This window comes from Allosediminivita pacifica (assembly GCF_003054175.1).
GTDB lineage: Bacteria > Pseudomonadota > Alphaproteobacteria > Rhodobacterales > Rhodobacteraceae > Allosediminivita > Allosediminivita pacifica.
The window spans coordinates 1-186,749 of the sequence record NZ_QBKN01000007.1; the positions used below are offsets into that span (position 1 = coordinate 1).

Here is a 186,749-nt window from a genome sequence, read left to right on the forward strand (position 1 = left end):
CGCAGTGAGGAAAAGCGCTGGTCGAAAGCGGTCCGAAATCGATTGCCGAAATGGGTCGTCGAAACAACACAGCCCTTGATCCAGGACGCCATTGCCGCGCAAGGGCTCCCCGCCTCGACACGGGCAGATGGCGACAAGCTTTTCATCGATTACGAAGCTGCCTCTTCTGGCTCCGGCTATGTCGCCCCGAGCGTCATGCTGGAATTCGGCGCGAGGTCGACGGGCGAACCGGCGAGCCTGCGTGACGTCTCCTGCGACGCAAACGGGCTGATTGAGGGCGTGACTTTTCCGACCGCGACACCGCGCGTAATGCATGCCGAGCGGACATTTTGGGAGAAAGCCACGGCGATCCATGTCTTCTGCGTCCAGGGACGGCTCCGCGGGGAGCGCTTCGCGCGCCATTGGCATGACCTGGTACGCCTCGACGATGCAGGCATCGCGGATGTGGCTATTTCCGACCGAGACCTCGCCTCAGCAGTCGCGCGGCACAAGCGTATGTTCTTCCCGGAGAAGACGGCCGGCGGAACACCCGTGGACTATGAAGCCGCGGTTCACGGCAATCTGCAACTGGCTCCAAACGGAGAGGCTCGCACCGCGCTTGCGGCCGACTACGCGCATATGGTCCACGACGGTCTCCTGCTTGAAGACGCCGAGCGTTTCGACGACCTCATCGAACGTTGCGCATCCATTGCCGAGCGCGCAAAGTGCCGAGCGCTTCATTAAGGCATTTACGCGGAAAATATGAGCCAGCTGAAATACCTAGCCTTATCAAAAGGTCGTTGTCAGGGCCCTCTGACCAACCAAAGCAAACGGCAGCCACACCTAAACGCCATGCTGATAGATTGGGGCACGCCCATTATCCAAATCCTCTCGATTCAGGAAAATTCTGTATCCTGTAAGATGGAAGGATGAATTGCTGAGATCTTTGACCAGATCCAACGTATCCACGTGAATGAAATGGCGATAGCTGGCTCGGAATCCTTCGCCAGGTGCCGCACGGAAATGAATGCCCGGGGGGCCGATCGTCAGACATGCCCCTGGCTGCGGGTCGTTTATCTCAGACAGCGCAGATGTCGCGAAATCGGGCTGGATTATCCAGTCCGTCCCGAATGAAACACACCACTCATCCGCTTCCCACTGGAATACCCGATGCCAGTCGGCTTCGCCCGCGCGCCCGAAGTCTGGATTCAAAAGCAGAACTGTCGGCTTGCTGTTAGGCTGCTCCAATGGTTCAGAAAGCTTAATGCCAAAGATCGCCTGGTGACCGTATCTCTTGAGGAGAAACAAGGCACCTTTCGGCTCCTCGGCGATTATCGCTGATCTGGCGTTCAACGTGCTTCGCATGTACAGCCCCCCGAAGATCGATCAATCCCAGCCCCGCCGAATATCGGTACGGTGACATTCGGGACAATGCACCGCGCTAGTCGGCCGCTTTTCACGTCGAGCCTCGCGACGTTCGTACTCATCAAGCACTTCGACTTCGAAACGGTGCCCACAATTGTTGCATCGGAAATGAACACGCTCAGTCATAGCTGATACCTGCGTTACCAATGAACTCATTCCAGAGCACCTCAGCCGCTCGCTCTGGAGTCAGCCGTTCGTCAGCTTTGCCGAAGACGTTCATGGTTTGAATCAGGAACTGCTCGTAATCATCGGCCGAAATATTGAAACCGCCATTCGCTGTGTTGTCACCCGCGTTTTCGCTAAACGAGTAGTAGATATCGCCCAGAGCGACCTGCGAGCTACGGCAGTGTACTGAGATATGGGCCGTACCATTTAGATGTCCGCTGTTGACAACTGTTGCCCCAAAAGAGGTCGCACTTCTGTCAACAAAACGTCCGCGAAATCCATCGATTGAGTCGATTTCGATGATCGCTCGTCGGAAGTAATCCTTGAAGGTGGCGAAGGCAGCATCGCGGAAATCACCCTTGTCGATGTGGTCGAACTGCCGCTTTGCGCGGTAGCGTGCCATCGAGGGGCGTGTGGCCGACGGCTCATCGGCTACTTTCGCCGCAGCTGCTGGTACGGCTTCAGCTTCGATGATGCGTCGAAGCTCCTGCACGACATTTAGGTAAGCGGTGTTTGGATTGGCCCATGCACTGATCGCCTTGCCGTCCGTTGGCACGGCCTTCAGTTGGCGCAACTCCCTCATCGCTTTCCAATCGCATTCCTCCACGATGATCGGCACTACACGGGCGGTCCCTGCGGCGTGGCGTTCAAGCGCGCGTCTCATTTCGCGCTCGACACAGTAGTCTGATGCGATGAAGTCGGGGCTCACTAGAAGCAGGAACAGGTCGGAAGCCTCTAGTTCCCGTTCAATCTCAGCGTCCAGTTCGCCACCAGCCAAGATGTTGCGATCATACCAGGTCTCAATACGCCCTTCCCTTGTAAGGTTCTTGAGGTGGACGTGCAACCGATCAAGCGCGGCCTTGTCGCTATGAGAATAAGAAATGAATGCCCGCATCTGCTCAACTCAAAATGTTTAATGTTTGTTCATGATATACCCAAAGCGCTACCTGCGTGAGACACTGCCTGTAGCGCTTGAGCCCGAAACCATTGTTCTACTGTCTACAGTCAGCGCTTCTTGTTCGACTGAGACAATACCGAAGCGGCAAGTGTCTTTGTCTTTTCAGAATAACGGTCGCTGCGAAGTACCTTTGACGCGAGGTCCTCCATTTTCGCTCCGGTTTGCCGATTGGTCTTTGACTGAGACAACGCCGAACCAGCAAGCTTGCGGGCGATCTGTGAAGAGCCAGGTTTGAAAAGGGTGTCTGCTGCAAGCGAGGCAACCTTGGTCGAAGTTCCTTTACGATTTACCGCCATATTATCCTCCATGTGGTGTTTGGTTTACTTCTAGAGACTAGATGTGGGATTGGAGCCGACTTTTCGCAAGCTTCTTCAGTGACATTTCAAAATGGCAGCCTCGCCTCAAAAAGGTCTGGCGTGTCTTCGTCGCGCCGCCTGCTCAGGCCTTCACCAAGATGCAGGCACGGATGTTTAATACGTGTCAGGCCTTTGCCGCCCTCAAAATGGACCCACCCTCCTCTGGGCATGCCCACGCTTACGATCAGCGCCCCGCATATTGGACAAGTCCGCCTGAAGGATGCGCCCTTCTTGCTTTCACGATCGCCTCGAACTGCCCAACCGCCGCGAACGGATACCGTGCGCCCAGTCGACAGACGGCGGGTGTGTGCCTTCCGGTAATACCAACGGTCCTTCATCCCAGCCCCTTCCTTTCCTCGACCCGGCTGCCGCTTGGGGTCGAACGCACATAGAAGCCTTGTGGAATAGCCTCTTGCACCAGCCCCACATGGGATATCAGGCCCACGGCACGACTGCCCTCTGTCAGCGCGGCAAGAACTTGGATCACTTGATCCAGCGTGCCCGCCCCATTTTCGGTGTCGAGGCTCCCGAAGCCTTCGTCGATGAAGATTGTGTCCATCCGGATCTTGCCCGAAAGGCTCTCGACCACATCAGCTAACCCGAGCGCGAGGGCCAGTGCCGCGATAAAGGTCTCGCCGCCTGACAGTGTTGCTGTCGGGCGCGCCTTGCCGGTGTTGATGTCGAAGGCCTCGATTTCGAGCCCACGCTTGCCGCGACCGCCAGATGCCTCGAGCCCGCGCGTCAGCCGGTAGCGACCACGTGTCATAGGGTCGAGCCTCATATTCGCCGCCTCGAGAACCTGGTCGAACATTGCTCCGATCGCGAAGGTCTCGAGTGTCATCTTGAAATCGTTCTTGCCGTTAGCCAGATCAGCCAGCCCCCGAAGCGGACCGGTCTCGGTTTCTAGCCGCTCGGTTTCGGTCAGAGCCGCGGCAAGCGATTCCTTGAATTTGGTCAGTGACGATAGATTCGTTCTCGCTGTGGCGAGTGCAGCGTTGGCCGCGTTCAAGGTCTGGGTGGCGTCTGCCAACGCCAGCTGAAGCAGGGCAAGGTCCGGGCGTTCACGATCTGCGCAAGCGGCTGTGGCGTTCTGCAGTGTCGTGCGCGCCGCGATCAGGCCTTCACGATGATCGGATACCGTCTTCTGGTCGGCATCGAGGGTCGGAAAATGCGCCTTGCAAGCATCATATCCCGCTTTGTCCAGCCCGACCTCGGCTAGCCGAGCGCCAAAATCGCCTTGCGCCTTTTTCACGCGCCGCTGCTGCCCGTCGCGCGCCCGCTTTGCTGCTTCAAGCTGCTCTTGCGCACGGGTGAGCGCTTCACTGGCGGCTCGGTCCTGTTGCGTCGCCACTTCCAGCGCCTCGGAGAGTTGCCTTTGCTCTCTCTGCAAAGCCTCCCTTCGCGCGACAACCGCCTCGGGTGTGCGCAGACCTTCCGGCAGGGCCTCGATCACTGTGTCCAGCTTGGCGCGCGCGCCGGCAAGAGCGGTCTCGGCCTTTCCCGTAGCGGTGCGCGCCGTAGCCTCGGCGGTTTCTGCCTCAATCACCTTCCGCTTGAGTTCAGCCAACCGCTCCGCCATCGCGTCCAGATCGACCGCCTCTCCAAGCCCGGCGACGTCGCCTTCAAGCCGTGCGATTTCAGCCTCGAGTTCCGCCAACGTGCGCTCAGGACGATCCTGTTCCTCCAGCGCCTGCTTCTTTTCGTCGAGCCGCCTTCGGAAATTGCCGAGTTCACTTTCGGCCCGAACTCTGGCTTCGGAGGCGGTTCTCGCCAGAACCTGCGCGCTCCGAAACGCTTCGGTCAAACCAGATTGTGCGGGAGTACCATGGGCAGGCGCAGGATGATCATGGGAACCACATACAGGGCATGGCGCCCCTTCGGTCAACTTTTCCGCCAGAATGATCGCTTGCGTGCGCGAAAGCCGTGCCTCGGCATCAAGTAAGGCCGCGTCAGCGGCTCGCGCCGCATCGGTTCTTGTCGCCAGTTCGTTCGATGCCACTTCGACATTTCGTTGAGCATCCGCGACGGCTTCTTGCGCCTTAGCTTGCGCCGCTGCCTTGGCTCTTTCTCGGTTGACCTCGGCCAGCTCACGGTTCAGCTGGCCTCGCACCGTTTCGGTCTTTCGCGCTTGATCAAGCGCCAGATCGGTCACATCGCGCTGAGACTTCAGCTTCTCTCGGGCATCTATGACCTCGGTCAGAGCCTTCTTCGCTGAAGCTTCGTCCTTCGCAGCGTCGTCAAACGTGCTTCTTAGATCCGCTGCCTGCCCGACCTGCTTCTCGATCGCCTCCAACCTTGTCAGGTCAGCTTGAACTTGTTGCCGCCGGTCCTCGCCCGACTGTGCCTCAACAAGTTTTTTTTCCGCCAATTCCTTCGCGCCAGTGGCGATGTTGAGTTCCGCCTCGGCCTTCGTGACAGCCTCCACCGCATTCCGGCTTTCCTGCTCCGCATCCCGCCAAGCCGTCTCAAGATAACGGGCCTGCAAGGCATTCCGGACAGCCTCAATCCGCTTGGCCAGTTCTTCGACCTCGCCCGTTTTCTTTTCTAGATCATCGACAGCGTGCTGTGCCGTATCGACAGCAGAAAATGCTTTTTCGATTTGCTCGCCTTCGGTCAGAGCTTTGCGCGCGGCTTCGTTAGCCATCTCCGCGCCGCGCTGAATACCCTGCTTTTCTTCGACTTTGGCTTCGGCTGTGGCAATTCCGAGTTCCAGCGCTTCGGCGCTCTCGAAGCCACGTTCCTCGAGTCGAGCCACGTAGAGGGCGCGCTGGTCGCGCAACGCTCGTTCTGCCTCGGAGGCTTCTTCCTTCAGCCGTGCGGCGAGATCGCGATAGATCTTCACGTCGAAGAGATCCCGTAATATCTCGACTCGCGCATCCGTTTTTGCGGCCAGGAACGTCTCAAACTTGCCCTGCGGTAAGAGCACAATCTGTCGAAACTGATCTGCCCCGTAGCCAAGCAGCGCCTCGACCTGCTGCCCCACTAGCGAGACCTTCTTTTCGGCAATGACACGGCCAGAGTTAGTCGGACCAAGAGCGTCTACCGGAATCCCTGTGACATCGAACAACGAGGCTTCTGCCGCGTCCTCAGTGGTCCCTTCACCACGTGCCTTTGGACGTTCCTGCGCCGGACGACGACGGATCAGGTAGGTCTTGGCGCCCAACTCGAAGACAAATTCGACTTCGGTAGGTAGATCCAACGCTGCGTGATCCGAGCGTAGTGAACGTGGTTCCTGATCGGTCTTGGTTGGTGACCCGAACAACGCGAAGGACATCGCCGAAAACAGCGTCGATTTTCCCGCGCCAGTCTGACCATAAATTCCGAACAGACCCGTCTCCAGCGCGGACCGGAAATCGACCACCTCGGTTGTCGCAAACGGCCCGAAGGCTTGAAGCGATAGGCGAATGGGTCTCACGTCTGCTCCTCCCCTGAGGCGGCTGCGTGGAGCTTTTCCGCGACGATCGCGACTTCGGTGGCGTTTGGCTCCCGGCCCCGCACAACCGTCATGAAATCGCCAATCATCTCGATCGGCGTGACCGCGGCCCGCCCGTTGCCGAGCACTTTGGTCTCTCTCGCGCGCTCCTGCCGGGCGTAGGCCAGATGGCAAGCATTGGGATAGGTCGCGCGCAAACGCTTCATCGGATCGATCAGAGGAATCTCATCCGTCAGTATAGCCTGGATAAAATCGTCAGACGGCGTTCCTTCCAGAAGATCAGAGAATGCCCCGGTAAGCGAGCGCACCTGTCGGATCGGTCGGAACGGTACGGTGCGGATCTCGGCCCCTTCAGCTTTCAGATCGACGACAGTCATGGATTTTTCGCTTCCCGCCTCGTCGAAACCGAAAGCGAGCGGGGCGCCGGAGTAACGAATATGGCTCGCACCCACTTCCTGCGGCTTGTGCAAATGCCCTAGTGCAACATAGTCCGCCCCATCGAAGACATCGGAGGGAACAGTTTCGATGCCCCCGACTCGCGTCAGGGCGCGCTCGGTCTCGCCGACCGCCCCCCCCGCGACGAAAGCATGGGCCACGACGACCCAACGCGCCCCATCAGGCACCTGCCCCCTCGCCGCAGCGATCTGGGCGGCGACGACTTCCGACGGCGCATTAATGCTTTCATCCCCGAACACCTCGCGTGCGGCGTATTCATAGGAAAAGGGTAGTGCGGAAAAGGCGATCTCGCCATGTTCGTCTCGCAGCACAAGCGGAGTTTCGACCGCGTCGGCAATCCCACGCACCAGCACCCGCGACGCAGTGGAAAAGACAGACATTGCCTCGATCCGGTCGCCAGAGTCGTGGTTTCCAGAGATCATCACCACAGCGGCTTCGGTCTCCTCTGCTACGCGCTTGAGGAAGCGATTAAACTGCCGAATCGACGAACTTGGCGGCGAAGCACGGTCAAAAACGTCCCCTGCGATGACAAGAACATCGGCCCGTTCGACCACAAGCGTTTCAAGGATCTGGCGAAGGATGACCTCATGATCCTCCTCAAGGCTCAACCCCATGAACTGCCGCCCCAGGTGCAGATCTGCCGTATGAAGTACTCGCATGAGGTCAATCCACTTTCTATACGTACAGTAAGTGTATGGACTTCGCTTCAAGAGTCAAGTATTACCGGCACATGAGCCTGGAAGACCTCAAACACGCGCAACGCGAGCGAATTTTGTTCCTTGACCAATGTCTGACCTGGAGAGGTCAAGCAAACCGCCGTGACGTGATGGAACGTTTTGATATCTCAATGGCACAGGCTGCCGTAGACTTTCGAACCTATCTTTCCCTGACGGGTACGCCGCCGGTCTACGATACCGCGGAGAAAGCTTACTTCTCGACGAGCAACCACAGTCCTTTGACTAACGCCGGCCCGGAACAGGTTTTCGAATTGCTCGATAGTAAGACAACATCCCTTGGCGCATGCATCCCGCTTCCCAATCGCGTGATGGATCACACTGTCGTCTCGCAGCTCTACCGCGCAATGATGGCTGAGCGAGACATCCAGATTACCTACACCTCGATGACAACCGGCCTCTCGGACCCGCAGTGGATTAGTCCGGTGCGGTTTCATTTCGATGGAGAGGCGATCCATCTCCGTGCGTGGAGTTACAAACACAACGCGCACCGGGATTATCTCCCTATAAGAATAACTAAACAATCCGAAGCAGAGACGCGGGAGAGGCCCTCTCCCCTACCCTTTGACACTGATTGGCACAGCATCGTGCGTTTGTGGATACGTCCGCATTCGAGCCTTTCGGATGCACAGGCGCGCGTTGTCCGTCGGGAATACGGATTTCAAGAGGAAACACATATTACGGTCAAAACTCGAAGAGCGCTCGCATTCTACGTCGTAAGACGATGGCGTCTCAATGAAAATAATGCCCGCCTCGAACTGGATATGATCGAAGAATTGGATTCGTGAGTTAGCGCTACGAAAATACACTGGAAACTCAGCGCCGCGCCGGCTTTGAAAAGCAGTTAATCATACAGCATCCGTTTTCCGAGTTAGATTAGTCAAATCCACACAACAAGACGTCCTTTCGAATGGAGACCCGACAGAGCAAAAATCATGGCGCAGCCAGATCCGGAGCATGTGCAAGACTTGCCTCCTTTGTATGCAAACTAAATTCCGCCGCTCGCAACCGCGATCACATCCAATCCTTCTAGGAAACCATAGCCTTCTCAAGAGATTACAATAGACGGGTGAGATCGGGCGTGGAATATTGAACCAGAGCTAGATGCAGGGACGCAGAAGCAAGCGTTGAGGGAGCGTAAGTTGACTGTCAGTGTTCATAATCCCGATCAGTATATGGCGGCGCTTAGGACGATCGTCGCGCAGGGCCGCAAGCGGATCGGGCTGCTAGTTGGCGCTGGAGCTTCTGCCGGAATGGCCAAGCCCGATGGCACCTATCCGCTCATCCCAGCAGTTGCGGGGCTCACGGACCAAGTCCTCACAACACTTGCCCCAACCTATCAAAAACAAATTGATGGCCTGAAAGCCGAGCTCGCGCAGCACGACATCGAGACGATCCTTTCGAGGATTCGCTCTCTGAGCCAGGTGATTGGTTCGTCGCAAGTCCACGATCTCGACGGCCCAGGCTTTGCGACTTTCGGAGAAGCGATCTGCTCCGAGATAGGCAAGATCGTGGACGTCCGATTGCCCGAGACCGGATCAGCTTATGCAGATCTCGTGAATTGGATCACGGGCGCAACGCGTGACTATCCTGTTGAGATTTTCACCACGAACTACGACTTGCTGTTCGAAGAAGCCTTCGAATCCGTACGAGCGCCGTACTTCGATGGCTTCACGGGCGGTCGCGAACCATTCTTCGACCCCGTCTCAGTGTCGCGCAGCGATCTTCCCGCTCGCTGGACGCGGCTATGGAAGCTCCATGGATCGCTCGGCTGGCGTGCAAGCGCGAAGGGCGAAGTGATCCGCACGGGCCAAAGCTCAGCAAGTCACCTCGTCTTCCCCGAACACCTGAAATACGATCAAACACAGAAAGCGCCCTACGCAGCGTTGCTCGATCGCCTTCGTACGTTTCTGCTCACCCCCGACACGCTACTCATCTCTATCGGATTTTCTTTTGCCGATGCACACATCGCGGCCCGGATCGATGAAGCGCTCGCAGCCAATCCATCCGCCAGCGTATTCGCATTCCAGTACAAGATTCTAGATGAAGAGGGTCCGGCGTGCGACCTCGCGCGCCGTCTGCCTAACTTTAGCGTCTATGCACGTGACCAGGCCAAGGTGAACGGCACTCGCGGCGCATGGAAAGCTCCGGCCGAACTTCCGAGCAAGGATTGGGGGCCGATAAGGTCGACCTACATGGACGACAAAGGAAACTTCACGCTCGGTGCAATAGAGCCCTTTGCTCGCTTCTTCGCGGCATCACGATCGGTTCAAGCATTTCCGACACAACCGGATCTAGCAGCATTGGCAGCAGAGGCGCCACTACCGACAGCCGCCACCGCGGCGGAGGCCAAATGAACGCCCCTACTCTTCTCGGCCATGTCGGCTCTGTCGCAGGTTCGACCGTAAGTGTGCGTCAGTTCGAGGGCGTCGCTTCGGGTATCGCGATCATCGGAGGACGAAGCTACCGGGTAGGTCAGGTCGGCAGCTTTGTGCGGATACCACAGGGTTATCATGATCTTTATGCTATCATATCAGAGGTCGGAGCAAGTGCTACACCGGTGACGCTAGTCGATGCGCTAGACCGCGGCGAACGATGGCTGACCGTTCAGCTTATTGGCGAGATTGTCGAGGCCTCGTTTGAGCGAGGCATCAGCCAGTATCCGAACGTGAACGATGAAGTGCATCTGGTCACAGAAGAGGATCTGGCCAAGATCTACGGTGCAGAGTTTTCCGGACAAGTGATAGTCGGGCGACTTGCTAACGCCGAGAGCATCCCAGTCCGCCTGGACCTCGACAAGCTAGTCACGCGCCATAGCGCAGTGCTCGGCTCGACCGGGTCGGGCAAGTCCACGACCGTCTCTAGCTTGTTGCGGTCAATCTCGGCGCCTGACGGAGCAGGCTTTCCGAGCGCGCGCGTCCTCTTACTCGATATCCACGGCGAATATGCCAGCGCGCTCGCCGACAACGCTGAAATTTTTCGGATCACACCCGGAGTGGGCGAGAAGCAGCTGGTCATTCCGTATTGGGCACTACGGCCGGCCGAAATACTCAATTTTCTGTGCGGGAAGTTGGATGATCGCGCAACGACCGCAATACTCGACAAGATCTTCGCTGCCAAAAGCGCGATTGCTCAAGCAGACAATTTGCCTGGTGTCGATCTGAATTCGATGACCGTCGACAGCCCTATTCCGTACAGCTTGCGTAGCCTCTGGCTCGAGCTGATCGAACCAGAAGTCAAAACCTGGCTCGATCAGGCCAAGACACAGCCGGCGATCATTCAGCCTGGCGATGCGATCACACTTCGTCAACCAGCCTACCAGCCGCACACAACAACGAACTCAGCACCTTACCAGAACAACATCGGTGTGCTCGGAATCCGCAAGCAGCTCGATCGAATGCGATCACGTATGCTCGATCGTCAGTTCGAGTTCCTGCTCAAGCCCGGTGAATGGGAGCCTGACCTGACGGGCCACGTAACGAATGACCTTCCATCCCTCCTCGAAAGCTGGATCGGCCACGAGAAGGCGATAACGGTGCTTGATCTGTCGGGTATTCCTAGCGCGGTTCTTCTAGATTTGATCGGGGCGATTCTGTCGATTATCTATGAAGCGCTCTTCTGGGGTCGCGAGCGCGATGAGGGCGGCCGAAAGCGGCCTCAACTCGTTGTTATGGAGGAAGCTCACCGGTATCTTGGTCGAGAATCCGACAACCCTGCGCGCGAGATGGTTCAGAGAATCGCAAAAGAGGGACGGAAATTTGGTATCGGCGCAATGATCGTCAGCCAGCGTCCTTCGGAAATTGACGACACCATTCTCTCCCAGTGTGGGACCTTTGTCGCGTTGCGCCTCACCAACTCTACTGACCGCAGCAAGGTACAAGCCGCGTTGCCCGACAACCTGAGCGGCATTGCCGATAGCCTCTCGGTTCTAAGGACTGGCGAAGCGATCATAACCGGCGAGGCTGCGCGACTTCCAGTTCGCTGCCGCGTCACTCTCCCACCCAAAGACCGTCGCCCAAACAGCGAAGACCCGCTTGTAGCTGACAGTTGGAAGCGCCCCCGGGGGCCTGAAAACTATGATGAGCTTGTCGCGGTATGGCGTGCGCAGGATCCAAAGTGGAAGCCACCAGAAGTGGGCGAGAACGAAGGCGAGAACGAGGGAGGAAATTGATGGAACGACAGCCAGTAACTTCCAGCAACTTGGCAGAGGTCGGCTATGACCCGGAATTAGAGACGCTCGAAGTCCAATTCAGGCATGGCGGGGTTTATCAGTATTTCAACGTGCCTGCCTTCATGTACGAGCGCCTAATAACCGCCGACTCTCTAGGTCGTTTTTTCAATGCGGAAATTAAGGGGCACTACCCTGAAGCAAAGCTCTAGCGCGCCGCATTGAAATCGCGTCGAGGTCTTCAAGCAGCGCCTGGCCTCTACTAGAATGCATCTCAGAGACGGGCGGCCCGCATTCAGACCCAAGCGCAAAGCTGCTCAAGCGGCTACGACACGCGTGGCCGGAGTTTGTGATTGATCGCCTAGCTGACACCAAGGGCCAGCCAGACCTTGGTACACGCCCTGATCCCTTGATCATCCTCCAGGCACATCAGACCCGCACCAAGTAAGAATTTGGTACTTGGTACAGATGAGGATCACCTTATCATTTGATTATATAGAGTAATTTAAGAATTAGCCGTCCAATCCATCATCGTGCCGAACTCCGAGATCTGGAACCAGGTGATCACCAACTACTCGGTCTACGACACGCGCCGCGCGGAATGGACCTTCGGCGTCGGTTACGGCAGCAACCTGGCCGAGGCCGAGCGCGTGATCCGCGACACGATTCTGTCGGACGAACGGTCGAAGACCGAGCCCGAGCCCTTCATCCAGGTGAACAACCTCGGCGAATCCTCGGTGGATTTCCTCGTGCGAGTCTGGGTCTCGTCCGCCGATCACTTCCAGTATCAGGCCGACATGAAGCGCAAGGTGAAAGAGGCGCTCGACGCCAACGGGATCGAGATCCCCTTCCCCGCGCGCACGCTCTACCAGGTCGGGCCCGAATAACGCCTCAGGCCGGGTCCTCGAAGGTCACGGGCCCGGCCAGCTCCACCCCCTCGGGCGAGATCGCGCAGCCCAGCGCGATGACCTCCACCCCCGCCGCACGGGCCGCCTTGAAGGCCGCCGCATAGGCCGGGTCGAGATCGGCGGCGAGCGTCAGGCGTGCGCAGTCGGTGCGCTGGACAAGGTAAAGCATCACCGCCCGGTGCCCCTCGCCCACCATCTGCGCCAGATCGGCAAGGTGGCGGGTGCCGCGGGCGGTGACGCTGTCGGGAAACTCCGCAAACCCCGCCTGCCGCGAGAGCGTCACGGATTTCACCTCGACGTAGATGTCCTGAGGGCCGCCGCCCAGCAGGAAATCGACGCGGCTCTTTTCGGCGTATTTCACCTCGGGCCGCACCGTGTCGTAGCCCGTCAGCCCCGGCACCGCATGCGACTCGAGCGCGGCGCGAAGCACCTTGTTGGGCACGCCCGTGTCGACGCCGGTGAAGTGGCCGCCTGCGTGTTCGACCAGCCGCCAGGCGTACTTGAGCTTGCGCTTGGGGTCGTCGTTGGGCTCCAGCCAGATCGCCGCGCCGGGCTCGGCCAGCCCCAGCATGGAGCCCGGGTTCGCCACGTGCGCCGTGACCTCCTGCCCGTCGGGCAGCAGGCAGTCGGCCAGAAAGCGTTTGTATCGGCGGATCAGCCGCGCCGGAATCAGATCGGTTTGAAAGCGCATGATCCGCCGCCTATACCGATCTTCAAGCAGCCTTCAAGGAGCGCACATGCCCAACCCCACCGCCGCCATGCTGGTGATCGGAAACGAGATCCTCTCGGGCCGGACACGCGATTCCAACCTGCACTTCCTGGCCGGTGAACTGACCCGGCACGGCATCGACCTGCGCGAGGCACGGGTCGTGTCGGACAGCGCCGCCGCCATCGTGCAGGCGATCAACGAGTTGCGCAGCCGCTACGACAGCGTCTTCACCTCGGGCGGGATCGGGCCGACGCATGACGACATCACCGCCGATTGCGTGGCCGAGGCCTTCGGCGTTCCCGTCGACGTCCGCGACGACGCCCGCGCGCTGCTCGAGGCGCATTACGCGCGCACGGGTTCCGAGATCAACGAGGCGCGTCTGCGCATGGCGCGCATTCCCGACGGCGCCACGCTGATCGACAACCCGGTGTCCATCGCGCCCGGCTTCACCATTGGCAACGTGCACGTCATGGCCGGCGTGCCCACCGTGTTCGAGGCCATGGTCGCCAGCGTCCTGCCTACGCTCACCGGCGGCGCGCCGCTGCTGTCGCAAAGCCTGCGGATCATGCGCGGCGAGGGCCAGATCGCAGGGCCGTTGCGCGACCTCGCCGCCGAGTTCCCCGATTTGCAGATGGGCTCCTACCCCTTCCAGAAGGACGGCGCTTTCGGCGCCAACGTGGTGATCCGGGGCGAGGACGGCGCCCGCATCGACGCCGCCATGACGCGGCTCGCGGGGCTCTTCCCGGAATGACCCTGGCGCAGGCCCGGCTTTTCGACGCGATCGACACGACATGGCCCACCGCGGCCAGGGTCACGACCGGGCCATGGGTGCTGCGCGAGGGGCGCGGCGGCGGCAAGCGGGTCTCGGCCGCCACCCTGTCGGGCGAACTGCGCGACGGTGACATCCCCACCGCAGAAGAGGCCATGCGCCGCATGGGACAGGCGCCGCTCTTCATGCTCCGGCCCGGAGAAGAGGCGCTCGACAGTACCCTCGCAGACCTCGGCTACGAGACCGTGGACGTGACGCGGCTGCGGGTCTGTCCCGTCTGGCAGCTCACCGACCGCGAGATCCCCCGCGTCACGACCTTCACCCTCTGGGAGCCGCTCGCCATCATGCGAGAGATCTGGGCCGAGGGCGGGATCGGGCCGGATCGTCTTGCGGTGATGGAGCGGGTGAGCACGCCGAAGACAGCCATCCTGGGCCGCATCGACGATCATCCGGCCGGCACAGCCTTCTGCGCGCTCGACGGCGATGTCGCCATGGTGCACGCGCTCGAGATCCGGCAGGCGCACCGGGGCAAGGGGCTGGGCGGCTGGATAATGCGCGCCGCCGCCGCTTGGGCCGAGGCGCAGGGCGCGGCATGGATGACCTGCCTGCACACGCAACAAAACGCAGGCGCCGAGGCGCTCTATTCATCGCTCGGGATGACCGACATCGGCAGCTATCACTACCGCATCCTGCCAAACCCCGGCGCGGGGGCGACATGATCCGCGCGCGCCTCGCCTGCCCTCTTGCGGGCCTGCTCGTGCTTCTGACGGGCGCGGCCCAGGCGCTCGAACTGCCCTTCGGCGCCGTGCAGACCTACGACGAGGTCACCGATCCCGGCAGCTACGCCGTGCCCACCGGCCCTTGGCAGGAAGAGGCCGGCCTTCCCCATCGCTCGGTCGAGGGCGCGATCCGCCGCGAGGCTTGGCGCATCGACGCCACTCGCCTGACACCCCTGCAGATCGTCGCGCCCATACGGCGCCAGCTGACCGAGGCCGGCTACGAGGTCGAGCTCAGTTGCGCCGATCGCGACTGCGGCGGTTTCGATTTCCGCTTCGCCATCGAGGTGCTGCCCGCGCCCGAGATGTTCGTGGACCTGACCGCCTTCCACTTTCTTGCGGCGCGCAACCCCGAGGGCGGCAGCGTCACTGTGCTGGCCAGCAGCACCGACAATGCCGCCTGGCTGCAGATTATCACCGCGGGCGAAGCGTCAGAGGCGCCCGACGCCGTCACCGCGGAAACCGAGGCGCCCCCTGTCGTGCCCGAGGCGGGCGAGGGGGAAGTCCTTCAGCGGCTTCTCGACGACGGGCATGTGGTGCTTTCCGATCTCGATTTCGCCAGCGGGGCCGCAGGGCTCGGAGGCGGGTCCATCGCCTCGCTCGATGCACTGGCCGAGTACCTGCAGGACCGGCCCGGCGCCGAGATCGCCTTTGTCGGCCATACCGACACCACCGGGTCGCTCGCCGTGAACCGGGACCTGTCGCGCCGCCGCGCGCAGGCCGCCGTCGACTACCTCCGCGACCGGCACGGCATTCCCTCCGCACGCATCAGCGCCGAGGGCGTCGGCTACCTCGCCCCGCGCACCGGTAACCGGACCGAAGCGGGCCGCGAGGCGAACCGGCGTATCGAGGCGGTTCTGGTGCGGGCCGAGTAGCCCGGCGCCTCCGCATAAATGCCCGTCCACAAACGAAAATCGCCCCCGGCCGTGACCGGAGGCGCAGTTGCCTGAATAGGGACCAGGCTGGGGAAACACGCGGACCGTCGTGCGGGTCAGGCCTCCTCGGCAACAGAGGTCCAGTTGTAGGGCCCCTTCTCCGCGAAGGCGTGCACGAGGAAATCTATGAAGGCCCGCACCTTGGGCTGCGTGAAGCGGCCCGGCGGGTAGACGGCGTAGATGCCCTGCGTCTCGACCGGCAGGTCGGGGATCACGTCCTCGACAAGCCCTTTCCGCATGGCGTCGTAGTAGAGGTAGGACGGCAGGTAGGCGATGCCGAGCCCCGCGATGCAGGCGTTCAGCAGCGACTGCCCGTCGTTGACCGTCAGCCAGCCCGCCGTGCGCACCTGCCGCTTTTCGCCCGAAGGCGCGGTCAGCTTCCAGACATTGCCCGAGGACTGGTTCGAATAATGCAGCAGCTTGTGCTCATTCAGATCGTCGATGCGCTGCGGGCGGCCGAATTTCTGGAAATAGCTCGGCGCGGCGATCATGCGCTTGGTCGTCTCGGTCAACTTGCGGGCGCGCAGCGTGCTGTCTTCCAGCTCGCCGATCCGGATCGCCATGTCGAAGCCCTCGGAAATCAGCTCCACGTAGCGGTTGTTGAGCACCATGTTCACGGTGATGTCCGGATATTCGGACAGGAAGTCGCCCAGCACCGGGCTCAGATGATTCACGCCGAAATCGGTCGCGACCGAGATGCGCAGCAGCCCCGAGGGCGCCGACTGCATCGAGGTCACGAGCGCGTCCGCCTCTCCGGCGTCGTTGAGCACGCGGCGGGCGCGGTCGTAGTAGGCAAGGCCGATTTCGGTCGGGCTCACGCGGCGGGTGGTCCGGTTCAGCAGGCGCGCCCCGAGGCGCGCTTCGAGGCTGGAGACATGCTTGGAGACGGCGGACTTCGAGATGCCCATCTTCTTGGCGGCGTCGGTAAATCCGCCCTGATCCACGACCGTGGCAAAGGCCTCCATCTCGGTCAGACGATCCATTCATGTCTCCTTCGGGCATTCTCGCTCCGAGCGGGTATCGTCATCAAGTTGGGCTGAACTTGGGCGTGGGGCCGACAATATAGCGATATATACCCATTCTGTGGACAATCGGGAAACACGGAAACAGGCCGTTTCAGTGGCCAAGCTGCCTGCGTGCGCTGGCCCGGAGCGTCGCAACCAGGTCGGGATGCGCGGCTTCCCATGCCTTGAAGCCACGGTAGCCCAGCCGGTTCTGCGCGATCCTCTCGGGCGTACCGGTCGGGGCCGCCGGCTCGTCGAGGAAGGCGATCTTGATGCTGTCGTAGAGCTGCGCGCAGGCCATCGCCTCGTCCAGGGGCAGCATGCGCTCGGCGGCGGAAGCCTCGCAAAAGTAGTAGAGGCTCATCATAGCTAGGATTTTCGTCACGGGGAGGTCCTCCGGCGTTTGATGCCAAGGTCGGGCGACCTCCCCTTCCGCCCGGTGAAACGGTTCGTGCACGGGTCAATACCGTGGCCCGCAGGCACCCCAAGGATACAACGGATTCGCGGATTTCGGTGCCGGGAACGTCACCAGCCCCCGGAAATTGCCGGATCGGGGGGCAGTTCAGCCCAGGATGCCCGGCCAGTACTCACGCGCCTTGGCGATGTTGGCCTCCATGTCCTCGAGCCAGAGTTCGCGCGCCCGCAGGCTGGCGTTGAGGAAGAGCTGGTCGCGGTGCAGCGTCCAGGCCTCGGGCACGCTTGGCGCAAGCGATCCCTTCGACAGCGCGTAGGCGCAGTATCCGCCGAACTGCGGCGCATGGGCGGTCGGATCGGCGGCGAAGGTTTCGGCATTCGCGGGGTCGGCGAAGTGCCATTCGGCGCCGCGCCACTCGACCTTGTGCGCCTTCTGGCCCGGCACGGGGCCGTCCCCGGCAAAGTAGGCCACGGTGTCCGTACCACCTATGGCGGCACCACGGCGGGTGAAGATCTCGGGCTCGGCGGCCAGCAGGGGGCGCGAGGTCAGCAGGGCGGGCGCGGCAAGGCCGGCGAGCAGCAGCTTGCGACGGGTCGGGGCGGTCATGGCGGGGCTCCTCGTGGGACTGACGACACCACGAGAATGCGCGAGCCGCCGCAATCGGGGAAGATGCCCTTACGGCAACGTGAGCCATCGGGGGCCCGTTGTCCGGAATACCTTACCCGGACGTCATATATTTGTTACATTCCCCTTCATGATCCGCCTCGCCGCCGCCTGCCTGATGCTGCTGCCCCTGCCCCTTCGGGCCCAAAGCCCGATTGCCGAGGTCGTCTGCGCCCCCACGCAGCAGATGACGCAGAAGCTGTCGCGGCAGTACGGCGGCAGCCGACGGGCCACCGGCTTGCGCGCCCCCGAGGAGCTGGTCGAGATCTGGGCCAACGAGGGCGGCGACTGGACCATGGTCATCACCTACGCCTCGGGCCGCTCCTGCATCGTCGCCATGGGCGAACACTGGACCGCAGAGGGCCCTCCCGCCTGAGCCAGAGCCGCAGAATAGGCCGTATTGCGCGTGCATGGCTGTCTTCGGCCCCTTTTCTTTCAGCCTCACCCCGCGTATGACCGCGCCCTGATCCAGCCACCGGGGAGCCTTCCATGCAGGGCAGCGCGAATCTCAACATCATGATCAAGGCCGCACGCAAGGCGGGCCGTTCGCTTGTGAAGGATTTCCGCGAGGTCGAGAACCTGCAGGTCTCCATGAAGGGCGCCGGCGACTTCGTCAGCCGCGCCGACATCGCCGCCGAGAAGATCCTCAAGGAGGAGCTGATGGGCGCGCGTCCGAACTATGGCTGGATGGCCGAGGAAAGCGCCGAGGAAGAGGGCACCGACCCCACCCGCCGCTGGATCGTCGATCCGCTGGACGGCACCACCAACTTCCTGCACGGCCTGCCGCACTTCGCGATCTCCATCGCGCTCGAGCACAAGGGCCAGATCGTCGCCGGCGTCGTCTACGACCCCGCCAAGGACGAGATGTTCTATGCCGAACGCGGCACCGGCGCCTGGCTGAACGACAGCAAGCGCCTGCGCGTCTCGGGGCGCCACAAGATGATCGAGGCGGTCTTTGCCACCGGCATCCCCTTCGCCGCCAAGCACACCCTGCCCGCCACCCTGCGCGATCTTGCCAAGATCATGCCCGAATGCGCCGGCGTGCGCCGCTTCGGTTCGGCCGCCCTGGACCTCGCCTATGTGGCGGCGGGCCGCTACGACGGCTACTGGGAACGCGAGCTGAACCTCTGGGACGTGGCCGCCGGCTACCTCATCGCGAAAGAGGCCGGCGCCCTGATCGACGGCATGCGCGAGGACCAGGACCCGCTCGAATCCGGCAGCATCCTCTGCGCCAGCAACCAGCTCTTCGACCGGATGGCGAAGACCCTGCGCAGCGAATAGCGCCCCCGGCCTTTGCGGGGGGTGCTCCCCCGTCAAGAAGGCCACTTCCGATGAAGCATCCCCGCATCCTGCTGACCGGCTGTTCCGGTGGCGGCAAATCCACGCTGCTGGACGAGCTCGCCCGGCGCGGGCACCGCACCGTGCCCGAACCCGGACGGCGCATCGTCGCAGCCGAGGGTGACCCCGACAGCCCCCGCCTACCGTGGAACGACCTCGCATGCTTTGCCCGCGCGGCCATCGCGCAGGCCATCGAGGATTACGAGGCGGTACGCGACCACCCGGGGCCGGTGTTCTTCGACCGGGGGCTCTTCGACGCGCAGGTGGCACTCGCTCAAGCTGTGGGAGAGGCGCCGGATGCGGAGTTCGCCGCGCGCCATCCCTATGACAGCTGGCTGGTCTTCCTGCCGCCCTGGCCCGAAATTTACGTGGGCGACGCGGAGCGCCGCCACGGGTTCGAGGCCGCACTCGCCGAATACGACCGCTTGCGCGCCGCCTGCCCCGGCCTTGGATACAAGGCGCAGGTCCTCCCCCGCGACACGGTGGCGACGCGCGCCGAGATGCTGCTGGCGCCGCTCGGCTAGCTCGCCGTTCCGGCATCCGAGGGGTGATTGACCCCGTCGACCCAGCCGACAGGCTCCAGCTCCTTGGGCTCTGCCCCCTCGATCGCGTAGAGGTTCACACCGTACTGGCTCGGATCCGACCGGCGACGGTGGAACATGTAGATCCCGCAGACCGAGCAGAAGTGATGCTGCGCGGTGTTGGTGCCGAACTGGTAGAGCGTCAGCTTCTCGCGGCCCTTCACGATCTCCAAGCCGTCGAGCGGCGCCGAGACGGCGGGTGCTCCGCGCCTGCGGCAGTAGGAACAGTCGCAGCGGCGGGCGGTGGCGAAACCGTCGGTCAGGGCCACGCGCAGTTCGACGGCGCCGCAGTGACAGGTGGCTTTCACGGGCTGGCTGGTATCTCTCATTTTCGGGGCACCTTTGGAATTCGGGTTCGGGACATGGGATAACGGGCCTCGGGATGCGGCGGATGGCCGTGCGTGAGGCTCCAGTAGGCCGGACCGCCGCGACGCAGCCAGACCGGCACCGTCATGGCGAGACCGGCGAGAAAGCCCCCGGCATGGGCCCAGTAGGCGACGCCGCCCTCGTCCGAGGGGGTGCCGAGCCCGCCGAAGATCTGCATGGCGAACCAGGCCGCCAGGATGATCCAGGCCGGGATCGGGATCACGCGGAATATGATGACGAGGATGATCAGGATGTCCACCCGCGCCCGCGGGTAGAGCAGGAGGTAGCCCCCCATCACCCCGGCGATGGCACCCGAGGCGCCCACCATTGGCGCGGGCGACAGCGGCGCCGAGACATATTGCGCCACCGCGGCCGCGAGCCCGGAGGCGAGATAGAACAGCAGGAAGCCGCCATGACCCATCTCGTCCTCGATATTGTCGCCGAAGATGAAGAGGAACAGCATGTTGCCGCCGAGATGCGCGATCCCGCCGTGCAGGAACATGGAGGTCACGAAGCCGGTCCAGCCCCGCCCCTCGCTCACCAGCGCGGGGATCAGCGCCCAGTCGAAGAAGAATTCGTTGATGGCACGCGGCTGCTCGAAAAGCTGCCAGTAGCTCAGGAAGATGGCCACATTCGCCGCGATCAGCCCGTAGGTGACGAACGGCGTGCGGCCTGACGGGTTGTGATCGCGGATCGGGAACATCCGTCGGACCTTGGCACGGATTGGCCTGTCGTCAAGCGCAGGCGCACCGTCACGTGCGGGGATGGTTGAAAGCCCCGCGCTTTCTTGTCATTGAGAACGCGTTTCCTTTCACATCCCGGGACCGACTTTCGCCCATGGCCAAGCTCTATCACGTGCCGCTGTCACCCTTCTGCCGCAAGGTGCGGCTGAGCCTCGCCGAGAAGAAGATCGACTGCGAGCTGGTGGAGGAGCGCTACTGGGAGAAGGACGCCGACTTCCTGCGCCGCAACCCCGCCGGCAAGGTGCCGGTGCTGCGGGTCGACGGCATGGTCATGGCGGAAAGCGTCGCGATCTGCGAGTATCTCGAGGAATGCTACCCCGAGCCCTCTCTCATGCCCAAGACACCGGAGGCCCGTTACGAGGTGCGCCGGCTCATCGGCTGGTTCGACGACAAGTTCCATTCCGAGGTGACCTCCAAGCTGCTCTACGAGCGGGTGAACAAGAAGGTCATGAAGCTGGGCTTCCCCGACAGCACCAACGTCAAGGCCGGGGCCAAGGCGATCAAGTATCACCTCGACTACATGGCCTGGCTGCTGGATCACCGCCGCTGGCTGGCGGGCGACGCCATGACGCTTGCCGATTTCGCCGCCGCGGCCCACCTGTCGTCGCTCGATTACATCTCGGACGTGGATTGGCACCGGCAGGAATCGGTCAAGGACTGGTACGCGAAGATCAAGTCGCGGCCCGCCTTCCGCTCGATCCTCGCCGACCAGATCCCCGGCTTCCCGCCGCCGGCGCATTACGCGGACCTCGATTTCTGATCCAGCATTCGTGTGCCTGCATGAGGCTGCGGCTTTTCTGCGGAAACCCGGTGGGGGCTCTGCCCCCGGCCCTGCGGGCCTCCCCCGGAGTATTTCTGCCAAGAAGAAACGGGGGCGCGGCATGGAGCGGCTGAAGGCGCGACTGGTGGCGCGGGCCGCGGAAGAGGGCTTTGACGACTGCCGCATCTGCCGTCCCGGCGATGTGCCGCAGGTCATGGCGCGGCTGCAGCAGTTCCTGCGCGAGGGGTATCACGGGCAGATGGGCTGGCTGGCCGAGCGCAGCCACTGGCGGGGCGATCCCACCGCGCTCTGGCCCGAGGCGCGCAGCGTCATCATGCTGGCCGAGAACTACGGGCCGACGCACGATCCGCTGGAGGTGCTGGATCACCCCGACCGGGCGGCGATTTCGGTCTATGCGCAGAACCGCGACTACCACGACGTGGTCAAGAAACGGTTGAAGCGGCTAGGGCGCTGGCTGATCGGCGAGGCGGAAAAGCAGGGCGAGGCGCCCGAGATCAAGGTCTTTGTCGACACGGCGCCGGTGCCGGAAAAGCCGCTGGCGCAGGCGGCCGGGCTGGGCTGGCAGGGCAAGCACACCAACCTGCTGAGCCGGCGGCTGGGGTCGTGGTTTTTCCTGGGCTCGATCTTCACCACGCTGGAGCTTCCCACGGATGCGCCCGAGGGCGAGCATTGCGGATCGTGCCGGGCCTGTCTCGACATCTGTCCGACCGAAGCCTTTCCCGCGCCCTTCCAGCTCGATGCGACGCGCTGCATCTCGTACCTCACGATCGAGCATCGCGGGCCGGTGGACGAGGAGCTGCGCGCGAAGATGGGCAACCGGATCTACGGCTGCGACGACTGCCTGGCGGTCTGCCCCTGGAACAAGTTCGCAAGCGAGGCGCGCGAGGTGAAATACCATGCCCGCGAGGATCTGCTGGCACCGCCGCTGGAGGAGCTGGCGGGACTGGACGACGCGGGCTTCCGGGCGCGGTTCTCGGGCAGTCCGATCAAGCGGATCGGACGCGACCGCTTCGTGCGCAACGTGCTCTATGCCATCGGCAACTCGGGCAAGGCACGATTGCGGCCGGTGGCGCAGGGGCTTTGCGAGGACGGGGACGAGACAGTGCGCGACGCGGCCCGCTGGGCGGCGATCCGGCTGCCTGAGGGAGATGTCTGAGGGGGCCTGACAGGCGGGACCGCCTGAGAGCACGCCTGACACACGAAGGGCGCCGGCTGAGCCGACGCCCCGATTCGTGCCTTGGGTGCGAGAGAAAACCGCTCTCCCAGATCACAATGACCGCAACCGTGATCCGGCGCAAGCCTCCTGCCCCTTTTCCTTTGAAGATTCCTGCCCCATCTTAAGGGACAAGACCATTGGAGGGAGATCATGGCCAGTTACGAACGCCGCCCGGAGGTCATCGACAGCCTCGACCCCGAGCAATACCGGGTCACCCAGCAGAGCGGGACCGAGCGTCCCGGCACGGGCAAGTACCTCTCGAACAAGGAGCCGGGGATCTACGTCGACGTGGTCTCGGGCGAGCCGCTGTTCGCGAGCTCTGACAAGTACGAGTCCGGCTGCGGCTGGCCGAGCTTTACCAAGCCGATCGAAAAAACCTACGTGCAGGAGCTGCGGGACACCACCCACGGGATGGTCCGTACCGAGGTGCGCAGCACCCACGGCGACAGCCACCTGGGCCACGTTTTTCCCGACGGGCCCATGGACCGCGGCGGCCTGCGCTATTGCATCAACTCCGCCAGCCTTCGCTTCGTCCACCGCGACGACATGGAAGCCGAGGGTTACGGCGCCTATCTGGACCAGGTCGAGGAGGTCACATGAATCTCGAACGCGCAGTGCTCGCCGGGGGCTGTTTCTGGGGCATGGAAGAACTGATCCGCCGCATGGACGGGGTCGAGAAGACCCGCGTCGGCTATACCGGCGGCGACGTGAAGAATGCCACCTACCGCAACCACGGCACCCACGCCGAGGGGATCGAGATCATGTTCGATCCCGCCCGCATCAGCTATCGCGAAATCCTGGAGTTCTTCTTCCAGATCCACGATCCCACCACGCTGAACCGCCAAGGCAATGACATCGGCATGAGCTACCGCTCGGCCATCTACTACGTGGACGAGGACCAGCGTCAGTGCGCCCTGGACACCATCGCCGACGTGGAGGCCTCGGGGCTCTGGCCCGGCAAGGTCGTGACCGAGGTCGAGCCGGTGGGCGACTTCTGGGAAGCCGAGCCCGAGCACCAGGACTACCTGCAGCGCTACCCCGGCGGCTACACCTGCCACTTCCCGCGCGCCGACTGGGTCCTGCCCCGTCGCGACGCCGCCGAATAGGCGTTCCGGGACTACCGGACACAGATGGCCCCCAGCGGAAACGCCGGGGGTCTTTTTCGTGGTTTCGCCTTGCCGCCCGCGCGGGAGCCGCTATCCCGCCGGCAGAGGTTGAAGGAGGTGAGCGATGACACGCAGGGAAGCATACTGGGACAAGGCGGCCCCCCAATACGCCACCCAGCCGGTCAAGGACGTGGTCTCCTACGAGGCCCGGCTCGAGCGTGTTCGCGCCTGGCTCACCCCCGGCATGGAGGTGCTGGAGCTTGCCTGCGGCACCGGCGAGACGGCGCTGAGACTCGCCGGGACCGGCGCCCGCATCGAGGGCACAGATTTCTCGGGCGAGATGATCCGCGTCGCCCAGGAAAAGGCCGCCGAGGCGGGCGCCAACAACGTGAGCTTCCGCAAGGCGGATCTGGCGAAGGCCGCCGCTGGCCGCCGCTACGACGCGGTCATGGCCTTCAACATCTTGCACCTCATCGACGACGTCGAGGGCACGCTGGCGCAGATCCGCGGCGCGCTGAACGAAGGCGGGCTGCTGCTCTCCGTGACCCCCTGCCTCGCCCGCAATTACAAGATCCGGCTGAGCCTGCTGCCCATGCGCCTGATGGGCAAGGAGCCGAAGATGCGTTTCTTCACGGTCGAGAAGCTGGACGGGATGATCCGCGACGCCGGCTTCGAGATCCTGGAAACCGGCGACTATCCCAAGTGGCTGCCCAACCACTTCGTCGTGGCCCGCGCGGTCTGATCGGGGCGCCCGGGTATCCATGGGGGGTGGGGGCGCTGCCCCCGCCGCGGCTGCGCCGCGTCTCCCCCGAGGTATTTTCGGGCGAGAAGAAACCGGGGGCGGCGCGCTCTGACGTCACGTTTGACGGTGACAGGCCGGGGCGGATCATGTGTGATCCGCGCCCAAAGGGAGGGCCTGCCATGAGTGATTATCCGCACCTGTTCCAGCCGCTGGACCTGGGCTTCACCACGCTGAAGAACCGCGTGATCATGGGGTCCATGCACACCAACCTCGAGGAGGTGGGCGACTGGACCCGGGTGGAGGAATTCTACGCCACGCGGGCGCGCGGCGGCGTGGGGCTCATGGTGACCGGCGGCATGGCGCCCAACCGCGAGGGCGGCGTCTTTCCCGGCGCGGCGGGGCTGTTTTCCGACGAGGATATCGCACGGCACCGGGGCGTGACCGACAAGGTGCATGCCGCAGGCGGCAAGATCGCCATGCAGATCCTGCACGCGGGGCGCTATGCCTACAGCCCCGAGTGCGTGGCCCCCTCGGCGATCAAATCGCCGATCTCTCCCTTTCCGCCCAAAGAGCTGGACGAGGACGGCATCGAGAAGCAGATCGCCGACATCGCCACCGCCGCGGCGCGGGCGCGCGAGGCCGGCTACGATGGGGTCGAGGTGATGGGATCGGAGGGCTATTTCCTCAACCAGTTTCTTGTCACCCACACCAACAAGCGCGCCGATCGCTGGGGCGGCTCCTACGAGAACCGCATGCGCCTGCCGCTGGAGGTGCTGCGCCGGGTGCGCGCGGCGGTGGGCCCGGATTTCATCGTGATCTACCGCCTGTCGATGATCGACCTCGTGCCGGGCGGGTCGAGCTTCGAGGAGGTGGTGCAGCTTGCGCAGGAGGTCGAAAAGGCTGGCGCCGACATCATCAACACCGGGATCGGCTGGCACGAGGCGCGGGTGCCGACCATCGTGACCTCGGTTCCCCGGGCGGGCTTCGCCTGGGTCACGAAGAAGCTCATGGGCAAGGTGGGCATCCCGGTCATCACCTCGAACCGGATCAACACGCCCGAGGTGGCCGAGGGCCTGCTGGCCGAGGGCGTGGCCGACATGGTGAGCCTCGCGCGACCCTTCCTCGCCGATCCTGATTTCGTGGCCAAGGCCGAGGCGGGCCGCGCCGACACGATCGCGCCCTGCATCGCCTGCAACCAAGCCTGTCTCGACCACACCTTCCAGGGCAAGGTGTCGACCTGCCTGGTGAACCCCAAGGCCTGTCACGAGACCGAGATCGTGGTGACGCCCACCGACGCGCCCAGGCGCGTAGCGGTGGTGGGTGCCGGTCCCGCGGGGCTGGCGGCCGCGATCACGGCGGCGGAGCGGGGGCACGCGGTGACGCTCTTCGATCGCGACACGGTCATCGGCGGGCAGCTCAACATGGCGCGTGTGATCCCCGGCAAGGAGGAGTTCCACGGGCTGGTCGACTGGTTCGACACCATGCTGACAGAGCGCGGCGTGACGCGGGCGCTGGGACAGGCGGTCACCGCCGAGGACCTGGAGGGCTTCGACGAGGTGATCATTGCCACCGGCGTCATCCCCCGCGATCCGCAGATCCCCGGGCAGGATCATCCCAAGGTGAAGGGCTACGTGGACGTGCTGAAGCGGGGCGCCGAGGTGGGGCGCCGCGTGGCGGTGATCGGCGCGGGCGGCATCGGCTTCGACGTGTCGGAGTTCCTCGTGACGGGCGACAGCCCGACGCTCGACCTGGCCGAGTGGATGCGCGAATGGGGCGTGACCGACCCGGCCGAGGCGCGGGCGGGGCTTGCGCCGGAAGGTCCGCAGCCGCATCCCGCCATCCGCGAGGTCACGCTTCTGCAGCGCAAGAAGGAAAAGCCCGGCAAGCGGCTGGGCAAGACCACCGGCTGGATCCACCGCGCGGGGCTTCAGATGAAGGCCGTGGCCATGAAGACCGGCGTGAACTACGAGCGGATCGACGACGCGGGCCTGCATGTGTCCTACGGCGAGGGGCGCGAGAGCCCCGAGGTCATCGCCTGCGACACGGTGGTGCTTTGTGCCGGGCAGTTGAGCGAGCGCAGCCTTGCCGACGCGTTGGCTGCGAAGGGCATCGCCGCGCACGTGATCGGCGGGGCCGACGTGGCGGCGGAGCTCGACGCCAAGCGGGCCATCGACCAGGGCACGCGGCTTGCCACCACGTTGTGAGGACGGCGGGAACTGCCCCGCCCCCCTTTCGAGTTGTGGGGATGAAGGCGGGCGGCAAGCCCGCCCGCCACAAGAACGGAAGGAGATACGCAATGCCTGTCATTCAAGACTCCAAGATCCTCGTCATCGCCACCAACGGCTTTGAGCAATCCGAGCTGGAGGTGCCCCGCGACGCCCTGCGCGAGACCAAGGCGACCGTCCATGTCGCCAGTCTCGACGGCAAGTCCATCAAGGGCTGGGACGGCGACGACTGGGGTGACACCATCGAGGTCGACACCTCGCTCGACCAGGTGAAATCGCGCGACTACGACGCGCTTGTGATCCCGGGCGGCCAGATCAACCCCGACATCCTGCGCGTGAACCAGGACGTGCTGAACCTCGTCAAGGATTTCCACAACGAGGGCAAGGTGGTCGCCGCGATCTGCCACGGTCCCTGGCTGCTGGTCGAGACCGGCATCGCGAAGGGCCGCCAGATGACCTCGTTCAAGTCGATCAAGACCGACGTCGAGAACGCCGGCGCCCAGTGGGTCGACGAAGAGGTCGTGGCCGACAACGGCATCGTGACCAGCCGCAACCCCGGCGATCTGAAGGCCTTCGTGGCCAAGATCATCGAGGAAGTGCAGGAAGGCTTGCACGACCGGCAGGCTGCGTAAGGCCCTGTCCCGAGGGTGTCCCGGGCCGGGACATCCTTCGGCGCACGGAAAATCAATGAGTTACAGAGACGGATTAACCATCTCTTAGGTTTGTCCCAGTGTGACCCGCTTTTGAAGACGCTCGCCGGACCAGCTCTGGCGAGCGTTTTTCGTGCCAAGCGCGGGCGCGGCTCGAGCGGAAGATACCACCAGCATCCGTTGGGCAAGCCGTGTGCTGCTCGTTCCGGGACGCTCCGCGGCAGTCCGCCTTTTCCGCCGGAAACTTAAGCCGATCAGGGCGGCCCAGACTGAAGCGGCCGCGAGGCGTGACGGGCACGCGCGCCAGCAGCGCGGAGGAAGCGAACCTTCGAGCCATGCCCTGAGAAGCCCGGAACAAGGGGCTTCAGCCCCGCCGGGCCAGCGCCAGACCGCGCGGACGGTCCGGCGCTGGCTCGGCTTGCGTTGCGCTGTCGCCAAACGCGCCCTCCGGGGAGGTCGGGCGGGGCCCGCGGCTGGTCCGCTCCGGACGGGGCACAACCCCTAGCTCGCCCCCTACCCCTTCTTCCTCGTCAGGCGGTCGGCCTTCTTGCGGACCAGGACCTCGCGCAGGTCGTGCATGGCGCGCAGCAACGCGTCGGTGACCTCTTCGAGATCCGAAGCCGACGAGGGCCCTGGACTGCGCCCACTGGGCAGTCAGGTTCAGGTGATCCACGGTGCGGTCGCCCTGCGGCCGGACCTCGCCGCGGGGGACGTTGACCGTGGCGATCTGTTGCACTCAATGCGGCCCTGCCGGATCTCGGTATCAAGACGGAAAACGACGGCGCCGTTCTCGCGCACGCGGAAATAGAGATCCGGCAGGGCCTCAGTCAGGTCAGCCCGCCGACGAAGGCCGCGATGCGGTTGCAGGCGTCTTCGAGCACCTCGTCCGAGGTGGCGTAGCTGATGCGGAAGGCGGGCGAGAGGCCGAAGGCCGCGCCGAAGACCACCGCAACGCCCTGCTCCTCGAGCAGGGCCGAGGCGAAGGCCTCGTCGCTGTCGATGATGCGGCCGCCGGCGCTGGTGGCACCGATCAGGCCCTTGATCGAGGGATAGACGTAGAAGGCCCCCTCGGGGCGGGGGCACTCGATCCCCTCGATGGCGTTCAGCCGGTCGACAACCAGATCGCGCCGGCGGCGGAAGACCTCGGCCCGCTCGGCCAGGAACTCCTGCGGGCCGCTCAGCGCCGCGACCGAGGCCCACTGGCTGATCGAGGTGGGGTTCGAGGTCGACTGCGTCTGCAGCTTGCGCATGGCGGCGATCAGCTGCTCGGGGCCGCCGGCATAGCCGATGCGCCAGCCGGTCATGGCATAGGCCTTGGAGACGCCGTTCACGGTCAGCGTGCGGTCGTAGAGACCGGGCTCGACCTGCGCGGGCGTCACGAAACGGAAGCCGTCATAGGCGAGGTGCTCGTACATGTCGTCGCTCATCACGTGCACCTGCGGGTGGCGCATCAGCACGTCGGTCAGCGCCTTGAGCTGCGGCTCGGTATAGCCCGCGCCGGTGGGGTTCGAGGGCGAGTTGAAGATCAGCCACTTGGTGCGCGGCGTGATCGCCGCCTCTAGCGCCTCGGCCGTGATCTTGTAGCCGTCCTCGGGACGGCTCTCGATCACGACGGGCTCGCCGCCGGCCAGCTTGACCATGTCGGGATAGCTCACCCAGTAGGGCGCGGGGATGATGACCTCGTCGCCCGGGTCCAGCGTCGCCATCAGGGCATTGTAGAGCACCTGCTTGCCGCCGGTGGCGACGCTGATCTGCGCGGGCGTGTAGGTCAGCCCGTTCTCGCGCTTGAACTTGTCGCAGATCGCCTGTTTCAGCTCGGGAATGCCGTCGGGGGCGGTGTACTTCGTTTTCCCTTCTTCGATTGCCGCAATCGCCGCGTCCTTGATATGCTCGGGCGTGTCAAAGTCGGGCTCGCCGGCGCTGAGACTCAGGATGTCCCGCCCCGCGGCGGCCAGTTCGCGTGCCGTCTGGGAAATGGCCACGGTGGGCGAAGGCGCGATGCGGTCGAGTTTTTGGGAAAGAAAGGTCATGGGCTCCCGCCGGTTTGAACAAGATCGCCATTTGTCTTAGGGACGTGGCACCCAGCGCGCAAGCGGCCCCAGGGGCCCAAGGGAGGAAAGATGGACGACACCACCGACTGGTACGGGCCCGAGGCCGCCACCTTCGGCGACAGGCTCGCCGCCGCCCGCGATGCCGCCGGCATGACCCAGGAAGATCTCGCACGGCGCCTCGGCGTCAAGCTCGAGACGCTGCGCCGCTGGGAAGAGGACCTTGCCGAGCCGCGCGCCAACCGGCTCAACATGGTGGCCGGGCTGCTGAACGTGTCGATGATCTGGCTGATCACCGGCGAGGGCGAGGGCGTCGCCTCTCCGGACGAGGACCCGTTGCCCACCGACATCGACCGGGCGCTGGTGGAGCTGCGCGCGATGCAGACGCAGATGAAGCGCCAGGCCGAGAAGATGGGCAAGCTCGAGAAGCACCTGCGCGCCCTGCTCAAGGAGCACAGCGCATGAACGAGCCGCGCGAGATCCGCCTCAAGCGCCTGACCATGCGGTCCATGCGCCGGGGCATCAAGGAAATGGACATCCTGCTCTCGCGCTTTGCCGCGGCACGGCTTTCCGGAATGGATGCCGCGGCGCTCGATCTCTACGAGGCCCTGCTCGAGGAAAGCGACCAGGATCTCTACCAGTGGGTGTCGGGCCAGGTGCCCGCCCCCGACGTCTATGCGCCGCTGATCGCCGAGATCGCCGAGGCCTCGCAGGAGCGGGCCGCGAAATAGTTTCAATTTTCGCAGTCTATCTCGACACTTAAGGTATTATTTGCGTTTTCCGCCGAGAACCGTCCTCCAAGACGATCCAAGGCGGAGACGGCAGATGAGCATCCATGCGTCCGTGAACAAGCGCGGCGACCAGGGCTTCATGACGGGCTACCTGGAGGCGCTGGGGCTTGTCGAACGGCTTCACCGTCTGCTTCTCGACGTGATCAAGGACGAATTCGAGCGGGTCGGTATCATCGACATCAACGCCGTGCAGGCGCTGCTATTGTTCAACATCGGCGACAACGAGGTGACGGCGGGCGAGCTCAAGACCCGCGGCTACTACCAGGGCAGCAACGTCTCCTACAATCTGAAGAAACTCGTCGAGACCGGCTACATGCACCACCAGCGGTGCGAGATCGACCGCCGCTCGGTCCGGGTGCGCCTGACCCAGCGCGGGCGCGAGATCCGCGATCTCGTGGGCGATCTCTTCAACCGCCACGCCGAGGGCCTGCAGAGCCGGGGCGTGATCGATCACGCGGGCCTCGAAGAGATCACCGTGGCCCTGCGGCGGCTCGAACGCTACTGGACCGACCAGATCCGCTACATCTACTGACTGCCGCCCCCTGACGGCCCGACGCTTCCGGCGTCGCCGATCACCATGGCCTGCAGTTCCTTCTCGAGCTTGCGCACCATGGCCTCGCGGTAGGCCTCGAACCCCAGTGCGGTTTCGACAAAGGCGCCCGGCCCCTCGATCACATAAGCACGATAGTAGGCGATCAACTCGCCGATGCCCGGCGTGCCGCCCCGATCGTCGCGCTGCACCTCTCCGATCACCAGCCCGTTCACCGTGATCCCCTCGGGGCGGACCTGCTGCGGCCGGGGCCCGCTGTTGGACTTGCCGTCGCCCGAGATATCAAGCACCTGCCGCCAGCACTCACTGCGCCGCGCCAGCAGCGCCGCGCCATAGGCCTTGGCCTCACCCAGCGCGGTGGCGGGATCGCCCTCGACCCGCCCCACGCCGCGCAGCCGGGCCACCACGTACTCCAGCGCCGCGTCGGAAGTGATATCGGTCCAGTCCAGCAGCAGCCGCTGCACGCCCGGGCCACTCCACTCGAAGACCGCCAACGTCACAGGCGCCTGCGGCATCTGCAGGAGCGTGTCGCGCACGCCGGGGTCCGACAGCGCATCGGCCAGGCCGTCCATCTGAAACCGGTACTCGCGCGCGTCGACCGAGCCCGAAACGTCGAGCCCCAGCGCCAGCGCCATCCGGCAGGCCGCCTGCGCCGGCACGGCCGCCAGCAGCGCCAGGACCAGCAGAAGCGCCCTCACCCGGGCGGGTCCAAGGGCAGCGCGCCACCGCCCACCTGGATGTCGTTGATCTCGCGGAAGAGCTTGCGCTCCATGGCCCGGCGGTAGCCGGCATAGCCCGGCGCGGTCTCGACAAAGGCGCCGGGGCCGTATTGCACCTCGAACTCGTAGTGGTCGAGCACGGCGGGATCCGCGCCCAGCACCGCGAGCCCGTTCACCGTCACGCCCTCGAAGGGGAAGTTGCGGTAGGCCAGCGTCGGCCAGAACCCGTCGTTGGTGACCCCGTCGCCCGACACGTCGATCACCCGCCGCAGGCAATCGGGCCCGCGCGCCAGCAGCCCCGCCCCGTAGCCCAGCGCATAGCCCATGGCGGTGGGAAACCGGCTGTAGGAGCGCTGCGCCCCGCCGATCCGTCGCGCCGCCGCCGTGATCGCCGCCTCGCTGTCGAGCCTCACCCAGTCGAGCACCACGCTGTTCTGCCGCCGGCCGCTCCATTCATAGACGCCAAGAGCCACCACGCCCTGTCCCGACAGGATCGCGCGGCGCACGTCGGGGGACAGCAGCGCCGCCGCCACCCCCTCTTTCTGGAGCCGGTATTCCTGCGCGTCGACCGAGGAGGACACATCCAGCGCCAGCAGCAGCGCAAGGCGGCAATCGCCCTGCGCCAAGGCCCCTCCCGGCGCGGCAAGCGCCAGGCAGAGGGCCAGGAGCCTTACCAATGGCCCGTGTTTTCCATGCTCGCCCAGGGCTCCTGCGGGGGCTTCGGATCGCCCTGCTGCAGAAGCTCGATCGACACGTTGTCGGGGCTGCGCACGAAGGCCATGTTGCCGTCGCGCGGCGGGCGGTTGATGGTCACGCCGTTGTCCATCAGGTGCTGGCACATCTCGTAGATGTCGGGCACCGTGTAGGCGAGGTGGCCGAAGTGGCGGCTGTCGCTGGGCAGCCCCTCGTCGCCGTCCCAGTTGTAGGTCAGCTCCACGTCGGCGGTGCCGTCGTCCTGCTCGGGCGGGCAGAGGAAGACCAGCGTGAAGCGGCCCTTCTCGTTCTCCGACCGGCGGCGTTCCTTCAGGCCCAGCAGCTCGTAGAAGGCGATGGACTTGTCCAGGTCCTTCACGCGCACCATGGTGTGGATGTAGCGAATACCCATGTGTTCCTCATCTTTCTCGGTGATGACCGGGGATGCCCCGGACTTGGTCCCAAGACTAGAGGCCCCGGCGCGCTTGTCGAGGGGCCAGAGCGCCCCCTGCCCCACGCTACCCGAAAGCTACCGCATCTGGTGGTTGGCCCCGGCGCGCGCGGCCATATAAGGTGGTCTCTGACTCAGATCCCCGGGAAAGGATTCGCCATGCCCCTGTCGCCCGAGCAAGAGGCCGAGATCGCGGCCCAGCGCAGTGAAAGCCACCAGACCCTGCGCGCCACCGCGCCGGGGATGGAGCAGCACCTCTACACCGCGCATCCCGTGCTCGACCACGGATTTGTCCGGGTGATCGACTACATGGGCGACGATTCCGCCATCACCCAGGCCGCGCGGGTCAGCTACGGCCGTGGCACGAAAAGCGTCAGCAACGACGAGGGCCTGATCCGCTACCTCATGCGGCACTGGCACTCGACCCCCTTCGAGATGTGCGAGATCAAGCTGCACGTGAAGCTGCCGGTCTTCGTCGCGCGCCAGTGGATCCGCCACCGCACCGCCAACGTGAACGAATATTCCGCGCGCTATTCGATCCTCGACCGCGAATTCTACATCCCCGCGCCCGACAGCCTCGCCGCGCAGAGCACGACCAACAACCAGGGCCGGGGCGACGTCCTGGAAGGTGCCGAGGCGCAGCGCGTGCTCGACATCCTGCGCGACGATTCCATGCGCGCCTACGATCATTACGAGGAGATGATCTCGCAGGACGGCCAGCAGGGCCTTGCCCGCGAATTGGCCCGCATGAACCTGCCCGCCAATATCTACACTCAGTGGTATTGGAAGGTGGACCTGCACAACCTTCTGCATTTCCTGCGCCTGCGCGCCGACGCCCACGCGCAATACGAGATCCGCGTCTATGCCGAGGCCATCGCGAAACTCGTCGCCGACTGGGTGCCCGCCACCTACAAGGCCTTCGAGGACTACCGCATGGGCGGCGCGACGCTCAGCGCCACGGGGCTTGAGTGCATCCGCCGGATGCTCAAGGGTGAGACGGTGACGCAGGAAAACTCCGGCATGTCCAAGGGGGAATGGCGGGAGTTTGAAGGATTGTTGGGATGAGTGAATAAATGGGGCAGAAAAAGCGGCGCTTGGAAAGGCTCAAGAAAGACCACCCTTTCTGCTGCTTTTGCGGTGGCACACGGGAAACAGAAACGATCGAGCACGCGCCGCCAAAAGCCTTCTTCAAGGACAAAGCACGACTCCGGGGCCTTGAGTTTCCGGCCTGCAAGAGGTGCAACAATGGCTCATCCCAGCTAGATCAAGTCGCCTCCTGGGTAGCATACGGAATGGGCTTAATTCGCCGCGACGACCCACAGGACGGATACTGGGAGAAGCTCTCGCGTGGAGTAAAAAATAATACACCTGACGCCCTTGAATGCATCCAAACAGAACGTGCCGAGAGAATTTGGTGGTGGAACGGATACAAGGTTGAAGCGGAAGCAATGAGTGTTCCAATGGGAGTCGAGATTTTTCAAAAATATCTCAACCCTTGGGCCGCAAAGCTTGGCTATGCTCTTTGGTATAATCATACCAGTACGATACTACCTCCGGAAGGGAGAGTATGGGTTCGCTGGATTACCAATGATGCGATAATTAAAGACGGGCTTCCTGAGGTGGTATCTCGGATGCCCGAAATTACATATGCGCTGATGAATGGGAAGAAGGAGAGTGCAGACCAATTCCATTACCGCGCACATCATGACAAAGACAATGCGACTTTTATATTTTTCGTTGGCGCACATTCTTCCTCCGGCATCGCCATTGCTGCCTCCGAAAAGCATGCAGCGCGAATAGGGGAAGGCGCGGAAGCCTCGACCGTTTTCAATACTTCTGAGAGATTTGGCATTCAGAGCATTGAGCGCCACTAACTGGCGCAAAGAAAGTCATTATCATCTTGTGGTGGACCTGACCGCTTGGCTCCAACGGCCAAACCAGAATCTACCCCCGGGGCGACCAGCCCCGGGCCGCGCCCGACCTCCCCCGGAGGGCGCGTTTGGCGAGGTCCCACGACATTCGTCCGACACACGGATCTTTCGAGATAAACCGCTTCCCACAGACCTTCCGAACGCGCCCCCCAGGTCGGGCGCGACCCGGGGCCGGTCTTGAAACCCTGACGGTGCGCCGCCGCATCCGGCGAAGTCCCGCGACACGCACCCGGTACACGGGGCTTTCGGGACAAACCGCCTCCCACAGGCGTCCCCGGACGCGCCTCCCAGCTCGGGCGCGGCCCGGGGCCGGTCTCGGCCCCAAACGACGCGGGAGCGGGTCGCGGAGGGCCTGTCCCGGGGACATCCTTAAGGCATGGTAAACGCGACAAGCTAAGCCATTGAAATTACACGCGCCGAAAAATGTCCCGGCCCGGGACATCCCCCGGGACGACGTCACGGGCGGGGTTCCCTGCCCCGGTCTGCTCTGACATACTGCGGGGCAATCCAAGAACAGAGGCGAGCAGCAGCCCATGGCCGACGACCTTCTCAACGCCGCCGACGACCCGACCTATGACGCCTCCTCGATCGAGGTGCTCGAAGGGCTGGAGCCCGTCCGCAAGCGCCCCGGCATGTACATCGGCGGGACCGACGAACGCGCGCTCCATCACCTCGTGGCCGAGATCCTCGACAACTCCATGGACGAGGCCGTCGCCGGCCACGCCAACCGGATCGAGATCGAGCTGGGCGCGGATTATTCGATCATGATCCGCGACAACGGCCGCGGCATGCCCTTCGATCCGCACCCCAAGTTCCCCGGTAAGAGCGCCCTCGAGGTGATCCTCTGCACGCTGCACGCGGGCGGTAAGTTCTCGGGCAAGGCCTACGAGACTTCGGGCGGCCTGCACGGCGTCGGCGCGTCGGTCGTGAACGCCCTGTCGGACACGATGGTGGTCCAGGTCGCCCGCAACAAGGAGCTGCACGAGCAGCGCTTTTCCCGTGGCAAGCCGCTGGGCCCCGTGACGCAGGTGGGCGCCGCCCCGAACCGCCGGGGCACCACGGTGACCTTCCACGCGGATGAAGAGATCTTCGGCTCGCACCGCTTCAAGCCCGCGCGGCTCTTCAAGCTGGCGCGCTCCAAGGCCTATCTCTTCTCGGGAGTGGAGATCCGCTGGAAGTCGGCCATCGACGACGGCGAGACGCCGACCGAGGCCGTGTTCCACTTCCCTGGGGGCCTGTCGGACTACCTGCAGGAGACGCTGGGGGGTGCGACCACCTACGCCGAGCGTCCCTTCGCCGGCACGGTGGAGTTCCGCGAGAAGTTCAACGCGCCGGGCAAGGTCGAATGGGCGATTAACTGGACCCCCTCGCGCGACGGTTTCATCCAGAGCTACTGCAACACCGTGCCCACCCCCGAGGGCGGCACCCACGAGGCGGGCTTCTGGGCCGCGATCCTCAAGGGCATCCGCGCCTACGGCGAGCTCGTGGGCAACAAGAAGGCCGCGCAGATCACCCGCGAGGACCTGATCACCGGCGGCTGCGCTCTGGTTTCGTGCTTCATCCGCGAGCCCGAGTTCGTGGGCCAGACCAAGGACCGCCTTGCCACCACCGAGGCGCAGCGGCTGGTCGAGGGCGCGGTGCGCGACCACTTCGACAACTGGCTGGCGGCGGACACGAAATCGGCGGGCGCGATCCTCGATTTCCTCGTGCTGCGCGCCGAGGAGCGCCAGCGCCGCAAGCAGGAGAAGGAGACCGCCCGCAAGACGGCCACCAAGCGCCTGCGCCTGCCGGGCAAGCTGTCGGACTGCACCAACAAGGCCCGCGAGGGCACGGAGCTGTTCATCGTCGAGGGCGACTCGGCTGGCGGCTCGGCCAAGGGCGCGCGCTTCCGCGAGAGCCAGGCGCTGCTGCCGCTCAAGGGCAAGATCCTGAACGTGCTGGGCGCGGCCTCGAACAAGCTGACCTCGAACGCCGAGATCCGCGATCTTTGCGAGGCGCTCGGCGTGGGCCTGGGCAGCAAGTTCAACCTCGACGACCTGCGCTACGACAAGATCATCATCATGACCGACGCCGACGTGGACGGCGCGCATATTGCCTCTCTGCTGATGACCTTCTTCTACACGCAGATGCGGCCGTTGATCGACAACGGGCATCTCTACCTGGCCTGTCCGCCGCTCTACCGCCTGACGCAGGGCGCCAAGCGGGTCTACGTCTCGGACGATGCCGAGAAGGACCGGATCATGGCCAAGGGGCTTGGCGGCAAGGGCAAGATCGACATGCAGCGCTTCAAGGGTCTGGGCGAGATGGACGCCAAGGACCTGAAAGAGACGACCATGGATCCGGCCACCCGCAAGCTGATCCGCGTCACCATCGACGAGGACGAGCCCGGCGAGACCGGGGACCTGGTGGAGCGACTGATGGGCAAGAAACCCGAGCTGCGGTTCCAGTACATCCAGGAGAACGCCCGCTTCGTGGAAGAACTGGACGTGTGATCTGGCTTTGGCCCGGGGCGCACCTGCGGTCCGGGTGATGGCGTAGAGGGCCGCGCGCGACCCTTGGGCAGGCGCATCGCGGCGCTGGTGGCGAGCGGTTTATCCCGAAAGATCCTTGCGACGGCTGAATGGCACAGGACCTCGCCAAGGCGCCCTCCCGGGGCGAGTGTCGGGCGCGGCCCGGGGGCTGGTCGCCCCCGCGCCCAAAGCCCTCTGAAGACAGCCCCTACTCGAAACAGTCCGACCGACCGTCGGCCGCAATTGTGGCGGCGCCACTCTGGATGCTGCGGGCGCGGCGCTCGACAAAGCTTGAAGGCGCGGCGGGTGAGCGGTCCTTGGGGTCGGGCAGCACGGCGGCCAAAAGCGCAGACTCGCGGGCGCTGAGGTCTGCTGCGCCCACACCGAAGTAATGCGCGGCGGCGGCCTCGACTCCGAAGATGCCCTCGCCGAATTCGGCCACGTTCAGATAGACCTCGAGGATGCGCCGCTTCGGCCAGATGGCCTCGACCGCCGGGGTCATGACGGCTTCGAGCGCCTTTCGCAGATAGTTGCGCCCGTGCCAGAGGTAGACGTTCTTGACCACCTGCTGCGAGATGGTGCTGCCGCCGCGCTGCGCCCCGTCCTCGATCGCCTTGCGGATAGCGTCCATGTCGAAGCCCCAGTGGCGGCAGAAGTTGGCGTCCTCGGCGGCGACGGCGGCGCGCAGCATCTCGGGCGCGATCTCGTCGGCGGGGATCCAGACCCGCTCGACCCCGTCGAGGCGCTTGCCCTCGGACCAGATGTAATAGGTCGTGGGCGGCGGCACCACGCGGTAGAGCAGGATCATTCCAAAGCCGAGCAGGACGATCGCGGCGACCGCCCGCAGCCCCCAGCGCAGCAGAAGCCGCCCCGGACGGAGCGGCTTGCGCGTGGATTTCGCCGTCTTGGCGGTCTTGCCGCCGCCCTTCTTGCTGCCGGTTTTCCCGGTCGATTTTGCCCGTGTCGCCATGTCGTCACCCTACCGTCCGCACCCCGCGGGAGAAAGCCCGTAGCGCCCCTGCCCTGCCGTTACCATCCCATGCGCGCAACAGATGCCCGATGCGCGACAGCTCCCCTCTCCCCTCCGGGGGAGAGGGTCAGAGTGAGGGGCGGGAGAGGACGAAAAAGGGGGCGCCAGAAGCGCCCCCCTTGTGCCACCGATGGGTGACGGATCACTCGGCCGGAACGGCCGCGAGGTCTTCTTCGATGCCGATGGGGTGCTCGAGCTTGTCCAGCATTTCCTTCGGGCAGACCTGCACGAACTTGCCCTTCTCGAGCTCCCAGTTCTGGAGGATGTCCAGCGCCTGGCGGCTCTTGGTCTCGGCCGCGTGGCGTTCGATCAGACCCTTGAGCTCTGTCTCCCAGACCTCCTGCGTGACCGGGCAGGTCACGAGGCTCTCCATGTTCATGAGGTCGGGGGCCAGCCCATCGGGGTCGTAGAGGTAGGCCATGCCGCCGGTCATGCCGGCGCCGAAGTTGGCACCGATGGGCCCGAGGATCACGGCGACGCCGCCGGTCATGTACTCGCACCCGTTGGAGCCGCAGCCCTCGACCACCACATGGGCGCCCGAGTTCCGCACGGCGAAACGCTCGCCCGCGCGGCCCGCGGCGAAGAGATAGCCCGCCGTCGCACCATAAAGCACCGTGTTGCCGATGATCGTGTTCTTCGACGCCTGCAGGGGGCTCATCATCGGCGGGCGCACCACGACGGTGCCCCCCGAAAGGCCCTTGCCCACGTAGTCGTTGGCATCGCCCGAGACCTCGAGCTTGAGACCCGGTGCCGCGAAGGCGCCCAGCGACTGGCCCGCGCTGCCCGTGAGCTTCACGTGCAGGTGGTCGGGCTGGAGCGCGTTGCGCATGCCGAACTTGCTCACGATGTGCGAACTGATGCGCGTGCCCACAGTGCGGTGCGTGTTCATCACCGCGTAGGAAAGCTGCATCTTCTCGCCGTCCTGCAGGAAGCGCGCCGCGTCACGCACGATCTCGGCGTCGAGCGTGTCGTCCACCTCATTGCGAGCCTTGTCGCGGTCGTAGACGTTGTCCTGCGAGCCGTCGACGCGGATGAGCAGCGGGTTGAGGTCGAGATCGTCCAGATGCTCGGACCCGCGGCTGACCTGGCGCAGCAGGTCGGCGCGGCCGATCACCTCGTCAAGCGACCGCGCCCCGATGGAGGCGAGGATCTCGCGCACTTCCTGGGCGTAGAAGGTGATGAGGTTCACCACCTTGTCGGCGTTGCCGGTGAACTTCTCGCGCAGGCTTTCGTCCTGCGTGCAGACGCCTACGGGGCAGGTGTTGGACTGGCACTGGCGGACCATGATGCAGCCCATGGCGATCAGCGCGGCGGTGCCGATGCCGTATTCCTCGGCCCCGAGCATGGCGGCCATGACGATGTCACGGCCCGTGCGCAGCCCGCCGTCCGTGCGCAGCGTCACGCGCGACCGCAGGTTGTTCATCGACAGCACCTGGTGCGCCTCGGTCAGGCCCATCTCCCACGGGAGACCGGCGTACTTGATCGAGGTCGCGGGCGAGGCGCCCGTGCCGCCGTTGTGACCCGAGATCAGGATCACGTCGGCCTTGGCCTTGGCCACGCCCGCAGCGATGGTGCCGACACCGGACGATGCCACGAGCTTGACCGTCACCTTGCAGCGCGGGTTGATCTGCTTGAGGTCGTAGATCAGCTGCGCGAGGTCCTCGATCGAGTAGATGTCGTGGTGCGGCGGCGGCGAGATCAGCGTCACGCCGGGGGTCGAGTGCCGCAGGCGCGCGATGAGCTTGGTCACCTTCATGCCGGGCAGCTGCCCGCCCTCGCCGGGCTTGGCGCCCTGCGCGACCTTGATCTCGAGCTCTTCGCAGTGGTTCAGGTACTCGGCGGTGACGCCGAAGCGGCCCGAGGCCACCTGCTTGATCTTGGCCGACGGGTTGTCGCCGTTGGGCTCGGGCACGAAGTGTGCCGGATCCTCGCCGCCCTCACCGCTGTCCGACTTGGCGCCGATGCGGTTCATGGCGACGTTGAGCGTCTTGTGCGCCTCGGGCGACAGAGCCCCCAGCGACATGCCCGGCGTCACGAACCGCTTGCGGATCGAGGTGATGCTCTCGACCTCTTCCAGCGGGATCGGGTTGCCGATGGGCTTGATCGCCAGCAGATCGCGCAGGTGAATGGGCGGGTTGGCCTGCATCGCCTTGGAATAGGTCTTCCACATCTCGAAGCTGGCGCGGTTGCAGGCCGCCTGCAGCAGGTGCATGCCCTGCGGCCCCCAGGCGTGGGTCTCGCCCGACTTGCGCATCTTGTAGAAGCCTCCGATGGGCAGCACGTCGCGCCCACCGCGATAGGCCAGCGCGTGCACTTCCTCGGCCTTGGTCTGAAGACCGGTGAGGCCGATGCCCGAAATCCGGCTGATGAGCCCCGGGAAATACTCGGCACACATGGCGCGGCTGAGGCCCACCGCCTCGAAGTTGAGACCGCCGCGGTAGGACGAGATGACCGAAATGCCCATCTTGGACATGATCTTCAGCAGGCCCTGATCGACCGCCGAGCGGTAGCGTTCGACCGCCTCGGTCAGGGACATCTTCAGCAGGCCGCGCTCGATGCGGTCGGCCAGGCTGTCCTCGGCAAGATAGGCGTTCACGATGGTCGCACCCGCGCCGATCAGCACGGCGAAGTAATGCGGATCGACGCATTCCGCAGAGCGAACGTTGATCGAACAGAAGGTCCGCAGGCCGCGCCGCGTCAGGTGGCTGTGCACCGCGCTGGTCGCGAGGATCATCGGCATCGCGACCTTCTGTTCGTCCACCTTCTCGTCGGAGAGGATGATGTGCCCGGCGCCCGAGCGCACGGCATCCTCGGCCTCGGAGCGGATCCGCTCGAGCCCGTCGCGCAGCGCGGTCGGACCGCTGGTGAAGGTACAGTCGATCTCGACGCAGGGCGCGTTGAACTGGCTTTTCAGCGCCTCGAACTGGGCGTTGCCCACGAAGGGCGTGTCGAGCACGAGGATCTCGGTCTGCGAGCTGCTTTCGTCCAGCACGTTCTTGAGGTTGCCGAACCGCGTCTTGAGCGACATCACGCGGAATTCGCGCAGGGAGTCGATCGGCGGGTTCGTCACCTGGCTGAAGTTCTGGCGGAAGTAGTGCGAGAGCGGCCGGTATTTCTTGGACAGAACCGCCGAGGGCGTGTCGTCGCCCATGGAGGCGATCATTTCCTTGGCGTCCTCGGCCATCGGCGCGAGGACGGATTCCAGCTCTTCGATGGTGTAGCCGGCAGCGATCTGGCGGCGGCGCAGCTCCGAGCCGGTGAAGATCGGCTTCTCGGTCACCTCCGACAGCGGCTCGTCGAGCTCGGTGATCTTGCCGACCCATTCGCCGAAGGGCTGACTGGCGGCCAGGCGGTCCTTGATCTCGGTGTCGTGGTAGAGCTGGGCTTCCTTCATGTCGACGGCGATCATCTGCCCGGGGCCGAGAGCCCCCTTCTCGCGCACGGTGGCCTCATCCGTGGGCACCATGCCCGCCTCGGAGCCCGCGATCAGCAGGTTGTCGCCCGTCACCACGTAGCGCATGGGCCGCAGGCCGTTGCGGTCGAGCCCGCCGCACACCCATCGGCCGTCGGTCATGGCCAGCGCCGCGGGGCCGTCCCAGGGCTCCATGACCGAGTTGCAGTAGGAATACATGTCACGCCAGGGCTCGGGCAGCTCGATCGTCTGCTTGGACCAGCTTTCCGGCACCATCATGGTCTTGGCCATGGGCGCATTGCGCCCGGCGCGCACCAGCACCTCGAAGACGGCATCAAGCGCCGCGCTGTCGGACGCACCCGTAGCGATGATCGGCTTGATGTCCTCGGCCATCTCGCCGAAGGCGCCCGAGGCCATGCGGATCTCGTGGCTCTTCATCCAGTTGGTGTTGCCCTTCAGCGTGTTGATCTCGCCGTTGTGGGCGAGCATGCGGAACGGCTGGGCCAGCCACCACTGCGGGAATGTGTTGGTCGAATAGCGCTGGTGATAGATCGCGAAGGCCGATTCAAAGCGCTCGTCCTTGAGGTCCGGGTAGAACTCGGACACGTCCTGCGCGAGCATCATGCCCTTGTAGATGATCGACCGGCAGGACAGCGAGGCGATGTAGAGCCCGGTGATGCCCGCCGAGGACGCCGCCTTCTCGATCCGGCGGCGGATCACGTAAAGTTCGCGCTCGAAGGTTTCCTCGTCCACGCCCTTGGCGTTGGAAATCAGGATCTGCTCGATCTCGGGGCGCGTTGCGTTGGCCTTGTCACCAAGGCAGTCCACGTCCACCGGCACGTGCCGCCAGCCGTAGATGTAGTGGCCCATGCGCAGGACCTCAGTCTCGACGATGGTCCGGCAGGTTTCCTGCGCGTTGAAGTCCGTGCGCGGCAGGAAGACCTGCCCCACGGCCATGAGTTCGTCCTTGCGGGGCGTGTGGCCGGTGCGGTCGATCTGGTCGTAGAAGAATTCGACCGGGATCTGCACGTGGATGCCCGCGCCGTCGCCGGTGCGACCGTCGGCATCGACCGCGCCGCGGTGCCAGACGGCCTTCAGCGCCTTGATGCCGGATTCCACCACTTTGCGGCTTTTCTGGCCGTCAATGCTGACGACAAGGCCCACCCCGCACGAGCTGTGCTCGTCCTCGGGGCTGTAGAGGCCCTTTTCCGCCATCATGGCGCGTTTCGCTTCCTCGCGGGCCACCCAGTCTGCGTCATACGTGGACATGGTCAAACCTCCTGATCCAGATGCGGATTACCCGCCTGATACGCGGCACGGCTGACCCTCTCGTGGTCGCCCGCCAGTTCAATTCCGCCAACCGCCCGGTCGGCATAGACAACGCGCGTCAGACGCGCCCCGCCGGCGTCTTCGAAAAGACCCGGCACAATTTCAAAGTAGCCGGCGTCGGCGCCTTCCACGTAGCGGAAGTAGAGCGCCGAGCCGCAGGTGTCGCACCAAGCCCGTTCGGCCAGACGCGACGAGCGATGCACCTTCACAGGCCCCTCGAAGCGGCACTGTTCCTCCGGGACCTCGATGCCGAACTGCACGCCCCCGCCCCAGCGGCGGCAGTTCTCGCAGAAGCAGCCCGAGATTTCGGCCATGGGTGCCGAAACCTTCACCGTGACGTCCCCGCAGAGGCAGCGTCCCGTCGTCGCAGTCATGGTCCCCCTCCGCGTCACGTTTCGATGAAAGGTCAGTTCCGCTGACCCAAACCGCATTCACTCGGCTGCGATGGCCCCCGCCGGGGCCAGGTCCCCGAGCACCGCATCGGCGCAGTCGCGCCCGTCGCGGATCGCCCAGACCACGAGGCTCGCGCCACGCACGATGTCGCCCACGGCGTAGACGCCCGGCAGGCTGGTGCGGCCGGTGGTGAACTCGGCCTTCACGGTGCCCCAGCGGGTCACTTCCAGTTCGGGCTGCCCCCAGAGGGTGGGCAGTTCCTCGGCCTCGAAACCCAGCGCCTTGATGACGAGGTCGGCGGGTTCCTCGTAGTCGGATCCCTCGATCACCTCGGGGCTCTGGCGGCCGGTGGCGTCGGGCAGGCCCAGACGCATCTTCTGCGCCAGCACGCCCTCGACCGGTTCGCCCTTGAAGCCCACGGGCGCCGTCAGCCATTCGAAGACCACGCCCTCTTCCTCGGCGTTGGCCACCTCGCGCTGCGAGCCGGGCATGTTGGCGCGGTCGCGGCGGTAGAGGCACTTCACGCTGGTCGCGCCCTGGCGGATGGCGGTGCGGACGCAGTCCATTGCCGTATCGCCGCCGCCGATGACCACGACCCGCTTGCCGTCAGCATTGAGCTCGCCGGATTTGAACTCGGGCACGTCATCGCCGAAGTTCGACGCGCGGTTCGAGGCGGTCAGGTAGTCGATGGCCCGCACGATGCCCTTGGCGCCCGATCCGGGCCCCTTGAGATCGCGGGACTTGTAGACGCCGGTGGCGATGATGACCGCGTCATGCTGTTCGCGGATGTCCTCGAAGCTCATGTCCTCGCCCACGCGGCAGTTCAGCACGAAGCGGACGCCGCCGGCCTCGAGCTGTTCATTGCGCCGCATGACGACGGGCTTCTCCAGCTTGAAGCCGGGAATGCCGTAAGTCATCAGCCCGCCCGCGCGGTCGTGGCTGTCGTAGACGGTCACCTGAAGGCCCGCACGGCGCAGGTAGTCCGCCGCGGCAAGCCCGCCGGGGCCGGCACCGATGATGCCAACGCTTTCACGGCGTTCCTCGGAGGGCGTGATGGGTTTCACCCAGCCTTCTTCCCAGGCGGTGTCGGTGATGTACTTCTCGACCGCGCCGATGGTGACGGTGCCGTGGCCCGACTGCTCGATCACGCAGTTGCCTTCGCAGAGACGGTCCTGCGGGCAGATGCGGCCGCAGATCTCGGGAAAGGTGTTGGTCAGCTGGCTGATCTCGTAGGCTTCCTGAAGCCGCCCCTCGGCGGTGAGCTTAAGCCAGTCGGGGATGTTGTTGTGCAGCGGGCAGTGGGACTGGCAGTAGGGAACGCCGCACTGGCTGCAGCGGCCCGACTGCTCGGCAGCCTTCTGGTCGGCGAACTCCGCGTAGATCTCGTCGAAGTCCTCTTTCCGCACACCGGCCTCCCGCTTCAGGGGCATCTGCCGCGGGGTGTGAACGAATTTGAGCATCGGCGTCTTGGCCATCTGGATCTCTCCGAAGTCCGGGGGTTGCGCGGGTCTTACACCATATGCCGGGCGCAATAAAAGTCAGCCTTACTGACATATATGGAGATTTTTTACGCTTCGGCAACCAATCCGTGTCGGAAAAGAGAGTTTTTAGGTATCAATCCGGACCTAACCTCTCTCTTTCGCTCAAAATCGCGGTCTGTATAGCTGTCGCCATACGGTGCGGAGCGATTTGCCATGACCCTTACCCATCTCCTGATCCTGGCGCTGATCCAGGGCATTACCGAGTTTTTACCGATTTCGTCTTCAGGTCACCTGATTCTTCTTCCCGGCCTGACAGGCATGGCCGACCAGGGACAGGCACTGGACGTTGCCGTCCATGTGGGCACGCTGGGGGCCGTGGTGCTCTACTTCTGGTCGGACGTGAAAGACGCACTGCAGGGGACGGGCCGCATGCTGACCGGCAAGGTGGACACGCCCAATGCCCGGCTTGCGCTCAACCTGCTCATCGCAACGATCCCGGTCATCATTCTCGGCCTGTTCCTCAGCGTGACGGGGCTTTCCGAAGCCCTGCGCTCGATCAAGGTGATCGGCTGGACCATGCTGGGCTTCGGCATCCTTCTCTACGTAATCGACCAGCGCGCCCCGGAAACAAGGACCTTCGAGGACTGGACACTTAGGCAAGCTGTCATCATGGGGCTATGGCAGGCGATTGCGCTGTTTCCCGGCACCTCGCGCTCGGGCATCACGATCACCGGGGCCCGACAACTGGGCTACGATCGCCACGACGGCGCGCGCATCGCGATGCTGATGTCCATTCCCACCATCCTCGCCTCGGGCGCCTTGCTGACCATCGAGGTGGCGGCCGACGCCAACGCGCAGGTGGCCCGCGACGGCGCCATCGGCGCCGCGCTGGCCTTTCTCGCAGCACTGGCGGCGCTCGCGATCATGATGCCGCTGACGAAGAAGATCAGCTTCACACCCTACGTGGTCTACCGGGTGATCCTCGGCGCGGTCCTGCTCTGGATCGCCTACACCTGAGGCCCCTCAGGCACGGTGATAGGGACTGCCCGTCAGGATCGTCGCCGCGCGGTAGAGTTGCTCGGCCATCATCACCCGCACCAGCTTGTGGGGCCAGACCATGGCCCCCAGCGACAGGCTGAAATCGGCCTCGGCCACGAAATCGCGCGCCAGCCCGTCGGCCCCGCCGATGACGAAGGACACGTCAGGTCGGCCGGTGTCGGCCCAGCCTCGCAGTTTTTCGGCAAGATCGGGGGAACTCAGCGTCGCGCCGCGTTCGTCCATGCAGACGACAAGCCCGCCCTTGGGCAGGCCCTTCCTCAGCAGCTCCGCCTCGCCGGCGGGGCCGCCGCCCTTGCGGTCGTCGACCTCGTGCTCGCCGCCGAAGCGCCAGCCCAGGGGCTTGGACGCCGCGGCAAAGCGCGAGACGTAGTCGTCGACCAGCGCACGTTCCTCGGAGCGGCCGGGCAGCCGTCCCACCGCGCTCAGATGCACCCGCATGTCAGCGGAGCGCGGTCTGTGCCTCGGCGCCGTTTACCGGCTGCCACATCTTCTCAAGCTGGTAGAACTCGCGCACCTCGGGACGGAAGACATGCACAAGCACGTCCCCTGCGTCGATCAGAACCCAATCGCCGCCTTCCTTGCCCTCGGACTTGCACAGGACACCGTGATCCTGCTTCAGCGTCTCTTCCACCTTGTCGGCGATCGCCGCCACCTGGCGCGACGAGCGCCCGGTGCAGATCACCATGTAGTCGCAGACGGCCGTCTTTCCGCGCAGGTCGATCTGCACGACATCCTCGGCCTTGTTGTCTGAGAGGGTGGTGAGAACGGCATCGAGCAGTCGTTCTCCGGTCAGTTCAAGCTGGGTCACGCCCATGGGCATCCCCGCGTCAGCGGCCTGCGCCGCACCTGCATGAGGTAACAGGACATAGTCCTCCTTCACTCCACGCGCCGGAACGCGCCCCGGCGCAAGACGTAACATAGGATAGCACCCGGCCCGCGAAATCTCAATGTCATGGGACGTGACGGCGCCGGGACGGCGGGAAAGCCCACCGTCGCCCCGTCATTTCGCCATCGAAAGCGCCGGTTTCAAGCCCCGTAGGGCACCCAGACGGTTTTCACCTCGGTCGCCGCCTCGAGGAAGAGCTGCCCCTCGCCCGCCGGCCCCATCCAGTCGCGCGCGGTGGTTTCGACCCATGTCCGCTTGAGGTTTCCCGCGCCCTCGCGCTCCACCACTTCGGCAAGCTCGGGGTCCGAGAAGGACCAGACCGCGTCGACGTCCAGATGCTTGGCCATGACCGGCGCAAGCTCGGCATGGCTGCCAGTCAGCAGGTTCACCACCCCCGCCGGGACGTCCGAGGTTTCGAGCACCTGCATGAACTCGGCCGCCATCAGCGGGAAGGGTTCGGAGGCCACCAGCACCACCCGATTCCCCATGGCGAGCGCCGGCCCCATGGCCGACACCAGCCCCAGCAGCGGGTGCGCATCGGGGCAGAGAGCGCCGATCACTCCGCAGGGTTCGCGCAGCGCCACGGCAAGGCCGCGCACCGGGGCCTGCGCCACGCGCCCGTCGAACTTGTCGGCCCAGGCGCCGTAGGTGAACAGCCGGTCGACCGAGGCCACGACCTCGTCCGCGCCGTCGCTTCCGCCGGTCAGGCGGTCGATGCGGGCGGCGATCTCGTCCGCGCGGGCCTGAAGGTTCTCGGCGATGTAGTAGATGACCTGCGCGCGGTTGTGGGCGCTCGCCCCGGACCAGGCCTTGGCACCGCGCGCGGCCTCGACCGCGTTGCGCAGGTCCTTGCGGTTCGACAGCGGCGCCTGTCCGATCAGCGCGCCCTCGGCATCGTAGACGTTGCGGGCATAACCGCCATCGGGGCGGGCCTGCTTGCCGCCGATGTAGAGCTTGGCAGTGCGGTCCACGTCCTGCGGTTCTGCCGTTTCGCCGACAAAGGCGGCGGTACGCACCAGCGGTGCGGCGCCGGAGGGTGCCTTGAGATAGGCGCCCAGCCCCTCCCAGCCGCCTTCGCGGCCAAAGCCCGACTCGCGCACGCCACCGAAGGGCGCCGCCGCGTCGAACATGTTCGACCCGTTCACCCAGACGACGCCCGCCGCCAGCTTTGGCGCCACATCGAGCGCGGTGTTCAGGTTCTCGGACCAGACCGAGGCCGCCAGCCCGTAGCGCGTGTTGTTGGCAAGCTGCACCGCCTCGTCCGGCGTGCGGAAGGTCGAGGACACCAGCACCGGGCCGAAGATTTCGTCCTGCATCAGCGCAGAGGCGGGCGAGAGCCCCGAGATCAGCGTGGGTGGATAGAAGCAGCCGTCGGGCATGGCGCAGGCGGCGCGGTGCACCTCGCCCTCGCCCGCGTGACGATCGACGAGCGAGCGGATGCGGGCCAGCTGTTCGGGATCGACGATGGCCCCCACGTCCACCGACTTGTCGAGCGGATCACCCACCCGCAGGTTGTCCATCCGGCGCTTGAGCCGCGCGTGGAATTCCTCGGCCACGCCTTCCTGCACCAGCAGGCGCGACCCGGCGCAGCAGACCTGCCCACCGTTGAACCAGATGGCGTCCACCAGCCCCTCGACGGCGGAATCCAAATCGGCGTCCTCGAAAACGATGTAGGGCGACTTGCCGCCAAGCTCGAGCGTCTGGGCGATGTCGCGGCCCGCCGTGGCGGCGCGGATCTTGCGCCCCACCTCGGTCGAGCCGGTGAAGGCGACCTTGTCCACGTCGGCATTCACGATCATCTCGCCCACGGCCCCGTCGCCGGTCACGATGTTGACCACGCCGCGCGGCAGGCCCGCCTGCCGGCAGAGATCGGCAAAGCAGAGCGCCGTGAGCGAGGTCCACTCGGCCGGCTTCAGCACCACGGTGTTGCCCGCCGCCAGCGCCGGGGCGACCTTCCACGCCAGCATCAGCAGCGGGAAGTTCCATGGGATGATCTGCCCGCAGACGCCCTGCGGCTCCATCCCCGGCAGTTCGCTGTCCATGAGCTGCGCGAGGCCCGCATGGTGGTAGAAGTGCCGCGCCACGAGCGGCACGTCGATGTCGCGGCTTTCGCGGATCGGCTTGCCGTTGTCGAGCGTCTCGAGCACCGCCAGCAGCCGCGCATGCTTCTGCACCAGGCGCGCCAGCGCGTAGAGGTAGCGCGCCCGCGCCTTGCCGCCCAGCGCCGCCCATCCGGGCTGCACGCTCCGCGCGGCGGTCACGGCGGCATCCACGTCGTCCTGCGTGGCCTGCGTCAGCGTGGCCAGCACCTCGTCCGTGGCGGGATTGCGGCTTTCGAAGCCTTCGCCCGGCGTGGTCATGGCCCCGTCGATGAAGTGGCCGAAGCGCGACCCCTGCTCGACGATCCAGGCCAGCGCATCGGCGGAGGATTCCGGGGCGGTGCCATAATCCATGGTCTCGAAGATTTCCTTGATGGTCATCAGATCGGGCCTCTCAGCAGGAGGAAGGCGACGTAGGCCAGCCAGAGAAAGGCCAGCCCCCAGACAAAGTACATGACGCGGGCGCTGCGCCGGTGCAGGGCGACATAGGATTCCATCCCCTCGGGCGTGGGCTGGGGCGGAAGGAAATCCGGCTCCTCGCCCAGCTGCCGCCGCAGGCGCGTGGGCAGGTCCCGCGCGGCGCGCTTGATCTTCTTGCGGCGCCAGGACTTGGCCCCGAGGAAGAGCGCCACGAAGACGCCGATCAACAGGACGCGGGGATCGTTCATCATGGCGTCACGCCATCGCGTGGCGCCAGCCGGCGGAATAGGCGCCCGTCACGTGGTGCTCGAGCTGCCGCTCGATATCGCCCAGCAGCGACGACGCGCCGAAGCGGAAGAGATGCGGGCGCAGCCAGCGGTCGCCCAGTTCTTCCTTCACCATCGACAGGTAGACCAGCGAATCCTTGGCCTTGGAGATGCCGCCCGCGGGCTTGTAGCCCACGCGGTAGCCGGTCAGGTCATAGTACTCGCGGATCGCCCGCATCATCACGAGGCTCACCGGCAGCGTGGCGTTCACGCCTTCCTTGCCGGTCGAGGTCTTGATGAAATCCGCCCCCGCCATCATGCAGACCATCGAGGCGCGCGCCACGTTGGTCAGCGTTCCAAGCTCGCCGGTGGCAAGGATCGCCTTCACGTGCGCCTCGCCGCAGGCGGCGCGGAAGGCGCGCATCTCGTCATAGAGCGCCTGCCAGTCACCAGTGAGCACGTGGCGGCGCGAGATGACGATGTCGATCTCGGATGCTCCCGCGCTCACGCTTTCGCCGATCTCGGCCACGCGCAGGTGGAAGGGCGACAGGCCTGCCGGGAAGCCGGTGCTGACGGCGGCCACGGGAATGCCCGATCCGTCGAGCGCCTTCACCGCGGGCGCGATCATGTCGTGGTAGACGCAGACCGCCCCCACCGTGAGGTCGGGCAGGCCGATGGCGTCGAGCAGGTCGGCGCGCACAGGCTGCCGCGCCTTGGCGCAAAGCCGCGCCACGCGGCCCGGCGTGTCGTCGCCCGCGAGCGTCGTCAGGTCGATGCAGGAGATGGCACGCGCAAGCCAGGCCGCCTGGTGCGCCTTCTTCACGCTGCGCCGCCCCGGCAGGGTCGCCGCGCGGCGTTCCACGGCCGAGCGGTTCACCCGCTGCGAGAGCACGCGGTCCATGTCGAGCGCCATGCCCGGGTTGCGCGGCTCGTGCACCTGCGGAAGCTGATGCGTGCCCTGACGCTCTGCGGTCTGCATGGGGGTCCTCCGTTTGGCAGGGACGGTGGCACGGGCGCCGCGTCCGGGCAAGCCTGCCCTCGCGGCGCGTGCGAGGGGCGGCGCAGGGGCCGCCCCGTCAGGATCTGCGGATCAGACGCCCGCCTTGACGATGGCCTCGACCAGAACCGGAACGGTGTCCTTGTTCAGGCCCGCCACGTTGAAGCGGGAATCGCCCACCATGTAGATGCCGTGGCTTTCGCGCATGGCCTCGACCTGTTCGGGCGTCGCGCCGAGGCGCGAGAACATGCCCCGGTGCTGCGCGAGGAAGCCGAAGCGGTCCGACCCGGTCAGGCGCTGAAGCTCGGCGGCGAGCTGTTCGCGCAGGCCCAGCATGGTCAGGCGCACGTCCTCGAGCTCGGCGGCCCAGTCGCCGCGCAGCTCGGGATCGTTCAGCACCATGGTCACCAGCCGCGCGCCGTGGTCCGGCGGGAACGAGAAGTTCTGCCGGTTGAGGTAGTTCAGCGTCTGCTGGTTCAGCTTCTGCTTCGCGGGATCGTTGCAGACCGCCATCAGGATGCCGGTGCGCTCGCGGTAGATGCCGAAGTTCTTGGAGCAGCTCGCCGCGATCAGGCACTCGGGCACAGAGGAGGCCACCATGCGCACGCCCTCGGCGTCGGCGTCGAGACCGTCGCCGAAGCCCTGGTAGGCGATGTCGATCATGGGCGTCGCGCCGGTTTCCAGCAGCAGGTCGATGACGGCCTTCCACTGGCTGGGGTTCAGGTTGGCACCCGTGGGGTTGTGGCAGCAGCCGTGCAGCAGCACCACGTCGCCCTTACCGGCCTTGCCGATGTCCTCCATCATGCCGTCGAAATCGACGCCGCGGGTTTCGTCGTCGAAGTAACGGTAGGGGACCTTCTCGATCCCCATGTGGCCGAGGATCGACAGGTGGTTGGGCCATGTCGGGTCGCTGTGGAAGACACGGACGCCGGGGCTCGCCATGCGGGCCAGGTCGAAGCCCTGCCGCACTGCGCCGGTGCCGCCGGGCGTCGCTGCCGCGGCCACGTTCGAACGCGGCACCGCGTCGCCCAGCACGAGGTTCACCATGGCGTCGCCGTAGGCGGGATCGCCCGCGAGCCCGGTGTAGGCCTTGGTTTCCTCGACCTCCCAGAGCTGCTTCTCGGCGGCCTTGATGGCGCGCATGATCGGCGTGCGGCCCTGCGGATCCTTGTAGACGCCGACACCGAGGTCCACCTTCTGCTCGCGCGGATCCTCCTTGTAGGCCTGCATGAGCATGAGGATCTTGTCGGCGGGCTGTTCCTTGAGGGTCTCGAACATCAATCGTCTCCGGTGGCTACGGGCAGGGTCGGGAACTGGCCCCATTCGGTCCAGGACCCGTCGTAGAGCGAGTGGTCTTGCTTGCCGATCCGTTCCAACGCGAGGCTCAGGATCGCGGCGGTGACGCCGGAGCCGCAGCTGGTGATGGCAGGCTTCGAAAGGTCGACGCCGGCGGCCTCGAAGGTGGCGCGCAGGGCGTCGGGGTCCCTCATGGTGCCGTCATCGTTCAGCAGCGTGCGGTAGTGCACGTTCTTCGAGCCCGGGATGTGCCCCGAGCGCAGCCCCTCGCGGGGCTCGGGCTCTTCCCCGCGAAAACGGGCGGGCGCACGGGCGTCGAGGATCTCGGTATCGCGCAGCTTGGAGGCCTCGGACACCTGGGTCACGTCGCGGACCATGTGGGCCTGGCGGCGGACGGTCATGTGGCGGTCGCGCACGATGGGCGGCATGTCCTCCACGGGGCGGCCCTCGGCCTGCCACTTCGGCAAGCCGCCGTCGAGCACGGCCACGTCCTCCTTGCCCATCAGGCGGAACAGCCACCAGACGCGCGCGGCGGAAAACATGCCGGACCCGTCGTAGACCACGACCTGATGGCCGTCGCCCACGCCCATGGCGCGGCAGCGGGACATGAACTTCTCGACCGGGGGCGCCATGTGCGGCAGCTCTGAGCGCTGATCGGACATGTCGTCGATGTCGAAGAAGCGCGCGCCGGGCACGTGTGCGGCCTCGTACTCGGCCTTCGGGTCGCGGTCGCTCCCGGGCAGGTACCAGCTTGCGTCCAGCACACGCAGGTCGGGGTCGGACAGATGCCGCTCAAGCCAGTCGGTGGAAACCAGCAGCCGGGGATCCTCGGGCGCCATGAAAAGCTCCTCTCGCGTATCCCGTGTTGATTAGACGCGCTCAGGTCCGGTGGCAAGACCGGCTCAGTTGCGCTCCTTCAGCAGGCGCTGCTTCTGGCGGTTCCAGTCCCGCTTGGCCTCGGTCTCGCGCTTGTCGACGGTCTTCTTGCCCTTGGCGAGGCCGATCTTGATCTTCGCGACGCCCTTGTGGTTGAAATACAGGACCAGCGGCACAAGGGTCATGCCCTTGCGCTGGGTCTCGTTCCAGAGCCGCGCCAGTTCCTTTTTCGAGGCGAGCAGCTTGCGCCTGCGCCGGTCCTCGTGGCCGAACATGGCCTGCTCGTAGGGGGCGATGTAGGAATTCACCAGCCACAGCTCGCCATCCTCCACGGCCGCGTAGCTCTCGGCGATGTTGGCGGTGTTGAGCCGCAGGGATTTCACCTCGGACCCGGTCAGCACGATCCCGCACTCGAGATCGTCCTCGATCGCGTAGTCGAAGCGCGCGCGCCGGTTCTCGGCGATCACCTTGTAGTTCGGGTTCTGTGCAGGTTTCTTGGCCATGGCAGGGCTACATAGTCATGCCGGGCGTTCCTGTCCATGACCCGCGACAGCGCCGGGGTCATGGAGATGCAGGGGGACGGGCCGCCGGGTGTCTAGGCGCCCTTCCCGCCACGCACCAGACGCGCGTCGCGCTCCGGCTGTTCCTGAACCGAAGCGGCATGCGCCTGCGCGCCATGAGATCCACGCGCGACGCGGATCACGGCAACGACGAGCAATCCCAGCAACAGGAGCCACAGAACCGGGCTCAGCATCATCAGGCCCCAGCCATGGACCCAGCCGCCCATGTGGTCATAGGGGCCTGCCAGGGCCGGTCCGGCCAACAGGGAAAGGGGCAGAAGTACACGGATCATGGCAACCTCCTTCGATCCGACTGACGCGGTCATCCTGCCCCGCCCACGGTCTCCTTGCCTTGATCTGTCGCAAGCCCGTCGTGCGCCTCACATCTTTTCCTTGATGCCCGCACGGATAAGCCACCAGTTCACCGGGTAGGATGTCACGAAACCGCAGAGCATCGCGATCTGCATCATGAACCAGAACTCCACCGTCGGCACCTCGAGCTTCACGCCTAGCAGGTGCTTGAAGATCCAGAAGTGCGCGATGGCCATGAAGCCATACATGCCCACCTGCCATGCCGTGAGCGACAGCGCGTCGGCCTTGACCGCCTGGATCAGACCCTGCCCCACCGAAAGCCCGCGCATGGGCTTGATGGTGAAATACTGGAACGCCACGCCAAAGCCGAAGGCGAGGATGAAGTCGAGCACCCAGACCGCGAAGATCTTTTCGGGGAACAGGCTCTGCCAGCCCAGCCATACGGCGATGGCCGGCACGAAGAAGGCCAGCCATTCGGCGATAATGTCGCCCAGCGCGCAGCCGCTGCCGCAATGGGCCGCGCCCTTGGCGACCATGCCGGGAAAGGGCGTCCTGGCCTTGTTGGGCATCGGATCGCCGCGTTCCATCGCGGGGGCGACCCGGCTATGCGCGGCAAGCTTGCCGTAGGCGAAATAGCCCCACAGCGCGATCACGCTGGCAAAGAGCGCGATCAACGGCCAGACGAGGTTCATGATCCACATGTGCTGTGGGTCGCGCCATTCGTCGACGGCGATCACCGCCGCGCAGACACCGCCCGCCAAGAGCGAGACAAGGGAGAGCACGTGTAGCCATTCGGGGATCATGCGGGCCTCCGCTCGTTTGCAGTCACCTGGCTGACGAACGGGTCCTTCCGGGTCATGTTCCGCACCGCGGCAAATATCCCGGGGACCGGAACCCTCCAGCGCCGGAGTCGCGTTTTATTCAGCGTGGCGCGTCTGCCCGTGCCCGCCTCAGCTGCCCCGGTACGTCGAGTAGCCGTAGGGCGACAGCAGCAGCGGCACGTGGTAATGCGCGTCCGCCTCGGCAATGCCGAAGCGGATCGGCACCATGTCGAGGAAGAGGGGTTCCTCGCCCGCCGCCCCCGCACCGCGCAGGTATTCGCCCGCGAAGAAGAGCAGCTCGTAGGTCCCGACGCGGAACTCGCGCGCGGGCAGGATCGGCGTGTCGGTCCGCCCGTCGGCGTTGGTCACCATCTCGGCCAGCAGCACCCGCGCCTCGGCCTCGATGCGGTAAAGCTCGATCCGCAGGCCCGCCGCCGGGCAGCCCCGCGCGGTGTCGAGCACATGGGTGGTCAGGTATCCGTCCGCCATTCCGGGCCTCCTGTTGCGATCTGCCCGCCAAGGAACCCGTTTTCGGCGTCAAGGTCCAGACGCGCACCCGGTTTCTTGCAACCCCGCGGGCTTTGCGTCTTTAAGAAGGGGCAAGACACCGCAGGAGGCCCCGATGCAGAGATATCCCCGCGACATGATCGGCCACGGCCCCGACCGCCCTGACCCACGCTGGCCCGGCGACGCGAAGGTGGCCGTGCAGTTCGTGCTCAACTACGAGGAAGGCGGCGAGAACAACATCCTGCACGGCGATACCGCCTCCGAAGGTTTCCTTTCGGACATCTCGGGCGCCCAGCCCTGGCCGGGCGAGCGGCACTGGAACATGGAGAGCATCTACGAATACGGCGCCCGCGCGGGGTTCTGGCGGCTGCACCGGCTCTTTACCGCGGCGAAGGTCCCGGTGACCATCTACGGCGTCGCGCAGGCGCTCGCCCGCAGCCCCGAGCAGGTCGAGGCCATGAAGGACGCCGGCTGGGAGCTCGCCTCGCACGGGCTGAAGTGGATCGAGCACCGCGGTATGCCCGAAGAGGAGGAACGCGCCCAGATCGCCGAGGCCATCCGCCTGCACACCGAGGTGGTGGGCGAACCGCCGCGCGGCTGGTACACCGGCCGTTGCAGCATGAACACCGTGCGCCTCACCGCCGAGACCGGCGCGCTCGACTACATCTCCGACACCTACGACGACGACCTGCCCTACTGGCTGCGCGTCGGCGACCGCGACCAGCTTGTCATTCCCTACACGCTCGAAGCCAACGACATGCGCTTTGCCGCCATGCCCGGCTGGGTCACGGGCGAGCACTTCTTCCAGTACCTCAAGGATGCCTTCGACACGCTCTACGCCGAAGGCATGGCCGGCCGCCCCGCGATGATGAGCGTCGGGCTGCACTGCCGCCTGATCGGGCGCCCTGGCAAGATCGCGGGGCTGAAGCGCTTCCTCGACTACATCGCGGCCTTCGAGGGCGTCTGGACCCCGCGCCGCATCGACGTGGCCGAACACTGGGCCAGCGAACACCCGCCCGCGGCCCCCGCCGAGCGCCCCAGCCGGATGCCCGCCGCCCGCTTCATCGAACGCTTCGGCGGCGTCTACGAACACTCCCCCTGGGTGGCCGAACGCGCCTTCGACCTCGAACTCGGCCCCGCCCACGACCGCCCCGCGGGTCTTGCCAACGCGCTGGCGCGCGCCTTCCGCTCCGCCTCTCACGAGGAACGCCTCGGCGTGCTGCGCGCCCACCCCGACCTCGCCGGCAAGCTCGCCGCCGCCAAGCGCCTCACGGGCGAAAGCACCGCCGAACAGGCCAGCGCCGGGCTCGACGCGCTCACCGACGCCGAACGCACCCGCTTCACCGAGCTCAACGAGGCCTACGTGGCCCGCCACGGCTTCCCCTTCATCATCGCTGTGCGCGATCACGACAAGGCCGGCATCCTGCAGGCCTTCGAACGCCGCCTCGACCAGGATAGCGAGACCGAATTCGCCGAGGCCTGCCGACAGGTCGAACGCATCGCCCGCCTGCGGCTGGAGACCATGATTTGACCACCTACGCCTTCCCCCCCGGGGGCCATCCCGACCAGTCCGAAACCCCGCAGGGCAAGGCCGTCTTCACCAATGCCTACGCGGTGATCCCGGCCACGACGCAACGCGACATCGTCACCTCCTTCCTGCCCGGCTGGGTCGGCCACAGGCTCTGGATCCTCGCCCGCCCGCTCTCGGGCTTCGCCGAGACCTTCGCGCAATACGCCGTCGAACTCTCCCCCGGCGGCGGCAGCGCCGACCCCGAGCCCGACCGCACCGCGCAGGCGGTGCTCTTCGTGGCCTTCGGCACGCTGCGGCTCTCCATCGGCGGCCACCATCAGGAACTCCGCGCGGGTCACTACGCCTACATCCCCGCGGGCGCCCTCTGGCAAATCTGGAACACCTCCGACGCGCCCGCGGGCTTCCACTGGATCCGCAAGCGCTACGAGCCCGCCCCCGGCAACCAGATCCTCGAGGCGAAGATCCTGCACGAGACCGAGGTGCCCGCCGTCTCCATGCCCGGCTGCGACGACAAGTGGGCCACCCAGCGCTTCATCGACCCGCTCGACATGCGCCACGACTTCCACGTGAATATCGTGACCTTCCAGCCCGGCGGCCGCATCCCCTTCGCCGAAACCCACGTGATGGAACACGGGCTCTACGTGCTCGAAGGCACTGCGCGCTATCTGCTCAACACCGACTGGGTCGAGGTCGGCCCCGGCGACTTCATGTGGCTGCGCGCCTTCTGCCCGCAGGCCTGCGTCGCCACCGGCACCGGCCCCTTCCGCTACCTGCTCTACAAGGACGTGAACCGGCACCCCGCCCTCAGCCTCTGACGCGCCCGCCCCCGGCTTCTTCTCGCCGAAAATACCTCGGGGGAGGCCCGAAGGGCCGGGGGCAGAGCCCCCACCCTCGCCAACACCCCACAACACGGCCAGGATGACGCCCTCCCTCTCCCCTCGGGCGAGAGGGCCGGGGTGAGGGCAAAACAACCAGCGCAACGACCGAGGCCACCGCCCATGATCCAGATCCAACCTCTCACCGCCGCGGCCTTCGCGCCCTACGGCGACCTGCTCGACACCGAGGGCACGCCCGACAAGCTCATCAACCAGGGGCTCTGCGGCCGCTACCACGACCGCGCGACGCTCGATTTTGGCGAGGACGGCCGCGCCGGCATCAGCCTCTTCAGCGCCGAGCCGCGCGCCCTGCCCTACAGCCTCGAGATGGTCGAACGGCACCCCGAGGGCAGCCAGGCCTTCATCCCCATGCACCGCAACCCCTGGCTGGTCATCGTCGCCGGCCCCGGCGACACGCCCGGCCCCATCGAGGCCTTTGAGGTGGCCCCCGGCCAGGCAATCAATCTCCACCGGGGCACCTGGCACGGCGTGCTCACGCCACTGCACGCGCCGGGCCTCTTCGCCGTCATCGACCGCATCGGCGACACTCCCAACCTGCAGGAACACTGGCTCGACACGCCCGTCATGATCGGAGGCTGACCAGGCCTCAGGGACGGTAGCCGTAGCGATAGAGGCAGCGCCCGTCGTAGCGCGCGGGCCCGTGGCGCACCTCGATCCGGCAGGCCCGGGGCAAGGCCCGCCCGGCATGGCGCTGCGGTCCCTGACGGTATCCGCGGTGCCGGTCGCCAGCCCAGTGCGGCGCATATCGGTCCCGGTCGCGAAAGGCCGGGGACCGTTCCGGCGCCCGGTGCGAGGCCCTGTCGCGGCGGTCCTCCTGCCGGTTCTGGATGATCTTGCCGAGCAGGAACAGCGTGGTCGCCGTGCCGACAAGGCGGGCGTCGTCCTGCGGATCGGCGGCGCGCGCGGGCGCACCAAGCCCCGCAAGCGCGATCGCGGCGGCAAGGGTGAGGGTCGTCAGTCGCGGGATGAACATGGGATCTCTCCTGAAGCCTGGAACAGGGCGTCACGGCGCCCCTCTCCCCATCCCGCCACGCCCCGGTCACGCCGGGCAATGACACCCGCCGGTTATCCCATAACGCCGCGCCAAGCCCCCACGGTCATTGAATTTCCACCCTCTGCGGCGCATCGTTTCTGCATGACACGCCTCGCCCCCCTCCTGCTTGCTCTCGTGCTGCTGCCCGCCGCGGCACAGGCCGCCTGCTACGCCGAGTACAAGGCCCGCCGCGACAGCGACGCGGGCATCCGCCTGCATTACGGCATCATGGATCTCGACGGGGCCTGCCCCGACGCGGCCGAGGCCCGGGAAACCGTCGCCGCCCGCCTGCGAGACGGCTGGCAGCTGCTGGGCGTGACCGGGCTCTCCACCTCCGCCCCCACCGCGCGACAAAGGAGGGACGCCGGTGCCTTCTACCTCCGTTACTGACAGCCTGCGCACCGGCCAGCGCGTCGTGGCACTCGGCATCGCGGCCATCGTCGCGATCCTCGTCGTGGCCGGCGTGCTGCTCATGCTCACCCTGCCCGACGCCAATGCCTTCAACGATCGCGTCGCGCGCATCTTCGTGGAAAACGACGACCTCGCCGGCCAGGCCGAGATCCGGCTGCTCGAGATCCTCGCCCAGTCTGGCACCGCCTTTTCCGAAACACTTGCGAGCTACCGCATGGTGATCTTCGTCCTGCTGGTCTTCGCCACCGCCATGTTGGTCGCGGCGCTGGTCTGCCTTGTCCTGCTGGCCGTGCTCAACCGCCGCATGGCCCGCATCGAACGCTCGGGCATCGAGGTCAGCTCCCTCATCATCTCGCGCGAGGAAAACACCGTCTATCTTAACACCATGGGCTTCAAGCTCACCGAGGCCATGATCGAAACGCTCGCCGTGCTGGCCGAGGCGCGGCTTGACGACGAGATGCTGACCGGCGCCGAGATCGAGGCCATGATCTCGGGCCGCGATCCCTCCGACTGCGACGAGGCCTCGGGCGCGACCCGGATCAAGCGGCTGCGCGACGGGCTCGGCAATCAGATGGTGGGGGCGCTTCTGGTCAAGACCATCGCGCGGCGCGGCTACGTGCTCGCCATCGACAAGAACGTGATCGAGATGGTCTGAGCCGGGGGCCGGGAACAATAAACTTCTTTGTAAAGATTCCACAGATCCGGCCGGGTTTGGCGACCCGGCTTGAGAAAAGAGCAAGGGATCGGCGTCAATACCGTCGGGACCTCACCCCGCGCGCGGAAAACCATGACAGCCACCAGAATCGTCAGGACCTTGTCGTTCGCCAAGGACAATCTGGTTCCGCTGACCGCGTTCGCCCTCGCCCTTATCTTCTGGCGCCTCTTCTCCGAGCACGAGGTCTTTGATCGCTTCCACGACTTCAGCCACGCACACGAGCAGTGGAACCTCGAAGCAATCGCGCTTCTTTTCCTCAACATCACCATGGCGCTGACCGTGACCAGTGTCCACCAGCTGCGAAAACTGCGAAAACTCAACGCCGAGCGCGAAGGCCTCATGACCAGCGCTGAGAAAAGCGCCCGCCACGATCCGCTGACGGGTCTCATGAACCGCCGCGCCTTTTCCGAGCGGCTCGACCAGATCGAGCATGACGGCCGCCTCCGTCCCGAGCGGATCATCGCCATGGTGGACCTCGACCGCTTCAAACCCGTGAACGATCTCTACGGCCACGCGGCGGGCGACGCCACGCTGTGCGAGATCGCCGCGCGCCTCACCACCGAGGTGGGCTGCGCCGGCGCCATCGCGCGCCTCGGCGGCGACGAATTCGCGGTGATCTTCGCCGAGGGCGTCGACGTGAACCAGGTCGAACGGGTCTCGCGCCGGCTGCTGCACGCCATGGAAAGCCCCATCCGCTTCGCCGGCAACGCCATCTACGTCGGCTTCAGCATCGGACTCGTTTCCTGGAAATCAGGCACGGATCATTCCGAGGCCCTGCGGCGCGCCGACAAGGCGCTCTACATGTCCAAGGGCGAAGGCCGCGGACGCTTCACCTGGTACGACGCCGAACTCGACCGCCCCTCGCACGAGCGCGCGGCGATCGAGGCCGACCTGCGTCAGGCCATCGCCCGGTACGAGATCGAGCCCTGGTTCCAGCCCATCGTCCAGATGGGCACCGGCCAGCTCAGCGGGTTCGAGGTGCTGGCCCGCTGGAAACACCCCACCCGCGGCGAGATACCGCCCGAAGTCTTCATCGAGATCGCCGAGGACAGCGGCCAGATCGGCAATCTCGGCTTCAACCTGCTGCACCGGGCCTGCATGGCGGCACGCGACTGGGGCCGCGAACTCACCATCGCCTTCAACATCTCGCCGCACCAGTTTCTCGATTCCAACCTCGTCGCGCAGCTCGAAGAGATCCTGAAGGAATGCGACTTCGACCCCAGGCGCCTGACAATCGAGGTCACCGAAAGCTCGATCATCCACGATTTCGACATGGCGCGGGCCAAGCTGAACGCGCTCAAGGCGCTCGGGGTGAAGGTCGCGCTCGACGATTTCGGCACCGGCTATTCGAGCCTCGCAAGCCTGCGCAAGCTGCCCTTCGACCGGATCAAGATCGACCGCAGCTTCGTCACCAACATCGCCGCCGAACCGCAGAACCAGAAGATCGTCACCGGCATCATGGCGCTGGCGAACGGGCTCGAACTCGACGTCACCGCCGAGGGCATCGAGTCCGAACAGGACCGCGCCTACATCGAGACGCTGCACTGCTCCATGGGCCAGGGGTTCCTCTTCGACAAGGCGATCCCGCCGGACCAGGTGTCCTGGCTGCTCGAAACCAAGTGGAGCCAGCACCGCGTGGACGCCACGGAGCTGACCTCAGGGACGCATGCCGCCAAGCGCGAGCGCGACGCCGGCTGAAGCCGCGGCCCATGCATCGGACCGGGGCAGCCCTGTTGCGGGCTGCCCGATCCGTAGGACTACGCCACCGCCCCGAAGAGAAAGTCACCCTCGTCCAGAAGCGCCGCCGAGACGCCCACAAGGTAGAGCCCGTCCCCCGCCTCCCCGCCGGCCGAGGCGAGGTTGAGGTAGCTGGCCCAGCCCTGATCCACGATCGCGCCGGACAACTGCTCCCAGCCGGCGATGGGGCCGGAAAGGGAAATCAGGTCGATGCCGTCCTCGTAATCGTGGACGTAGTCGGTGCCGCCGCCGCTGCGGAAGGCAAAGACATCCGCCGTGCCGTCCGCGCCGTAGCTGCCGCCCCAGAGGTGGTCAGTCCCCGCGCCACCGTCGAGCGTGTCCGCTCCCTGGCCGCCGACAAGGTTGTCCCGGTCCGCGCCCCCGTCGAGGATGTCGTCGCCTGCGTTGCCGAAAAGCGTGTCGGCCCCTGCCTCGCCCGAGATCAGGTCGTCGCCCCCGTCACCGTAGACGGAATCGTTGCCGGTGCCCGCCTCGACCAGATCGCCCCAGCGCGATCCCTGGATCACGTCGTCGCCGGGGGTCCCGGCGTGATACTCGGTCGGGACGTAGCCGCCATCCTGGATCGCGTCGTTGCGGTCGGGATCCGAAGCAAGCTCGTAGACGCGGATGTAGTCGATGCTCAGCCCGTCCGAGAAATCGGTGCTCGCGTCGGGATCGTCGGCCCAGCCGCCGACCGCGAGGTTGAACAGCAGGTACATCTCCTCGTCGACGGTGTTGACCTCCTCGCGGACCTGCTGGCCGTCGTAGTACCAGCGGATCACGTCCTCGTCCCAGTAGAGCCCGTAGGTGTGGAACCCGTCACCGGCGCCAACCGTGGCAATGGCCTCCTCGTTCGGGGTGCCATCGTTCCAGACGTTGGTGTGCAGCGTGTCCGCGTCCTCGCCCAGGAACTCGAAGACGTCGATCTCGGCGGACCAGTCGCCATCGGCGGGCAGCAGCCAGAAGGCGCTCCAGAACCCCGTCTGGTCCGGGATGTCTGCCGACAGTTCGATGTAACCGTAGCTCATGTGAAAGCTCATCTCGGTCGCGATCAGGCCCGAGCTGTAAAGCTGCCCGTCGGCAAGCGCCTGCTGCGAGGCGTCGAGCTGCGATGCGTGGATCGTCAGCACCCCGCCCCCGACCGAGAAAGTCCCCGGAAAGCCCGCCATGTCGGGGTCGACGTAGTACTGCAGTTCGTTGTTTGCGGCATTGCTGCGCGCGTCATCGAGATGCGGCGAATAGGAGGTCGACCAGATCCCGCGCGACCCGTGCCCCTTCCAGAACGCGGCGGTCGAGCCGTTGAACTCGTCGTTGAAGGTCAGGACATAGTCCTCGCCGTCGATCGTGATTGTCGAGGCCACGGCCGAGGTGGTCATGGTCGTCGTCGCTTTCATCTTCTTGGTTTCCTGTCGTGGCATCTAGAGCCCCCCGGCCGGAGCGGACGCCCGGTCCGGGCGCGGGCGGGACAGGCCTGCATGCGGCGGGAACGCAGATCGGCACAGACCGAAAGGCGCCGTCGCGAACGAGGCGATGAGGGGATCTCTGATTGGCATGATGGGTCTGTCTCTTGGTGAGGCGAGGGCCGCGCACCATGTCCGGCCCGCGAAGCGATAACGCTATCACCGAGTTTCCGACAGACATATTCAGAAAACGTGAAGAAATTGAATGTTTCGTAATACGTGCAGATCCCGGCGGGCCACTCGCCTCCCGGGATCAACTCTCGCCGTTCATTGGGTTCACCCGGACCGGCACCCCGACCGGTTCCGAGGCGCCCTGCCCCCCGGGTGTCAGAGGATGCCTTCGTAGATCGGCCCGATGGTGTCCGTCTCGAACAGCGACGACACAGAGGTGCCGTTCCAGATGTTGAGGATCGCCTGCGCGAAGATCGGCGCCATGGGCAGGATGCGGATGTTGTGGGTGTTGGCCACCGCCTCGGTCGGCTGGATGCTGTCGGTGAAGACCAGCGTCTTGAGGTAGGAATTGGTGACCCGCTCGACCGCCGGGCCGGACATCACGCCGTGGCTGATGTAGGCGTGCACTTCCGTCGCGCCGTGGCCCAGCAGCACCTCGGCCGCCTTGCATAGCGTGCCGGCGGTGTCGCACATGTCGTCGACGATCAGGCAGACCTTGTCCTTCACGTCGCCGATCACCGTCATCTCGGCCACTTCGCCGGGCTTCTCGCGGCGCTTGTCCACGATCGAAAGCGGCGCCTCGATGCGCTTGGCAAGCTCGCGGGCGCGGGCCACGCCGCCCACGTCGGGCGACACCACCATCAGCTCGCTCTCGCGGCCGGCGAACTGCTTCTTCACGTCCAACGCGAAGATCGGCGAGGCGTAGAGGTTGTCCACCGGGATATCGAAGAAGCCCTGGATCTGGGCCGCGTGCAGATCCATCGTCAGGACCCGCTCGATGCCCGCCTCGTGGATCATGTTGGCCACGAGCTTGGATGTGATGGGCGTGCGCGCCTTGGTACGGCGGTCCTGGCGGGCGTAGCCGAAGTAGGGGATCACGGCGGTGATGCGCGCCGCCGACGACCGACGCAGCGCGTCGGCCATGATCAGCAGCTCCATCAGGTTGTCGTTCGCCGGGTTCGAGGTCGACTGGAGGATGAACATGTCCTCGCCGCGGACGTTCTCGAAGACCTCGACGAAGATCTCGGCATCGTTGAACCGCTCGACCCGCGCATCGACGAGCCCGACGCTCATGCCCCGGTAAAGCGACATCCGCCGGGCGATGGAATTGGCCAGCGGCAGGTTGGAATTTCCGGCGATGAGCTTGGGTTCTACGACGGTGGGCATGGGGAGGCAGCTCCGGTGCGTGACGGATTCGTGAAGTTGCGGCTCGCTTAGCATGGGCCTACCCTGCCCGCCAGTAACCCCCGGCGGAGTGTTCCATGGCCCATATCGACTATTTCTTCACCACCCTTTCGCCCTTTGCCTATCTGGCAGGGACGGACATGGAGAAGATCGCGGAAAAGCACGGTGCGACCGTGACCTACAAGCCGCTCGACATCATGGCACTGTTCGACCGCACCGGTGGCACGAGGCCCTCCGAACGGCACCCCTCGCGCATGGAATACCGCTCGCAAGAACTTCTACGCCAATCGAAGAAGCGCGACATGCCCCTGAACCTGCGCCCCGCGCACTGGCCGACGAATCCGGCGCCCTCCTCCTATGCCATCATCGCCGCGCAAGACGCGGGCACCGGCGACCTGGGTCAGCTTGTCCACGCCATCCTCCGGGCCTGCTGGTCCGAGGAGAAGGACATCGCCCAGGACGAAGTGATCGCGGAATGCCTCACGACGGCGGGGTTCGATGCCAGCCTCACCAACAGCGGCATACTCAAGGGGGCCGAGATCTACTCTGCCAACCTCGAGGAGGCCGTGGCCAAGGGCGTCTTCGGCAGCCCCTTCTACGTGGTCGACGACCGCGAACGCTTCTGGGGACAGGACCGGCTCGAGGATCTCGACCTGCATCTTTCGGGCAAGCTCTGATGCCGCAGGAAATCCGCGCCGGCCTCGACACGCACTGGCGCGAATGGGGCAGCGGGACGCCCGCCCTGCTGCTGCACTGCGGGTTGGCCTCTTCGCGCATGTGGGCGCCGCTGAGCAAGGCGCTCGACAGCCGGTTTGCCATGGTGGCCCCCGACCTGCCCGGCCACGGTCGCAGCGGCCCCATCCCGCCGGGCGCCGACCTGCACGACCGCATCACCGATATGGCCGAAAGCTTCCTGCGGGGCGGCGACACGGTGGTGGGTCACAGCCTCGGCGGCACCGTCGCCCTGCGCCTTGCCCTCGAAAAGCGCGCGCCCCTGAAGCGGCTTGTCCTCGTGGAACCCGTGCTCTTCGCAGCCGCCCGCGGCACGCCCGCCTGGGAGGCGCATCAGGCCGAGACCGCACACTGGAACGCGGCCCTCGCCGCCGGCGATCTTGCGGACGCCGCCAGGGGCTTTTCCGAAACATGGGGCGCGCGCCCCTGGGACAGCCTGCGCCCCGAGGAGCGCGAGACCATGGCGGCGCGGATGCAGGTCATCTCGGGCACTGCACCCGCGCTCAGCGAGGACAGCATCGGCATGCTGGCGCCCGGGCGGCTCGAGGCGGTCGACGTGCCGGTGATCCTCCTGCGCGGCGAGGGCACCGATGCCATCATGCGACAGGTCCACGAGGTCCTGCGCACGCGCCTGCCCAATGTCGAGGAACGGGTGGTCCGTGGGGCCGGTCACATGCTGCCGATGACCCACCCCGAGGCCGTCATCGAGGCCATGGGCTGACGCGGCCTGCCCGCGAAAAGAAAAACCCCCGGACCAGGGCCCGGGGGTTTTGATTTCTCGGTCTGCGGAAGACCTCAGAGGTTGGGCTGCTTCGGGCTGAGCCCGATGTGGCCGCCGATGGCGACCATGTCGTTCAGCAGCTTGGCCGCGTCGTCGACGGGGCCCGGCTCGTTCTCGTAGGCCTCCTTGGTCTGGTGGTAGGCGTCCTGCGCCTCCTGCACCAGCGCCTCGTAGGTCTCCTGGTCGACGTCCTCGCGCGGGAGAGCCTTTTCCGCCAGAACCGTGAGGCTCTCACCGATCTCGGCGAAACCGCCGGTGACGATGTACTGGCTCGTGCCCTTCTCGCCCTCGACGGTCATGATGCCGGGGCGCAGCGTCGTGATCAGCGGCGCGTGGTTGGCCATGATCGTCAGGTCGCCTTCGGCGCCCGGGATCAGGACCGAGGTCACCTCGCCCGACATCAGCCGGCGCTCGGGGCTGACCAGGTCGAATTGCATCGTGTCTGCCATGGGTAACTCCTTTCACGCCGGGGGCGCAGGCCGCGCCCCCGCGCACAGTGGATCAGGCAGCCTCGTTGGCCATCTTCTCGGCCTTGGCGACGGCTTCTTCGATGCCGCCCACCATGTAGAAGGCACCCTCTGGCAGGTGGTCGTACTCGCCGGCGACAACCGCCTTGAACGACTTCACCGTCTCCTCGAGCGGAACCTGCTTGCCGTCTGCGCCGGTGAACACCTTCGCCACGTCGAACGGCTGGGACAGGAAGCGCTGGATCTTCCGGGCACGGGCCACGGTCAGCTTGTCCTCTTCCGACAGCTCGTCCATCCCGAGAATGGCGATGATGTCCTGCAGCGACTTGTAGCGCTGAAGGATACCCTGCACGTCACGGGCCACCTGGTAGTGCTCCTCGCCGATGATCTGCGGATCCATCAGGCGCGAAGTGGAGTCCAGCGGGTCCACGGCCGGGTAGATGCCGAGCTCCGAGATCGCGCGGTTAAGCACGGTCGTCGCGTCGAGGTGGGCAAAGGTGGTCGCGGGCGCGGGGTCGGTAAGGTCGTCCGCGGGCACGTAGACCGCCTGGATCGAGGTGATCGAGCCGTTGGTGGTCGAGGTGATGCGTTCCTGCATCGCGCCCATGTCCGTGGCCAGCGTCGGCTGGTAGCCCACGGCAGAGGGAATGCGGCCCAGAAGCGCCGACATCTCGGAACCCGCCTGCGTGAAGCGGAAGATGTTGTCGACGAAGAACAGAACGTCCGTGCCGGTCGCGTCGCGGAACTGCTCGGCCAGCGTCAGGCCGGTCAGGGCGATCCGTGCACGCGCACCCGGCGGTTCGTTCATCTGGCCGTAGACCAGCGCGATCTTGGAATCGGGCAGGTTGTCGGGCGTCAGAACGCCGGATTCGATCATCTCGTGGTAAAGGTCGTTGCCCTCACGGGTCCGCTCACCCACGCCGGCGAACACGGACAGACCCGAGTGCACCTTCGCGATGTTGTTGATGAGCTCCTGGATGAGGACGGTCTTGCCCACGCCGGCACCGCCGAAGAGGCCGATCTTGCCGCCCTTCGCGTAGGGCGCCAGCAGGTCGATGACCTTGATACCGGTGACCAGCACCTCGGCCTCGGTCGCCTGTGCGGCGAAGTCGGGCGCGGGCGCGTGGATCGGACGGTATTCCTCGGCCTCGACGGGGCCCTTCTCGTCGACCGGCTCGCCGATCACGTTCAGGATGCGGCCGAGCGTTGCCGTGCCGACCGGGACCGAGATGGGGCCGTCGGTGTCGGTGACCTTCGCACCGCGGACCAGACCTTCGGTCGAGTCCATGGCGATGGTGCGCACGGAGCGCTCGCCAAGGTGCTGGGCCACTTCCATGACCAGGCGCTTGCCGTTGTTGTCACATTCGAGCGCGTTCAGAATCTCGGGCAGGTGGTCGTCGAACTGAACGTCGACCACGGCGCCAATCACCTGGGTGATCTTGCCAGTAGCGTTTGCCATGTTTCGTCTCCGGGTTCGTTAGAGCGCCTCGGCGCCCGAAATAATTTCGATCAGTTCGTTGGTGATGACGGCCTGACGCGAACGGTTGTACTCGATGGTGAGCTTGTCGATCATCTCGCCCGCGTTGCGGGTCGCGTTGTCCATCGCGCTCATCCGTGCGCCCTGTTCCGAGGCGCCGTTTTCCAGCAGTGCGGCGAAGATCTGGGTCGCCACGCCGCGCGGAAGCAAGTCCGCGAGAATGGCTTCCTCGTCCGGCTCGTAGTCGTAGAGCGCGGCTTCGGACTGATCCTTGGGCGCCTCGTCGTCGGTCGCGCTCTCGTAGTCGGCCGGGATGACCTGCTGCGTGAGCGGCTCCTGGCTGATGACCGAGTGGAACTTCGAGTAGAAGAGCGTCGCCACGTCGAATTCGCCGTTGTCGAAGCGGGTCAGCACGTCCTTGGCGATGCCCTGCGCGTCGGCATAGCCGATGCGCTTGACGTCGCTCAGGTCCACGTGCCCGACAAAGGCATCACCCCAGTCGCGCTTGAGCTGCTCGCGGCCCTTCTTGCCGACGGTCAGGATTTTGACTTCCTTCCCCTCGGACTTGAGCTTGGCCGCGTGGCTGCGCGCCAGTTTCACGATCGAGCTGTTGAAGCCGCCGCAGAGACCGCGCTCGGCTGTCATCACGATCAGAAGCTGCACCTTGTCCTGGCCGGTCCCGGCCAGGAGCTTCGGCGCGGTATCGCTGCCGCCGACGGAAGCCGCCAGCGACGCCATGACCGCGTTGAAGCGCTCCGCATAGGGGCGGGCCTGCTCGGCGGCATCCTGTGCCCGCCGCAGTTTCGCGGCGGCCACCATCTGCATGGCCTTCGTGATCTTCCGCGTGTTCTTCACGCTGGAGATCCGGTTTTTCAGGTCCTTGAGGCTCGGCATTCTGGCCTCCCCTTACGCGAAATCTTTGGCGAAGTCTTCGATCGCAGCCTTGATCTTGTCTTCTGCTTCACCCTTCACCTTCGGGTCTTCCTTGGTCAGGAAGTCCAGCACGTCCTTGTGCTTGCCCCGCAGGTGCGACAGCAGGCCCTGCTCGAAGCGGCCGACCTGCGACACGTCGAGATTGTCGAGGTAGCCGTTGGTGCCGGCGTAGATCACGCAGACGATCTCGGCGTTGGTCAGCGGCGCGTACTGCGGCTGCTTCATGAGCTCGGTCAGACGTGCACCCCGGTTCAGCAGGCGCTGGGTCGAGGCGTCGAGGTCGGAACCGAACTGCGCGAAGGCCGCCATCTCGCGGTACTGGGCGAGCGACAGTTTCACCGGGCCGGCCACCGACTTCATCGCCGAGGTCTGCGCCGACGAGCCCACGCGGGACACCGACAGACCGGTGTTCACGGCGGGGCGGATGCCCTGGTAGAACAGTTCGGTCTCGAGGAAGATCTGGCCGTCGGTGATCGAGATCACGTTGGTCGGGATGAAGGCCGACACGTCGCCGCCCTGCGTCTCGATGATCGGCAGCGCCGTCAGCGAGCCCGAGCCGTGGTCCTCGTTCAGCTTCGCCGAACGCTCCAGCAGGCGCGAGTGCAGGTAGAAGACGTCGCCCGGGTAGGCTTCGCGGCCCGGCGGGCGGCGCAGCAGCAGGGACATCTGGCGGTAGGCCACGGCCTGCTTGGAAAGGTCGTCGTAGACCACCAGCGCGTGCTTGCCGTTGTCGCGGAAGTATTCCGCCATCGCGGTCGCGGCGTAGGGCGCGAGGTACTGCATCGGCGCCGGCTCGGAAGCCGTTGCCGCGACGACGATCGAGTATTCGATCGCGCCGGTTTCCTCGAGCTTCTTCACCAGCTGCGCCACGGTCGACCGCTTCTGCCCGATCGCGACGTAGACGCAGTACAGCTTGTCGCTGTCGCTTGCGGCGGCGTCGTTGTAGCTCTTCTGGTTCAGGATCGTGTCGAGCGCCACGGCGGTCTTGCCGGTCTGGCGGTCGCCGATGATCAGCTCGCGCTGGCCACGGCCGATCGGGATCATGGCGTCGATGGCCTTGAGGCCGGTCGCCATGGGCTCGTGCACGGATTTACGCGGGATGATGCCCGGCGCCTTCACATCGGCGACGCGGCGCTCGACGGATTCGATCGGACCCTTGCCGTCCAGCGGGTTGCCCAGACCGTCGACAACGCGGCCCAGCAGGCCTTCGCCGGCGGGCACGTCCACGATCGAGTCGGTGCGCTTGACGACGTCGCCTTCCTTGATGTCACGGTCCGACCCGAAGATCACGACGCCGACGTTGTCGGCCTCGAGGTTCAGGGCCATGCCCATGATACCACCGGGGAACTCGACCATCTCGCCGGCCTGGATGTTGTCGAGACCGTAGACGCGGGCGATCCCGTCGCCGACCGACAGCACGCGACCCACTTCGGCAACTTCGGCCTCCTGACCGAAGTTCTTGATCTGGTCCTTCAGGATCGCAGAAATCTCGGCTGCTTGGATACCCATTTATCCGACCTCTTTCATGGCATTCTGGAGGGAGAGGAGCTTCGAGCGGATCGAAGTGTCGATCATCTTCGAGCCCACCTTCACGACAAGACCGCCGATGAGGCTTTCATCAACGGTGGTATTGATCTTCACGTCCTGGCCGACCTTGGCCTTCAGCGTCTCGGCGAGCTCGCTGGCCTGTGCAGGCGTGAGTTCCTTGGCCGTCACCACGTCGGCGGTCACCTCGCCCTTGTCTTCCGCGATCATCTCGCGAAGGCGGGTCACCATCTGCGGCACGACGAACAGGCGGCGCTTGGACGCCATCAGCAGCAGCACGTTGTGCAGCGGCTGAATCAGGCCCATCTTCTGCGCGATGGCGCCGATGGCGTCGCCCTGCTGCGTGCGCGTGTAGACGGGAGATGTCAGCAGATCACGCAGATCGGCACTTTCATCCAGGGCCGCCGAGAGATCGTCAAGGTTGGCCTCGAGCTCGGAGAGCTGACCACCCTCCTTGGCGATCTCGAAGACGGCGGTGGCATAGCGTTCAGCGATGCCGGAGGAGATCGAAGCTGAGTCAGACACGTCCACCCTTCCGTTATTCGACCCCCGTGACGTGACCACGCGTGGCACATCCGAGGGCTCCGGTTCTTGCCTTGTCCCAGCACAAGGCACTCAAAATCGCGGCGGATGTAGCAGAGCCTCACCCACCCCGCAACATGCAAGCAGTCATTTACCTTTTGGTGCAAGCCCCTTGTTTTATGGGGGTTTGCGCTAACTGCGGCTTTCTGCGCACATTAAAAATGATTTTGTTAGGGGATTTTCCAGACTTTTCTGCCGGATGAAGCATCACACCGGGCACTGCGGGCCGGCACCCGGGCTTGCGCGCCGCCGCGCCGCGACTACCTTTGCAGGACCACACAGCCACCGGAGACACTCTGACATGGACAAGCAGCTCGCCGCCCTCACCCATCCGGTTCCGCTGCGAGAAGACCTGTCCCATGCCTGCCTCCGTTTCCCTGTCCAACTTGTCGTGGTCCGCGCCTGACGGCACGCCCCTCCTCTCCGACCTGACCCTGGCCTTCGGGCCCGAACGCAGCGGCCTCGTCGGCCGCAACGGCAGTGGCAAGACCACCCTGCTGCGCCTCATCGCGGGCGATCTGGGCCCCGCCGCGGGCGAAGTGCACGTCGCCGGACGCTGCGCCACCCTGCGGCAGGACGTGGCCCCGCGCCCCGGCGCCACGCTCGCCGACCTCTTCGGCGTCTCTGACGCCCTCGAGCTGCTCGACCGGGCCGAGGCAGGGCGCGCCGGCATGGACGACCTCGCCCGCACCGACTGGACCCTGCCCGCGCGCATCGAGGCAGCGCTGGCCCGCTGCGGTCTCTCCGCCGATCCGCGCACACCGCTCGTCGCGCTCTCGGGCGGCCAGCGCACCCGCGCGGGCCTCGCCGCGCTGATCTTCGACGAACCGGACGTGCTCCTGCTCGACGAGCCCACCAACAACCTAGACCGCGAAGGCCGCACCGCCGTCATCGACCTGCTGCGCGGCTGGCGGGCCTGCGCCGTGGTGGTCAGCCACGACCGCGAACTGCTCGAGGAAATGGACGCCATCGTCGAGCTGTCGTCTCAGGGCGCCACCCGGTTCGGCGGCCCCTACAGCGCCTACCGCGCCCGCAAGGAGATCGAGCGCGCCGCCGCCGAACGCGACCTTGCCGATGCCGAAAAGGAAACCGACCTGCTGCGTCAACGTGCCCTGCAGGCCGAGGAACGCAAGGCGCGCACCGACCGCATGGGTCGCAAGGCCCGAGCCCGCGGCGACCAGCCCAAGATCCTCATGGATGCGGCGAAGGAACGCTCCGAATCCTCGGGCGGCGCCAATGCCCGGCTGCGCGCGGCGCGGGCTCAGGCGGCGGACGAGCATCTCGCCGCCGCACGTGACCGGATTGAGGTGGTCCAGCCGCTGCGCATGGACGTGCCCTCCACCGGCCTGCCGCGCAGGCGCACAGTGCTCGAACTGCGCGACCTGACCGGCGGGTACGATCCGCAGGCGCCTGTCATCCTGAATCTGTCGCTCACAATCACCGGGCCGGAACGTATTGCGCTCTGCGGTGCAAACGGCTGCGGCAAGTCAACGCTGATCGCGCTGATCACCGGCGCGCTCGCCCCGCTCTCCGGCGCAGTGGACTGTTCAGTGCCTTTTGCGCTCATGGACCAGTCGCTTGGCCTGCTCGACCCCGGCCTGACGCTGCGCGAGAACTTCCGCGCCCTGAACCCGGACACCGATGAAACCGCCTGCCGCGCCGCCCTTGCCCGGTTCCGCTTTCGCGCCGACGACGCCCTGCGCACCGCGGGCAGCCTCAGCGGCGGCGAACGCCTGCGCGCGGGGCTTGCCTGCACCATGGGCCGCGCGCAGCCGCCGCAACTTCTGATCCTCGACGAGCCGACCAACCACCTTGATCTCGACGGGCTGGAGGCTCTGGAGGGCGCGCTTGCCGCCTACGACGGCGCGCTGCTGGTGGTCAGCCACGACGCGGCCTTCCTCGACCGCATCGCGCCCACCCGGCGGCTGGAGCTCTACGCCTGAGGGCGCCTCAGACCGTCTTGGGTTTGTTCACCGGGCGCGGGCTCAGCACGTCGAGCGGGTTTGGCACGCGCACCGCCCCGTCCACGCCGCGCTGCGTCGGCGGATAGCGCTTGGAGGCCACCACCATCACCACGCCCCCCGCCATGATCGCGGGGATCGCGCGCCCCATGCGCTCCCAGATCGGCCCCGTGCGCATCCAGAACCGCCGCGTCGAGGGCGGCTGGTAGAGCACCGAGATATGTTTCTCGGGCACGAAATCGTGGCGCTTGAGCTGGTCCTCGAGCTGCGACAGCGAATAGGGCCGCCCGAAGCCGAAGGGCGTCCTGTCCGACCGCGCCCAGAGCCCCGAACGGTTCGGCACGATGAAGAGCGCCTGCCCCCCGGGCCCCAGCACGCGGTAGGCCTCGTCCAGCACGTCGCCCTGCCGTTCCGATGTCTCGAGCCCGTGCATCAGGATCAGCCGGTCGACGTGCCCCGTCTCCATCGGCCAGGCGGCTTCCTCGCTCAGCACCGACACGTTGGGCATGCCCCCGGGCCAGCGCATCACCCCCTGCGGCGCGGGCATCAGCCCCACGACGCGGCGGGCGCCCGCCAGGTAGGGCCGCAGCAGCGGCACGGCGAAACCGTAGCCCACCACCGTCTGCCGGTCGCATTCCGGCCAGAAACGGACCACCTCCCGACGGAGAATGCCCTGCGCCGCACGCCCCAGGGCGCTGCGGTAGTAGAAGTCGCGGAGCGTTCCCACATCCAGATGCATTGCAGAGAGGCTTCACCTGCGATTGACTGACCCGCAGTTTGGCAAAGGCTGGAAGGAAACACCATGCCCCTCGAGATCGTCACTGTCCCCTGTCGGAGTGACAACTATGCCTACCTCATCCACGGCGACGCCGGCACCTATCTGGTCGACGCCCCCGAAGCCGAGCCGATCATCGCCGCGCTGGAGGGCCGCGACTGGGGACTCGACGCGATCCTGATCACCCACCACCACGCCGACCATGTCGACGGGCTCTCAGAGCTGCGCGAGAAGTATTCCCCCCGCGTCATGGGCCCCCGCAAGGAAGAGGCCAAGCTGCCGCCCCTGACCGACCCGCTCGAGGAAGGCGACCACGACGGTACCGGCAACATGGAGTTTGAGGTGATCGAGGTTCCGGGCCACACGCTCGGCCACATCGCCTTCCACTTCCCCAAGGCCAAGGCCGCCTTCACCGCCGACAGCCTCATGGCGCTCGGCTGCGGCCGGGTCTTCGAGGGCACCCCCGAAATGATGTGGGAAAGCCTGTCGAAGCTCGCCGCGCTCCCCCCCGAGACGGTGATCTACTCGGGCCACGAATACACCCAGGCCAACGCCCGCTTCGCCCTGACTATTGAACCCGAGAACGAAGAGCTTAAATCTCGTGCAGAGGCGATCGCCCAGGCGCGCGCCGAAGACCGCCCAACCGCCCAGGTTCCCCTTTCCGAGGAACTTTCCACCAACCCCTTCCTGCGTGCGTCCGATCCGGCCCTGAAACGCGCCGTCGGCATGCAAGACGCGACAGACTCTCAGGTGTTTGCCGAGGTACGCACGCGCAAGGATCGGTTCTGACGCAAACCGCATCACGACGGCATCCGCCACATTTCGTGACCGGCCGAAACCAAGAAAAAACTTGAAGCACGTCGGTAATCGACCAAACTTTAATCCTGAGAGGCAATGCTGGTCCCGACACCGGGATCAGCGCAGACAAGAGGAGCACGCCCGTGCCTTCATTCTCGAACACACTTGAGCAGGCAATCCACTCGGCACTGGCGCTCGCGAATTCGCGCAGCCACGAATTCGCCACGCTGGAACATCTCCTGCTTGCGCTGATCGACGAACCCGATGCCTCGCGCGTGATGAAAGCCTGCTCGGTCGAGACCGAGGAGCTGCGCACCACGCTGGTGGAGTTCATCGACGACGACCTGTCCAACCTCGTGACCGACATCGAAGGGTCCGAGGCCGTGCCGACGGCCGCCTTCCAGCGCGTGATCCAGCGCGCCGCCATCCACGTCCAAAGCTCCGGCCGGACCGAGGTGACAGGCGCGAACGTTCTCGTGGCCATCTTCGCCGAGCGCGAATCGAATGCCGCCTACTTCCTGCAGGAGCAGGACATGACCCGCTACGACGCGGTGAACTTCATCGCGCATGGCGTGGCCAAGAACCCCGCCTACGGCGAATCCCGCCCCGTCCAGGGCGCGACCGAGGCCGAGGAAGAGGCCCAGCAGACCGAAACGCCCTCGGGCGGCGGGTCCGACAAGGAATCGGCGCTCGCCAAGTACTGCGTCGACCTGAACGCCAAGGCGCGCGAAGGCGACGTCGACCCGCTCATCGGCCGCGATTCCGAGGTCGAGCGCTGCATCCAGGTGCTCTGCCGCCGCCGCAAGAACAATCCGCTGCTCGTGGGCGATCCCGGCGTGGGCAAGACCGCCATCGCCGAGGGCCTAGCCCGCAAGATCGTCGCCGGCGAAACGCCCGACGTGCTGAAGAACACCACGATCTTCAGCCTCGACATGGGCGCCCTGCTCGCAGGCACCCGCTACCGCGGCGATTTCGAGGAACGCCTCAAGGCGGTCGTGAACGAGCTTGAAGAGCACCCCGACGGCGTTCTCTTCATCGACGAGATCCACACCGTGATCGGTGCCGGCGCCACCTCCGGCGGTGCCATGGACGCCTCCAACCTCCTGAAGCCCGCGCTTCAGGGCGGCAAGCTGCGCACCATGGGCTCCACCACGTATAAGGAGTTCCGCCAGCACTTCGAAAAGGACCGCGCGCTCAGCCGCCGGTTCCAGAAGATCGACGTGAACGAACCCACGGTCGATGACGCCGTGAAGATCCTCAAGGGCCTCAAGCCCTACTTCGAGGAGCATCACAGCGTGAAGTACACGCAGGACGCCATCAAGACCGCGGTGGAGCTTTCTGCGCGCTACATCAACGACCGCAAGCTGCCCGACAAGGCCATCGACGTCATCGACGAGGCCGGCGCCGCGCAGCATCTCGTGGCCGCCTCCAAGCGCCGCAAGTCCATCGGCGCCAAGGAGATCGAGGCCGTGGTCGCCAAGATCGCGCGCATCCCGCCGAAAAGTGTCTCCAAGGACGATGCCGAGGTGCTCAAGGATCTCGAGGGCACGCTCAAGCGCGTGGTCTTCGGACAGGACCCGGCGATCGAGGCGCTGTCTTCCGCGATCAAGCTGGCGCGTGCCGGCCTGCGCGAACCCGAAAAGCCGATCGGCAACTACCTCTTTGCCGGCCCCACCGGCGTCGGCAAGACCGAGGTGGCCAAGCAGCTCGCCGATTCGCTCGGGGTCGAGATGCTGCGCTTCGACATGTCCGAGTACATGGAGAAGCACGCCGTATCGCGCCTGATCGGTGCGCCTCCGGGCTACGTGGGCTTCGACCAGGGCGGCCTGCTGACCGACGGCGTGGACCAGAATCCGCACTGCGTGCTCCTCCTCGACGAGATCGAGAAGGCGCACCCGGATGTCTACAACATCCTGCTGCAGGTCATGGACCACGGCCAGCTGACCGACCACAACGGCCGGACCACGGATTTCCGGAACGTGATCCTCATCATGACCTCCAACGCGGGGGCCGAGGAGCAGGCCAAATCGGCCATCGGCTTCGCCCGTGACCGTCGCGAGGGCGAGGATACCGCCGCCATCGAACGGACCTTCACGCCGGAATTCCGCAACCGTCTGGACGCGGTCATCAGCTTCCGCCCGCTGCCCAAGTCGGTGATCCTGCAAGTGGTGGAAAAGTTCGTGCTGCAGCTCGAGGCCCAGCTCATGGACCGCAACGTCAGCATCGAGCTTACCAAGCCCGCCGCCGAATGGCTGGCCGACCGTGGCTACGACGACAAGATGGGCGCGCGCCCGCTGGGCCGCGTGATCCAGGAAAACATCAAGAAGCCGCTGGCCGAGGAGCTGCTCTTCGGCAAGCTGACCAAGGGCGGCCTCGTCCGCGTCTCGGTCAAGGACGGCGAACTGGTGCTGGACATGTCGGGCCCGGAAAACCCGCGCCTCGGCTCCAAGAAGCCGCCGCTCCTGACCGCCGAGTAAGGCCGGGGGCCATCTGAAAGACCACCAACCGCCGCGGGCCACCCCGCGGCGGTTTTTCTTTGGGGCCTGTGCGCAGACCGTGAGGGTCCGTCACGCGGGATATAGAGACCCTTCGAGCCACGCCCTGACAGGCCCGGAACAAGGGGCTTCACCCCCGCCGGGCCAGCGCCGGGCCGCCCCGTCGCACCAGAGGTGCGCCGATTATCCGTCGGCACGCCTCCGGCGTGACGGTCCGGCGCTGGCCCGGCTTCCGCTGTGCGATCTCCAATCGCGAGACGGGGTCATGGCGGACCAACACGGCTTACGGACACACACCTTATCCTGGGCTGGCAGGATGCCGCGAAGCCGGGGCGCGTGCCGAACCTTGGCATCGCGCGACAACCTCCAAACGTGGGCACCGTACCCCGGCCACCCCCAAAACCTCCGGAGGCCGCGCATCGCAGCCGCGCGCGGTGGCGATCCGGACCGCTGATCCTCTTGTTTTATCCCCGCAACCCCGAAAGACCTCGACACGAGGCACCCAGCATCGCCAAATCGCCGCCGCATGGGAGCGCGGCTGCGATGCGCGGCGGGCCTGCGGCCCTTGATTCCGCGCGGGGGGCTTCGCGCTCAATCAGCGAATTGGGCTCGGAGCGGACCCACTCGGGTCACGGACACACACCTTATCCCGGGCTGGCAGGATGCTGCGAAGCCGGGCGCGTGCCGCACCGTGGGATGGCGCGACAACCTCCGGGGGTGGGCACTTTTATCCAGGCCCCCCGAAAACCTCCGGAAGCCCCGTGTTCCGGGCGGATATGCCCTATTCCGGCATCACAAGACGCGATCCCAAGCACCACCTTTCCTCGCGCTCCCAGCCGGCAGACGTGATCCGGAACGATCGCCAGCCAGCCTCTCAGCGCCCCCGTCCGGAGCCCAGAAAAGCCCGGAAAACACGGCGTCGGGGACATGCCCCCGCGCGGCACAGTCTTAAAATTCCCCTAATTCGTCTCTGTAAGCCATTGATTTTCCGTGTCTGGAACGATGTCCCGGCGCGGGACACCCCGAATGTCCCGCGTCCCGGACCGCCTCAGCGCTCGGTCAGCTTCAGCTCGATCCGCCGGTTCTGGGCCCGCGCCTCGGGCGTGTCGGCAGGGTTCACCGGCTGGTACTGCCCGAACCCGTTGGCCGCCAGCCGGTCCGGCGGGATGCCCAGCTCGTCCACCATGTAGCGCACCACCGAAAGGGCCCGCCGCTGGCTGAGTTCCCAGTTGTCCTCGAACCGCCCCGTGGCCCGCACGGGGATATCGTCGGTGTGTCCGTCCACCCGGATGATCCAGTCGATCCCCTCGGGAATGTCGTCGGCGATGGTCTGCAGGATCGCGGCCACCTTGGAGATCTCCCGCTCGCCCGCCGGCGACAGCTCGGCCGAGCCCAGCCCGAAGAGCACTTCGGACGAGAACACGAAACGGTCGCCCTCGACCCGGATGCCATCCGTCTCGCCGATGATCTCGCGCAGCCGACCGAAGAATTCCGACCGGTAGTTCGCCAGGTCCCGCGCCTCCTCCTCGAGCCGCTCCCGCTCCGCCTGCTCCAGCTGCCGGCGCCGCCGCTCCTCGGCCGCCACACGCGCCAGCGCGGCGTTCAGCTCGGACCCGAGGTTCTGAAGCTGCACCTGCGCCTGAGCGTCGCTTGCCCGGGACTCGTCCAGCAGCGCCTGCAACTGCCCCAGCTGCTCGCGCAGGGCAGAGACCTGCCGGTTGAGCAGCTCCGTCTGCTTCTCGGCCGTCGTCGCCCGCTCGCGGCTCTCGGCCAGCTCCTCGCGCGCCTCACCGAGCAGGGCCATGCGCTGCTCGGCTTCGGTCAGCCGCGTCTCGGCCCGGCTCTCCGCCGCCCGCTGCGCTGCCAGCGCCTCGGTCAGGCGCTGCCGCGTTTCCTCCACGCTGCTCTCGGCATCGAGCCGCGCCGCAAGCGCCGCCGCCAGCCTCTCCTCGAGGTTTTCCGCGTCATCGACCCGTTCAGCAGCCCGCGCCTCGGCCTCGGCGAGCGCCTGCCGCAGGTTGGCAATGACCGCGTCCCGCCGGCTGTCCCGCGACCGCGCAGCCTCGAGTTCGGCCGAAAGCCGGTCGTTCTGTTCGCGCAGCGTCTCGAGCGCCGCGGTCTCGCCCGAGGCCTCCGACAGCTGCTGCGAGAGGGCGGCGTTCTCGCTCTGAAGCGCCGCCACCGCCGTCGCACGTTCCTCGGCCCGCGCCTGTGCCGCCTGAAGCTGCGACTCGAGATTGGCCGCCCGCCCCTGCAACGCCTCGAGTTCGCCTGTCTGGGCGCTCTCGCGATCCGTGGCCGCTGCCAGTTCTTCGGCCAGCCCGTCGGCGCGCGACCGCGCCTCCGACAGCGCCGCCTGCGCTTCCTGTGCGGCCCCGCGGGCCGCGGCGAGGTCCTCCTGAAGCTCGGCCTGACGCGCCTCGAGGCCCGAGACCTGCGTCGCGCGGTCCTGGGCCTGCCCCTGCGCCGCCGAGAGGTCGGAGACCAGCGCCGTGTTCCGCTCGCGCAGCGCGGCCAGCTCGGTCTGCAGCGACTCCGCCTCGGCCACCCGCGCCAGCGCCTGCGCCAACCGCGCCGAGAGGTCCGAAAGCCGCGATTCCGCCGCCTGTGTCGCGCCCTGCGCCTCGCTCAGCGCGCGCTCGGTCTCGGCGGTCTGCTGCTCCTGATCCTCAAGCGCCCGCTCCGCCGCGACGCGGGCATCGCGCTCCTGGGCAAGCTCGTCACGGACCGAAGCCAGCCGCTCGTCCGCTTCAGAGCCCTGCGATTGGGCATCCGCAAGTTGGGCGCGAAGTTGGCTTACTTCAGCGTCCAGATCATCGATCCGCGCCTGCAGCCCGCTTGCCTCTTCCTCGCCCTCCAGCAGGGCCGCCGCGAGCCGCGCGTTGAGGTCCTTTTCGGCCTCGCGCGCTGCGGCGAGAAGCGTCAGCGTTTCCTCGGCACGGGCGCGCTCCTCGTCGAGCGCCATCTGCATGGCCGTCAGCTCGGCATCCGCATCTTCGAGCCGCACGCGCAGCGCCCGCGCCGCCTCGGATTCCGCCAGCCGTTGCGCCTCTTCCTCGGTTAGCGCCTGTTCCAGATCGTCCACGCTGGCGCTCAGGCTGCCGATGCGGTCCTGAGCGTCGGCATTCTGCGCCCGCAGGTCCTCGACCAGGGCTTCCAGCGCCTCGCGCCGCGCGGCGGCCAGGCGCGCCGCCTCGGCCTGCGCATCCACCTCGTCGCGGGTCTGCGCGAGGGCGAGGTTCAGCGCGTCGCGCTCGGAGACCAGCTGATCCCGCGCCGCTTCCAGCTCGTCCCGGCTTGCGCGCAGGGCCTCGGCCGTGCCTTCGAGATCCGTCACCCGCTCGCGCGCCGCGTCGCGCTGAGACAGAAGCGAAGCCACCCGATCCTCGAAAGAGGCGATCCGCGTGCGCGCCTCTTCCAACGCCGCCGCCTGGCTGTCGCGGGTCGAGGTCAGGCTCGCGATCAGGGCGTCCTGTTCCTCGAGCGCGGCATCGCGGGTCGACAGGGTGGACTCCAGCTCGCCCACTTCGACGGTCAGATCCTCGTTGCGACGCTCGGCAAGGCCCAGCGCGCGCGACAGCTCCGCCACCTGGCTGGTCAGGCTCGACAGCTCGCTTTCCTGGTTGGATAGCTGGTCTTCCTGGCCTGTGATCGTCTCGCGCAGGACGAACTGCACCACCATGAAGATCGACAGCACGAAGGTCAGCACCAGCAGCAGCCCCGTCATCGCGTCGACGAAGCCGGGCCAGATGTTGGCCTGGAAACGCGATCCGGTGCGGCGGCTCAGCGCCATGTCAGCTCTCCTGACCGCCGCGCGCGGCCGGTGCCGGGCGGGCAGCGCCCGCACCGCGAAGCGCACGGGTCAGCGCGGCCAGATCGGTGCGCAGCTCGGCCATGCTCTCCTGCCGACCGGCGGCGATTTCCTCGAGGATGCGCAGCATCTGCACGTCGATCGACCGCAGGCGCATGCGGCTTTCGGCGTCGAGCCCCTCGGAGGCCTCTTTCTGCTGAAGCACGTCGACAAGGCGCTCCTGCCCCTCGGCGATGCGGGCCAGCGAATTGGAAGACGGCGCCGTTGCCTCGATCCGCTCGGTCATCCGCTCCACGCTGTCGGCAAGCTGGCCAAGGCGGCTGTCCACCTCGGACCGGCCGCTCTCGGCCTGCGCGAAGAGCAACTCCAGCTTTTCCATCTGCTCGGCCATCCGGTCGAGCACCACGCCCGCGGCGCCAAGGTCGGGGCCGTCGCTTTCGGACGAAAAGCCCAGTCGCGTGATGCTGCTCAGCCATTCCTCGAGCTCGCGGTAAAAGCGGTTCTGCCCGTGCCCGGCAAAAAGCTCCAGCAGCCCGATGATGAGCGAACAGGCAAGGCCTAGCAGCGACGAGGCAAAGGCCACGCCCATGCCGCCAAGCTGCGCCTCGAGGCCCGACATGAGCCGCCCGAAGAGGTCCGCACCGCTTTCGCCCTGCTGCGGAGCAAGGCTGCGGATCGTGTCGACAAGCGCCGGCACGGTCGTCGCCAGACCGTAGAAGGTGCCCAGAAGGCCGAGGAAGATCAGCAGCGAGGTGATGTAGCGCGTGATCTCGCGCGCTTCGTCGATCCGCTGCGCCACCGAGTCGAGGATCGAGCGGGTCGAGGTCGTGGTGATCTGCATCCTCTTGGCGCGGGTGCGCAGAAGCGTGGCCAGCGGCGCCAGAAGCTGCGGTGCCTGAAGCTGTCGCCCGGTGTCGCGGTCGGCGGCGAAACGCTCGATCCAGCGGACCGAATTGATGAGCTGCGCCACCTGCCAGAAGCAGGCGATCAGGCCGACGACGAAGACGATCAGGATGAAGCCATTGAGGTACGGGTTGGCCTCGAAGACCGGCAGGACCCGCGGCAGCGCGAGAAAGCCGCCGGCGAAAGACAGCCCCAGGACCACGACCATCGCGACCACCTGCCGCACGGGCTGGCTAAAGCTCGGTTCCGCTTCGAAATCTTTTTGGTCCATCAAGGCGCCTGTCGGGGTTCTTTTGTTGCCCCGACCCTAGATTGTCGCGCCCTTCAATCCAAGCTGTCAGCGTGTCAATTCATGCACGCGGGACATCAACCAGTGCATTTCGGCATCGGGAATGCCCAGTTCCTCGAGATGGCGTGCCGTGTTCTCGAGATATTCCGGGTTCGGGCCGCGCCCGCCGTGGGCGCCTGCGATGATGCGGGCCTGCTCTTCGAGCGGCATGCCACCGCAATACTGCTCGTGGTCGGGATCGATGATGTAGGCCAGCGCCTCGATCCTGCGGCCATCGATCAGGTCGACCCGCAAGCGGCGTTCGAGATAGGCAGAGGACACCAGTTCCCGCTCACGCAGGTAGGCCAGCGTCTCGTCCTCGCTGCCGGATTCGGCGCGCAGCGCGAGCCCGTCGCAGACCGCGCCCGGATGGTGGTCGAGCGCCAGCACCAGCCCCGGCTTCTCGGGCGTGCCGCGATGGTGGATCGAGGACATGCAGAAACTGCGGGCATAGTCCGGCAGGGTGGCGCGCAGGCTTTCGGCCACCGGGAAGCCCGGGTTCCACAGAAGCGATCCGTATCCGAATACCCAAAGGGTCATGGCGCTGGTCCTTCCTTGCGCGCTCCTCTAAACACGATCGGGCCGGAATGCGAAAGAGGCGCACGTGAAACGACTGATATCGCTCGTCCTGATCGCGGCTCTCGGCTGGTCCGGCTACTGGTTCTGGCAGGCGCACGTCGCGCGGCAGGCCGTCACCGGCTGGTTCGAGGACCGCCGCGCCGACGGCTGGCAGGCCGAATATGAGGCCCTGCGGGTGCGGGGCTTTCCCAATCGCATCGACGTCACGCTGGACGCCCCGCGCCTCTCCGATCCCGACCGCGGCGTGGCCTGGCAGGCCCCATTCCTTCAGGTGCTGCGCCTCAGCTACCGGCAGGGGCACGAGATCCTGGTCTTTCCCGACGAGCAGCAGCTGAGCCTGCCCTCGGGCGACTGGGACATAACCTCCCAAGGCCTGCGCGCCAGTGTCGTGCACGAGGGCGACGGCATCCTCATGCGCGCTAATGCCGAGGCCGAGGTGCTGAACCTCAACGGCCCCGAGCGAAGCCTCGCGCTTGCCGGCATGACGGCAGCCATCTCGCAACTCGGCGGACAGGCGGACCAGTACCGCATCGGCCTGGGCGCCGACGCGCTGGCGGGCCAGGGCACGGGCGAAGGCCTGCTGATCGAGGCCATCGTGGACTTCGACGGCCCATGGAATATCGGCGACGGCGCGCGCCCCCGCCCAGAGGAAATCGAGCTGCGCCTTGCGCAATACGAGACCGAGGGCATGGCCCTGAGGCTCTCCGGTACGCTCGACATCGACCCCGACGGCGTCCCCGAGGGGGCACTGACCCTGCAGGCCAAGAACTGGCGCGAATTGCTGGAGACGGCGCGCGAGGCGGGCCAGATCGACCCAACGCTCGCCGAGGCGCTGGAACAGGGCCTGTCGCTTGTCGCCGGGCTCCGCGGCAATCCTGAAACGCTCGACCTGCCGCTCGACTTCCGCGATGACCGCGTCTTCATCGGGCCGGTCCCGGTCGGTCGCGCACCACGCCTGCAACTGCCCTGACCCTCTTGCCAATCCCGCCGCGCCGCCGGACAGTCCGCGCAAACAGGCAAGAGGCAAAACCATGACGGACGGGCTGGACACGCGGATCGAAGACAAGCGCGACGAGTTGATCGCACTCACGCAGGACCTGATCCGCATCCCCACGCTGAACCCGCCCGGCGACTGCTACCGCGAGATCTGCGAATACCTCCGCGACCGGCTCGCACCCCGCGGCTTCGAGTGCACGCTGGTCCGGGCCGAGGGCGCGCCGGGCGACAGCGACCGCCACCCCCGCTGGAACATCGTGGCGCGGCGCGAGGGCACCCGCCCCGGCGACTGCGTGCATTTCAACTCGCACACCGATGTGGTCGAGGTCGGCAGCGGCTGGACCCGCGATCCCTTCGGCGGCGAACTCGACGGCGACCGCATCTACGGGCGCGGCGCCTGCGACATGAAGGGCGGGCTTGCCGCCTCGATCATCGCGGCCGAGGCCTTCGTCGACGAACATCCCGATTTCGCCGGCGCGATCGAGATCAGCGGCACCGCCGACGAGGAATCGGGCGGCTACGGCGGCGTCGCGTACCTGGCCGAGCATGGCTGGTTCGATCCGGCGCGCGTACAGCACGTCATCATCCCCGAACCGCTCAACAAGGACCGGATCTGTCTCGGGCACCGCGGCGGCTGGTGGGCGGAGATCGAAACCAAGGGCGAGATCGCCCACGGCTCCATGCCCTTCCTCGGCGACTGCGCCGTGCGCCACATGGGCGCCGTGCTCGACGCCTTCGAACAGACACTCTTCCCCGCCATGGCCCAGCGCCACACGGACATGCCCGTCGTGCCCGAAGGCGCGCGCTCGTCCACGATGAACATCAACTCGATCCACGGCGGCGAGCACGAGCAGGCCGACGACTACGACGGCCTGCCCGCCAACTGCGTGCCCGACAGCTGCCGCATCGTGATCGACCGCCGCTTCCTGCTCGAGGAACCCTTCGAGGAGGTCCGCGGCGAGGTCATCGCCCTGCTCGAGGACCTCAAGGCCCGCCGGCCGCAGTTCGACTACGCGATCCGCGATCTCAACAGCGTGCAGCCCTCGATGACCGCCCGCGACGCGCCTGTTGTCACCACCGTGACCGAGGCGATCCACGAGGTCATGGGCAAGGCGCCCGACTACGTCGCCTCGCCCGGCAGCTACGACCAGAAGCACATCGACCGCATCGGCACGCTGAAGAACTGCATCGCCTATGGGCCGGGCGTGCTCGAACTCGCCCACAAGCCCGACGAATGGGTGGGGGTGACCGACATGCTCGACAGTGCCCGCGTCATGGGCCGAAGCCTTCAGAAACTGCTCCTGCCCTGATCCGCACCACACAATCTCGCTGCTCCAATCCGCCCCGTTGCCAATCGCGCACCGCAGCCGCAAAGTGAGAGAATGCAGATCTACCTTCCCATCGCCGAGGTCTCGGTCAACGCGCTGCTTCTGCTGAGCCTCGGGCTGCTGGTGGGGATCCTCTCGGGCATGTTCGGCGTCGGCGGCGGTTTCATGATGACCCCGCTGCTGTTCTTCGTGGGCATCCCGCCCGCGGTGGCGGTGGCCACGCAGGCCAACCAGATCGTCGCCTCGTCCTTCTCGGCCCTGCTCGCGCACCTCAGGCGACGAACGGTGGATCTCCGAATGGGGACCGTCCTTCTTGTGGGCGGTCTTTTCGGCTCGGCCGTCGGCATCGTGATCTTCAACTACCTCAAAAGCCTCGGGCAGGTCGATCTGCTGGTGAACCTCTGCTACGTGGTCTTTCTTGGCATCATCGGTGCGCTGATGTTCGTCGAAAGCCTGCGCGCCCTGCGCAAGTCGCGGTCCGGCGCAAAGGCATCGCGGCGCAAGCACACCACCATCCAGAAGCTGCCGCTCAAGATGCGCTTCCGCATCTCGGGGCTCTACATCTCGGTCATCCCGCCGATCCTCGTGGGCTTCTTCGTGGGCGTGCTCTCGGCCATCATGGGCGTCGGTGGCGGCTTCATCATGGTCCCGGCCATGATCTACCTGCTGGGCATGCCGACCAAGGTCGTGATCGGCACCTCGCTCTTCCAGATCATCTTCGTGGCAGGCTTCACCGCCATCCTGCACGCCACCACCAACTACACGGTCGACGTGGTGCTGGCGCTGCTGCTGCTGATCGGCGGCGTGATCGGCGCGCAGTTCGGCACAATCATCGGATCGCGCATGAAGGCCGAACAACTGCGCATCCTGCTGGCCGGCATGGTGCTCGTGGTCTGCGGCAAGCTCGCGCTCGACCTGCTGATCCGCCCCGATGAGCTCTACAGCGTCGGGCCGGCGGGGCAGAGCTGATGCGCCTCTCCGCGCTTCTCCTCCTCCTGCTCGCAGCCGCCCTGCCCGCCCGGGCCGAAGAGGTTGTGCTCGGGCTCAGCAAGGACCAGGTGCGGATCTCGACCGACTTCTCGGGGTCCGAGATCCTGATCTACGGCGCGGTCAAGCGCGAGGGCCCCATCATCGAGGATCCTCCACTTGAGGTGATCATCGCCGTCGCAGGCCCCTCGCGGCCGCTCACCGTGCGGCGCAAGGACCGGCGCTTCGGCATCTGGGTGAACACCGCCTTCGCCGATGTCGATGCCGCGCCCACCTTCTACGCCGTGGCGACCAGCGGCCCCTGGGCCGACGTCATCACCGATACCGAGGACCTGCGCCATCGCATCTCGATCCCGCGTGCCATCCGGGCCGTGGGATCGGGCGTGGACGAGCCGGGCATCTTCACCGATGCCCTCATCCGCGTGCGCGAGGACCAGGGCATCTACCAGCTCAACGAGAGCGCCGTCGAACTGACCGAATCCACGCTCTTCGAGACGGCCATCGAGATGCCCGCCAACCTGACGGAAGGCGCCTACGCGGCGCGCATCTTCCTCACGCGGGCCGGCGGCGTCGTCGCCGAGTACGACACCACGATCGAGGTCCGGAAGGTCGGCCTCGAACGCTGGCTCTTCACCCTCTCGCGGCAACAGCCGCTCATCTACGGCCTGATGTCGCTCGCCATCGCCATCGCGGCGGGCTGGGGTGCATCGGCCGGCTTCCGAATGCTGAGGAACCAATGAGCAGACAACCGCCCGGCACGCGCGCCGACTACCGCGCGTTCATCTCCATGCCCACCCGCTGGCGCGACAACGACGCCTACGGCCACATGAACAACGCCGTCTACATCGAGCTCTTCGACACCGCGCTCGGCTCTTGGCAGATCGCGCAGGGGATCAAGATCCACGGCGAGGGCGCCATGCAGCTTGTCGTCGTGGAATCCGGCTGCCGCTACCATGCCGAGGCCGGCTACCCGGACGCGCTGCAGATCGGACTGCGGCTGGCGCACCTGGGGCGCTCCTCCTTCAAGGTAGAGCTCGCCATGTTCCGCAACGACGAGGACACGGCCTGCGCCGAGGGCTTTTTCAGCCAAGTCCACATGGGCACCGAGGGTCGCCCCGAACCGATGCCGGACCTGCTGCGCGAGGCACTGACGACGCTTGGCGACGGCTGACCGGTGGACCCGCGCCGCGTGCGCGGCTCAGTCGGGGCGCCACAGAGCCGGCTTCTTTTGCGCCGCGCCTTGTTTGGCCTCTCTGCCGCGTCTACATCCCGCCACATGAAACGCTGGATTCCATTCGTCAAATCGTCCCCGACCGTGAACATCGTCCGTCTCCAGGGGGCGATCGGGATGGCCGGACGCGCCAGCATCTCGGACCGCAGCCTCGCGCAGTCGCTCGAACGCGCCTTCAAGCGCGGCAAACCCGCCGCCGTGGCGCTCGAGATCAACTCGCCCGGCGGCTCGCCGGTGCAAAGCTCGCTGATCGGCGCGCGCATCCGGCGCCTGTCGGAGGAAAACAAGGTCCCCGTCTACGCCTTCACCGAGGACGTGGCCGCTTCGGGCGGCTACTGGATCGCCAGCGCCGCGGACGAGATCTGGGCCGACCCCAGCTCCATCCTGGGCTCCATCGGTGTCATCTCCTCGGGTTTCGGCGCACATGTCCTGCTGCAGCGCCAGGGGATCGAGCGCCGTGTCCACACCGCCGGGCGCTCCAAGGCGATGCTCGACCCCTTCCGCCCCGAGAAGGAAGAGGATGTCGCCCGCCTGAACCGGCTTCTGGGTCAGTTGCACGACACCTTCATAGGCCACGTCCGCGACCGCCGCGGCGACAAGCTTGCCGACGACCCCGAGCTCTTCACCGGCGAGGTCTGGATCGGCCAGAGCGCCGTCGAGGTCGGGCTCGCCGACGGCGTCGGGCATCTGGTGCCCAAGATGAAGGAACGCTTCGGCAAGAAGGTCTCCTTCCGCCGCTTCGACCAGCGCAAGCCGCTGCTCTCGCGCGTTGGCGCCAGCGTCGCGCAGGACGCGCTTTCCCAGATCGAGGAACGCGCCGACTTCGCGCGCTTCGGACTGTGACATGATCGTCAAGATCGTCCTTCTCTTCCTGATTGCGATGGGCGTGATGGCGATGTTCGGCCGCTTGCGGATGCCGAAGATCGACCTCACCCGCCGCAAGACCGGTCGCTGTCCCGGCTGCGGACGCCATCGCATCGGCAAGGGCCCCTGCCCCTGCGGAAACGACAAGAGGTAACATGGTATTCGTCTACGCGGCGCTCGGTCTCGTGATCCTGCTCCTGGCGGGGGACGCCCTGGTCAAGGGCGCGGTCAATCTCGCCCTCCGGGTCGGCATCCCCGCCATGATCGTCAGCCTGACCATCGTGGCTTTCGGCACCTCTGCCCCCGAGCTGCTAATCTCCATCAATGCCGCGCTGGACAATGCGCCGGGCATCGCGCTCGGCAACGTGGTAGGCTCCAACACCGCCAACGTCCTTCTGGTGCTGGGCATTCCGGCGCTGATCACGGTGATGCACACCAGCCATTTCAGCAGCCACAAGAGCTACCTCGTCATGATCGGCGGGACACTGCTCTTCATCGCGCTGGCCTTCCGGGGGGTCTTCGACTGGATCTCGGGGCTCATCCTGCTCGCCGCGCTGGCGCTGGTGCTCGGGGACAACCTCCGCGACGCGTGGCGCCACAAGCGCGCCGGCGACCTCGAAGAGGATCTTGAGGACCCAGAGGGCGCCGACCCCGACATGGCCTGGTGGAAGATCCTGCTCTTCCTCGCCCTCGGCCTCGTCGGCCTGCCGCTCGGCGCCGATCTGCTCGTCGACAGTGCCACCGAGATCGCCCAGATGTTCGGCGTGCCCGACACGGTGATCGGTCTCACGCTGGTGGCGCTCGGCACCTCGCTGCCCGAACTTGCCACCACCGTCATGGCCGCCATCCGCAAGCAGGCCGACGTCGCCATCGGCAACGTCATCGGCTCCAACATGTTCAACCTGCTGGCCATCATCGGCGTCGCCTCCCTGATCGCACCGATGGAGGTCGACCCCGCCTTCCTGCGCCTCGACCTCTGGGTGATGCTGGCCGCCTCGCTGCTGCTGATCCCCTTCGTCTTCATGGGCCGCGACATGGGCAAGGGCACGGGCGCGGTCTTGTCCGCGCTCTACGTGGGCTACATCGCAATGGTGTTCTACGTCTGACCAGGAGAGAGCCATGACCCGGACCCACAAGCGTGCCCTCGTCACCGGCGGGGCCAAGCGCCTCGGCCATGCCATGGCGCTCTACCTCGCCGACCGCGGCTTCGATGTCGCCGTCCACTACGGCGGCTCCGAGGAGGCCGCGAAGGAGACCGCCGCCGAGATCGAGGCCAAGGGCTGGAAGGCCGTCCCCCTGCAGGCCGACCTTCTCGACGAGGCCGCGGTGCAGACCCTCCTCCCCCGCGCCGCCGACGCGCTCGGCGGGCCACTGACGGTGCTGGTAAACAACGCCTCGATCTTCGAGCACGACGACATCACCAGCGCCACCCGCGAAAGCTGGGACCGCCACATGGAAAGCAACCTGCGCGCGCCCTTCGTGCTGACCCAGGCGCTGGCCGCCCAGATCCCCGATCCGCTCACCGACGACATGGGCGAACCGCTGCCACAGGGACTGGTGGTCAACATGATCGACCAGCGCGTCCGCAAGCTCACGCCCGAGTTCATGACCTACACCCTCGCCAAGATGGGGCTCTGGGCTTTCACCCGCACCGCGGCACAGGCGCTTGCCCCCCGGGTGCGCGTCAACGGCATCGGCCCCGGCCCCACCCTGCAGGGCGCCCGGCAGAGCGACGACCATTTCTCGCGCCAGCGGCAGGCCACCCTGATGCACCGCGGATCGAACCCCGCCGACATCACCGGAGCACTGGGATATTTCCTCGATTCGCCTGCCGTGACCGGCCAGCTTCTCTGCGTCGACGGGGGCCAGCACCTGAACTGGCAGACCCCGGATGTGCAGGGCGTGGAGTGATCCCCCGCGGATTTATGCACGGGAGGCCGCAGACGCTGCGTAAAGGTAGCACAAATGTTAAGGAACTCAGGACCTTATCATTCCCAGATTTTTTATCCTTTATTTCCAGCGTCTTATTTTTTTGCATAAAAATTATGCGCCTTCAGGAAACGTTCATAAACCAACGAAAAATCCGGCTTGGTCACAGTTTGCCTACAGGTTTATCCACAGAAGTCGTGGATTCATTCCCCCTTGAACCCGCCGTGTTCCGGGGGCAGCGCCAGGGCAGAATCGAGTCGGCAGCCCAAGGATAGCCGCGCGCCATGACCGACAGCACGCCAAAGCCCTCCGAGAAGCCCGCCACCGGCCACAAGGTCATCCAGGGATACCTGCGGATGCTCGACGGCAGCCCGGGGGTCTACCGCATGCTCGATGCGGACAGCCGCGTTCTCTACGTCGGCAAGGCGCGCAATCTCAAGGCGCGCGTCTCGAACTACGCGCGCCCCGCGGGCCACTCGCGCCGCATCGCGCGCATGATCTCGGAAACCGCGTCGATGATGTTCCTCACGACCCGGACCGAGACCGAGGCCCTGCTGCTCGAACAGAACCTGATCAAGCAGCTCAAGCCGAAGTTCAACGTGCTCCTGCGCGACGACAAGAGCTTCCCCAACATCCTGCTCAGCGACCACGCCTACCCGCAGATCCGCAAGCACCGCGGCGCCAAGTCCGAGGGCGGCAGCTACTTCGGCCCCTTCGCCAGCGCGGGGGCCGTGAACCGCACGCTCAACCAACTGCAGAAGGTCTTCCTGCTGCGCAACTGCTCGGACACCATGTTCGACAGCCGCACCCGCCCCTGCCTGTTGCACCAGATCCGCCGCTGCAGCGCCCCCTGCGTCGGCAAGATCAGCGAAGAGGACTATGCCCAAAGCGTGAAGGACGCCCAGCGCTTCCTCTCGGGTCGCTCGACCCAGATCCAGGAAACCCTCGCCCGCCAGATGCAGGAAGCTTCCGAGGCCATGGAGTTCGAGCGCGCCGCCGCCCTGCGCGACCGCATCCGCGCGCTCACCACCGTGCAGTCGGCGCAGGGCATCAACCCGCAGGGCGTGGCCGAGGCCGACGTGATCGCACTCCACATGGAGGGCGGCCAGGCCTGCGTGCAGGTCTTCTTCATCCGCGCCAACCAGAACTGGGGCAACCGGGACTTCTATCCCCGCGTGGGCGAGGACGTGGACCCCGCCGAGGTGCTCGAGGCCTTCATCGGCCAGTTCTACGCCCAGAAGGAACCGCCCCGCCTGCTGCTCCTGTCGCACGGGATCGAGGACGAGGACCTCATGGTCGACCTGCTCAGCGAAAAGCGCGGCCGCAAGGTCGAGATCGCCGTGCCCCAGCGCGGCGAAAAGGCCGAACTCATCGAACACGCCGCCCGCAACGCCCGCGAAAGCCTCGCCCGCAAGATGGCCGAGGGCGCGGCCCAGGGCAAACTGCTCGCGGGCCTGGCCGAAGCCTTCGGCCTAGAGGGCCCGCCGAAACGCATCGAGGTCTACGACAACTCCCACATCCAGGGCACCAATGCGGTGGGCGCGATGATCGTCGCCGGCCCCGAGGGCTTCGAAAAGAACCAGTACCGCAAGTTCAACATCCGCGGCGACGAACTCACCCCGGGCGACGACTTCGGCATGATGAAAGAGGTCCTCACCCGCCGCTTCAAGCGCCTCCAGAAGGAAGACCCCGACCGCGAGAAGGGCCAGTGGCCTGACCTGCTGCTGATCGACGGCGGCGCCGGACAGGTCAGCGCCGTCGAAGAGATCATGGAGGACATGGGCGTCGAGGATCTCCCCATGATCGGCGTCGCCAAGGGCGTGGACCGCGACCACGGCAAGGAAGAATTCCACCGCCCCGGTCAACGCCCCTTCGCGCTGCGCCACAACGATCCGGTTCTATACTTCGTCCAGCGCCTGCGCGACGAGGCCCACCGTTTCGCCATCGGCACCCACCGCGCCAAGCGCGCCAAGTCCATGAGCGCCACCCCCCTCGACGACATCCCCGGCGTCGGCGCCACCCGCAAGCGCGCGCTGCTGTCGCACTTCGGCTCGGCCAAGGCAGTGAGCCGCGCCAACCTCGCCGACCTCAAGGCCGTCGACGGCGTCTCAGAGGCGCTGGCCGAGCGCATCTACGACTTCTTCCAGGACGGCTGAGCAGGCGCAATCCGCCCCCGCTTCTTCTTGGCCCAAATACTCCCGGGGTGAATGGGCCCGCAGGGGCCAGAGGGGCGGCGCCCCTCCCGCGGGGTCCGGGGGCCTGCCCCCGGCGCATCGAGAGCGCGCGGCACGCGCGCCCCGCCCTACCGGAAACGGGTCAGAAGAAACTCTGCGGATCGATGTCGATGGCCAGCCGCAGGTCGCCCTTCAGCTTCACCTGCCCCGCCCAGGCGGCCAGCGCCGACTGCAGCGCCACACCCTTCGGCGCCTTCACCAGCAGCCGCACCCGGTGCCGCCCGCGCACCCGCGCGATGGGCGCGGGCGCGGGCCCGTAGACCTGCGCGCCCAGCCGCCGCAGGACGCCGTCGTTGCGCGCGAGGTAGGTGCCGAGGTCGAAGACCTGCGCCGCATCGCTTCCCGACAGGATCACCGCCGCCAGCCGCCCGTAGGGCGGCATGCCGGCCGCGCGTCGCCCTTCCGCCTCGGCCGCCCAGAAGGCCTCCTCGTCGCCGTGCAGGATTGCCCGGATCACCGGGTGCTCGGGCTGGTAGGTCTGCAACAGCGCCACGCCCGGCGCCTCGGCCCGTCCGGCGCGGCCCGCCACCTGCCGCATCAGTTGAAAGGTCCGCTCCGCCGCGCGCAAGTCCGATCCCTGCAGGCCAAGGTCCGCGTCGATCACGCCAACCAGCGTGAGCTTTGGAAAGTTGTGCCCCTTGGCCACAAGCTGCGTGCCGATGATGACGTCGGCGCCCCCCGCGGCGATGGCCTCGATCTGCGCCTTCAGCTCCCGCGCGCTGCCGAAAAGATCCGAGGACAGCACCGCGATGCGCGCCTCGGGGAAAAGCTCCTGCGCCTCTTCGGCCAGCCGCTCCACGCCCGGCCCCACGGCGGCCAGCTTGTCCTCGACACCGCAGCTCGGGCACGCCTCGGGCATGGGCTGGCTCTCGCCGCACTGATGACAGACCAGCCGCTTCAGGAACCGGTGCTCGACCAGCCGCGCGTCGCAATGGGGACAGCCCACCTGGTGCCCGCAGGCCCGGCAGATCGTGACCGGCGCATAGCCCCGCCGGTTCAGGAAAAGCAGCGCCTGCTCGCCCCGGCCGATCCGCTCGCGCACCGATCCCGCCAGCTCACCCGAGATCCAGCGGTTCGACGGCAGGTCCTCGCCGCGCATGTCATGCGTGCGCATCTCGGGCAGTACCGCCGGGCCAAAGCGGGCGGTCAGCGTCAGCCGGTCGTACTTGCCCGCCTCGGCATTGGCCCATGTCTCGAGCGAGGGGGTCGCCGAGGCCAGCACCACCTGCGCCCCCGCGATGGCGCCGCGCAGCACCGCCATGTCCCGCGCGTTGTAAAGAACCCCGTCCTCCTGCTTGTAGGAATTGTCGTGCTCTTCATCCACGACCACCAGCCCCAGATGCTGGAACGGCAGGAACAGCGCGGACCGCGCGCCCACCACCATCTGCGCGCGCCCCTGCGCCACCATCTGCCAGACCCGGCGCCGCTCGGTCGTGGTGACGCCGGAATGCCATTCCGCGGGCCGCGCGCCAAAGCGTTTCTCCACCCGCGTCAGGAACTCCGACGACAGCGCGATCTCGGGCAGCAGCACCAGCGCCTGACGCCCCTGCCGCAGCGCCTGCGCCACGGCCTCAAGGTAGACCTCGGTCTTGCCCGACCCGGTGACCCCTTTCAGCAGAACCGTGCGATAGCGCCCCTCGGCCTGCGCCGCCCGCAGTGCTTCGGAGGCCTTTGCCTGGTCACCGGTCAGTTCCTTGCCCGGCAGCGTGGGGTCGAGATGCGGGAAGGGCGTGTCGCGCGGGCTTTCCTCCTCGTGCACGGCGCCGCTCTTCACCAGCCCCTTCACCACCTGGTTCGTGACCCCGGCAGACGAGGCCACCTCGCCCAGCGTCAGCGCCAGCCCGCCCATCTCCTCCAGCACATCGAGCACCCGGCGCCGCGCGTCGGTCATGCGATCCGGTTCGCCCTCACCGCGGCGGTAGATCTTGCGCATGGACACCGGCTCGCCCAAGCCCGGCGCCCGCGTCGCCAGCCGCAGCATGGCCGGCAGCGGCGTCAGCGTGTAGTCGGCCGCGCGTTCAAGAAAGCTACGCAGTTCGTCGCGCATGGGCACCGCGTCCAGCACCCGGTTCACCGGACGCAACTTGGCCAGCGGCACGTCGCCCTGCCCCGGCCCCCAGACCACGCCCAGCACCTTGCGCGGCCCCAGCGGCACCTCGACGAAGGCACCAAGGGGGCAGCCGCCCTCGGGCGCGCGGTAATCCAGCGCCCGGTCGAGCGGCTGGGTGGTCATGACGGCGACCGGCTCGCCCGTGTCGAAGAAGTCTTGCGGGAGGCTGGGATGTTCCGGGGTTTTGCGTGGCATGAAAAAGGGGTAAATCGCCCGGGAGAGAAGGCCAAGCCATCAAGGGAGGCAGCCCCGTGAAATTCTTCGTAGATACCGCCGACGTCGCCGCGATCAAGGAACTCCACGAGCTCGGCATGGTCGACGGTGTGACCACCAACCCGTCGCTCATCAAGAAATCGGGGCGCAACATCCTCGAAGTGACCAAGGAGATCTGCGATCTCGTCGACGGTCCCGTCTCGGCCGAGGTCGTGGCGCTCGACGCCGACGCGATGATCGCCGAGGGCCGCAAGCTGGCCGAAATCGCCGAAAACATCGTCGTGAAGGTGCCGCTGACCTGGGACGGCCTCAAGGCCTGCAAGACGCTCTCGGACGAGGGCCGCATGGTCAACGTGACGCTCTGCTTCGGCGCCTCGCAGGCACTGCTGGCCGCCAAGGCCGGCGCGACCTTCATTTCGCCCTTCATCGGCCGGCTCGACGACATGAACATCGACGGGCTCGACCTGATCCAGGACATCCGCGAGATCTACGACAACTACGGTTTCGAGACCCAGATCCTCGCCGCCTCGATCCGCTCGGTGAACCACATGTCCGACTGCGCCAAGATCGGCGCCGACGTGGCCACCGCGCCGCCGAACGTGATCCAGGCCATGGTCAAGCACCCGCTGACCGACAAGGGCCTCGACACCTTCGTCGCCGACGCGAAAGCCGCGGGCATCAAGATCGTCTGATCTGCCCGCAGCGCTGGTTTTTCAGGGCCATGCCTCACGGGGCGTGGCCCTTTGTCTTTTTGGGTGTCCGCAAACCTAACTGGTCCGAGCCGACGGGTGTCCGCTTCGAACCCATAGTGACGGATGCTGCGTATTGCGTGGATCTCTGACAGGTCTATCTTGCTCCGAAACCAAGAGAGTGGCTGGCGAAGCATGCAGACTGAAATAAATCGCCTACGAAACATCTTTGAAGCTATTGTGCTTACTGGTGTTTTCAGCGTGCCCACATTTGGTTTTGCTGACCACGTTCCCGACAACCTTTCTCAAGACCTCGACCCGAATTACATTGCATGCCTGATGGCGGTTGATGACGCCAAAATGGAGTTTCGTGATGCACTCCAATCTACATGCCTCCGACGCATGGGGGACCTTTGCAGCGGAAGGAATGGAATTGCTCTTCCGTCCCAAGTCGTTGGGTGCATGAACTTTGAGACCCAAAGGGGCATCAGTTTTTTGAAAGTTGCAGCAAACGACCTCCCTTCATCAGTCGAAAAGGAAGGTCTTTTCGGACATGGGTATGAGAGGCGGCGTTCCAGAATCTTAAAGGATGTGGAAACACTCGAGAATTCGGCCAAGCCTCAAAGCATCGAAACCGCCATTCAGCAGAGCATCATCATGACATCGGCAGCCATTGCCTTGTTTTGGCTGGCTCGCGAAACGCAAACATCGTTGGAACGGCACGTAAAGGCCTCTTTTGGTCGTCATTGAAGTCGGTAATTGTCGCGCCGACACTCGTGTTGTGTAGCTGGGAGCGGCAACTTCGTCCGCTTAGCTGACCAACACAGCTTGCGCACGCCCCTGCCTTTACCGCTCGGCGACAAACCCGGTGCATCAGGACTGCCCCGGTCAGTCGGGCAGATCCTAGAGGTTCGGCTCGCCCTGCAGGCCCATGAGCTTGCGGAACCCCGTCCAGTAGCCCGGCAGCTTCGGCGGCGCCTTGAGGCCCGCCAGCGCCTCGTCCGCCCAAGGCTGCATCTCCGCCTTCACGAAGCCGCGCCCCCAGTCGAGATAGGCCTGCGCATCATCCGGCCGCAGGCGGCAGGCCGATCCCACCAGCCCCACCAGCGTCTCGGGCGGCGAATACCATTCGTCCTGGATGCCCGTCACCTTGCGCCGCAACAGCGGACCCACGGTGCGCATCAGCCGGCTGTCCGAGAACAGCAGCAGCATCCGGCCCATTTCCTCGCGGTCGTAGTGGATGAGCGGCGGGAAGGTGTCGAAGAAGACCGCCCGCCCGTCCACGATGGCGAAGTTGCGGATCGAGGGGTGAAAGCCGATGCGCGTCTCCTGACCCTCGGCCCAGTGCCAGAAGCGCGCGATCACCTCGCCCGCCGACTGCATCATCTCGAGCGTCCGCTCCAGCGGTTCGGACTGCATCAGCGGCCTCATCAGGCTGTCGGTCGGCAGCGCCTCCTGCAGGATCACCGGCACCCGCGCGCCGTCGATCTCCAGCAGGTGAAACTCCGTTTCGGGCAGCGGCACCTCGGCCGCGCGCAGCGCGAAGACGTAATCGTCGTGATACCGCTTCAGCCGGTCGAGCGCCGCGCCATCGGAGAGCCCCCGGTAGACCTTGACCACCCTGTCGGAAAACGGCCCCTCGGCGGGCCGGAAGGGCGCGCAGAAATACCCCAGCTTGGAAATCGTCTGGCCCCGGGCGGCGCTGTCGGCGCGGATCAGATCGGAAAGCGCGGCAATATCGGTCGGCATGGCGGTCCTCCTAGCCTCGCCCGCTTAGCCCAGCGACAGGATCTCCGCCACCTCCGAAGTCAGATCCGTCACCTCCTTGTGCGCCGGACCTTTCGGCATCTCGAGCACCCCGCGCCCTTGCCCGGCGGCTTCGGCATAGGCCACGCGGTTGGCAAAACCCGATTTCGCGATGCGCGCCTCGAGCTGCTCGGCCTTCTTGGCCACGTCGGCGCCAAGCCGGGTGCCCTGCCGCGTGCGGTTCATCACCACCAACGCCTCGCGCCCCTCGCGCTGTGCGAGATCCAGCACGCTTTCGGTAGCCCAAAGGTCCACGTGGCTGACCGAAACCGGCACGATCACCAGATCCGCCACCCGCAAGGCCGGGCGCAGATCGCTGTCGGCCTTGGGCGGCGTGTCGATGATGACCACGTCGTTCGCACCCGAAAGCTTGCGGCACTCGTAGGAAATCCCCCAGGCCGAGGAGGTGGCGAAATCCATCCCCTCGACAAGATCCGGCAGCGTTTCGGCCCGCGTCATGAACCAATGCCCGAGGCTGCCCTGCGGGTCGAGGTCCACCACCGCCACGCTCAGCCCCCGTCGCCGGAAGCCGACCGCGAGGTTGGCCGCAACGGTGGTCTTGCCGCTGCCGCCCTTCTGCTGCGCTACCGTGATGACGGATCCTGCCATGGTCGTTCCCCCTCTGGCCCCCTGTGGTTCGGCAGAGCCTGCACCGCGCCCGATGGAAAATCCACCCGGCACCGCAGAGTTAAACCACTGTTAACCAAGATGACCCAAGCCTTGATGCGGGGGGCCGGAGACGGCCATGACGCATACCGGGCGCATCGCAGCCTGCCTGTTCCTCATCTGCATCGCCGGGCCGCTGTTCGCGGGCGCCTGGCAGCGCGAGCCCGGCACCGGCTTCGCGAGCCTCACGCAGCGCCTGTCGTGGCCGCAGGACACCACCACCTGGCAAAGCTATGAGCCCACCGCGCGCTATACCTCGCTCTACCTCGAATACGGGATTGCCCCGCGCACCACGCTGGGCCTCGACCTCGGGCTCGCGGTCTCGGGCGCGGAAAAGCTCGTGGTCTTCGCGCAGCGCCCCCTGCACCAGCCCGACCGCGGCGCCCGTCTTGCCTACGAGATCGGCTTCGGGCGGATCGCAGGGCAGACCGTCCTGCGCCCCGGGCTCTCACTCGGCCTCGGCTGGGACAAGGGCTGGTTCGCCGCCGATGCCATCGCCGAAATCCCGCTCACCTTCGACGCCACCGACATCAAGATCGACCTGACCCTGGGCCGCAACCTGCCAGAGGATCACAAGCTGATCCTCCAGCTCCAGACCGGCGATACCGAGATGGACCCGCCCTTCGTGCGGCTCGAAACCTCGGTCAGCCGCCCGCTGCTCGGGCGGTTTCCCCGGCTCAAGGCCGAAACCGGCGTCAGCCTCGGCCTCGTGAACGACGCCTCGATGGGGATAAAATTCGGCCTCGTGACCAGTTTCTAGGCCATCGCCGTCCCGCCACGCCTGCCGTGGCCCCCTTGGCGGAACGCCCGTCCTCCCGCAGGCATTTGCCCTGCGAGCCACCCCATGTCCGACCGCTGTCCCGAAAGGCGCCCATGGCCTACCAGATCAAAGCCTCCGATCCCGACCTTGGCGCCGCCCTGCGACGCATCGCCGACAGCCAGCTGCGCGGCGCGATCGCGGCAACGAGAAACCAGGAAAACCCCGCGGTCGGCATCCACGAGGCCCGCAAACACTGCAAGAAGCTGCGCGGCCTGCTGCGGCTCGTGCGAACCGGGTTCAGCGATCATGCCGAGGAAAACACCGCCATCCGCGACGCCGCGCGGCTCAGCGCGAACCTGCGCGACACAACCGTCCTCCTCGAAACCCACGACGCGCTGATGGCCGCGCCCGGCGTCGCCCGCGTCGACTTTGCCCAGGTGCGCGGCGCGCTCACCCGGGCGCGCGACGAGGCGTTTCGCGCCGACGATGTGCCGGGGACACTCGCTGACCAGCGCGCGGCGCTGGAGGCCATCCTCGAACGCAGCGCCCACTGGAAGGTGAAGGGCAAGGCGGCCGACGTGATCGGCGACGGCGTCGCCCGGGGCTGGAAGCGCGCCGCAGGCACCATGCCCGACCGTCCTGGCGGAACGGACCCCGAGAAAATCCACGAATGGCGCAAGCGGGCCAAGGACCACTGGTACCAAGCCCGGCTGCTGCGCGGGATATGGCCCGACCCGATGAAGGTCCACGCCGAGCAATGCGACCGGCTGACGGGGCTTCTGGGCGATCACCACGACCTCGCCGTCTACGAGGATTTTCTCGACAGCGACCGCGCCCCCGGCATCGAGGCCGAGCGCATGACCGAACTGCGTCGCATCGTCAGCACCCGGCAGGACGCGCTCGAACGCGAGGCGTGGTCGCTCGGCGCGCGGCTATTCGCGCCGCCGGTCAAGGCGCTTCCCAAACGCTGGCAGCGGCACTGGACGCTCTGGCGCAAGGGCGTCTGACCTTCAGGCGCTCACCGCGGCAAGATCCAGCATCCGCACGCCCGAGATCCGCCAGTGGCCCTCCACCTCGGTCATTTGGTACTCTAGCGCGTGGCCCGTGCCCGCCGCGTCGGTGATGTAGACCCGCTGCCACAGCCCGTCATCACGATCCTCCAACAGGCCAAAGCGAACCTCGCCCGGCCGCCAGACCATGGGATAGCCGTTGCGCACCATGGCGCCGAAGTTGCCCGGCGTGCGGAACATGTTGCGGATCGAGGGGCTGGCGTATTCGAAGGCGGTGTCCACGTCCTCGGCGAGGAAGGCATCAAGCTGCTCGCGGATCACCGTCTCGATCTCCGCCTCCTGGGCCGGGGCGGGCGCGGTGCCGGCCATGGTGATGGCCGCCAGCACGATAAGGAAACGTCTCATGGCTGCTCTCCCTGCGTGATGCAGGAAGAGCTATGTCATATTGCCGTAAGGGAAAGGGCTGTCAGCCGAGCTCGCCGGCAAGCCCCTTCTCGATCAGCTGGGCGCTTTCCTCGACGCCGTAGAGCGCGATGAACCCGCCAAAGCGCGGCCCCTGGCTCTGGCCCAGAAGCACCTCGTAGAGCGCCTTGAACCAGTCGCGCAGCGGCTCGAACCCGTGGTCCTTGCCGACCGCGAAGACCAGCGTCTGAAGCGCCTCGTCCTCGACCGCCCCGTCGTAGGCCCGCAGCCGCGCCGCAAGATCCTCGAGCGCCGCCCGCTCGTTGGGTTCGGGCGCGCGGTAGGTCTTGTTGGGCTTCACGAAGTCCTCGTAATAGCGGACGGCAAAGCCCGCCGCCGCATCGAGATCGGGGTGCGTCTCTGCGCTGGCATCCGGCGCGTAGCGGCGGATGAAGCCCCACATGGCTTCCTTGTCCTCGGCCCCTGCCGCGCTGGCGAGGTTGAGCAGCATCGAGAAGGGCACCACCATCCGGCTTTCCGGCGGATTGCCGTTGTGGATGTGCCAGACCGGGTTGTTCACCTGCTGCGCAAGCTCCTGCCCCGGGTAGGCCCGCAGCTGCTGGTGGTACTCGTCCACCGCCTTCGGGATCACGTCCCAGGACAGCCGCTTGGCGGTCTTGGGCTTCTGGAACATGTAGTAGCTCAGGCTCTCGGTGCTGGCGTAGGTCAGCCATTCGTCGATCGACAGGCCGTTGCCCTTCGACTTGCTGATCTTCTCGCCGTTGGCGTCGAGGAACAGCTCGTAGGTGAAATGCTCCGGCGGCCGCACGCCCAGCGTCCGGCAGATCCCGTCGTAGATCGGCGTGTTGGTGCTGTGGTCCTTGCCGTACATCTCGAAGTCGACGCCCAGCGCCGCCCAGCGGGCACCGAAATCCGGCTTCCACTGCAGCTTCACGTTGCCGCCGGTCACCGGCAGCGTCCACTCGCGCCCGTCCTCGTCGTCGAAGGTGATCTCGCCGCGCACGGCATCCACGTTCTTCATCGGCACGTACAGCACCCGCCCCGTCTCGGGGTGGACAGGCAGGAAGATCGAATAGGTCTGCTGGCGCTCCTCGCGCAGCGACTTGAGCATGATGGCCATGAGGTCATCGTACTTCTCCGCCGCCTTCCGCAGCGTCTCGTCGAACTGGCCCGACTTGTAGAACTCGGTCGCCGAATAGAACTCGTACTCGAACCCGAAGGTGTCGAGGAACCGCCGCAGCATGGCGTTGTTGTGGTGGCCGAAGCTTTCATGCGTCTCGAACGGGTCGGGCACCGAGGTCAGCGGCTTCTGCTCGTGCTGACGCAGCATGTCCTGGTTCGGCACGTTGGTCGGCACCTTGCGCATGCCATCCATGTCGTCCGAAAAGCAGATCAGCCGCGTCGGGATATCGCTGATCGTCTCGAAGGCGCGGCGGATCATCGTGGTGCGCAGCACCTCGCCGAAGGTGCCGATATGCGGCAGCCCCGAGGGGCCATAGCCCGTCTCGAACAGCACGTATCCCTTCTCGGGCGGCGCCTTCTCATAGCGTTTGAGCAGCCGACGCGCCTCTTCAAAGGGCCAGGCCTTTGCTTTCATCGCCGCGTCTATCAGGTCGGACATGCCGCTCACTCCTTGTTTCACAGCCCCGTGGGGCACCCGGCGGTTCCTATTGCCCCGCTCGCGGGCCGTCAATAAAGTGCCGCTCGACGCAGCACTCCGCCAGCGAAGGTTCCCGGTAACAATGACCCAGCCGTCCCATCCGCTCAGCCCGCAGGATTGTCTCGTGGCGCTGATGATCGCCATTTCGGCCTCGGACGAGAACATGCGCACCGTGGAACTGGTCAAGATCGACGCCGCGGTGAACCAGCTGCCGATCTTCCGGGACTACGATTCGGACCGGGTGCGGGTCATGTCCGAGCTGGTCTTCGACCTGTTCGAGCAGGAAGACGGGCTCGACACGCTCTTCGGGCTGCTGCGCGACCACCTGCCCGAACGCCTTTACGAGACGGCCTACGCGCTCTCCTGCGACGTGGCGGCCGCCGACGGCAGCCTGGGCGAGGCCGAACTGCGCCTGCTCGAGGAAATCCGCTACGAACTCGATCTCGACCGCCTGCACGCCGCCGCCATCGAACGCGGTGCCCGCGCGCGCCACCTGCGGCCCGAGTAGCCAGTCCCGGGCGGTCGCCCCCTTCAAAGCATCATGTTAACCTAGGGTCAGGATTCCCGCACTGGTCAGATCGTTTCCGGCCGTGCTTGAATGTTTCCCACATTATTCTGCCTGACTTTACATTTTGCCTTACCGGGGGATTTTATCATGAACCGTCATTTCGTGACGCTGCTCGGCGTATGCCTGCTCTGCCTTCTGCCTGTCCTCGGCGCCGCCGCGCCGCTTGTGGCCAAGGTCAATGTCTCGAGCCAGACCATGACCGTCATCCAGGACGGCGAACCGCTTTACCAATGGCCGGTCTCGACCGCGCGGTCGGGCAAGTGGACGCCGCGCGGCACCTTCACCGCGCAGTGGCTCTCCCGCTACCACAAGTCGAGCCTCTACAATAACGCGCCCATGCCCTTCTCGATCTTCTTCCGGGGCAACTACGCGATCCACGGGACCGACCAGGTCACGCGCCTCGGGCAACCTGCCTCGGCCGGCTGCGTGCGCCTTCACCCCGACCACGCGGCGACACTCTTCTACATGGCCGAAACCGTGGGCCTGTCGAACGTGCGCGTCGTGATCGAGAACTGACGCCTCAGGCGCTGGACATGATGCCCCAGCGCTCGATCAGCCTCTGCTGAAGCAGCTTGGACCGACGATTCCAGACCGCCCAGCCGGGCGGTCTTTCCCGCTCCGCCTTGCTCAGCCCCGCCCGCGTTTCCAGATCGGCCGAGAAATAGGCGAAGGCCAGCTCGGTGCCGTCGGGCGCATCGATGTAACCCGCAAGTCCGCTCACGAAGTTCAGCGTCCCGGTCTTGGCGTGCACCGACAGCGGATGATCCTCGACCACGCGGTACTGCTGGTCCCGTACCGGCACGTCCTTCAGCAGCGCCTTGAGTCCCGCCTCGCGCTGCCGCAGCGCCACCAGCGCGCCCATCATGTCGGCCGGGCTGATGCGACTGTCGTCGCCCAACCCCGAATGGTCGGCCAGCGCCGGCCCCGCCAGCCCCAGCTCCTCCACCGCCCACTGGTTCATGGCGGCGGCGGAATCAGCCAGCGTCTCGACCTTGGCCCCGCGCGCCAGCGACGCGGTCATGCCCACCACCTCGGCGGTGATGTTGGTCGACCACTTGAGCATGTCGCGCAGGATCTCGCGCAGCGGCTCGCTCTCGTGCCGCGCCAGCACCAACCCGCGCGGCCCCGCGTCCGCGCGTGTCGGCTTTTTCAGGACGATCCCATGCGACCGAGCGAAGGTCTGAAAGACCTCGCCCGCGTAGATCGCCGGATTGCGCACCGGCAGCCAGCGCGCCCCTCCGTCGCCCAGGGCCCCCTGCGCCACGGTCCAAAGATCCCGACCCTCGCGGCGTTCGTAGGTATAGACCGGCCCCGTCCGCGCCTCGACCGACATGGCCGCGACTTCGACCGCGGGCCGGAAGCGGTCCGACCGGGCCTCCATCGTCACGTCGTAGCCGCCGCCGCCGCGCTTCCACTCGAAATGGACACGGTTGAAGTTCAGGTTCAGCCCGCAGACCGCCGGATCGTAGCCCACGTGGTCGGGCTGTCCGGGGTCGATGCGGTCTTGGTAGGGCAGCGCCCCGTCCCAGACCCGGAACGCCCCTTCCACCTCGAGCAGGCCTTCGGCCTTCATCGCCGCCGCGAGATCGGCAAGCTCGTTGGTGCCCAGCGTCGGATCACCACCGCCCACAAGGATCAGGTCGCCCTTCAGCACCCCGTCCTCGATCGGGCCGTCCGCCACCACCTGCGTCATGAAACGGTAGCCCGGCCCCAGCACGTCGAGCGCATAAGCGCTGGTCAGCGCCTTGGCCACGCTTGCCGGCGGCAGCCCCGTGGCGGCGTTGTGGGCTTCAAGCAGCTTCCCGCTGCGTGCGTCGGCCACGGCGAAGGCCACGTCGCCTACCAGCCGCGAGTCTGCGATCATCTGGTCGACGGACTCGATCGCCCGCGCGGCCAGTTCCTCGCCGCGCGCCACCGGGCGCAGCGATGTCTTGGGGGCCTCGGCCAGGGCGCCGGTCGCGCCCGCGGCCGCCAGCCCGGCCAGGAAGAAACGTCTGGAAAGCGCCGTTTTCATGCGGCGATCTAACCCCGCCAATGCGGGTCAGGCAACCGCCTCGACCGCGTCACCGGATCACGCCTGCGTGCCGCCCGGGACGGGCCAGCCGCCGCGCGCGCGGATCTCGGTCGAGCTGACCTCGCGCATCGGCACGTTCACGAAACACCAAGCCGGCGCCTGGCACAGCGGCAGCAGGTGCGAGGCATGCTCGGGCAGTCGCGCATCCCGCCAGGCCCGCGCCGCCACCGAGGACCGCGCCGCCAGCCGCTGACCCGGCCGGGCCAGCACGCCCACCGGCACGCTCCGCAGGATGCCCTGCCAGTTGTCCCACCGATGAAACTGCACGAGGTTGTCCGCCCCCATGATCCACACGAAGCGCACGCCGCGGTGCACCTGCCGCAGCCGCTCCAGCGTCTCGGCGGTAAAGCGCGTGCCGTGCCGCGCCTCGAAGTCGCTCACATCGATCCTCGGATGATCCACCAGCTCGCGCGCCCGTGCCATCCGCCGCTCCATCGGTGCCGGCGCATCGGGCTTGAGCGGGTTGCCCGGGCTCACCAGCCAGACCAGCCGGTCCAGCCCGAACCGCCGAAGCGCCTCGTGCGAGATATGCAGATGCCCCTCGTGCGGCGGATCGAAGGACCCGCCCAGAAGGCCAACCGCCTGCCCCGCCGCCAGCGGCAGCTCTTCAAATCGCGTCAGCGCAGGCACCTCGCCTCCCCCGGAACTTCAGACGCGCCGACAAACGCAGAAGCAGCGCCGATGTGCAAGCCGGAGGCGCCCGAAGGCCATGATCGCGCGCAGCATGCCTGTGCCCGCCGGGCCCATTGCTCCTTGGGATCAAAGCGACTAATCATCCGGCGCTGAAGCAGCGCAGGAGGGCCGGCACATGGCACAGAAATACGTCTACCACATGGACGGCGTGTCCAAGACCTACCCGGGCGGCAAGAAGACGTTCGAAAATGTCCGTCTTTCCTTCCTCCCCGGCGTCAAGATCGGCGTCGTCGGCGTCAACGGCGCCGGTAAATCGACCCTGCTGCGCATCATGGCCGGCATCGACAAGGATTTCTCGGGCGAGGCCTGGGCCGCCGAGGGCGCTCGCGTGGGCTACCTCCCGCAGGAGCCCGAACTCGACGGCTCCAAGTCCGTGCGCGAGAACGTCATGGACGGCGTCGCCGAGAAGCGCGCCAAGCTCGAACGCTTCAACGAGCTGGCCATGAACTACAGCGACGAGACCGCCGACGAGATGGCGCAGCTCCAGGACCAGATCGACAGCCAGAACCTCTGGGACCTCGACAGCCAGATCGACGTCGCCATGGAAGCCCTGCGCTGCCCGCCGGACGACGCCGACGTGACTACCCTCTCGGGCGGTGAAAAGCGCCGCGTCGCGCTCTGCAAGCTGCTGCTCGAAGCGCCCGACATGCTGCTGCTCGACGAACCGACCAACCACCTCGACGCCGAGACCATCGCCTGGCTGCAGAACCACTTGATCGAGTACAAGGGCACGATCCTGATCGTCACCCACGACCGCTACTTCCTCGACTCGATCACCGGCTGGATCCTCGAACTCGACCGCGGCCGCGGCATCCCCTACGAGGGCAACTACTCGAGCTGGCTGGAACAGAAGGCCAAGCGGCTCGAACAGGAAGCGCGCGAGGACAAGGCCAAGCAGCGCACCCTCTCGCGCGAACTCGAGTGGATGCGCCAGGGCGCCAAGGCGCGGCAGGCCAAGTCCAAGGCCCGTATCCAGGCCTACGAGAAGATGGCCAACCAGTCCGAGCGCGAGCGCGTCGGCAAGGCCCAGATCGTCATCCCCAACGGCAAGCGTCTGGGCGGCAAGGTGATCGAGGTCGAGCACCTGAAAAAGGCCATGGGCGACAAGCTCCTGATCGAGGATCTGTCCTTCTCGCTGCCGCCGGGCGGCATCGTCGGCGTGATCGGCCCCAACGGCGCCGGTAAATCGACGCTCTTCAAGATGCTCACCGGCCACGAGCAGCCCGACGACGGCGCCATCGAGTTCGGCGACACCGTCGAACTCTCCTACGTCGACCAGAGCCGCGACGACCTGAACCCCGACGACAACGTCTGGGAGGCCATCTCGGGCGGTGCCGAGGTCATCAAGCTGGGCGATGCCGAGATCAACTCGCGCGCCTACTGCGGCGCCTTCAACTTCAAGGGCGGCGACCAGCAGAAGAAGGTCGGCCTGCTCTCGGGCGGTGAACGCAACCGCGTGCACATGGCCCGCCTGCTCAAGGAAGGCGGCAACGTCCTGCTGCTCGACGAACCGACCAACGACCTCGACGTGGAAACGCTGCGGGCGCTGGAAGATGCGCTGGTCGATTTCGCCGGCTGCGCCGTGGTCATCTCGCACGACCGCTTCTTCCTCGACCGCATCTGCACCCACATCCTCGCCTTCGAGGGCGAGGCCCACGTGGAATGGTTCGAAGGCAACTTCGAGGACTACGAGGAAGACAAGAAGCGCCGCCTCGGCCCCGACGCCGTCGAGCCGACACGGGTGAAGTTCAAGAAATTCACGCGCTAAGCGGACCCGCCTTAGCTGAGATCAAGAGGCGCGGCTCGCGGGGCCGCGCCTTTTTTGTAAGAAGCGAGCCACGCCGCCCGGAGCAAGGACGAAGGCCGCCGGGCCCCCAAAAAAAGGGCGCGGCCAACCGACCACGCCCCTCTCATCCGGAACTGGTAGCTCTCAGAGCTTCCGCAGCAGCTTCTTGCCTTCACGCATCGCGGTGCTCGCGGCCTTCGCCTTGGGCGAGTGGGTCGCGTTAGCTCCCGGGCGGTAGGGCCCGGGGCGGTGCGTCGGGCGCGAACTGGACTTGGACCGGGCGTAGCTGCGGGCGGCGCTCATGGCCATGGACTTGAGGGACATGGTGACTCCTCCTTCGGTTGCATCGTCACGACCGTAGCGCCGTGACCTTGTTGCCCCCAAAACCCGGCATCCGGGGTACGGGTTCCAACACGCACAGGACGGCGGCAGGGACCCGCCGCAACGCCGTCCGAAACCGCACGGATCGCTTTGGCCCAGCACATGAAGGCGCAACTCAACCTCGGGGGCCTTCAAAACTCTTTACCCGAATCTCGAATCCTGCGAATAATCGGCCTTGCTGAGTTACCACTATCGCTATCCTGTCTGCCCTTAGCGGCGTCAGTGCACCCGATAATGCTCTGACCGACGCCACGCCGCTGCACTTCCGCGAGCGGTATCGAAAGAGTACTGACAGGAGATCTCACGATGGCCACCGGCACCGTGAAATGGTTCAACACCACCAAAGGCTATGGCTTCATTGCGCCCGATGGCGGCGGCAAGGATGTCTTCGTTCACATTTCGGCAGTCGAGCGGTCCGGTCTCACCGGCCTCGCCGACAACCAGAAGGTCAGCTACGAGCTGCAGGCTGGCCGTGACGGCCGCGAAAGCGCGACCAACCTCGAGCTGCAATAAGCTTTCATCCCCTGCCTGAAGGGGATCGGGGGGCCGCGTCGCCGGCCCCCTTTGCATGTCCGGCCTCGCCGCGCCCGCCGACACTGTCGCGCGCCACGGAAACCGCCTTCAGCACTGCATGCACCCGCAGCCCCGGCACCAGCCCCAGGGCCTCGGCCGACCGGCCGGTGATGCGCGACAGGATCCGCCCGCCCGGCGCCTGAAGCTGCACCATGGCCCCTGGCCCCTCGCCCCGGCGCACCTCGGACACGGTGCAGGGCAGCACGTTCAGCGCGGAGATCCCCTCGGGCCGCCCCAGCGCCAGCATCACGTCCTGCGCCCTGATGCGCAGCCGCAGTTCCGTCCCCGGCGCCGCGGCCACCCGCGGCACCCAGAGCGCATGGCCCCCGGCCTCCAGCTCGCTCAGCCCGTCGGCGTGATGCGCCACCACCCGCGCCACCAGCACCGCGCCCGCCTCGGCAGAGCCCAGCGGCATCACGTGCGGATCGCTCATCACCTCGGCGGCTGGCCCCGCGACCCGCACCCGCCCGTCCTCCATCACCACCACCGTGGTCGCCAGCCGCGCCACCTCGGCGGGCGAATGGGTGACGTAGAGCACGGGCACCATGGCCTCGTCCCGCAGCCGTTCGAAGTAGGGCAGGATCTCGGCCTTGCGTGCCTCGTCCAGCGCCGCGAGCGGCTCGTCCGCCAGCAGCAGCTCGGGCCCCGCCAGCAGCGCCCGCCCGATGGCCACACGCTGACGCTCGCCGCCCGAAAGCTGCCCGGGCCGGCGCTTCAGCAGCGCCCCGATGCCCAGCATCTCGATCACGCGCCCCTCATCGGGCAGCACAGCCCCGCGCGGCGCGAACCAGCGCCCGAACCTCAGGTTCTGCCCCACCGTCAGGTGCGGGAACAGCCGCGCCTCCTGGAAAACATAGCCCAGCCTGCGCCGATGGGGCGGCAGCCAAAGCCCCCGCGAACTGTCCTGCAGCACACGCGCGCCCACGCTGACGCGCCCCGCCTCGGGCCGCAGCAGCCCCGCCACGGCGTTCACCACGCTCGTCTTGCCCGACCCCGACCGCCCGAACAGCACCGTCACGCCCTCTGGCGCCGCGAACTCCGCCTCCAGCCGGAAATCCCCCAGCCGGTGCTTCAGCGCCACCTCGAGGCTCATCGGCCCGCCACCCGCGCAGCCACGGCGCGCCCGACCCATTCGGCCAACGCCAGCGCCGCCAGCGCGATCACGACAGAGACCAGCACCAGCTTCGCCACCTCGCCCTCGGCCCCCGGCACCTGCAGGAAGGCATAGATCGCCGAGGGCAGCGTCTGGGTCTGCCCGGGGATGTTGGAAACAAAAGTGATCGTCGCGCCGAATTCGCCCATGGCCTTGGCAAAGGCCAGCACCGCGCCCGCCACGATCCCCGGCAGGATCAGCGGCAGCGTCACCGTCAGGAAGACCATGCCGCGCGGGGCGCCCAGCGTGCCCGCCGCCTGCTCCAGCTTCACGTCCACCGCCTCGATCGACAGCCGGATGGCCCGCACCATCAGCGGAAAGGCCATGATCCCCGCCGCCAGCGCGGCCCCCGTCCAGCGAAAGGCGAAGACCACGCCGATGTCCTGAAGGAAGCCCCCCACCGGCGCCCGCGTGCCCAGTGTCAGCAGCAGCAGGTAGCCCGTCACCACCGGCGGCAGGATCAGCGGCAGGTGCACCAGCCCGTTCAGCAGCCCCCGGCCCGGAAACCGCCAGCGGGCCAGTGCGAAGGCGATGAAGATGCCGAAGGGCAGTGACACCAGCGTCGCCCAGAGCGCCACGCGCAACGACAAGGCCACCGCCTGCCAGGCTTCGGGGCTCAGCCAGCCCATGGCTCAGCCGCCCAACCGGACAAAGCCTTGCCCCTCGAAAACCTCCGCCGCCTCGGGCCCCTGCAAGAACTGCAGGAAGGCGTCGATCCCTGCACCCTCCTGTCCCGCGATGCGGGCCACCGGGTAGGTGATCGGCGCATGGCTGTCCTCGGGAAATGTCCCCACCACGCCCACGCGCGGCTCCGCATGGGCGTCGGTGCCGTAGACCACCCCAAGCGGCGCCTCGCCGAGCGCCACCAGCGCCAATGCCGCGCGCACGTTGTCGGCCTGCGCCACCTGCGGCGCCACGTCGTCCCAAAGCCCCAGCGATTCGAGCGCCGCCTTGCCGTAGATGCCCGCGGGGACCGACGCGACCATGGCCATGGCCAGCCGTCCCTCGCCCAGCATCCCCGCGAGGTCCGCATCCGGCCCGATCTCCACCGGCTCCGCCGGCGCGGGTGCGACGAGAACCAGCGTGTTCGACAGCAGGTCCACGCGGCTGCCCTCGGCCAGCAGGCCGTCCTCCTCCAGCACGTCCATCCACTCGGTGTTGGCAGAGAGGTACACGTCCGCCGGCGCCCCTTGCTGGATCTGCCGCGCCAGCACCGAAGACCCCGCCAGCGACACCGACAGCTCGTGGCCCGTGGCTTCCTCGAACAGCGGGGCGATGCCGTCCATTGCCGTCTTGAGGCTCGCCGCGGCGAAAACCGTCACCGTCTCGGCCGCCGCCACCTGGGGACCGAGCACGAAAAGCGCCGCCATGGCGAGGCGGCGCAGGGGGGCGCGGCAACCCGCGCGCATCACGTCATCTTTCGTCATGCGCGCAGAGTGATCCATCGCCCCGTCACGGGCAAGCCGATCAGCGGCAGTCGGCGAAAGCCGCCGACAGCTCGCGCAGCAGCGCCGGGTAAAGACCCGCGCCCGTCTCGAGCCCCACGCCCAGCGGGTCGATCACAGCCACGCTCGCGCCACTGCCGTCCGCCACGGCCGAAACGATACCATCGTCGAACTGAGGCTCGGCAAAGACGCAATGCGCGCCCTCCGCACGGATCGTGTCGCGGATCTCGGCCAGCCGCCGCGGGCTCGGATCGCTCGCATCGCTCAGCGAGAGCGACCCCATGGCCTCCACGCCGAAGCGCGCCTCGAAGTAGTGGTAGGCGTCGTGGAAGACGAAGAAGGTCGCGTCCTCGGCCCCGTCAAGCTGCGCCTCGATCTCTCCGATCAGCGCGTCGAGCTCGCCGCGCGCGGCCTCGGCATTGGCGCGGTAGGTCTCGGCGTTCTCCGGGTCCGCCTCGGCCAGCGTCTCGGCCATTGCCGCGACCCAGGCCTGCGCGTTCACCGGGTCGAGCCAGGCGTGCGGGTCGATGCCGTCGTGGCTGTGTCCGTGCCCGTCGTCGTGGGCATGGTCTTCGTCATGGCCGTCGTGCTCCGCGTGCTCATCCTCATGATCATGCCCGGCCTCGTCGTCGTGCGCCTCATGATCATGGTCATCGTGGTCCGCGTGATCCTGGCCTTCGTCATGGTCGTGATCCCCGTGATCGTCCTCATCGTGCGCATGGGCCTCGTCGTGGTCATGATCCTCGTCCCCATGATCATGCTCCGCAAAGACCGGCCCCTCGCGGAACTCCAGGACCCGGGTACCCTCGACCTCCAGCAACTCCACGACCTCGGCATCGCCCGCCAGCGTCTCCAGCGTGTCGCCCAGCCAGGGCGCCAGCTCCGGCCCAACCCAGAAGACCACGTCCGCGCCTTCGAGCATGCCCGCTTCCGAAGGCCGCAGCGACGCCGAGTGCGGCGAGCTGCCCGGCGGCAGGATCAGCTGCGGCTCGCCCATGCCCTCCATGACCCGCGCCGCCAGCGCGTGCACCGGCGGGATGTCGACCGCCACCACGGGCACCTCGGCCCGCGCCGTCCCGGCGAGCACCCCGAAAACCGTCATCGCCATGGCCGAACAAACCGAAAGATCGCTGCGTCGCATTCCGTCACTCCGTTATGTTATAACACGTTGGCGGGCTTGTTAGAGGCGATGTTATACTATATCAACCCCGAAAATGACGGAGCCCGACATGCATCCCATCGGATTCGAAAGCCACGACCACCGCCACTGCATCGCCGAAGGCGTCTCGGCGGCCGAGGCGCGCTGTGCCGAGGAAGGTCTCCAGTTCACCCCCGTCCGCCGCCGCGTGCTCGAGATTCTGCTCGAACAGCACCGCGCCATGGGCGCCTACGACATCCTCGAGGTGCTGCGCGCCGAGGGTTTGGGCTCGCAGCCGCCCGTCGCCTACCGCGCGCTCGATTTCCTGGTGTCCCACGGCTTTGCCCACCGGATCGAGCGGCTCAACGCCTTCACCGCCTGCGCCTACCCCGGCGCGGACCATGCGCCCGCCTTCCTGATCTGCCGTCTCTGCCGCACCGTGGCCGAAGCCAGCGCCGCCCCGCGCGCCCAGCTCGACAAGGCCGCCGCCGAGGCCGGCTTCCTCATCGAGCGCGCCGTGATCGAGGCCGAGGGCCTTTGCCCCGACTGCCGGAACGCCGCATGACACTGGTCGAACTCAAGGGCGTTGACGTCCGCCTGGCCGGCCACCGCGCGCTGCAGGGCGTCGACTTCGCGATGCAGGCGGGCGAGATCGTGACAGTGGTGGGGCCCAACGGCTCGGGCAAGTCGACGCTGGCCCGCACCCTGATCGGCGCCGTGAAGCCCACGGCCGGGCGCGTCACCCGCGCCCCCGGCCTGCGTATCGGATACGTGCCCCAGAAACTTCAGATCGACGCCACGCTGCCCATGCCCGTGCGCCGCTTCCTCGACCTGCCCAACCGTGTCAGTAGTGCCGCCGCGCAGGACGCTCTGATCCAGGCAGGCGCGGGCGATCTTGGAAACCGGCCCATGACGGGGCTTTCGGGTGGCCAATTCCAGCGCGTCCTGCTGGCCCGCGCCCTTCTGAACGACCCGCAGCTTCTGATCCTCGACGAAGCCACGCAGGGCCTCGATCAGCCCGGGGCCGCCGCCTTCTACCGCCGGATCGAACAGGTCCGGCAGGACACCGGCTGCGGCATCCTCATGGTCAGCCACGATCTGCACGTGGTCATGGCCGCCTCGGACCGGGTGATCTGCCTGAATGGCCACGTCTGCTGCCAGGGCGCGCCCAGCCACGTGGCCTCGGCCCCGGAATACCGCGCCCTCTTCGGCACCGGCACCCAAGGCGCCCTCGCGCTCTACCAGCACCAGCACAGCCACAGTCACGATGGCGGCCACGACCACCATCACCACCACGACGGCTGCAGCCACACCCACCCCGAGGCCGCGGAATGAGCTTTCTCGACGATTTCCTTGTCCGCGCCGCCCTCGCGGGCCTCGGCGTGGCGCTCGCCACAGCACCGCTCGGCTGCTTCGTGGTCTGGCGCCGCATGGCCTATTTCGGCGACGCAACCGCGCATGCCGCCATCCTCGGCGTCGCACTGGCACTCACCTTCGAGGTCTCGATCTTCGCCGGTGCCCTCTCGGTGGCGCTGCTCATGGCACTCGTCTCGGCCGGCCTCAGCGGGCGCACCCATGCCTCGGACACGCTGCTTGGCGTGCTCGCCCACACGGCGCTGGCGGCGGGCCTCGTGGCCGCCTCGTTCCTGAGCGGCGTGCGCATCGACCTCATGGGCTATCTCTTCGGCGACATCCTCGCCGTCTCGCGCGCCGATCTCGGAGTGATCTGGGCCGGCGCCGCGCTGGTCGCGCTGCTCATCGGCTGGCGCTGGTCGGCGCTGCTGACCTCCACGCTCAACCCCGACCTCGCCTATGCCGCCGGCATCAACCCCGAACGGGAACGCCGTGTGCTCATGGTGGCGCTTGCCATCGTGGTGGCCGTCGCGCTCAAGGTCGTGGGCGCGCTGCTGATCGTGTCGATGCTCATCATCCCCGCCGCCGCCGCGAGGCCGCTTTCCAACGGCCCCGAGCGCATGGCGATCCTCGCCGCCCTCGCGGGCAGCATCGCGGCGCTCGGCGGGCTCTGGGGCGCGTGGACCTTCGACACGCCCACCGGTCCCACGATCGTCTGCACCGCCGCGGTTCTCTTCGCGCTAGCCACGCTGGGCGAACGCGTCGCGGCGCTCACCACACGCCGGGGCTGATCCCTCAGCCCTCGGGCGGCAGCAGCTTGCCGGGGTTGAGGATGCCCTTGGGATCGAGCGCCGCCTTGATCGCGCGCATCGCCGCCAGGGCCGCCGGGTCCTTGCGCCGCCGCATCGAGGGCAGCTTGGTCAGCCCGATGCCGTGCTCGGCCGAAAAAGACCCGCCCAGCCGCAGCACCTCTTCCTCCACGGCCTCCATGATCGCGTCGCGCGCGCCGGGGTCCGTGTTGCCCGGCCAGACCGAGTAGTGGAGGTTGCCGTCGCCCAGATGCGCCACCGTCAGCACCAGCGCCTCGGGGTCGAGCGCGGCCAGCTTGCCGGGCATCTCGTCGAGGAAGGCCGACACCTTGTCGAGCGGCAGCGCGATGTCGTTGTTGACCATCGTGGCCCGGGTCGCGACCTCGGCCGCCGCCTCGCGCCGCGCCCACATCTCGGCCCGCTGCGCGGCGTTCTGCGCCACGACCGCATCACGCAGCCGTCCGGCCTCCAGCAACGCGCCCAGCTCGTGCTCCAGCAGCGCCGCCATGGGCACCTGCCCGTCGTCGCCCGGCACCGCGTCGCGCGGCGCCACGGCGCCCAGCTCCACCAGCAGCGTCACCTCCTGCGGTTTCTCGAAGGGCGCGCGCGCCTCGGGGAACCGCGCAAGATACTCGGCCATGTAGCGCGGCGACATGTACTCAAAGGCCTCGACGGCCCCGCCTGAGGCCTCCTGCAACCGGTTCAGCAGGTCCAGCGCATCGTCCAGCGTCTCCACCGCCACCATGGCCGTGGCAAAGGCCCGCGGCCGCGGCACCAACTTGACCACCGCGGCGGTTATGACGCCCAGCGTTCCCTCCGCCCCGATCAGGAGGTGCTTGAGGTTGTAGCCCGAATTGTCCTTGTGCAGCTCGCTCATCAGGTCGACCACGGTGCCGTCGGCCAGCACCGCCTCGAGGCCGAGCACAAGATCCCGCGTGTTCCCGTAGCGCACAACGTTCGATCCGCCCGCATTGGTCGACAGCACGCCGCCTATCCGCGCCGATCCGCGCGCCCCGAAGGTCAGCGGAAAGGCCAGCCCCATGGCCTCGGCGGCCTCGTGCAGCTCGGTCAGGATCACGCCCGCCTCGACAATCGCAAGCCGCGCCGGCCCGCGGATCTCGCGGATGGCGTTCATGCGCTCCAACGAAAGCATGATGGCGCCCTGCCCCTCGGTCGCCCCGGTGAGACCCGTCTGCCCGCCCAGCGGCACCACCGGCGTGCCGGTCTCATGCGCGATCTTGATGACCTCCGACACCTCGGCGGTGCTGGCGGGCTTCACCACGCAAAGCGGCTCCCAGGCGTAGGCCCCGGTCCAGTCCTCCCGGTAGCCCTGCGCGTCATCCCCGGTCAGCGCGTTGCGCGCGCCGACCACCCCGGCCAGTCGTTCCAGGATCGTCATTGCGGCACGGCGAAGGTCAGCGAGGCCCAGAGACTTTCCCAGGCGGGATCGCCCTCGGCGGCAGGTTCGATCTCGCGCAGCGTGACCGAGTTCACGAGGTATTCGTGCCCCGCCTCGACCGGCAGCACGACCCGCCCCTCGGCGTCGGTCTCGTGCAGCGTCATCGTGACAGCGCCCTCGGGCCCGCGCGCGAAAAGCTCCACCTGCTCGCCGGCGCGCGGCGCACCCTCGAGCAGAACCTGCACCGGAAGACCGGCTTCCAGCGCGTCCACATAGGGGTTCGCCCCCGCAACAATCTCGGTCAGAAGTCCCATGCGCCTGTCCTGCCCCGCACCGTCGCCGATCGCAACAAGGCTCTTGGCGTAGCGGGTGTAGCGCTCGCGCACGCCTTCGCGCGACAGCCCCCGCGCAAGGTGCCGCTCGGGCACCCAGCCTTCGCCCTTGTGGTCCACGAAGCGGACGAAGGCCTCCCAGTCGTCGTAGCCCACGGTGTAGTCGCGCGTCACATGCGCCACCACTGCCAACCCCTCGCCCGGCAGCACCATGTCCAGCGCGGGCCGGTCGCCGGGCCGCCCCTCGACGGGCAGAACCTCGTCGCCCAGCGCGATCTCGAACCGGCGGAAATTCGGCGGCAGGAAGGAAAACGCAGCGCCCTCGAAATCCTCGCCCACGCGCAGGTCGGCGCGCAGCGCCTCGCCCGGGGCAACCTCGTAGCGCTCGCCGTCGATCCAGAACTCGTGCGCCGCCACCGGCGCGGCCAGCACCAGCCAGCCCAGAAGCAGCGCGAGCCGCCTCAAGCCTGCACCACCGTCTGCTGCTGTACGCCGAGGCCCTCGACCGACAGCTCCATCACGTCGCCCTCGCGCAGGAAGACCGGCGGCTTCTGCCCCATGCCCACGCCCGGCGGCGTGCCGGTGGCGATCACGTCGCCGGGGTGCAGGGTCATGAACTGCGACAGATGCGCGATGATCTCGGCCACGCTGAAATGCATGGTCGCCGTGCTGCCCGTCTGCATCCGCGTGCCGTTCACGTCGAGCCACATGTCCAGGTCCTGCGGATCGGACACCTCGTCCGCGGTCACCAGCCAGGGCCCCAGCGGCCCGAAGGTGTCGTGCGACTTGCCCTTGATCCACTGTCCCGACCGAGCGGTCTGGAAGTCCCGCTCGCTCACGTCGTTGACCACGCAATATCCCGCCACATGCGCCAGCGCCTGCGCCGGACTGATGTACTTCGCGGTCATGCCGATCACCACGCCCAGTTCGACTTCCCAGTCGGCCTTCTGCGATCCGCGCGGGATCTGGACCGGATCGTTCGGTCCCGAGATGCAGGAGGTCGCCTTGGAAAAGACGATCGGCTCCTCCGGCAGCGCCATGCCCGTCTCGGCGGCGTGATCCGAGTAATTGAGCCCGATCGCCAGCAGCTTGCCCACGTTGCCCACGCAGGGCCCCAGCCGAGGGTTGCCCCGCACCTCGGGCAGCGACAGCGGGTCCAGCGCCCGCAGCGCGGCCAGCCCCTCGGGGCGCAGCGCCTTGCTGTCGATGGTTCCGACGTGGGACGACAGATCCCGCAGGGCACCCGCCTCGTCGATAAGGCCGGGACGCTCCTCGCCCGGCATCCCGTATCTCACTAGCTTCACGTCAGAACTCCCAAAAAACTCACCTGCCCGGCCCCAGCGGCGGGCGCAGGGGCGTCAGGCCGAACGCGACAACCGGCCCTCGAGGTCCCGCGCATACTCCGCGATGCGTGCATCAACCTTGCGCTCCACCTTGCCCCGGTTGAGCTTCAGGGGCTGCAGCATAAGGCGCGCGGACAGCGTCTTGGCCACCAGTTCGCAGCTCACGACCACGCGGGAGCGATCCTCCGACAGCGCCTCGACGGCGATCTTCAGGCGGGCGACGATCCCCGCCACGGACAGCACGAAGACCATCTCGCAGGGCGGCTGGTAGCGCTCCAGTGTCACCTCCGCCTCGCGCTGCTTGCCCTGCAGCTTGAACCGCGCATGCCAGCGCGTACCGCTGCCCGCAGGCTCGGGCCCGGCGCAGCGCCGGATGTCCACGCCCTGCTGCATCAGCTTGCGCTCCACCATCGGGAAATCGCTCAATGCCGCGAAGACCTCGTCCTGCGGCGCCTCCAGATCCTGCCGTGACTCCAGCTCCATACGGGTCGTTAACCTTTTTTCTGCATTCAACCTAAGCGCGTGTCCAGCCTGTCCGCAAGCCAGTTGCGAAGCAGGAACTGGGCAATCGCGCCGCGCCGCGCGGGCATCAGGCCGGGCAGTTCTCCGGCCATGGCCGCCGCCACATCCTCGCGCGTGACCCACTTGGCGTCCTCGATTTCCACCGGGTCGATCTCGATCTCGTCGCTCAGCGCCACGCCGTGGCAGCCGATCATCAGCGAGGCGGGGAAGGGCCAGGGCTGGCTGGCCAGGTAGCGCACCGCGCCGACGCGCACGCCCGCCTCCTCGAAGACCTCGCGCCGCACCGCCGCCTCGATGGTCTCGCCCGGCTCCACGAAGCCGGCAAGGCACGAGTACATTCCCTCGGGCCAGCCCGGTGACCGGCCCACCAGCGCCGCGTTGCCCCGCGTGATCAGCATGATCACCACCGGGTCCGTGCGTGGGAAATGATGCGCGCCGCAGGCCGGGCAAAGCCGCTGCCACCCCGCCAGCGCCATGTCCGAGGCCGCCCCGCAGCGCGCGCAGAACCCGTGACTCTGGTGCCAGGCGAAAAGCCCCCGCGCCGTCGCGCCCAGTTCGGCATCGCGCGGACCGAGCTGCGTCATCACCCGCCGCAGCTCGACGAAGCTGCGGCCCTCTTCCAGCGCAGGATGCACCTGCTCGGAGGTGTCGACGAACCCGCCTACCTGGTCGGCATCCTGCGCCTCCGGCTCCCAGTCCGAGATATCGGCGGCAAAGACCGCCGCGCCGTCCTCGCGCCCCAGCAGCACCGTCGGCGCCATGCCGCCCAGCACCGGGTGATCCATGGGCAGCCGCACCAGCGACAGTGTGTCGTCGCCTTCCATCAGCGGCTTGCCCCGCCAGACCAGCACCACCCGCGCCCGCGGATCCAACCGCGCGCGCTCCAGCGCCTCCGCGTCGCCGCGGATCTCCGCAGCCCGGTCCAGCGCCGACCCGCCGAACGTCACCTCTTCCGCATGTTGCATCGCATTCCCGCTCCTGTTGCAGGCAGATGACAGAGAACCAACGGAAATAAAAAGGGGAAACAACTGTCGATTGATACCCGCGTCCCGCTTCTGTACGTCTTGCATGCAGACGATCTCGGCCCGGGTCCCGCGGGACACGGTGAATGGGCCGGTGTGCTTTGTTCGCCTCGCACCCCGTGCACCGACCCAAGTCAGGACGGACCTTGCCGACCAAAAGGACAGAGACGCCCGCGCCCGAGACAGCTTTCCCCCTCGCACGCCTGCGCCTCATCGCGACGTCGGACCTGCACGCCCAGATCTGGCCCCACGACTACTTCCGCGACAGACCCTGCCCCGGACGTGGCCTCGCCCCCCTCGGCACCCTGATCCGCGAGCTGCGCGCCGCCGCCCCGAACAGCCTCCTTCTCGACAACGGCGACTGCCTGCAGGGCACGCCCATGGCCGACATCGCGGCCTTCGACCCCCGCGACGGCCCGCACCCAGTGATCGCGGCGATGAACGCACTCGGCTACGACGCCGCCACGCTGGGCAACCATGAATTCAACTACGGCCTGCCCGCGCTTCAGGCCGCCGTGGCCGGGGCCCGGCACCCCGTGGTTCTCGCCAACCTCCATCGCCACGGTACCCCGCCCGAGGCCGACGACCCGATCTTCCCGCCCTTCACCCTGCTCGACCGCACCCTGACCGACGAGGCAGGCCGGCCCCGCCCGATCCGCATCGGCCTGCTGGGCCTGACCACGCCGCAGGTGATGGTATGGGACGCCAAGCACCTGAGCGGCCGGGTCGAGGCGCGCGACATCCTCGACAGCGCCCGACACTGGGTCCCCCGCCTGCGCGAAGCGGGTGCCGAGATCGTCATCGCCCTCTGCCACTCGGGCATCGACGACGCCGATCCCTGCCCCGGCATGGAAAACGCCGCCCTCCACCTCGCCGCCCTGCCCGGCATCGACGCCATCATCACCGGCCACGCGCACAGGCTCTTTCCCGGCGAAAGCTACGCCGGCACCGCCGGCGCCGACCCGCAGAAGGGCACCCTGCGCGGCATCCCCTCGGTCATGCCCGGCTTCAACGCGCGCCATGCCGGCGTGATCGATCTCCTGCTCGACCAGACCCCGCAGGGCTGGACCGTCCGCGACCACGACACCCGTCTCGCCGCCGTCAGTGACGCCACACCCGACGATCCCGAGGTGCTCTCGGCCTGCCGTGCCGAGCACGAACGCACCATCGACCACATCCGCCGCCCCATCGGCCACAGCAGCGCGCCGCTGCACAGCTTCTTCGCGCTCCTCGGCGAGTCCCCCGCGATCCGCGTCGTGCAGGAGGCCCAGCGCGGCTTTGCCGAAGCACAGCTGCGCGGCACCGCCCACGAGGGGCTGCCCATCGTCTCGTCCGCCGCGCCCTTCCGGGCCGGCGGCCTCGGCGGGCCCGACAACTACTGCGACATCCCCGCCGGCGATCTCTGCCTGCGCCATGCCGCGGATCTCTACGAGTACCCCAACCTCCTGCGCATCCTGCGCCTGACGGGGGCGGACCTGCGCGAATGGCTCGAACGCAGCGCGGCGATCTACCACCGGATCGCGCCCGGCAGCCGCGACGCCATTATGCTCGACCCAGACGCGCGCCCCTATCACTTCGACATGCTCGACGGGCTGCGCTTCGACATCGACCTCTCGCAACCCTCCCGCTACTCGCCCGAGGGCGCGCTCATCGATCCCGACGCGCGCCGCATCCGCGACCTGCACCACGGCACCACGCCGCTCGACGACGCCGCACAGTTCCTTGTCGTCACCAACGACTACCGCGGCGCGGGCGGCGGCGGCTTTCCGGGCTGCCACGAGGACAACATCGTCTTCGCCTCCGATCTCGCCAACCGCGAGGTGCTGATCCGCCATCTCGCCGACCACGACCCTGGCACGACTATCGGGTTGCGTGCCGACTGGGGTTTCGTATCCATGCCCGGAACCACCGCGATCTTCGAAACCGGTCCCGACGCGGCGCCCCACGCCGAGGCGCTGCCCGGCCGCCGGATCGAGCCCGCGGGCCTTTCCGAAGCGGGTTTCGCCCGCTACCGCCTCCTGCTCTGATCGGACTTCACATGCCCTCCTATTCCGCCGTCCTCTTCGACCTCGACGGGACGCTGCTCGACACCGAAGCCCTTGCCCGCGAAGCCGGGCTCCGCGCGCTCTCGCGGATGGGCTTCAGCCCCGACGCCGACTACTTCGACCAGCTCGTCGGCAAGGACCACGACACCAGCGCAAACCTGCTCAAGGCCCGCTACGGCGACCTCGACATGGGCCGCCTCGACGTCCTGTGGAAAGAGGAATCCGACAAGCTCAAGGCCGAGGGCATCGCCATCAAGCCCGGCGTGGCCGAGCTTCTCGACATGCTTGATGCCACCGACCTGCCCCGCGCCGTGGTGACCTCCTCTCACCGCGACAGCGCCAGCTACAAGCTCGAACGCAGCGGCCTGCTCGACCGCTTCCCCTTCTTCATCGGCTTCAATGACGTGACGGCCGCCAAGCCCGCGCCAGAGCCCTACCTGCTGGCCGCCGAACGGCTCGGCGTGGACCCGCGCGCCTGCCTCGTCTTCGAGGACAGCGAACCCGGCGCGCAGGCGGCCTGGGACGCGGGCATGACCGTGGTGCAGGTTCCGGATCTCAATCCTGCCACCGGCGACTACGCCCACCACGTGGCCGAAACGCTGCTCGAAGGCGCCCGCAAGGCAGGCCTCGTCGACTGAAACCCGGAAACGCCCGTTTTGCGGGCGAATCCCCATCTGGTCGCACAGCGATCAGGCACATGACGGTCCGCCGGGCGCCAATTGGCGCAAAATGTGGCACGCGCCGCCCAACGCGTGCCACGTGACTCCGCCAAACAACACCAATCACCAACGGGGAGAGTCACCGATGTTCAACCGCGCACTCGCGCTCGCCGGGGCGCTGGCCGCCGCAGGCATCGCCGCCGAGGCCCAGACCGCGATGCCCTTCGCGCTCGACTGGAAATTCGAGGGCCCCTCGGCCCCCTACTTCGTCGCCGTCGACAAGGGCTACTTCGCGGATGCCGGCCTCGAGGTCGAGATCAGCGCCGGCCAGGGCTCGCTCGACGCGATCCCGAAGGTCGCCACCGGCGCCTTCCCCGTGGGCTTTGCCGACATCAACTCGCTCATCAAGTTCCTCGACCAGAATCCCGGCGCGCCTGTCACCGCCGTGATGATGATCTACGACAAGCCGCCCTTCGCCATCGTCGGCCGCAAGTCGCTCGGAATCGAGGAACCCGCCGATCTCGAAGGCAAGGTGCTCGGTGCCCCGCCGCCGGACGGCGCATGGGCCCAATTCCCGATCTTCGCCGCCGAAACCGGCATCGACGCGGACGCGATCACCGTCGAACCCGTGGGCTTCCCCACGCGCGAGCCGATGCTGGCCGAAGGCGAAGTTGACGCCGTGACCGGCTTCAGCTTCTCGTCCTACCTCAACCTCGCCCGTCTCGGCGTGCCCGAGGATGACATCTCGACCATCCTCATGGCCGACTACGGCGTGGACCTCTACGGCAACGCGATCATCGTGAACACCAACTTCGCCGAAGAGAACCCCGAGCTGGTCTCGGGCTTTCTCGACGCCGTCGCCAAGGGCTGGGTCGATGCCATCGCAGATCCCGCCTCGGCCACCGAAAGCCTGATGGAGCGCAACCCCGCCGCCGACGCCGAACTGGAAGAGCGCCGGCTCGAGCTTGCCATCGATGCCAACGTGGTCACCGACTACACGCAAGAGAACGGCATGGGCGACATCGACGACGACCGCTTTGCCAACGCGATCGAGCAGCTGGCCCTCACCTACGAGTTCCAGGGCGAACCCGACGCCAGCCTCTACTTCACCGACGCCTACCTGCCCGAGGGCGGGTTCCCGCTCGGCGAATAAGGCACCCCAGACGGTCCCGGGCCGCGACAGGCCCGGGCCAACCGGAAGGACACCCATGCAAAACCTCATCGAGATCAAGGGCGTCCGCCACGCCTACCAGACCCAGTCCGGCCCCCTGCCGGTGCTCGACGGGCTGGAGATCGCGGTCCCCGAGGGCGGCTTCGTCGCCGTCGTCGGCCCCTCGGGCTGCGGCAAGTCCACGCTGACCAAGCTGGTCGCCGGCCTTCTGAAACCCGACGAGGGCGAGGTCTGGCTGCACGGCGAAAAGGTGAAGTCCCCCCGCTCGACCGTCGGCATGGCCTTCCAGAACCCCGTCATGCTCGAATGGCGCACGATCCTGCAGAACGTCATGCTGCCGCTCGAGATCGTGCCCACCAAGATGACCCGCCGGCAGAAGGAAGACCGCGCCCGCTACCTGCTCGACCTCGTCGGCCTTGCGGGTTTCGAAGGCAAGCGCCCCTCCGAGCTCTCGGGCGGCATGCGCCAGCGGGCCTCGCTCTGCCGCGCTCTCGTGCATTCCCCCGAGGTGCTGATCCTTGACGAACCCTTCGGCGCGCTCGACGCCTTCACGCGCGAGGATCTCTGGCAGATCATGCACCAAGTGAAGGAGAAGGAACCCTTCACCGGCGTGCTCATCACCCACGACCTGCGCGAATCCATCTTCCTCGCCGATCAGGTGGTGGTCCTCTCGGGCCGCCCCGCCCGCACGCAATACGTGCTCGACGTGGGCACCACCGGCACCCGCGATCTCGACCACCTCTACACCGCCGAGGCTTCCGAGATGCTCGCCACCCTGCGCCACCAGATCGAGGTCGCCCAGGGCCGCGCGCCGGCCGAACCGGAACAGACCGCCACACCCGACCTGCCGCCCGGCTCTGCCGCGCAGGGCATGGCGTAAAGGAACAGCCCCATGGCCGATGTCCCCCAACCCTTGACCAAGCCCGCCGGCGCCACCGGCCGCGGTGGCAGCGCCGTGCTCGCGGCCCTCACCAGCCGCGCCGTCATTGCCCCCATCGCCGCCGTGGTGGTCTTCCTCGTCCTGTGGGAGCTGCTGGTCTGGGCCAACGGCTGGCCCGACTACGTCATGGCCTCGCCTTCGGACCTGCCGCCCGCCTACGCCCAATACTGGGAGCTTTTCCTGATCATGGGCTGGCAGACGCTCTGGCGCACCGTGGTCGGCCTTGTCGTGGCCGTCATCTTCGGCGTGCTCGTGGGCATGGTCATGGGCTTCTCGCGCGTCATGCGCGACGCGCTCTACCCGCTGCTCGTGGGCTTCAACGCCATCCCCAAGGCGACCGTAGTGCCCATCGTCGCCCTGCTCTTCGTGGGCCAGCACGATTTCAACACCGTGCTCATCGCCTTCATGATTTCCTTCTTTCCCATCGCCGTCTCGGTCTCCATCGGCCTCTCGACGCTGGAACCCGAATACCGCGACATCCTGCGCTCGCTCGGCGCCAGCCAGGCCACGATCTTCTGGAAGATCGCCCTGCCCAAGACCCTGCCGGAGTTCTTCGGCGCCCTGAAGGTGGCGGTCACACTCGCCTTCATCGGCACCAACCTGATGGAGATCGTCTCCCCCCACGGCCGCGGCCTCGGGGCGCTCTTCGACAGCGGCAAGACCAACTCGAACTACCCGCTCATGTTCGCGGTCCTGATCGCCTTGGCCTTCCTCGGCATCGTCCTCTACTACGTGGTCGTCGCGCTGGAGAAGATCTTCGCCGGCTGGGCCGAACGCAGCCCCGGCTGAAACTCTGGGAGCCCCACCCGCCAGAAGCGCAACAGGTCCCCTCTCCCCCCCGGGGGAGAGGGCTAGGGTGAGGGGCTCGGCCAAACCGCGCCACCTACTGCAACGGTACCGAGGGGTAGAGCTCGTTCATCTGCACCGACCGCGCATCGTCCAGCATGATGCGCACATGCCGCCGCCGCATCATCCGCGGCTCGGCCACGCCCACCGAATGCGCGATGGTCTCCACCTCCTTGATGACCGACTGCGCGTAATAGGCCACGCGGCGGTGCTTTTCCTGCACCACCAGCCCCTTCTGCAGATGCGGATCATGCGTGGTGACCCCCGTCGGGCAGGTATTCCTGTTGCACTTCAGCGCCTGGATGCAGCCCAGCGAGAACATGAACCCCCGCGCCGTGGTCACGAAATCCGCCCCCGCGCAGATCGCCCAAGCCACGTCGCCGGGGTTCACCAGCTTGCCCGAGGCCACCACCCGGATGCGCTCGTGCAGCCCGTATCGGTCGCGCAGATCCACCACCCGCACCAGCGCCTCGCGCAGCGGCATCCCCACGAGGTCCATCAGCGGCATCGGCGCGGCCCCGGTGCCGCCCTCGCCGCCATCGACCGTGATGAAATCCGGCGCGTGCTCCGGGCCCCGCTCCTTGATCATCTCGAAGAGTTCGACGTAGGGGTCCGACGACCCCAAGCAGGTCTTGAAGCCCACCGGCTTGCCCGTGACCTCGCGCACATGCGCGATCAGATCCAGCAGGTCGCCGAAATCGTCCACCTCGGCGTGGCGGTTGGGCGAGATGCTGTCCTGCCCCTCGGGGATTCCGCGCACCCGCGCGATCTCCTCGGTCACCTTGGCGCCGGGCAGGATGCCGCCCTTGCCGGGCTTGGCGCCCTGGCTCAGCTTGATCTCGAACATGCGCACCTGTTCATAGGCCGCGATCTCGCGCAGTTTCTCGTCCGACAGGCGCCCCTCGGCGTCGCGCACGCCGTATTTCGCAGTGCCGATCTGAAAGACCACGTCGCAGCCTCCTTCGAGATGCCAGGGCGACAGCCCGCCCTCGCCCGTGTTCATCCAGATGCCCGCCGTCTTGGCCCCGCGCGACAGCGCCCGCACCGCCGGCTGCGACAGTGCCCCGTAGGACATGCCGCTGATGTTGAAGATCGAGGGCGCCGCATAGGGCATCCGCGCGTGCGGCCCGATCACCAGCGGCTCGGTCTTGGCGAACTGGTCGTCGAGCGGCGGAAAGACCGCGTTCATGAAGATCGGCGTCCCCGGCACGTTGAGGTTCCGCGTCGACCCGAAGGCCACCGTGTTGCCCTTGCCCAGCGTCGCCTCGTAGACCCAGTTGCGCTGCGCCCGGTTGAAGGGCATCTCCTCGCGGTCCATGGCAAAGAAATACTGCCGGAAGAATTCCCCCAGCGAGGTGAACAGCCCCCGGAAACGCCCGATCACCGGGTAGTTGCGCCGGATCGCGTCGCCGGTCTGCGTGCGGTCGATGAAGAACATGGCCAGCGCCACGGCCACCGCGAGCCCCACGAGGAAAACGAAGAAAAGCGCCAGGTATTGCAGCGAGGCCATCGCCCATTCCATGCAGTCACCTCCAGATGCTGTGTTCTGCCGCGTGGCCAAGTCCGCATCCCGGGCCTAGACTGGCGACATCGTCAGAAATGGCAGTCTCGATGCCATCCCGAGGGAGGACACCATGAAAACCCTGCTCTGCGCCACAGCACTCGCCGTCGCAGCCGCCCCGGCCTTCGCCGCCGAATCCGTCACCTACGAGACGGAGCAAAGCTTCGATGACGTCGTCTTCGGCCTCGAGGCGGCCATCCTCGGCCAGGGGCTGGTGATCGACCACGTCTCACACGTGGGCGACATGCTCGAACGCACGCGCGAGGCGACGGGCTCGGACGTGGTGCTCTTCGAGGGCGCCGACATCTACAGCTTCTGCTCGGCCACGGTCTCGCGCCAGGTGATGGAGGCCGACCCGATGAACATCGTGCACTGCCCCTACCATGTCTTCGTCATGACCCGGCCCGACACCCCCGGCGTGACCACCATCGGCTACCGCGACTTCGCCGATGGCAGCATGGACCCGGTGGAAGAGCTGCTCGACACCATCGCGCGCGAGGCCATCGGCCGCGAATAAGGACACGGATCACTCCGGATCGTTCACGAAATTCTCATTGGAAACGCAGGGCGGGCGCGGCTTAGGCGGGCGTCCACTGCCGTCAAGGCAACTTGCGGGCGAATTCGCCTGATCCGGAAGGCCCTCTCCCTCCGTAGCCCGGGGTGATGTGACCGAACACATCGTCCTGGAAACTCACTGAGGAGACCAAAATGCTTCGCAACACGTTCCTCGCCCTGACCGCAACCACCGCGATGGCCGCTGCGCCTGCGCTCGCCGACAGCCACGGCATGTCCAAGGACATCGTCGACACCGCGATGGAAGCCGACGGCTTCGAGACCCTCGTCACCGCCGTCGACGCGGCCGGCCTTGTCGAGACGCTCAAGGGCGAAGGCCCCTTCACCGTCTTCGCACCCACCGACGACGCCTTCGCGGCGCTGCCCGAGGGCACGCTCGACACCCTTCTGATGGACGAAAACAGCGACCAGCTGACCTCGATCTTCACCTACCACGTGGTACCCGACGCAGTGATGTCCGGTGACCTCGAAAACGGCATGGAGGTCGAGACGGTGCAGGGCGAAACCCTCACCATCATGACCGAAGGCGGCGTGACCGTGAACGGTGCCAATGTCACCACGGCCGACATCGAAGCGAGCAACGGTGTCATCCACGTCATCGACGGCGTGCTGATGCCCGAGTGACGCGACCGGCGCGCGAACCCCGCGCGCCCCACGCTCCAGGCAGGGCGCCCGGCTTCCCCCGGGCGCCCTTGCCATGCCGGCCGCGCCCCCGGGGCCTCAGCCGACCAGCAGCACCAGTCCCAGCGCCAGCCCCGAGATGAAGATCCAGGCCAGCGCCCCCAGCGCCAGCGGCCGCAGCCCCTTGGCGTGCAGCTTGCCCAGGTCCGTGCTCAGCCCCAGCGCCCCCAGCGACACCGTCAGCAGAAAGGTCGCCCCGCGCGAGATCCCGACCGAGATCTCGCCCGGCACCGCGATAACCGAGTTCAGCGCCACCACGCCGACAAAGGCGAAGGCGAACCACGGCACCGGCACACGGGCCTGCGTCTCGCCCGCCTGCAGACGCCCGCGCGCCATCATGGCCAGCGACAGGATCACCGGGGCCAGCAGCAGCACCCGCGTCAGCTTGGCCACCGTGCCCGCCTGCCCGGCCGCCTCGCCCAGCGCGAAGGCGCCCGCGACAACCTGCGCCACCTCGTGCACCGCCGCCCCGACCCAGAGCCCGTAGGCCTCGTGGCCCATGCCCGTGGCCCCGGCGAAGACCGGGAACAGCACCATCGACAGCGACCCGAACAGCGTCACGCAGGAAATCGCGTAGGCCACGTCCTCCTCGCCCGCGCGGGTCACAGCGTTGCAGGCCACCACCGCCGAGGCGCCGCAGATCGAGGTCCCCGCCGCGATCAGCTCTCCCAGACCCCGCTCGACACCGATCACCCGCGCCATCAGCCGCGTGAAGGCAAAGGTCGCCACCAGCGATCCCACCACTACGAACAGCCCCCGCCCGCCGATCGAGGCCACCTGCGCCAGCGTCAACTGGAACCCCAGCAGCACGATGGCCCAGCGCAGCACTCGCTTGCCGGAAAGGCCCACGCCCGGCATCAGCCGGACGCCCAGCCCCACCGTGTTGCGGATCGCGATCCCCAGCACCATGGCCAGCACCAGCGGGCTCAGCGCCGCGATGCCGGACAGCCGCTGAACCACCGTCGCCACCAGTGCCAGCGCCAGCGTCGCGGCCAGCCCCGGCAGGTGGTGCCGAAGCACGGACCACGCGTCGGTATCGGCCTCGAACGTCAGGGGGCGCGTCTGGTCTGTCATGGTCCTCACCTCGGAAACCCGGAAATCCCCGCGCTTATCCTCCATCACTTCCCATCAATAAAACGGAATAGAATTGTCAAACCGTTCGATAAAACTTATCACTCCGCCATGACCCTCGATCAGCTCCGCATCTTCCTCAAGGTCGCCGAACAGGGCCACGTCACCCGCGCGGCCCAGATGCTCAACCTCACCCAATCCGCCGTCTCGGCCTCGCTCGCCGCGCTCGAGACCACCCATGACGTGAAGCTCTTCGACCGCGTCGGCCGCGGCATCGCCCTGACCGAGGCCGGGCGCCAGTTCATCCCCTCGGCGCGCGCCGTGCTCGACCAGGCCCGCCTCGCCGGCGAGGTGCTCAACGACCTCGCGACCGAAGCGCTCGGTTCGCTCCGCCTCCAGGCCAGCCAGACCGTCGCCAACTACTGGCTGCCGCCGATCCTCGTCGCCATGCACGAAAGCCACCCCCGGATCGACCTGACGCTCACCCAGGGCAACACCGGCTCCGTTGCTGCCGCGGTGCTCTCGGGCTCCGCCGACATGGGTTTTGTCGAGGGCGAGATCACCCAGGACCGCCTCGAACGCCGCGTGGTGGCGCAGGACGAACTCGTGCTGGTCATGGCCCGCGACCACCCGCTCGCCGGGCACGAGTGTGTCACGCGCGACGACTACCTCGCCTATCCCTGGATCATCCGCGAACCCGGCTCCGGCACCCGGTCGGAGTTCGACGCCCACCTGGCCGAGATGGGCATCGACCCGGCGCAGCTTTCGGTCTTCCTCGAAATGCCCTCGAACGAGGCCATCCTCGCCGCCATCGCCGCCGGCCCCAGCCTCACCATGCTGTCGCGGCGCGCGGTGGGCGGCGCCGCCCCCGACCAGAACCTGCGCGCCATGCCGGTCACATGGGCCCGGCGCCCCGAACGGCACTTCTCGGTCCTGACCCACCCCGACCGCTACCGCACCCGCGCCCAGCAGGCGCTGCTTGCGATCCTCGACAGCCACGCCGGACAGGATCTCTGAGCCCACCGCGCGCCCCGTTCACCCATCACGACCCCCGCGCGCCGCTATAATGCCCCGGAAAGACCCGGAGGCCGCCCGTGACCGACACCATCCACGAGATTCCCCTCGACCAGATCGACGCCGAGGCCCTGCCCCGCGACCGCGCCACCCGCGACCCCGAGGCCGACCACGAGCTGCAGCTCTCGATCCTCGCCGAGGGCCTCCGCCAGCCGGTGGAGCTTTTCGCCATGGAAGGCGACACGCCCTACGGCCTCATCGCCGGGCACCGCCGCCTCGCCGCCTTTCGCGCGCTGGAACGCGCCACGATCCCCGCCTTCCTGCGCCGCCCCGCCGACATTCCCGCGGCCCTCGCCGCCATGGTCTCGGAAAACGAGATGCGCGCCCAGATCAGCCCCTGGGAAAAGGGCCGCCTTGTGGTGACCTGCGTCGCGCAGGGACATTTCCCCAACGCCGACGCCGCCATCGACAGTCTCTACGCCACCCTCTCGCGGCAGAAACGCTCGCGCCTGCGCAGCCTTGTCATGGCAGTCGAGGCCTTCGAGGACCGCTTCGCCACTCCCGAACGCCTCTCGCTCGCGCGTCTCGAACGCCTCGCCAGCGCCCTCCGCGCCGGGTGGGAGGACATGCTCCGCGCCGCCCTCCCCAGCCCGCGCAGCCACAGCCTCGAAAGCCAGTGGCTGGCCATCGAGCCTGTCCTCGCCGAGGCCACAAGCCCCGAGGGTGCAGCCAGTGCGCCCGGCACCCCGAGAATGCCGCGCCGCCTTCTGAAACTCCGTCAGGGCCTGACGATCCGCCGGGAACTCACCCGAAGCGGTTGGGTTCTCCGCTTTTCCGGCCCCGAGGCCAAGACCCCCGGCCTCATGGACGACGTGATGGACCACGTGGAACGCATGTTCGGAAGCGCCCCGGACGGACGCTAGATCCCGGCCATCAGTCCAAAGTCGGGCGCGCGGGACCGTGGTTGGCGCTGCCGACCTCCGGAGTGGGCGCCATATACCGGCCAAATCCGGACGACCTCAGACCGCTGCCCTTCAGATACCAAAGCGCCAGACCGCAGGGACGGTCCGGCGCGCGGATGTAGAGAAAAGGCTCTCGGCCGGCTTTCGCCGCGCCCCCGTCTGAACGGCCGCGGTGCGGGACGAAGCGGTCATTTACCGAACATATTCCAATGAGCGCTTGGCGGGACCTTCCTGCCCTTCGCGCCATGCGCTGAAGGGCCCGGAACAAGGGGCGTCAGCCCCGCCGGGCCAGCGCCGGACCGTCCCCGCGGTCTGGCGCTCCGGCAATTGCAGGGCGTCGTTCAGGGGTCATCCGGGCGTGGCGGGCATAAAGCGCCTACCTCAGAGGGCGTAGCGCCAAACCACGGTCCGGCGCTGGCCCGGCTTCGGTTGCGCGAGCATCAAGGGAGAGATGGGCTCGAAGTTGGCGTTGCTGCGGGGCGCTCGAGTGGCCGCTTCACCTTCCTCACATAGGCTCCAGGTCAATAGCCTGACTGGAAAGTCGGTTTCATCTGGCGCGAAACACATTCACGCCTTGACGGTGCGCCATTTCAAGAACGCACCGTGCATCCCGGGACAAACCTAACACCCGGTTAACGCCACCAGCTAACCCATTGAAATTCCACACCCCGAAAGATGTCCCGGCCCGGGACATGAAAAAAGGCGGGGTCTCCCCCGCCTCTTTCCGACCTCGATATGTCAGGCCTCAGTGGACCACGGCATCGTCCGGCCGGGGCCGGTTGGTGCTGGCCACGCGGTCACCGATGATGAGCCCCTCGGCGCCCGCACTGACCGGGATCGTGTCCCCGTCCGCCACGTCGCCGGCAAGCAGCATCTCGGCCAGCGGATCCTGCAGCGCCCGCTGGATCACCCGCTTCAGCGGCCGCGCCCCGAAGACCGGGTCGTAGCCCTCTTCGGCCAGCCACTTGCGGGCGTCCTCGTCCAACTCCAGCCGGATCTTCCGCGCGGCAAGCCGCTTGAGAAGGCGGGTCAGCTGGATGTCCACGATGCCGCCCATGTCCTCGCGCTTGAGCCGGTCGAAGATGATCGTCTCGTCCAGCCGGTTCAGGAACTCGGGCCGGAAGTGCGCCCGGACCGCATCCATGACGTCCCGCTTGGCCTGCGCCGAATCCGCCCCTTCGGGCAGCTGCGACAGCGCCTGCGAGCCGAGGTTCGAGGTCAGCACGATCAGCGTCTGCTTGAAGTCCACGGTGCGGCCCTGCCCGTCGGTCAGAACACCGTCATCGAGAACCTGCAGCAGCACGTTGAACACGTCCGGATGCGCCTTCTCGACCTCGTCGAACAGCACCACCTGGTAGGGCCGGCGCCGCACGGCCTCGGTCAGCACGCCGCCCTCGTCGTAGCCGACATAACCCGGAGGCGCCCCGATCAGCCGCGCCACGGAGTGTTTCTCCATGAACTCGGACATGTCGATGCGCACCATCGCGCTGTCGTCGTCGAAGAGGAACTCCGCGACGGCTTTGGTGAGCTCCGTCTTGCCGACGCCCGTGGGCCCGAGGAAGAGGAACGACCCCAGCGGACGGTTCTCGTCGTTGAGACCCGCACGCGCACGCCGCACCGCGTTGGCCACGGCCCGCACCGCCTGGTCCTGCCCGACCACGCGACCGTGCAGCTTGTCCTCCATGGCCAGCAGCTTCTCGCGCTCACCTTCGAGCATCTTGGCCGTCGGAATGCCGGTCCAGCGTTCGACCACCTGGGCGATCTGCTCGGGGCGCACGGCCTCTTCGACCATGACGCCGTCGTGCTCGGCTTCCTCGGCCTCGGACAACTGCCGCTCCAGCTGCGGGATGACCCCGTAGGAGAGCTCGCCCGCCTTGGCGAGGTTGCCCTCACGCTTGGCGATCTCGAGGTCTGCCCGCGCGCGATCCAGCTGTTCCTTCAGCTCGCGCGCACCGGCCAGCTTGTCACGCTCGGCCTGCCACTTGGCGGTCATCTCGGCAGAGCGCTCCTGCAGCTCGGCCAGCTCGCGCTCGAGTTTCTCCAGACGATCGGCACTTGCCGTATCGTCCTCGCGCCGCAGTGCCTCCTGCTCGATCTGCATCTGCAGGATCTGCCGGTCGAGCGCGTCGAGCTCCTCGGGCTTGCTGTCCACTTCCATGCGCAGACGGCTGGCGGCCTCGTCCACGAGGTCGATGGCCTTGTCGGGCAGGAAGCGGTCGGCGATGTAGCGGTGGCTCAGCTGGGCCGCCGTCACCAGCGCGTTGTCCGAGATCCGCACGCCGTGGTGCAGCTCGTACTTCTCCTTGATGCCGCGCAGGATGGAGATGGTGTCCTCCACCGTCGGCTCGGAAACCATGAGCGGCTGGAACCGCCGCGCCAGCGCCGCGTCCTTTTCCACGTGCTTGCGGTATTCATCGAGCGTCGTGGCACCCACGCAGTGCAGCTCGCCGCGCGCCAGCGCGGGCTTGAGCAGGTTCGACGCGTCCATCGCGCCATCCGCCTTGCCGGCACCGACCAGCGTGTGCATCTCGTCGATGAAAAGCACGATCTCGCCCGCGGCGGCCTCGATCTCCTTCAGGATGGACTTCAACCGCTCCTCGAACTCGCCGCGGTACTTCGCGCCGGCAATCAGCGCGCCCATGTCGAGCGACAGCAGCCGCTTGTTGCGCAGGCTTTCGGGCACGTCGCCGTTGACGATGCGCAGGGCAAGCCCCTCGGCAATCGCGGTCTTGCCCACACCGGGCTCACCGATCAGGACGGGGTTGTTCTTGGTCCGGCGGCTCAGCACCTGCATGGCGCGGCGAATCTCGTCGTCGCGGCCAATGATCGGGTCGATCTTGCCCTCGCGCGCCCGCTCGGTCAGGTCGAGCGTGTATTTCTTCAGCGCGTCGTAGCCGTCCTCGGCATTGGCCGAATCCGCCGTGCGCCCCTTGCGCAGGTCGTTGATCGCCTCGTTGAGCTTCTGGGCCGACACCTTGCCGGCTTCCAGCGCTTCCTTCGCGGGCGATTTCACGGCCGCCATGGCGGTCAGGATACGCTCGACGGGCACGAAGCTGTCGCCGGCCTTGTCGGCAAGCTTCTCGGCCTCGTCCAGAACCTTGGCTGTCGCCTGGTCGAGATAGACCTGCCCTGCGTCGCCGCTGACTTTCGGGATCTTGGCAAGCTTGGTGTCGAGCACCTGCCGCACGCGCGATGCGTCGCCGCCGGCACGGGTGATCAGGTTGCTGGCAAGCCCTTCCTCGTCGTCGAGCAGGGCCTTCAGCAGATGTTCGGGGGCCAGTTTCTGATGGCTTTCCCGCATGGCGATGGTCTGTGCGGCCTGCACGAACCCTCGCGCGCGTTCCGTGAACTTCTCGAGGTTCATCGGTCTCTCCTCTTCTTGAAGCGCCCCGGGGGTCTGGACCGGCGCCTGCTTCGCAGCACGCCTGTAAGGTCGGGGCCTCGGGATGAGAGATGGCGTCGGCGCAGCCGGGGTTCAAGGCCTCATCGTTGCAAAAATGTCACTCCAGCCAAAGTGACGCGCTTCGGCAAGGACGACACCGGCAGGACAGCCACGCATGGCAGACGCGAACCCGCAGAAAACGAAAAAGCCGCGGCATTCCGCGGCTCTCCCCTCGATCCACAAGACCGCCCTTTCGGGGCGCTCACCCCTTCCGGCTACGGATGATGCCAAGCCCGAACAGGCCCGAGAACAACAGAACCGCACCCGCAGGCAGGGGAACCGGCGAAGGCACGGTCTTGAACTTCATGTACGCCTTGATGGTTTCGGCGCCATAGAGATTGTCCACCCCATTGTAGCTGTTGCCGGTATCGGAGGTCAGCGTGCTGAAGCTCAGCTTCAGCTTTCCGTCTCTCAATTGGCTGTTCAGCGCATTCTTCGCGACACGCGCGAAAAGGAAGGTCGGGGCCACGTACTGGTTGCCGAAGGTCGGGCCGAAAAAGATGTCGTTGGAGCCATCATTGTCCATCACCTCGCCAAGCCCCAGCGTCCCCAGCGAAACGGACACGGTCTCATGCGTGCTGTCGAAGTCACCGAAGAACGCGAGGGTCAGAAGGGCATCAGAGACCGCCTCGACCATGCCGGGTTCAAACGTCATATCCAGGGTTCCACCGCCGCTGGAACAGAACGTACCGCCCCCGCAGAAATTGGTGATGTACTGACCCTCGGCGTAGAACGACGCGGTCGTCGCCGAAGCGGCGCTTGCCGAAAGCGCCATGACGGCTGCAGCCAGAAGTTTGAAAATCCTTGTCATCGGTCTCATCCGTTCATCGAAACTATTTTGGCCCTAATTTAGCCGTACATTGCGCACATCTGACATACTTTCGCCTTTTTCTCACAATATTTCGTTAAACAGTACGTTGCGCCGGCGGCAACAGTTCACGGCCCGGCGCGCAATCAGTTGCATCGCCGCCCGCACTCGCCTACTCGGAGCCGAACTTGCGGAGGCCCGACCGATGTCCCGACACCCCGATGACCGCCTGATCGTCGCGCTCGACGTGGCCGATGCCCATACCGGGCTGCAACTCGCCGGGCGCCTCGGCGACGCGGTGTCCTTCTACAAGATCGGGCTCGGGATGCTGACCGGCGGCGGGCTGGCGCTCGCCAACGAGCTTAAGCAGGAACACGGCAAGCGCATCTTCCTGGACATGAAGCTTTTCGACATCGGCGCCACCGTCGAAGCCGCCGTCCGCGGCCTTGCCCAGTTCGACCTCGACTTCCTCACCGTGCACGGCGATCCGCACGTGATCCGCGCCGCGCGCGAGGGGGCCTCGGGCACGGACATGAAGATACTCGGCGTCACCATCCTGACCTCGCTCGACCGCGCCGATCTCGACGACAGCATGATCGAGCCCGGCGACGTGGCCGACATCGTGGAAACGCGTGCGGGTCGTGCCTTCGAGGCCGGCGCCGACGGCATCATCTGTTCCCCGAACGAAGCCGCCGCCATCCGCGCCCTGCCCGAATCCGTCGGACGCTTGATCGTCACCCCCGGGGTTCGACCCGCGGGCGCCGCCTCGGGCGACCAGAAGCGTATCGCGACACCGGCCAGCGCCATCGGCGCAGGGGCCGACCACATCGTCGTCGGCCGTCCGATCTGGGCCGCACCGGACCCGCGTGGGGCCGCCCGCGCGATCCTCGACGAACTGCCTGCCTGACCCACCATGTGCCCGGGCGGTGACTGCCCGAAAAATTCGCCTCACGGCCGCTCAAGGCGTCTTGACATCGGCGCGGGAACCATCTTCAGGCCTCGTCGTTCTCACATCGTATGCAAGATGCGATGGAGGCCACGATGCCCGATCTGCGGACTGACCTGAGCGAGATCAACTACAACGCCGCCGAGGAGTGCTTCCAGGCGCTTGTCACCCTTCATGAACCCACGGGCCCCGTTCGCGTGGCCGCCGATTTCCGCGCGCCCCTGAACGCGCCGGACGAGCTGGTCAGGCAGGGCCTGATCCAGCCTGCCTATTCCGACCTCTACGCCGGGCGCGGCATGACGGCCCGCCTCCGGGCACCGGCTCTCAACGCCCCCGAAGCGGCCGCTCACGCAGCCTGAGTTCGCAGCGTCGGGCCGGAAGCAGCGGCGCGCGCTGCGCCGTAGGATGCGAGGCACCACGCGTCACCCGCCCCGCCGGTCCGACGGCGCGTGGCGAGACACCCACCACGGGACGCTGGCGCATGTAACCGGCCACGATACTCCGGAAATGCGGGATCGCATCCGGGCGCCGCACGAATTCGGCGGGCGTCAGCGCGATCCAACCTGCCCCCTCCTCGCCAAAGCGCACCTCGGCGCGCAGCCGCGCGGGCATGTGCATGGCGTAGAACCAATCCGCCCCTTCCGGCTTGTGACGCAGATGTACCAGCTTAGCCCGCCCCTTCGGCAGCCATAGCCCGAGCTCCTCCTCCGTTTCACGGAGGGCGCAGGTCTCCGGGTCCTCGCCGTCCTCCCGACCCCCGCCGGGAAGGTCGAGATACCCCTGCCACGCGATCCCCGGATTGAAATCCCGCCGCAGCACGAGCATATGCGCACCGGCCAGCAGGATGAGTTTCGCGCCCGAGAATCTCCGTCGCGGATCTGTCATGGTCTGGCCTTCCTGCCTGAGATAGTCTTGCGCCATGCCATCCCTTTGCCGCGACTGCCTGACCGAGTTCGAGACCGGCCCGCGCTGCCCCGCCTGCGGGCGGCCACGCATCGTCGCGCATGACGAGCTGTGGGATCTCTCCATCGCGCACATGGATTGCGATGCCTTCTATGCCAGCGTGGAAAAGCGCGACAACCCGGAACTGGCCGACAAGCCCGTGATCATCGGCGGTGGGCGGCGCGGCGTGGTGTCGACTGCCTGTTATGTGGCCAGGATCCGCGGCGTGCGCTCCGCTATGCCCATGTTCAAGGCGCTGAAGCTCTGCCCCGAGGCGGTCATCATCAAGCCCCGGATGCAGGTCTACGCCGAGGTCAGCCGCGCGATCCGCGCCATGATGGAGGACCTGACCCCCTCGATCGAACCGCTGTCGCTCGACGAGGCCTTCCTCGACCTCACCGGCACGGCCCGCCTGCACGGCCACCCGCCCGCCGTGATGCTAGCCCGGCTGGTCAAGCGGATGCACACGGAACTGGGCGTGACCGGCTCCATCGGACTCTCGCACAACAAGTTCCTCGCCAAGATCGCGTCCGACCTTGACAAGCCCAACGGCTTCGCCGTGATCGGCAAGACCGAGACGCAGGATTTCCTGCGCCCCAAGCCCGTGCGGATGATCTGGGGCGTCGGCGGCGCCGGTCAGGAGGCACTGGAACGCGCCGGCATCCGCACCTTCGAGGACCTGCTCCGCTGGGACCGCCGCGACCTGCACCACCGCTTCGGCTCCATGGGCGAACGCCTCTGGCACTTGGCCCGGGGCGAGGACACGCGCCGCGTGACCCGAGACGCCGCGCCCAAGTCGATCTCGAACGAGACGACCTTTGCCGATGACATCGACGACCCCGAGCTGCTCGACGGGCATCTCTGGCGCATGTGCGAAAAGGTGGCCGACCGGGCCAAGGCCAAGGGGCTGGCGGGCCGCGTGGTGACGCTGAAGCTCAAGCAGGCGGATTTCAAGCTGCTGACTCGGCGCCAGTCGCTGCCGGACGCCACCCAATACGCCGACCGTATTTATCGTATGGCCCGCGGCCTCTTCGACCGCGAACCGCAGGGCCGCGCCTATCGCCTGATCGGCGCCGGCATCTCCGATCTCGTGCCCGGCAGCATGGCAGACCGCGTGCCCGACATGCTCGATCCGCAGGCCGAAACACGGGCAAGGGCCGAACGCGCCACCGACACCATCCGCGCCCGTTTCGGCGAGGATGCGATCCTCAAGGGCCGGTCGCTGCGGTAGGGAAGTTTAGAGAGAGATCCGCTCAGCCGGGCGCGTCTGAGCGCCCCTCACCCGCGCCCCATCACCGCCTCTTCCTCGGCGGCCACGTCATAGCCCAGCGCTTCCAGCCCTGCCTCGAGGTGGTCCGCCAGATGCGGTGTCCCGATCAGGTAATCCCCGGTGGGGGTCGATGCCTCGGCATAGGCGGTCTCGTAGGCGTCACCCCACTCGTCGGCCTCGAAGGCCCCGCGCCCGATCCACATGACCGCGACCAGCGCGGCCTGTTCCTCTTCGTCCATGTCGCTGACATAAGACCGAAGCTGCGGCTCCGAGCGGTCCAGCTCGCGCGCCATGACGATCACCGAAGCGACCTTGTGTACGGAAATCTTGTCCATCCTTGCGTCTCCATCTCCTGTGGCCGGACCACATTGGAGCAGCGCCACAAGGCGCACATTGATCTCAAGCAAAGATGCGGTAGTAGAGCGAATCCGGAAGGATCTGCGCCGCGCGGAAGGCCCAGGCCATCTGCAGCGGGAAGGAGCGCTTGAAGCGATCCGACGTCATGTGCTCGACAAAGATCTGCGCGGCCTTCTCGGGCTCCATGATGAAGGGCATCGCGAAATCGTTCTTGTCGGTCAGGCGCGTGCGCACGAAGCCGGGATTGACCAGTTGCACGTCCACGCCCGTGCCCCGCAAGTCAGCATGCAGTGACTCCGCCAGCGACATGACCCCCGCCTTGGACGAGGCATAGGGTGCCGCGCCCGGCAGCCCCCGGAAACCGGCCAGCGACCCGGTCAGCACGATGTGCCCCCGGTCGCGCGAGGTGAAGCGGGGCAGGATGGTGCTCATGAGCTTCATGGTGCCGACGTAGTTCACCTGCGCCATCTTCTCGGCCTGCTCGGCGTCCCATTCCTTGGCACCGAAGGGCCAGTAGACGCCCGAGGTCTGCACCACGCCGTCGATCTCGCCCGCCGCATCAGCGGCCCGTTCGAGAGAGGCGGGATCGGTCACATCTGCGGTCACCACATCCGCGCGTCCGGGAAGCGCCTCGGCCAGGTCCTTTAGTCGATCCTCGGAACGCGCCGACAGCACCAGCGACACACCCCGTCGGCTCAGCTGATGTGCCACGGCCGCGCCAAGCCCGTCGGAGGCTCCGACCAGCCAATACCGCTTCCCGCTCCAATCTCTCATCGGGTTCTCCTTGCGCCGCTGTTTCGCGGCTTTCCGCTCTGCTCTACGGGCGAACCCGCGAGACGCGCTTGGGTTCACCAGAAAATCGGACAAATGCGAATTATGTGATCCTAGCGGCTTACTTCCTCGACCGGAGGCTCGGGCCGGGGGCGATAGCGCGCGCCCTTCAACTTCAGCTTCAGCGCCTGCCAGTAGATCAGCGCCAGCACCCGCCGCGCCCCGAAGGGCCGCCGCAACGCCGCCCGCAGGATGCGCCCGTCGGTCAGCGGCTCGCGTCCGCCCACGAGCGTCGCCAGCACGCCACCGCCGGGGCCATTGAAGTCGATCCAGATGCCGACACGCTCGGGCTTGATGTCGAACCGGAAGGTGTACCCCCCGCCAATCTCCTGGAAGGGCGACACGTGGAAGACCTTGGTCGCCTCCAGCCGGTCGCCCGCCGTGATCGGGGCGAGATCGGGTTTCGCGCAGAGATAGGAATGCCGGTCGCCGAAGGTGTTGCTGACCTCGGCGATCACCGCGATCAGGTTGTCCTGCGCATCATGCGCCAGCCAGAAGGACACCGGGTTGAACACATGCCCCAGCATCCGCGGCTGGGTCAGCAGCAGCAACTGCCCCTCAGCCCGGATCTGATGCGCCTCCAGCACCTCGCGCGCCCAGGGCGCGCCCCGCCCTTCTTTCGGCGGCCCGCCATGGTCGCTGTCCTGAACACCGGTGAAGTTGCGCCCATTGCGCGAAAACAGCCGCGGGCCCTGCACCTCGGCCTCCGCATCGAACATCACGTAGTCGATGGAGTAGCGGAAGGCGTTGGCCACCTCGCCCTTGCGCCCGTGGTAGGTATACCCCGCGACGTGGTCGATACCTTTCATGCGGCGCGCTCCACCGCCGCGCGGGCCTGCAGCGCGCCCGCCACCTCGACGGCGCTCGAAAGCCCGTCCTCGTGAAAGCCGTTCTTCATCCATGCCCCGCAGAACCACGTGTTCAGCGTCCCGTTCCGTGCCGCGATCGCCGCCTGCGCCTCGAGCGCGCCAAGATCGTAGACCGGATGGCGCAGCGTGACCTCGTCGAAAATCGCCTCCTCGCGGATCGCGCGGGTCGAATTCAGCGTCACGAACAGCGGATCGTCCTGCGGGATCGGCTGAAGCGAGTTCATCCAGTAGGTCAAGTCGATCTGGTTCATCACCTTTCCCGCGTCCTCGGTGTAGTTCCACGACGACCAGCAGGCCCGCCGCCTGGGCATGATGCTCGTGTCGTTGTGCAACACCACCCGGTTGGGCTGGTAGGCCACCGCACCCAGCGCGCGCGCTTCCTGCGGGGTGGGATCAGACAGCAGCCGCAGGCTGTCGTCGGAATGGGTGGCAAAGATCACCTCGTCGAAGCTCTCCCAGTCGCCGCCCTCGGCCCGCACGTCGGCGCGCCCCGGCCTGCGCCGCACGCTCGCCACCGGGCAGCCCGTGCGCAGGTCCGCGCCCATGCCGACCAGTGCCGCCGCCATGCGCCGCACGTATTCCACCGAACCGCCCTGCACCGTGTACCACTGGTGCTGCCCGGTGTGGTTCAGCAGCGCGTGGTTCTCGAAAAAGCGGATCAGCGCGTAGGCCGGGAAATCCATGATCTTCTCCGCCGGCGTCGACCAGATCGCCCCCGAGAGCGGCAGAAGGTAGTGGTCGCGGAACCAGTCCCCCGTGCCCATCTCACCAAGGAAATCACCAAGGCTCTGCGACGGATCGCGCGCTCGATCCAGCGCGTGAGCGTTGAAGTGCATGATGTCGCGCAGCATCCGCAGGAACCGCGGGTTCACCGCGTTGCGCTTCTGGGCAAAGACCGCGCGCAGGTCGCGCAGCCCGTATTCCAGCGCCCCGCCCCGCAGCGAGGCCGAGAAACTCATGTCCGACCGTGCCGCCGGCACGTCGAGGTCATCGAAAAGCGACACGAGGTTGGGGTAGTTGGCGTAGTTGAAGACGATGAACCCGGTATCGACCGGCTGATCGCCGCGCCTGCCCGCGGTCACCGTCCGCGCGTGCCCGCCAAGGCGCGGCTCCGCCTCGAAGAGCGTCACGTGGTGATCCGCGGCAAGGCTGTAGGCCGCCCCCAGTCCGGAGATGCCTCCACCGATCACGGCAATGCGGCGCGGCTGCGCGGGTCGGGCTTCAAATGGCATCTGCTCGGGGTCTCCGGTCTGCTTGGTGTTTCACAGGCTTACGCATGGATCGGCACATCGGATGACTCGCAGCCCGAAAAACCCGCCGTTCCCACGAAAACCTGATCGCGCGGCCCGCGGAAGATTTGAGCGTGTCCTTGAACCGTGTTGGTCCGCCAAGCGGACATTGCCGCCGTCCGGATCATGGCGCGGAGGCGCGCATGGCAGCCGCGCGCGGTGGCGATCCCGACCGATGACCCTCTTGATTTATCCCGGCAACTCCGAAAGACCTCGACACGAAGCACCAAGCGTAGCCAAATCGCCGCCGCGTGGGGGCGCGGCTGCGATGCGCGGCGGGGCTGACGCCCCTTGATTCCGCGCAGGGGGCTACGCGTCCAATTGGACAGGTTGGGTTCGAAGCTGACCAACACGGAGCAAGGACACGCCGAAAAATTTTGATCCAAGGGGTGCCAAGCCGCGTATCGGGTACATGTTTGGCCATACCGACCCCTTCGAGATCCTTGAACCGGGCGCCGTTGAACCGGCGCCGCGGACCTGCGATGTCATGGTGAAACGGGTTTCGGCAGCCAAGCGAGTGGGAGTGATGGCCCGGCAGGACAAGGCGGATTGGATCACGGAGATGCGCCGCATCCGCGACCACGCGGACGAGGACGCCTTCGTGACGCTCTTCGATCACTTCGCGCCCCGCGTGAAGGCGTTTCTCATGCGCTCGGGCGCTGACGCCGCGATGGCCGAAGAATGCGCGCAGGAGGTCATGGTGACCGTCTGGCGCAAGGCCGCCGCCTTCGACCCCTCCCGCGCCTCGGTGGCGACCTGGATCTTCACCATCGCCCGGAACAAGAAAATCGACGCCCTGCGCAAGCAGCGCCGCCCCGAGCCCGAGGACCTGCCCTGGGGCCCCGAGGCCGAGCCCGACCAGGCCGAGGTCGTCGAGCTGCAACAGGAAAGCGCGCATCTCGGACAGGCCATCGCGGACCTGCCCGAGAAACAGCGCGACCTCATCGAAAAGGCCTTCTACGGCGAGCTGAGCCACAGCGAGATCGCCGCCGAGACGGGCCTGCCACTGGGAACGATCAAGTCGAGAATCCGGCTGGCGCTGGACCGCCTGCGCCACGCCATGGAGCGGAAGCAATGACAACGATAAGGCACCACCTGACCGAGGACCTGATCCTCGGATATGCCGCCGGCACCCTGCCCGAAGCGGTGAACCTCGCCGTGGCGACGCACGTGTCGCTCTGCGACGAATGCCGCGCCGCCGTCGAGGCGCACGAGGCCGTGGGCGGCTCCGTGATCGAACGCTGCGGAACTGAGGACATGTCCGCCGGCGCCCGCGAAAGCGCGCTCGCGGCGATCCGCGGCCCCGCGCCAGAGGTGCCTGCCGCACCGACACCCGACGCCGTCCTGCCCGCGCCGCTCCTGTCCTACGTCGGCAAGGGGCTTTCGGACGTGAAATGGCGCTCCGTCGGCATGGGCGTGAAGCAGGCAATCCTGCCCACCTCCTCCGAGGCCACGGCCCGCCTGCTCTACATCCCCGCGGGCGTCGCCATGCCCGACCACAGCCACAACGGCATCGAGCTCACTCTGGTGCTCAAGGGCGCCTTCGAGGACGAGGACGGCCGCTTCGCCCGCGGCGATATCGAGATCGCCGACGACGCCGTGCAGCACACGCCCGTCGCCGACATCTCCGAGGATTGCATCTGCCTCGCCGTGACCGACGCGCCGCTGCGCTTCAAGCGCCTGCTGCCACGCCTCGCGCAGCCCTTCCTCAAGATCTGAGGGGAAACCGGGCGGCCTGCGCCGCCCGGCCCCGCGATCAGTCCTCGCCCCAGCCCGAGACGGCCTTGACCTCGACAAAGTCGTGGATGCCCCAGTAACCGGCCTCGCGCCCGTTGCCCGACATCTTCATGCCGCCGAAGGGCGAGCCCTTCCCGCGCGACTCGCCGTTCATCTCGATCATGCCCGCGCGCAGCTGCCGCGCGAGCCGCTGACGCCGCTTGTCGTCGCCGCTCTGGACGTAGTTCGTGAGCCCGTAGGGCGTGTCGTTGGCGATGCGCACCGCCTCGTCCTCGCCCTCGAACTTCAGGATCGTCATGACCGGGCCGAAGATCTCTTCCTGCGCGATGGTCATGTCGTTGGTCACGTCGGCAAAGACCGTGGGCCGCACGTAGAACCCCTTGTTGAAGCCCTCGGGTCGCCCGGTACCACCGGCGACAAGGCGCGCGCCCTCGTCGATCCCGGCCTGGATCAGCCCCTGGATCTTCTCCCACTGGGTCGCGTTCACCACCGGCCCGATGTGCTTGCCTTCCTTGTCGGGCGGGCCGACCTCGATGCCGTTCGCCACGCTCGCGGCCTTTTCGACCGCCGCGTCGTAGGCCGAGGCCTCGACCAGCATCCGCGAGGGCGCGTTGCAGCTCTGGCCGGTGTTGTTCATCATGCTGCGCACGCCACGCTCCACCGCCGCGTCATCCGCGTCGGCAAAGATCAGGTTCGCGCCCTTGCCGCCCAGTTCGAGGTGCACGCGCTTCAGCGTCTCGGCCGCCGCCTTGGAGATCAGCTTGCCCGCCCGGGTCGAGCCGGTGAAGCTCACCATATCCACGTCGGGATGCTCCGAAAGCTGGCTGCCCACGCCCGCGCCGTCGCCGTTGACCAGGTTGAAGACCCCTTTCGGCACACCGGCGTCATGCATGATCTCGGCAAAGATCATCGCGTTCAGCGGGCTTTCCTCGGAGGGCTTCAGCACCATCGTGTTGCCAGCCACCATGGCCGCGCCGACCTTGAGCGTCACCTGGTTCATCGGCCAGTTCCACGGCGTGATGAGCGCGCAGACGCCCACCGCCTCGTGGATGATGCGGTCGTTGGGTGCGTGATCGCCCAGCGGCGCTTCCCACGGAAAGGCCTTCGCCGCGTCGATGTAGGCCCCCAGGTGCGCGATCCCCGCACCCACCTGGCTCTGCCGCGCAAGGTCGAGCGGCGCACCCATCTCCAGCGACATGGACTGCGCAAGATCCTCGGCGCGGGTCTTGTAGACCTCCAGCACCTTTTCCAGCAGCGCGATTCGGTCGGCCACGGGCGTCGCCATCCAGCCCGGCAGCGCAGCCTTGGCGGCGGCCACGGCGGCATCGGTATCGGCCTGCCCGCCCAGCGAAATCCGGGTGCAGGGCTCCTCGGTGGCGGGCGCGATCACCTCGTGCGCACGCCCCTCCAGCGGCGCCACCCAGGCGCCGTCGATGTAGAAATCAGGTTTTTCGATCATTTTCAGCCTCTTGAATGGCGGGCCCGCCATCTGCGGGCCCCCTCTTCTGCCGTGCGACACCCTGTCCTTGCGATGCGAGGGATGCAACCTCCGACCGGGCGTCATAGATTAACCCTCAGAGCCAACACCATGAAGGAGGACATCATGGCACTGCGCATCAACGACGAGATTCCGAACCTCACCGTCGAAACCGACCTCGGCACCTACAAGCTGCACGACTGGATCGGCGACAGCTGGGCGATCCTCTTCAGCCACCCCAAGGATTTCACCCCCGTCTGCACCACCGAATTCGGCGCCGTGGCGCAACTGTCCGACGAATGGGACAAGCGCGGCACCAAGGTGATGGGTATTTCCGTCGACGGCGTCGAGGACCACAAGAAGTGGAAGTCCGACATCGAGAAGGTCGGCGGCACCGCACCGAAGTTCCCCATCGTCGCAGATGACGGTCTGGAGCTCTCCAAGGCGCTCGACATGCTGCCGGCCGAGGCCTACCTGCCCGACGGCCGCACCCCTGCCGACAGCGCGACCGTGCGCGTGGTCTTCATCATCGGCCCCGACAAGAAGCTCAAGCTGTCGATGACCTACCCGATGACCGTCGGCCGCAACTTCGCCGAGGTGCTGCGCGCACTCGACGCGCTCCAGACCAGCACCAACGAAGGCGTGGCCACCCCCGCCAACTGGGCCGTGGGTCAGGACGTCATCGTCCCCACCTCGGTCTCGGACGAGGACGCCATCGCCAAGTACGGCAAGATCGACACCGTGTTGCCCTACCTGCGCAAGGCCAAGCTGCCGAGCTGAGCACAAACAAAAATGGCGCCGGATGTCCGGCGCCATTTCCCTGTTCGGAACCCCGACAGGATCAGAAACGGTAGGTCAGGCTGATGCCCACGTAGGGGTAGGCGCTGATGCCGTAATCGTCCTCGAGCTTGTCTTCCTCTTCGTTGAGGTCGGCCTCGGAAATCGGCAGCGCGCCACCGGTCTGCTCGAGGCTCGCGTCGATCCCCTGCACGAAGAGCGCACCGACTTCGCCCGACAGCTGCCATCCCCCGACCATGCCGGAATAGCCAACGGCCAGCATCGGCGCGATCTCGCGCTCGAACTCCATGTCGCCGCCAACACTGACGTTGGCATAGGTGGTGTTGCCGATGGTGATCGTGTCCGCCCCCGAGGCGCTCGCGTCGAGATCGACGCCCATGTTGGTCTTGAACAGACCACCCGTCAGGCGCAGCCCGCCGACGCCCGGGTAGTAGTCCGCTACGACACCGAAACCGCCGGTCTCGTATTCGTACTCGTAGTCGGTCCCGTCCTCGGTCTCGGACCCGTCGCCTTCGACGGGCACGGCGATGATGCCGCGGAACGCAAGCTCGGGCGTTGCCTGGTAGCTGCCCTCGATGGTCGGACCAAGCGTGGTCAGCCCGAGACCCACCGAGTAGGGAGATTGATCCTGAGCCAGCGCTGCGCTGCCGCTGGCGGAAAGAACGGCTAGGGCGGTAACAAGGTGGAACGGTCGCATGAGTAACTCCTGATCACGGCGTGTCCGATCACTACCTCCGCACACAACCTTGAATTGCACGACATGACAGAGACTTGTCGCCTCGCAAAGCTTCTCTGTTGCATCGATGATACGTCGCAGGACACTCTGCCCCCCCCACCGGATCACCGGGCGCAGAGCTGCCGCACCCGTTCCAGGGCGGACCCCAACCGCCGCAGCGGGACCTCGTAGCCACGCTGGTCGTCCATGACGAGGAGCGCCTGGCCGCGGTTCTGCGACGCCTCGCGCAGAAGCGGCAGGGCCACCGCCACATCCGTCTCCGACAGCCAAGCGTATTTCCCGTCGAAGTCGAAGGCGAACCGCTCGCCCGCCACCTGCAGCGACAGCGCGAGATCCTCGCGGAAACTGCCGTCCACCGCGACCGAGATCTCGGGCAGCGGACGCCCCGCGAATGTCGAGAGGTGCAGCGACACCGGATCGCCAGCGTCCTCGCCCGCCCTCTCGCCCATGCGCGCGAAGATCCAGCAGACCTCGGGGGCCGAGCGGTCAGGATGCACGTTCAGCCGCCAGGGTCCCTCGCGGCCCGCGCTGTCGGCCAGCGCGGGGGCCCCTGCCCCGACCAGCGCCGGGATGAGGGCAATCCGAATCGCATTTTTCAGAACCCTGGGCATGGGTTCAGAAATTCGCGAAAAGATGGGGCGGTGGCAAGGCTGTGCGGCCGGCAGCGGTATCAGGTCCGCAAGCCCGCACTTGCCCATCGGCGTCGGGCCTGCCAATCGGAACCGGATGCAAGCGGAGGACAGAATGCGCGACCCGTTCGAACTCGGGGGACAGACGGTGGCTCCCGGCACCCGCAAGACCATCGACCTGCCCGTCTCGGTCCTGTCGGACCACACGCCCGTGACCCTTTCGGCACACATCATCCACGGCCGCAGGCCCGGCCCGGTGATGTTCGTCTCGGCCGCCATCCACGGCGACGAGGTCGTCGGCGTCGAGATCGTGCGCCGCCTGCTGCGCGCCACGCCACTGCAGCGCCTCTCGGGCACGCTGATCGCAGTGCCAATCGTCAACGCCTTCGGCTTTCTCAACCAGTCGCGCTACCTGCCCGACCGCCGCGATCTCAACCGCTGCTTCCCCGGCTACGACACCGGCTCTCTGGCCGCGCGGCTGGCCGACCTGTTCATGGAGCAGGTGGTGCGCCGCTGCGACGTGGGCATCGACCTGCATTCCGCCGCCGTCGGTCGCACCAACCTGCCGCAGATCCGCCTGACGCCCGGCGACGACCGCCTGCGCGAACTCGGAGCCGCCTTCGGCGCGCCCGTCACCCTGACCTCCAAGACCCGCGAGGGGTCGCTCCGGCTCGAGGCCGACAAGGCCGGTGTCGACGTGCTGCTCTACGAGGCGGGCGAAGGCCTGCGCTTCGACGAATTCGCCGTGCGGGCAGGTGTCTCGGGCAGCCTGCGGGTCATGGTCAAGCTCGGCATGATCGCCGGGCGGGGCGTGCCCAAGACCCGCATGCAGTCGGTCATCTGCGAGCGCTCCACATGGCTCCGCGCCCCCTCCGGCGGGCTGCTGCGCACGCTCAAGGCCAGCGGCGACTGGGTCGAGGAAGGCACCGTGCTCGGCGTCGTCTCGGACCCCTTCGGCGAGCACGAGGAAGAGATCACCGCCGAGGCCGCGGGCATCGTCATCGGTCGCACCAACCTGCCCGTGGTGAACGAGGGCGACGCGCTCTTCCACGTGGCGATCCCCAAGGCCCCCAAGCAGGCCGAGGCCGCGGCCGAAACCTTCGACGATCATCTTGAGGCGGCGCCACTCTTCGACGAGGACGAGATCATCTGAGGCGCGCCAAGCGCCCGGGTGCTTAGCCGGACGGACGCCGGACCGTGGTGTGGCGCAGCATCCGCCGAGGTAGCTGCTTTATGCACGCCAATCCGAATGACATCCGAACGCCGCGCGCCGGTGGCCAAAGCGCCAGACCGCGGGGACGGTCCGGCGCTCGTCCGGCGGGCCTGCGGCCCTTGTTCCGGACGGGACCAGCGCTTGACCGGTAGCAGTCGTGGGAAAACTTCGCTCTGTACGCCGAAGACCCGCCGCGCATGGCCCGTGAAATCGAAAGCAAAAAAGGCCGATCTGCCGGCCCGGCCCCTCCCACCGCCACGAGAAAGAAAAAGGGCCGGACGCTTCCGCCCGGCCCCTTCGAGGTGTCTCACGCCAAGGGCGCGAAGATCACTTCTTCTTTTTCTTCGGCGGCATCAGGTCGGTGATCGTGCCCTCGAACATCTCGGCGGCAAAGTTCACCGTCTCCGACAGCGTCGGGTGCGGGTGGATCGTGTGGCCAAGATCCACAGCGTCCGATCCCATCTCGATGGCCAGCGCCACCTCGGCGATCAGATCGCCCGCGTTGGTGCCGACGATGCCGCCGCCGATCACCCGGTCGTCCTCGGGATCGAACAGCAGCTTGGTCATGCCCTCGGAACGGCCGTTCGACAGCGACCGGCCCGACGCGGCCCAGGGGAAGACCCCCTTCTCGTACTTGATGCCCTGCGCCTTGGCCTGCGTTTCCGTCAGGCCGGCCCAGGCCACCTCGGGGTCGGTATAGGCCACCGAGGGGATCACGCGCGCGTCGAACGCCCGCTTCTCGCCCGCGGTCACCTCGGCCGCCACCTTGCCCTCGTGCACCGCCTTGTGCGCCAGCATGGGCTGGCCCACCACGTCGCCGATGGCGAAGATGTGGCTCTGGCCGGTGCGCTGCTGATGATCCACGGCGATAAAGCCGCGATCGTCCACCGACACGCCCGCCTTCTCGGCATCCAGCATGGCGCCGTTGGGCTTGCGGCCGACCGCCACCAGCACCTTGTCGAAGGTGTCGGTAAAGCTCTCGCCCTTCTCGTCCTCGAAGCTGACCTTCAGACCCTTCTTGAGCGCCTCCACCCCGGTGACCTTGGTCTTGAGGAAGATGTTCTCGTAACGGCCCTTGATGCGGTCCATCAGCGGCTTGACGATGTCCTTGTCGGCGCCCGGCATCAGCTGGTCCATCAGCTCGACCACCGTGACCTTGGAGCCCAGCGCGTCGTAGACGCAGGCCATCTCGAGCCCGATGATCCCGCCGCCCAGTACGAGCATCCGCTTGGGGATGTCCTCGAGCTCGAGCGCGCCGGTGCTGTCGATGACGCGCTCGTCGTCATGCGGCACGAAGGGCAGCTTCACCGATTCCGACCCGGCCGCGATGATGCACTGGTCGAAGCTCACGGTGGTCGCGCCACCCTCGCCCTCGACCGAGATCATGTTGGGTCCGGTGAATTTCCCGAAACCGCGCACGACCTGCACCTTGCGCCCCTTGGCCAGCCCCTCGAGGCCGCCGGTCAGCTTGCCGACCACGCCGTCCTTGAACTCGCGCAGCTCCTTCAGCTCGACCTTGGGCTTGCCGAAGCTCACCCCGTGGGACGACATCTCGTCAGCCTCGGTGATGACCTTGGCCACGTGCAGCAGCGCCTTGGACGGGATACAGCCCACATTCAGGCAGACGCCGCCCAGCGTGTCGTAACGCTCGATCAGCACCACCTTCTTGCCGAGGTCCGCGGCCCGGAACGCCGCCGAATAGCCGCCGGGGCCCGAGCCCAGAACGACCACCTCGGCATGCACGTCGCCCTTGCCGCCCGAGGTGCCCGTGGGCTCCACCGCCTTGGGGCTGCTCTCTTCGCGCGGCGCACGGTCGCCGTAGCCACCGCCCTTGGAGGTCTCTTCCGAGGCCTTGCCCCCGGACTCCTCCTCCGAGGACCCGCCGTCATCCGAAGACCCGGCGTCGCCGCCCTCGGCCTCCATCACCATGATGACCGACCATTCCGAGACCTTGTCGCCCTCGGAAACCTTGATCTCGGTGATCTTGCCCGCGGCGGGGCTCGGCACTTCCATGGTCGCCTTGTCCGACTCCAGCTCGATCAGCGGGTCTTCCTCGGCCACCGTGTCCCCCACCGACACGAGGATCGTGACGACGGGAACGTCGGAGAAATCTCCGATATCGGGAACCTTCACATCCATGATTGCCCCCTCACAGCATCAGCCGGCGCGGGTCGGCCAGCAGGTATTTCAGGTGGGCGTTGAACCGCGCGGCCAGCGCGCCGTCGATCGCCCGGTGATCGTAGCTCAGCGACATGGGCAGCATATTGCGCGGCACGAACTGCTCGCCGTCCCACACGGGCGCCATCTTGGACCGCGACAGGCCCAGGATCGCCACCTCGGGCGCGTTGACGATGGGGGTGAAGGTCGTACCCCCGATGCCGCCCAGCGACGAGATGGTGAAGGTCGCGCCCTGCATCTGGTCGCCCTTCAGCTTGCCGTCGCGCGCCGCCTTGGACAGCTCGCCCAGCTCTTTCGAGATGTCGACGATGCCCTTGCGGTCCGCGTCCTTCAGGACCGGCACCACCAGCCCGTTGGGCGTGTCCGCCGCAAAGCCGATGTTGTAGAAGTCCTTCTTGATCAGCTTGTCGCCGTCCGGGTGGATCGAGCTGTTGAACTCCCAGTGCTTTTTCAGGGCACTGACGCTGGCCTTGATGATGAAGGACAGCAGCGTGACGCGGTAGCCTTCCTCCTTGGCCTGCGTGTCCAGCTCCTTGCGGTACTTGTCGAGGTCGGTGATGTCCGCCTCTTCGTTGTTGGTCACATGCGGGATGTTGAGCCAGGACCGATGCAGCGCCGGGCCGGACAGCTTCTTGATCCGGCTCATCTCGACCTCTTCCACGGGGCCGAACTTCGAGAAGTCGACCGCGGGGATCGGCGGGATGCCCATGCCACCCTGCGCACCGGCGCCCGCACCTGCGGCCGGGGCCGCCGATTTCAGCGCCTTCTCGACGTCCTCGCGAAGGATACGGCCCTTGCGGCCCGATCCGTTGATCTTGTTCAGATCCACGTCCACCCGGCGCGCATAGGCCCGCACGGAGGGCGAGGCATGCACCTTGTTGAACCCGGTGTCGGTCACGGTGCCGCTGTCCGAGCTCGCCGCCGCGGGCTTGCTCTCGCCGCCCGAGCTTTCGGCCTTGGCCGGCTGCTCCGCCGGTTTCTCCTCGGCCTTCTCCTCCTTGGCGTCACCGCCATCGGACGAACCGCCGGAATCCCCGCCTTCCTCGCTCTCCTCGAGGATGAGGATGACGGCGCCCTCGCTCACCTTGTCGCCTTCGCTGACCTTCACCTCTTTCACGGTGCCGGCATGCGACGAGGGCACTTCCATCGTCGCCTTGTCGGACTCCAGCTCGACGATGGGGTCCTCGACCGCGATCGTGTCGCCCGCGCTGACGAGGATGGTGACCACCGGAACATCGTTGAAATCACCGATATCCGGAACTTTGACTTCCACTGTCATAAGACTTCCCTCTCCTTCCCGTCAGCTCAGGCGCGGGTTCGGCTTGCCGCCGTCGATGTCGTATTTGCTCAGCGCCTTCTCCAGGTCACGGTCGCTGACCGCCCCCTCGCGCCACAGGTCCACCATGGCCGCCGCCGCGATGTGGTTGGCGTCCACCTCGAAGAAGCGACGCAGGTTCGCGCGGCTGTCCGACCGGCCAAAGCCGTCCGTGCCCAGCACCGTGAACCGGTTCGGAACAAACCCGCGGATCTGCTCGGCGTAGTTCTTCATGTAGTCGGTGGCGCAGATGACCGGACCCTTGGCGCTCTTCATGACCTCGGTCACGTAGGGCACCTTTTCCTCGGCCATCGGGTTCAGGCGGTTGTGGCGCAGGCAATCCTGCCCGTCGCGCGCCAGCTCGTTCATGCTGGTCGCCGACCAGATGTCCGACGTCACGCCGAAGTCTTCCTTCAGCATGTCCGCGGCCTGCAGCGCCTGCACGAGGATCGTGCCCGACCCCATCAGGTTCACGTGCTTCTTGCCCGGGCGCGACGTCTTGCGCATCCGGTAGAGCCCCTTGAGAATCCCCTCCTCGGCGCCCGTGGGCATCTCGGGGTGGGTGTAGTTCTCGTTCATCAGGGTCATGTAGAAGAACACGTCTTCCTGGTCCTGGTACATCCGCTTCAGACCGTTCTGCACGATCACCGCGACCTCGTAGCTGAAGGTCGGGTCGTAGCTGATGCAGTTCGGAACCGTCTGGGCGAGGATGTGGCTGTGCCCGTCCTCGTGCTGCAGGCCCTCGCCGTTCAGCGTGGTCCGCCCGGCGGTGCCGCCCAGCAGGAAGCCCCGCGCCCGGCTGTCGCCCGCCGCCCAGATGAAATCGCCAACGCGCTGGAAGCCGAACATCGAGTAGAAGACGTAGAAGGGGATCATCGGCACGCCGTGCGTGCTGTAGGACGTGGCCGCGGCGATCCAGTCCGCCATCGACCCGGCCTCGTTGATGCCTTCCTGAAGCACCTGACCGTCCTTGCTCTCCTTGTAATAGAGCATCTGGTCGCGGTCTTCGGGCACGTAGGTCTGGCCCAGCGGGTTGTAGATCCCCACCGACCGGAACAGGCCCTCCATGCCGAAGGTGCGGCTTTCGTCCGGCACGATCGGCACCACGTTCTTGCCGACCTTCTTGTCGCGCAGAAGCGTGGTCAGGATGCGCACGAAGGCCATCGTGCTGGAAATCTCGCGATCCCCGGTGCTTTCGAGCTGCTGCTTGAACTTGTCGAGCCCCGGCACCTCGAGCTTCTCGACCTCGTGGATCCGCTTGGGGAATTCCCCGCCCAGCTCCTTGCGGCGCTCGGCCAGGTAGGCCTTCTGCGCGTTGTTGAGCGAGACATAGGGCGCCTTCGGCAGGTCCTCGTCCGAGACCGGCACCTGGAAGCGGTCGCGCATGGCGCGCAGCTGGTCTTCCTGGAGCTTCTTCTGCTGGTGGGCGGTGTTCATGCCCTCGCCGCCGGTGCCCATGCCGTAGCCCTTGACGGTCTTGACCAGCATGCAGGTCGGCTGACCCTTCGCCTTGGTGGCACGCAGGAAGGCGTTGTAGACCTTCTTGGTGTCGTGGCCGCCGCGACGCAGCGCCCAGATCTCGTCGTCGGACCAGTCCTTCACCAGCTCCGCGGTCTCGGGGTATTTCCCGAAGAAATGCTCGCGGATGTAGGCGCCGTTCTTCGACTTGAAGGTCTGGTAGTCACCATCGACCGTTTCATCCATCAGCTGGCGCAGCTTGCCGGAGGTATCGCGCTCCAGCAGTTCGTCCCAGCCACGGCCCCAGAGCAGCTTGATCACGTCCCAGCCCGCGCCGCGGAAGGAGCCTTCGAGTTCCTGCACGATCTTGCCGTTGCCGCGCACCGGCCCGTCGAGACGCTGCAGGTTGCAGTTGATGACGAAGATCAGGTTGTCGAGCCCTTCGCGCGCCGCGATGGAAATGGCACCCAGGCTCTCCGGCTCATCCATCTCGCCGTCGCCGAGGAAGGCCCAGACCTTGCGGTCCGACTTCTCGATCAGGCCGCGGTTCTCCATGTATTTCATGAAGCGCGCCTGGTAGACCGCCATCATCGGGCCAAGCCCCATCGAGACGGTCGGGAACTGCCAGTAGTCCGGCATCAGCCAGGGGTGCGGGTAGGACGAAAGACCGCCGCCACCGACCTCGGAGCGGAAGTTCTCCATCTGGTCCTGGCTGATCCGCCCTTCCATGAAGCTGCGCGCGTAGATCCCCGGGATCACGTGGCCCTGGAAGAACACCAGGTCGCCGCCATGCATCGGGTTGCGCGTGCGCCAGAAGTGGTTGAGCCCCACGTCGTAGAGCGCGGCCGATGAGGCGAAGCTGGCGATGTGCCCGCCGTATTCGCTGCTCTCCTTGTTCCGCCGCACCACCGTCGCCATGGCGTTCCAGCGGTTGATCGCGCGGATGCGGTTTTCCATCTCCGCATCGCCCGGCATGTCGACCTCGTCGTCCGGGCTGATCGTGTTCTGGTAGGGTGTCGTGGCCGAGAACGGCAGGATGGCGCCGGCGGCGCGGGCCTGCTGCACGGCCTTGTCCAGCAGGAAATGCGCCCGGTTCGGCCCATCACGCAGGATGACGTCCTCGACGGCCTCCTGCCATTCCTGGGATTCGACCGGATCGATGTCTTCCGGCGTATCTTTCATATGCCCTCTCCCTCTGGCGCGCCGCTGCAGCGCAGAAAGTGGTTTAACGTTAAACCTTCCAACGCACGCCGCCTTCCGCGGCATGGGGTGCATCCCGATGGTCGCAATTCTGCGAGCCGGGCGCAACGCCGGTTTAGCAGCCGTAGTTCCGGAGTTGCAGGGCACAAGGCGCATATCACCTATGCGTGGGGCGCAAAAACTTGTTTAACGCTAAACTTTCTCATCCGAGGACGCAACGTAAGGCATAACCCGATTCTCCGCCGGGGCCTCGCCGATGTCCTCGAAATCGAAATTATCGAGCCGCTTTGCCCGCTTGCCGGCCTTCTCGGCCGAGGTGCGGATCTCGGCCAGATCCTTCGCCGCCTGCCCGAAATGGCGGTCGAGGTTCCCCACCCGGTCGCCCAGCCGCTCCATGTCGGCCGACAGCAACCCCAGCTCGCGCCGGATCGCGCCCGTCTGCTCGCGCAGCCGCGCGTCCTTCAGCACCGCCCGCATGGTGTTGAGCGTGGCCATGCAGGTGGTGGGCGACACGATCCAGACCCGCGCCGCGAACCCCTCGCGCACCACCTCGGGGTAATGCGCGTGCAGCTCGGCATAGACCGCCTCCGAGGGCAGGAACATCAGCGCCCCGTCCGCTGTCTCGCCCTCGATGATGTAGCGCTCGGCGATGTCGCGGATGTGCCGCCGCAGCGCATGCCGCAGCCCCTGCCCCGCCCGCGCCTGCTGGTCCGGGCTCTCGGCCCGGCGCAGCGCCTCGTAAGGCTCCAGCGGGAACTTGCTGTCGATGACGATATGCCCCGGCGGATTGGGCAGCCGGATCAGGCAGTCCGCCCGCCGCCCGTTCGACAGCGTCGCCTGCATCACGTAGCTGTCCGAGGGCAGCGCGGCATGAACGATATCGTTCAGCTGGATTTCCCCGAAAGCCCCGCGTGTCTGCTTGTTCGACAGGATGTCCTGCAGCGACAGCACGTCGCCCGACAGCTTCGTGATGTTGGCCTGCGCCTTGTCGATGGCGCTCAGCCGCTCCTGCAATTCACCCAGCGAATGCGCCGTACGCCGCGCGGCGCCGTGCAGGCTGTCGCTCATGTGCGCCTGCACCTCGGCCAGCCGCCGCTCCATCAGCTCCAGCATCGCGGTCTGGCTTTTGGTCTGCGCCTCGGACACGTGGTGCAACCCGCCCGCCAGCCGCTCCTGACCGTCCGAGAGCCGCTCCACCCGCTGCTGCATCTGCCCCATCTGCTGCGCCAGCGGCGCCACGCTGCGCGCCGCCTTCGCGGCCCCGCGCGCGGTCGCGATCAGCAGCACGAGCACCAGCAGCACCAGCGCACCGCCCCCGAACAGGATCAGGCCGACCTGGTCGAGCGCCGCGCCGACCTCGGCAAGGTCTTCCATTCAGCTCCGCCCGAACAGCCGCTCAATATCGGCCAGCTTGAGTTCGACATAGGTGGGGCGGCCGTGGTTGCACTGGCCCGAATGCGGCGTCGCCTCCATCTCGCGCAGCAGCGCGTTCATTTCCTCGGCCCGCATCCGCCGCCCCGACCGGATCGAGCCATGGCAGGCCACGCGGCTCAGGATCGCCTCGATCTTTTCCTGGACAAGCCCCGTCTCGCCGCTGTCGTCCAGCTCGTCGAGGATGTCGCGCACCAGGTGCTCGGCGTTGACCTCGCCCAGCAGCGCCGGCGTCTCGCGCACCGCGACGGCACCCGCGCCGAAGGGCTCCACGCTCAGGCCCATGCGCGACAGGTCGTCCGCCACCGCCAGCAGCCGCTCCGCATCGCCTGCCGACAGTTCGATCACTTCGGGGATCAGCAGCGCCTGCGCCGCCACGCCCCGTTCCGCCATCTGCCGCTTGAGCTTTTCGTAGACCAGCCGCTCGTGCGCGGCGTGCTGATCGACGATCACCATGCCGTCGCCGGTCTGCGCGATGATGTAATTCTCGTGCACCTGCCCGCGCGCAGCCCCCAGCGGAAGCGCCTCGACCGGCGCCGCCTCGGGCTCGGGCTCCGGCGTCTCGACCATCCGTCCCGACCAGGCCTGCGCCATCTCTGCAAAGCCCGGCTCGGCACTCGGTGACTGCGGTGCCGGTGCAGGCGCCTGCCAGTCGTAGGCCGCCCGCCGCGCCCCGGCGCTCGGCCGGTCCATCTGGTAGACCCGCGGCGGCCCCGAAGGCCGCTCGGGCCGCATCGCACCCAGCGCCGCCTCGGCCACGGTCGACGACGCCCGGTGCCCGGCCTCGGCCAGCGCATGGCGCAGCGACGACACGATCAGCCCGCGCACCACGCCGGGCTCGCGGAACCGCACCTCGGCCTTGGCCGGGTGCACGTTCACGTCCACCTTGTGCGGATCGCAATCCACGAAGAGCGCCACCGCCGGGTGCCGGTCGCGGCTCAGGAAATCCTGATAGGCCCCGCGCAGCGCGCCAATCAGCATCCGGTCCCGCACCGGCCGCGTGTTCACGAACAGGTACTGCGCCACCGCGCTGCCCCGAGAATAGGTCGGCAGCGCCGCCAGACCCGTCAGGCGAATCCCCTCGCGCTCGGCCTCGATCGACAGGGCGTTCTCGGTGAACTCCGTGCCCATGACGCGGCTCAGCCGCCCGCGCAGCGCATCGAACAGGTCGCCGCTTTCGGGATCGACGCGAAAGACCACACGGTCGCCGCCGTTCGACACGTCGCGCAGCTCGAAGCCCACGCTCGGCTCGGCCATGGCCAGCCGCTTGATGGTGTCGCTGATGGCCTGCATCTCGGCCCGGTCGGTGCGCAGGAACTTCAGCCGCGCGGGCGTGGCATGGAATAGGTCCCGCAGCATGACCACCGTGCCCTGCCCCAGCGCGCAGGGCTTCACCCGGCCCATCTCGCCGCCCATGACCGCGATCTCGGCCGGATCCGCACCCTTCGCTCGGCTCTGGATTGTCAGCCGCCCCACGGCGCCAAGGCTCGGCAGCGCCTCGCCGCGAAAGCCGAAGGAATGGATGTTGAGCAGGTCGGTCCCGTCGATCTTGGACGTGGCATGGCGCGACAGCGCCAGCGGCAGCTCTTCGGCGGTCATCCCGCAACCGTCGTCGGTGATCCGGATCAGCGTCTTGCCGCCGTCGGCCACCTCGACGCAGATCCGCCGCGCCCCGGCATCCAGCGCGTTTTCGACCAGTTCCTTAACGGCGCTGGCGGGGCGTTCCACCACCTCGCCTGCCGCGATCCGGTTGATCGCGGAATCGTCCAGCTGCCGGATGACCGGGCGTGGACTAGTGTCGATATTGGGGGCCTGCGTGTTCATGACACAAAACCTAGCAAACCTGCCGGTCTCTGGAAATCGGGGAATTCGCGGAAAGTCGGGGTGACGTGAGCGGCGATCACGTCACTTCCATGTGACGCGGGGAACGAATGACACATCTGAAGGCTTGTCATGTCATAAAGTTGCGTGGGAAACAGCTCGCACGCTTAACAGAGCGCTCACCTGTCAGGCGTAGTGCACACGTATCGCGCATCTGTCGCATTTTACTAGAATCGGAGCAGAAAAATGCCAGTTCCCCTGATCACCTACGAAGCCATCTCGGCCGTCTACGGCCAACGATTCGCAAGCCTCTGGTTCCGTCCGATCTCGCTCACGCACCAGGACTGACTTACCCGCCCGTGGCCGCCGCGTACCAGCGGCGGATCACAGCGCGCTCTTCCTCGGCCATGAACGACAGGTTTGCCGGCGGCATGGCATGGCTCAGTCCCGCCTGAAGATGCACCGCCCGCGCGTTGTCGACCATGTGCCCGGGCGTATCGAGCCGGATGCCCTTGGGCGGCCAGTGCAACCCGTCCCAGACCGGTTCGGCGGCGTGGCACATGGAACACCGCCCCATCAGGATGCTCTGAACCTCGTCAAATCCCGCAGCCTCGGCAAAGCGGTTCCCCTCGAGCGCGGCCTCCTCCTCCTCCTCGGCATCGTAAAGCGGCCAGGTCGACAGCCCCACGATCACGATGAAGATCATCACCGTCACCGCCCAGGTCCACCAGGGCATCCCCTTGCGCGCGTGCATGGTGTTGAAGAAGTGCCGGATCGTCACCCCCATCAGGAAGACGAGGCTCGCGATCACCCAGTTGTAGTCGCTGGCAAAGGCCAGCGGGTAGTGGTTCGACAGCATCAGGAAGATGACCGGCAGCGTCAGGTAGTTGTTGTGCGTGCTGCGCTGCTTGGCGATCTTGCCGTACTTCGGATCGGGCTTCCGCCCCGCCAGCAGGTCGGCCACCACCACCTTCTGGTTGGGGATGATCACCATGAAGACGTTGGCCGACATGATCGTCGCCGTGAACGCCCCCAGGTGCAGCAGCGCCGCGCGCCCCGTGAACACCTGCGTGTAACCCCAGGCCATCACCACCAGCACAGCGAAAAGCGCCACCATCAGCACCGTCTGGTTCGCCTCGACGAAGGTCTTGCAGAGCCAGCTGTAGGCCAGCCACCCCAGCGCCAGCGACGCGACCGAGATCCCCACCGCCTGCCAGACGGCCAGGTCCATGACCTCCGGGTCGATCAGGTAGAACTCCGCGCCCAGGTAATAGACCAGCACCAGCAGCGCAAAGCCCGAAAGCCAGGTCGCGTAGCTCTCCCATTTGAACCAGACAAGATCGTCGGGCATCTTCTCCGGCGCCACGAGGTACTTCTGGATGTGGTAGAACCCGCCCCCGTGCACCTGCCACTCCTCGCCGTCCGCCCCGCTGGGCAGGTTGCGGTCGCGGTGCAGGCCAAGGTCCAGCGCGATGAAATAGAAGCTCGACCCGATCCACGCGATCGCGGTGATGACGTGCAGCCAACGCACGGCAAATTCGGCCCAGGCGCCGAAGGCGGCAAGATCATACATGCGGCAACTCCCTCTCTGGCAGCCTAGCTATAGTGCGCCCAAGCCGGTGTTAAGGCGGCAAAATCTCCGATCCCCGCTCGGCACGCACCTGTTGCGCCCGCGACGCCCTTGAATTGGGCACGTACCCCGGCGAAACCCCATTGCGGGAAACACCCCTTGCACTCGCGTTATATTCCATTACCTGAATGCAAGGAAACCGCGAGACACCGCAGCATGGAGAGTAAGATGTTCACCCGCACCAGCCCGTCGACCGGCAAGGGCTCGCCCGAAGTCACCGGCTTCTACGACCCCGACACCGGATCCATCATGTACGTCGCGACCGACCCCGCGACACGCAAGGCTGCCCTCATCGACGTGGTGCTCGACTTCGATCCCGCCCACGGCCGCACGCGCACCGACAGCGCGCAGGAGGTCCTCGACTTCGTCAAGGCGCAGGGGCTCACCGTGGAATGGGTCCTCGACACCCACCCGCACGCCGACCACATGATGGCTTCCGCCTGGCTCAAGGAACAGACCGGCGCCCCCGCCGCCATCGGCGCAAAGACCCGCGACATCGCCAAGCTCTGGGCCGATTTCTACAACCTCCCCGATGCCTTCGCCGCCGACCGCGACTTCGACCGCCTGTTCGAGGACGGCGAGACCTTCCGCCTCGGCTCGCTCGACGTGCAGGTGATGCTCTCGCCCGGCCACACGCTGGGCTCGATCACCTACGTCATGGGCGATGCCGCCTTCGTGCACGACACCTTCATGCACGTGGACAGCGGCACCTCGCGCGCCGATTTCCCGGGCGGCACGTCCAAGGACCTCTACGCCTCGCTCATGGCGATCCTCGCCCTGCCCGACGACACGCGGCTTTTCGTGGGCCACGACTACCCGCCCGTGGGCGACCGCAAGGACCCCGCGTGGGAGGCCACCGTGGCCGAGCACAAGGCCCACAACAAGCACCTCGGCGGCGGCATCTCCGAGGAGGCCTACTGCAAGCTGCGCGACGACCGCGACGCCACGCTCGCGCTGCCCGACCGCATGCTGCACGCCCTGCAGGTCAACCTGCGCGGCGGTCGCCTGCCCCCTGCCGAAAGCGACGGCAGGTCCTACTTCAAGATTCCCGCCAACCTGTTTTGAGGAGACGCGACATGAAGACGGAAGAAGCCGGAGACTCCATTCTAGAAACCTGGACTGTGGACGAGGTGCAGAAGGCCTTCGACAACCACGAGATCGTGCTGATCGACGTGCGCACCCCGCAGGAGTTCATGTTCGAACACATCGAGGGGTCGCTGCTCATGCCCATGGCCTTCTTCGTGGCCGACGCCCTGCCCGGCCAGGGTGAGAAGCGCATCGTCTTCCACTGCGGCTCCGGCGCGCGGTCGGAAAAGGTGGCCCGCGCCGCGATCGAGGCCGGCATGGCCCGCGTCGCCCACATGGAGGGCGGCTTCGGCGCCTGGAAGGGCGCCGGCAAGCCCTACATCGGCACCAACATGGCCAACGGCGCCCCCCACCGCGTCAACAGCTGAGCCCCCCGGGGTGGGCGCCACGCCCGCCCCACCCGCAACATCTCCCCTCTCCCAAGGGGGGGGGGGAGACCCGTCAATGACGTCCCCCCGAAAAGCCCGCGCAACACATCCCCTCTCCCCCCGGGGGAGAGGGTCAGGGTGAGGGGCAAGGTACGCCCGGGCAACAGGCCAGGGACCTGATTTCCGCGAGGAAGGGCCTGACCGAAGCGCCCGGGAAACACGCTGGGCGCATGTTTTCAACGTCGAGCGGTCGGCGACCCGACGCAGCCGGAATTCATGCGCCCCCACCTGCCCCAACGCGCCACAGCCCTCCCCCTGGCAGGGGGAGGGTTGGGGGGGGGCAACCGCCCGCTCCATTCGCAAGCCTGGCCCCGCTGCGGTGTAGCTTCCCGAACCGGACCTTCGTGACGCCACGCAGCAAAATCGGATGGGCGAAGGTCAGCAGCGGACAAAGTGGTCATTCCCCTTCAGTCGCGATCACGCACTTGATTTGAACCGGCCCCTACCGGCCCGAGGCATCTCGGCAGATCTCCACGAAAGCTCTCAATGCGGCGGAACCGAACCGGCTGGGATAGTAGAGCCGCGGGCCCTCCATGTCGCACCAACGATCAGGCAGGACCGGGACGAGCAATCCGTTGGCGAAGTCCTCCTCCAGCCAGTTGCGGAAGGCCCCGATGATGCCGATCCCGGCCCGGGCATAGGCGCGCCCGGTGTCGAGGGCATCCACACTCAGAACCAGGCGCGTGACCGGCTGGACGGAGATCGTCCCGGCACCGTCACGCAGGGTCCATGGCAGGAAGGGCCCGTCCGGCAGGCGGTAACGGATTGCCTCGTGCAAGGCTAGGTCCTCGGGATCGGCCGGCGTCCCCCTGGCCTCGAGGTATTGGGGGGCTGCCGCAAGGGCGATCTGTTGCGTCCGCGGACCGATCGGGATCGAGACCATGTCCTTCGCCACGAAATCGCCGTAGCGGATGCCGGCATCGCATCCCGCGGCGACGATATCGACAAGACGGTTCTCCACCACGATCTCGGTTTCGACCGCGGGATGCCTGGCAGTCAGTGTGGCGAGGAGCCGGGGCAGGATGTCGGGCATCACCGCCCCTGGAGCATTCAGCTTCAGCCGACCGCGCACGCGGCCCGCCGCATCGGCTATCTCTCCCCGAGCCGCGTCGAGACCGGCCAGATGAGGCGCGATGCGCTCTGCCAGCGCCTGGCCCGCCTCGGTGGTCCGTACGCTGCGAGTGGTCCGGATCAGGAGCGGGACGCCAAGTTCGGTCTCGATCCGGGTGATGGTGGTGCTGACCTTCGATGGCGCCAGGCCAAGGCGGCGCGCAGCCGCGCGGAACCCGCCCTCGCGCACCACCGTGAGGAAGACGCCCAGATCGTCGTGCGAGACACTGTTCTTCACGAAGAACAGGGTATTCGTGAATGGGCCGCTTATCAATCTCTGGGTGAACAGTAGATTGCCCTGTGTTGAAGCATTCAGGGCCCGAACGCGCCTGACCACCACGAGGAGTGAGCCATGTTCATCATCACAGGAGCCACCGGTCAGCTTGGCCGCGGGATCGTCCAGAGCCTGTCGTCCAGCGTTCCGACCGGGCGCATTCGCGCCTGCGTGCGCGATCCGGGGAAAGCGAGGGACCTGGCGGATCTCGGGATCGACGTCCGTCCCTGCGACTTCGCCGAGCCCGATGGCCTTGCCGAGGCCTTCGCCGGCGCGGAGCGGGTCCTGATCGTCTCGGCCGGCACCTTGGGCGAGGAAGGCCTGGCCCTTCACCGTACCGCCATCGCAGCAGCGCGGGAGGCCGCTGCCCATCGCATTCTCTACACGAGCCATATGGGCGCACGGGAGGATTCCCCCTTCGCACCGGCCGCGCAACACTGGGGCACCGAGCGTGACCTGGCGAAGAGCGGCGTGCCCTTCACCGCCCTCCGCCATGGCTTCTACGCCGAGAGCTGCCTGCGGATGATCGGCGACGGACTGAGGGCAGGCGAACTCCGTGTGCCCGAGGACGGCCCGGTGAGCTGGACCGCGCGTGCCGACCTCGCCGAGGCGGATGCGGCGATCCTCGCGTCCGACGAGGCGGGGGACGGCGCCACCCCGCCGCTGACGGCGACCGAGGCGGTCACGATGGCCGAGATCGCCACGATGGCCTCCGAGGTTCTGGGGCACGAGGTTCGTCATACCGTCGTCGCGGACGAGGAGTGGGTCGAGGCGCAGATCGCGGCAGGCGTGCCCAAGATCTACTCCAAGATGCTGCTCGGGACCTTTCGGGCCGCACGCCGGGGCGATTTTGCCGCGACCGATCCAGCGCTCGCAGAGCTGCTCGGGCGAGCCCCGAGATCGATGCGGGATGTGATCGCGGCGGCAGCAGGCTGAGGTGGTCTTCCGTATCTGCTGAGATGGATGGGGTGGTTCCTGCCTCGTTGGAAGCCCGCGAAGGGTTTGGAGCGAGCCATGCACTGCCGCAGAAGGAAGCTGAATTCTGGTTTGCTCTGAACGTCGGCTTCCGTCTTTGCTAGATGTTCGGACCGCCGCTGCGGCGGAGGTCAGCAGTGTCCGCCCTTCAAACGCCCCCCTCCGCTCCCCTCAAGCGGCCGCTTCGGCATGGGCCAGTCCGGCAGCGGCACCCTCTCCGACGAAAAAGGGCAGCGCCTCATGGCACTGCCCGATCCCGGGACAATCCTAAGAAACGGTTAAACCGTCTCTGTAACCCATTGATTCATATAAGCCGCAGGAATGTCCCGGCCCGGGACACCCCAGAGGCCCCCGTTCAGCGGGCTTTCATCAGGCCCTGCGCCTTGAGCTCCTCGTGCGCCTCGTCGAGGCTCTGCCAGGCCCGCTCGATCAGCACGTCGATCTCCTCGCGCGAGATCACCAGCGGCGGCGAGATTATCATCCGGTCGCCCACGTGGCGCATGATCAGGTTGTTGGCAAAGCACCGCTCGCGGGTGATGTAACCGACGGTGCCCGCCTCCGAGGCAAAGGCGGCGCGCGACGCCTTGTCCGGCGTCAGCGCCAGCGAGCCCATCATGCCGACGATCTTCGCCTCGCCCACCAGCGGGTGATCCGTCAGGCTCTCGAAGCGCTCCTTCAGGTAGGGGCCGGTATCACTCGCCACGCGGTCCACCACGCCTTCCTCGTCGAGGATGCGCAGGTTCTCCAGCGCGACGGCACAAGCCACCGGATGGCCCGAATAGGTGTAGCCGTGGTTGAACTCGGTGCCCGAAATGACCGAGGCCACCTCGTCCGACAGGACCGACCCGCCAATCGGCTGGTAGCCCGACGAAAGCCCCTTGGCGATGGTCATGATGTCGGGTCGGATCCCAACGGTTTCCGAGCCGAACCACCTGCCCGTCCGCCCGAAGCCGCAGATTACCTCGTCCGCGATCAGCAGGATGCCGTACTTGTCGACGATCTTCTGCACCTCGGGCCAGTAGGTGTCGGGCGCCACGATCACGCCCCCCGCGCCCTGCACCGGCTCGGCGATGAAGGCCGCGACGTTCTCGGGGCCCAGCTCGAGGATCTTGTCCTCCAGCTGCTTCGCCCGCGCGCGGCCGAAGTCCTCGGGGGTCATGTCGCCGCCCTCGGACCACCAGTCGGGCTGGTCGATATGGGCGATGCCGGGGATCGGCATGCCGCCCTGCGTGTGCATGCCCTTCATGCCGCCCAGGCTCCCCGAGCCGACCGAGGAGCCGTGGTAGGCGTTCCAGCGCGAGATCACCCACTGGCGCTCGGGCTGGCCCTTCTCGGCCCAGTAGGTCCGCACCAGCCGCAGGTTGGTGTCGTTGGCCTCGGACCCGGACGAGGCGAAGAACACGTGGTTCAGGTCCCCCGGCGCCAATTCGGCGATGCGCGCGGCGAGGTTGATCGCCGGTACGTGGGTCGTCTGGAAGAAGGTGTTGTAGTAGGGCAGCTCTTCCATCTGGCGCGCCGCCGCCTGGGCCAGCTCGCGGCGGCCGTAGCCGATGTTGACGCACCACAGCCCCGCCATGGCGTCGAGGATCCGGTTCCCCTCGCTGTCGTTCAGCCAGCAGCCCTCGGCCCGCGTGATGACCCGCGCACCGCGGTCGTTCAGCCCTTGGCCATGGGTAAAGGGATGCATGTGATGGGCCGCGTCGGCGCGCTGCAGTTCGGCCGTGGGGGAATTGGGGGTAAGAATGGTCATCGGCGCCTCCTGTCCGGGGATGGCGGAAAAATATGATCAAATTCTTGACTGTCAATCGACTCGAAGCCTGCCGCCATCGCGACGAGGGACCCGCTGACCTGGTACACCTGCCGTTATTCCGGCCGGTCAGTGTCCTCAGGTTTCGGCTTGCCGCCGATCTTCGGCTCCGTTCCTGCCCTAAGACGGGCGATATTTTCCTTGTGCCGCCAGAAGATGATCGCCGCCAGCGCAAGACACAGGAGAGCGAGGTCGCCCCGCCCGAGTACCAACATCCAGACCGGTGAGGATGCCGCAGCCCCCAACGCGCCCACCGAAGAGATGCGCGAAATGCCAGCGGCCACCAGCCAGGATGCACAGCACAGCAGACCCGCAGGCCAGGCCAGCGCCAGCACCGTCCCGAGGAAGGTCGCCACGCCCTTGCCGCCGAGGAAGCGCAGCCAGACCGGGAAGCAGTGCCCGGCGAAGGCCGCAAGCCCGGCGAGCTGCGGGGCGAGCCCCTCGCCCGCGAAGTGGCGCGCCAGCAGCACCGCGATGGCGCCCTTGAAGGTGTCGAGCAGAAGGGTGGCGAGCGCCGCGGGCTTGTTGCCGGTGCGCAGCACATTGGTGGCGCCGATGTTGCCCGAGCCGATCTTGCGCAGATCGCCCAGCCCCATGGCGCGCGTGATGACGATGCCGAAGGGGATCGAGCCCAGCAGATAGCCTGCCACCGTCCAGAAGATGACCGCGGCGCTCATGCCTCGAACACCCGCGTGCCCGCGACCCAGGTGCCCAGCACCTTGCCTTGCAGGCGGGCGCCATCGAAGGGCGTATTCTTGGACTTCGAGCGCAGCTTGAAGCGGTCGAGGATCAGCGGCTTGTCGGCGTCGAACATCACGAGGTCGGCGGGCGCGCCTTTGGCAAGCCTGCCACTCTCCAGCCCCAGCCGCTTCGCAGGGTTGGCCGACAGCGCCCGGAACAGCACGTTCAGCGAGAGCTCACCCGAGTGGTAGAGCCGCAGCAGAACCGGCAGCATGGTTTCCAGTCCCACGGCTCCAGAGGCGGCCTCTTCGTAGGGCAGGCGCTTGGATTCCTCGTCCTGCGGAGTGTGGAAGCTGCCGATCACGTCGATGAGGCCGCTGCGCACCGCCTCGACCACGTTCTGGCGGTCTTCCTCGGAGCGCAGCGGCGGCTTGACCTTGAAGAAGGTGCGAAAGTCGGCGACGTCGAGTTCGTTCAGCGTCAGGTGGTGCATGGAGATGCCCGCCGTCACGTCGAAGCCGTTGGCCTTGGCGCGTTCCAGGGGCGGCAATGCGCGGGTCGTGGTGATCTGGTCGGCGTGGTAGCGCACGCCCGTCATCTCGACGAGGGCGATGTCGCGGTCGAGGCCCATGCGCTCGGCCATGGGGGACACGCCCGGCAGGCCCCTGAGCGAGGCGAACTTGCCGCTGGTGACGGCGGCGCCGCGGCTCAGGACGGGTTCCTGCGGGTGCGCCATGATCAGCGCGCCGACGCCGCGGGCGTAGGTCATGGCGCGCGACAGCACCTTGGTGTCCTCGACCACGCGGTCGCAGTCGGTAAAGGCAGCGGCGCCCCCGTCCATGAGGAAGCCGATCTCGGTCATTTCCTTGCCCTCGCGGCCCTTGGTGAGGGCGGCCATGGGCAGGACGTTCACCGGCGCAGCCTCGTTGGCGCGGCGGCGGATGAATTCGAGCGTCTCGGGCGTATCAATGGCGGGCGTGGTGTCGGGGCGGGTTACCATCGTGGTCACGCCCCCGGCAGCAGCGGCGAGGCCTGCGGTCTTGAAGCTTTCCTTGTGCCGCTCGCCCGGTTCGCCGACCTTCACGCCCACGTCGACGATGCCCGGCGCGACAAAGGTGCCGGCCGCATCCACGCGGTCCGCGTCATCGACCTGCGGCATGGGCGTATCGAAGACCTGCGCGATGCGGCCGCCCTCGATCAGAAGGGCGCCGGGGGCGGGGCTGTCGGCCTCCGGGTCGATCAGCATGGCGTTGAGGATGAGGGTCTTCTTGGTCATGCAGGGTGTCCCGTGGCCCGGTGGCAGGCGTGTTTCAGAGCAGCGCGTAGGCGATGACGATCAGGATGGCGGCCGCGACGGCTGCGACCAGCAGGCGCAGCATCCGCGAACTGCCGGGCCCGGGCGCCGCCGCCCCGCCACGCAGGCTGCCCTTCGCGCTGTCAGAGCGCAGTTTCGGCCCCGCGCCATGGGCCTTGGTCTCGCCGTAGGTGCCCACGTGGTAGAGCGGCGCCGCGACGGTCAGCGTCTGGCTCGTGTGATCGAAGGCCTGCGCCGGCAGGATCACCACATGCCCTTCAAGCGCGTCGATGTCCCCCTGGGCGGCGCGAAACTCCGGGCCCGTCGCGCCATGCGCCTCGGCCAGGTACTGCGAAAGCGGCATGGAGCCGAGATCGCGGATCGCCACCACCTCGACAAAGGCCGGGCGCAGCTTGCTGGCGCCGAGCGCGTATTGCAGCGGCCATTCGCCGGTGCCCGCCTGGTTGCAGAAGCGATCCACCGCCTCGGGCGGCAGATCCAGATGGAACAGCCGGACGGTGTCCGTCTCCGATCCGTTGATCTCGAGCGTGATCATGCCATCACCTCCGTCGGACGGGCGCGCAGGTTGCGCGCCAGAAGATCCATCGCCGCCATCCGCACCGCCACGCCCATCTCGACCTGGTCCTGGATGACGCTCCGGTTAATGTCGTCCGCCAGCGTGCCGTCGATCTCGACCCCGCGGTTCATCGGCCCCGGGTGCATCACGATGGCGTCGGGCTTGGCGTAGGACAGCTTTTCGGCATCGAGGCCGTAGCGGTGGAAATACTCGCGCTCTGACGGGATGAAGCCGCCGTCCATGCGTTCCTTCTGCAGCCGCAGCATCATCACAACGTCCACGTCCCGAAGGCCCTCTTCCATGGTGTCGTAGACCTCGACCCCGAAGTCCTGAATACCGGAGGGCATCAGCGTCGGCGGACCGACAAGGCGGATGCGGTTTTCCATCTTGTGCAGCAGCAGGATGTTGGAACGCGCCACGCGGCTGTGGGCTATGTCGCCGCAGATCGCGATGTTAAGCCGGTGCAGCCGCCCCTTCGCCCGCCGGATCGTCAGCGCATCCAGCAATGCCTGCGTGGGATGCTCCTGCCGCCCGTCGCCCGCGTTCAGAACCGCGCAGTTCACCTTCTGGCTCAGCAGTTCGACCGCGCCCGAATGCGGGTGGCGCACCACCAGCAGGTCGGGGTGCATGGCGTTGAGCGTCATGGCCGTGTCGATCAGCGTTTCGCCCTTCTTGATCGAACTCGCCTGAAGCGACATGTTCATCACGTCCGCGCCCAGCCGCTTGCCCGCCAGTTCGAAACTGGCCTGCGTGCGAGTGGAATTCTCGAAGAACATGTTGATCTGGGTGAGCCCCGCCAGCGCGTTGGCGTGCTTGTCGCGGCCTCGGTTGAAGCGGGCGTACTGGTCGGCGAGGTCGAGGATTGTGACGATCTCGTCCGGGCGCAGGGGCGCGATGCCCAGTAGGTGGCGGTGATCGAAACGCATCTGGACCTCGGATCGGTGGACGCCTCCGTGTTTACGGAGGGGGCGGTGCGGGGGCAAGGGGCGGGAATGGACATGGCAGGCAAGAACCCGGATGTGCCCGGCCGCGCGGGGCGCTAGGGTGCGGCTCATGGAATCGGAACTCGACTGGCACAGCGCGAAGGCGCTGCTGGAATGGCAGGTTGAACTCGGCGTGGACGAGGCGATGTGCGACGCGCCCGTCGACCGTTTCGCCGAGGCCGAAGCCGCGCGCGCCGCCCAGCAGGCGGTGGCCGAAGCGCCCGCGCAGGGCGCACAGGGCCGTCCCGCTCCGCCGGTGATCGAGAAGGTCGATCCGGTGGCCGAGGCGCGCAAGGCGGCGCAGGCGGCGCCCGACCTGACGGCGCTGGCCGAGGCCATGGCGGCCTTCGAGCACTGCGACCTCAAGCGCGGCGCCCGCAATCTCGTCTTTGCCGACGGCAATCCCGAGGCCCGCGTCATGATCGTGGGCGAGGCGCCGGGTCGCGACGAGGACCTGCAGGGCAAGCCCTTCGTCGGCCGCGCCGGGCGGCTGCTCGACCGGATGTTCGATGCCATCGGCATGGGGCGCGAGGCCGAAGGCGACAAGGCCGTCTACATCACCAACGTCCTGCCTTGGCGGCCGCCGCGCAACCGCGACCCCAAGCCGGACGAGATCGGGATGCTGACGCCCTTCCTGATGCGGCACATCGAGCTGGCCGATCCGGATCTGCTGATCATCATGGGCAACATTTCTTGCGAGGCGCTGCTGGGCAAGCGCGGCATCACGCGCCTGCGCGGCCAGTGGACCGAGGCCGCCGAGCGCCCCGCGCTCCCGATGTTCCACCCCGCCTACCTGCTGCGCCAGCCGCACCTCAAACGCGCCGCCTGGGCCGACCTGCTCGAGGTGCAGGCCAAGCTTCGGAGCCTTGCCCGATGATGGATCCGCTGATCGTGCTGGCCTTCCTGCCCGCCGGGCTGGCGCTGAATCTCACGCCCGGGGCGGATATGATGTTCTGCCTTGCTCAGGGGCTGCGCGGATCGGCGCGCGCCGGCTGGGCTGCCTCGGCTGGGGTCGCGGTGGGCGTCATGGCCCACGTGGCGCTGGCAGCGCTGGGGCTCGGGGCGCTGGTCGCGGCGCATCCGGCGGCCTTCGACGTGATCCGCTGGGCGGGGGCGGCCTATCTGCTGTGGCTGGCCTGGAAGAGCCTGCGCACGCCGCTGACCGGAAGCGAGGCGTGCATCCTGCCGCCACAACAGGCCGCTTTTCAGGGGTTGGTGGTGAACCTTACCAATCCCAAGGTGATCCTCTTCGTGCTGGCGCTGCTGCCGCAGTTCACCAACCCTACCGCCCCGCTCGCCCCGCAGTTCCTGATACTTGGCAGCCTGCTGGCAATGGGTGGCTTCGTCATCAACGGCCTTGTCGGACAGTTCGCCGCGCGGGCCCGCAGCCTGCTGCGCCCGGGCGCGAGGGCCGAGCGCGTGCTGCGCGGCATCTCGGCCACGCTCTTCGGCGGGCTGGCCGTGCGGCTGGTCCTGTCGGGCCGCAACTAGAGGAGAGGCCATGAAGATCGACGAAAGCCGCGAGTTCATCCCCGTCCGCATCGCCGTGCTGACGGTGTCGGACACCCGCACGCCCGAGGACGACCGCTCGGGCGACACGCTGGTGGAACGCCTCGAAGGTGCGGGCCACAGCCTCGCCGCCCGTGCGATCCTGCCCGACGACCGGGACATGATCGCCGCCAAGCTGCGCGAATGGGTGGCCGAGCCGGGCATCGACGTGGTGATTTCCACCGGCGGCACGGGCCTCACGGGGCGCGATGTGACCGTGGAAGCCCATCGAGACGTCTACGAGAAGGAAATCGACGCCTTCGCCACCGTCTTCACGATGGTATCATTTCAGAAGATCGGCACGAGCGCGGTACAGTCCCGCGCAACGGGCGGCGTGGCAGGCGGAACCTACCTGTTTGCCCTTCCCGGCAGCCCCGGGGCCTGCCGCGACGCCTGGGACGACATTCTGGCGCGACAATTCGACTACAGGCACCGTCCGTGCAACTTCGTCGAAATTTTTCCACGTCTGGATGAAAATCGGCGACGGAAGTGACGGGCGCCCCCGTATCATGACCTGAGCCAGGATGATGCGCGCGTCCTGTCCCGCGGGGACAAGGGCAGGCGCGTCTTGCAATGAGGGCCGGATGCGGTTTCTGAGGAAAAGCCTGACAGGGCTGTTTTTGTTGTCATTGACGCTGGGCCTGCTGGTCTGGGCGGGCGCCATGGTGCGCGACGCCGTGCAGGCCCGCCTGAGCGAGGAGCCCCCGCAGCGCCGCGCCAGCGAACAGGTCTTTGCCGTCAACGTCGTGACCGCCCTTCCCGGAACCGAGGTACCGGTGCTCACCGCCTTCGGCGAGGTCCAGAGCCGCCGCACGCTGGAACTGCGCGCAGCCACCCCCGGCACCGTCATGGAACTCGCCCCCGAATTCGTCGAGGGCGGCCGCGTCTCCGAGGGTCAGCTTCTCGCCCGTATCGACCCAGCCGAGGCGCAGGCCGAGCTCGACCGCGCCCAAAGCGACCTGCTCGACGCACAGGCCGAGCAGCGCGAGGCCGACCGCGCCCTTGTCATCGCGCAGGACGAACTCAGCGCCGCCCGCGAACAGGTCCGCCTGCAGGAACAGGCCCTGCAGCGCCAGCGCGACCTTGTCGACCGCGGCGTCGGCGCCACCGCCAACGTCGAATCCGCCGAACTCGCCGTCTCTTCCGCCGGGCAGGCCGTCCTCACACGCCGCCAGGCGGTGGCCGAGGCCGAGGCACGCATCGACCAGGCCGTGACCGACCTCAAACGCGCCGAGGTGGCGCTCTCCGAGGCCGAGCGCCGGCTTGCCGATACCGAGATCCGCGCCGCCTTCTCGGGCACCCTCAGCGACGTGACCGTGGTCACCGGCGGCCTTGTCTCGGCGAACGAACAGCTTGCCCAGCTTGTCGACCTCGACGCGCTCGAGGTGGCTTTCCGCGTCTCCACCGCCCAGTACACCCGCCTTCTCGATGACGAGGGCGACCTGCGCAGCGCGCCCGTGACCGCAACGCTCGACACCTTCGGCCTCGACCTCGCCGCCACCGGGGTGCTCGACCGCGAGGGCGCTGCCGTTGGCGAGGGTCAGACCGGCCGCCGTCTGTTTGCCGACCTCGACAACGCCCGCGGCTTCAAGCCCGGCGACTTCGTCACCGTCACCATCCAGGAGGCGCCCATCGAAAACGTCGCGCGCCTGCCTGCCACCGCCATCAACGCCGCGAACGAAGTGCTCGTCGTGAACGAGGACCAGCGCCTGCTCCCGCTGCCCGTGGAGCTCATCCGCCGTCAGGGCGACGACATCCTCGTACGCGCCGAGGGGCTCGACGGCCAGCAAGTCGTTGCCCAGCGCACACCGCTGCTCGGCGCCGGCATCAAGGTCCGCCCGACAAGCACGCGCTCGGGCCGCGACCGGCAGGATGTCACCAGCGACGCGACACTGCTCGAGCTGACCGAGGAACGCCGCGCCCGGCTCGTGGCCTTCGTCGAGGGCAATGACGCCATGCCCGAAGAGGCCCGCACCCGCATTCTCGCCCAGCTCGGCCAGAGCCGCGTTCCCGCGCAAGTGGTCCAGAGCATCGAATCCCGGATGGGGGGCTAAGTCCATGGCGCGCGCGATCCCCGGCGGGGCCGGCGGCATCCTCGGCTACTTCACGCGGCACCGCACGCTCTCGAACCTTCTTCTGGTCCTGCTGCTGGGCGCCGGGCTCTTTGCCGCGCCGCAGATGCGGGCGCAGTTCTTCCCCGACACGATCATCGACGAACTCGACGTGGACGTCCGCTGGGATGGCGCCGGGGCCGAGGACGTGGATTCCGCCATCGTGCAGCTGCTCGAACCCGCCCTGCGCGCGGTCGAAGGCGTCCAGAGCACCGAGGCCCGCTCCAGCGAGGGCCGCGCCTCGATCGAGATCGAGTTCGAACCCGGCTGGGACATCAACCGCGCCGAGGACGACGTCCGCAGCGCCGTGGACGGCATCAACAACCTCCCCGAGGATGCCGAGGACCCCGAGGTCAGTCGCAGCTACTGGCGCGACCGCGTGACCGATCTCGTCATCACCGGCCCGGTGGGCGTGGACCAGCTCGCCCGCTTTGCCGACGGCCTCATCAACCGCCTCTTCGAGGACGGCGTCACCCGCACGACGATCCGCGGATTTGCCGCACCGCAGACCATCATCGAGGTGCCCTCGGTAAACCTCATCGCCTACGACATCACCATGCGCGAGATCGCCGCCGCCATCGCGGGCGAAGTCGACGCCTCGCCCGCGGGTGACGTGGGCAACGGCGGCTCGCGGGTCCGCGCGGGCATCGAGAAGCGCAGCGCCGACCAGATCGCCGAGATCGCCCTGCGCTCCAACCCCGACGGCACCAACCTGACCGTGGGCGACGTGGCCGACATCCGCGTCGAGGGCATCGACCGCGAACGCAGCTACTTCGTGGGCGAAAACCCCGCCATCTCGATCCGCGTGGACCGCTCGGACAAGGGCGACGCCATCGCCATCCAGCGCCAGGTCGAGGAAACCGCCGCCGAATATGCCTCTTCCCTCCCCGAGGAAGTCCGCATCGACCTGATCCGCACCCGCGCCGAGGCGATCACCGGGCGGCTCGACCTGCTGCTCGACAACGGGCTGACCGGGCTTGCGCTGGTGGTGGTGCTGCTCTTCCTCTTCCTGAACGCGCGCACCGCCTTCTGGGTGGCGGCGGGCATTCCCACCTCGATGCTGGCCGCGCTGGCCTTCATGTACGTGGGGGGCCTCACCATCAACATGATCTCGCTCTTCGCGCTGATCATCACGCTGGGCATCGTGGTGGACGACGCCATCGTCGTGGGCGAACACGCCGACCACCTCGCCAAGCGGGGCCTTGCCCCCTTCGACGCAGCCGAAACCGCCGCGCGGCGCATGGCGATGCCGGTCTTCTCGGCCACGCTGACCACGGTCATCGCATTCTTCGGGCTGACCGTCATCGGCGGCACCTTCGGCAACATGATCGCCGACATTCCCTTCACCGTGATTGCCGTGCTGCTGGCGTCGCTGGTGGAGTGCTTCCTGATCCTGCCCAACCACATGGCCCATGCCATCGGCTCCAGCGACCGCCAGCACTGGTACGACATGCCCTCGCGCGTGGTGAACCGCGGCTTCGTATGGGTGCGCGAAGTCCTCTTCCGCCCCTTCATGGCGGGCGTCATCCGGGCCCGCTACGTGGTGCTTGCCCTGGGTGTCGTGGCGCTGGCCTCGCAGGCAGCCCTCTTCATCCGCGGCGACGTGCAGTGGCGCTTCTTCAACTCGCCCGAGCAGGCCTCGGTCACCGGCAACTTCGCCATGGCCCCCGGCGCCGTGCGCGAGGATACGCTCGAACAGATGCGCATGCTGCAGCAGACCACCCAGCAGCTGGGCGCAGAATACGAGGACCGCTACGGGCGCAACCCGCTGCTCTACGTCCTGACCGAAATCGGCGGCAACGCCGGCCGACCGCTCGCCGGGGCGGACAGCAAGGACGCCGACCAGCTCGGCGCCATCTCGATCGAGCTGATCGAGGCCGACCTACGCCCCTATTCCAGCTTCGAATTCGTCGCCGAACTGCAGGAACGCGCCGAGCAGCACCCGCTGGTCGAGACCATCAGTTTCCGTGGCTGGCGGGGTGGGCCGGGCGGCGATGCGCTTGACGTCCAGTTCTCGGGCGCCGACGCCGAGACGCTCAAGGCCGCGGCCGAGGATCTCAAGGCCGCCGTCACCCAGTTCCCCGAGGTTTCAGCCGTCGAGGACAACCTCTCCTACGACAAGGAAGAGCTGATCCTCGAACTGACACCGCTCGGCGCCGCGCTCGGCTTCGACATCGACAGCCTCGGCAGCGTCCTGCGCAACCGCCTCGGCGGGATCGAGGCCGCGACCTATCCCGACGGGCCGCGCAGCGCCGCCATCCGGGTCGAACTGCCCGAGGGCGAGCTGACCGCCGATTTCATGGAGCGGATGCAGCTTCCCACCGCGGACGGCAACTATGTGCAACTCGCCGACATCGTCAGCGTCACCCAACGCACCGGCTTCTCCACCGTGCGCCGCGAAAACGGCACGCGCCTGATCTCGGTCACCGGCGATATCGACATGGAGGACGCGGCCCGCGCCGCCGACATCGAGTTGGCCCTGACCGAGGACATCCTTCCCGCCATCGCCGCCGAACGTCAGGTGGCGTTCCAGCTGTCGGGCCTCTCCGAGGAGGAGGACGACTTCCTCACCGACGCCCGCAACGGGCTGATCATGGTGCTCGCCGGCATCTACCTCGTGCTCGCCTGGGTCTTTGCAAGCTGGACGCGCCCCATGGTCGTCATGGCGGTGATTCCCTTCGGTCTCGTCGGCGCGATCTACGGGCATCACCTGTGGGACGTGCCGCTCAGCCTGTTCACCGTGGTGGGGCTGCTTGGGATGACCGGGATCATCATCAACGACTCGATCGTGCTGGTCGCGCAGATCGACGAATACGCAGAGGACCGCGGCATCATCGCCGCCATAGTCGACGGCGCCGCCGACCGCCTGCGCCCGATCTTCCTCACAACGGCCACCACCGTCCTGGGGCTTGCCCCACTGCTCTACGAAAGCTCCTCGCAGGCGCAGTTCCTCAAGCCAACGGTGATCACGCTGGTCTACGGCCTGGGCTTCGGCTTTGTCCTGGTGCTGCTCGTGGTGCCGGCGCTCGTCGCGGTGCAGCATGACATCGGCTCGCTCACCACAGCAGCCCGCCGCGGCCTGCGCTTCCGCCGCGCCGGCGTCCGCGCGCTGATGGGCGGCGCCTTCGCGCTGGTGCTGGGCTGGCTCTCGGTGACGCTGGGCTGGGTCGCCGTCACCGGCGCCCTGCCCGCCCCGCTCGCGGGCCTGCTGGCCATGTCCCCCATGACCGCGGCCTTCTTGCTCTTTCTCGGGGGTGTCGCGGCGGGCTGCCTTGCCGCCTACATCCTGGGCGCGATTCTGATCCTGTCACGCCGCCGCACTGCCTGAACGCGCTTGAAGACCCTCAGCCGGTGCAGCCCCGGATATCCACCGCGCGGCCCTGCGAGATCACCGTGAACCGCAGCCCCTTGCGGTCGAGCGCAAAGGCCCCGCCGCCGGCGTGCTTCAGCCGCGAGCTCACCAGAAGCTGCCCGCCGGTCCAGACCGCCTCGGGCTGCGAGGCCCAGACCTGCGGATCGGCGGTCTCGACCACCGTCTCCACACCCGCACCGGGGCGGTCCATGGGGATCCGCGCATGCAGCTCGATCCCGCCCCGCGCCGGACGCACCTCGCAGCGCACCTGGCCGATGCCGGCCTGGTCCGCGCTCAGCGGCCGGTCGGCCAACGCCGCCGCGATCACCGGGTCCACACGCGTCGCCGCAGCCGGCAGGGCCGCGCCCGTCCGCAGCTGCCGCGGCACGCAGACATCGCTGCAGACCCCCAGATCGACCTCGAGCCGCAGGGTCACGTCGCGCGAGGGATCGATCGGCGTCACCCGCAACGGCAGCGTCACGCCCTGCTTGTAGCCCAGCGACCGCATGCCCGACTGGTAGAACACATGCGGCGCCGGCCAGTGTACCCGCACAGACCGCACGTTCGTGCTGCCCGCCCAGTCGAAGACCGGCGGAATGCCTGCATCGCCCGGCGCCCGCCAGTAGGTTTTCCAGCCCGGCGCCAGCGTCAGCCGAAGCCCGGCCATGTGCTCGCCGTTTGACATCCGCCAGCCCGGCTTCAGGTCAGCCGACACGAGATCGCCCTGCGCCAGGACGCGCAGCGGCATGAGCATGAGGAAGACGAGGAGAATACGCCACATGCCTGATCGGATGGCGGGAATCGACTGAAATGAAAAGTCACGTTCCAGAGATAGCGCGTGTTGAGGCAGGCTTCCGCACCGCCCTTGCACCCCGCGACGCGGGGCGCCATGGTGACGGGACAGCCGCGAGGAACTCTGCATGACCGACGCGCCGACCACCCTGACCGGCCAGATGCTCATCGCCATGCCGGGCATGGGCGACCCGAGGTTCGAACACGCCCTCGTCTTTCTCTGCGACCATTCCGAGGAAGGGGCCATGGGGTTGATCGTCAACAAGCCTTCGCCCGAGGTCGACCTTGCCGCCCTGCTCGAACAGCTCTCCATCGAAGGGGCCGAGGACATGGCGGGCCAGCAGGTGCACTACGGCGGACCGGTCGAGATGGGCCGCGGCTTCGTCCTGCATTCGCCCGACTACAGCTCGGTCGTCACCACGCTCGAGGTCAACGACGACATCCACATGACCGCGACGCTCGACATTCTCGAGGACATCGGCAAGGGCCGCGGTCCCGAACGCCGCCTGATGGCGCTCGGCTATGCCGGCTGGGGCCCCGGGCAACTCGAAAGCGAACTCGCCCAGAACGGCTGGCTCACCTGCGATTCCAACGCGCGTCTGGTCTTCGACCTGCCCGACCACGAGAAATGGCAGGCCGCGCTGGAATCCATCGGCGTCGCCGCGCTGGCGCTGTCGTCCGAGGGCGGCCGGGCCTGACACCATGACCACAACAACGCTTGTCGTGACGGCCGCACCCGGCCCGACCTCCTTCAACCGCGCCTGGGCGCAGGCCAGCATCGACGCGGCCCGCGCCCTGGGGCACGAGGTCCTGACCTCCGATCTCTATGCCATGGGTTTCGACCCAGCCGAACGCGGCGCGCATTACGGCATCGACGGGCCCTTCGACCCGCTCAAGGCCCAGGCCGAGGCCCCCACCCCGCCCGATGCCGCAGCCGAGGCCGAAAAGGTCCGCGCCGCGGACAACATCCTTTTTCACTTTCCGATCTGGTGGTTCAGCCCGCCCGCGATCCTCAAGGGCTGGACCGAGCGAGTGCTCCTGCACGGCCACCTGCACGACGTCCCCAACCGTTTCGACGCGGGGCGCCTGCGCGGCAAGGTGGCGCTCTTCTGCGTCACCGGCGGCGCGCAGGAAACCGAGGTCGGCCCCGGCGGCAAGGAGGGGCGGATCGAGCTCCTGCTCTGGCCGCTCGCCTATACCCTGCGCTACTGCGGGATGGATATCGCCGCCCCGGTCACCGCCCACGGCGTGCACGGCTACCACCGCGGCGACCGCAAGACGGCGCTCGAAGCCCGGCTGGCAAAACTGCTTGCGGCACAGCGCGACGTGGTCGCAGGCCTGCCGGATCACCCCCGCTGGGCGTTTCACCCCGACAGCGATTTCGACGAAACAGGCCGCCTGCAAGAGGGCGTGGCTCCGCTCTCGCCCTTCCACGGCTGAGCGCGCGCAAGTGGGCGGCCCCGGCGTTCCACCGGGCACCGCACCGTTTCAGGCTCAGGCGAAGCGCAGGATCGGCTTGATTGCCTCACCCTTCTCGGACGCCTCGAAAGCCTCGTTGATCTGCTCGAACGGGAAGAAGGTGATGAGCTTGTCGAAGGGGAACCGCCCCTGCTGCCACAGGGCGATCAGCGTCGGAATGAAGACGTCGGGGTTCGATTCGCCCTCGACCACGCCCATCAGTCGGCGTCCGCCCGACATGAAATGCGTCTCGTTCAGCGCGATCTCCGCCTCGGGGGAGGACGCGCCGACGATGGCGCAAGTGCCCTTGGGTGCCAGAAGCTCCACCGCCTGCCGGATCACCTTGGCGTTGCCCGTGGTGTCGAAGGCATAGTTCACGCCGTAGCCCGTCAGCTTCATGATCTCGTCCGACACGTCGTCGGTCTTGGCGTTGAAGGTGTGCGTCGCGCCCAGCTCCTTCGCCAGCTCCAGCCGGCTGTCCACCATGTCGACCACGATGATCGTCGTGGCGCCCTGCACCACGGCGCCCATCACGCCCGACAGGCCCACGCCGCCCGCGCCGAAGATCACGATGCTGCGCCCCGGCTCCACCGCCAGCGCGTTCATCACCGTGCCGGCGCCGGTCTGGATGCCGCAGCCCAGCGGCCCCAGCTTCTCAAGCTCGACGTCGTCCGGCACCTTCACGATGTTCGCCTCGTGGCAGACCGCGTGGGTCGCGTAGGAAGACTGCCCGAAGAACATCGACCCGATCCGCTCGCCCTCCTTCGAGATGCCCCGCGTCCCGTCCATGCGCTGCGCCATGAAGTTCATGGGGTAGGTGTTGTGGCAGTAGACGTTGTCATGATTGGCGCAGGCAGGACACTGACCGCAGCTGTCCATGGTCATCACGACCCGGTCTCCGGGCTGCACCTTGCTCACGGCACTGCCCACGCGCTCGACGATCCCGGCTCCCTCGTGGCCCAGCACGACCGGGAACTCGGTGCCCATCAGGCCCTCGATGACGGCCATGTCGGTGTGGCAGACGCCGGTGGCGACCAGCTTGACGAGGATCTCGTCGTCCCGTGGATCGTCGAGTTCGACCTCCTCGATGGACAAGGGCGCGTTGATCTCGCGTGCGACGGCGGCGGTGATCTTCATGATCTTTCCTTTCCTGCAGGGGCGCGTTTCCCCCGGCGTGAATCTTCTGTGTCCACGGGCAGGAGGCTACACCTCGCGAGAGCGACCCGACAGCCACGCGGAAACACATGCGACTGTGCGCGGATGCGGGGCTCGCGCTCCCCGGGCACGCCGGATCGAAACCCCGTGACAGCCTGCGACGGATCGGGCCAGGATGGGACAATCGTTAACAGATAATGACTGCAATCTCGTAAGTGATTGAAATCATTAGACCGCAAAAATGTCCCGCCGCGGGACACCCCGCCTGTCCCGGGCCCGCTTGCACCGCGCCGCCGCCTATGCCAGCCGAAGCGCCAACCGATCCGAGACCGGAGAGCCCCGATGTCAGACCTAACCCTGCGCCGAAACGCCCCCTTCGACCTCGCCCCGCTGGCGGCGATCCTGACCGACCGCGAAGACCTCGCCCTGGTCAACCCCAACGCCAAGCACCCCTTCGATCCGCTCGAATGGCAGGAGAAATGGCTGGCCGAACCGGACGACGAATCCTTCTACATCCTCGACGGCGCAGGCCAGGAGGTCGGCTTCTTCGCGCTTCGCGTCGGCGTCGGTCCCGAGGTCCGTCACCTCACCTACGTCTTCGTCACCGAAGAGGCCCGCGGCGGTGTCGGCGCGCGCATGGCCGAACTGGTCGAGGGCGCCGCCCGCCAGCTTGACGCGCTCACCGTCACCCTCAAGGTGGAAACCGACAACGCTCCCGCCCTCAACGCCTACCTCGGCGCCGGCTACGAGGAACTCTCCCGCCGCGGCGGCATGGCCACCATGCGCCTCGATCTCGGAGAGTGAGAGCAAGAAACTGGTGACCCCGGCAGGACGCCGGAAATCTTCTAAAATCATGGCTTTAAGGCCAAAAGCTCCAAGTGCCCGCGGCATACGAAATCAAGAGGTTAGGAGGGCCGGTTCCAACCAGCTGGTGCCTGAAATCCCAAACAACACCCCAGATCGGATCAAGCTGCCATCCAAAGGCTTCTGGCGCCATAAGGACGTGGTCCGAGTCCGCGCAGTTGCCCTCGGAACTCGCACCCCCTGCACCGACAAGGACCGCTGTTCCGTCGCTCATTCTTCCTCAGCCTGGTGCGTTCCCTTCAAGGCCGGGCTGGGCGAAATCGTCAGGCTCTCCGGAGAACGGCTCAGAGGAACTCTTCCACGAATGGCACGCGACCTCGTGACTGCCCACCTGGCGCAGCTCGGGGCGGCTTTCGGCGCAGACCGTGCGAGTGAAGGGACATTTGGCTGGAAGTCCCGAGTGTCTTCGACTCAGGACTTGGTGCGTAGGGGCACACTTTGAGGGATCGCCGGGCCGAGGCATGACGAGGACAAATCATGAGGGAACGTGTGCGCGCGGCGCATGAGCTTCCGACGCGTCGCCCGCAAACGTCATATTCGTGTTCACACGTGGCACGGCGGCCAGCAGGCGGCGTGTGTATGCGTGGCGCGGAGCGTGAAGGACCTGCGCCGCCTCGCCTAGCTCCACGATTTCGCCTTCGTACATGACCGCGATGCGGTGGCTCACCCGCTCCACGACCGCGATATCGTGACTGATGAACAGGAACGACACGCCCTCCTCGCGCTGGATGCGCGCCATCAGGTCCGTGACCCGCCGCGCGGTCGAGACGTCGAGCGCGGACACGGCTTCGTCCGCCACGATGATCTGGGGCGAAACCGAGAGGGCACGCGCAATACAGAGCCTTTGTCGCTGCCCGCCCGAGAACTGGTGTGCGTAGCGGTTCTCCGCGTCGGCAGGCAGACTCACGCGCTCCAGCAGATCGCGTGCCATGGCCGCGCGGCCGCCATCGGGCACCATGCCATGCAGGTAGGCAGGTTCGGTCACAAGGTCGCGCACCATCATGCGCGGGTTGAGCGCGGCATAGGGGTCCTGGAACACCATCTGTATCTTGGCCCTGTGGGCTTTCAGCGCCTTGTGGTCGAGGGCTTCGATCTGTGACCCCAACAGGTCGACCTCGCCCGAGACCGGGTCAACGAGCCGCATGACCGTACGCGCCAGCGAAGACTTGCCGCAGCCGCTTTCCCCTACAAGGCCCAGCGTCTCGCCCCGCCCGAGGGTGAGGGAAACGCCGCGCACGGCGGTTACCGGGGCCTTGCGCGAGAATGGCCCGCCACCGCCGTAGCTGGTGACGATGTCGCGCAGCTGAAGCACGGGCTCGGGGTCGGCCAGCGGCGCCGGTGCCCCATCGCCAAGGCGTGGCGTGGCGGCCAGCAATTCGCGGGCGTAATCGGACTGCGGCGCCGCGAATAGGTCGCTCTTCCGCCCCTCCTCGATCAGATCGCCGTCCTTCAGCACCAAGACCCGATCCGCGATCTCCGAGACCACGCCAAGGTCATGCGTAATGAAAAGCACCGCCATGCCGAGCTTACGCTGGAGCCCCTCGATCAACTCAAGGATCTCGGCCTGCGTGGTGACGTCGAGCGCAGTGGTCGGTTCGTCGGCGATCAGCACGTCAGGCTCACAGACAAGGGCCATGGCAATCATGACCCGCTGTCGCAACCCACCGGAAAGCTCGTGCGGGTACTGGTCCAGCCGTCGCTCGGGTTCCGGAATCCGAACCCGCGCCAGCGCGGCCCGGGCCGCCTCGCGCGCCGCGCGTCCCCGCAGGCCACGATGCAGCATCAGCGTCTCGCCCAGCTGCGCGCCGATCGTCATCACCGGGTTGAGCGAGGTCATCGGCTCCTGGAAGACCATGGCGATACGGTCGCCCCGGATCTTTCGCAGCGCGGCGGGCGCCAGGCTGGCGAGATCGACCGTCGTGTCGGGATCCTGCGAAGTGGCAAGCCGTATACTGCCCTCCGTGATGCGCCCACCCTCGCGCTCGATCAGCCGCAGGATGGAAAGCGCCGTCGCGCTCTTGCCCGAGCCGCTCTCGCCCACAAGGGCCAGCGTCTCGCCGCGGTGGATATCGAAACTCAACCCATGCACCGCCTCGACGGAGCCGAAGGCGACGTGCAGGTTCTTGACGGACAGGACGGGAGGATTGCGGAGCATCGCGATCACTCCGCCGCGAGTTCGGAGAAGAGCGGCGCCAGCGGCGGGGTCCAGCGGTGCCCTGCCGGGGTCAGCCGCGCCTCGAAGGGATCGTCGCCGAACACCTGCCAATGCAGCGTTTCGCCCAGCTCCAGCATCCCCCAGGCACGCGCCGGTGCGCCGGCGGTGGTGAAGCTCTCGGTCAGGCTCTGCTGGGTCATGTGCGGGATGCCGTCGACGGTGGTGACGGTGTTCCAGTGGACGTGACCGGCGATGGCGGCCACTGGAACACGGGCCTGCGCAAGGGCAGCGCGGGCACGATCGGCCTGCGGATAGGTGGACAGGCCCGGCGTGCGCTGGAAGTAGTAGTTGCCGGTCTGGGCATGGCCGGAGATCGGCACATGAGAGGCCAGCAGCGTCGGCTTCGCCGCCTGCTGCGCCATGCGCGACAACCACAGAAGATCCGCCTCCGGCAGATCGAAACCGGGCCGCGGCACGTTCCGGTGGATGCGCGCGTCGGCGCGCCACAGGGCCAGCTGCCAGTTACCGAGGTCAAGCACCTCCGAGGCCAGCGGGCCGCCGAGAATTTCCTCGTTTTCGGGGACCGTCAGGTGGTCGCGGTCGTGGTTGCCGCAAACATGATGCACCGGCGCGCCGATACGGCTGAAAATCTCGGCCACCTCACGCTCCAGCCGGGCGTCGGTCTGACTGTCCACGTCCGAGATCCGGTCGCCGAGGTCGAGCACAAGGTCCGGCTTCTGCGCGTTGGCCCACTCGGCAAAGGCCGAAAGCAGATCCAGCGCCGTGTCGCCGCGCTTGGTGTGGGACGGTGCGCCGTGGTGAATGTCGGTGACGATGGCGATCCGGGTCATGTCGGTCTCCTCGGAGGACGGCGGGTTGAAGGCAACGAAGGTGGGGAAGGACCGGGCCCCAGGGCCCGGTCCCGGGGTCGATCAGCTGCCGGCGAGGGCAATGCTGCCCGCGCGGAAGTCGAGCACGTAGGGGATGTGGCCGGGCATCGGCGTCCAGTTGACCGACTTCTGCATGCCCCAGCTTTCGAACGGGCGGTAGAGCGGCAGCACCGGCGGGTCCTGCTTGATCTCTTCCATCAGCTCGGCATAGGCGGCCTTGCGGGCCTCCACGTCGGTCGAAAAGCGGAAGCGCTCCCACTTCTCGGCATACTCGGCGTCGGTGTTGAAACGACCCTCGCTTTCCGAGGGACCTTCCGGCGCCCACATCACCCCAAAGGATCCGAAGGGGTCGGCAAAATACATCGGGTTAGACCAGTTGCGGGCCATCATCTCGGGGTCGTTGCCCGACCACTGGTCCTGCACGTTCACGCGGCCGTTCAGGCCCACGTCGGCCCACATCTCCATGATCGCCTGCGCGGCCAGAAGACCGTTGGTGTAATAGGTCGCGGCGGTGTCATAGGTGATCTCGAACCCGTCGTAGCCGGCCTCGTCCAGCAGGGCGCGGGCACGCTCGGGGTCGTATTCGAAGGTGGTAAGCTCGGGCTGATGCAGTGCGCCCATCTCGGCCATGGTGTGGGTCGAGGGCACGACGGCCTTGCCCAGCCAGAGCGCCTCGTTCAGCGCGTCCCGGTTGATGGCCAGCGACATCGCCTGACGGATGCGCGGGTCCTCGAGCTTGGGGTGGTTCTGGTTCATGATCATGACGTGGAACAGCGCGGTGGCCGAGCCTTCGGTCTTGAGGTTCGGATCGCTGTCGATCAGCGAAAGCTGATCGGGCGCAACGTTGGTGATGATATCGGCCTCGCCCGTCTTGAGCGCGGTAACGCGGCTTGCGGTCTCGGAAACCTGCACCACGTTCGCGCTTTCAAGCGGCGGCTGTTCGCCCCAGAAGTCGTCGAAACGCTCCCAGACAAGCGTTTCTCCGGGCTGAAAGGAAGCGACGCGGTAGGGGCCGGTGCCCACCGGTGCGAGCGAGAAGGCCTCGAAGTCGCTGTCCTCGGCCACGTCCGGATCGCCGGTGAGCGCCTTGGTGTAAGTTTCGGGAATGATCATCGCCTGCTGCATGGAGACCAGCGTCTCCCACAGCGGCTCTTCTCGCTCCGCGTGGATGCGGACGGTGTAATCGTCCACCTTCTCCGCACCGGTGAAGTTGGCGAAACGGTCCTTGGCGCGCACCACGTAGGGCGGGAAGGTCGCTTGGAACATGCGGTTGAGCGAAAAGACCACGTCGTCGGCCGTCATCTCGTCGCCATTGTGGAACTTCACGCCCTCGCGGAGCTTCAGCTCCATCACGGTGGGCTCGATCAGCTCCCACGAGGTGGCAAGGCCGGGAACCCACTCGGGCTCCAGCTTGCTGTGGTCGCGGTCGATCAGCGTGTCGAAGCTGTTGTAGTAGAACTGCGAGCCGACGTTGGAATGGTCGCGGCCGGGGTCGATGTAGGACGACACGTTGGCGGCGCCGACGGTGAGGTCCTGGGCCGCGACTGCAAGCGGCAGCGCAGCAATGGCGGTGGTCAGCATAAGGCGGAACATTGGGTTGTCTCCGTTTTGGACAGGAAGCTTCGGGCCGGTTGTCCGGCTCTTGGTTTGTCGGGTCAGCGTTCCCTCAGCCGCACGTCCGCGCGGTCGCGCAGCCAGTCGCCGAGGATCTGAACGGTGAAGGTGAGAAGGACGATCAGCAGCGCCGGGGTCAGCACGATCCAGGGCGCCGTCGGCATGTAGTCGCGACCGAGCCCCACCATGGAGCCGAGCGAGGGCTGAGGCGGCTGCACCCCGAGGCCGAGAAAGGAAAGCGTGCTCTCGAGGATGACGATGTTCGACAGGGCCAGCGTGAACTGCACCACCAGCGGCGAGACGAGGTTGGGCAGCACGTGACGCCACGCGGTGTAGAGCGGCCCGGCGCCGGCGGTCCGCGCTGCGTCGAGGTAGGGCATCGCCGCGATCCGGCGCACCTCGCCGCGCACGATGCGGGCGTACTGTTCCCACCCGGCGATGCCGAGGACGAAGACCAGCACTGTCAGGCTGGAGCCCATGAGCGCGAGCACCAGCAGCGCAACCAGCGTGAAGGGAATGGCGATCTGCATGTCGACGAGCGCCATGATCCCGTCCTCGACCCAGCCGCGTCGAAGCCCGGCAACCAGCCCCAGCGTGCCCCCCACGACAAGGCCGATCACGGCGCCCGCGAAGGCCAGCGCCAGCGTCAGCCGCAATCCGTGCAGTGACCGGGACAGCACGTCGCGGCCGAGTTCGTCGGTGCCGGCAAGGTGCCCCGCCGCGTAGCGCTCGAACCCCAGCGGCGGGCGCAGGCGCGCCAGCAGGCTTTGCCCAAGCGGATCGAAGGGTGTGAGCAGCGGGGCAAAGATCGCCGCCGCGGCCAGCAGCACCGCCATGACCATGGCGATCTTCTGGATGATATCGGCCCCCTGCCCCTTGCGCGCCTTGCGGCGGCGCATGCGCAGGATGGGATCGGCAAGGCTAACCATGTCTCTGTCCTCAGGCTCGGGCCAGCCGGATCCGGGGATCGGCGAGCGCATAGGCGATGTCGGTGAGCGTGTTGATGGCGACGACGGCCACGGCCACGGCGATCACGCCGAACTGAAGCACGGGGTAGTCACGCAGGATCGCGGCATTCACGAGCATCTGCCCCACCCCCGGCCAGGAGAAGATGCTCTCCACCACCACCGACCCGGCCGCGGCGAGCCCGGCGATCTGGAGCCCGATCACCGAGATCACGGTGATCGAGGCATTGCCGAGCCCATGCTTCAGGACCACCCGCAACTCGCCCAGCCCCTTGGCCCGGGCGGTACGGATGAAGTCCTGCCCCAGCACGTCCAGCATGGCGTTGCGGGTAAAGCGGGTCAGCGCGGCGATCAGCACGCCGGACATGGCGATCGTCGGCATGATGAAGTGCCGCCACGTGTCGTTGCCCACGACCGGCAACCAGTTTAGCCAGTACGAGAAGGTCAGGACCATGACGATGGCGAGGATGAAGGAGGGCACCGCGTAGCCGGCGAAAGCCACGACCATGACCGCCGATCCGATCCAGCTGCGCCGGTAGACGGCGGCCAGCACCCCCAGCGTCACCGAGACCACGACCGTCAGCGCGACCGAGGCCAGCAGCAACTGCCCCGAAGGCCAGAGCCGTTCCAGCACCACCGCGGTCACGGGCCGTCGGTCCACGAAACTCAGCCCGAATTCCCCCGAGAGGACGCCGCGCAGGTAGGCGATGTACTGGTGCCAAAGCGAACGATCGAGCTCGAAGTAGTCGATCAGAGCCTGTCGGCCCTCCGCGGTCAGCCCCTCGCCGAGGAAGGTGTCGATCGGGTTGCCCGAAAGGCGGGTCGCCACGAAGGTCACGGTCACGATGGCAAAGAGCGTAACCACCGCTTTCACGGCGAGGCGCAGCAGGTAGGCGATCATCGTTCGGATCTCCGGCGGATATGAATGAAAGGCATTCCGGCAGCCGCGGCGGCGCGACCGTCGGTCTGGGCGTTGTCGCCGACGAAGACCGCCTCATCCGCACCCACCCCGGCGGCGGACAGGGCGTGGGTCAGCATTGCCGCATGGGGCTTGCCGAGGCTGCGCCAGCTCAGGCCCGGGTGGATCGCGAGAAGCGCCGCCAGCAGCGCCCCGGTTTCGGCCACGGGCTCTCCGGACTGATCGGGATGCGAGACATCCTCGTTCGCCACCCAGAGCTGCGCACCGCACGCGATCCGCGTCAGCACCGGGCCGAGCGTGTCGACGTTCTGGCCCGGATCACGGCAGAGCAGCACCACCTCCGGATCGCCGGCATCGGGCGCGAGCCCAAGCGAGCGGGCCCGCTCTACGAGGACCGGCGCCGCGCAAAGCTGCACCCGTCGCAAGCCCTGACGCGCGAAGTGCTCGAGCGTGAACTCCCCTGCCAGCAGTATATGGGCCGCAGGCACCAAGAGCCCGAGGTCCGACAATTCCGCTGACAGTGCCGCGGCCGTCGTGTCGGATCGGTTCGAGACGACCCGAAGCCGTGCGCCGCAGGCCTCGGCGAACTCTGCCGTTTCCGCGAAAAGGCGCCCTTCCGACATCAGGCACCCATCGAGATCGCAAAGCACGATACCGGCCTTCTCCACCGCGCGGGGATCAAGCCGGTCATGGCGGCGGGTCGTGGGAACGGTGGTTGCGCTTACGGTGGCCAAGTCTTGTCTCTCCTGCGTCGGCGCGAACGGACCGTCGCTGGCCCGCTGTCGGAGAGACCAATGAAGGGGCTTTGTAACACGGCCGACACGAACGAAAGCTAGAGCTTGGCCAAGTCAAAGCCGGAGTTTCAGAGATGGCGCTTTCCCCGCAAAGACTGGACGCCGTGAGGGCCGTGGCCGAGACCGGCTCCTATGCCGCCGCCGCGCGGGCGCTCGAGGTCACTCAGCCAAACATTTCCGCGCAAGTGCGTGGATTGGAACGGGAATTCGGGCTCAGCCTGTTCCGGCGAGAAGCCGGCAAGCTCCTTCCCACGGATCTCTGCCTCAAGCTCTGCGATTCGGCGGAACGCATGGCCGAGGCGAGGCAGGAGGCCGAGCGCCTCCTCCTCAGTCGCTCCTCTCTGCGCGAGGGCAAGATCATCGTGGGGCTCGGCAACGCCATGCCCGGCATGGCCCTCATCGCCGCCTTCCACCGTGCCTACCCCGGTGTCTCGCTCAAGGTGGAAACAGGCTCGCACCACAAGATCACGCGCGCGGTGCTGACCCACGAATGCGACATCGGCGTGCTGCCTGACGTCCCCGCAGATCCCCGCTTCCGCTGCGCGCATCTGGCCCGGGCGCGCGTCGTTGCCATCGCTCCGCGCGGGCACCGGCTGGCAGGGCAAGCCGAAGTCACGGCCGAGATGCTCTGCAACGAGCCCCTGATCTTCCGTGCCTCGGGGTCATCCACCCAGCGCGCAGTCGACCGCATGTTCTCACGGGCGGGTCTCTCTCCCAAGCCCTTCCTGACGCTGGACGCCCGGGACGGCCTCTACGAGGCAGTGGCCAACGGCCTCGGCATCGGGTTCCTCTGGCAGGGATCGACCGGACGAACCGATGGCGTCACCCAACTGGGAATCGCCGAAATGAAGGGGCAACCCATTCACGAAACGGTCTTCAGCCTTCGCGAGACAAGCGGACAAATCGTCGACGCGTTCTTCGGCCTTGCTACACATAGACAGATGCAAGCGGCTCTCTGAACCGCACCGAGTTTGTCGGAGGCTTATTGTCATTAGTTATGCGGCCATGTCTTCAGTTTCCAGAGCCGCGTAGAAGTTGGCCTCCGCCTCGGCGGGTGGGATGTTCCCGATGGGCTCGAGCTGACGGCGATTGTTGAACCAGTCGACCCATTCCAAGGTCGCGTATTCGACCGCCTCGAAACTGCGCCAAGGGCCGCGGCGATGGATGACTTCTGCC

The 186,749-nt window shown here is 66.8% G+C and carries 176 protein-coding genes and 3 pseudogenes; 86 read left to right on the forward strand and 93 right to left on the reverse strand.

Annotated elements, in window-relative coordinates; all coding sequences use genetic code 11:
* Positions 1–723, forward strand: a 723-nt coding sequence (locus tag C8N44_RS06755; protein WP_107975426.1) for a nucleotidyl transferase AbiEii/AbiGii toxin family protein, incomplete at its 5' end; no start/stop codon positions are given.
* A 99-nt stretch (positions 724–822) separates the two neighbouring features.
* On the opposite strand, the gene C8N44_RS23120 is transcribed toward C8N44_RS06755, so the two are convergent.
* The 5 genes from C8N44_RS23120 to C8N44_RS06780 all read right to left on the reverse strand — a co-directional run bounded on the left by C8N44_RS23120 (position 823) and on the right by C8N44_RS06780 (position 7,431).
* On the reverse strand, positions 823–1,344 hold the full coding sequence (locus tag C8N44_RS23120) for a hypothetical protein (protein ID WP_158274016.1): 522 nt from the start codon (positions 1,342–1,344) through the stop codon (positions 823–825).
* Between the two features lie 178 nt (positions 1,345–1,522).
* On the reverse strand, positions 1,523–2,464 hold the full coding sequence (locus C8N44_RS06765; RefSeq protein ID WP_107975428.1) for a toll/interleukin-1 receptor domain-containing protein: 942 nt from the start codon (positions 2,462–2,464) through the stop codon (positions 1,523–1,525).
* A 110-nt stretch (positions 2,465–2,574) separates the two neighbouring features.
* Positions 2,575–2,835, reverse strand: a complete 261-nt coding sequence (locus C8N44_RS06770) for a hypothetical protein (RefSeq protein WP_245412990.1) — start codon at positions 2,833–2,835, stop codon at positions 2,575–2,577.
* A 382-nt stretch (positions 2,836–3,217) separates the two neighbouring features.
* The gene (locus C8N44_RS06775) at positions 3,218–6,298 is read right to left on the reverse strand and encodes an AAA family ATPase (protein WP_107975430.1); all 3,081 of its coding nucleotides are present in this window, start codon (positions 6,296–6,298) and stop codon (positions 3,218–3,220) included.
* On the reverse strand, positions 6,295–7,431 hold the full coding sequence (locus C8N44_RS06780; RefSeq protein ID WP_107975431.1) for an exonuclease SbcCD subunit D: 1,137 nt from the start codon (positions 7,429–7,431) through the stop codon (positions 6,295–6,297). The genes C8N44_RS06775 and C8N44_RS06780 overlap by 4 nt, the downstream gene beginning before the upstream one ends.
* Before the next feature lie 71 nt (positions 7,432–7,502).
* Here C8N44_RS06780 and C8N44_RS06785 point away from each other — a divergent pair, with 71 nt between their 5' ends.
* From C8N44_RS06785 to C8N44_RS06805, 5 genes and pseudogenes are all read left to right on the forward strand, one after another.
* Positions 7,503–8,294, forward strand: a complete 792-nt coding sequence (locus C8N44_RS06785; RefSeq protein ID WP_146178813.1) for a BrxR family transcriptional regulator — start codon at positions 7,503–7,505, stop codon at positions 8,292–8,294.
* 354 nt (positions 8,295–8,648) lie between these two features.
* On the forward strand, positions 8,649–9,863 hold the full coding sequence (locus C8N44_RS06790) for an SIR2 family NAD-dependent protein deacylase (RefSeq protein WP_107975433.1): 1,215 nt from the start codon (positions 8,649–8,651) through the stop codon (positions 9,861–9,863).
* Positions 9,860–11,677: an ATP-binding protein gene (locus C8N44_RS06795; protein WP_107975434.1), complete on the forward strand. Its 1,818-nt coding sequence runs from the start codon at positions 9,860–9,862 to the stop codon at positions 11,675–11,677. The genes C8N44_RS06790 and C8N44_RS06795 overlap by 4 nt, the downstream gene beginning before the upstream one ends.
* Positions 11,677–11,886: a KTSC domain-containing protein gene (locus tag C8N44_RS06800; RefSeq protein ID WP_107975435.1), complete on the forward strand. Its 210-nt coding sequence runs from the start codon at positions 11,677–11,679 to the stop codon at positions 11,884–11,886. Before C8N44_RS06795 ends, C8N44_RS06800 begins: the two co-directional genes overlap by 1 nt.
* A 315-nt stretch (positions 11,887–12,201) precedes the next feature.
* Positions 12,202–12,561 (forward strand): annotated as a pseudogene (locus C8N44_RS06805) (mechanosensitive ion channel family protein); the annotation flags it as partial.
* Positions 12,562–12,565: 4 nt separating this feature from the next.
* Here the strand turns inward: C8N44_RS06805 and sfsA are convergent.
* Positions 12,566–13,273 carry a DNA/RNA nuclease SfsA gene (sfsA, locus tag C8N44_RS06810; RefSeq protein WP_107975437.1) on the reverse strand — a complete coding sequence of 236 codons (708 nt, stop codon included), beginning with the start codon at positions 13,271–13,273 and terminating at the stop codon, positions 12,566–12,568.
* A gap of 46 nt (positions 13,274–13,319) precedes the next feature.
* On the opposite strand from sfsA, the gene C8N44_RS06815 reads away from it, so the two are divergent.
* The 3 genes from C8N44_RS06815 to C8N44_RS06825 are packed head-to-tail and all read left to right on the forward strand — an operon-like array spanning position 13,320 to position 15,711.
* Positions 13,320–14,042, forward strand: a complete 723-nt coding sequence (locus tag C8N44_RS06815) for a competence/damage-inducible protein A (protein WP_107975438.1) — start codon at positions 13,320–13,322, stop codon at positions 14,040–14,042.
* Entirely contained in the window at positions 14,039–14,779 is a 741-nt protein-coding gene (locus tag C8N44_RS06820; protein WP_107975439.1) for a GNAT family N-acetyltransferase, read from the forward strand. The genes C8N44_RS06815 and C8N44_RS06820 overlap by 4 nt, the downstream gene beginning before the upstream one ends.
* On the forward strand, positions 14,776–15,711 hold the full coding sequence (locus tag C8N44_RS06825) for an OmpA family protein (protein ID WP_107975440.1): 936 nt from the start codon (positions 14,776–14,778) through the stop codon (positions 15,709–15,711). Before C8N44_RS06820 ends, C8N44_RS06825 begins: the two co-directional genes overlap by 4 nt.
* Before the next feature lie 116 nt (positions 15,712–15,827).
* Here C8N44_RS06825 and C8N44_RS06830 read toward each other — a convergent pair whose 3' ends face one another.
* The 3 genes from C8N44_RS06830 to C8N44_RS06840 all read right to left on the reverse strand — a co-directional run bounded on the left by C8N44_RS06830 (position 15,828) and on the right by C8N44_RS06840 (position 17,796).
* Positions 15,828–16,754, reverse strand: a complete 927-nt coding sequence (locus C8N44_RS06830; RefSeq protein WP_107975441.1) for a LysR family transcriptional regulator — start codon at positions 16,752–16,754, stop codon at positions 15,828–15,830.
* A gap of 133 nt (positions 16,755–16,887) precedes the next feature.
* On the reverse strand, positions 16,888–17,160 hold the full coding sequence (locus C8N44_RS06835) for a hypothetical protein (RefSeq protein WP_146178814.1): 273 nt from the start codon (positions 17,158–17,160) through the stop codon (positions 16,888–16,890).
* A gap of 177 nt (positions 17,161–17,337) precedes the next feature.
* Positions 17,338–17,796, reverse strand: coding sequence for a YHS domain-containing (seleno)protein (locus C8N44_RS06840; protein ID WP_107975443.1), 459 nt, complete (start codon positions 17,794–17,796; stop codon positions 17,338–17,340).
* Between the two features lie 148 nt (positions 17,797–17,944).
* Between C8N44_RS06840 and C8N44_RS06845 the strand changes: the two genes are divergently transcribed.
* From C8N44_RS06845 to C8N44_RS06855, 3 genes are all read left to right on the forward strand, one after another.
* The gene (locus C8N44_RS06845; RefSeq protein ID WP_107975444.1) at positions 17,945–18,229 is read left to right on the forward strand and encodes a hypothetical protein; all 285 of its coding nucleotides are present in this window, start codon (positions 17,945–17,947) and stop codon (positions 18,227–18,229) included.
* A 113-nt stretch (positions 18,230–18,342) separates the two neighbouring features.
* The gene (locus C8N44_RS06850) at positions 18,343–19,134 is read left to right on the forward strand and encodes an inositol monophosphatase family protein (protein ID WP_107975445.1); all 792 of its coding nucleotides are present in this window, start codon (positions 18,343–18,345) and stop codon (positions 19,132–19,134) included.
* A gap of 50 nt (positions 19,135–19,184) precedes the next feature.
* Positions 19,185–19,715 (forward strand): AAA family ATPase, encoded by a 531-nt coding sequence (locus C8N44_RS06855; protein ID WP_107975446.1) that lies wholly within the window; start codon positions 19,185–19,187, stop codon positions 19,713–19,715.
* On the opposite strand, the gene C8N44_RS06860 is transcribed toward C8N44_RS06855, so the two are convergent.
* Together C8N44_RS06860 and C8N44_RS06865 are read right to left on the reverse strand one after the other, a co-directional pair.
* Positions 19,712–20,101 carry a GFA family protein gene (locus C8N44_RS06860; protein WP_107975447.1) on the reverse strand — a complete coding sequence of 130 codons (390 nt, stop codon included), beginning with the start codon at positions 20,099–20,101 and terminating at the stop codon, positions 19,712–19,714. The two genes, C8N44_RS06855 and C8N44_RS06860, sit on opposite strands and share 4 nt — an antisense overlap.
* The gene (locus C8N44_RS06865) at positions 20,098–20,841 is read right to left on the reverse strand and encodes a rhomboid family intramembrane serine protease (protein WP_107975448.1); all 744 of its coding nucleotides are present in this window, start codon (positions 20,839–20,841) and stop codon (positions 20,098–20,100) included. Before C8N44_RS06865 ends, C8N44_RS06860 begins: the two co-directional genes overlap by 4 nt.
* Positions 20,842–20,975: 134 nt before the next feature.
* Here C8N44_RS06865 and fzlA point away from each other — a divergent pair, with 134 nt between their 5' ends.
* The 7 genes from fzlA (at position 20,976) to C8N44_RS06900 (ending at position 27,583) form a co-directional block, all read left to right on the forward strand.
* Positions 20,976–21,641, forward strand: coding sequence for an FtsZ-binding protein FzlA (gene fzlA / locus C8N44_RS06870; protein ID WP_107975449.1), 666 nt, complete (start codon positions 20,976–20,978; stop codon positions 21,639–21,641).
* A 121-nt stretch (positions 21,642–21,762) separates the two neighbouring features.
* Positions 21,763–22,818: a tRNA epoxyqueuosine(34) reductase QueG gene (queG, locus tag C8N44_RS06875; RefSeq protein WP_107975450.1), complete on the forward strand. Its 1,056-nt coding sequence runs from the start codon at positions 21,763–21,765 to the stop codon at positions 22,816–22,818.
* Positions 22,819–23,028: 210 nt separating this feature from the next.
* Positions 23,029–23,478 carry a peptide-methionine (R)-S-oxide reductase MsrB gene (gene msrB, locus C8N44_RS06880; RefSeq protein ID WP_107975451.1) on the forward strand — a complete coding sequence of 150 codons (450 nt, stop codon included), beginning with the start codon at positions 23,029–23,031 and terminating at the stop codon, positions 23,476–23,478.
* Positions 23,475–23,984 (forward strand): peptide-methionine (S)-S-oxide reductase MsrA, encoded by a 510-nt coding sequence (gene msrA / locus C8N44_RS06885; RefSeq protein WP_107975452.1) that lies wholly within the window; start codon positions 23,475–23,477, stop codon positions 23,982–23,984. Before msrB ends, msrA begins: the two co-directional genes overlap by 4 nt.
* A gap of 124 nt (positions 23,985–24,108) precedes the next feature.
* The gene (locus C8N44_RS06890) at positions 24,109–24,726 is read left to right on the forward strand and encodes a class I SAM-dependent methyltransferase (protein ID WP_107975453.1); all 618 of its coding nucleotides are present in this window, start codon (positions 24,109–24,111) and stop codon (positions 24,724–24,726) included.
* A 179-nt stretch (positions 24,727–24,905) separates the two neighbouring features.
* Entirely contained in the window at positions 24,906–26,930 is a 2,025-nt protein-coding gene (locus C8N44_RS06895; protein WP_107975454.1) for an NADPH-dependent 2,4-dienoyl-CoA reductase, read from the forward strand.
* Between the two features lie 92 nt (positions 26,931–27,022).
* Positions 27,023–27,583 (forward strand): type 1 glutamine amidotransferase domain-containing protein, encoded by a 561-nt coding sequence (locus C8N44_RS06900; RefSeq protein ID WP_107975455.1) that lies wholly within the window; start codon positions 27,023–27,025, stop codon positions 27,581–27,583.
* A gap of 531 nt (positions 27,584–28,114) precedes the next feature.
* On the opposite strand, the pseudogene C8N44_RS23795 reads toward C8N44_RS06900, so the two are convergent.
* Positions 28,115–28,432 (reverse strand): annotated as a pseudogene (locus C8N44_RS23795) (hypothetical protein).
* Positions 28,429–29,631 (reverse strand): pyridoxal phosphate-dependent aminotransferase, encoded by a 1,203-nt coding sequence (locus tag C8N44_RS06910; RefSeq protein WP_107975456.1) that lies wholly within the window; start codon positions 29,629–29,631, stop codon positions 28,429–28,431. Before C8N44_RS06910 ends, C8N44_RS23795 begins: the two are co-directional and overlap by 4 nt.
* Before the next feature lie 90 nt (positions 29,632–29,721).
* On the opposite strand from C8N44_RS06910, the gene C8N44_RS06915 reads away from it, so the two are divergent.
* The 3 genes from C8N44_RS06915 (at position 29,722) to C8N44_RS06925 (ending at position 30,972) form a co-directional block, all read left to right on the forward strand.
* A complete protein-coding gene (locus C8N44_RS06915; RefSeq protein ID WP_107975457.1) occupies positions 29,722–30,114 on the forward strand; it encodes a helix-turn-helix domain-containing protein in 393 nt (130 codons plus the stop codon).
* The gene (locus C8N44_RS06920; protein WP_107975458.1) at positions 30,111–30,380 is read left to right on the forward strand and encodes a succinate dehydrogenase assembly factor 2; all 270 of its coding nucleotides are present in this window, start codon (positions 30,111–30,113) and stop codon (positions 30,378–30,380) included. The genes C8N44_RS06915 and C8N44_RS06920 overlap by 4 nt, the downstream gene beginning before the upstream one ends.
* Positions 30,381–30,474: 94 nt before the next feature.
* Positions 30,475–30,972, forward strand: coding sequence for a MarR family winged helix-turn-helix transcriptional regulator (locus C8N44_RS06925; protein WP_107975459.1), 498 nt, complete (start codon positions 30,475–30,477; stop codon positions 30,970–30,972).
* Here the strand turns inward: C8N44_RS06925 and C8N44_RS06930 are convergent.
* From C8N44_RS06930 to C8N44_RS06940, 3 genes are read right to left on the reverse strand one after another with little or no spacing between them, the layout of a single operon-like run.
* On the reverse strand, positions 30,966–31,688 hold the full coding sequence (locus tag C8N44_RS06930) for a DUF1194 domain-containing protein (protein WP_244641015.1): 723 nt from the start codon (positions 31,686–31,688) through the stop codon (positions 30,966–30,968). The two genes, C8N44_RS06925 and C8N44_RS06930, sit on opposite strands and share 7 nt — an antisense overlap.
* A complete protein-coding gene (locus C8N44_RS06935) occupies positions 31,685–32,335 on the reverse strand; it encodes a DUF1194 domain-containing protein (protein ID WP_244641014.1) in 651 nt (216 codons plus the stop codon). The genes C8N44_RS06930 and C8N44_RS06935 overlap by 4 nt, the downstream gene beginning before the upstream one ends.
* A 44-nt stretch (positions 32,336–32,379) precedes the next feature.
* On the reverse strand, positions 32,380–32,814 hold the full coding sequence (locus tag C8N44_RS06940; protein ID WP_107975589.1) for a VOC family protein: 435 nt from the start codon (positions 32,812–32,814) through the stop codon (positions 32,380–32,382).
* Positions 32,815–33,012: 198 nt separating this feature from the next.
* Between C8N44_RS06940 and thyX the strand changes: the two genes are divergently transcribed.
* The 3 genes from thyX to parE all read left to right on the forward strand — a co-directional run bounded on the left by thyX (position 33,013) and on the right by parE (position 37,276).
* A complete protein-coding gene (gene thyX, locus C8N44_RS06945) occupies positions 33,013–33,918 on the forward strand; it encodes an FAD-dependent thymidylate synthase (protein WP_107975460.1) in 906 nt (301 codons plus the stop codon).
* A gap of 8 nt (positions 33,919–33,926) precedes the next feature.
* Entirely contained in the window at positions 33,927–34,727 is an 801-nt protein-coding gene (locus C8N44_RS23125) for a hypothetical protein (RefSeq protein WP_146178815.1), read from the forward strand.
* A gap of 590 nt (positions 34,728–35,317) precedes the next feature.
* Entirely contained in the window at positions 35,318–37,276 is a 1,959-nt protein-coding gene (parE, locus tag C8N44_RS06950; protein ID WP_107975461.1) for a DNA topoisomerase IV subunit B, read from the forward strand.
* Between the two features lie 226 nt (positions 37,277–37,502).
* On the opposite strand, the gene mtgA is transcribed toward parE, so the two are convergent.
* The 4 genes from mtgA to C8N44_RS06970 form a co-directional block, all read right to left on the reverse strand.
* Positions 37,503–38,264 carry a monofunctional biosynthetic peptidoglycan transglycosylase gene (mtgA, locus tag C8N44_RS06955; protein WP_107975462.1) on the reverse strand — a complete coding sequence of 254 codons (762 nt, stop codon included), beginning with the start codon at positions 38,262–38,264 and terminating at the stop codon, positions 37,503–37,505.
* 202 nt (positions 38,265–38,466) lie between these two features.
* The gene (gene gltB / locus C8N44_RS06960) at positions 38,467–43,005 is read right to left on the reverse strand and encodes a glutamate synthase large subunit (RefSeq protein WP_107975463.1); all 4,539 of its coding nucleotides are present in this window, start codon (positions 43,003–43,005) and stop codon (positions 38,467–38,469) included.
* Positions 43,006–43,007: 2 nt separating this feature from the next.
* On the reverse strand, positions 43,008–43,439 hold the full coding sequence (locus C8N44_RS06965; protein WP_158274017.1) for a GFA family protein: 432 nt from the start codon (positions 43,437–43,439) through the stop codon (positions 43,008–43,010).
* A gap of 57 nt (positions 43,440–43,496) precedes the next feature.
* Entirely contained in the window at positions 43,497–44,933 is a 1,437-nt protein-coding gene (locus C8N44_RS06970) for an NAD(P)-dependent oxidoreductase (protein ID WP_107975465.1), read from the reverse strand.
* Between the two features lie 219 nt (positions 44,934–45,152).
* On the opposite strand from C8N44_RS06970, the gene C8N44_RS06975 reads away from it, so the two are divergent.
* A complete protein-coding gene (locus C8N44_RS06975; protein WP_107975466.1) occupies positions 45,153–45,956 on the forward strand; it encodes an undecaprenyl-diphosphate phosphatase in 804 nt (267 codons plus the stop codon).
* A 6-nt stretch (positions 45,957–45,962) separates the two neighbouring features.
* Here the strand turns inward: C8N44_RS06975 and C8N44_RS06980 are convergent, their stop codons facing one another.
* The 11 genes from C8N44_RS06980 to uraH all read right to left on the reverse strand — a co-directional run bounded on the left by C8N44_RS06980 (position 45,963) and on the right by uraH (position 55,020).
* Positions 45,963–46,436: a 23S rRNA (pseudouridine(1915)-N(3))-methyltransferase RlmH gene (locus C8N44_RS06980; RefSeq protein ID WP_107975467.1), complete on the reverse strand. Its 474-nt coding sequence runs from the start codon at positions 46,434–46,436 to the stop codon at positions 45,963–45,965.
* 1 nt (position 46,437) lies between these two features.
* Positions 46,438–46,818 (reverse strand): ribosome silencing factor, encoded by a 381-nt coding sequence (gene rsfS, locus C8N44_RS06985; RefSeq protein WP_373282693.1) that lies wholly within the window; start codon positions 46,816–46,818, stop codon positions 46,438–46,440.
* 206 nt (positions 46,819–47,024) lie between these two features.
* Complete coding sequence (locus C8N44_RS06990) at positions 47,025–49,364, reverse strand: aldehyde dehydrogenase family protein (protein ID WP_107975469.1); 2,340 nt, start codon at positions 49,362–49,364, stop codon at positions 47,025–47,027.
* Positions 49,364–49,651 (reverse strand): hypothetical protein, encoded by a 288-nt coding sequence (locus C8N44_RS06995; RefSeq protein ID WP_158274018.1) that lies wholly within the window; start codon positions 49,649–49,651, stop codon positions 49,364–49,366. Before C8N44_RS06995 ends, C8N44_RS06990 begins: the two co-directional genes overlap by 1 nt.
* Positions 49,652–49,658: 7 nt before the next feature.
* A complete protein-coding gene (gene deoC / locus C8N44_RS07000; protein WP_107975471.1) occupies positions 49,659–50,648 on the reverse strand; it encodes a deoxyribose-phosphate aldolase in 990 nt (329 codons plus the stop codon).
* A gap of 111 nt (positions 50,649–50,759) precedes the next feature.
* A complete protein-coding gene (locus C8N44_RS07005; RefSeq protein ID WP_107975472.1) occupies positions 50,760–51,944 on the reverse strand; it encodes an amino acid aminotransferase in 1,185 nt (394 codons plus the stop codon).
* Entirely contained in the window at positions 51,944–52,801 is an 858-nt protein-coding gene (gene sseA / locus C8N44_RS07010) for a 3-mercaptopyruvate sulfurtransferase (protein ID WP_107975473.1), read from the reverse strand. The genes C8N44_RS07005 and sseA overlap by 1 nt, the downstream gene beginning before the upstream one ends.
* A gap of 63 nt (positions 52,802–52,864) precedes the next feature.
* Entirely contained in the window at positions 52,865–53,341 is a 477-nt protein-coding gene (gene smpB, locus C8N44_RS07015) for an SsrA-binding protein SmpB (protein ID WP_107975474.1), read from the reverse strand.
* Positions 53,342–53,433: 92 nt separating this feature from the next.
* Positions 53,434–53,691 carry a hypothetical protein gene (locus tag C8N44_RS07020; RefSeq protein ID WP_107975475.1) on the reverse strand — a complete coding sequence of 86 codons (258 nt, stop codon included), beginning with the start codon at positions 53,689–53,691 and terminating at the stop codon, positions 53,434–53,436.
* 87 nt (positions 53,692–53,778) lie between these two features.
* Positions 53,779–54,513 (reverse strand): DUF4396 domain-containing protein, encoded by a 735-nt coding sequence (locus C8N44_RS07025; protein WP_107975476.1) that lies wholly within the window; start codon positions 54,511–54,513, stop codon positions 53,779–53,781.
* A gap of 147 nt (positions 54,514–54,660) precedes the next feature.
* Positions 54,661–55,020: a hydroxyisourate hydrolase gene (gene uraH / locus C8N44_RS07030; protein WP_107975477.1), complete on the reverse strand. Its 360-nt coding sequence runs from the start codon at positions 55,018–55,020 to the stop codon at positions 54,661–54,663.
* A gap of 133 nt (positions 55,021–55,153) precedes the next feature.
* On the opposite strand from uraH, the gene puuE reads away from it, so the two are divergent.
* The 3 genes from puuE (at position 55,154) to C8N44_RS07045 (ending at position 58,044) form a co-directional block, all read left to right on the forward strand.
* Positions 55,154–56,569: an allantoinase PuuE gene (gene puuE, locus C8N44_RS07035; RefSeq protein ID WP_107975478.1), complete on the forward strand. Its 1,416-nt coding sequence runs from the start codon at positions 55,154–55,156 to the stop codon at positions 56,567–56,569.
* Positions 56,566–57,384 carry a bifunctional allantoicase/(S)-ureidoglycine aminohydrolase gene (locus C8N44_RS07040; RefSeq protein WP_107975479.1) on the forward strand — a complete coding sequence of 273 codons (819 nt, stop codon included), beginning with the start codon at positions 56,566–56,568 and terminating at the stop codon, positions 57,382–57,384. Before puuE ends, C8N44_RS07040 begins: the two co-directional genes overlap by 4 nt.
* A gap of 183 nt (positions 57,385–57,567) precedes the next feature.
* The gene (locus C8N44_RS07045) at positions 57,568–58,044 is read left to right on the forward strand and encodes an ureidoglycolate lyase (RefSeq protein WP_107975480.1); all 477 of its coding nucleotides are present in this window, start codon (positions 57,568–57,570) and stop codon (positions 58,042–58,044) included.
* Positions 58,045–58,051: 7 nt separating this feature from the next.
* Here the strand turns inward: C8N44_RS07045 and C8N44_RS07050 are convergent, their stop codons facing one another.
* The gene (locus C8N44_RS07050) at positions 58,052–58,438 is read right to left on the reverse strand and encodes a hypothetical protein (protein WP_107975481.1); all 387 of its coding nucleotides are present in this window, start codon (positions 58,436–58,438) and stop codon (positions 58,052–58,054) included.
* Between the two features lie 162 nt (positions 58,439–58,600).
* On the opposite strand from C8N44_RS07050, the gene C8N44_RS07055 reads away from it, so the two are divergent.
* The 3 genes from C8N44_RS07055 (at position 58,601) to C8N44_RS07065 (ending at position 61,322) form a co-directional block, all read left to right on the forward strand.
* On the forward strand, positions 58,601–58,888 hold the full coding sequence (locus C8N44_RS07055) for a hypothetical protein (protein ID WP_107975482.1): 288 nt from the start codon (positions 58,601–58,603) through the stop codon (positions 58,886–58,888).
* A 25-nt stretch (positions 58,889–58,913) separates the two neighbouring features.
* Positions 58,914–59,564, forward strand: coding sequence for a winged helix-turn-helix domain-containing protein (locus C8N44_RS07060; protein ID WP_188758658.1), 651 nt, complete (start codon positions 58,914–58,916; stop codon positions 59,562–59,564).
* 132 nt (positions 59,565–59,696) lie between these two features.
* Positions 59,697–61,322, forward strand: coding sequence for a putative bifunctional diguanylate cyclase/phosphodiesterase (locus C8N44_RS07065; protein WP_107975484.1), 1,626 nt, complete (start codon positions 59,697–59,699; stop codon positions 61,320–61,322).
* Between the two features lie 59 nt (positions 61,323–61,381).
* Here the strand turns inward: C8N44_RS07065 and C8N44_RS24030 are convergent, their stop codons facing one another.
* On the reverse strand, positions 61,382–62,755 hold the full coding sequence (locus C8N44_RS24030) for a family 16 glycosylhydrolase (RefSeq protein WP_280514075.1): 1,374 nt from the start codon (positions 62,753–62,755) through the stop codon (positions 61,382–61,384).
* A 393-nt stretch (positions 62,756–63,148) separates the two neighbouring features.
* Positions 63,149–64,159, reverse strand: a complete 1,011-nt coding sequence (locus C8N44_RS07075) for a ribose-phosphate pyrophosphokinase (protein ID WP_107975486.1) — start codon at positions 64,157–64,159, stop codon at positions 63,149–63,151.
* Between the two features lie 95 nt (positions 64,160–64,254).
* Between C8N44_RS07075 and C8N44_RS07080 the strand changes: the two genes are divergently transcribed.
* Together C8N44_RS07080 and C8N44_RS07085 are read left to right on the forward strand one after the other, a co-directional pair.
* Complete coding sequence (locus C8N44_RS07080) at positions 64,255–64,854, forward strand: 2-hydroxychromene-2-carboxylate isomerase (protein ID WP_107975487.1); 600 nt, start codon at positions 64,255–64,257, stop codon at positions 64,852–64,854.
* The gene (locus tag C8N44_RS07085) at positions 64,854–65,630 is read left to right on the forward strand and encodes an alpha/beta fold hydrolase (RefSeq protein ID WP_107975488.1); all 777 of its coding nucleotides are present in this window, start codon (positions 64,854–64,856) and stop codon (positions 65,628–65,630) included. Before C8N44_RS07080 ends, C8N44_RS07085 begins: the two co-directional genes overlap by 1 nt.
* Positions 65,631–65,704: 74 nt before the next feature.
* Here C8N44_RS07085 and C8N44_RS07090 read toward each other — a convergent pair whose 3' ends face one another.
* Genes C8N44_RS07090 through C8N44_RS07110 form a run of 5 tightly spaced genes read right to left on the reverse strand, consistent with a single transcriptional unit; the run spans position 65,705 to position 70,643 of the window.
* The gene (locus C8N44_RS07090; RefSeq protein ID WP_107975489.1) at positions 65,705–66,139 is read right to left on the reverse strand and encodes a F0F1 ATP synthase subunit epsilon; all 435 of its coding nucleotides are present in this window, start codon (positions 66,137–66,139) and stop codon (positions 65,705–65,707) included.
* Between the two features lie 52 nt (positions 66,140–66,191).
* Positions 66,192–67,616: a F0F1 ATP synthase subunit beta gene (gene atpD / locus C8N44_RS07095; RefSeq protein ID WP_107975490.1), complete on the reverse strand. Its 1,425-nt coding sequence runs from the start codon at positions 67,614–67,616 to the stop codon at positions 66,192–66,194.
* 18 nt (positions 67,617–67,634) lie between these two features.
* Entirely contained in the window at positions 67,635–68,528 is an 894-nt protein-coding gene (locus tag C8N44_RS07100; RefSeq protein WP_107975491.1) for a F0F1 ATP synthase subunit gamma, read from the reverse strand.
* A gap of 12 nt (positions 68,529–68,540) precedes the next feature.
* Positions 68,541–70,076 (reverse strand): F0F1 ATP synthase subunit alpha, encoded by a 1,536-nt coding sequence (gene atpA / locus C8N44_RS07105; RefSeq protein WP_107975492.1) that lies wholly within the window; start codon positions 70,074–70,076, stop codon positions 68,541–68,543.
* Entirely contained in the window at positions 70,077–70,643 is a 567-nt protein-coding gene (locus tag C8N44_RS07110; RefSeq protein ID WP_107975493.1) for a F0F1 ATP synthase subunit delta, read from the reverse strand. It lies immediately after the preceding gene.
* Positions 70,644–71,053: 410 nt separating this feature from the next.
* On the opposite strand from C8N44_RS07110, the gene C8N44_RS07115 reads away from it, so the two are divergent.
* Positions 71,054–72,637: an ABC-F family ATP-binding cassette domain-containing protein gene (locus C8N44_RS07115; RefSeq protein ID WP_107975494.1), complete on the forward strand. Its 1,584-nt coding sequence runs from the start codon at positions 71,054–71,056 to the stop codon at positions 72,635–72,637.
* Positions 72,638–72,644: 7 nt separating this feature from the next.
* On the opposite strand, the gene C8N44_RS07120 is transcribed toward C8N44_RS07115, so the two are convergent.
* On the reverse strand, positions 72,645–73,394 hold the full coding sequence (locus C8N44_RS07120; RefSeq protein ID WP_107975495.1) for a methyltransferase domain-containing protein: 750 nt from the start codon (positions 73,392–73,394) through the stop codon (positions 72,645–72,647).
* Between the two features lie 63 nt (positions 73,395–73,457).
* Between C8N44_RS07120 and gloB the strand changes: the two genes are divergently transcribed.
* Entirely contained in the window at positions 73,458–74,219 is a 762-nt protein-coding gene (gloB, locus tag C8N44_RS07125) for a hydroxyacylglutathione hydrolase (protein WP_107975496.1), read from the forward strand.
* A gap of 152 nt (positions 74,220–74,371) precedes the next feature.
* A complete protein-coding gene (gene clpA, locus C8N44_RS07130) occupies positions 74,372–76,705 on the forward strand; it encodes an ATP-dependent Clp protease ATP-binding subunit ClpA (RefSeq protein ID WP_107975497.1) in 2,334 nt (777 codons plus the stop codon).
* A 1,066-nt stretch (positions 76,706–77,771) separates the two neighbouring features.
* Here clpA and C8N44_RS07135 read toward each other — a convergent pair.
* The 3 genes from C8N44_RS07135 to C8N44_RS07145 form a co-directional block, all read right to left on the reverse strand.
* A complete protein-coding gene (locus tag C8N44_RS07135; RefSeq protein WP_107975498.1) occupies positions 77,772–80,516 on the reverse strand; it encodes a peptidoglycan -binding protein in 2,745 nt (914 codons plus the stop codon).
* 1 nt (position 80,517) lies between these two features.
* The gene (locus C8N44_RS07140) at positions 80,518–81,708 is read right to left on the reverse strand and encodes a biopolymer transporter ExbB (protein ID WP_107975499.1); all 1,191 of its coding nucleotides are present in this window, start codon (positions 81,706–81,708) and stop codon (positions 80,518–80,520) included.
* Positions 81,709–81,774: 66 nt separating this feature from the next.
* A complete protein-coding gene (locus C8N44_RS07145) occupies positions 81,775–82,305 on the reverse strand; it encodes a gamma-glutamylcyclotransferase (RefSeq protein WP_107975500.1) in 531 nt (176 codons plus the stop codon).
* A gap of 64 nt (positions 82,306–82,369) precedes the next feature.
* Here C8N44_RS07145 and C8N44_RS07150 point away from each other — a divergent pair, with 64 nt between their 5' ends.
* From C8N44_RS07150 to uvrC, 10 genes are all read left to right on the forward strand, one after another.
* Positions 82,370–83,314, forward strand: coding sequence for a DUF2125 domain-containing protein (locus C8N44_RS07150; protein ID WP_107975501.1), 945 nt, complete (start codon positions 82,370–82,372; stop codon positions 83,312–83,314).
* 61 nt (positions 83,315–83,375) lie between these two features.
* Complete coding sequence (locus tag C8N44_RS07155; protein ID WP_107975502.1) at positions 83,376–84,650, forward strand: acetylornithine deacetylase/succinyl-diaminopimelate desuccinylase family protein; 1,275 nt, start codon at positions 83,376–83,378, stop codon at positions 84,648–84,650.
* Positions 84,651–84,722: 72 nt separating this feature from the next.
* Positions 84,723–85,637, forward strand: a complete 915-nt coding sequence (locus C8N44_RS07160; RefSeq protein ID WP_107975503.1) for a sulfite exporter TauE/SafE family protein — start codon at positions 84,723–84,725, stop codon at positions 85,635–85,637.
* On the forward strand, positions 85,637–86,395 hold the full coding sequence (locus C8N44_RS07165; protein ID WP_107975504.1) for a TIGR02186 family protein: 759 nt from the start codon (positions 85,637–85,639) through the stop codon (positions 86,393–86,395). The genes C8N44_RS07160 and C8N44_RS07165 overlap by 1 nt, the downstream gene beginning before the upstream one ends.
* Entirely contained in the window at positions 86,392–86,826 is a 435-nt protein-coding gene (locus C8N44_RS07170) for an acyl-CoA thioesterase (RefSeq protein ID WP_107975505.1), read from the forward strand. Before C8N44_RS07165 ends, C8N44_RS07170 begins: the two co-directional genes overlap by 4 nt.
* A gap of 105 nt (positions 86,827–86,931) precedes the next feature.
* The gene (locus C8N44_RS07175) at positions 86,932–87,729 is read left to right on the forward strand and encodes a S49 family peptidase (protein ID WP_107975506.1); all 798 of its coding nucleotides are present in this window, start codon (positions 86,932–86,934) and stop codon (positions 87,727–87,729) included.
* A gap of 1 nt (position 87,730) precedes the next feature.
* The gene (locus C8N44_RS23555) at positions 87,731–87,904 is read left to right on the forward strand and encodes a hypothetical protein (protein WP_170121068.1); all 174 of its coding nucleotides are present in this window, start codon (positions 87,731–87,733) and stop codon (positions 87,902–87,904) included.
* A 1-nt stretch (position 87,905) separates the two neighbouring features.
* Entirely contained in the window at positions 87,906–88,856 is a 951-nt protein-coding gene (locus C8N44_RS07180) for a calcium/sodium antiporter (protein WP_107975507.1), read from the forward strand.
* A gap of 13 nt (positions 88,857–88,869) precedes the next feature.
* The gene (locus C8N44_RS07185) at positions 88,870–89,661 is read left to right on the forward strand and encodes an SDR family oxidoreductase (RefSeq protein WP_107975508.1); all 792 of its coding nucleotides are present in this window, start codon (positions 88,870–88,872) and stop codon (positions 89,659–89,661) included.
* A gap of 302 nt (positions 89,662–89,963) precedes the next feature.
* The gene (gene uvrC, locus C8N44_RS07190) at positions 89,964–91,835 is read left to right on the forward strand and encodes an excinuclease ABC subunit UvrC (protein WP_107975509.1); all 1,872 of its coding nucleotides are present in this window, start codon (positions 89,964–89,966) and stop codon (positions 91,833–91,835) included.
* A gap of 160 nt (positions 91,836–91,995) precedes the next feature.
* Here uvrC and C8N44_RS07195 read toward each other — a convergent pair whose 3' ends face one another.
* Entirely contained in the window at positions 91,996–94,218 is a 2,223-nt protein-coding gene (locus C8N44_RS07195) for a primosomal protein N' (protein WP_107975510.1), read from the reverse strand.
* A 56-nt stretch (positions 94,219–94,274) separates the two neighbouring features.
* Between C8N44_RS07195 and fsa the strand changes: the two genes are divergently transcribed.
* Positions 94,275–94,928, forward strand: a complete 654-nt coding sequence (fsa, locus tag C8N44_RS07200; RefSeq protein ID WP_107975511.1) for a fructose-6-phosphate aldolase — start codon at positions 94,275–94,277, stop codon at positions 94,926–94,928.
* Between the two features lie 192 nt (positions 94,929–95,120).
* A complete protein-coding gene (locus C8N44_RS23135; protein ID WP_146178816.1) occupies positions 95,121–95,675 on the forward strand; it encodes a hypothetical protein in 555 nt (184 codons plus the stop codon).
* A 153-nt stretch (positions 95,676–95,828) separates the two neighbouring features.
* Here the strand turns inward: C8N44_RS23135 and C8N44_RS07205 are convergent, their stop codons facing one another.
* Together C8N44_RS07205 and parA are read right to left on the reverse strand one after the other, a co-directional pair.
* The gene (locus tag C8N44_RS07205; protein WP_107975512.1) at positions 95,829–96,674 is read right to left on the reverse strand and encodes a DUF6206 family protein; all 846 of its coding nucleotides are present in this window, start codon (positions 96,672–96,674) and stop codon (positions 95,829–95,831) included.
* A gap of 24 nt (positions 96,675–96,698) precedes the next feature.
* A complete protein-coding gene (gene parA / locus C8N44_RS07210; RefSeq protein ID WP_107975513.1) occupies positions 96,699–97,340 on the reverse strand; it encodes a ParA family partition ATPase in 642 nt (213 codons plus the stop codon).
* A gap of 136 nt (positions 97,341–97,476) precedes the next feature.
* Here parA and C8N44_RS07215 point away from each other — a divergent pair, with 136 nt between their 5' ends.
* Positions 97,477–98,157, forward strand: a complete 681-nt coding sequence (locus C8N44_RS07215) for a hypothetical protein (protein WP_107975514.1) — start codon at positions 97,477–97,479, stop codon at positions 98,155–98,157.
* A 113-nt stretch (positions 98,158–98,270) separates the two neighbouring features.
* Entirely contained in the window at positions 98,271–99,164 is an 894-nt protein-coding gene (locus C8N44_RS07220) for a CHAD domain-containing protein (protein WP_107975515.1), read from the forward strand.
* 3 nt (positions 99,165–99,167) lie between these two features.
* Here the strand turns inward: C8N44_RS07220 and C8N44_RS07225 are convergent, their stop codons facing one another.
* Together C8N44_RS07225 and C8N44_RS07230 are read right to left on the reverse strand one after the other, a co-directional pair.
* Positions 99,168–99,572, reverse strand: a complete 405-nt coding sequence (locus C8N44_RS07225) for a DUF4864 domain-containing protein (protein WP_107975516.1) — start codon at positions 99,570–99,572, stop codon at positions 99,168–99,170.
* Positions 99,573–99,633: 61 nt separating this feature from the next.
* Positions 99,634–101,211: a lysine--tRNA ligase gene (locus C8N44_RS07230; RefSeq protein WP_107975517.1), complete on the reverse strand. Its 1,578-nt coding sequence runs from the start codon at positions 101,209–101,211 to the stop codon at positions 99,634–99,636.
* Between the two features lie 121 nt (positions 101,212–101,332).
* Between C8N44_RS07230 and C8N44_RS07235 the strand changes: the two genes are divergently transcribed.
* Together C8N44_RS07235 and C8N44_RS07240 are read left to right on the forward strand one after the other, a co-directional pair.
* On the forward strand, positions 101,333–101,758 hold the full coding sequence (locus C8N44_RS07235) for a tellurite resistance TerB family protein (protein WP_107975518.1): 426 nt from the start codon (positions 101,333–101,335) through the stop codon (positions 101,756–101,758).
* A gap of 147 nt (positions 101,759–101,905) precedes the next feature.
* A complete protein-coding gene (locus C8N44_RS07240; RefSeq protein WP_107975519.1) occupies positions 101,906–102,334 on the forward strand; it encodes a L,D-transpeptidase in 429 nt (142 codons plus the stop codon).
* 4 nt (positions 102,335–102,338) lie between these two features.
* Here the strand turns inward: C8N44_RS07240 and dacB are convergent, their stop codons facing one another.
* Together dacB and C8N44_RS07250 are read right to left on the reverse strand one after the other, a co-directional pair.
* Positions 102,339–103,832, reverse strand: a complete 1,494-nt coding sequence (dacB, locus tag C8N44_RS07245; RefSeq protein ID WP_107975520.1) for a D-alanyl-D-alanine carboxypeptidase/D-alanyl-D-alanine endopeptidase — start codon at positions 103,830–103,832, stop codon at positions 102,339–102,341.
* Positions 103,833–103,889: 57 nt separating this feature from the next.
* Positions 103,890–104,522: a nicotinate-nucleotide adenylyltransferase gene (locus C8N44_RS07250; protein WP_244641013.1), complete on the reverse strand. Its 633-nt coding sequence runs from the start codon at positions 104,520–104,522 to the stop codon at positions 103,890–103,892.
* Between the two features lie 178 nt (positions 104,523–104,700).
* On the opposite strand from C8N44_RS07250, the gene ettA reads away from it, so the two are divergent.
* A complete protein-coding gene (ettA, locus tag C8N44_RS07255; RefSeq protein WP_107975521.1) occupies positions 104,701–106,353 on the forward strand; it encodes an energy-dependent translational throttle protein EttA in 1,653 nt (550 codons plus the stop codon).
* A gap of 162 nt (positions 106,354–106,515) precedes the next feature.
* Here ettA and C8N44_RS07260 read toward each other — a convergent pair whose 3' ends face one another.
* Complete coding sequence (locus C8N44_RS07260) at positions 106,516–106,695, reverse strand: hypothetical protein (RefSeq protein WP_107975522.1); 180 nt, start codon at positions 106,693–106,695, stop codon at positions 106,516–106,518.
* Positions 106,696–107,058: 363 nt separating this feature from the next.
* Here C8N44_RS07260 and C8N44_RS07265 point away from each other — a divergent pair, with 363 nt between their 5' ends.
* Positions 107,059–107,265, forward strand: a complete 207-nt coding sequence (locus C8N44_RS07265; protein ID WP_107975523.1) for a cold-shock protein — start codon at positions 107,059–107,061, stop codon at positions 107,263–107,265.
* Positions 107,266–107,269: 4 nt separating this feature from the next.
* Here C8N44_RS07265 and modC read toward each other — a convergent pair whose 3' ends face one another.
* Genes modC through C8N44_RS07285 form a run of 4 tightly spaced genes read right to left on the reverse strand, consistent with a single transcriptional unit; the run spans position 107,270 to position 111,064 of the window.
* Complete coding sequence (gene modC / locus C8N44_RS07270; protein WP_107975524.1) at positions 107,270–108,418, reverse strand: molybdenum ABC transporter ATP-binding protein; 1,149 nt, start codon at positions 108,416–108,418, stop codon at positions 107,270–107,272.
* On the reverse strand, positions 108,415–109,107 hold the full coding sequence (modB, locus tag C8N44_RS07275; protein ID WP_107975525.1) for a molybdate ABC transporter permease subunit: 693 nt from the start codon (positions 109,105–109,107) through the stop codon (positions 108,415–108,417). Before modB ends, modC begins: the two co-directional genes overlap by 4 nt.
* A gap of 3 nt (positions 109,108–109,110) precedes the next feature.
* On the reverse strand, positions 109,111–109,905 hold the full coding sequence (gene modA, locus C8N44_RS07280; RefSeq protein ID WP_373282692.1) for a molybdate ABC transporter substrate-binding protein: 795 nt from the start codon (positions 109,903–109,905) through the stop codon (positions 109,111–109,113).
* Positions 109,906–109,945: 40 nt separating this feature from the next.
* On the reverse strand, positions 109,946–111,064 hold the full coding sequence (locus tag C8N44_RS07285) for a zinc ABC transporter substrate-binding protein (protein WP_107975527.1): 1,119 nt from the start codon (positions 111,062–111,064) through the stop codon (positions 109,946–109,948).
* Positions 111,065–111,152: 88 nt separating this feature from the next.
* Here C8N44_RS07285 and C8N44_RS07290 point away from each other — a divergent pair, with 88 nt between their 5' ends.
* Genes C8N44_RS07290 through C8N44_RS07300 form a run of 3 tightly spaced genes read left to right on the forward strand, consistent with a single transcriptional unit; the run spans position 111,153 to position 113,205 of the window.
* A complete protein-coding gene (locus C8N44_RS07290) occupies positions 111,153–111,626 on the forward strand; it encodes a Fur family transcriptional regulator (protein ID WP_107975528.1) in 474 nt (157 codons plus the stop codon).
* Positions 111,623–112,396, forward strand: coding sequence for an ATP-binding cassette domain-containing protein (locus C8N44_RS07295; protein WP_107975529.1), 774 nt, complete (start codon positions 111,623–111,625; stop codon positions 112,394–112,396). Before C8N44_RS07290 ends, C8N44_RS07295 begins: the two co-directional genes overlap by 4 nt.
* Positions 112,393–113,205, forward strand: a complete 813-nt coding sequence (locus tag C8N44_RS07300; protein WP_107975530.1) for an iron chelate uptake ABC transporter family permease subunit — start codon at positions 112,393–112,395, stop codon at positions 113,203–113,205. The genes C8N44_RS07295 and C8N44_RS07300 overlap by 4 nt, the downstream gene beginning before the upstream one ends.
* Positions 113,206–113,209: 4 nt before the next feature.
* On the opposite strand, the gene C8N44_RS07305 is transcribed toward C8N44_RS07300, so the two are convergent.
* Genes C8N44_RS07305 through nudC form a run of 5 tightly spaced genes read right to left on the reverse strand, consistent with a single transcriptional unit; the run spans position 113,210 to position 117,784 of the window.
* A complete protein-coding gene (locus C8N44_RS07305) occupies positions 113,210–114,622 on the reverse strand; it encodes an FAD-binding oxidoreductase (protein ID WP_107975531.1) in 1,413 nt (470 codons plus the stop codon).
* Positions 114,619–115,419, reverse strand: a complete 801-nt coding sequence (locus tag C8N44_RS07310) for a DUF4198 domain-containing protein (RefSeq protein ID WP_107975532.1) — start codon at positions 115,417–115,419, stop codon at positions 114,619–114,621. Before C8N44_RS07310 ends, C8N44_RS07305 begins: the two co-directional genes overlap by 4 nt.
* Positions 115,416–116,258, reverse strand: a complete 843-nt coding sequence (locus C8N44_RS07315) for a fumarylacetoacetate hydrolase family protein (protein WP_107975533.1) — start codon at positions 116,256–116,258, stop codon at positions 115,416–115,418. Before C8N44_RS07315 ends, C8N44_RS07310 begins: the two co-directional genes overlap by 4 nt.
* A gap of 54 nt (positions 116,259–116,312) precedes the next feature.
* Positions 116,313–116,780 carry an SRPBCC family protein gene (locus C8N44_RS07320; RefSeq protein WP_107975534.1) on the reverse strand — a complete coding sequence of 156 codons (468 nt, stop codon included), beginning with the start codon at positions 116,778–116,780 and terminating at the stop codon, positions 116,313–116,315.
* Between the two features lie 26 nt (positions 116,781–116,806).
* Positions 116,807–117,784, reverse strand: a complete 978-nt coding sequence (gene nudC / locus C8N44_RS07325; RefSeq protein ID WP_107975535.1) for an NAD(+) diphosphatase — start codon at positions 117,782–117,784, stop codon at positions 116,807–116,809.
* Between the two features lie 203 nt (positions 117,785–117,987).
* Between nudC and C8N44_RS07330 the strand changes: the two genes are divergently transcribed.
* The 5 genes from C8N44_RS07330 to C8N44_RS07350 all read left to right on the forward strand — a co-directional run bounded on the left by C8N44_RS07330 (position 117,988) and on the right by C8N44_RS07350 (position 123,445).
* The gene (locus C8N44_RS07330) at positions 117,988–119,868 is read left to right on the forward strand and encodes a bifunctional 2',3'-cyclic-nucleotide 2'-phosphodiesterase/3'-nucleotidase (RefSeq protein WP_158274019.1); all 1,881 of its coding nucleotides are present in this window, start codon (positions 117,988–117,990) and stop codon (positions 119,866–119,868) included.
* A gap of 11 nt (positions 119,869–119,879) precedes the next feature.
* Positions 119,880–120,524, forward strand: a complete 645-nt coding sequence (locus C8N44_RS07335) for an HAD family hydrolase (RefSeq protein ID WP_107975537.1) — start codon at positions 119,880–119,882, stop codon at positions 120,522–120,524.
* Positions 120,525–120,690: 166 nt separating this feature from the next.
* The gene (locus tag C8N44_RS07340; RefSeq protein ID WP_107975538.1) at positions 120,691–121,698 is read left to right on the forward strand and encodes an ABC transporter substrate-binding protein; all 1,008 of its coding nucleotides are present in this window, start codon (positions 120,691–120,693) and stop codon (positions 121,696–121,698) included.
* 55 nt (positions 121,699–121,753) lie between these two features.
* Positions 121,754–122,596: an ABC transporter ATP-binding protein gene (locus C8N44_RS07345; RefSeq protein WP_107975539.1), complete on the forward strand. Its 843-nt coding sequence runs from the start codon at positions 121,754–121,756 to the stop codon at positions 122,594–122,596.
* Positions 122,597–122,608: 12 nt separating this feature from the next.
* Positions 122,609–123,445: an ABC transporter permease gene (locus C8N44_RS07350; RefSeq protein WP_244641012.1), complete on the forward strand. Its 837-nt coding sequence runs from the start codon at positions 122,609–122,611 to the stop codon at positions 123,443–123,445.
* A 94-nt stretch (positions 123,446–123,539) separates the two neighbouring features.
* On the opposite strand, the gene C8N44_RS07355 is transcribed toward C8N44_RS07350, so the two are convergent.
* Complete coding sequence (locus tag C8N44_RS07355; RefSeq protein WP_107975540.1) at positions 123,540–125,024, reverse strand: FMN-binding glutamate synthase family protein; 1,485 nt, start codon at positions 125,022–125,024, stop codon at positions 123,540–123,542.
* Positions 125,025–125,136: 112 nt separating this feature from the next.
* On the opposite strand from C8N44_RS07355, the gene C8N44_RS07360 reads away from it, so the two are divergent.
* Positions 125,137–125,580: a DUF302 domain-containing protein gene (locus C8N44_RS07360; protein ID WP_107975541.1), complete on the forward strand. Its 444-nt coding sequence runs from the start codon at positions 125,137–125,139 to the stop codon at positions 125,578–125,580.
* Between the two features lie 191 nt (positions 125,581–125,771).
* Complete coding sequence (locus C8N44_RS07365) at positions 125,772–126,260, forward strand: fasciclin domain-containing protein (protein ID WP_107975542.1); 489 nt, start codon at positions 125,772–125,774, stop codon at positions 126,258–126,260.
* Between the two features lie 96 nt (positions 126,261–126,356).
* Here C8N44_RS07365 and C8N44_RS07370 read toward each other — a convergent pair whose 3' ends face one another.
* Positions 126,357–127,391 (reverse strand): YeiH family protein, encoded by a 1,035-nt coding sequence (locus tag C8N44_RS07370; protein WP_107975543.1) that lies wholly within the window; start codon positions 127,389–127,391, stop codon positions 126,357–126,359.
* Between the two features lie 108 nt (positions 127,392–127,499).
* On the opposite strand from C8N44_RS07370, the gene C8N44_RS07375 reads away from it, so the two are divergent.
* Positions 127,500–128,405, forward strand: a complete 906-nt coding sequence (locus C8N44_RS07375; protein WP_107975544.1) for a LysR family transcriptional regulator — start codon at positions 127,500–127,502, stop codon at positions 128,403–128,405.
* 77 nt (positions 128,406–128,482) lie between these two features.
* Complete coding sequence (locus C8N44_RS07380; RefSeq protein ID WP_107975545.1) at positions 128,483–129,325, forward strand: ParB/RepB/Spo0J family partition protein; 843 nt, start codon at positions 128,483–128,485, stop codon at positions 129,323–129,325.
* Positions 129,326–130,109: 784 nt separating this feature from the next.
* On the opposite strand, the gene clpB is transcribed toward C8N44_RS07380, so the two are convergent.
* Together clpB and C8N44_RS07390 are read right to left on the reverse strand one after the other, a co-directional pair.
* Positions 130,110–132,728, reverse strand: coding sequence for an ATP-dependent chaperone ClpB (clpB, locus tag C8N44_RS07385; protein WP_107975546.1), 2,619 nt, complete (start codon positions 132,726–132,728; stop codon positions 130,110–130,112).
* Between the two features lie 280 nt (positions 132,729–133,008).
* Positions 133,009–133,617: a VPLPA-CTERM sorting domain-containing protein gene (locus C8N44_RS07390; protein ID WP_107975547.1), complete on the reverse strand. Its 609-nt coding sequence runs from the start codon at positions 133,615–133,617 to the stop codon at positions 133,009–133,011.
* A 202-nt stretch (positions 133,618–133,819) separates the two neighbouring features.
* On the opposite strand from C8N44_RS07390, the gene pyrF reads away from it, so the two are divergent.
* Positions 133,820–134,521, forward strand: coding sequence for an orotidine-5'-phosphate decarboxylase (pyrF, locus tag C8N44_RS07395; RefSeq protein WP_107975548.1), 702 nt, complete (start codon positions 133,820–133,822; stop codon positions 134,519–134,521).
* A gap of 134 nt (positions 134,522–134,655) precedes the next feature.
* Positions 134,656–134,919 (forward strand): hypothetical protein, encoded by a 264-nt coding sequence (locus tag C8N44_RS07400; protein ID WP_146178818.1) that lies wholly within the window; start codon positions 134,656–134,658, stop codon positions 134,917–134,919.
* Here C8N44_RS07400 and C8N44_RS07405 read toward each other — a convergent pair.
* On the reverse strand, positions 134,885–135,445 hold the full coding sequence (locus tag C8N44_RS07405; protein WP_107975594.1) for an NUDIX domain-containing protein: 561 nt from the start codon (positions 135,443–135,445) through the stop codon (positions 134,885–134,887). The two genes, C8N44_RS07400 and C8N44_RS07405, sit on opposite strands and share 35 nt — an antisense overlap.
* 34 nt (positions 135,446–135,479) lie before the next feature.
* Between C8N44_RS07405 and C8N44_RS07410 the strand changes: the two genes are divergently transcribed.
* On the forward strand, positions 135,480–136,733 hold the full coding sequence (locus C8N44_RS07410) for a DNA polymerase IV (protein WP_107975550.1): 1,254 nt from the start codon (positions 135,480–135,482) through the stop codon (positions 136,731–136,733).
* Between the two features lie 47 nt (positions 136,734–136,780).
* Here C8N44_RS07410 and C8N44_RS07415 read toward each other — a convergent pair whose 3' ends face one another.
* The 4 genes from C8N44_RS07415 to C8N44_RS07430 all read right to left on the reverse strand — a co-directional run bounded on the left by C8N44_RS07415 (position 136,781) and on the right by C8N44_RS07430 (position 140,061).
* The gene (locus tag C8N44_RS07415) at positions 136,781–137,107 is read right to left on the reverse strand and encodes a DUF3775 domain-containing protein (RefSeq protein WP_107975551.1); all 327 of its coding nucleotides are present in this window, start codon (positions 137,105–137,107) and stop codon (positions 136,781–136,783) included.
* Between the two features lie 64 nt (positions 137,108–137,171).
* Entirely contained in the window at positions 137,172–137,903 is a 732-nt protein-coding gene (locus C8N44_RS07420) for an SDR family NAD(P)-dependent oxidoreductase (protein WP_107975552.1), read from the reverse strand.
* Between the two features lie 110 nt (positions 137,904–138,013).
* Complete coding sequence (locus C8N44_RS07425; RefSeq protein WP_107975553.1) at positions 138,014–138,769, reverse strand: DUF1365 domain-containing protein; 756 nt, start codon at positions 138,767–138,769, stop codon at positions 138,014–138,016.
* Entirely contained in the window at positions 138,766–140,061 is a 1,296-nt protein-coding gene (locus C8N44_RS07430) for an NAD(P)/FAD-dependent oxidoreductase (RefSeq protein WP_107975554.1), read from the reverse strand. Before C8N44_RS07430 ends, C8N44_RS07425 begins: the two co-directional genes overlap by 4 nt.
* Before the next feature lie 583 nt (positions 140,062–140,644).
* On the opposite strand from C8N44_RS07430, the gene C8N44_RS07435 reads away from it, so the two are divergent.
* Both C8N44_RS07435 and C8N44_RS07440 read left to right on the forward strand, forming a co-directional pair.
* Positions 140,645–141,196, forward strand: coding sequence for a sigma-70 family RNA polymerase sigma factor (locus C8N44_RS07435; protein ID WP_280514074.1), 552 nt, complete (start codon positions 140,645–140,647; stop codon positions 141,194–141,196).
* The gene (locus tag C8N44_RS07440) at positions 141,193–141,837 is read left to right on the forward strand and encodes a ChrR family anti-sigma-E factor (protein WP_107975556.1); all 645 of its coding nucleotides are present in this window, start codon (positions 141,193–141,195) and stop codon (positions 141,835–141,837) included. The genes C8N44_RS07435 and C8N44_RS07440 overlap by 4 nt, the downstream gene beginning before the upstream one ends.
* Before the next feature lie 37 nt (positions 141,838–141,874).
* On the opposite strand, the gene C8N44_RS07445 is transcribed toward C8N44_RS07440, so the two are convergent.
* Positions 141,875–143,314, reverse strand: coding sequence for an aldehyde dehydrogenase family protein (locus tag C8N44_RS07445; protein ID WP_107975595.1), 1,440 nt, complete (start codon positions 143,312–143,314; stop codon positions 141,875–141,877).
* A gap of 144 nt (positions 143,315–143,458) precedes the next feature.
* On the opposite strand from C8N44_RS07445, the gene C8N44_RS07450 reads away from it, so the two are divergent.
* On the forward strand, positions 143,459–144,112 hold the full coding sequence (locus C8N44_RS07450) for a peroxiredoxin (protein ID WP_107975557.1): 654 nt from the start codon (positions 143,459–143,461) through the stop codon (positions 144,110–144,112).
* A gap of 61 nt (positions 144,113–144,173) precedes the next feature.
* Here the strand turns inward: C8N44_RS07450 and C8N44_RS07455 are convergent, their stop codons facing one another.
* Both C8N44_RS07455 and C8N44_RS07460 read right to left on the reverse strand, forming a co-directional pair.
* Complete coding sequence (locus tag C8N44_RS07455) at positions 144,174–144,827, reverse strand: hypothetical protein (protein ID WP_146178819.1); 654 nt, start codon at positions 144,825–144,827, stop codon at positions 144,174–144,176.
* Between the two features lie 143 nt (positions 144,828–144,970).
* Positions 144,971–145,477, reverse strand: a complete 507-nt coding sequence (locus C8N44_RS07460; protein WP_146178820.1) for a hypothetical protein — start codon at positions 145,475–145,477, stop codon at positions 144,971–144,973.
* Positions 145,478–145,610: 133 nt separating this feature from the next.
* Here C8N44_RS07460 and C8N44_RS07465 point away from each other — a divergent pair, with 133 nt between their 5' ends.
* Positions 145,611–146,648: a succinylglutamate desuccinylase/aspartoacylase family protein gene (locus C8N44_RS07465; protein ID WP_107975560.1), complete on the forward strand. Its 1,038-nt coding sequence runs from the start codon at positions 145,611–145,613 to the stop codon at positions 146,646–146,648.
* A gap of 387 nt (positions 146,649–147,035) precedes the next feature.
* On the opposite strand, the gene lpdA is transcribed toward C8N44_RS07465, so the two are convergent.
* The 6 genes from lpdA to C8N44_RS07495 all read right to left on the reverse strand — a co-directional run bounded on the left by lpdA (position 147,036) and on the right by C8N44_RS07495 (position 157,684).
* Positions 147,036–148,847 carry a dihydrolipoyl dehydrogenase gene (gene lpdA, locus C8N44_RS07470; RefSeq protein WP_107975561.1) on the reverse strand — a complete coding sequence of 604 codons (1,812 nt, stop codon included), beginning with the start codon at positions 148,845–148,847 and terminating at the stop codon, positions 147,036–147,038.
* A 10-nt stretch (positions 148,848–148,857) separates the two neighbouring features.
* The gene (gene aceF / locus C8N44_RS07475) at positions 148,858–150,165 is read right to left on the reverse strand and encodes a dihydrolipoyllysine-residue acetyltransferase (protein WP_107975562.1); all 1,308 of its coding nucleotides are present in this window, start codon (positions 150,163–150,165) and stop codon (positions 148,858–148,860) included.
* A gap of 21 nt (positions 150,166–150,186) precedes the next feature.
* Entirely contained in the window at positions 150,187–152,841 is a 2,655-nt protein-coding gene (gene aceE / locus C8N44_RS07480) for a pyruvate dehydrogenase (acetyl-transferring), homodimeric type (protein WP_107975563.1), read from the reverse strand.
* Positions 152,842–153,051: 210 nt separating this feature from the next.
* On the reverse strand, positions 153,052–154,233 hold the full coding sequence (locus C8N44_RS07485; protein WP_107975564.1) for a DNA recombination protein RmuC: 1,182 nt from the start codon (positions 154,231–154,233) through the stop codon (positions 153,052–153,054).
* A complete protein-coding gene (gene mutL / locus C8N44_RS07490) occupies positions 154,234–156,114 on the reverse strand; it encodes a DNA mismatch repair endonuclease MutL (RefSeq protein WP_107975565.1) in 1,881 nt (626 codons plus the stop codon). It lies immediately after the preceding gene.
* A gap of 346 nt (positions 156,115–156,460) precedes the next feature.
* Complete coding sequence (locus C8N44_RS07495) at positions 156,461–157,684, reverse strand: urate hydroxylase PuuD (RefSeq protein ID WP_107975566.1); 1,224 nt, start codon at positions 157,682–157,684, stop codon at positions 156,461–156,463.
* 225 nt (positions 157,685–157,909) lie between these two features.
* Between C8N44_RS07495 and C8N44_RS07500 the strand changes: the two genes are divergently transcribed.
* Together C8N44_RS07500 and C8N44_RS07505 are read left to right on the forward strand one after the other, a co-directional pair.
* Positions 157,910–158,806, forward strand: a complete 897-nt coding sequence (locus C8N44_RS07500) for an MBL fold metallo-hydrolase (RefSeq protein WP_107975567.1) — start codon at positions 157,910–157,912, stop codon at positions 158,804–158,806.
* An 11-nt stretch (positions 158,807–158,817) separates the two neighbouring features.
* Entirely contained in the window at positions 158,818–159,195 is a 378-nt protein-coding gene (locus tag C8N44_RS07505) for a rhodanese-like domain-containing protein (RefSeq protein ID WP_107975568.1), read from the forward strand.
* Between the two features lie 502 nt (positions 159,196–159,697).
* Here the strand turns inward: C8N44_RS07505 and C8N44_RS07510 are convergent.
* A complete protein-coding gene (locus tag C8N44_RS07510; protein ID WP_107975596.1) occupies positions 159,698–160,603 on the reverse strand; it encodes a LysR family transcriptional regulator in 906 nt (301 codons plus the stop codon).
* A 114-nt stretch (positions 160,604–160,717) separates the two neighbouring features.
* Between C8N44_RS07510 and C8N44_RS07515 the strand changes: the two genes are divergently transcribed.
* Entirely contained in the window at positions 160,718–161,575 is an 858-nt protein-coding gene (locus C8N44_RS07515; RefSeq protein WP_107975569.1) for an NmrA family NAD(P)-binding protein, read from the forward strand.
* 394 nt (positions 161,576–161,969) lie between these two features.
* Here the strand turns inward: C8N44_RS07515 and C8N44_RS07520 are convergent, their stop codons facing one another.
* The 5 genes from C8N44_RS07520 to C8N44_RS07540 all read right to left on the reverse strand — a co-directional run bounded on the left by C8N44_RS07520 (position 161,970) and on the right by C8N44_RS07540 (position 166,899).
* Positions 161,970–163,364, reverse strand: a complete 1,395-nt coding sequence (locus tag C8N44_RS07520; RefSeq protein ID WP_107975570.1) for an aspartate aminotransferase family protein — start codon at positions 163,362–163,364, stop codon at positions 161,970–161,972.
* A 113-nt stretch (positions 163,365–163,477) separates the two neighbouring features.
* The gene (gene plsY / locus C8N44_RS07525) at positions 163,478–164,098 is read right to left on the reverse strand and encodes a glycerol-3-phosphate 1-O-acyltransferase PlsY (protein ID WP_107975571.1); all 621 of its coding nucleotides are present in this window, start codon (positions 164,096–164,098) and stop codon (positions 163,478–163,480) included.
* Positions 164,095–165,378, reverse strand: a complete 1,284-nt coding sequence (pyrC, locus tag C8N44_RS07530; protein WP_107975572.1) for a dihydroorotase — start codon at positions 165,376–165,378, stop codon at positions 164,095–164,097. Before pyrC ends, plsY begins: the two co-directional genes overlap by 4 nt.
* A gap of 34 nt (positions 165,379–165,412) precedes the next feature.
* A complete protein-coding gene (locus C8N44_RS07535; RefSeq protein ID WP_107975573.1) occupies positions 165,413–165,952 on the reverse strand; it encodes an aspartate carbamoyltransferase catalytic subunit in 540 nt (179 codons plus the stop codon).
* Positions 165,949–166,899 carry an aspartate carbamoyltransferase catalytic subunit gene (locus C8N44_RS07540; RefSeq protein WP_107975574.1) on the reverse strand — a complete coding sequence of 317 codons (951 nt, stop codon included), beginning with the start codon at positions 166,897–166,899 and terminating at the stop codon, positions 165,949–165,951. Before C8N44_RS07540 ends, C8N44_RS07535 begins: the two co-directional genes overlap by 4 nt.
* A 127-nt stretch (positions 166,900–167,026) precedes the next feature.
* Between C8N44_RS07540 and C8N44_RS07545 the strand changes: the two genes are divergently transcribed.
* From C8N44_RS07545 to C8N44_RS07565, 5 genes are all read left to right on the forward strand, one after another.
* On the forward strand, positions 167,027–167,833 hold the full coding sequence (locus tag C8N44_RS07545; RefSeq protein WP_107975575.1) for a uracil-DNA glycosylase: 807 nt from the start codon (positions 167,027–167,029) through the stop codon (positions 167,831–167,833).
* The gene (locus C8N44_RS07550; RefSeq protein WP_107975576.1) at positions 167,830–168,447 is read left to right on the forward strand and encodes a LysE family translocator; all 618 of its coding nucleotides are present in this window, start codon (positions 167,830–167,832) and stop codon (positions 168,445–168,447) included. The genes C8N44_RS07545 and C8N44_RS07550 overlap by 4 nt, the downstream gene beginning before the upstream one ends.
* Positions 168,448–168,457: 10 nt before the next feature.
* Positions 168,458–168,997: a molybdenum cofactor biosynthesis protein B gene (gene moaB / locus C8N44_RS07555; RefSeq protein ID WP_107975577.1), complete on the forward strand. Its 540-nt coding sequence runs from the start codon at positions 168,458–168,460 to the stop codon at positions 168,995–168,997.
* A 91-nt stretch (positions 168,998–169,088) separates the two neighbouring features.
* Positions 169,089–170,558, forward strand: a complete 1,470-nt coding sequence (locus C8N44_RS07560) for an efflux RND transporter periplasmic adaptor subunit (RefSeq protein WP_107975578.1) — start codon at positions 169,089–169,091, stop codon at positions 170,556–170,558.
* Positions 170,559–170,562: 4 nt separating this feature from the next.
* Complete coding sequence (locus C8N44_RS07565) at positions 170,563–173,943, forward strand: efflux RND transporter permease subunit (protein ID WP_107975579.1); 3,381 nt, start codon at positions 170,563–170,565, stop codon at positions 173,941–173,943.
* Positions 173,944–173,959: 16 nt separating this feature from the next.
* Here C8N44_RS07565 and C8N44_RS07570 read toward each other — a convergent pair whose 3' ends face one another.
* On the reverse strand, positions 173,960–174,748 hold the full coding sequence (locus C8N44_RS07570; RefSeq protein WP_244641011.1) for a protein-disulfide reductase DsbD domain-containing protein: 789 nt from the start codon (positions 174,746–174,748) through the stop codon (positions 173,960–173,962).
* A 139-nt stretch (positions 174,749–174,887) separates the two neighbouring features.
* Here C8N44_RS07570 and C8N44_RS07575 point away from each other — a divergent pair, with 139 nt between their 5' ends.
* Positions 174,888–175,457 carry a YqgE/AlgH family protein gene (locus tag C8N44_RS07575; protein WP_107975580.1) on the forward strand — a complete coding sequence of 190 codons (570 nt, stop codon included), beginning with the start codon at positions 174,888–174,890 and terminating at the stop codon, positions 175,455–175,457.
* A 4-nt stretch (positions 175,458–175,461) separates the two neighbouring features.
* A complete protein-coding gene (locus C8N44_RS07580) occupies positions 175,462–176,199 on the forward strand; it encodes an NAD(P)H-dependent oxidoreductase (RefSeq protein ID WP_107975581.1) in 738 nt (245 codons plus the stop codon).
* Positions 176,200–176,253: 54 nt separating this feature from the next.
* Here C8N44_RS07580 and C8N44_RS07585 read toward each other — a convergent pair whose 3' ends face one another.
* Entirely contained in the window at positions 176,254–177,354 is a 1,101-nt protein-coding gene (locus C8N44_RS07585) for an NAD(P)-dependent alcohol dehydrogenase (RefSeq protein ID WP_107975582.1), read from the reverse strand.
* A 360-nt stretch (positions 177,355–177,714) separates the two neighbouring features.
* Here C8N44_RS07585 and C8N44_RS07590 point away from each other — a divergent pair, with 360 nt between their 5' ends.
* The gene (locus tag C8N44_RS07590; RefSeq protein ID WP_107975583.1) at positions 177,715–178,176 is read left to right on the forward strand and encodes a GNAT family N-acetyltransferase; all 462 of its coding nucleotides are present in this window, start codon (positions 177,715–177,717) and stop codon (positions 178,174–178,176) included.
* A gap of 535 nt (positions 178,177–178,711) precedes the next feature.
* Here the strand turns inward: C8N44_RS07590 and C8N44_RS07595 are convergent.
* The 6 genes from C8N44_RS07595 to C8N44_RS07620 all read right to left on the reverse strand — a co-directional run bounded on the left by C8N44_RS07595 (position 178,712) and on the right by C8N44_RS07620 (position 185,513).
* On the reverse strand, positions 178,712–180,391 hold the full coding sequence (locus C8N44_RS07595) for an ABC transporter ATP-binding protein (RefSeq protein ID WP_107975584.1): 1,680 nt from the start codon (positions 180,389–180,391) through the stop codon (positions 178,712–178,714).
* 5 nt (positions 180,392–180,396) lie between these two features.
* Entirely contained in the window at positions 180,397–181,242 is an 846-nt protein-coding gene (locus C8N44_RS07600) for a metallophosphoesterase family protein (protein ID WP_107975585.1), read from the reverse strand.
* Positions 181,243–181,323: 81 nt separating this feature from the next.
* Entirely contained in the window at positions 181,324–182,874 is a 1,551-nt protein-coding gene (locus C8N44_RS07605; RefSeq protein WP_107975586.1) for an ABC transporter substrate-binding protein, read from the reverse strand.
* A 62-nt stretch (positions 182,875–182,936) separates the two neighbouring features.
* Positions 182,937–183,824: an ABC transporter permease gene (locus tag C8N44_RS07610; protein WP_170121069.1), complete on the reverse strand. Its 888-nt coding sequence runs from the start codon at positions 183,822–183,824 to the stop codon at positions 182,937–182,939.
* Between the two features lie 10 nt (positions 183,825–183,834).
* Positions 183,835–184,761 carry an ABC transporter permease gene (locus C8N44_RS07615; RefSeq protein ID WP_107975587.1) on the reverse strand — a complete coding sequence of 309 codons (927 nt, stop codon included), beginning with the start codon at positions 184,759–184,761 and terminating at the stop codon, positions 183,835–183,837.
* Entirely contained in the window at positions 184,758–185,513 is a 756-nt protein-coding gene (locus C8N44_RS07620) for an HAD hydrolase-like protein (protein ID WP_146178821.1), read from the reverse strand. The genes C8N44_RS07615 and C8N44_RS07620 overlap by 4 nt, the downstream gene beginning before the upstream one ends.
* A 134-nt stretch (positions 185,514–185,647) precedes the next feature.
* Here C8N44_RS07620 and C8N44_RS07625 point away from each other — a divergent pair, with 134 nt between their 5' ends.
* A complete protein-coding gene (locus C8N44_RS07625) occupies positions 185,648–186,532 on the forward strand; it encodes a LysR family transcriptional regulator (RefSeq protein ID WP_107975588.1) in 885 nt (294 codons plus the stop codon).
* Positions 186,533–186,568: 36 nt separating this feature from the next.
* Here C8N44_RS07625 and C8N44_RS07630 read toward each other — a convergent pair.
* A pseudogene (locus tag C8N44_RS07630) lies at positions 186,569–186,749 on the reverse strand (IS3 family transposase); the annotation flags it as partial.

What these genes read in the sequence shown, in the direction of transcription:
- C8N44_RS23120 (WP_158274016.1), bottom strand. Translation starts at nt 1,344, where the DNA reads ATGCGAAGCACGTTGAACGCCAGATCAGCGATAATCGCCGAGGAGCCG.
- C8N44_RS06765 (WP_107975428.1), bottom strand. Translation starts at nt 2,464, where the DNA reads ATGCGGGCATTCATTTCTTATTCTCATAGCGACAAGGCCGCGCTTGAT.
- C8N44_RS06770 (WP_245412990.1), bottom strand. Translation starts at nt 2,835, where the DNA reads ATGGAGGATAATATGGCGGTAAATCGTAAAGGAACTTCGACCAAGGTT.
- C8N44_RS06780 (WP_107975431.1), bottom strand. Translation starts at nt 7,431, where the DNA reads ATGCGAGTACTTCATACGGCAGATCTGCACCTGGGGCGGCAGTTCATG.
- C8N44_RS06785 (WP_146178813.1), top strand. Translation starts at nt 7,503, where the DNA reads ATGAGCCTGGAAGACCTCAAACACGCGCAACGCGAGCGAATTTTGTTC.
- C8N44_RS06795 (WP_107975434.1), top strand. Translation starts at nt 9,860, where the DNA reads ATGAACGCCCCTACTCTTCTCGGCCATGTCGGCTCTGTCGCAGGTTCG.
- C8N44_RS06800 (WP_107975435.1), top strand. Translation starts at nt 11,677, where the DNA reads ATGGAACGACAGCCAGTAACTTCCAGCAACTTGGCAGAGGTCGGCTAT.
- sfsA (WP_107975437.1), bottom strand. Translation starts at nt 13,273, where the DNA reads ATGCGCTTTCAAACCGATCTGATTCCGGCGCGGCTGATCCGCCGATAC.
- C8N44_RS06815 (WP_107975438.1), top strand. Translation starts at nt 13,320, where the DNA reads ATGCCCAACCCCACCGCCGCCATGCTGGTGATCGGAAACGAGATCCTC.
- C8N44_RS06820 (WP_107975439.1), top strand. Translation starts at nt 14,039, where the DNA reads ATGACCCTGGCGCAGGCCCGGCTTTTCGACGCGATCGACACGACATGG.
- C8N44_RS06825 (WP_107975440.1), top strand. Translation starts at nt 14,776, where the DNA reads ATGATCCGCGCGCGCCTCGCCTGCCCTCTTGCGGGCCTGCTCGTGCTT.
- C8N44_RS06830 (WP_107975441.1), bottom strand. Translation starts at nt 16,754, where the DNA reads ATGGATCGTCTGACCGAGATGGAGGCCTTTGCCACGGTCGTGGATCAG.
- C8N44_RS06840 (WP_107975443.1), bottom strand. Translation starts at nt 17,796, where the DNA reads ATGACCGCCCCGACCCGTCGCAAGCTGCTGCTCGCCGGCCTTGCCGCG.
- C8N44_RS06845 (WP_107975444.1), top strand. Translation starts at nt 17,945, where the DNA reads ATGATCCGCCTCGCCGCCGCCTGCCTGATGCTGCTGCCCCTGCCCCTT.
- C8N44_RS06850 (WP_107975445.1), top strand. Translation starts at nt 18,343, where the DNA reads ATGCAGGGCAGCGCGAATCTCAACATCATGATCAAGGCCGCACGCAAG.
- C8N44_RS06855 (WP_107975446.1), top strand. Translation starts at nt 19,185, where the DNA reads ATGAAGCATCCCCGCATCCTGCTGACCGGCTGTTCCGGTGGCGGCAAA.
- C8N44_RS06860 (WP_107975447.1), bottom strand. Translation starts at nt 20,101, where the DNA reads ATGAGAGATACCAGCCAGCCCGTGAAAGCCACCTGTCACTGCGGCGCC.
- C8N44_RS06865 (WP_107975448.1), bottom strand. Translation starts at nt 20,841, where the DNA reads ATGTTCCCGATCCGCGATCACAACCCGTCAGGCCGCACGCCGTTCGTC.
- fzlA (WP_107975449.1), top strand. Translation starts at nt 20,976, where the DNA reads ATGGCCAAGCTCTATCACGTGCCGCTGTCACCCTTCTGCCGCAAGGTG.
- queG (WP_107975450.1), top strand. Translation starts at nt 21,763, where the DNA reads ATGGAGCGGCTGAAGGCGCGACTGGTGGCGCGGGCCGCGGAAGAGGGC.
- msrB (WP_107975451.1), top strand. Translation starts at nt 23,029, where the DNA reads ATGGCCAGTTACGAACGCCGCCCGGAGGTCATCGACAGCCTCGACCCC.
- msrA (WP_107975452.1), top strand. Translation starts at nt 23,475, where the DNA reads ATGAATCTCGAACGCGCAGTGCTCGCCGGGGGCTGTTTCTGGGGCATG.
- C8N44_RS06890 (WP_107975453.1), top strand. Translation starts at nt 24,109, where the DNA reads ATGACACGCAGGGAAGCATACTGGGACAAGGCGGCCCCCCAATACGCC.
- C8N44_RS06895 (WP_107975454.1), top strand. Translation starts at nt 24,906, where the DNA reads ATGAGTGATTATCCGCACCTGTTCCAGCCGCTGGACCTGGGCTTCACC.
- C8N44_RS06900 (WP_107975455.1), top strand. Translation starts at nt 27,023, where the DNA reads ATGCCTGTCATTCAAGACTCCAAGATCCTCGTCATCGCCACCAACGGC.
- C8N44_RS06910 (WP_107975456.1), bottom strand. Translation starts at nt 29,631, where the DNA reads ATGACCTTTCTTTCCCAAAAACTCGACCGCATCGCGCCTTCGCCCACC.
- C8N44_RS06915 (WP_107975457.1), top strand. Translation starts at nt 29,722, where the DNA reads ATGGACGACACCACCGACTGGTACGGGCCCGAGGCCGCCACCTTCGGC.
- C8N44_RS06920 (WP_107975458.1), top strand. Translation starts at nt 30,111, where the DNA reads ATGAACGAGCCGCGCGAGATCCGCCTCAAGCGCCTGACCATGCGGTCC.
- C8N44_RS06925 (WP_107975459.1), top strand. Translation starts at nt 30,475, where the DNA reads ATGAGCATCCATGCGTCCGTGAACAAGCGCGGCGACCAGGGCTTCATG.
- C8N44_RS06940 (WP_107975589.1), bottom strand. Translation starts at nt 32,814, where the DNA reads ATGGGTATTCGCTACATCCACACCATGGTGCGCGTGAAGGACCTGGAC.
- thyX (WP_107975460.1), top strand. Translation starts at nt 33,013, where the DNA reads ATGCCCCTGTCGCCCGAGCAAGAGGCCGAGATCGCGGCCCAGCGCAGT.
- C8N44_RS23125 (WP_146178815.1), top strand. Translation starts at nt 33,927, where the DNA reads ATGGGGCAGAAAAAGCGGCGCTTGGAAAGGCTCAAGAAAGACCACCCT.
- parE (WP_107975461.1), top strand. Translation starts at nt 35,318, where the DNA reads ATGGCCGACGACCTTCTCAACGCCGCCGACGACCCGACCTATGACGCC.
- mtgA (WP_107975462.1), bottom strand. Translation starts at nt 38,264, where the DNA reads ATGGCGACACGGGCAAAATCGACCGGGAAAACCGGCAGCAAGAAGGGC.
- gltB (WP_107975463.1), bottom strand. Translation starts at nt 43,005, where the DNA reads ATGTCCACGTATGACGCAGACTGGGTGGCCCGCGAGGAAGCGAAACGC.
- C8N44_RS06965 (WP_158274017.1), bottom strand. Translation starts at nt 43,439, where the DNA reads ATGACTGCGACGACGGGACGCTGCCTCTGCGGGGACGTCACGGTGAAG.
- C8N44_RS06970 (WP_107975465.1), bottom strand. Translation starts at nt 44,933, where the DNA reads ATGGCCAAGACGCCGATGCTCAAATTCGTTCACACCCCGCGGCAGATG.
- C8N44_RS06975 (WP_107975466.1), top strand. Translation starts at nt 45,153, where the DNA reads ATGACCCTTACCCATCTCCTGATCCTGGCGCTGATCCAGGGCATTACC.
- C8N44_RS06980 (WP_107975467.1), bottom strand. Translation starts at nt 46,436, where the DNA reads ATGCGGGTGCATCTGAGCGCGGTGGGACGGCTGCCCGGCCGCTCCGAG.
- rsfS (WP_373282693.1), bottom strand. Translation starts at nt 46,818, where the DNA reads ATGCCCATGGGCGTGACCCAGCTTGAACTGACCGGAGAACGACTGCTC.
- C8N44_RS06990 (WP_107975469.1), bottom strand. Translation starts at nt 49,364, where the DNA reads ATGACCATCAAGGAAATCTTCGAGACCATGGATTATGGCACCGCCCCG.
- C8N44_RS06995 (WP_158274018.1), bottom strand. Translation starts at nt 49,651, where the DNA reads ATGAACGATCCCCGCGTCCTGTTGATCGGCGTCTTCGTGGCGCTCTTC.
- deoC (WP_107975471.1), bottom strand. Translation starts at nt 50,648, where the DNA reads ATGCAGACCGCAGAGCGTCAGGGCACGCATCAGCTTCCGCAGGTGCAC.
- C8N44_RS07005 (WP_107975472.1), bottom strand. Translation starts at nt 51,944, where the DNA reads ATGTTCGAGACCCTCAAGGAACAGCCCGCCGACAAGATCCTCATGCTC.
- sseA (WP_107975473.1), bottom strand. Translation starts at nt 52,801, where the DNA reads ATGGCGCCCGAGGATCCCCGGCTGCTGGTTTCCACCGACTGGCTTGAG.
- smpB (WP_107975474.1), bottom strand. Translation starts at nt 53,341, where the DNA reads ATGGCCAAGAAACCTGCACAGAACCCGAACTACAAGGTGATCGCCGAG.
- C8N44_RS07020 (WP_107975475.1), bottom strand. Translation starts at nt 53,691, where the DNA reads ATGATCCGTGTACTTCTGCCCCTTTCCCTGTTGGCCGGACCGGCCCTG.
- C8N44_RS07025 (WP_107975476.1), bottom strand. Translation starts at nt 54,513, where the DNA reads ATGATCCCCGAATGGCTACACGTGCTCTCCCTTGTCTCGCTCTTGGCG.
- uraH (WP_107975477.1), bottom strand. Translation starts at nt 55,020, where the DNA reads ATGGCGGACGGATACCTGACCACCCATGTGCTCGACACCGCGCGGGGC.
- puuE (WP_107975478.1), top strand. Translation starts at nt 55,154, where the DNA reads ATGCAGAGATATCCCCGCGACATGATCGGCCACGGCCCCGACCGCCCT.
- C8N44_RS07045 (WP_107975480.1), top strand. Translation starts at nt 57,568, where the DNA reads ATGATCCAGATCCAACCTCTCACCGCCGCGGCCTTCGCGCCCTACGGC.
- C8N44_RS07050 (WP_107975481.1), bottom strand. Translation starts at nt 58,438, where the DNA reads ATGTTCATCCCGCGACTGACGACCCTCACCCTTGCCGCCGCGATCGCG.
- C8N44_RS07055 (WP_107975482.1), top strand. Translation starts at nt 58,601, where the DNA reads ATGACACGCCTCGCCCCCCTCCTGCTTGCTCTCGTGCTGCTGCCCGCC.
- C8N44_RS07065 (WP_107975484.1), top strand. Translation starts at nt 59,697, where the DNA reads ATGACAGCCACCAGAATCGTCAGGACCTTGTCGTTCGCCAAGGACAAT.
- C8N44_RS24030 (WP_280514075.1), bottom strand. Translation starts at nt 62,755, where the DNA reads ATGAAAGCGACGACGACCATGACCACCTCGGCCGTGGCCTCGACAATC.
- C8N44_RS07075 (WP_107975486.1), bottom strand. Translation starts at nt 64,159, where the DNA reads ATGCCCACCGTCGTAGAACCCAAGCTCATCGCCGGAAATTCCAACCTG.
- C8N44_RS07080 (WP_107975487.1), top strand. Translation starts at nt 64,255, where the DNA reads ATGGCCCATATCGACTATTTCTTCACCACCCTTTCGCCCTTTGCCTAT.
- C8N44_RS07085 (WP_107975488.1), top strand. Translation starts at nt 64,854, where the DNA reads ATGCCGCAGGAAATCCGCGCCGGCCTCGACACGCACTGGCGCGAATGG.
- C8N44_RS07090 (WP_107975489.1), bottom strand. Translation starts at nt 66,139, where the DNA reads ATGGCAGACACGATGCAATTCGACCTGGTCAGCCCCGAGCGCCGGCTG.
- atpD (WP_107975490.1), bottom strand. Translation starts at nt 67,616, where the DNA reads ATGGCAAACGCTACTGGCAAGATCACCCAGGTGATTGGCGCCGTGGTC.
- C8N44_RS07100 (WP_107975491.1), bottom strand. Translation starts at nt 68,528, where the DNA reads ATGCCGAGCCTCAAGGACCTGAAAAACCGGATCTCCAGCGTGAAGAAC.
- atpA (WP_107975492.1), bottom strand. Translation starts at nt 70,076, where the DNA reads ATGGGTATCCAAGCAGCCGAGATTTCTGCGATCCTGAAGGACCAGATC.
- C8N44_RS07115 (WP_107975494.1), top strand. Translation starts at nt 71,054, where the DNA reads ATGCCTGCCTCCGTTTCCCTGTCCAACTTGTCGTGGTCCGCGCCTGAC.
- C8N44_RS07120 (WP_107975495.1), bottom strand. Translation starts at nt 73,394, where the DNA reads ATGCATCTGGATGTGGGAACGCTCCGCGACTTCTACTACCGCAGCGCC.
- gloB (WP_107975496.1), top strand. Translation starts at nt 73,458, where the DNA reads ATGCCCCTCGAGATCGTCACTGTCCCCTGTCGGAGTGACAACTATGCC.
- C8N44_RS07135 (WP_107975498.1), bottom strand. Translation starts at nt 80,516, where the DNA reads ATGGCGCTGAGCCGCCGCACCGGATCGCGTTTCCAGGCCAACATCTGG.
- C8N44_RS07140 (WP_107975499.1), bottom strand. Translation starts at nt 81,708, where the DNA reads ATGGACCAAAAAGATTTCGAAGCGGAACCGAGCTTTAGCCAGCCCGTG.
- C8N44_RS07145 (WP_107975500.1), bottom strand. Translation starts at nt 82,305, where the DNA reads ATGACCCTTTGGGTATTCGGATACGGATCGCTTCTGTGGAACCCGGGC.
- C8N44_RS07155 (WP_107975502.1), top strand. Translation starts at nt 83,376, where the DNA reads ATGACGGACGGGCTGGACACGCGGATCGAAGACAAGCGCGACGAGTTG.
- C8N44_RS07160 (WP_107975503.1), top strand. Translation starts at nt 84,723, where the DNA reads ATGCAGATCTACCTTCCCATCGCCGAGGTCTCGGTCAACGCGCTGCTT.
- C8N44_RS07165 (WP_107975504.1), top strand. Translation starts at nt 85,637, where the DNA reads ATGCGCCTCTCCGCGCTTCTCCTCCTCCTGCTCGCAGCCGCCCTGCCC.
- C8N44_RS07170 (WP_107975505.1), top strand. Translation starts at nt 86,392, where the DNA reads ATGAGCAGACAACCGCCCGGCACGCGCGCCGACTACCGCGCGTTCATC.
- C8N44_RS07175 (WP_107975506.1), top strand. Translation starts at nt 86,932, where the DNA reads ATGAAACGCTGGATTCCATTCGTCAAATCGTCCCCGACCGTGAACATC.
- C8N44_RS23555 (WP_170121068.1), top strand. Translation starts at nt 87,731, where the DNA reads ATGATCGTCAAGATCGTCCTTCTCTTCCTGATTGCGATGGGCGTGATG.
- C8N44_RS07180 (WP_107975507.1), top strand. Translation starts at nt 87,906, where the DNA reads ATGGTATTCGTCTACGCGGCGCTCGGTCTCGTGATCCTGCTCCTGGCG.
- C8N44_RS07185 (WP_107975508.1), top strand. Translation starts at nt 88,870, where the DNA reads ATGACCCGGACCCACAAGCGTGCCCTCGTCACCGGCGGGGCCAAGCGC.
- uvrC (WP_107975509.1), top strand. Translation starts at nt 89,964, where the DNA reads ATGACCGACAGCACGCCAAAGCCCTCCGAGAAGCCCGCCACCGGCCAC.
- C8N44_RS07195 (WP_107975510.1), bottom strand. Translation starts at nt 94,218, where the DNA reads ATGCCACGCAAAACCCCGGAACATCCCAGCCTCCCGCAAGACTTCTTC.
- C8N44_RS23135 (WP_146178816.1), top strand. Translation starts at nt 95,121, where the DNA reads ATGCAGACTGAAATAAATCGCCTACGAAACATCTTTGAAGCTATTGTG.
- C8N44_RS07205 (WP_107975512.1), bottom strand. Translation starts at nt 96,674, where the DNA reads ATGCCGACCGATATTGCCGCGCTTTCCGATCTGATCCGCGCCGACAGC.
- parA (WP_107975513.1), bottom strand. Translation starts at nt 97,340, where the DNA reads ATGGCAGGATCCGTCATCACGGTAGCGCAGCAGAAGGGCGGCAGCGGC.
- C8N44_RS07215 (WP_107975514.1), top strand. Translation starts at nt 97,477, where the DNA reads ATGACGCATACCGGGCGCATCGCAGCCTGCCTGTTCCTCATCTGCATC.
- C8N44_RS07220 (WP_107975515.1), top strand. Translation starts at nt 98,271, where the DNA reads ATGGCCTACCAGATCAAAGCCTCCGATCCCGACCTTGGCGCCGCCCTG.
- C8N44_RS07225 (WP_107975516.1), bottom strand. Translation starts at nt 99,572, where the DNA reads ATGAGACGTTTCCTTATCGTGCTGGCGGCCATCACCATGGCCGGCACC.
- C8N44_RS07230 (WP_107975517.1), bottom strand. Translation starts at nt 101,211, where the DNA reads ATGTCCGACCTGATAGACGCGGCGATGAAAGCAAAGGCCTGGCCCTTT.
- C8N44_RS07235 (WP_107975518.1), top strand. Translation starts at nt 101,333, where the DNA reads ATGACCCAGCCGTCCCATCCGCTCAGCCCGCAGGATTGTCTCGTGGCG.
- C8N44_RS07240 (WP_107975519.1), top strand. Translation starts at nt 101,906, where the DNA reads ATGAACCGTCATTTCGTGACGCTGCTCGGCGTATGCCTGCTCTGCCTT.
- dacB (WP_107975520.1), bottom strand. Translation starts at nt 103,832, where the DNA reads ATGAAAACGGCGCTTTCCAGACGTTTCTTCCTGGCCGGGCTGGCGGCC.
- ettA (WP_107975521.1), top strand. Translation starts at nt 104,701, where the DNA reads ATGGCACAGAAATACGTCTACCACATGGACGGCGTGTCCAAGACCTAC.
- C8N44_RS07260 (WP_107975522.1), bottom strand. Translation starts at nt 106,695, where the DNA reads ATGTCCCTCAAGTCCATGGCCATGAGCGCCGCCCGCAGCTACGCCCGG.
- C8N44_RS07265 (WP_107975523.1), top strand. Translation starts at nt 107,059, where the DNA reads ATGGCCACCGGCACCGTGAAATGGTTCAACACCACCAAAGGCTATGGC.
- modC (WP_107975524.1), bottom strand. Translation starts at nt 108,418, where the DNA reads ATGAGCCTCGAGGTGGCGCTGAAGCACCGGCTGGGGGATTTCCGGCTG.
- modB (WP_107975525.1), bottom strand. Translation starts at nt 109,107, where the DNA reads ATGGGCTGGCTGAGCCCCGAAGCCTGGCAGGCGGTGGCCTTGTCGTTG.
- modA (WP_373282692.1), bottom strand. Translation starts at nt 109,905, where the DNA reads ATGACGAAAGATGACGTGATGCGCGCGGGTTGCCGCGCCCCCCTGCGC.
- C8N44_RS07285 (WP_107975527.1), bottom strand. Translation starts at nt 111,064, where the DNA reads ATGCGACGCAGCGATCTTTCGGTTTGTTCGGCCATGGCGATGACGGTT.
- C8N44_RS07290 (WP_107975528.1), top strand. Translation starts at nt 111,153, where the DNA reads ATGCATCCCATCGGATTCGAAAGCCACGACCACCGCCACTGCATCGCC.
- C8N44_RS07295 (WP_107975529.1), top strand. Translation starts at nt 111,623, where the DNA reads ATGACACTGGTCGAACTCAAGGGCGTTGACGTCCGCCTGGCCGGCCAC.
- C8N44_RS07300 (WP_107975530.1), top strand. Translation starts at nt 112,393, where the DNA reads ATGAGCTTTCTCGACGATTTCCTTGTCCGCGCCGCCCTCGCGGGCCTC.
- C8N44_RS07305 (WP_107975531.1), bottom strand. Translation starts at nt 114,622, where the DNA reads ATGACGATCCTGGAACGACTGGCCGGGGTGGTCGGCGCGCGCAACGCG.
- C8N44_RS07320 (WP_107975534.1), bottom strand. Translation starts at nt 116,780, where the DNA reads ATGGAGCTGGAGTCACGGCAGGATCTGGAGGCGCCGCAGGACGAGGTC.
- nudC (WP_107975535.1), bottom strand. Translation starts at nt 117,784, where the DNA reads ATGCAACATGCGGAAGAGGTGACGTTCGGCGGGTCGGCGCTGGACCGG.
- C8N44_RS07335 (WP_107975537.1), top strand. Translation starts at nt 119,880, where the DNA reads ATGCCCTCCTATTCCGCCGTCCTCTTCGACCTCGACGGGACGCTGCTC.
- C8N44_RS07340 (WP_107975538.1), top strand. Translation starts at nt 120,691, where the DNA reads ATGTTCAACCGCGCACTCGCGCTCGCCGGGGCGCTGGCCGCCGCAGGC.
- C8N44_RS07345 (WP_107975539.1), top strand. Translation starts at nt 121,754, where the DNA reads ATGCAAAACCTCATCGAGATCAAGGGCGTCCGCCACGCCTACCAGACC.
- C8N44_RS07350 (WP_244641012.1), top strand. Translation starts at nt 122,609, where the DNA reads ATGGCCGATGTCCCCCAACCCTTGACCAAGCCCGCCGGCGCCACCGGC.
- C8N44_RS07355 (WP_107975540.1), bottom strand. Translation starts at nt 125,024, where the DNA reads ATGGAATGGGCGATGGCCTCGCTGCAATACCTGGCGCTTTTCTTCGTT.
- C8N44_RS07360 (WP_107975541.1), top strand. Translation starts at nt 125,137, where the DNA reads ATGAAAACCCTGCTCTGCGCCACAGCACTCGCCGTCGCAGCCGCCCCG.
- C8N44_RS07365 (WP_107975542.1), top strand. Translation starts at nt 125,772, where the DNA reads ATGCTTCGCAACACGTTCCTCGCCCTGACCGCAACCACCGCGATGGCC.
- C8N44_RS07370 (WP_107975543.1), bottom strand. Translation starts at nt 127,391, where the DNA reads ATGACAGACCAGACGCGCCCCCTGACGTTCGAGGCCGATACCGACGCG.
- C8N44_RS07375 (WP_107975544.1), top strand. Translation starts at nt 127,500, where the DNA reads ATGACCCTCGATCAGCTCCGCATCTTCCTCAAGGTCGCCGAACAGGGC.
- clpB (WP_107975546.1), bottom strand. Translation starts at nt 132,728, where the DNA reads ATGAACCTCGAGAAGTTCACGGAACGCGCGCGAGGGTTCGTGCAGGCC.
- C8N44_RS07390 (WP_107975547.1), bottom strand. Translation starts at nt 133,617, where the DNA reads ATGACAAGGATTTTCAAACTTCTGGCTGCAGCCGTCATGGCGCTTTCG.
- pyrF (WP_107975548.1), top strand. Translation starts at nt 133,820, where the DNA reads ATGTCCCGACACCCCGATGACCGCCTGATCGTCGCGCTCGACGTGGCC.
- C8N44_RS07400 (WP_146178818.1), top strand. Translation starts at nt 134,656, where the DNA reads ATGCCCGATCTGCGGACTGACCTGAGCGAGATCAACTACAACGCCGCC.
- C8N44_RS07405 (WP_107975594.1), bottom strand. Translation starts at nt 135,445, where the DNA reads ATGACAGATCCGCGACGGAGATTCTCGGGCGCGAAACTCATCCTGCTG.
- C8N44_RS07410 (WP_107975550.1), top strand. Translation starts at nt 135,480, where the DNA reads ATGCCATCCCTTTGCCGCGACTGCCTGACCGAGTTCGAGACCGGCCCG.
- C8N44_RS07415 (WP_107975551.1), bottom strand. Translation starts at nt 137,107, where the DNA reads ATGGACAAGATTTCCGTACACAAGGTCGCTTCGGTGATCGTCATGGCG.
- C8N44_RS07420 (WP_107975552.1), bottom strand. Translation starts at nt 137,903, where the DNA reads ATGAGAGATTGGAGCGGGAAGCGGTATTGGCTGGTCGGAGCCTCCGAC.
- C8N44_RS07425 (WP_107975553.1), bottom strand. Translation starts at nt 138,769, where the DNA reads ATGAAAGGTATCGACCACGTCGCGGGGTATACCTACCACGGGCGCAAG.
- C8N44_RS07430 (WP_107975554.1), bottom strand. Translation starts at nt 140,061, where the DNA reads ATGCCATTTGAAGCCCGACCCGCGCAGCCGCGCCGCATTGCCGTGATC.
- C8N44_RS07435 (WP_280514074.1), top strand. Translation starts at nt 140,645, where the DNA reads ATGGCCCGGCAGGACAAGGCGGATTGGATCACGGAGATGCGCCGCATC.
- C8N44_RS07440 (WP_107975556.1), top strand. Translation starts at nt 141,193, where the DNA reads ATGACAACGATAAGGCACCACCTGACCGAGGACCTGATCCTCGGATAT.
- C8N44_RS07445 (WP_107975595.1), bottom strand. Translation starts at nt 143,314, where the DNA reads ATGATCGAAAAACCTGATTTCTACATCGACGGCGCCTGGGTGGCGCCG.
- C8N44_RS07450 (WP_107975557.1), top strand. Translation starts at nt 143,459, where the DNA reads ATGGCACTGCGCATCAACGACGAGATTCCGAACCTCACCGTCGAAACC.
- C8N44_RS07455 (WP_146178819.1), bottom strand. Translation starts at nt 144,827, where the DNA reads ATGCGACCGTTCCACCTTGTTACCGCCCTAGCCGTTCTTTCCGCCAGC.
- C8N44_RS07460 (WP_146178820.1), bottom strand. Translation starts at nt 145,477, where the DNA reads ATGCCCAGGGTTCTGAAAAATGCGATTCGGATTGCCCTCATCCCGGCG.
- C8N44_RS07465 (WP_107975560.1), top strand. Translation starts at nt 145,611, where the DNA reads ATGCGCGACCCGTTCGAACTCGGGGGACAGACGGTGGCTCCCGGCACC.
- lpdA (WP_107975561.1), bottom strand. Translation starts at nt 148,847, where the DNA reads ATGGATGTGAAGGTTCCCGATATCGGAGATTTCTCCGACGTTCCCGTC.
- aceF (WP_107975562.1), bottom strand. Translation starts at nt 150,165, where the DNA reads ATGACAGTGGAAGTCAAAGTTCCGGATATCGGTGATTTCAACGATGTT.
- aceE (WP_107975563.1), bottom strand. Translation starts at nt 152,841, where the DNA reads ATGAAAGATACGCCGGAAGACATCGATCCGGTCGAATCCCAGGAATGG.
- C8N44_RS07485 (WP_107975564.1), bottom strand. Translation starts at nt 154,233, where the DNA reads ATGGAAGACCTTGCCGAGGTCGGCGCGGCGCTCGACCAGGTCGGCCTG.
- mutL (WP_107975565.1), bottom strand. Translation starts at nt 156,114, where the DNA reads ATGAACACGCAGGCCCCCAATATCGACACTAGTCCACGCCCGGTCATC.
- C8N44_RS07495 (WP_107975566.1), bottom strand. Translation starts at nt 157,684, where the DNA reads ATGTATGATCTTGCCGCCTTCGGCGCCTGGGCCGAATTTGCCGTGCGT.
- C8N44_RS07500 (WP_107975567.1), top strand. Translation starts at nt 157,910, where the DNA reads ATGTTCACCCGCACCAGCCCGTCGACCGGCAAGGGCTCGCCCGAAGTC.
- C8N44_RS07505 (WP_107975568.1), top strand. Translation starts at nt 158,818, where the DNA reads ATGAAGACGGAAGAAGCCGGAGACTCCATTCTAGAAACCTGGACTGTG.
- C8N44_RS07515 (WP_107975569.1), top strand. Translation starts at nt 160,718, where the DNA reads ATGTTCATCATCACAGGAGCCACCGGTCAGCTTGGCCGCGGGATCGTC.
- C8N44_RS07520 (WP_107975570.1), bottom strand. Translation starts at nt 163,364, where the DNA reads ATGACCATTCTTACCCCCAATTCCCCCACGGCCGAACTGCAGCGCGCC.
- plsY (WP_107975571.1), bottom strand. Translation starts at nt 164,098, where the DNA reads ATGAGCGCCGCGGTCATCTTCTGGACGGTGGCAGGCTATCTGCTGGGC.
- pyrC (WP_107975572.1), bottom strand. Translation starts at nt 165,378, where the DNA reads ATGACCAAGAAGACCCTCATCCTCAACGCCATGCTGATCGACCCGGAG.
- C8N44_RS07535 (WP_107975573.1), bottom strand. Translation starts at nt 165,952, where the DNA reads ATGATCACGCTCGAGATCAACGGATCGGAGACGGACACCGTCCGGCTG.
- C8N44_RS07540 (WP_107975574.1), bottom strand. Translation starts at nt 166,899, where the DNA reads ATGCGTTTCGATCACCGCCACCTACTGGGCATCGCGCCCCTGCGCCCG.
- C8N44_RS07545 (WP_107975575.1), top strand. Translation starts at nt 167,027, where the DNA reads ATGGAATCGGAACTCGACTGGCACAGCGCGAAGGCGCTGCTGGAATGG.
- C8N44_RS07550 (WP_107975576.1), top strand. Translation starts at nt 167,830, where the DNA reads ATGATGGATCCGCTGATCGTGCTGGCCTTCCTGCCCGCCGGGCTGGCG.
- moaB (WP_107975577.1), top strand. Translation starts at nt 168,458, where the DNA reads ATGAAGATCGACGAAAGCCGCGAGTTCATCCCCGTCCGCATCGCCGTG.
- C8N44_RS07560 (WP_107975578.1), top strand. Translation starts at nt 169,089, where the DNA reads ATGCGGTTTCTGAGGAAAAGCCTGACAGGGCTGTTTTTGTTGTCATTG.
- C8N44_RS07565 (WP_107975579.1), top strand. Translation starts at nt 170,563, where the DNA reads ATGGCGCGCGCGATCCCCGGCGGGGCCGGCGGCATCCTCGGCTACTTC.
- C8N44_RS07570 (WP_244641011.1), bottom strand. Translation starts at nt 174,748, where the DNA reads ATGTGGCGTATTCTCCTCGTCTTCCTCATGCTCATGCCGCTGCGCGTC.
- C8N44_RS07575 (WP_107975580.1), top strand. Translation starts at nt 174,888, where the DNA reads ATGACCGACGCGCCGACCACCCTGACCGGCCAGATGCTCATCGCCATG.
- C8N44_RS07580 (WP_107975581.1), top strand. Translation starts at nt 175,462, where the DNA reads ATGACCACAACAACGCTTGTCGTGACGGCCGCACCCGGCCCGACCTCC.
- C8N44_RS07585 (WP_107975582.1), bottom strand. Translation starts at nt 177,354, where the DNA reads ATGAAGATCACCGCCGCCGTCGCACGCGAGATCAACGCGCCCTTGTCC.
- C8N44_RS07590 (WP_107975583.1), top strand. Translation starts at nt 177,715, where the DNA reads ATGTCAGACCTAACCCTGCGCCGAAACGCCCCCTTCGACCTCGCCCCG.
- C8N44_RS07595 (WP_107975584.1), bottom strand. Translation starts at nt 180,391, where the DNA reads ATGCTCCGCAATCCTCCCGTCCTGTCCGTCAAGAACCTGCACGTCGCC.
- C8N44_RS07600 (WP_107975585.1), bottom strand. Translation starts at nt 181,242, where the DNA reads ATGACCCGGATCGCCATCGTCACCGACATTCACCACGGCGCACCGTCC.
- C8N44_RS07605 (WP_107975586.1), bottom strand. Translation starts at nt 182,874, where the DNA reads ATGTTCCGCCTTATGCTGACCACCGCCATTGCTGCGCTGCCGCTTGCA.
- C8N44_RS07610 (WP_170121069.1), bottom strand. Translation starts at nt 183,824, where the DNA reads ATGGTTAGCCTTGCCGATCCCATCCTGCGCATGCGCCGCCGCAAGGCG.
- C8N44_RS07615 (WP_107975587.1), bottom strand. Translation starts at nt 184,761, where the DNA reads ATGATCGCCTACCTGCTGCGCCTCGCCGTGAAAGCGGTGGTTACGCTC.
- C8N44_RS07625 (WP_107975588.1), top strand. Translation starts at nt 185,648, where the DNA reads ATGGCGCTTTCCCCGCAAAGACTGGACGCCGTGAGGGCCGTGGCCGAG.